Annotated in this window: 230 protein-coding genes, 3 tRNA genes and 5 pseudogenes (2 of these 238 only partly in view); 129 read left to right on the forward strand and 109 right to left on the reverse strand. The window is 58.7% G+C overall.

What is annotated here, in order from left to right:
• The 4 genes in view from AABM55_RS16455 to AABM55_RS16470 are tightly spaced (at most 53 nt apart) and all read left to right on the forward strand, a layout consistent with a single transcriptional unit that may run on beyond the window.
• Positions 1-37, forward strand: the end of a protein-coding gene (locus AABM55_RS16455) for a TIM barrel protein (RefSeq protein WP_347927008.1). 746 nt of this gene lie to the left of the window's left edge; 37 of the gene's 783 nt are visible here — the last part of the coding sequence; its start codon lies beyond the left edge, outside the window; it ends in the stop codon at positions 35-37.
• Positions 30-1010: a sugar kinase gene (locus AABM55_RS16460; RefSeq protein ID WP_347927009.1), complete on the forward strand. Its 981-nt coding sequence runs from the start codon at positions 30-32 to the stop codon at positions 1008-1010. The genes AABM55_RS16455 and AABM55_RS16460 overlap by 8 nt, the downstream gene beginning before the upstream one ends.
• 53 nt (positions 1011-1063) lie before the next feature.
• On the forward strand, positions 1064-2362 hold the full coding sequence (locus tag AABM55_RS16465) for an MFS transporter (RefSeq protein ID WP_347927010.1): 1299 nt from the start codon (positions 1064-1066) through the stop codon (positions 2360-2362).
• Positions 2363-2383: 21 nt separating this feature from the next.
• Positions 2384-3370, forward strand: a complete 987-nt coding sequence (locus AABM55_RS16470) for an NAD(P)-dependent oxidoreductase (protein ID WP_347927011.1) — start codon at positions 2384-2386, stop codon at positions 3368-3370.
• Positions 3371-3453: 83 nt separating this feature from the next.
• On the opposite strand, the gene AABM55_RS16475 is transcribed toward AABM55_RS16470, so the two are convergent.
• From AABM55_RS16475 to AABM55_RS16490, 4 genes are all read right to left on the reverse strand, one after another.
• A complete protein-coding gene (locus tag AABM55_RS16475) occupies positions 3454-4641 on the reverse strand; it encodes an aminotransferase class I/II-fold pyridoxal phosphate-dependent enzyme (RefSeq protein WP_347927012.1) in 1188 nt (395 codons plus the stop codon).
• 40 nt (positions 4642-4681) lie between these two features.
• Positions 4682-6307, reverse strand: a complete 1626-nt coding sequence (locus tag AABM55_RS16480) for a methyl-accepting chemotaxis protein (RefSeq protein ID WP_347927013.1) — start codon at positions 6305-6307, stop codon at positions 4682-4684.
• Positions 6308-6632: 325 nt separating this feature from the next.
• Complete coding sequence (locus AABM55_RS16485) at positions 6633-7775, reverse strand: glycerate kinase (protein ID WP_347927014.1); 1143 nt, start codon at positions 7773-7775, stop codon at positions 6633-6635.
• Positions 7776-8053: 278 nt separating this feature from the next.
• Positions 8054-9166: a sugar diacid recognition domain-containing protein gene (locus AABM55_RS16490; RefSeq protein WP_103316377.1), complete on the reverse strand. Its 1113-nt coding sequence runs from the start codon at positions 9164-9166 to the stop codon at positions 8054-8056.
• 167 nt (positions 9167-9333) lie between these two features.
• On the opposite strand from AABM55_RS16490, the gene AABM55_RS16495 reads away from it, so the two are divergent.
• From AABM55_RS16495 to rarD, 3 genes are all read left to right on the forward strand, one after another.
• A complete protein-coding gene (locus AABM55_RS16495) occupies positions 9334-10644 on the forward strand; it encodes an MFS transporter (protein ID WP_054597711.1) in 1311 nt (436 codons plus the stop codon).
• A gap of 100 nt (positions 10645-10744) precedes the next feature.
• Positions 10745-11758 carry an aldo/keto reductase gene (locus AABM55_RS16500; protein ID WP_347927015.1) on the forward strand — a complete coding sequence of 338 codons (1014 nt, stop codon included), beginning with the start codon at positions 10745-10747 and terminating at the stop codon, positions 11756-11758.
• Between the two features lie 235 nt (positions 11759-11993).
• Positions 11994-12875 (forward strand): EamA family transporter RarD, encoded by an 882-nt coding sequence (gene rarD, locus AABM55_RS16505; protein ID WP_054597713.1) that lies wholly within the window; start codon positions 11994-11996, stop codon positions 12873-12875.
• A gap of 117 nt (positions 12876-12992) precedes the next feature.
• On the opposite strand, the gene hppD is transcribed toward rarD, so the two are convergent.
• Together hppD and AABM55_RS16515 are read right to left on the reverse strand one after the other, a co-directional pair.
• Complete coding sequence (gene hppD / locus AABM55_RS16510) at positions 12993-14069, reverse strand: 4-hydroxyphenylpyruvate dioxygenase (protein ID WP_054597714.1); 1077 nt, start codon at positions 14067-14069, stop codon at positions 12993-12995.
• Between the two features lie 250 nt (positions 14070-14319).
• Entirely contained in the window at positions 14320-15270 is a 951-nt protein-coding gene (locus AABM55_RS16515; protein WP_347927016.1) for a DMT family transporter, read from the reverse strand.
• 78 nt (positions 15271-15348) lie between these two features.
• Between AABM55_RS16515 and AABM55_RS16520 the strand changes: the two genes are divergently transcribed.
• The 3 genes from AABM55_RS16520 (at position 15349) to AABM55_RS16530 (ending at position 18498) form a co-directional block, all read left to right on the forward strand.
• Complete coding sequence (locus AABM55_RS16520; RefSeq protein ID WP_347927017.1) at positions 15349-16221, forward strand: LysR family transcriptional regulator; 873 nt, start codon at positions 15349-15351, stop codon at positions 16219-16221.
• A 132-nt stretch (positions 16222-16353) separates the two neighbouring features.
• Complete coding sequence (locus AABM55_RS16525; protein ID WP_347927018.1) at positions 16354-17889, forward strand: cyclic diguanylate phosphodiesterase; 1536 nt, start codon at positions 16354-16356, stop codon at positions 17887-17889.
• Between the two features lie 246 nt (positions 17890-18135).
• Positions 18136-18498 carry a histone-like nucleoid-structuring protein, MvaT/MvaU family gene (locus AABM55_RS16530; RefSeq protein ID WP_054597718.1) on the forward strand — a complete coding sequence of 121 codons (363 nt, stop codon included), beginning with the start codon at positions 18136-18138 and terminating at the stop codon, positions 18496-18498.
• Between the two features lie 198 nt (positions 18499-18696).
• Here AABM55_RS16530 and AABM55_RS16535 read toward each other — a convergent pair whose 3' ends face one another.
• The gene (locus AABM55_RS16535; protein ID WP_347927019.1) at positions 18697-19233 is read right to left on the reverse strand and encodes a DUF4946 domain-containing protein; all 537 of its coding nucleotides are present in this window, start codon (positions 19231-19233) and stop codon (positions 18697-18699) included.
• 195 nt (positions 19234-19428) lie between these two features.
• On the opposite strand from AABM55_RS16535, the gene gloA reads away from it, so the two are divergent.
• Positions 19429-19950, forward strand: a complete 522-nt coding sequence (gene gloA, locus AABM55_RS16540; RefSeq protein ID WP_103316383.1) for a lactoylglutathione lyase — start codon at positions 19429-19431, stop codon at positions 19948-19950.
• A gap of 168 nt (positions 19951-20118) precedes the next feature.
• Here gloA and ahpF read toward each other — a convergent pair whose 3' ends face one another.
• The 4 genes from ahpF to galU all read right to left on the reverse strand — a co-directional run bounded on the left by ahpF (position 20119) and on the right by galU (position 24938).
• Positions 20119-21681: an alkyl hydroperoxide reductase subunit F gene (gene ahpF / locus AABM55_RS16545; RefSeq protein ID WP_347927020.1), complete on the reverse strand. Its 1563-nt coding sequence runs from the start codon at positions 21679-21681 to the stop codon at positions 20119-20121.
• 122 nt (positions 21682-21803) lie between these two features.
• Entirely contained in the window at positions 21804-22367 is a 564-nt protein-coding gene (ahpC, locus tag AABM55_RS16550; RefSeq protein WP_054597722.1) for an alkyl hydroperoxide reductase subunit C, read from the reverse strand.
• A 242-nt stretch (positions 22368-22609) separates the two neighbouring features.
• Positions 22610-23968, reverse strand: a complete 1359-nt coding sequence (gene gorA / locus AABM55_RS16555; RefSeq protein ID WP_054597723.1) for a glutathione-disulfide reductase — start codon at positions 23966-23968, stop codon at positions 22610-22612.
• Between the two features lie 130 nt (positions 23969-24098).
• Entirely contained in the window at positions 24099-24938 is an 840-nt protein-coding gene (gene galU / locus AABM55_RS16560) for a UTP--glucose-1-phosphate uridylyltransferase GalU (RefSeq protein ID WP_019690034.1), read from the reverse strand.
• 255 nt (positions 24939-25193) lie between these two features.
• Here galU and AABM55_RS16565 point away from each other — a divergent pair, with 255 nt between their 5' ends.
• Positions 25194-25382: a hypothetical protein gene (locus AABM55_RS16565; protein WP_054597725.1), complete on the forward strand. Its 189-nt coding sequence runs from the start codon at positions 25194-25196 to the stop codon at positions 25380-25382.
• A gap of 137 nt (positions 25383-25519) precedes the next feature.
• Positions 25520-25801, forward strand: a complete 282-nt coding sequence (locus tag AABM55_RS16570) for a hypothetical protein (protein ID WP_054597726.1) — start codon at positions 25520-25522, stop codon at positions 25799-25801.
• A gap of 20 nt (positions 25802-25821) precedes the next feature.
• Here AABM55_RS16570 and AABM55_RS16575 read toward each other — a convergent pair whose 3' ends face one another.
• Positions 25822-26052 carry a hypothetical protein gene (locus AABM55_RS16575; protein WP_347927021.1) on the reverse strand — a complete coding sequence of 77 codons (231 nt, stop codon included), beginning with the start codon at positions 26050-26052 and terminating at the stop codon, positions 25822-25824.
• A gap of 136 nt (positions 26053-26188) precedes the next feature.
• Positions 26189-26545: a hypothetical protein gene (locus AABM55_RS16580; RefSeq protein WP_054597728.1), complete on the reverse strand. Its 357-nt coding sequence runs from the start codon at positions 26543-26545 to the stop codon at positions 26189-26191.
• 211 nt (positions 26546-26756) lie between these two features.
• Here AABM55_RS16580 and AABM55_RS16585 point away from each other — a divergent pair, with 211 nt between their 5' ends.
• The 5 genes from AABM55_RS16585 to ada all read left to right on the forward strand — a co-directional run bounded on the left by AABM55_RS16585 (position 26757) and on the right by ada (position 30003).
• Positions 26757-27059 carry a DUF1883 domain-containing protein gene (locus AABM55_RS16585; RefSeq protein ID WP_019690029.1) on the forward strand — a complete coding sequence of 101 codons (303 nt, stop codon included), beginning with the start codon at positions 26757-26759 and terminating at the stop codon, positions 27057-27059.
• Between the two features lie 35 nt (positions 27060-27094).
• Positions 27095-27262, forward strand: a complete 168-nt coding sequence (locus tag AABM55_RS16590; RefSeq protein ID WP_019690028.1) for a hypothetical protein — start codon at positions 27095-27097, stop codon at positions 27260-27262.
• Between the two features lie 104 nt (positions 27263-27366).
• Entirely contained in the window at positions 27367-28143 is a 777-nt protein-coding gene (locus AABM55_RS16595; protein WP_347927022.1) for a 2OG-Fe(II) oxygenase, read from the forward strand.
• Positions 28133-28810: a DNA oxidative demethylase AlkB gene (gene alkB, locus AABM55_RS16600; protein ID WP_347927023.1), complete on the forward strand. Its 678-nt coding sequence runs from the start codon at positions 28133-28135 to the stop codon at positions 28808-28810. The genes AABM55_RS16595 and alkB overlap by 11 nt, the downstream gene beginning before the upstream one ends.
• Positions 28811-28899: 89 nt before the next feature.
• Entirely contained in the window at positions 28900-30003 is a 1104-nt protein-coding gene (gene ada / locus AABM55_RS16605) for a bifunctional DNA-binding transcriptional regulator/O6-methylguanine-DNA methyltransferase Ada (protein ID WP_347927024.1), read from the forward strand.
• Here ada and AABM55_RS16610 read toward each other — a convergent pair.
• A complete protein-coding gene (locus AABM55_RS16610; RefSeq protein WP_347927025.1) occupies positions 29958-30416 on the reverse strand; it encodes a GyrI-like domain-containing protein in 459 nt (152 codons plus the stop codon). The two genes, ada and AABM55_RS16610, sit on opposite strands and share 46 nt — an antisense overlap.
• Before the next feature lie 185 nt (positions 30417-30601).
• Between AABM55_RS16610 and AABM55_RS16615 the strand changes: the two genes are divergently transcribed.
• The 7 genes from AABM55_RS16615 (at position 30602) to AABM55_RS16645 (ending at position 37132) form a co-directional block, all read left to right on the forward strand.
• Positions 30602-31666 (forward strand): nitronate monooxygenase, encoded by a 1065-nt coding sequence (locus AABM55_RS16615; RefSeq protein ID WP_347927026.1) that lies wholly within the window; start codon positions 30602-30604, stop codon positions 31664-31666.
• 395 nt (positions 31667-32061) lie between these two features.
• Positions 32062-32829, forward strand: coding sequence for a molybdate ABC transporter substrate-binding protein (modA, locus tag AABM55_RS16620; RefSeq protein ID WP_347927027.1), 768 nt, complete (start codon positions 32062-32064; stop codon positions 32827-32829).
• Entirely contained in the window at positions 32830-33510 is a 681-nt protein-coding gene (modB, locus tag AABM55_RS16625) for a molybdate ABC transporter permease subunit (RefSeq protein ID WP_347927028.1), read from the forward strand.
• Positions 33511-33513: 3 nt separating this feature from the next.
• Entirely contained in the window at positions 33514-34602 is a 1089-nt protein-coding gene (modC, locus tag AABM55_RS16630; protein ID WP_347927029.1) for a molybdenum ABC transporter ATP-binding protein, read from the forward strand.
• 181 nt (positions 34603-34783) lie between these two features.
• Positions 34784-36436: an ABC-F family ATP-binding cassette domain-containing protein gene (locus AABM55_RS16635; protein ID WP_347927030.1), complete on the forward strand. Its 1653-nt coding sequence runs from the start codon at positions 34784-34786 to the stop codon at positions 36434-36436.
• Positions 36437-36526: 90 nt separating this feature from the next.
• Positions 36527-36751 (forward strand): hypothetical protein, encoded by a 225-nt coding sequence (locus AABM55_RS16640; RefSeq protein ID WP_054598357.1) that lies wholly within the window; start codon positions 36527-36529, stop codon positions 36749-36751.
• Positions 36752-36901: 150 nt separating this feature from the next.
• Positions 36902-37132: a hypothetical protein gene (locus AABM55_RS16645; protein WP_054597737.1), complete on the forward strand. Its 231-nt coding sequence runs from the start codon at positions 36902-36904 to the stop codon at positions 37130-37132.
• Between the two features lie 68 nt (positions 37133-37200).
• On the opposite strand, the gene AABM55_RS16650 is transcribed toward AABM55_RS16645, so the two are convergent.
• From AABM55_RS16650 to AABM55_RS16680, 7 genes are all read right to left on the reverse strand, one after another.
• Positions 37201-38172 carry an XdhC family protein gene (locus AABM55_RS16650; RefSeq protein WP_347927031.1) on the reverse strand — a complete coding sequence of 324 codons (972 nt, stop codon included), beginning with the start codon at positions 38170-38172 and terminating at the stop codon, positions 37201-37203.
• 1 nt (position 38173) lies between these two features.
• Positions 38174-39421: a c-type cytochrome gene (locus AABM55_RS16655; RefSeq protein WP_347927032.1), complete on the reverse strand. Its 1248-nt coding sequence runs from the start codon at positions 39419-39421 to the stop codon at positions 38174-38176.
• Between the two features lie 2 nt (positions 39422-39423).
• Positions 39424-39963, reverse strand: coding sequence for a (2Fe-2S)-binding protein (locus AABM55_RS16660; protein WP_347927033.1), 540 nt, complete (start codon positions 39961-39963; stop codon positions 39424-39426).
• Complete coding sequence (locus tag AABM55_RS16665) at positions 39956-42787, reverse strand: xanthine dehydrogenase family protein molybdopterin-binding subunit (RefSeq protein ID WP_347927034.1); 2832 nt, start codon at positions 42785-42787, stop codon at positions 39956-39958. The genes AABM55_RS16660 and AABM55_RS16665 overlap by 8 nt, the downstream gene beginning before the upstream one ends.
• Before the next feature lie 359 nt (positions 42788-43146).
• Entirely contained in the window at positions 43147-43425 is a 279-nt protein-coding gene (locus AABM55_RS16670) for a hypothetical protein (protein WP_256585184.1), read from the reverse strand.
• A 97-nt stretch (positions 43426-43522) separates the two neighbouring features.
• Positions 43523-43753 (reverse strand): hypothetical protein, encoded by a 231-nt coding sequence (locus tag AABM55_RS16675; protein WP_054597742.1) that lies wholly within the window; start codon positions 43751-43753, stop codon positions 43523-43525.
• Positions 43754-43951: 198 nt separating this feature from the next.
• Complete coding sequence (locus AABM55_RS16680) at positions 43952-44194, reverse strand: DUF1652 domain-containing protein (protein ID WP_347927035.1); 243 nt, start codon at positions 44192-44194, stop codon at positions 43952-43954.
• A gap of 245 nt (positions 44195-44439) precedes the next feature.
• On the opposite strand from AABM55_RS16680, the gene AABM55_RS16685 reads away from it, so the two are divergent.
• Positions 44440-45192 carry a carbonic anhydrase gene (locus AABM55_RS16685; protein ID WP_347927036.1) on the forward strand — a complete coding sequence of 251 codons (753 nt, stop codon included), beginning with the start codon at positions 44440-44442 and terminating at the stop codon, positions 45190-45192.
• Between the two features lie 526 nt (positions 45193-45718).
• Here AABM55_RS16685 and AABM55_RS16690 read toward each other — a convergent pair.
• The 5 genes from AABM55_RS16690 to AABM55_RS16710 form a co-directional block, all read right to left on the reverse strand.
• Positions 45719-46147 (reverse strand): hypothetical protein, encoded by a 429-nt coding sequence (locus AABM55_RS16690; RefSeq protein ID WP_146039816.1) that lies wholly within the window; start codon positions 46145-46147, stop codon positions 45719-45721.
• A gap of 162 nt (positions 46148-46309) precedes the next feature.
• Positions 46310-48913 (reverse strand): EAL domain-containing protein, encoded by a 2604-nt coding sequence (locus AABM55_RS16695; protein WP_347930046.1) that lies wholly within the window; start codon positions 48911-48913, stop codon positions 46310-46312.
• A gap of 254 nt (positions 48914-49167) precedes the next feature.
• On the reverse strand, positions 49168-49566 hold the full coding sequence (locus tag AABM55_RS16700; RefSeq protein ID WP_054598359.1) for a DUF5329 domain-containing protein: 399 nt from the start codon (positions 49564-49566) through the stop codon (positions 49168-49170).
• 32 nt (positions 49567-49598) lie between these two features.
• Positions 49599-49823, reverse strand: a complete 225-nt coding sequence (locus AABM55_RS16705) for a hypothetical protein (protein WP_081013833.1) — start codon at positions 49821-49823, stop codon at positions 49599-49601.
• A 156-nt stretch (positions 49824-49979) separates the two neighbouring features.
• Positions 49980-50222, reverse strand: coding sequence for a hypothetical protein (locus AABM55_RS16710; protein WP_347927037.1), 243 nt, complete (start codon positions 50220-50222; stop codon positions 49980-49982).
• A 276-nt stretch (positions 50223-50498) separates the two neighbouring features.
• On the opposite strand from AABM55_RS16710, the gene AABM55_RS16715 reads away from it, so the two are divergent.
• Positions 50499-50936, forward strand: coding sequence for a glycine zipper domain-containing protein (locus AABM55_RS16715; protein WP_347927038.1), 438 nt, complete (start codon positions 50499-50501; stop codon positions 50934-50936).
• Positions 50937-51205: 269 nt separating this feature from the next.
• Here the strand turns inward: AABM55_RS16715 and AABM55_RS16720 are convergent, their stop codons facing one another.
• Together AABM55_RS16720 and AABM55_RS16725 are read right to left on the reverse strand one after the other, a co-directional pair.
• The gene (locus tag AABM55_RS16720) at positions 51206-51358 is read right to left on the reverse strand and encodes a hypothetical protein (protein ID WP_158246536.1); all 153 of its coding nucleotides are present in this window, start codon (positions 51356-51358) and stop codon (positions 51206-51208) included.
• 114 nt (positions 51359-51472) lie between these two features.
• Positions 51473-51676, reverse strand: coding sequence for a hypothetical protein (locus AABM55_RS16725; protein WP_347927039.1), 204 nt, complete (start codon positions 51674-51676; stop codon positions 51473-51475).
• Positions 51677-52550: 874 nt separating this feature from the next.
• Here AABM55_RS16725 and AABM55_RS16730 point away from each other — a divergent pair.
• Positions 52551-52772, forward strand: a complete 222-nt coding sequence (locus tag AABM55_RS16730; RefSeq protein ID WP_347927040.1) for a hypothetical protein — start codon at positions 52551-52553, stop codon at positions 52770-52772.
• A gap of 258 nt (positions 52773-53030) precedes the next feature.
• Here the strand turns inward: AABM55_RS16730 and AABM55_RS16735 are convergent, their stop codons facing one another.
• The 3 genes from AABM55_RS16735 to AABM55_RS16745 form a co-directional block, all read right to left on the reverse strand.
• Positions 53031-53804 carry an NERD domain-containing protein gene (locus AABM55_RS16735; RefSeq protein ID WP_347927041.1) on the reverse strand — a complete coding sequence of 258 codons (774 nt, stop codon included), beginning with the start codon at positions 53802-53804 and terminating at the stop codon, positions 53031-53033.
• Positions 53805-54111: 307 nt separating this feature from the next.
• Positions 54112-54432, reverse strand: a complete 321-nt coding sequence (locus AABM55_RS16740; protein WP_347927042.1) for a phage regulatory CII family protein — start codon at positions 54430-54432, stop codon at positions 54112-54114.
• Between the two features lie 4 nt (positions 54433-54436).
• Positions 54437-54682 carry a YdaS family helix-turn-helix protein gene (locus tag AABM55_RS16745; protein WP_347927043.1) on the reverse strand — a complete coding sequence of 82 codons (246 nt, stop codon included), beginning with the start codon at positions 54680-54682 and terminating at the stop codon, positions 54437-54439.
• A gap of 99 nt (positions 54683-54781) precedes the next feature.
• Between AABM55_RS16745 and AABM55_RS16750 the strand changes: the two genes are divergently transcribed.
• The 3 genes and pseudogenes from AABM55_RS16750 to AABM55_RS16760 all read left to right on the forward strand — a co-directional run bounded on the left by AABM55_RS16750 (position 54782) and on the right by AABM55_RS16760 (position 56651).
• The gene (locus tag AABM55_RS16750; protein ID WP_347927044.1) at positions 54782-55207 is read left to right on the forward strand and encodes a hypothetical protein; all 426 of its coding nucleotides are present in this window, start codon (positions 54782-54784) and stop codon (positions 55205-55207) included.
• A 437-nt stretch (positions 55208-55644) separates the two neighbouring features.
• The gene (locus AABM55_RS16755) at positions 55645-55914 is read left to right on the forward strand and encodes a hypothetical protein (RefSeq protein WP_103316409.1); all 270 of its coding nucleotides are present in this window, start codon (positions 55645-55647) and stop codon (positions 55912-55914) included.
• Positions 55911-56651: pseudogene (locus AABM55_RS16760) on the forward strand (zeta toxin family protein). The gene AABM55_RS16755 and the pseudogene AABM55_RS16760 overlap by 4 nt, the downstream one beginning before the upstream one ends.
• Positions 56652-56666: 15 nt before the next feature.
• Here the strand turns inward: AABM55_RS16760 and AABM55_RS29845 are convergent.
• Positions 56667-56972, reverse strand: a pseudogene (locus AABM55_RS29845) (hypothetical protein); the annotation flags it as partial.
• Positions 56973-56985: 13 nt separating this feature from the next.
• Positions 56986-57111, reverse strand: coding sequence for a hypothetical protein (locus tag AABM55_RS16765; protein ID WP_347927045.1), 126 nt, complete (start codon positions 57109-57111; stop codon positions 56986-56988).
• A 151-nt stretch (positions 57112-57262) separates the two neighbouring features.
• Between AABM55_RS16765 and AABM55_RS16770 the strand changes: the two genes are divergently transcribed.
• The 4 genes from AABM55_RS16770 to AABM55_RS16785 all read left to right on the forward strand — a co-directional run bounded on the left by AABM55_RS16770 (position 57263) and on the right by AABM55_RS16785 (position 60125).
• Positions 57263-58516 (forward strand): hypothetical protein, encoded by a 1254-nt coding sequence (locus tag AABM55_RS16770; protein WP_347927046.1) that lies wholly within the window; start codon positions 57263-57265, stop codon positions 58514-58516.
• A gap of 295 nt (positions 58517-58811) precedes the next feature.
• Positions 58812-59066 (forward strand): hypothetical protein, encoded by a 255-nt coding sequence (locus AABM55_RS16775; RefSeq protein ID WP_026331705.1) that lies wholly within the window; start codon positions 58812-58814, stop codon positions 59064-59066.
• Positions 59059-59772 (forward strand): YafY family protein, encoded by a 714-nt coding sequence (locus AABM55_RS16780; protein WP_103316413.1) that lies wholly within the window; start codon positions 59059-59061, stop codon positions 59770-59772. Before AABM55_RS16775 ends, AABM55_RS16780 begins: the two co-directional genes overlap by 8 nt.
• 44 nt (positions 59773-59816) lie before the next feature.
• Entirely contained in the window at positions 59817-60125 is a 309-nt protein-coding gene (locus AABM55_RS16785; RefSeq protein ID WP_103316414.1) for a hypothetical protein, read from the forward strand.
• Positions 60126-60305: 180 nt separating this feature from the next.
• Here AABM55_RS16785 and AABM55_RS16795 read toward each other — a convergent pair.
• The 8 genes and pseudogenes from AABM55_RS16795 to AABM55_RS16830 form a co-directional block, all read right to left on the reverse strand.
• Positions 60306-61816 (reverse strand): annotated as a pseudogene (locus tag AABM55_RS16795) (IS66 family transposase).
• 218 nt (positions 61817-62034) lie between these two features.
• Positions 62035-62190: an IS66 family insertion sequence element accessory protein TnpB gene (tnpB, locus tag AABM55_RS16800; protein ID WP_347930047.1), complete on the reverse strand. Its 156-nt coding sequence runs from the start codon at positions 62188-62190 to the stop codon at positions 62035-62037.
• Positions 62191-62230: 40 nt separating this feature from the next.
• A complete protein-coding gene (locus AABM55_RS16805) occupies positions 62231-62548 on the reverse strand; it encodes a transposase (RefSeq protein WP_347927049.1) in 318 nt (105 codons plus the stop codon).
• A 311-nt stretch (positions 62549-62859) separates the two neighbouring features.
• Positions 62860-63339 carry a hypothetical protein gene (locus AABM55_RS16810; protein ID WP_347927050.1) on the reverse strand — a complete coding sequence of 160 codons (480 nt, stop codon included), beginning with the start codon at positions 63337-63339 and terminating at the stop codon, positions 62860-62862.
• Positions 63340-63567: 228 nt separating this feature from the next.
• Positions 63568-63900 carry a hypothetical protein gene (locus AABM55_RS16815; protein ID WP_103316415.1) on the reverse strand — a complete coding sequence of 111 codons (333 nt, stop codon included), beginning with the start codon at positions 63898-63900 and terminating at the stop codon, positions 63568-63570.
• Between the two features lie 596 nt (positions 63901-64496).
• Positions 64497-64976 (reverse strand): hypothetical protein, encoded by a 480-nt coding sequence (locus AABM55_RS16820; protein WP_347927051.1) that lies wholly within the window; start codon positions 64974-64976, stop codon positions 64497-64499.
• Positions 64977-65020: 44 nt separating this feature from the next.
• Entirely contained in the window at positions 65021-65185 is a 165-nt protein-coding gene (locus AABM55_RS16825; RefSeq protein ID WP_177474819.1) for a hypothetical protein, read from the reverse strand.
• 191 nt (positions 65186-65376) lie between these two features.
• Positions 65377-65958, reverse strand: coding sequence for a hypothetical protein (locus AABM55_RS16830; protein ID WP_347927052.1), 582 nt, complete (start codon positions 65956-65958; stop codon positions 65377-65379).
• 392 nt (positions 65959-66350) lie between these two features.
• Here AABM55_RS16830 and AABM55_RS16835 point away from each other — a divergent pair.
• Positions 66351-67027: pseudogene (locus AABM55_RS16835) on the forward strand (IS3 family transposase); the annotation flags it as partial.
• 3 nt (positions 67028-67030) lie between these two features.
• Here AABM55_RS16835 and AABM55_RS16840 read toward each other — a convergent pair.
• Positions 67031-67261, reverse strand: a complete 231-nt coding sequence (locus AABM55_RS16840; RefSeq protein ID WP_347927053.1) for a hypothetical protein — start codon at positions 67259-67261, stop codon at positions 67031-67033.
• Positions 67262-67315: 54 nt separating this feature from the next.
• The gene (locus AABM55_RS16845; RefSeq protein ID WP_054597635.1) at positions 67316-67552 is read right to left on the reverse strand and encodes a hypothetical protein; all 237 of its coding nucleotides are present in this window, start codon (positions 67550-67552) and stop codon (positions 67316-67318) included.
• Positions 67553-67629: 77 nt separating this feature from the next.
• Between AABM55_RS16845 and AABM55_RS16850 the strand changes: the two genes are divergently transcribed.
• Complete coding sequence (locus AABM55_RS16850) at positions 67630-67938, forward strand: hypothetical protein (RefSeq protein WP_347927054.1); 309 nt, start codon at positions 67630-67632, stop codon at positions 67936-67938.
• A gap of 24 nt (positions 67939-67962) precedes the next feature.
• Positions 67963-68124 (forward strand): hypothetical protein, encoded by a 162-nt coding sequence (locus AABM55_RS16855; RefSeq protein ID WP_347927055.1) that lies wholly within the window; start codon positions 67963-67965, stop codon positions 68122-68124.
• 27 nt (positions 68125-68151) lie between these two features.
• Here AABM55_RS16855 and AABM55_RS16860 read toward each other — a convergent pair whose 3' ends face one another.
• Both AABM55_RS16860 and AABM55_RS16865 read right to left on the reverse strand, forming a co-directional pair.
• Positions 68152-68379 (reverse strand): hypothetical protein, encoded by a 228-nt coding sequence (locus tag AABM55_RS16860; protein ID WP_347927056.1) that lies wholly within the window; start codon positions 68377-68379, stop codon positions 68152-68154.
• A 109-nt stretch (positions 68380-68488) separates the two neighbouring features.
• Entirely contained in the window at positions 68489-68728 is a 240-nt protein-coding gene (locus AABM55_RS16865; RefSeq protein WP_347930048.1) for a hypothetical protein, read from the reverse strand.
• Between the two features lie 276 nt (positions 68729-69004).
• Here AABM55_RS16865 and AABM55_RS16870 point away from each other — a divergent pair.
• A pseudogene (locus AABM55_RS16870) lies at positions 69005-69493 on the forward strand (tyrosine-type recombinase/integrase); the annotation flags it as partial.
• Between the two features lie 81 nt (positions 69494-69574).
• On the opposite strand, the gene AABM55_RS16875 reads toward AABM55_RS16870, so the two are convergent.
• Both AABM55_RS16875 and AABM55_RS16880 read right to left on the reverse strand, forming a co-directional pair.
• Positions 69575-69661 (reverse strand) — tRNA-Leu (locus AABM55_RS16875).
• Between the two features lie 191 nt (positions 69662-69852).
• Positions 69853-69926 (reverse strand) — tRNA-Cys (locus AABM55_RS16880).
• Between the two features lie 405 nt (positions 69927-70331).
• Here AABM55_RS16880 and AABM55_RS16885 point away from each other — a divergent pair.
• Positions 70332-71006, forward strand: coding sequence for a DUF3313 domain-containing protein (locus AABM55_RS16885; protein WP_347927057.1), 675 nt, complete (start codon positions 70332-70334; stop codon positions 71004-71006).
• A gap of 48 nt (positions 71007-71054) precedes the next feature.
• Here AABM55_RS16885 and AABM55_RS16890 read toward each other — a convergent pair whose 3' ends face one another.
• The 4 genes from AABM55_RS16890 to AABM55_RS16905 all read right to left on the reverse strand — a co-directional run bounded on the left by AABM55_RS16890 (position 71055) and on the right by AABM55_RS16905 (position 75092).
• Complete coding sequence (locus tag AABM55_RS16890) at positions 71055-72401, reverse strand: glutamine synthetase family protein (RefSeq protein ID WP_347927058.1); 1347 nt, start codon at positions 72399-72401, stop codon at positions 71055-71057.
• A 23-nt stretch (positions 72402-72424) separates the two neighbouring features.
• A complete protein-coding gene (locus tag AABM55_RS16895) occupies positions 72425-72982 on the reverse strand; it encodes a helix-turn-helix domain-containing protein (RefSeq protein ID WP_019689871.1) in 558 nt (185 codons plus the stop codon).
• A gap of 25 nt (positions 72983-73007) precedes the next feature.
• A complete protein-coding gene (locus tag AABM55_RS16900; protein WP_347927059.1) occupies positions 73008-74297 on the reverse strand; it encodes an FAD-binding oxidoreductase in 1290 nt (429 codons plus the stop codon).
• Between the two features lie 270 nt (positions 74298-74567).
• On the reverse strand, positions 74568-75092 hold the full coding sequence (locus AABM55_RS16905) for a cupin domain-containing protein (protein WP_347927060.1): 525 nt from the start codon (positions 75090-75092) through the stop codon (positions 74568-74570).
• Between the two features lie 211 nt (positions 75093-75303).
• Here AABM55_RS16905 and AABM55_RS16910 point away from each other — a divergent pair, with 211 nt between their 5' ends.
• The 6 genes from AABM55_RS16910 to AABM55_RS16935 all read left to right on the forward strand — a co-directional run bounded on the left by AABM55_RS16910 (position 75304) and on the right by AABM55_RS16935 (position 80901).
• Positions 75304-76836 (forward strand): FAD-dependent oxidoreductase, encoded by a 1533-nt coding sequence (locus tag AABM55_RS16910; protein ID WP_347927061.1) that lies wholly within the window; start codon positions 75304-75306, stop codon positions 76834-76836.
• Positions 76837-77157: 321 nt separating this feature from the next.
• On the forward strand, positions 77158-77346 hold the full coding sequence (locus AABM55_RS16915; protein WP_347927062.1) for a DUF1843 domain-containing protein: 189 nt from the start codon (positions 77158-77160) through the stop codon (positions 77344-77346).
• Positions 77347-77386: 40 nt separating this feature from the next.
• Positions 77387-78019: a DUF1842 domain-containing protein gene (locus AABM55_RS16920; protein WP_347927063.1), complete on the forward strand. Its 633-nt coding sequence runs from the start codon at positions 77387-77389 to the stop codon at positions 78017-78019.
• Between the two features lie 53 nt (positions 78020-78072).
• Entirely contained in the window at positions 78073-78654 is a 582-nt protein-coding gene (locus AABM55_RS16925; RefSeq protein WP_347927064.1) for a DUF1842 domain-containing protein, read from the forward strand.
• A gap of 152 nt (positions 78655-78806) precedes the next feature.
• Positions 78807-80270, forward strand: coding sequence for a GDL motif peptide-associated radical SAM/SPASM maturase (locus tag AABM55_RS16930; protein ID WP_347927065.1), 1464 nt, complete (start codon positions 78807-78809; stop codon positions 80268-80270).
• 217 nt (positions 80271-80487) lie between these two features.
• On the forward strand, positions 80488-80901 hold the full coding sequence (locus tag AABM55_RS16935; protein WP_347927066.1) for a VOC family protein: 414 nt from the start codon (positions 80488-80490) through the stop codon (positions 80899-80901).
• A 160-nt stretch (positions 80902-81061) separates the two neighbouring features.
• On the opposite strand, the gene AABM55_RS16940 is transcribed toward AABM55_RS16935, so the two are convergent.
• Positions 81062-82084, reverse strand: coding sequence for an AraC family transcriptional regulator (locus AABM55_RS16940; protein ID WP_347927067.1), 1023 nt, complete (start codon positions 82082-82084; stop codon positions 81062-81064).
• Between the two features lie 133 nt (positions 82085-82217).
• Between AABM55_RS16940 and AABM55_RS16945 the strand changes: the two genes are divergently transcribed.
• From AABM55_RS16945 to AABM55_RS16965, 5 genes are all read left to right on the forward strand, one after another.
• The gene (locus AABM55_RS16945) at positions 82218-83402 is read left to right on the forward strand and encodes an acetyl-CoA C-acyltransferase family protein (protein WP_347927068.1); all 1185 of its coding nucleotides are present in this window, start codon (positions 82218-82220) and stop codon (positions 83400-83402) included.
• 16 nt (positions 83403-83418) lie between these two features.
• Complete coding sequence (locus AABM55_RS16950; protein WP_347930049.1) at positions 83419-84270, forward strand: 3-hydroxybutyryl-CoA dehydrogenase; 852 nt, start codon at positions 83419-83421, stop codon at positions 84268-84270.
• Positions 84257-84910 (forward strand): TetR/AcrR family transcriptional regulator, encoded by a 654-nt coding sequence (locus tag AABM55_RS16955; protein WP_347930050.1) that lies wholly within the window; start codon positions 84257-84259, stop codon positions 84908-84910. The genes AABM55_RS16950 and AABM55_RS16955 overlap by 14 nt, the downstream gene beginning before the upstream one ends.
• Before the next feature lie 28 nt (positions 84911-84938).
• Positions 84939-85652: an SOS response-associated peptidase family protein gene (locus AABM55_RS16960; RefSeq protein ID WP_054597824.1), complete on the forward strand. Its 714-nt coding sequence runs from the start codon at positions 84939-84941 to the stop codon at positions 85650-85652.
• Positions 85653-85743: 91 nt separating this feature from the next.
• Positions 85744-85944: a hypothetical protein gene (locus AABM55_RS16965; RefSeq protein WP_054598363.1), complete on the forward strand. Its 201-nt coding sequence runs from the start codon at positions 85744-85746 to the stop codon at positions 85942-85944.
• Positions 85945-86024: 80 nt separating this feature from the next.
• On the opposite strand, the gene AABM55_RS16970 is transcribed toward AABM55_RS16965, so the two are convergent.
• The 3 genes from AABM55_RS16970 to AABM55_RS16980 form a co-directional block, all read right to left on the reverse strand.
• The gene (locus AABM55_RS16970) at positions 86025-86216 is read right to left on the reverse strand and encodes a hypothetical protein (RefSeq protein ID WP_054597825.1); all 192 of its coding nucleotides are present in this window, start codon (positions 86214-86216) and stop codon (positions 86025-86027) included.
• Between the two features lie 226 nt (positions 86217-86442).
• Complete coding sequence (locus AABM55_RS16975; protein WP_054597826.1) at positions 86443-87036, reverse strand: NUDIX domain-containing protein; 594 nt, start codon at positions 87034-87036, stop codon at positions 86443-86445.
• Positions 87037-87190: 154 nt separating this feature from the next.
• Complete coding sequence (locus AABM55_RS16980; RefSeq protein WP_347927069.1) at positions 87191-87826, reverse strand: lytic polysaccharide monooxygenase auxiliary activity family 9 protein; 636 nt, start codon at positions 87824-87826, stop codon at positions 87191-87193.
• A 310-nt stretch (positions 87827-88136) separates the two neighbouring features.
• Here AABM55_RS16980 and AABM55_RS16985 point away from each other — a divergent pair, with 310 nt between their 5' ends.
• Complete coding sequence (locus AABM55_RS16985; protein ID WP_054597828.1) at positions 88137-88580, forward strand: N-acetyltransferase; 444 nt, start codon at positions 88137-88139, stop codon at positions 88578-88580.
• An 11-nt stretch (positions 88581-88591) separates the two neighbouring features.
• Here the strand turns inward: AABM55_RS16985 and AABM55_RS16990 are convergent, their stop codons facing one another.
• A complete protein-coding gene (locus AABM55_RS16990; protein WP_054597829.1) occupies positions 88592-88930 on the reverse strand; it encodes a hypothetical protein in 339 nt (112 codons plus the stop codon).
• 200 nt (positions 88931-89130) lie between these two features.
• On the opposite strand from AABM55_RS16990, the gene AABM55_RS16995 reads away from it, so the two are divergent.
• From AABM55_RS16995 to AABM55_RS17035, 9 genes are all read left to right on the forward strand, one after another.
• A complete protein-coding gene (locus AABM55_RS16995; RefSeq protein WP_347927070.1) occupies positions 89131-89379 on the forward strand; it encodes a hypothetical protein in 249 nt (82 codons plus the stop codon).
• Between the two features lie 59 nt (positions 89380-89438).
• Positions 89439-89768: a DUF6388 family protein gene (locus AABM55_RS17000; protein WP_347927071.1), complete on the forward strand. Its 330-nt coding sequence runs from the start codon at positions 89439-89441 to the stop codon at positions 89766-89768.
• Positions 89769-89771: 3 nt separating this feature from the next.
• Positions 89772-90476 carry a YoaK family protein gene (locus tag AABM55_RS17005; protein WP_054597831.1) on the forward strand — a complete coding sequence of 235 codons (705 nt, stop codon included), beginning with the start codon at positions 89772-89774 and terminating at the stop codon, positions 90474-90476.
• Positions 90477-90541: 65 nt separating this feature from the next.
• A complete protein-coding gene (tusD, locus tag AABM55_RS17010; RefSeq protein ID WP_024264676.1) occupies positions 90542-90934 on the forward strand; it encodes a sulfurtransferase complex subunit TusD in 393 nt (130 codons plus the stop codon).
• A gap of 3 nt (positions 90935-90937) precedes the next feature.
• Positions 90938-91300 carry a sulfurtransferase complex subunit TusC gene (gene tusC / locus AABM55_RS17015; protein WP_347927072.1) on the forward strand — a complete coding sequence of 121 codons (363 nt, stop codon included), beginning with the start codon at positions 90938-90940 and terminating at the stop codon, positions 91298-91300.
• Complete coding sequence (gene tusB, locus AABM55_RS17020; RefSeq protein ID WP_347927073.1) at positions 91300-91599, forward strand: sulfurtransferase complex subunit TusB; 300 nt, start codon at positions 91300-91302, stop codon at positions 91597-91599. The genes tusC and tusB overlap by 1 nt, the downstream gene beginning before the upstream one ends.
• Positions 91596-91931 (forward strand): TusE/DsrC/DsvC family sulfur relay protein, encoded by a 336-nt coding sequence (locus AABM55_RS17025; RefSeq protein ID WP_054597834.1) that lies wholly within the window; start codon positions 91596-91598, stop codon positions 91929-91931. Before tusB ends, AABM55_RS17025 begins: the two co-directional genes overlap by 4 nt.
• On the forward strand, positions 91928-92929 hold the full coding sequence (locus AABM55_RS17030; protein WP_054597835.1) for a glycosyl transferase family protein: 1002 nt from the start codon (positions 91928-91930) through the stop codon (positions 92927-92929). The genes AABM55_RS17025 and AABM55_RS17030 overlap by 4 nt, the downstream gene beginning before the upstream one ends.
• Before the next feature lie 88 nt (positions 92930-93017).
• Positions 93018-94019 (forward strand): glutathione S-transferase family protein, encoded by a 1002-nt coding sequence (locus AABM55_RS17035; RefSeq protein ID WP_347927074.1) that lies wholly within the window; start codon positions 93018-93020, stop codon positions 94017-94019.
• 172 nt (positions 94020-94191) lie between these two features.
• Here AABM55_RS17035 and cysG read toward each other — a convergent pair whose 3' ends face one another.
• From cysG to ftsK, 6 genes are all read right to left on the reverse strand, one after another.
• Positions 94192-95586 carry a siroheme synthase CysG gene (gene cysG, locus AABM55_RS17040; protein WP_347927075.1) on the reverse strand — a complete coding sequence of 465 codons (1395 nt, stop codon included), beginning with the start codon at positions 95584-95586 and terminating at the stop codon, positions 94192-94194.
• Positions 95587-96867 (reverse strand): serine--tRNA ligase, encoded by a 1281-nt coding sequence (serS, locus tag AABM55_RS17045; protein ID WP_347927076.1) that lies wholly within the window; start codon positions 96865-96867, stop codon positions 95587-95589.
• 16 nt (positions 96868-96883) lie between these two features.
• The gene (crcB, locus tag AABM55_RS17050; RefSeq protein WP_054597839.1) at positions 96884-97258 is read right to left on the reverse strand and encodes a fluoride efflux transporter CrcB; all 375 of its coding nucleotides are present in this window, start codon (positions 97256-97258) and stop codon (positions 96884-96886) included.
• Complete coding sequence (locus tag AABM55_RS17055) at positions 97255-98580, reverse strand: replication-associated recombination protein A (protein ID WP_020723510.1); 1326 nt, start codon at positions 98578-98580, stop codon at positions 97255-97257. The genes crcB and AABM55_RS17055 overlap by 4 nt, the downstream gene beginning before the upstream one ends.
• A gap of 252 nt (positions 98581-98832) precedes the next feature.
• Positions 98833-99456, reverse strand: coding sequence for an outer membrane lipoprotein chaperone LolA (lolA, locus tag AABM55_RS17060; RefSeq protein ID WP_019689841.1), 624 nt, complete (start codon positions 99454-99456; stop codon positions 98833-98835).
• A 58-nt stretch (positions 99457-99514) separates the two neighbouring features.
• Positions 99515-101920, reverse strand: coding sequence for a DNA translocase FtsK (gene ftsK, locus AABM55_RS17065; RefSeq protein WP_103316443.1), 2406 nt, complete (start codon positions 101918-101920; stop codon positions 99515-99517).
• Between the two features lie 328 nt (positions 101921-102248).
• Between ftsK and trxB the strand changes: the two genes are divergently transcribed.
• From trxB to infA, 4 genes are all read left to right on the forward strand, one after another.
• Positions 102249-103199: a thioredoxin-disulfide reductase gene (trxB, locus tag AABM55_RS17070; protein ID WP_054597841.1), complete on the forward strand. Its 951-nt coding sequence runs from the start codon at positions 102249-102251 to the stop codon at positions 103197-103199.
• Between the two features lie 64 nt (positions 103200-103263).
• Positions 103264-103944: a leucyl/phenylalanyl-tRNA--protein transferase gene (gene aat / locus AABM55_RS17075; RefSeq protein ID WP_054597842.1), complete on the forward strand. Its 681-nt coding sequence runs from the start codon at positions 103264-103266 to the stop codon at positions 103942-103944.
• Positions 103945-104002: 58 nt separating this feature from the next.
• Positions 104003-104710: an arginyltransferase gene (locus AABM55_RS17080; RefSeq protein WP_054597843.1), complete on the forward strand. Its 708-nt coding sequence runs from the start codon at positions 104003-104005 to the stop codon at positions 104708-104710.
• Positions 104711-104821: 111 nt separating this feature from the next.
• Positions 104822-105040, forward strand: a complete 219-nt coding sequence (gene infA, locus AABM55_RS17085; protein WP_002553999.1) for a translation initiation factor IF-1 — start codon at positions 104822-104824, stop codon at positions 105038-105040.
• Positions 105041-105394: 354 nt separating this feature from the next.
• On the opposite strand, the gene AABM55_RS17090 is transcribed toward infA, so the two are convergent.
• From AABM55_RS17090 to clpS, 3 genes are all read right to left on the reverse strand, one after another.
• Positions 105395-105517 (reverse strand): hypothetical protein, encoded by a 123-nt coding sequence (locus tag AABM55_RS17090; protein WP_347927077.1) that lies wholly within the window; start codon positions 105515-105517, stop codon positions 105395-105397.
• Between the two features lie 728 nt (positions 105518-106245).
• Positions 106246-108516 (reverse strand): ATP-dependent Clp protease ATP-binding subunit ClpA, encoded by a 2271-nt coding sequence (gene clpA / locus AABM55_RS17095; protein ID WP_054597844.1) that lies wholly within the window; start codon positions 108514-108516, stop codon positions 106246-106248.
• A gap of 29 nt (positions 108517-108545) precedes the next feature.
• On the reverse strand, positions 108546-108908 hold the full coding sequence (clpS, locus tag AABM55_RS17100; protein ID WP_015094394.1) for an ATP-dependent Clp protease adapter ClpS: 363 nt from the start codon (positions 108906-108908) through the stop codon (positions 108546-108548).
• A 223-nt stretch (positions 108909-109131) separates the two neighbouring features.
• On the opposite strand from clpS, the gene cspD reads away from it, so the two are divergent.
• A complete protein-coding gene (gene cspD, locus AABM55_RS17105; RefSeq protein ID WP_162491273.1) occupies positions 109132-109395 on the forward strand; it encodes a cold shock domain-containing protein CspD in 264 nt (87 codons plus the stop codon).
• A gap of 79 nt (positions 109396-109474) precedes the next feature.
• On the opposite strand, the gene icd is transcribed toward cspD, so the two are convergent.
• Entirely contained in the window at positions 109475-110731 is a 1257-nt protein-coding gene (gene icd / locus AABM55_RS17110) for an NADP-dependent isocitrate dehydrogenase (RefSeq protein ID WP_054597846.1), read from the reverse strand.
• Between the two features lie 492 nt (positions 110732-111223).
• Between icd and AABM55_RS17115 the strand changes: the two genes are divergently transcribed.
• The 24 genes from AABM55_RS17115 to AABM55_RS17230 all read left to right on the forward strand — a co-directional run bounded on the left by AABM55_RS17115 (position 111224) and on the right by AABM55_RS17230 (position 138588).
• The gene (locus AABM55_RS17115) at positions 111224-113449 is read left to right on the forward strand and encodes an NADP-dependent isocitrate dehydrogenase (protein WP_347927078.1); all 2226 of its coding nucleotides are present in this window, start codon (positions 111224-111226) and stop codon (positions 113447-113449) included.
• Between the two features lie 230 nt (positions 113450-113679).
• Positions 113680-114126 carry an NUDIX hydrolase gene (locus AABM55_RS17120; RefSeq protein ID WP_347927079.1) on the forward strand — a complete coding sequence of 149 codons (447 nt, stop codon included), beginning with the start codon at positions 113680-113682 and terminating at the stop codon, positions 114124-114126.
• 59 nt (positions 114127-114185) lie between these two features.
• Complete coding sequence (mnmA, locus tag AABM55_RS17125) at positions 114186-115319, forward strand: tRNA 2-thiouridine(34) synthase MnmA (protein ID WP_054597849.1); 1134 nt, start codon at positions 114186-114188, stop codon at positions 115317-115319.
• Entirely contained in the window at positions 115316-115939 is a 624-nt protein-coding gene (hflD, locus tag AABM55_RS17130; protein ID WP_054597850.1) for a high frequency lysogenization protein HflD, read from the forward strand. The genes mnmA and hflD overlap by 4 nt, the downstream gene beginning before the upstream one ends.
• Before the next feature lie 137 nt (positions 115940-116076).
• Positions 116077-117447 (forward strand): adenylosuccinate lyase, encoded by a 1371-nt coding sequence (purB, locus tag AABM55_RS17135; RefSeq protein WP_103319869.1) that lies wholly within the window; start codon positions 116077-116079, stop codon positions 117445-117447.
• Positions 117448-117532: 85 nt separating this feature from the next.
• Positions 117533-118699, forward strand: coding sequence for a cupin domain-containing protein (locus AABM55_RS17140; protein ID WP_054597852.1), 1167 nt, complete (start codon positions 117533-117535; stop codon positions 118697-118699).
• Positions 118692-119114 (forward strand): GNAT family N-acetyltransferase, encoded by a 423-nt coding sequence (locus AABM55_RS17145; RefSeq protein ID WP_054597853.1) that lies wholly within the window; start codon positions 118692-118694, stop codon positions 119112-119114. Before AABM55_RS17140 ends, AABM55_RS17145 begins: the two co-directional genes overlap by 8 nt.
• A gap of 235 nt (positions 119115-119349) precedes the next feature.
• Positions 119350-120171, forward strand: coding sequence for a secretin N-terminal domain-containing protein (locus tag AABM55_RS17150; RefSeq protein WP_347927080.1), 822 nt, complete (start codon positions 119350-119352; stop codon positions 120169-120171).
• Between the two features lie 498 nt (positions 120172-120669).
• Positions 120670-121995 (forward strand): isocitrate lyase, encoded by a 1326-nt coding sequence (gene aceA / locus AABM55_RS17155; protein WP_054597855.1) that lies wholly within the window; start codon positions 120670-120672, stop codon positions 121993-121995.
• Positions 121996-122637: 642 nt separating this feature from the next.
• Positions 122638-123051 carry an NADH-quinone oxidoreductase subunit A gene (locus AABM55_RS17160; RefSeq protein WP_007905050.1) on the forward strand — a complete coding sequence of 138 codons (414 nt, stop codon included), beginning with the start codon at positions 122638-122640 and terminating at the stop codon, positions 123049-123051.
• Between the two features lie 10 nt (positions 123052-123061).
• On the forward strand, positions 123062-123736 hold the full coding sequence (locus tag AABM55_RS17165; RefSeq protein ID WP_019689823.1) for an NADH-quinone oxidoreductase subunit B family protein: 675 nt from the start codon (positions 123062-123064) through the stop codon (positions 123734-123736).
• A 73-nt stretch (positions 123737-123809) separates the two neighbouring features.
• Positions 123810-125594: an NADH-quinone oxidoreductase subunit C/D gene (gene nuoC, locus AABM55_RS17170; protein WP_054598365.1), complete on the forward strand. Its 1785-nt coding sequence runs from the start codon at positions 123810-123812 to the stop codon at positions 125592-125594.
• Between the two features lie 2 nt (positions 125595-125596).
• On the forward strand, positions 125597-126094 hold the full coding sequence (gene nuoE / locus AABM55_RS17175) for an NADH-quinone oxidoreductase subunit NuoE (protein ID WP_007970445.1): 498 nt from the start codon (positions 125597-125599) through the stop codon (positions 126092-126094).
• The gene (gene nuoF / locus AABM55_RS17180) at positions 126091-127446 is read left to right on the forward strand and encodes an NADH-quinone oxidoreductase subunit NuoF (protein ID WP_347927081.1); all 1356 of its coding nucleotides are present in this window, start codon (positions 126091-126093) and stop codon (positions 127444-127446) included. The genes nuoE and nuoF overlap by 4 nt, the downstream gene beginning before the upstream one ends.
• A 136-nt stretch (positions 127447-127582) precedes the next feature.
• The gene (gene nuoG / locus AABM55_RS17185; protein ID WP_347927082.1) at positions 127583-130297 is read left to right on the forward strand and encodes an NADH-quinone oxidoreductase subunit NuoG; all 2715 of its coding nucleotides are present in this window, start codon (positions 127583-127585) and stop codon (positions 130295-130297) included.
• Positions 130294-131301, forward strand: a complete 1008-nt coding sequence (gene nuoH / locus AABM55_RS17190; protein WP_019689819.1) for an NADH-quinone oxidoreductase subunit NuoH — start codon at positions 130294-130296, stop codon at positions 131299-131301. Before nuoG ends, nuoH begins: the two co-directional genes overlap by 4 nt.
• A gap of 9 nt (positions 131302-131310) precedes the next feature.
• Complete coding sequence (gene nuoI, locus AABM55_RS17195) at positions 131311-131859, forward strand: NADH-quinone oxidoreductase subunit NuoI (protein WP_123583619.1); 549 nt, start codon at positions 131311-131313, stop codon at positions 131857-131859.
• A 9-nt stretch (positions 131860-131868) separates the two neighbouring features.
• Complete coding sequence (nuoJ, locus tag AABM55_RS17200; protein WP_347927083.1) at positions 131869-132369, forward strand: NADH-quinone oxidoreductase subunit J; 501 nt, start codon at positions 131869-131871, stop codon at positions 132367-132369.
• A 4-nt stretch (positions 132370-132373) separates the two neighbouring features.
• Positions 132374-132682, forward strand: coding sequence for an NADH-quinone oxidoreductase subunit NuoK (gene nuoK, locus AABM55_RS17205; protein ID WP_054597859.1), 309 nt, complete (start codon positions 132374-132376; stop codon positions 132680-132682).
• Complete coding sequence (nuoL, locus tag AABM55_RS17210; protein ID WP_103319882.1) at positions 132679-134532, forward strand: NADH-quinone oxidoreductase subunit L; 1854 nt, start codon at positions 132679-132681, stop codon at positions 134530-134532. Before nuoK ends, nuoL begins: the two co-directional genes overlap by 4 nt.
• Positions 134533-134571: 39 nt before the next feature.
• Positions 134572-136104 (forward strand): NADH-quinone oxidoreductase subunit M, encoded by a 1533-nt coding sequence (nuoM, locus tag AABM55_RS17215; protein WP_054597861.1) that lies wholly within the window; start codon positions 134572-134574, stop codon positions 136102-136104.
• Between the two features lie 7 nt (positions 136105-136111).
• A complete protein-coding gene (nuoN, locus tag AABM55_RS17220; protein WP_019689813.1) occupies positions 136112-137575 on the forward strand; it encodes an NADH-quinone oxidoreductase subunit NuoN in 1464 nt (487 codons plus the stop codon).
• Positions 137576-137749: 174 nt separating this feature from the next.
• Entirely contained in the window at positions 137750-138214 is a 465-nt protein-coding gene (locus AABM55_RS17225) for a type II toxin-antitoxin system Phd/YefM family antitoxin (RefSeq protein WP_237142943.1), read from the forward strand.
• Positions 138211-138588 (forward strand): type II toxin-antitoxin system VapC family toxin, encoded by a 378-nt coding sequence (locus AABM55_RS17230; protein WP_103319884.1) that lies wholly within the window; start codon positions 138211-138213, stop codon positions 138586-138588. The genes AABM55_RS17225 and AABM55_RS17230 overlap by 4 nt, the downstream gene beginning before the upstream one ends.
• 80 nt (positions 138589-138668) lie before the next feature.
• On the opposite strand, the gene cysS is transcribed toward AABM55_RS17230, so the two are convergent.
• Together cysS and AABM55_RS17240 are read right to left on the reverse strand one after the other, a co-directional pair.
• Positions 138669-140051 (reverse strand): cysteine--tRNA ligase, encoded by a 1383-nt coding sequence (gene cysS / locus AABM55_RS17235; protein ID WP_019689810.1) that lies wholly within the window; start codon positions 140049-140051, stop codon positions 138669-138671.
• 20 nt (positions 140052-140071) lie between these two features.
• Positions 140072-141769, reverse strand: a complete 1698-nt coding sequence (locus AABM55_RS17240) for a glutamine--tRNA ligase/YqeY domain fusion protein (protein WP_054597863.1) — start codon at positions 141767-141769, stop codon at positions 140072-140074.
• A 278-nt stretch (positions 141770-142047) separates the two neighbouring features.
• Between AABM55_RS17240 and AABM55_RS17245 the strand changes: the two genes are divergently transcribed.
• Entirely contained in the window at positions 142048-142551 is a 504-nt protein-coding gene (locus tag AABM55_RS17245; RefSeq protein ID WP_054597864.1) for a peptidylprolyl isomerase, read from the forward strand.
• Positions 142548-143297, forward strand: coding sequence for a UDP-2,3-diacylglucosamine diphosphatase (locus tag AABM55_RS17250; RefSeq protein WP_054597865.1), 750 nt, complete (start codon positions 142548-142550; stop codon positions 143295-143297). Before AABM55_RS17245 ends, AABM55_RS17250 begins: the two co-directional genes overlap by 4 nt.
• 80 nt (positions 143298-143377) lie before the next feature.
• On the opposite strand, the gene AABM55_RS17255 is transcribed toward AABM55_RS17250, so the two are convergent.
• From AABM55_RS17255 to AABM55_RS17285, 7 genes are all read right to left on the reverse strand, one after another.
• Complete coding sequence (locus AABM55_RS17255) at positions 143378-144907, reverse strand: DHA2 family efflux MFS transporter permease subunit (RefSeq protein ID WP_347927084.1); 1530 nt, start codon at positions 144905-144907, stop codon at positions 143378-143380.
• A 64-nt stretch (positions 144908-144971) separates the two neighbouring features.
• Positions 144972-146174, reverse strand: coding sequence for an HlyD family efflux transporter periplasmic adaptor subunit (locus AABM55_RS17260; RefSeq protein WP_103317218.1), 1203 nt, complete (start codon positions 146172-146174; stop codon positions 144972-144974).
• A 15-nt stretch (positions 146175-146189) separates the two neighbouring features.
• Positions 146190-147665 (reverse strand): efflux transporter outer membrane subunit, encoded by a 1476-nt coding sequence (locus tag AABM55_RS17265; protein ID WP_347927085.1) that lies wholly within the window; start codon positions 147663-147665, stop codon positions 146190-146192.
• Complete coding sequence (locus AABM55_RS17270) at positions 147662-148135, reverse strand: MarR family winged helix-turn-helix transcriptional regulator (protein ID WP_054598367.1); 474 nt, start codon at positions 148133-148135, stop codon at positions 147662-147664. The genes AABM55_RS17265 and AABM55_RS17270 overlap by 4 nt, the downstream gene beginning before the upstream one ends.
• A 281-nt stretch (positions 148136-148416) precedes the next feature.
• Positions 148417-152088, reverse strand: a complete 3672-nt coding sequence (locus tag AABM55_RS17275; protein ID WP_347927086.1) for a translocation/assembly module TamB domain-containing protein — start codon at positions 152086-152088, stop codon at positions 148417-148419.
• Positions 152085-153812 carry an autotransporter assembly complex family protein gene (locus tag AABM55_RS17280; RefSeq protein WP_347927087.1) on the reverse strand — a complete coding sequence of 576 codons (1728 nt, stop codon included), beginning with the start codon at positions 153810-153812 and terminating at the stop codon, positions 152085-152087. The genes AABM55_RS17275 and AABM55_RS17280 overlap by 4 nt, the downstream gene beginning before the upstream one ends.
• A 65-nt stretch (positions 153813-153877) precedes the next feature.
• Positions 153878-154528, reverse strand: a complete 651-nt coding sequence (locus AABM55_RS17285) for an N-acetyltransferase (RefSeq protein ID WP_054597871.1) — start codon at positions 154526-154528, stop codon at positions 153878-153880.
• A gap of 175 nt (positions 154529-154703) precedes the next feature.
• On the opposite strand from AABM55_RS17285, the gene xthA reads away from it, so the two are divergent.
• Both xthA and AABM55_RS17295 read left to right on the forward strand, forming a co-directional pair.
• A complete protein-coding gene (gene xthA / locus AABM55_RS17290) occupies positions 154704-155516 on the forward strand; it encodes an exodeoxyribonuclease III (RefSeq protein WP_103317224.1) in 813 nt (270 codons plus the stop codon).
• A gap of 111 nt (positions 155517-155627) precedes the next feature.
• Positions 155628-156965, forward strand: coding sequence for a phosphate ABC transporter substrate-binding/OmpA family protein (locus AABM55_RS17295; protein ID WP_347927088.1), 1338 nt, complete (start codon positions 155628-155630; stop codon positions 156963-156965).
• A gap of 9 nt (positions 156966-156974) precedes the next feature.
• Here the strand turns inward: AABM55_RS17295 and cobF are convergent, their stop codons facing one another.
• Positions 156975-157742: a precorrin-6A synthase (deacetylating) gene (cobF, locus tag AABM55_RS17300; protein ID WP_347927089.1), complete on the reverse strand. Its 768-nt coding sequence runs from the start codon at positions 157740-157742 to the stop codon at positions 156975-156977.
• A gap of 258 nt (positions 157743-158000) precedes the next feature.
• Here cobF and AABM55_RS17305 point away from each other — a divergent pair, with 258 nt between their 5' ends.
• The 7 genes from AABM55_RS17305 (at position 158001) to astA (ending at position 165295) form a co-directional block, all read left to right on the forward strand.
• Positions 158001-158855, forward strand: a complete 855-nt coding sequence (locus AABM55_RS17305; RefSeq protein ID WP_054597875.1) for a MurR/RpiR family transcriptional regulator — start codon at positions 158001-158003, stop codon at positions 158853-158855.
• Between the two features lie 2 nt (positions 158856-158857).
• The gene (locus AABM55_RS17310) at positions 158858-159502 is read left to right on the forward strand and encodes an isochorismatase family cysteine hydrolase (protein ID WP_347927090.1); all 645 of its coding nucleotides are present in this window, start codon (positions 158858-158860) and stop codon (positions 159500-159502) included.
• On the forward strand, positions 159499-160851 hold the full coding sequence (locus AABM55_RS17315) for a glutamine synthetase family protein (RefSeq protein WP_347927091.1): 1353 nt from the start codon (positions 159499-159501) through the stop codon (positions 160849-160851). The genes AABM55_RS17310 and AABM55_RS17315 overlap by 4 nt, the downstream gene beginning before the upstream one ends.
• A complete protein-coding gene (locus AABM55_RS17320) occupies positions 160835-161587 on the forward strand; it encodes an N-formylglutamate amidohydrolase (RefSeq protein ID WP_347927092.1) in 753 nt (250 codons plus the stop codon). Before AABM55_RS17315 ends, AABM55_RS17320 begins: the two co-directional genes overlap by 17 nt.
• 143 nt (positions 161588-161730) lie before the next feature.
• Positions 161731-163080 carry an APC family permease gene (locus tag AABM55_RS17325; RefSeq protein WP_347927093.1) on the forward strand — a complete coding sequence of 450 codons (1350 nt, stop codon included), beginning with the start codon at positions 161731-161733 and terminating at the stop codon, positions 163078-163080.
• Between the two features lie 132 nt (positions 163081-163212).
• Positions 163213-164229, forward strand: coding sequence for an arginine N-succinyltransferase (locus tag AABM55_RS17330; RefSeq protein ID WP_347927094.1), 1017 nt, complete (start codon positions 163213-163215; stop codon positions 164227-164229).
• 31 nt (positions 164230-164260) lie between these two features.
• The gene (astA, locus tag AABM55_RS17335; RefSeq protein WP_347927095.1) at positions 164261-165295 is read left to right on the forward strand and encodes an arginine N-succinyltransferase; all 1035 of its coding nucleotides are present in this window, start codon (positions 164261-164263) and stop codon (positions 165293-165295) included.
• A 153-nt stretch (positions 165296-165448) separates the two neighbouring features.
• Here astA and AABM55_RS17340 read toward each other — a convergent pair whose 3' ends face one another.
• Entirely contained in the window at positions 165449-165781 is a 333-nt protein-coding gene (locus tag AABM55_RS17340; RefSeq protein ID WP_103317243.1) for a hypothetical protein, read from the reverse strand.
• A 1135-nt stretch (positions 165782-166916) separates the two neighbouring features.
• Here AABM55_RS17340 and AABM55_RS17345 point away from each other — a divergent pair.
• Positions 166917-167879 (forward strand): transposase, encoded by a 963-nt coding sequence (locus AABM55_RS17345; protein WP_347927096.1) that lies wholly within the window; start codon positions 166917-166919, stop codon positions 167877-167879.
• Positions 167880-167965: 86 nt separating this feature from the next.
• On the opposite strand, the gene AABM55_RS17350 is transcribed toward AABM55_RS17345, so the two are convergent.
• Positions 167966-168850, reverse strand: coding sequence for a LysR family transcriptional regulator (locus AABM55_RS17350; RefSeq protein ID WP_054597883.1), 885 nt, complete (start codon positions 168848-168850; stop codon positions 167966-167968).
• A 148-nt stretch (positions 168851-168998) separates the two neighbouring features.
• Here AABM55_RS17350 and AABM55_RS17355 point away from each other — a divergent pair, with 148 nt between their 5' ends.
• From AABM55_RS17355 to AABM55_RS17365, 3 genes are read left to right on the forward strand one after another with little or no spacing between them, the layout of a single operon-like run.
• Positions 168999-169697 carry a CoA transferase subunit A gene (locus tag AABM55_RS17355; protein ID WP_054597884.1) on the forward strand — a complete coding sequence of 233 codons (699 nt, stop codon included), beginning with the start codon at positions 168999-169001 and terminating at the stop codon, positions 169695-169697.
• Between the two features lie 36 nt (positions 169698-169733).
• On the forward strand, positions 169734-170393 hold the full coding sequence (locus AABM55_RS17360; protein WP_054597885.1) for a CoA transferase subunit B: 660 nt from the start codon (positions 169734-169736) through the stop codon (positions 170391-170393).
• A 23-nt stretch (positions 170394-170416) separates the two neighbouring features.
• The gene (locus AABM55_RS17365; RefSeq protein WP_347927097.1) at positions 170417-171598 is read left to right on the forward strand and encodes an acetyl-CoA C-acetyltransferase; all 1182 of its coding nucleotides are present in this window, start codon (positions 170417-170419) and stop codon (positions 171596-171598) included.
• Positions 171599-171918: 320 nt separating this feature from the next.
• Here AABM55_RS17365 and AABM55_RS17370 read toward each other — a convergent pair whose 3' ends face one another.
• On the reverse strand, positions 171919-172455 hold the full coding sequence (locus AABM55_RS17370; RefSeq protein ID WP_103317253.1) for a DUF4174 domain-containing protein: 537 nt from the start codon (positions 172453-172455) through the stop codon (positions 171919-171921).
• Positions 172456-172999: 544 nt separating this feature from the next.
• Here AABM55_RS17370 and AABM55_RS17375 point away from each other — a divergent pair.
• On the forward strand, positions 173000-174046 hold the full coding sequence (locus AABM55_RS17375; RefSeq protein ID WP_347927098.1) for a class I SAM-dependent methyltransferase: 1047 nt from the start codon (positions 173000-173002) through the stop codon (positions 174044-174046).
• Positions 174047-174100: 54 nt separating this feature from the next.
• Here AABM55_RS17375 and AABM55_RS17380 read toward each other — a convergent pair whose 3' ends face one another.
• A complete protein-coding gene (locus AABM55_RS17380; protein ID WP_347927099.1) occupies positions 174101-174886 on the reverse strand; it encodes a sulfite exporter TauE/SafE family protein in 786 nt (261 codons plus the stop codon).
• Between the two features lie 336 nt (positions 174887-175222).
• On the opposite strand from AABM55_RS17380, the gene AABM55_RS17385 reads away from it, so the two are divergent.
• From AABM55_RS17385 to AABM55_RS17410, 6 genes are all read left to right on the forward strand, one after another.
• A complete protein-coding gene (locus AABM55_RS17385; protein WP_019689781.1) occupies positions 175223-175999 on the forward strand; it encodes an ABC transporter substrate-binding protein in 777 nt (258 codons plus the stop codon).
• 93 nt (positions 176000-176092) lie between these two features.
• Complete coding sequence (locus AABM55_RS17390) at positions 176093-176782, forward strand: ABC transporter permease (RefSeq protein WP_103317257.1); 690 nt, start codon at positions 176093-176095, stop codon at positions 176780-176782.
• Positions 176783-176799: 17 nt separating this feature from the next.
• On the forward strand, positions 176800-177495 hold the full coding sequence (locus AABM55_RS17395) for an ABC transporter permease (protein WP_347927100.1): 696 nt from the start codon (positions 176800-176802) through the stop codon (positions 177493-177495).
• Between the two features lie 9 nt (positions 177496-177504).
• Positions 177505-178617, forward strand: coding sequence for a succinylglutamate desuccinylase/aspartoacylase family protein (locus AABM55_RS17400; protein WP_347927101.1), 1113 nt, complete (start codon positions 177505-177507; stop codon positions 178615-178617).
• Positions 178618-178635: 18 nt separating this feature from the next.
• A complete protein-coding gene (locus AABM55_RS17405) occupies positions 178636-179400 on the forward strand; it encodes an ABC transporter ATP-binding protein (protein WP_019689777.1) in 765 nt (254 codons plus the stop codon).
• A gap of 120 nt (positions 179401-179520) precedes the next feature.
• A complete protein-coding gene (locus AABM55_RS17410) occupies positions 179521-180429 on the forward strand; it encodes a MurR/RpiR family transcriptional regulator (RefSeq protein ID WP_347927102.1) in 909 nt (302 codons plus the stop codon).
• Positions 180430-180438: 9 nt separating this feature from the next.
• Here AABM55_RS17410 and AABM55_RS17415 read toward each other — a convergent pair whose 3' ends face one another.
• Together AABM55_RS17415 and AABM55_RS17420 are read right to left on the reverse strand one after the other, a co-directional pair.
• On the reverse strand, positions 180439-180750 hold the full coding sequence (locus AABM55_RS17415; RefSeq protein WP_162491294.1) for an AzlD domain-containing protein: 312 nt from the start codon (positions 180748-180750) through the stop codon (positions 180439-180441).
• The gene (locus tag AABM55_RS17420; protein WP_054597896.1) at positions 180750-181448 is read right to left on the reverse strand and encodes an AzlC family ABC transporter permease; all 699 of its coding nucleotides are present in this window, start codon (positions 181446-181448) and stop codon (positions 180750-180752) included. Before AABM55_RS17420 ends, AABM55_RS17415 begins: the two co-directional genes overlap by 1 nt.
• A 307-nt stretch (positions 181449-181755) precedes the next feature.
• Here AABM55_RS17420 and pcsA point away from each other — a divergent pair, with 307 nt between their 5' ends.
• The 6 genes from pcsA (at position 181756) to AABM55_RS17450 (ending at position 186352) form a co-directional block, all read left to right on the forward strand.
• Complete coding sequence (pcsA, locus tag AABM55_RS17425; protein WP_347927103.1) at positions 181756-182475, forward strand: phosphatidylcholine synthase; 720 nt, start codon at positions 181756-181758, stop codon at positions 182473-182475.
• Between the two features lie 11 nt (positions 182476-182486).
• Positions 182487-182888 carry a DUF488 family protein gene (locus AABM55_RS17430; protein ID WP_347927104.1) on the forward strand — a complete coding sequence of 134 codons (402 nt, stop codon included), beginning with the start codon at positions 182487-182489 and terminating at the stop codon, positions 182886-182888.
• Between the two features lie 212 nt (positions 182889-183100).
• The gene (locus AABM55_RS17435) at positions 183101-184132 is read left to right on the forward strand and encodes an NAD(P)-dependent alcohol dehydrogenase (protein WP_347927105.1); all 1032 of its coding nucleotides are present in this window, start codon (positions 183101-183103) and stop codon (positions 184130-184132) included.
• A 381-nt stretch (positions 184133-184513) separates the two neighbouring features.
• Positions 184514-184924, forward strand: a complete 411-nt coding sequence (locus tag AABM55_RS17440; protein ID WP_054597901.1) for a hypothetical protein — start codon at positions 184514-184516, stop codon at positions 184922-184924.
• A gap of 194 nt (positions 184925-185118) precedes the next feature.
• Positions 185119-185436: a hypothetical protein gene (locus tag AABM55_RS17445; protein WP_347927106.1), complete on the forward strand. Its 318-nt coding sequence runs from the start codon at positions 185119-185121 to the stop codon at positions 185434-185436.
• A gap of 340 nt (positions 185437-185776) precedes the next feature.
• On the forward strand, positions 185777-186352 hold the full coding sequence (locus AABM55_RS17450; RefSeq protein WP_347927107.1) for a hypothetical protein: 576 nt from the start codon (positions 185777-185779) through the stop codon (positions 186350-186352).
• A 424-nt stretch (positions 186353-186776) separates the two neighbouring features.
• Here AABM55_RS17450 and AABM55_RS17455 read toward each other — a convergent pair whose 3' ends face one another.
• Entirely contained in the window at positions 186777-187691 is a 915-nt protein-coding gene (locus AABM55_RS17455; RefSeq protein WP_347927108.1) for a LysR substrate-binding domain-containing protein, read from the reverse strand.
• Positions 187692-187815: 124 nt separating this feature from the next.
• Here AABM55_RS17455 and AABM55_RS17460 point away from each other — a divergent pair, with 124 nt between their 5' ends.
• Together AABM55_RS17460 and AABM55_RS17465 are read left to right on the forward strand one after the other, a co-directional pair.
• The gene (locus AABM55_RS17460; RefSeq protein WP_054597910.1) at positions 187816-188574 is read left to right on the forward strand and encodes a TSUP family transporter; all 759 of its coding nucleotides are present in this window, start codon (positions 187816-187818) and stop codon (positions 188572-188574) included.
• 201 nt (positions 188575-188775) lie between these two features.
• Positions 188776-189048, forward strand: coding sequence for a DUF2790 domain-containing protein (locus AABM55_RS17465; protein WP_054598368.1), 273 nt, complete (start codon positions 188776-188778; stop codon positions 189046-189048).
• 44 nt (positions 189049-189092) lie between these two features.
• Here the strand turns inward: AABM55_RS17465 and AABM55_RS17470 are convergent, their stop codons facing one another.
• From AABM55_RS17470 to AABM55_RS17490, 5 genes are all read right to left on the reverse strand, one after another.
• Positions 189093-190049: a LysR family transcriptional regulator gene (locus AABM55_RS17470; RefSeq protein ID WP_347927109.1), complete on the reverse strand. Its 957-nt coding sequence runs from the start codon at positions 190047-190049 to the stop codon at positions 189093-189095.
• A 64-nt stretch (positions 190050-190113) separates the two neighbouring features.
• Positions 190114-191064 (reverse strand): aldo/keto reductase, encoded by a 951-nt coding sequence (locus tag AABM55_RS17475; protein WP_347927110.1) that lies wholly within the window; start codon positions 191062-191064, stop codon positions 190114-190116.
• Between the two features lie 66 nt (positions 191065-191130).
• Positions 191131-192621 (reverse strand): efflux transporter outer membrane subunit, encoded by a 1491-nt coding sequence (locus AABM55_RS17480; RefSeq protein ID WP_347927111.1) that lies wholly within the window; start codon positions 192619-192621, stop codon positions 191131-191133.
• Between the two features lie 19 nt (positions 192622-192640).
• The gene (locus tag AABM55_RS17485; RefSeq protein WP_347927112.1) at positions 192641-194140 is read right to left on the reverse strand and encodes a DHA2 family efflux MFS transporter permease subunit; all 1500 of its coding nucleotides are present in this window, start codon (positions 194138-194140) and stop codon (positions 192641-192643) included.
• On the reverse strand, positions 194137-195276 hold the full coding sequence (locus AABM55_RS17490; protein ID WP_054597915.1) for an HlyD family secretion protein: 1140 nt from the start codon (positions 195274-195276) through the stop codon (positions 194137-194139). The genes AABM55_RS17485 and AABM55_RS17490 overlap by 4 nt, the downstream gene beginning before the upstream one ends.
• Positions 195277-195534: 258 nt before the next feature.
• Between AABM55_RS17490 and AABM55_RS17495 the strand changes: the two genes are divergently transcribed.
• From AABM55_RS17495 to AABM55_RS17505, 3 genes are all read left to right on the forward strand, one after another.
• On the forward strand, positions 195535-196158 hold the full coding sequence (locus tag AABM55_RS17495) for a TetR/AcrR family transcriptional regulator (protein WP_347927113.1): 624 nt from the start codon (positions 195535-195537) through the stop codon (positions 196156-196158).
• 8 nt (positions 196159-196166) lie between these two features.
• On the forward strand, positions 196167-196694 hold the full coding sequence (gene mug / locus AABM55_RS17500) for a G/U mismatch-specific DNA glycosylase (RefSeq protein ID WP_347927114.1): 528 nt from the start codon (positions 196167-196169) through the stop codon (positions 196692-196694).
• 91 nt (positions 196695-196785) lie between these two features.
• On the forward strand, positions 196786-197700 hold the full coding sequence (locus AABM55_RS17505) for a LysR family transcriptional regulator (protein ID WP_347927115.1): 915 nt from the start codon (positions 196786-196788) through the stop codon (positions 197698-197700).
• A 70-nt stretch (positions 197701-197770) separates the two neighbouring features.
• Here the strand turns inward: AABM55_RS17505 and AABM55_RS17510 are convergent, their stop codons facing one another.
• The 7 genes from AABM55_RS17510 to AABM55_RS17540 all read right to left on the reverse strand — a co-directional run bounded on the left by AABM55_RS17510 (position 197771) and on the right by AABM55_RS17540 (position 205421).
• Complete coding sequence (locus AABM55_RS17510; RefSeq protein WP_347927116.1) at positions 197771-198787, reverse strand: succinylglutamate desuccinylase/aspartoacylase family protein; 1017 nt, start codon at positions 198785-198787, stop codon at positions 197771-197773.
• 15 nt (positions 198788-198802) lie between these two features.
• Positions 198803-199816, reverse strand: a complete 1014-nt coding sequence (locus AABM55_RS17515) for a DMT family transporter (RefSeq protein WP_347927117.1) — start codon at positions 199814-199816, stop codon at positions 198803-198805.
• A complete protein-coding gene (locus tag AABM55_RS17520; RefSeq protein WP_054598369.1) occupies positions 199816-200514 on the reverse strand; it encodes an ABC transporter permease in 699 nt (232 codons plus the stop codon). The genes AABM55_RS17515 and AABM55_RS17520 overlap by 1 nt, the downstream gene beginning before the upstream one ends.
• A 5-nt stretch (positions 200515-200519) precedes the next feature.
• Positions 200520-201233 (reverse strand): ABC transporter permease subunit, encoded by a 714-nt coding sequence (locus AABM55_RS17525; RefSeq protein ID WP_347927118.1) that lies wholly within the window; start codon positions 201231-201233, stop codon positions 200520-200522.
• Between the two features lie 147 nt (positions 201234-201380).
• The gene (locus AABM55_RS17530; protein ID WP_103317292.1) at positions 201381-202163 is read right to left on the reverse strand and encodes a transporter substrate-binding domain-containing protein; all 783 of its coding nucleotides are present in this window, start codon (positions 202161-202163) and stop codon (positions 201381-201383) included.
• Between the two features lie 27 nt (positions 202164-202190).
• Positions 202191-204194 carry an aminotransferase class I/II-fold pyridoxal phosphate-dependent enzyme gene (locus tag AABM55_RS17535; RefSeq protein ID WP_347927119.1) on the reverse strand — a complete coding sequence of 668 codons (2004 nt, stop codon included), beginning with the start codon at positions 204192-204194 and terminating at the stop codon, positions 202191-202193.
• Positions 204195-204506: 312 nt separating this feature from the next.
• Positions 204507-205421: a LysR family transcriptional regulator gene (locus AABM55_RS17540; RefSeq protein ID WP_347927120.1), complete on the reverse strand. Its 915-nt coding sequence runs from the start codon at positions 205419-205421 to the stop codon at positions 204507-204509.
• 237 nt (positions 205422-205658) lie between these two features.
• Between AABM55_RS17540 and AABM55_RS17545 the strand changes: the two genes are divergently transcribed.
• From AABM55_RS17545 to AABM55_RS17555, 3 genes are read left to right on the forward strand one after another with little or no spacing between them, the layout of a single operon-like run.
• A complete protein-coding gene (locus AABM55_RS17545) occupies positions 205659-206834 on the forward strand; it encodes a M20 aminoacylase family protein (protein ID WP_347927121.1) in 1176 nt (391 codons plus the stop codon).
• A gap of 45 nt (positions 206835-206879) precedes the next feature.
• The gene (locus tag AABM55_RS17550) at positions 206880-207659 is read left to right on the forward strand and encodes an ABC transporter substrate-binding protein (RefSeq protein ID WP_054597926.1); all 780 of its coding nucleotides are present in this window, start codon (positions 206880-206882) and stop codon (positions 207657-207659) included.
• A 10-nt stretch (positions 207660-207669) separates the two neighbouring features.
• Positions 207670-208518 carry a phytanoyl-CoA dioxygenase family protein gene (locus AABM55_RS17555; RefSeq protein WP_218275933.1) on the forward strand — a complete coding sequence of 283 codons (849 nt, stop codon included), beginning with the start codon at positions 207670-207672 and terminating at the stop codon, positions 208516-208518.
• A 42-nt stretch (positions 208519-208560) separates the two neighbouring features.
• Here AABM55_RS17555 and AABM55_RS17560 read toward each other — a convergent pair whose 3' ends face one another.
• The 4 genes from AABM55_RS17560 to AABM55_RS17575 form a co-directional block, all read right to left on the reverse strand.
• Positions 208561-210519, reverse strand: a complete 1959-nt coding sequence (locus tag AABM55_RS17560) for a methyl-accepting chemotaxis protein (RefSeq protein ID WP_347927122.1) — start codon at positions 210517-210519, stop codon at positions 208561-208563.
• Positions 210520-210963: 444 nt separating this feature from the next.
• Positions 210964-211038 (reverse strand) — tRNA-Gln (locus tag AABM55_RS17565).
• 191 nt (positions 211039-211229) lie between these two features.
• The gene (locus AABM55_RS17570) at positions 211230-211883 is read right to left on the reverse strand and encodes a peroxiredoxin (RefSeq protein WP_347927123.1); all 654 of its coding nucleotides are present in this window, start codon (positions 211881-211883) and stop codon (positions 211230-211232) included.
• 162 nt (positions 211884-212045) lie between these two features.
• On the reverse strand, positions 212046-213059 hold the full coding sequence (locus AABM55_RS17575; protein WP_347927124.1) for a GlxA family transcriptional regulator: 1014 nt from the start codon (positions 213057-213059) through the stop codon (positions 212046-212048).
• Between the two features lie 309 nt (positions 213060-213368).
• Here AABM55_RS17575 and AABM55_RS17580 point away from each other — a divergent pair, with 309 nt between their 5' ends.
• Complete coding sequence (locus tag AABM55_RS17580; protein ID WP_054597930.1) at positions 213369-213674, forward strand: hypothetical protein; 306 nt, start codon at positions 213369-213371, stop codon at positions 213672-213674.
• Between the two features lie 100 nt (positions 213675-213774).
• A complete protein-coding gene (locus AABM55_RS17585; RefSeq protein ID WP_054597931.1) occupies positions 213775-214176 on the forward strand; it encodes a hypothetical protein in 402 nt (133 codons plus the stop codon).
• Positions 214177-214240: 64 nt separating this feature from the next.
• Here AABM55_RS17585 and AABM55_RS17590 read toward each other — a convergent pair whose 3' ends face one another.
• The 3 genes from AABM55_RS17590 to gabT all read right to left on the reverse strand — a co-directional run bounded on the left by AABM55_RS17590 (position 214241) and on the right by gabT (position 216819).
• Positions 214241-214729, reverse strand: a complete 489-nt coding sequence (locus AABM55_RS17590; protein ID WP_008055821.1) for an Lrp/AsnC family transcriptional regulator — start codon at positions 214727-214729, stop codon at positions 214241-214243.
• A 45-nt stretch (positions 214730-214774) separates the two neighbouring features.
• The gene (locus tag AABM55_RS17595) at positions 214775-215431 is read right to left on the reverse strand and encodes a 2-haloalkanoic acid dehalogenase (RefSeq protein ID WP_347927125.1); all 657 of its coding nucleotides are present in this window, start codon (positions 215429-215431) and stop codon (positions 214775-214777) included.
• Between the two features lie 95 nt (positions 215432-215526).
• Complete coding sequence (gene gabT, locus AABM55_RS17600) at positions 215527-216819, reverse strand: 4-aminobutyrate--2-oxoglutarate transaminase (RefSeq protein WP_347927126.1); 1293 nt, start codon at positions 216817-216819, stop codon at positions 215527-215529.
• Positions 216820-217091: 272 nt separating this feature from the next.
• Here gabT and AABM55_RS17605 point away from each other — a divergent pair, with 272 nt between their 5' ends.
• On the forward strand, positions 217092-218018 hold the full coding sequence (locus tag AABM55_RS17605) for a glyoxylate/hydroxypyruvate reductase A (protein ID WP_347927127.1): 927 nt from the start codon (positions 217092-217094) through the stop codon (positions 218016-218018).
• A 58-nt stretch (positions 218019-218076) separates the two neighbouring features.
• On the opposite strand, the gene AABM55_RS17610 is transcribed toward AABM55_RS17605, so the two are convergent.
• The 7 genes from AABM55_RS17610 to AABM55_RS17640 all read right to left on the reverse strand — a co-directional run.
• Positions 218077-219156: a tartrate dehydrogenase gene (locus AABM55_RS17610; protein ID WP_019689743.1), complete on the reverse strand. Its 1080-nt coding sequence runs from the start codon at positions 219154-219156 to the stop codon at positions 218077-218079.
• A gap of 26 nt (positions 219157-219182) precedes the next feature.
• A complete protein-coding gene (locus AABM55_RS17615) occupies positions 219183-220640 on the reverse strand; it encodes an NAD-dependent succinate-semialdehyde dehydrogenase (RefSeq protein ID WP_347927128.1) in 1458 nt (485 codons plus the stop codon).
• A gap of 270 nt (positions 220641-220910) precedes the next feature.
• Positions 220911-222068 (reverse strand): acetylornithine deacetylase, encoded by a 1158-nt coding sequence (gene argE / locus AABM55_RS17620; protein WP_347927129.1) that lies wholly within the window; start codon positions 222066-222068, stop codon positions 220911-220913.
• Positions 222065-223219 carry an FAD-binding oxidoreductase gene (locus AABM55_RS17625; RefSeq protein WP_054597938.1) on the reverse strand — a complete coding sequence of 385 codons (1155 nt, stop codon included), beginning with the start codon at positions 223217-223219 and terminating at the stop codon, positions 222065-222067. Before AABM55_RS17625 ends, argE begins: the two co-directional genes overlap by 4 nt.
• Positions 223216-224607: an FAD/NAD(P)-binding oxidoreductase gene (locus AABM55_RS17630; protein WP_347927130.1), complete on the reverse strand. Its 1392-nt coding sequence runs from the start codon at positions 224605-224607 to the stop codon at positions 223216-223218. The genes AABM55_RS17625 and AABM55_RS17630 overlap by 4 nt, the downstream gene beginning before the upstream one ends.
• Positions 224589-224897, reverse strand: a complete 309-nt coding sequence (locus tag AABM55_RS17635) for a (2Fe-2S)-binding protein (RefSeq protein ID WP_347927131.1) — start codon at positions 224895-224897, stop codon at positions 224589-224591. The genes AABM55_RS17630 and AABM55_RS17635 overlap by 19 nt, the downstream gene beginning before the upstream one ends.
• On the reverse strand, positions 224894-225504 hold the end of the coding sequence (locus tag AABM55_RS17640; RefSeq protein ID WP_054597941.1) for an ABC transporter ATP-binding protein. It continues 1231 nt past the right edge of the window; 611 of the gene's 1842 nt are visible here — the last part of the coding sequence; the start codon falls outside the window, past its right edge — the gene reads right to left on this strand; it ends in the stop codon at positions 224894-224896. Before AABM55_RS17640 ends, AABM55_RS17635 begins: the two co-directional genes overlap by 4 nt.

Genomic DNA, 225504 nt, shown 5'->3' on the forward strand with positions numbered 1-225504 from the left:
CCTGGGTCAAGTACGGCTGGAGAGTGCTCATGTCTGAGATCGATATTCTGTCGTTTGGCGAAACCATGGCGATGTTTGTCGCCGAACAGAGCGGTGATCTGGCCGACGTTACGCAGTTCCACAAGCGCATCGCCGGTGCCGACAGTAATGTCGCGATTGGTCTGTCGCGACTGGGGTTCAAGGTGTCCTGGCTGAGCCGGGTCGGTGCGGATTCGCTGGGCCGGTTTGTGGTCGACACCCTGGAACAGGAAGGTCTGGATTGTCGTTTCGTCGAGACCGATCACGCACACCCAACCGGTTTCCAGCTCAAGTCGCGTGCCGACGATGGCAGCGACCCTCACGTCGAATACTTCCGCCGGGGTTCGGCGGCCAGTCTTCTGTCCGTGCAGTCGATCGTGCCTGAACAGCTTGAAGCCCGACATCTGCACGCTACCGGCATTGTGCCGGCGCTGTCCGAGTCGGCGCGGCAGATGTCTTTCGAATTGATGACGCGCATGCGTCAGGCCGGGCGCAGCGTCTCGTTCGACCCCAACCTGCGCCCGACGCTGTGGGGCAGCGAACAGCAGATGATCGGCGAAATCAATCGCCTCGCCGCCTTGGCCCATTGGGTGCTGCCGGGCTTGAGCGAGGGACGCTTGCTCAGCGGTTTCGAGGACCCGGCCGACATTGCGGCGTTTTATCTGGATCAGGGCGCCGAGGCGGTGGTGATCAAACTCGGCCCTGACGGCGCCTATTACCGCACCCAACACGATCAGGGTTTTGTACCCGGTGTGCCCGTGACCACCGTGGTGGACACGGTGGGTGCCGGCGATGGTTTTGCGGTCGGGATGATCAGCGCCCTGCTGGAGAACCTCAGTATCCCGGACGCCGTACAGCGCGCCAACTGGATTGGCAGCCGCGCGGTGCAGAGCCGGGGGGATATGGAGGGCTTGCCCAAGCGCAGTGAATTGCCCCATGGACTCACCTATCGTTCCCACGCAGAGCATGGGAACGAGATCAATCGTTACTGATGTTTTGAACCGTTACCTGTTGCGACAAAAACAACAAGCTCAGGAGCACTACCATGCAAACGCTGAACCTCGCCACCCGCCGCTGGTGGTACATCATGCCGATGGTGTTTATCACCTACAGCCTGGCGTATCTGGACCGCGCCAACTACGGTTTTGCCGCCGCCTCCGGGATGGCCGCCGACCTGATGATCACACCGGGGCTGTCCTCGCTGCTCGGTGCGCTGTTCTTTCTCGGGTACTTTTTCTTCCAGGTGCCGGGGGCGATCTACGCGCAAAAGCACAGCGTGAAGAAACTGATCTTCGTCAGCCTGATCCTCTGGGGTGGCCTCGCCACGTTGACCGGCATCGTCTCCAACGCCTACATGCTGATCGCCATCCGTTTCCTGCTGGGGGTGGTCGAAGCCGCCGTGATGCCGGCGATGCTGGTTTACCTGTGCCACTGGTTCACTCGCGCCGAACGCTCGCGAGCCAATACGTTTCTGATTCTCGGCAACCCGGTGACCATGCTCTGGATGTCGGTGGTGTCGGGTTATCTGGTGGAGCATTTCAGCTGGCGCTGGATGTTTATCGTCGAAGGGTTACCGGCGGTGCTCTGGGCATTTATCTGGTGGCGCCTGGCCGACGATCGTCCTGCCGACGCCAAGTGGCTGAGCAACCAGCATAAGCTTGACCTGCAAAGCGCCCTGGCCGCTGAACAGGTCGGGATCAAAGCGGTGAAAAACTACGCCGAAGCGTTCCGCTCCCCCAAAGTGATCATCCTGGCCTTGCAGTTTTTCTGCTGGAGCATCGGCGTTTACGGGTTTGTGCTGTGGCTGCCGTCGATCCTCAAACACGGCGCGCAGATGAACATGATCGAAGCCGGCTGGCTGTCGGCGCTGCCGTATCTGGCAGCGGTGATTGCGATGCTCGGGGTGTCCTGGGGCTCGGACCGGATTCAGCGGCGCAAACGTTTCGTCTGGCCGCCGTTGTTGATCGCCTCCATCGCGTTTTACGCATCCTATGCCCTTGGCGCCGAACACTTCTGGTGGTCCTACGCGCTGCTGGTGATTGCTGGCGCCTGCATGTACGCCCCTTACGGGCCATTCTTTGCCATCGTCCCGGAGATCCTGCCAGCCAACGTCGCCGGCGGTGCCATGGCGCTGATCAACAGCATGGGCGCCCTCGGCTCGTTCGGCGGTTCGTATCTGGTCGGCTATTTGAACAGTTCCACCGGCTCACCCGGCGCCTCTTACCTATTGATGAGCGCGGCCTTGATGCTTTCGGTGGTGCTGACGATTTTCCTCAAGCCCGGCGCCAGCGACCGGGCCCACCCCTCGCGTGCAACGGCCCGGCCCGTAGCGGCACATTCCTGAATTGAACAAGAGACTGATCGGATGAAAAAGCAGGTCGTGCTGTACAAAAAACTCTCTGCGCCACTCATGGCTCGCTTGCACGAACAGGCCGAGGTGACGCTGATCGACAGCCTTGACGCCGAGGGCCTGAAACGCTTGCGCGAAGCGCTGCCCACGGCCCACGGTCTGCTGGGCGCCAGCCTGAAGCTGGACGCCGAACTGCTCGACCTGGCGCCACGCTTGGAGGCCATTGCCAGCGTCTCGGTCGGCGTCGACAACTACGACATCGACTACCTGAACCGCCGACAGATCCTGCTCAGCAATACCCCGGACGTGTTGACCGAAACCACCGCCGACACCGGTTTTGCGCTGATTCTGGCGACGGCCCGGCGTGTGGTCGAGTTGGCCAATCTGGTGCGCGCCGGACAATGGAACCGCAACATCGGCCCGGCGCATTTCGGCACCGATGTACATGGCAAGACCTTGGGCATTATCGGCATGGGCCGCATCGGCGAGGCGCTGGCCCAGCGTGGGCATTTCGGTTTCGGGATGCCGATTCTCTATCACAGCCACAGCGCCAAACCTGCGGTGGAACAGCGTTTCGACGCGAAGTACCGCAGCCTTCCTGCGCTGTTGCAGCAGGCCGATTTTATCTGCCTGACATTACCGCTGACCGCTGAAACCGAAGGATTGATCGGCGCCGAGCAGTTTGCACTGATGCGCCCGGAGAGTATTTTTATCAATATCTCCCGAGGCAAAGTGGTCGATGAAACGGCGTTGATCGAAGCGTTGCGCCAAGGGCAGATTCGCGCGGCGGGGCTGGATGTGTTCGAGCGTGAACCGCTGGATCACCACTCGCCGCTGTTGCAGTTGAACAACGTGGTGGCGACTCCGCACATCGGTTCTGCAACCCACGAAACCCGCGAAGCCATGGCCCGCTGTGCAGTCGACAACCTGCTGATGGCACTGGCCGGTGAGCGCCCGGCGAATCTGGTGAATGGCCAGGTCTGGGAGACACAAAACCTGTAGGAGCACGGCTTGCCGGCGATGGCGATCTTGCGGGCGCCATCGCGGGCAAGCCTTGCTCCTACGAATTAGGAGGTGGTACCGCGTCAGCTCCGGTGGGCTTTCAACAGCTCCGTTGCACAGCGCACGATTCGGCGGCAGGCTTCGGCCAGCCGCTGTTGGTCGAGCACCAGGCCAATGCGAATATGCCCCGCCGCACTTGGCCCGAACGCTTCACCGGCGAGTACCGACACGGCATAGCCTTCCAGCAGTTTCTCGGCGAACGCCTGCGCACCGACCCCGGTCTGGCGCACATCGACCATCACGAACATCCCGCCATCCGGAATGACCGGATTAATGCCTGGGCAATCGCTCAATCGCGCGCACACCAGATCACGCCGCGCACGGTACTCGTTGCGCATCAGCGCAAGTTCCGGCAAATCAGCCTCCAGAGCCACACGCGCTGCGTTCTGCACGAAGTCGGGAATGCCAAAGAGCATGCACAGCGAAAGGTTCTCCAGGTGTTCAGTCAAGCGTTTCGGGCCGATCACCCAACCAACTCGCCAGCCCGTCATGGCGTGAGATTTCGACAGACTGTTCACGGTCGCCGTACGTTCGGCCATCCCCGGCAGGCTGGCCGGACTGATGTGCTCACCCTCAAATAACAGTTCGCTGTAGACCTCATCGCTGATCAGCCACAAGTCATGCTTGACGCACAAACGCGCCAACGCCTGCCAGATCGGCAGCGACAGGCTTGCCCCGGAAGGATTGTTCGGACTGTTGAGCAGAATGGCGCGCGTCCTGGGAGTGATCCGTGCGGCGATGTCCGTCGGGTCAACGCGAAATCCGTTTTCCGGCCGCACAGCGATGGGTACCACCTTCGCCCCGCAGGCACCGAACACGCCTTCATAGGTCACGTACATCGGTTCGGCGACCAGCACTTCGTCACCTGGGTCGAGCAAACATTGCACCACTGAATACACCGCACACTGCGCGCCCGGCAGCACCAGCACATGATCGGCATCGACCACTTGACCGCTGCGCCGGGTGTGACGACGAGCAATGCTGGTGCGCAGTGACCGCGTGCCGCGCACCTCCGAATAATGCGTATCACCGGCCAGCAAGCTGTCGATGGCCGCCTGGACGATCGGTTTCGGCGTATCGAAATCCGGGTCGCCGACCGACAGCAGCAGGACATCGACGCCCTGCTCGCGCAATTCCAGCGCTCGGTAGTGAATCTGCCAGGCGTCGGCTCCGTCACCGGCGATTCGTTGGGTCAAGGCTGAATAGCGCATGTACATCTCCTGTCGCGCGAACTCCACATTCAACCCTATCTCAAATCACGAAACGCGCCACCATGGCATTCAAATCAACCGCCAGACGCGACAGCTCATGGCTGGCGGCGCTGGTCTGGTTGGCACCGGCGGCCGATTGGGTGGCCAGGTCGCGGATGTTCACCAGGTTGCGGTCCACTTCGCGCGACACCTGCGCCTGTTCTTCCGAGGCGCTGGCGATCACCAGGTTGCGCTCGTTGATCTGGTGAATCGACTGGGTGATTTGCTCCAGCGCCACGCCGGCTGCACGGGCCAACTCCAAGGTCGTGTGCGTGCGCTGATTGCTTTGCTGCATGGAGTCGACCGCTTCGCCGGTGCCGTTTTGAATCCCGGCGACCATTTTTTCGATTTCCTGGGTCGATTGCGCGGTGCGATGCGCCAAGGCGCGGACCTCGTCTGCCACCACGGCAAAACCGCGCCCGGCTTCACCGGCACGCGCCGCTTCGATGGCCGCGTTAAGTGCCAGCAGGTTGGTCTGCTCGGCAATCGCCCGAATCACATCCAGCACCTTGCCGATATCGCGGCCCTGAGTGGCCAGGCCTTCAATCATCAGCGAGGTGCTTTGTACGTCATGGGTCATGGTCTGAATGGCGTTGACGGTTTCCACCACGCGGTCGCGACCTTCACGGGCGGCCTGGGTCGATTGATTCGACGCCTCGGAGGTGGACACCGCGTTGCGGGCGACTTCTTCCACCGCGGCGGTCATTTCATTGACGGCGGTCGCGGCCTGTTCGATTTCGTTGTTTTGCTGTTGCAGACCGCGCGACGCTTCCTCGGTTACGGCGCTGAGCTCTTCTGCCGCAGCCCCCAGCTGGTTCGCGGAACCGGCGATCTGTTCAATGGTTTTGCGCAAGTTGGCCTGCATGGTCGACAAGGCGCCGAGCAAACGCGCCGGTTCGTCCTTGCCATCGACTTCGATGGGTTTGGTGAGGTTACCGCCAGCAATGGACTCGGCGGCGGCAACCGCACGGTTCAGCGGTGTGACGATGCTGCGGGTCAACAGCCAGGCCAGCAACACTGTCACCAGTGCAGCGATCACCGACACCGCAATGATGCCGTTGGTGGCATAGGAATATTGGTCGCCTGCTACAGCATCGGCCTCGGCTGCGCCTGCCTTGTTAATGGCGATCAATTTGTTCAGCTGCTCACCCATCAGATCGGTACCGTCCTTGATACGCGTATTGATCAGGTTGCGCAGTTCATCGAGTTTGTTCTGCCGCGACAGCTCCATCATCTGGCTTTGGGCTTGCAGGTAGCTGTCCAGGGTGGCAGCAAAGGTTTTATACAGCGCCGCTTCTTCCGGGCCGGCTGGCAGGGCTGCGTAGCTCTTTTGAGCTTGTCTGGCCTTGTCAGTGAGTACGTTGATGCGGGTTTCAGCGTCTTGCAGTCCGGCGGCGTCGCGGTTTACCAGCACGCGAAACGAGAGGATACGCAAGCGCAAGACGCTCTCGGTCATGTTCCCAAGGAAGGCGACGCTGGGCAGCTGATTGGTTTCCATGTCGATGGAGGCCTGGCGGATGATCGACATGCGGTTCACGGCAAAGATGCCAAGCACGATGACCAGCAATGCAATGAACGCAAAACCCAGGAACGCTCGAGGCGCGATATTCATATTACGTATGGACATAGGATGACTCTCGGGTGGTGAAGTCTTCGAGCATCCATGCAGTGAACGCTGGCAGGCAGAAAGTTGCGCCCAGCGTGCAGGTAGGCGACTTTTATTTGAGGGGTTATGCGCCTATACCCTGTATCGGCAGGGCTTTAGATTTTATGGAGGGTTGAGCGAAATATATTTCTGGGCAGGAGAAGTGTTTCAGTGGTGAAACACTGCTCCTACCTGTGGCGAAGCCGCCGTAAGCCTTTGCTTTATTTTTTTCCATTTCGGGGCCGCTTCGCGTCCCAGCGGGACGGTGCGGCGTTCCGACAAGCTCCCTCGCCACAAAGGACCGTGTTCAGTGCTTATGTACCGCCAGGCGCCAGACGCGGGCGATGTCCCGGGCGCGATCGTGCAGCAGGCGCGGAGCGTCGGCGCAGGCTTGCTCCAGCGTCATTGGCCCGGATGCGAGGGCGAATGCCGCGTCCACGCCATGTTCGTACATCTGCTGGTAGCCCTCGCCGAGCGTGCCGGCAATCACGATTACCGGCACGCCCTGCTGCCGGGCGATACGCGCCACGCCAAACGGAGTTTTGCCGCGCAAGGTCTGGGCGTCGAAGCGGCCCTCGCCAGTGATCACCAGGTCCGCATCACGTACCGCCTCTTCCAGGCCGACCAGGTCGGCGACCACTTCTACACCGGCGCGAAATTGCGCGCCAAGAAACGCCTTGGCCGCAAAACCCAGTCCGCCCGCTGCCCCACTGCCCGGTTCGTCACGCAGATCTTTTCCCAGCGCTTGAGCACAGATCCCGGCGAAATACCCAAGGGCCTGATCCAGTTGTTGAACCTGCTCGACCGATGCGCCTTTCTGCGGGCCGAATATGGCTGAGGCACCGTGAGGACCGCACAACGGATTGTTGACGTCTGCGGCGATTTCGAAGCGCACGCTGGCCAGACGCGGGTCCATTTCACTCAGGTCGATCCGTGCCAGTTGCGCCAATGCCAGGCCACCCGGTTGCAATGTCTGGCCCTGGGCATCGAGCAGTCGTACGCCCAGCGCCTGCAACGCACCGGCACCTGCGTCGTTGGTCGCGCTGCCGCCAATGGCCAGGATGATCCGCTGAGCCCCTGCATCGAGTGCCGCGCGGATCAGTTCGCCCGTGCCAAAAGTGCTGCTGGTACATGCATCGCGCAGGCCCACCGGCACCAACTGCAATCCGCTGGCTTCGGCCATTTCGATGATCGCAGTGTGATTGTGGGGCAGCCAGCCCCAGTGCGCGTCGACCTGTATACCGAGCGGCCCCTGCACGCTGGCGCTGCGCAGCTCGCCTTCGCAGGCAGCGAGAATCGACTCGACCGTCCCTTCCCCGCCGTCAGCCATCGGGCACTTGACCAGCGTCGCATCCGGCCAGACCTCGGCCAGGCCCAGCGCAATGGCAGTGGCCACGGCTTCGGCACTCAGGCTGTCCTTGAACGAATCGGGGGCGATGACGATTTTCATGTGAATTCTCCAGTTCCAATGGAGCCCATGCTGCCAGTTGATATGAACAATAACGCCGGTCCGTTGCACAAACGGCCATGAGGATTATTGTTCATTTCCACAAATCCCTGCGCGCCCAACGTAGCAGCTGCCGAGCCCGCGAGGCTGCGTTCGGCGGCGCAGCCGTCGTGAAGTCAATCGCTGCGGTGTGTCAGGGAACAGTTGCCAGCAGGAATTACGACGGCTTCGCCGCCGAACGCAGCCTCGCGGGCTCGGCAGCTGCTACGGTTTTTTGGGGGCTATTCGGTTTGCGGCAGCAGTTGCACGCCCAGGTACAGCGCGAGCATGCCGTCGAGGCGCAGCGGGTCAACGCCGCTGAGTTCGGCAATACGCTCCATGCGGTAACGCAAGCTGTTGCGGTGAATGCCCAACGCATCGGCACAGGCCTGGCTTTGGCCATCGTGTTCGCACCAGCTTCGTAACGTTGCCAACAGTTGGCCGTTGCTGTCCTTGGCGATGACTTTGCGCAGAGGCGTGAGCAACTCGTCCAGCGCATCGTCGTTGCGATGACGCCAGAGCATAACCGGCAATCGATAGCGGTTAAGTATCAGCAAACGGGTTTTCGGCAGCACATCGCGCCCATAGGCCAGCAAGTCGCCGACCCGTCGATAGCAGCGGCGCAAGCCTTGCAAACCATCGGCCTGGCCACCCACGGCAATACGCAGAATGTTCCAGCCCAGGCCCTCGAGTTTTTCCAACAAGCGCTCGTTGTCCACCACTTGCGTGGTCGGCCGGCACCACAGCAACGACGACTTCGCGGAGCTCACGCACCAACTGTCGGGATAGCGTGAGATCAGCCAGGCACTCAAGGCCTCGGCGGTTTGCCCCGCTCCATGTTCCAGGCCCAACTCGAACAAATAAGGTGTCCGCGACAGCTGCGGCTTGAGGCCCATTTGCTGAGCTTCGTCGATCAGCCGTGGCGAATCCCCGGCCTCGCTGAGCAGCAACGCCAACAGGTCATCGCAACGCTGGCGACGCCATTGCTGCTCGGCCTGCTGGTTACGCTGGCCGACCAGCATCTCGGCAGTCATGCGCACCAGCTCCGCATAGGTACGCAGTTGCTCGGGCTCACCGGTAATACCCAACACGCCAATCAAACGCTGATCGAGCAGCAACGGCAGATTGATCCCCGGCTGCACGCCTTTGAGGTGCACGGCGGTCTGCGCGTCGATTTCCACCACGCGCCCATTCGCCAGCACCAGTTGCGCACCTTCGTGCCGGGTGTTGATCCGCTCCGGCTCGCCGCTGCCGAGGATCAGCCCTTGGCTGTCCATGACATTGACGTTGTACGGCAGAATGGCCATCGCCCGGTCGACGATATCCTGCGCCAGGTCGTGATCGAGTTCGAACATGCGGCTAATCCTTGAAAACGTGCGGCGATTGATTGTTCACCCGCACAGGCTGTTGGCGCAAACCCTGTGCTCAGGCACAAAGACTTCCGCGTAGGGGTGACCGAGACTCTCCAGGCGACCAACGTTACCCTTGCCTCGCAAAAAATCATAATAAAGAGAGTCCCGCCATGTCACAGAGCGCCGCTGCCACCCTGGCCACCGATGACGATAAAAACGCCGTCTACAAGCGCGTTACCCTGCGCTTGATCCCCTTCATCTTTGTCTGCTACCTGTTCAACTACCTCGACCGGGTCAACGTTGGATTTGCCAAACTGCAGATGCTCGATGCGCTGAAATTCAGCGAAACCGTGTACGGCCTCGGGGCCGGGATTTTCTTCATCGGCTACGTGTTGTGTGGCGTACCGAGCAACCTGGCGCTGACCCGATTTGGCCCACGGCGCTGGATCGCGCTGATGATGGTCACCTGGGGCATGCTGTCGACCTGCCTGCTGTTCGTCACCACGCCGACCGGGTTCTACACCCTACGCCTGTTCACCGGTGCCGCCGAAGCCGGGTTTTTCCCGGGCGTGGTGCTGTACCTCTCGCAGTGGTTCCCGACCTTCCGCCGTGGCCGCATCATGGCGCTGTTCATGTCGGCGATTCCGGTGTCCGGCCTGCTCGGCAGCCCGTTCTCTGGCTGGATTCTCAACCACTTCGCCGCCGGTCAAGGTGGCCTCGCCGGCTGGCAGTGGATGTTCCTGCTGCAAGGCATTCCGACCATCACGCTGGGTGCGCTGGCGTTCTTCCTGCTCAGCGACAACTTCGCCAGCGCCAAATGGCTCAAACCAGAAGAGCGTGCCGTGCTCGAAGCCGATCAAGCCATCGATTGGGCCAGCAAACCGAAGACCGCCACCGATTCGCTGCTGGCCGTGTTCAAGAACCCGGCGATCTGGGCGTTCGGGCTGATCTATTTCTGCATTCAAAGCGGTGTCTACGCGATCAACTTCTGGTTGCCATCGATCATCAAGAACCTCGGTTTTGCCGATAACCTGGTGATCGGCTGGCTCAGTGCGATTCCGTACCTGCTGGCAGCCGTGTTCATGCTGATGGTCGGTCGCTCGGCTGACTTGCATAAAGAACGCCGCTGGCATTTGGTGGTGCCGATGCTGATGGGCGCGGTGGGTCTGTTGATTGCCGTGAACTTTGCGGCCAACCCGGCCATTGCGATTCTTGGCCTGACCATCGCCACTATGGGCGCCCTCACCGGCCTGCCGATGTTCTGGCCAGTGCCGACTGCCATGCTCAGCGCCGGCGCTGCTGCCGGTGGCCTGGCGTTGATCAACTCCATGGGCCAGATGGCCGGCTTCCTCAGCCCGTACCTGGTCGGTTGGGTCAAGGACAGCACCGGCTCGACCGATGCGGCGTTGTACCTGCTGGCGGGGGTGATTGTTTGCGGCAGTCTGTTGGCGCTGCGTATGACGCGCACGTTGCGCGCTTGATACCCGACAATTGATCTGAGGTGTTCGATAATTCCGTTTGCCCCGTGCGGTTGTTCTGGTATTTGATTGAGCCTTTCCTACCGGCAAAAGGATTTCGCACATGACCTACCGCACACTGGGCCACTCTGGACTGCAAGTGTCCACCCTGACCCTGGGCACCATGATGTTCGGCGAGCAGACCAGCACCGAAGACTCGCTGCGGATCATCGAGAAGGCCTGGGATCAAGGCGTCAACTTCATCGACACGGCAGACGTATACACCGGCGGCCGCTCCGAGGAGATCGTCGGCGAAGCCATTGCCAGTCACCGCCATGAATGGGTGGTGGCTTCCAAGGTCGGCTTCGGCCCGGTGGACGGTGTGCCGAATCGCAGCGGGCTGAGCCGCAAGCACCTGTTCAATGGCATCGATGCAAGCCTGTCCCGCCTGGGCACCGATTACCTGGACATCTATTACCTGCACCGCGAAGACCACAACACGCCGCTGGAGGTCACGGTGTCGGCCATCGGCGACCTGATTCGCCAAGGCAAGATCCGTTACTGGGGCCTGTCCAACTACCGTGGCTGGCGGATCAGCGAGGTGATCCGCGTCGCCGAGAAACTCGGCGTCGACAAACCGGTGATCAGCCAGCCGCTGTACAACATCGTCAATCGCCAGGCCGAAACCGAACAAATCACCGCCGCCAATGCCTACGGCCTCGGCGTGGTGCCTTACAGCCCGTTGGCCCGTGGCGTGTTGAGCGGCAAGTACGCGCCAGACGCCACCCCGGACGCCAACAGCCGCGCCGGTCGCCAGGACAAGCGCATCCTGGAAACCGAATGGCGGGTCGAGTCGCTGCGCATTGCCCAGCAGATTCAGACGTACACCCAAGAGCGCGGCGTCGGCATCGTCGAGTTCGCGATCGCCTGGGTGCTGAACAACTCTGCCGTCAGCTCGGCCATCGTCGGGCCGCGCACCGAAGCCCAATGGGATGCCTACACCAAGGCCCTGGCGGTGAAGATCACGGCTGAAGACGAAGCCTTCATTGACTCGCTGGTAACGCCGGGACACTCGTCGACGCCGGGGTTCAATGACGTGAGTCATTTCGTCTCGGGGCGTAAACCGCGCAATACCTGAATCATTCCTATGTGGCGAGGGAGCTTGCTCCCGCTGGGCCGCAGGGCGGCCCCAAACCCAGGTATCGCGTTCTCACTGATGAACCGAGTTGCTTGGGTTGCGACAGCTGCGCAGCCGAGCAGGAGCAAGCTCCCTCGCCACAGGATCAGCGTGCAGTCAGATGAACGATATTCTTTGAGCAATCCACGTTATCCTCTGCGCCCCTTGAATTACCGCCACGTCTCGCGAGGACAGTTTGTCTAAAGGTATTGCTCTATCGGTGACAGCCTCGGTGCTGTTCGCCGTCATGTATTTCTACACCTCGTTGCTGTCGCCCCTGAGCGGCGTGGAAATCTTCGGCTGGCGAATGCTGCTGACCGTGCCGTGCATGACCGTGTTCATGGTGGTTTCCGGCGAATGGCGGCGCGTGGTCGAGATCCTCCGTCGGGTGGGCAGCAAACCGGCATTGTTCGGTGGCCTGCTGGTTTCCTCGGCATTGCTCGGCGTGCAACTCTGGTTGTTCATGTGGGCGCCGCTGAACGGCCACAGCCTTGACGTTTCGCTGGGCTACTTCCTGTTGCCACTGACCATGGTGCTGACCGGGCGCATCGTCTATGGCGAACAGCTCTCGTACCTGCAGAAGATCGCCGCGTTTTTCGCCACCCTCGGCGTGCTCAACGAGTTGTATCAGGTGGGCAGTTTTTCCTGGGCGACTCTCTTGGTGGCCATCGGTTACCCGACCTACTTCGTGCTGCGCCGACGCTTGGCGTCGGACAACCTCGGTGGCTTGTGGCTGGACATGACGCTGATGCTGCCGGTGGCGTACGGGTTCGTGCACAGCGGTGAACAAGGCTTTGCCGTATTTGATCAACACCCGTGGTTGTCGCTACTGATCCCGATGCTCGGGGTGATCAGTGCTTCGGCGCTGGTGGTGTACATCATCGCCAGCCGCTTGCTGCCGTTCAGCCTGTTCGGGCTGCTGAGCTACGTCGAACCGGTGCTGTTGCTGGGGGTTGCGTTGTTGCTGGGGGAAAGTATCAAGGCGGGAGAATGGCTGACCTACATTCCGATCTGGCTGGCGGTGCTGGTGTTGGTGTTTGAGGGCTTCAAGCATTTGATGCGGCATCGCCGCCCTTGACCTTGACCGTGTAGGAGCCGAGCTTGCTAGCGATGGCAGCGCCGCAACATCCCGGCGGACCGCGGCGCTTCCATCGCTAGCAAGCTCAGTTCCTACAGTTTTTACAGCAGTGGCAAATTACTCAGTCGAGAGCACACCACGGCGAACCTGGTCACGTTCGATGGATTCGAACAGTGCCTTGAAGTTGCCTTCGCCGAAACCATCGTCGCCTTTACGCTGGATGAATTCGAAGAACACCGGCCCCATCAGGGTTTCCGAGAAGATTTGCAGCAGCAGACGCTTGTCGCCCGCCTCTGACGAACCGTCCAGCAGAATCCCCCGCGCTTGCAGTTCGTTGACCGGTTCGCCGTGGTTCGGCAAACGGCCCTCGAGCATTTCGTAGTAGGTGTCTGGCGGCGCGGTCATGAAGCGCATGCCGATCTTTTTCAGGTGATCCCAGGTCTTGATCAGGTCATCGGAGAGGAAGGCAACGTGCTGGATACCCTCGCCGTTGAACTGCATCAGGAACTCTTCGATCTGCCCGGCACCCTTGGACGATTCTTCGTTCAGCGGGATGCGGATCATGCCATCCGGGGCAGTCATGGCCTTGGAGGTCAGGCCGGTGTATTCGCCCTTGATGTCGAAGTAACGGATCTCGCGGAAGTTGAACAGCTTCTCGTAGAAGTTCGCCCAATACGCCATACGGCCGCGGTACACGTTATGGGTCAGGTGGTCGATGATCTTCAGACCAGCCCCGACCGGGTGACGGTCAACGCCTTCGATGAACACGAAATCGATGTCGTAGATCGAGCTGCCTTCACCGAAACGGTCGATCAGGTACAGCGGCGCGCCGCCGATGCCTTTGATCGCCGGCAGGTTCAGTTCCATCGGGCCGGTTTCGATATGGATCGGCTGGGCGCCGAGTTCCAGGGCTCGCTTGTAGGCCTTTTGCGAATCCTTGACCCGGAACGCCATGCCGCACACCGACGGACCGTGTTCAGCCGCGAAGTACGACGCCACGCTGTGGGGTTCGTTGTTGAGGATCAGGTTGATCTGGCCCTGACGATACAGGTGCACGTCTTTGGAGCGGTGGGTCGCGACCTTGGTGAAGCCCATGATCTCGAAGATCGGCTCAAGGGTGTTCGGGGTCGGCGATGCGAGTTCGATGAACTCAAAGCCCATCAGGCCCATTGGGTTTTCGTATAAATCTGCCATGGTTGGCGCCTCATCATGATGCTTTTGGAATTAACGGAACGTTAGTTACAAGCACTGCTGAGAGCGGCGGGTGGCGCGCAGGAGATACCTCGCACACTGCGGGCGAGAAAATCACCGTAGATCAATTGGAACCCAAATATCTTCATTGTCGACCCAAGGCTCTTGCGGGCGAGGCTTCTGCTGCCAGAAGACGTTATTCTTATATGCGTAACCTGATTCTACACAGCGTAACAATGTTTGTCCGCCTTCTCTATAAAATCCCCCTTTTTGACACCGGTGCAAGAGGTTTATTGCACAGGTAAATGCCCAGCAGAATCGCCGCGCCTCCCAGGTACATCGCCCCACTCAACTGCTCGCCCAGCAACAGCGCGCCAAGTATCACTGCCGTCAGCGGATTCAGGGCGATAAACACCCCCGAGCGGGTGGCGCCGATTTTACGAATACTGTCGTAGTACCAAATGTAGGCCAGCGCCGAGCCGAGTACCCCCAGATACAACAGACTCAACAGCTGCGTCACCTGCAAATCGCCCAGGACCTCAAGACTCACTTCACCGCGCACGGCGCTGGTCGTGCACAACATCAGTGTGCCCAGCACAATCGAGTAGGTCACGGTATGCAGCGGGCCCAACGCCTGGTTCAGACCTTTGGAAAACAAAGAGTAAATTCCCCAACCCAACACGCAACCGAAAATCAGCAGATCACCGATCCAGCTGTTCGCGGCGGCGCCATCAAACACCGGCTGGTTGCGACTGAAAATGACCACCCCTGCCCCAGCGATGCAGATCGCGATGCCTGCAATTTTGGTTCGACTCAAGCGCTCCTTGAACAGCAGCCACGACGCCAACCCGATGACCGCCGGATTCAGCGCCACGATCAGCGATGCCCGAGAGGCGTTGATGTAGTGCAAGCCGTAAAAGAAACACAGGTTGTAAAAGAAGATCCCGAAAAAACCCAGCATCCCCAGCTGCAACCACTGCCTGAAGGTCGGACGCATCAAAGGGATGCGCGCCAGAACCATAAACAGTAGCAAGGCCAGGCTCGCCAGCAGAAAACGCAAGCTCGCCGCAAATAGCGGGCTGAGTGAGTCGGCGAGAAACCGGCCGGCCACGAAGGTCCCACCCCAGATCATGGTGACAGTGGCGAGTTTCAGGTAGACCGGAACATCTGAATCACGGGAGCCACTTTGGACAAGGCTTTTCATAAATCTCCACGCTGAGAAGGACGTTAGATAACGTATTCTTTGCGTAATGTCTGATCATCGTAAAATGAGTAAATGCTCATGACCCTTACCCAACTCGAGATCTTTTCGCTGGTGGCCGAGCTGCACGGTTTCACCAGCGCGGCCAACCGCCTGGGCATCACCCAGTCGGCAGTGTCCCATGCCATCAAGTCGCTGGAGCAGGAACTCGGTGTCGAGTTGCTCAGACGGCATCAGGCCCACATCGAGCTCAGCGATATCGGTCAACAATTGCTGTTGCGCGCCCGCGCCATGCTCGGGCTGGCCAGCACCCTGCGCCAGGAAGCCGCGGATGCTCGCGGAATGAAGCGTGGCACGCTGCGTATCGGCTCTTTCGGACCGACCTCGTCGATCAAACTGCTGCCGAAGATTTTGCAGCACTACCGCGCGGCGTATCCCGGAATCGAGGTCCACGTTGACGAAGGCCCGGATCGGCAAGTGCTGCAATGGCTTGAAGAGCGGCGTATCGACATCGGTTTTGTGGTGTTGCCCGAAGAACGTTTCGATACGTTTGCGCTGGTGGAAGACCAGATGGTCGCGCTGATACCGGCTACTCATGAACTCGCCCGGCGCGACAGCCTGAGCTTGAGTGATCTGTGTCACGACCCGTTCATTCTCACTGAAGCAGGCTCTTCGGAGCTGGTTTCGCACCTGTTCAGCACTGCCCGGCTGACCCCGGACATTCGCTATCGCAGCTCGCAATTGCTCAGCACACTGGAAACCGTCAGCCGTGGCGACGCCTTGACGCTGGTCGCCGAACTTTCGCTGCCGAACGCGGAACACGCGCGCTACGTGAAAAGGCCCCTTAAACCACCGGTCAAACGTCAGGTTGGCCTGGCAGTACTCGACCAGCGCCAATCATCACCGGCGACCCTCGCGTTTATCAAATTGGCCATAAGTCTGGACTACCGTTGAAAAGCGCAAAGCCTTTACCCCATCTATCATGGCCCTTGTCTGTACTCTTTTTGAGAGGCAAGCCTTCGTCCTGCCTGCATTTGAGAGCCCTACTCTTCTGAGAGCCCTACTCCGTCGCCGCAGGTTCCACACATGCCCTTGACCTTCAAAGCCCGCCGCACGCCACGGACTCGCAACCTCATCACGCTGTTGGTCGGCTTGGTGCCTGTACTACTGGGTTTCGTCATTCTGCACATGCAAGCCGGACGGGTGCTGGAGCAAAGCACCCACCAAACGGCCGAAGAAGCGGTGCGGCAATTCGATTTGATGCTCGATGACACCGCGCTGGCGGCACAAGAACTGCTGCCGCTGGCCGGACAGCCTTGCGCCGATGTCAAACTGGCCCTGCGCGAACAAGTCACGCGCCGGCCCTTCGTGCGTTCGACCAATCTTGTGTGGGACAACAACATATATTGCAGTTCACTATTTGGCGACTATCAGGCAACGGTTGATCCTGGCGAGTACACACAAGGCAAGTTGTGGTTGATGAACGGCAACCCGGTCACACCCAATACCGCGGTGCTGGTGTATCGCCTCAGCGAAGGCAAGCAAGGCGCCCTGAGCGCCCTTGACGGCTATCACCTGAGCAACGTCCTGCGGCTGATTGGTCGCCAGACTCTACTGTTACTGCACGTCGGCCCCCACTGGTTATCTACCGATGGCCAGGTCCACGAGGGCGCCCTGTCCATATTCCCGGTAGCCCGAAGCAACCTTGCGTCTTCGCGGTATGCCTTTGAAGTAGAGGCCGGCTTTCCCGAGGGCGAAGTCTGGCGCTACATGAAAAGCGAATACCCGCCGCTGTTCAGCCTGCTGATCTTCTTTGGGGTGATTGCCGGGGCCATTGGTCATTGGCTACAGAAGCGCTCCTCATCACAGACTCATGAACTGCAACGGGCACTGGAAGCCAATGAGTTCATTCCTTACTTCCAGCCTGTGGTTCATGGTGACAGCAAAGAGTGGGCAGGCGTCGAGGTCCTGATGCGCTGGCAACACCCAAAAGAAGGCCTGGTGCGTCCGGACCTGTTCATTCCATTCGCCGAGCATTCCGGATTGATCGTGCCGATGACCCGCTCGTTGATGCGCCAGACTGCCGCGTTGCTCGCCCCGCATGCGCCTGTGTTCCATGAGCGCTTTCACATCGGCATCAACATCACCGCCAGCCACTGCCGTGACCTTGCACTGGTAGACGATTGCCGCGAATTTCTCGCCGCCTTCCCGCCCGGCAAGGTTGCACTGGTTCTGGAACTGACCGAGCGCGAGCTGATCGAACCCAACGCCATCACCCTTCAATTGTTCGAACAGTTACATGCGTTGGGGGTGATGATTGCGATCGATGATTTTGGCACCGGGCATTCTAGCCTGGGCTATTTGCGCCAGTTCAATGTGGACTTTCTGAAAATAGATCAGAGCTTTGTGGCGATGATCGGTGTTGATGCCTTGTCCCGCCACATACTCGACAGCATCATCGAACTCTCGGCCAAGCTGGACCTTGGTATCGTTGCCGAAGGTGTCGAAACCCTCGAACAGAGTGATTATCTTGCCCGTCACGGGGTGAACTTCCTGCAAGGCTACCTATTTGGACGACCGATGCCGGGCGCCGATTTCATTATTGCGTTGAACAGCCATTAATTAGCCACTTTGCGCGTTCCATGGACATCCTCAACAAAAGGATCCACGCCGCAAATTGCATCAAACAGCAACGTGCGTTACATCATGAAAAAGACGTGATTTACTCTGAGCGAATTAACTACTACAATTTTTCTTGCCTGCACAAGATTGACAGGTGAGCCATTAACACCGAGTCGCTACAAGGCTCTTGGCTTATAGCTTTGTTGGCGGTTGGTATCAGCCAAACACACTATTGGAGTAAAGATATTGTCCAGACTCGCTGAATTTCGTGCCGCTGAAAAGGCCCTTCAAGAACAGCTCGCGCAGCTGGAATCGCTGAAGAACGACGCCGGGCTCAAGAAAGAAATCGAATTCGAAGAAAAGCTCCAGGGGCTGATGAAAACCTACGGCAAGAGCTTGCGCGACATCATCGCCATTCTCAACCCGAACCCAAAATCCGGCCTGCTGCAGGCCGCCGCACCTAAAACTCGCCGCGCCCGCGTGGTCAAGGTTTATCAAAACCCGCACACCGGTGAACTGATTGAAACCAAGGGCGGCAATCACCGTGGCCTGAAAGCCTGGAAGGAACAATATGGTGCAAGCACCGTTGACTCCTGGCTGCGCACTTAAGCTTTCCTGCGCCCCCTCCAAAAGCCCTGCCTGTGCAGGGCTTTTTTATGCTCACCTATACTTAATGCAACGATGATCGTCGATCTAGTTGGAAACGCCGGCCAAATACCATGGGCATCCGGTACAACTTTCTGCTTAATCCCTTTGGGTATTAAACAACACCCCTCGGCACGGCTAACGTGCAGACATCGCGCACTACTAAAGTCTCAAACTGTTTCGCACACTGCGTATTTCTTCCTGACTTGCGGCATAAGCCTCGGCTTGGCCTGCGTAGGAAAAAACATAGGCCTTATCAGCATCTAGCGCTGCGACTAATGTTTGCGACAACACATGTCGTCCATTCTGGGTGACCGTACAGGTGGTTTCCAGCGCTTGCAGCCTGCTCAATGTAGCGGGATGAATTTTGTTGCAAACACTTTGATAGCCGCCCTGAAAAAAATCCTTTTGCACGGACTTGCGCATTTCCAGCAGCACACCTTGCAAATTGACTTCATGCCCAGGCTCAACCTGGCTCATGGTCAACTCCATGACCAGCACCGGATCACCGTTTGCGTCGTTTTTCACCGCCCGCTGCCTTGAAACCCTGGGCGGTGTTTGAGTTGTCGCCTCCTCTTGCGGCAATACTTGCACTGCCCAGCCGCTGGGCCAGGTAATCTCGGGAAGCACAGTCTCGGCGCGGGCAACAGCCGAAAACAGGCAGGTTAAAACAAGCAGGTAGCGATACGGTCGAAACATTGCACTCAACACTGACGGGGCGAACGTTAAAGTCTGAGCCCCACCACGCCGTCAGGCAATAGCTGAACGTTTTGCTTTGGTGCAATACACCGCCTTGCGTATTATTGGCGTACTGCAAGCAAGCCTCATCAACTGCAAGCCAAGGGACAGCTCTTGTCTTGAGCGCCGTTTGCCCCACTTTTTTCTGGAGGGCCCATGAGCCTGCACGAACTGAACACCTTCCCCGGCGTTACCGCCCAACCTGACACCGCCACGCAGCAATTCGTCTTCAACCACACCATGTTGCGGGTCAAGGACATCACCAAGTCGCTGGATTTCTACACGCGCATCCTCGGCTTTACGCTGGTGGAAAAGCGCGATTTCCCGGAAGCCGAGTTCAGCCTGTATTTCCTGGCGCTGGTCGATAAGAACCAGATCCCGGCCGACGCCGCTGCACGCACCCAGTGGATGAAATCGATTCCCGGTATTCTTGAGCTGACTCACAACCACGGCACCGAGAACGATGCGGATTTCGCCTACCACAATGGCAACACCGACCCTCGCGGTTTCGGCCACATCTGCATTTCGGTGCCAGACATCCGTGCCGCGTGCGAGCGCTTCGAAGCCCTGGGCTGTGATTTCCAGAAACGCCTGAACGACGGCCGCATGAAGAGTCTGGCCTTCATCAAGGACCCGGATGCGTACTGGGTTGAGATCATTCAGCCGGCACCGCTGTAAGCCCCGCCTTTTGTAGGGGCAAGGCTTGCCCGCGATAGGCACAATGCGGATGGCCTGATCTACCGGGTCATCGTTCATCGCGAGCAAGCTTTGCTCCTACGCTAGCCTTGGCTACAAACAAAAAACCCCATGATCACTCATGGGGTTTTGTGTTTTCAGCGTTGACGTTTACGCAGGCGCAGAGGTGCGAATCAGGTGATCGAAGGCACTCAGCGATGCCTTGGCACCCTCGCCTACCGCAATCACGATCTGCTTGTACGGCACGGTCGTTACATCGCCGGCCGCGAACACACCCGGTATCGAGGTCTCGCCACGGTTATCGACGATGATCTCGCCGCGCGGCGACAGCTCGACGGTGCCCTTGAGCCAATCGGTGTTCGGCAGCAAACCGATCTGCACGAAGATCCCTTCCAGCTCGATGCTCAGCACTTCGCCTGACTGACGATCTTTGTAACGCAAGCCGTTGACCTTCTGCCCATCGCCGGTCACTTCAGTGGTTTGCGCACTGGTGATCACGGTCACGTTCGGCAGGCTGTGCAACTTTCGCTGCAACACCGCATCGGCACGCAACTGCACATCGAACTCCAGCAACGTGACATGAGCAACGATACCGGCCAGGTCGATGGCCGCTTCGACCCCCGAGTTACCGCCACCAATCACCGCAACGCGCTTGCCTTTGAACAGCGGGCCGTCGCAGTGCGGGCAGTACGCCACGCCTTTGTTGCGATATTGCTGCTCGCCCGGAACGTTCATTTCACGCCAGCGAGCACCGGTCGCGAGGATCACGGTCCTGGCTTTCAGTGAAGCGCCGCTGGCGAACTGGATCTGATGCAGCTCGCCGTTTTTACCCGGCAGCAGCTTGTCGGCGCGCTGCAGGTTCATGATGTCGACGTCGTATTGCTTGACGTGTTCTTCCAGCGCGACGGCGAGCTTCGGCCCTTCGGTCTCCTGTACCGAGATAAAGTTCTCGATCGCCATGGTGTCCAGCACCTGACCACCAAAACGCTCGGCTGCAACGCCGGTACGAATGCCTTTACGGGCGGCGTAGATTGCTGCCGAAGCACCGGCTGGGCCGCCGCCGACGACCAGTACGTCAAAGGCGTCTTTGGCGCTGATCTTCTCGGCCTGACGCTCGATGGCGCTGGTGTCGATCTTGGCGATGATTTCTTCCAGGCCCATGCGCCCCTGAGCGAAATTCACGCCGTTCAGGTAGATGCTGGGCACGGCCATGATTTGCCGTTCAGTGACTTCGTCCTGGAACAGCGCGCCGTCAATGGCGACGTGACGGATGTTCGGGTTCAGCACCGCCATCAGGTTCAGCGCCTGGACCACGTCCGGGCAGTTCTGGCACGACAGCGAGAAGTAGGTCTCGAAGTTGAACTCGCCTTTGAGCGAGCGAATCTGTTCGATCACCTCGATACTGGCCTTCGAAGGGTGACCGCCAACTTGCAGCAAGGCCAGCACCAGCGAAGTGAATTCGTGCCCCATGGGGATACCGGCGAAACGCAGGCTGATATCGCTTCCCGGGCGGTTCAACGAGAACGATGGCTTGCGCGCATCGGTACCGTTGTCGAGCAAGGTAATTTGTTGGGAAAGACTGGCAACGTCTTTGAGTAACGCGAGCATTTCCTGGGATTTCGCGCCGTCGTCGAGGGAGGCGACGATCTCGATCGGCTGGGTGACCCGCTCCAGGTATGACTTCAACTGAGCTTTAAGATTGGCGTCCAACATACGGGCGATTTCCATTTTGTATACGGTAGAAAAAACAACGCCCGAGCGAATCTCGCCCGGGCGTTTTTTGGGCGGTGCAGCTTACTTAAGTGCGGATTAGCGCTCTTGAGTGGCTCACAGACTCAGATCTTGCCGACCAGGTCCAGGGACGGAGCCAGGGTGGCCTCGCCTTCTTTCCACTTGGCTGGGCAGACTTCGCCCGGGTGAGCGGCAACGTACTGGGCAGCCTTGATTTTGCGCAGCAGCTCGGAAGCGTCACGGCCTACACCGCCGTCGTTCAGTTCGACGATTTTGATCTGACCTTCAGGGTTGATCACGAAGGTGCCACGGTCAGCCAGGCCGACTTCTTCGATCAGCACGTCGAAGTTACGGGAGATCACGTGGGTCGGATCGCCAATCATGGTGTACTTGATTTTTTCGATCGCTGGCGAAGTGTTGTGCCATGCAGCGTGGGCAAAGTGGGTGTCGGTCGACACGCTGTAGATTTCTACGCCAAGCTTCTGGAATGCATCGTAGTTGTCAGCCAGGTCTTCCAGCTCGGTTGGGCAAACGAAGGTGAAGTCGGCTGGGTAGAAAAACACGACGGACCATTTGCCTTTCAGATCGGCGTCCGACACTTCGACGAATGCGCCGTTTTTGAATGCGGTAGCGTTGAACGGTTTTACGTGGCTGTTGATGATAGGCATCGTTGACTCTCCGTCAGGGGTTGAGAAGTTGATGGAGTGAATCCTACCCACTCGACCGACGGATGGCTCATTGGCAAACCTGATGCTACTCATTGGTTTTCGCTATTAGCCAGCACTATCAATAGAAGAAAACCGTATCAATTCGCCAACAGCCTGTTCAGCGATCCAGGCCATCCCGAGAAACGGGCTGGCCTGCGCGATCAACGCAGAGCCAGATACCGTTTCAGAGAGAATGGGGACGATTAGCCCGCTACCGGTGTGCGCATGGTGACGAACTCTTCGGCAGCGGTAGGATGCACGCCGATGGTTTCGTCGAAATCGCGCTTGGTGGCGCCAGCCTTCAAGGCAATCGCCAGGCCCTGAACGATCTCACCCGCTTCCGGGCCGACCATGTGGCAACCCAAAACCTTGTCGGTCTTGGCGTCCACCACCAATTTCATCAATGTGCGCTCCTGGCACTCGGTCATGGTCAGCTTCATCGGCCGGAAACGGCTTTCGAAAATCTGCACCTCATAACCTTCTTCCCTAGCCTGCTCTTCACTCAGGCCAACGGTGCCAATGTTCGGCAAGCTGAATACCGCCGTGGGAATCATCTTGTAGTCGACCAGACGATACTGCTCAGGCTTGAACAACCGACGCGCCACCGCCATGCCTTCAGCCAGGGCTACCGGCGTCAATTGCACGCGACCGATCACATCGCCAATCGCCAGAATCGATGGCTCAGCGGTTTGATACAACTCGTCGACTTCGACAAAGCCTTTCTTGTCGAGCGTGACCTTGGTGTTCTCCAACCCCAGGTTGTCGACCATTGGACGACGCCCCGTGGCGTAGAACACGCAATCTGCCTGCAACTCGCGACCATCCTTGAGGGTCACGTTCAAACTGCCATCAGCCTGCTTTTCGATGCGCTCGATGTCGGCATTGAATTGCAGATTCATCCCGCGCTTGGTCAGTTCCTCCTGCAAATGCTTACGTACAGAGCCGTCGAAGCCACGCAGGAACAGCTCACCGCGATACAGCAAGGTGGTTTCGGCGCCCAGCCCGTGGAAAATCCCGGCGAACTCTACGGCGATATAGCCGCCACCGACCACCAGAACGCGCTTGGGCAGCTCTTTGAGGAAAAACGCCTGGTTGGAGCTGATGGCGTGCTCATGCCCCGGAATCTCGGGGATCTGCGGCCAGCCGCCGGTGGCAATCAGAATGTGCTTAGCGGTATGCCGCTCGCCGTTGATCTCGACCTCATGCGGGCCAACGATTTTGGCGTGACCTTCATGCAAGGTTACGCCGCTGCCGACCAGCAGATTGCGGTAGATGCCGTTCAGCCGATTGATCTCGCGATCCTTGTTGGCGATCAGCGTTGCCCAATCGAAATTCGCCTCGCCCAACGACCAGCCAAAGCCCTGCGACTGCTCGAAGTCTTCGGCAAAATGCGCCCCGTAAACCAACAACTTCTTCGGCACGCAGCCAACGTTGACGCAAGTCCCGCCCAGATAGCGGCTCTCGGCCACTGCCACTTTCGCGCCGAAACCTGCTGCGAAACGTGCTGCTCGTACACCGCCGGAACCGGCGCCAATCACATAAAGGTCAAAATCGTAGGCCATTTTCAATCTCCTCGGCAGGCCACAAGCATACCCGCTGCAGCTTTCTCGGTCAGCGCTGCGAATGACATGGGGCCGGAAAACGAAAAAGCCACCCGAAGGTGGCTTTTCAGAACAAAACTGCGAAGCGCTTTTAGTAAGCCTTGCCAGTCTTGTAGAAGTGTTCGAAGCAGAAGTTGGTCGCTTCGATGTAGCCTTCAGCGCCACCGCAGTCGAAACGCGTGCCTTTGAACTTGTAGGCAATCACGCAACCGTCTTGCGCCTGTTTCATCAGGGCGTCGGTGATCTGGATCTCGCCGCCTTTGCCTGGCTCGGTTTCTTCGATCAGCTTGAAGATGTCCGGGGTCAGGATGTAACGACCGATGATCGCCAGGTTGGATGGAGCATCTTCCGGCTTTGGCTTCTCGACCATGTTGCGGACGCGGTACAGGTCGTCACCGATCAAATCGCCAGCGATCACGCCGTATTTGTGGGTTTCCTGCGGGTCGACTTCCTGGATCGCGACGATGGTGCAACGGTACTGTTTGTACAGTTTGACCATCTGGGTCAGTACGCCGTCGCCGTCCAGGTTGACGCACAAGTCGTCCGCCAGCACGACCGCGAACGGTTCGTCACCGATCAATGGACGGCCGGTCAGAATGGCGTGACCCAGGCCTTTCATTTCGGTTTGACGGGTGTAGGAGAACGAGCACTCGTCGAGCAATTTGCGGATGCCGACCAGGTACTTCTCTTTGTCAGTACCCTTGATCTGGTTTTCCAGCTCGTAGCTGATGTCGAAGTGGTCTTCCAGGGCGCGTTTGCCACGACCAGTCACGATGGAGATTTCTGTCAAACCAGCGTCCAGCGCTTCTTCAACGCCGTACTGGATCAGTGGCTTGTTCACCACCGGCAGCATTTCTTTAGGCATGGCTTTAGTCGCTGGCAGGAAGCGAGTACCGTAACCGGCTGCTGGGAACAAGCATTTCTTGATCATAAAAGTCCTTAAAAGGGCTGTGTGTACGAGTTTCGGCGCAGTCTAATCAGCCGGCGAGCACCTTACAATGCCCCACACTGGCTAACCGATGCCATCATAGAGAAATATTCTGGCGGATAGTTCCGCAACGACGCAGATTAGCCTCCAGGCCAAGGCGTACGGAACAACGCAAAGACTTCACTTTAGACCAGTGAACGCGCCGGGGCACGTTTCCAGTTATCATTGCGCGATTGAACCAGCCAACGAGGCAGATAGATGTCGGCAGCAAAAAGCGTAAACGGTTACCTGATCAATCAAGCCAAAGATCGCCAGTGGTGGGTCGACAGCGTCAGCGGCGAAAACATCGCCGGGCCTTTCCCCACGGAAGCGTTGGCGATTGAAGTCGCCTCGGTGCTGCAAGACACCCCGCCTGCACCCAAGCGGCGCGGCGCCAAACCTGAGTAACACAGCCCTCGAAAGAGCCCTGCTAACGCGCAGGGCTTTTTTGTGTTTGTCTGTACCGAAATGGTTGTTCGCTATAGCATCTGGCTTCAGGGCGACTCGCGCCCCTTACACACTGTTCACTCGATGACGACCCAAACATGAAAAAATATCTGGCTCTGATTGCGGTGCTGGCCTTGAGCGGTTGCGCTACTGCATCCAAAACCTATCTGAACAATGGCGAGCAAGGCCTGTCAATCGACTGCTCGGGTGAAGCCAACTCCTGGGCCAAATGTTATCAAATGGCTGACGATTCCTGCGCGGGTACCGGCTATCGGATCATTGGCACCGATGGCACGCCAGCCACCAAGGAAAGCGACAAGACCCTGGGCGTCGACGTTGGCAACTACAAGAGCCGCAGCGTCGTAGTGGTGTGCAAGTAACCGGCAAGACGCTATGGCCGTTACATGTGAATTTCGGCGAATTTGATCCCGAGCCCGCGTACTGTCTCGATCAAATCATCCAGCCGACTAAATGATTCGACCTCGTCGTTTTCATCCACCAGGAAATAGCTGCGCCCTGCACTTTTCTTGAAGAACACAATCCACTCCCCGGAGTTTGCCGGGTTTTGAATCACATGCGTCGCAGAGATGTGCCCCTCTGCATGCCGCTCTTTTACTTGCTCTCGCTTCATTGACCACTCCAGAAATGACAGTGCCGCCCAAGCCCGAAGCTGGACGGCACTCCTGCTGATTGACGACAGTTTATCGGACGATACGGTCAATCAGCCAATTTCAAATTCAGCGAGCGAGAGAGAATCGCCGAAAAAACTATGAGCCAGAAATGCATGTGTTGGCCGCATCCTGCACATCTCCAGGCCGAATTGGCACATTGGACATGCTTTCGTGGAGCTTGATGCTACTTCCGCCGGATCGCTCTTCGATGTCAAACACCGCAGACGGACTCGCAGACAGTTTTCCTGCAACAATGACCCGGACGCCATCCTTGTTGTAGGGCTCCATTTGCACAGCCCCTCGGGTACTGGCCAAATGTTTGGCCACGCAGTCGGCGTACGCCTGAGGTTTTTTCCCCGAGATCACATTCATGGTTGGCAGCGTCTGACTAATGTCCGAGACAGTCGCGCAACCACTCATCGCCAACGCCAGTACCAAAACACCCCGCTTCATACTAATCCTCCCTTAAAGACGCTCCGACAGCGCAAATACTGTTTTTCTCCGGAGACCGCTGCTTTATCACCCATAAAAACCCGAATAGCTGTTTTTAATTGTCAAAGCACCTCGCGGTAGCCCAATAATAAACCGTTCGGGCTGATAAACTGCGCCATCGCCCATGCTATCGTTTTGATTTTGTAGAAAAAGCCCTTCTGGAGGCGCCCCCATGAAATTTATCCACCAGCGCGAGCACCTCAATGAAGATGACATCGTCGTCATTCAATGCTCCCAAATGTGCAACATCCGCTTGATGAACGACGCCAATTTTCGCAGCTTCAAGAATGGCGGCCGCCACACTTACCACGGCGGCGCGTTTGACACCTTCCCTGCGAAAATCACCGCGCCAAGCACCGGCTTCTGGAACATCACCATCGACACGGTCAACCGCCGGCCGATCAGCGTGACCCGCAAACCGACCCTGACCCACTCGATCAAAATCATCCGCCGGTCCAGCTCGAAACTTAGCTGAGACCTCGGCCCGCACTGCGACAGACAGGTACGACCGTGGCCCAAACGACTAAATACGTCATCAAATACAAACTCAACGAAGAACGCCGTTTCGAGTTTGCCCAGCTTGAAACCGGCACCGAAGAAGAAGCCAGAGCGGCACTTGAAGCGATTCACGGCGACTTGTCCGGGATCAGCGATATAAAGGTCAGCAAAGCGCTGTAACCCCTGGCACAACCACTCCGGAGTTCGACCGCAAGCACCGGAGTGTCGCCCGCCTTCGTACTCCCCAGACTGGCACACCTCAACCTTGAGTTCAGGAGCCGGACATGTCGATTTCTTTGCCGCACAACACCTCGGTAGCGCGTTATATCGACGGTGTCCGTGCAATAGGCGAACAGTCTCTGATCTCGCGTATCAATGGACTGGATTGGCCTTCCCTGGAGCAATACCTCGACCGGGACGGCTGCGCGACAATCAAAGGACTGCTCAACCCCGAGCAATGTGCAGACCTCAGCGCGCTCTATGCTCAGCCTGCGCTTTTCCGCTCGCACGTGATAATGGCCCGGCATGGTTTCGGGCGCGGCGAGTACCGGTATTTCAGATACCCGCTGCCGGATATCGTTGCTTGCCTGCGCGGCACGCTCTACTCAAGGCTTGTCCCGCTGGCCAATCGCTGGAATGAACGGATGGGCTTGCCCGGGCGCTTTCCCACGGAACACGCAGCCTTCCTGCAACGTTGTCATGACGCGGGACAGGAGCGCCCTACGCCGCTGTTGCTGCAATATGGTCCGCAGGACTACAACTGTTTGCATCAGGATCTGTATGGCGAGCATGTGTTCCCGCTGCAAGTGGCGATTCTGCTGTCCACTCCCGGCGAAGATTTTACCGGCGGCGAATTCGTGCTCACCGAGCAACGCCCACGGATGCAATCACGGCCCATGGTGATGAGCCTGGAAAAAGGCGATGCGCTGATTTTTGCCGTGCATCAGCGCCCGGTCAAAGGTGTTCGCGGCGATTACCGGGTGAACCTGCGCCACGGCGTCAGTCGCCTGCACAGCGGCAAACGGCATACCCTTGGAGTGATCTTTCACGATGCGCAGTAAAGCGATGCCTCCAGCGACCTTCGAGCTGTTTGCCGATGAAGACCGGCAACCGGCCAGAACCGAGCAAATCGGCGAACAGTCTTTCGTTCTGCGAGGTTTCGCCCTGCCCTGGGTGGCGCAATTGCTGCCGGTGCTGGAGACGATTTTACTGGCCGCACCGTTTCGGCAGATGGTCACTCCTGGCGGTTTCACCATGTCTGTAGGCTTGAGCAGTTGTGGCACGCTGGGCTGGACCACCGATCACAGTGGCTATCGCTACACTCGCATTGATCCCGTCAGCGGCCAGCCCTGGCCGGCGATGCCCGAGGTCTTTCGGGAACTGGCACAGGCTGCCGCACGAGAAGCCGGTTTCCATCACTTCGAGCCCGATGCCTGCCTGATCAACCGATACCTGCCGGGCGCCAAGATGTCGTTGCATCAGGACAAGGATGAACGATCCTACGATCCACCGATTGTTTCGGTGTCCCTCGGTCTGCCGGCGATGTTCCTGTTCGGCGGCTTCAAGCGCAGCGACACGAGCCTGCGAGTGCCGCTGTTTCACGGTGACATCGTGGTCTGGGGCGGCGTGGATCGCTTGCGTTATCACGGCGTGCTGCCGCTCAAGGACGGTCATCACCCGCAACTGGGCGGACAGCGAATCAACTTCACCTTCCGCACGGCGGGATGACATCCGGAATTTGACCGCAAGCGCCGGAGTGTCCTCAGCGCCCACACTCGCTAGGCTGCGTATGAATAAACCTTCTACCGGTATCCCCCATGACCACTGCCAAACCCACCACAGAACAAGATCCCCGTTGGTCCGCGGTGCTGGCGCGCGACCCGCGCGCTGACGGTCAGTTCGTCTACGCGGTGAAAACCACCGGGATCTACTGCCGCCCGAGCAGCCTGGCGCGATTGCCGAAACCGGAAAACGTCGAGTTTTTCGATACCGAGGAACAGGCTCAGGCGGCCGGTTATCGTCCAAGCAAACGCGCTGCAACAGACCAGACTCATCTCGCCGCGCAACACGCCGCACTGGTCGCTGCAGCCTGTCGGCAGATCGAGGCTGCCGAGACATTGCCCAGCTTGAACGAACTGGCAGAGACCGCACGAATGAGCGCTTTCCACTTTCACCGGGTGTTCAAGGCTGTCACTGGCCTGACACCCAAGGGCTATGCCACTGCACAACGTTCACGCAGGGTTCGTGAACGCCTGGAAGTCGCCGGTTCGGTGACCGACGCGCTGTATGAGGCAGGTTTCAATTCCAACAGCCGCTTCTACGAGTCCGCCGATCATCTGCTTGGCATGAAGCCCAGCGACTACCGCGCTGCGGGCCAGAATACCGACATCCGCTTTGCCGTCGGCCAATGTTCATTAGGGGCGATTCTGGTGGCGCAAAGTCAACGCGGGGTGTGCGCGATCCTCTTGGGGGATGATCCCCATGCGTTGGTCTGCGACCTTCAAGACCGGTTCCGCCAGGCCAACCTGATTGGCGCCGACCATGACTTCGAACAGCTGATTGCCAAGGTGGTGGGTTTCATCGAAGCCCCGGCGCTTGGCCTGGACCTGCCGCTGGATGTGCGCGGCACGGCGTTTCAGGAGCGAGTGTGGATGGCGCTGCGGGATATTCCGGCGGGCAGCACCGCCAGCTACGCCGAAATAGCCCAGCGTATCGGCGCGCCAAAAGCCTTCCGTGCCGTGGCCCAGGCCTGCGGTGCCAACAACCTCGCGGTGGCCATTCCCTGCCATCGGGTGGTGCGCAGCGATGGCGATCTCTCGGGCTACCGCTGGGGGGTGGAGCGCAAGCGTCAACTGCTTGCGCGTGAAACCAAATCTCAGAAAATGCCGATATGCACGGCCACTGACTCAGGGCCGGTATAGGCCTCGAAGTCGGTGGCAAATCGGCGTTTGACCTGCGGATTGGCCTCGAAATACGCCCAGATGCTGCCCCACGCCTCGATGACACAGCCCGGCATCGGCCCCTTCGCCTCGAAAACCAGATACTGGCCGCCCTGCACCTCAATGCTTTCGTAACCGGGGGCGGCTTCATTGACCGCCACCCCGGCCGTCACATCGAAAGCCCCGGATGCATCGGACTCATAGCTGGAGTACACCCCGTAAGCCGGTGAGTCCGGTTGCTTATTGCCAATCTTGTCAAACAGCCCTTCGACAAAAAAACGCTGCCACATCGGACCGATTCTGGCGGTAGCTGCCTGCTGCTCGGCGCTGTTAAACGTACGTACACGCAATCCCGATACGCGGAATGGCGAAACCTCAAGTTGTTTCAAATCCATGGAACAGTTTCTCCGTCGTTAACGATTCACATCCACCACAAGCGGCCACCATGCCATTGGCGTGAGCGCTGGCACAACCGGACGCTACAACTTTGTTGCGCTCGGCATCTGCGCCTAAAGGCCACTGGCCTTGTGACGCTGACTCCTGCTACAAAAGCGGCTCTTGTCATAAGGAGGACGTTGCGATGAACCCGTGGCCTGACACCCGTATTCTTGATCTGCTCGGCATTGAATTGCCGATCATCCAGGCTCCCATGGCCGGCGCCACCGGATCGGCCATGGTCATTGCAGCCAGCAATGCCGGCGCCCTGGGCTCAATGCCCGCGGCCATGCTCAGCGTCGAACAGTTGCGCGAAGAGCTGAAGGTCATCCGGCAACACAGCCAGCGCCCGTTCAACGTGAACTTCTTCTGCCATCAACCACCCGTGGCCGACGAGCAACGCGCTCAGCAATGGAAAAAACTGCTGGAACCGTATTACCGCGAGCTGGGCGCTGACTTCGACGCACCGACCCCGGTTTCCAATCGTGCGCCGTTCGATGCCGCCGCCTGCGCGGTGGTCGAAGAGTTCCGTCCGCAGGTGGTGAGTTTTCACTTCGGCCTACCGGAAAAAGCCCTGCTCGATCGGGTCAAAGCCACTGGCGCGAAGGTCCTGTCTTCGGCAACTACCGTCGATGAGGCCATCTGGCTGGAACAGCATGGCTGCGACGCGATTATCGCCATGGGCTACGAGGCCGGAGGCCATCGCGGGATGTTTCTCAGCGATGATCTGAACAGTCAGGTCGGTACCTTTGCCCTGGTACCACAGATCGTCGATGCCGTCAGCGTACCGGTGATCGCTGCGGGCGGGATCGGCGACGCACGCGGGATTGTCGCCGCCTTCGCCTTGGGGGCCTCGGCAGTGCAACTGGGCACCGCCTACCTGTTTACCCCGGAAGCCAAGGTCAGCGCCTCCCATCACCGGGCCTTGCGTAGCGCCAAGGAAAGCGAGACGGCGCTGACCAATATTTTTACCGGGCGTGCGGCGCGAGGGATTCTCAATCGGGTCATGCGCGAACTCGGCCCGATCAGCCCGCAAGCTCCGGCCTTCCCATTGGCCGGCGGCGCGCTGATGCCACTGCGTGCCAAGGATGAAGCGGACTTCAGCAACCTCTGGGCCGGACAAGCGCTACGGCTTGGGATTGAATTACCGACCGCTGAGTTGACCCGGCGGCTGGCTGACGAGGCGCTGGCCTTGATGGCGCGTCGCTAAACACCATTTGATCGTTCCCATGCTTTGCGTGGTAACGATCAAAAACCCCCGTAGCAGCTCTGCGTTCGGCCCCGTAGCAGCTGTCGAGCCTGCGAGGCTGCGTTCGAGGACGAAGTCCTCGCAAATCCCGCAAACGCGGTTTGTCTGGAAAAACACGTTGCCTGATTTGACGACCGCTGCGCGGCCGAACGCAGCCTCGCAGGCTCGACAGCTGCTACGAGGTACGGGGGAACGGGGAACAGAGCGCGTGTCGGCTCATTGGGTACTATTTGATACGTTCCGTTTGTCGGCAATTCGCTATATATTCACCTATATAGCGTTTCATTCTTTCGCACCGGTGCAGTCCACCCCCCATAAAAACTGCCCACTGCACCTGCCTACCCCGGAGCCGCTTCATGTCTATTCGTGCCTCACGTTTTGCCCCCACTTGCCTGGCATCCTTGCTCGCCGTGTTCGCGTTTGGCTCAGCCCACGCCGATGAAGTCCAGGTCGCGGTCGCGGCCAATTTCACCGCACCGATCCAGGCCATTGCCGCCGACTTCGAAAAAGACACCGGGCACAAACTGGTCGCCGCCTATGGCGCCACGGGCCAGTTCTACACCCAGATCAAAAACGGTGCGCCGTTCGAAGTGCTCCTGTCGGCTGACGACAGCACCCCGCAAAAACTCGAGAGCGAAGGCGACACGGTCAAAGGTTCGCGTTTCACCTACGCCATCGGCACCCTGGCACTGTGGTCGGCCAAGGACGGTTACGTTGACGCCAAAGGCAAAGTGCTTAGCGACAACACCTATCAGCACCTGTCGATCGCCAACCCGAAAGCCGCCCCTTACGGTCTCGCGGCCACTCAGGTATTGGCTAAACTGGGCCTGACAGACAAGGTCAAGGGCAAGATCGTCGAAGGCCAGAACATCACCCAGGCCTACCAGTTCGTCTCCACCGGCAATGCGGAAATAGGCTTCGTCGCCTTGTCGCAGATCTATAAAGACGGCAAAGTCACCGGCGGTTCGGCGTGGATCGTTCCAGCCGACATGCACGACCCGATCAAACAGGACGCAGTGATCCTCAACAAAGGCAAAGACAACCCGGCCGCCAAGGCGCTGGTTGCTTACCTCAAAGGGCCTAAAGCCGCTGCCGTCATCAAGTCCTACGGTTATCAACTCTAAATGACGCTATCGAGTGCCGATTTTTCCGCCATCTGGCTGACCCTCAAGCTGGCCTCCCTGACGACGGCCATCCTGCTGGTCATCGGCACTCCGATTGCGTTGTGGCTGTCGCGTACCCGCTCCTGGTTGCGCAGGCCCATCGGCGCTATCGTCGCCCTGCCCCTGGTGCTGCCGCCGACGGTGATCGGCTTCTATTTACTGATGACCCTCGGCCCTAACGGGGTCATCGGCCAGTTCACCCAAGCACTGGGGCTGGGCACGCTGACGTTCAGTTTTGCAGGGCTGGTGATCGGTTCGGTTATCTACTCGATGCCCTTTGTCGTCCAGCCACTGCAGAACGCCTTCTCGGCGATTGGCCCGCGTCCGCTGGAGGTGGCCGCCACCTTGCGCGCCAACCCCTGGGACACTTTTTTCAACGTGATCTTGCCGCTGGCCAGGCCAGGCTTTATCACTGCGGCCATTCTCGGCTTCGCCCATACCGTCGGTGAGTTCGGCGTGGTGCTGATGATCGGCGGCAATATCCCGGACAAAACCCGGGTGGTGTCGGTGCAGATCTACGATCATGTCGAAGCCATGGAATATGGCCAGGCCCACTGGCTGGCCGGGGCAATGCTGGTGTTCTCGTTCCTGATATTGCTGGCGCTGTACTCCAGCCGCAAAACCAAAGCCGGCTGGAGCTGATCGATGACCTCAACGATTCACGCTCGGCTGAAACTGAGCTACCCGGATTTTTCCCTGGACGTCGACCTGCACCTGCCCGGCCGCGGCGTCACGGCGCTGTACGGTCATTCCGGCTCGGGCAAAACCACCTGCCTGCGCTGCATTGCCGGACTGGAAAAGGCCGAACAAGGCTTTATCCAGATCAATGATGAAATCTGGCAGGACAGCGACAAAAAACTCTTTGTCGCCCCGCACAAACGGGCGCTGGGTTATGTGTTTCAGGAGGCCAGTCTGTTTCCCCATCTGTCGGTGCTGGCCAACCTGGAATTTGGCCTGCGGCGTATTCCACGCCAGCAACGCCGGGTCGACATGGCCCACGCCACCGAACTGCTGGGAATCAGCCACTTGCTCGGCCGACATCCACAACACCTCTCGGGCGGCGAGCGCCAACGGGTCGGTATTGCCCGGGCGTTGCTCACCAGCCCGAAACTGCTGTTGATGGACGAGCCACTGGCCGCGCTGGACTCGCAGCGCAAAAGCGAAATCCTGCCGTACCTCGAACGGCTGCACGACGAACTGGAAATCCCGGTGCTGTACGTCAGTCACTCGCAGGATGAGGTCGCACGACTGGCCGACCACATTGTCCTGCTGAGCTACGGCAAAGCCCTGGCCAGCGGGCCCATCGGCGAAACGCTTGCGCGGCTCGACCTGCCACTGGCCTTGGGCGACGACGCCGGCGTAGTGATCGAGGGTCAAGTGACGGACTACGACGCCCATTACCAACTGCTGACCCTGCAACTGCCCCGCAGCCAATTGAATGTGCGGGTCGCGCATTCGCCTATGGCCGTGGGCAAGTTGTTGCGCGTCAAAGTCCAGGCTCGCGATGTCAGCCTGAGTCTTCAGGGCGGTGAACTGAGCAGCATCCTCAATCGCCTGCCAGTGACAGTCACCAGCGAAATTTCCGCGGACAACGCCGCCCATGTGCTGGTACGCCTGGACGCTTCGGGAACACCGTTGCTCGCGCGCATCACCCGCTACTCCCGCGATCACTTGCAACTGCATCCCGGCCAGCAACTATGGGCGCAAATCAAGGCGGTGGCGGTCCTCGCGTAAACGGCTGGGGCGTGCAACAAGACCATAAGCGTTGTAAGGGGAAAGTCTTTTGAGCTAGGCTAGCCGCCTCTCCCCTATGCCGGATGACCTTTCGACGTGAACAACTAAGCCTTTCAAAAATGTATGCGCAACAAGCTGCCACCGGCACTTGTTGGTCTTTTCGACATTTTTTGGAGGTGCCATGACTCACGTCACGCGTCTGCCTGCGCTCGTAACCCTGAACCGACTGTCCTATCAGCTCGCCAATGGCGAAACACTGTTCGACTCCCTGAACCTGCACTTCGATCATCGTCCCACCGGCATTGTTGGCCGTAACGGCGTCGGCAAATCCGTGCTTGCCCGACTGATTGCCGGCGACTTGACGCCCGCTTCCGGCACACTCAGCCGCTTTGGCAGCGTCGCCTATGTGGCGCAAGAGCCGATTGCGATCAGCGGCCAGAGCGTTGCGCAAGCGGCGGGTATCGCCGAGACACTCGATGCGCTCGCCCGGCTGGCCAGCGGCAGCGCATCCACCCAAGACCTTGAACAGGCGGCTGAACGCTGGGATCTGCCCGAACAATTGCGCCTGTTGCTCGATGAAGCCGGCCTGCCAGAGCTGACGGTGCAACACCCTATGGACGCCCTCAGCGGCGGCCAACGTGCCCGCATCGCACTGATCGGCGCATTCCTCAGCCAGGCCGATTTGCTGGTGCTGGATGAGCCAACCAACCATCTGGATGTTGACGGCCGCCGCTGGCTAATGGACCGGCTCGAACACTGGCGCGGAGGGGTGATCGTGGTCAGCCATGATCGGACGCTGCTCAACAGCCTTCAACGCATCGTCGAACTCAGCGCACTGGGTGTGCAGGTCTTTGGTGGTAATCATGCGGCTTACCTTGAGCAGCGCGAAGTCGAGCAAGCTGCGGCGCATGCAGCCCTTGAGCACAACCGCACCCTGCGCAGTCGCGAGCTGAAACGGCTACAGCGCGAACACGACACCATTCAGCGACGCGCTGCCGGATCACGCAAAAACGCTGAAACTGCCAACGTCTCACGCTTCGAACGCGCCAGGATGAAAGGTGCGGCCACCGAGATCATGGGCCACGTACGTCACGCTCATCAGGCCCACAAATCAGCGATGAATGAGCAGGTACGGGAGGCCAACGCACGGATTAAACCGTCAGAGCCGGTGCTGATGACCCTGCCGGGAACCGCTGTGCCGGCCAACCGACAGGTGATCACACTGATCGACGCGCAACTGCCCTGGCTGGCACCCGAGGCGCCAACGACATTCCTCACTATTTCACTTGCAGGCCCTGTGCGCATTGCGCTCAGTGGGCCGAACGGCTGCGGAAAATCCACCTTGCTGAAAATGCTCGCAGCGCACTGCAACCCTGTCAGCGGTGATTGCCTGACCCACGTGCCCAACGCTTACCTTGACCAACGATTGGAGTTGCTCGATCCAGAACGCTCCATCGTCGAGCAGTTGAACCTGCTCGACACACCGCTATCGGAAGGCTCGGTGCGCAGCCGGCTGGCCCAACTGCAACTGGACGCTGTGCGGGTGAACGTGCCGACTCGCCTGCTCAGCGGTGGCGAACGTCTGAAAGCGGCTATTGCCATCGCATTATGGCGAGAAAACCCGGCCCAGTTGCTGTTGCTCGACGAGCCGACCAATCACCTCGACCTTGCGTCTGTGCAGGCACTGGAACAGGCATTACGCGACTTTCCCGGAGCGCTCATTGCCGCCTCCCATGACACCGAATTCCTGCGGGCCCTGGCGCCCACGCATACCTTGCACTGGCAGCCTACGGGGTGGAACCTGCAACGTGTCGAAGCGCGGTCTGAGCATTGAATCAAGCGACGAACAGCACAGACCGCTTTTGCACCTTTTCAACTTGCTTCTATAGTTGATGTGTACATGACTGGAGCGTCCGGTGACGCCATGGAAGACATATTCGTTGTGAAGCGTTGCAACAAGGCCACCGTTCAGGGTCGCCGTGCGGGTGAAGTGTCTGGTCAGCAGCCGATAACGGCGGTCTGGTACCGGATCGCCGATACACGCACGGGTGGCGGCTTTATCGGTGACGGTTATGAGCGTATGGAAGATGCCATGAAGGAGTGCCGACGGCTCAATGCCGCCAGCTCGCGGGTCTCGCGCAAAGTCTGAAACCCAGGCTGCACGTGGCTCCGCTGCCATTGGCATTGCGGGTCTATACTGATTCCAGCTGAAGGATCGGCACCCCCATCGGCAAACGCTCGCGCCCGGCGAGCGTTTTGTTGCTCGATCAAAAGCTTCTCTGATACGGAGGTGTTTCTCATGTCCGAAAAAGAGTCCATCACTACCTTGCTGACCCTGCTCGACTCACGTCAGGCGCGCTTGGCGGCTGCCTGCAAGGAAATCGCCGACTGGGTCGATATCCATGGCGGCCACCCCACCGCGATGAAAATTCGCGACCGTCTGCAAGACATCGAGAAAGATGCCCCGCTGATTCAGAACGCGCTGACATCACTCAAACCTGTCGACCGGCCACTGCCTCGATTCCGCTAAGCAAGTCCCGGCTCATATGCTGAAGTCGGGACTCGCCAGGGATCGGCAGCACACCGACACGCTGTTTTTCAGAGTTGATCCCGAGCTATACCACTGCGAATGCGCAGAATATCGGCGAGCACCGCCAAGGCGATTTCCGCGGGTGTCTTGCTGCCCAGATTAAGCCCAATCGGCGCGTGAATACGGGCCAGCTCAGCTTCGCCCAAACCACCGATACGCCGTAAACGCTCAAAGCGCTTTTGCGAGGTTTGCATGGAGCCCATCACACCGATGTAAAACGCCTCGGTGCGCACCGCTTCCATCATGGCCAGGTCGTCGATGCGCGGATCGTGTGTCAGCGCCACCACGGCGGTATCGCTGTGGCAACCACCATTGGCGATGAACATCGACGGCAACTCGCGACGAATCTCCACGTTCTCAAGGACCACACCATCGAGGACTTCATCACGCGGATCGCACAGAATCACTTCGAAACCCAGCCCCACCGCAAACTCGGCACACGCCTGGGACACGCTGGAATAACCGGCGAGCAACAAGCGTTGGGCCGCACCGACACGCACACGCACCCGGTCGATTTCCCGTTCGATACGCGGCCCGTGTTCACGGTCAACCAGTAGACTGCGTGCGCCGCTGGCCAGATTCACTTCGCGAATCAAACGACGCTGCCCCAGCAACGCGGACTCCAGTTCGCGCAGATGGGCCTGGACCTCGCACTCAGGTTCAAGCTTTTCCACCAGTACGTCGAGCAACCCGCCGCAGGGCAGTTTTATCGTGGAACGCGGATCATCGCCCTCGCCGTAACGCACCACCGAAACGGCGTCGAGGAACGCCCCTTCGGCCATGCGCGCCAGAAAGTCGTCCTCGACGCAGCCGCCCGACAACGAGCCAATCCATTGCCCGCTGTCGTTGACCGCCAACATCGAGCCCGGCGCACGAGGCGCCGAGCCGTAGGTGCCGAGCACGCTGCAGAGCCATACACGCTGACCAGCGCTGGACCAGACCAACGCTCGCCGAACCACTTGCAGGTCAAGATGCTGCATATCAGTGTGCCTTGTGCTCAACGGGAGCATCTGCCTTCAATTGCTCGATCTGGCCGATCAACAGATCAGCCGGTTGACCGCCCCAGGCCTGACGCAAATAGCTGATCAGGTCCGTCATTTGTTGATTGCTCAACTTGTCGGCGAAACCCGGCATCGGTTGCATGCGCTCAAAGCCGGCAAATTTTTGCTCGCCAATTCCGTCTTCAATCACCCGCAACAGGTTGCGTGGATCTTCCAGGCGCAACGTGGTGTTGCCTTGCATCGCCACCGCGATGTGCGGCTTGCCCTCGCCGTTGACGCCATGGCAACCGGCGCAAACGTTCAGGTAATCCTGACGGCCGCGCCGGGCGCTTTCGGTCATTTTGTCCAACGGCACTTCGCTCAACACCCGCGCTTGCGGTGGCGGGTCGCCGAGCAGGAAAATCGCCATGGACGCCAGATCCGGCTCATTGAGGTTCTGGGTGCTGTTATGAAACACCGGGAACATCTCGTTGAACATCGTACCTTGAGCGCTCATGCCGTGCTTGAGGAAAGAACTCAGGTCCTGATGCGTCCAGCCGCGTGCCGCCAGATCATTGGCGAGCAAGCTCGGCGCCAGATAGCCATTGAGCAGGCCGCCGGTCAAGCGTTTGTCTTGTTGCATCGCGCCGGGCAAACCACGCGGCGTGTGGCATTCGCCACAGTGACCGAGTACGTCGACCAGGTACTGGCCGCGTTTCCAGTCTTCACTTTTGCCTTCAGCCGGCGTCAGTTTCACGTCCTTGCCGTAGAGCATGTTCCAGCCCATCAACCCCAGACGCACGTTGAACGGAAAGCTCAGGCGGGTGACCGGTGCAGCACGGTTGATCGGCGCGACTGTCTGCAGGTACGCGTGGATGGCGTCGGAGTCTTCACGCGGCATCAGGTGATACGAGGTGTATGGCATCGCCGGGTACAGGTTGGCGCCGTCACGACGCTTGCCTTCGGTCAGCGCAGCGAAGAATTCGTCATCGCTGTACTGGCCGATCCCGTGGTCTTTGTCCGGGGTGATATTGGTGCCATAAATGGTGCCGAACGGTGACACGATCGGCAGGCCGCCCGCGTAAGGCGCGCCACCGGGTGCGGTGTGGCAAGCCATGCAGTCCGCCGCCCGCGCCAGGTATTCACCGCGCTTGATCTGCTGCTGATCGGCTGCCTGGGCCTGCTGGATCGCCATCAGCGAAACGGCCAGGCCAACCGCCGTGCCAAGACTGGAAAGTAGTCGCTTCATGCTCAACCCTCCTTGACCAGGCCGAGATCGGTCAACACGTGGCGCGTGGCGCTGTAATAGCGCACGTAGCCGGTGCAGCGGCAAATGTGGTTGCCGAGGCTGTCTTCGATAACTGCTTCCAGTTGGCTTTTGCTGATCGGCTGACGCTGGAGTTTTTCCACCAGTACGGTCGCGGCGTTGACGAAGCCCGGGGCGCAATAGCTGCACTGGAAGGCGAATTCGTCGACGAAGCGTTGCTGGATCGGGTTCAGCTCAGTGACCTTGCCACTTTCATCGCGGCGCGCATGGCCTTCGATGGTGCGGACTTTCTTGCCCTCGAAGTAATGCGCGCCGGTAATGCAGGTGCGTACTTCTTCGCTGGTGCCGTCGGGGTTGTCGACAATTACCACGCAGGCGTGACAAATGCCCTGGCCGCAGCCCAGGCGCGAGCCGGTGAGGTTTCGGTATTCGTGCAGGTAGTCGATCATCGGCAGATCATCAGGGACCTCGACGGGACCGACGGATTGACCATTGAGGGTCATTTGAAGCGGACGGTTAGCCATTGAGGGCCTCCTTGATGCGTGCTGGAGTGATAGGCAGGTCACGGACCCGTTTGCCGATTGCATGGGCCACGGCGTTGGCGATGGCGCCCACCACCGGAATCATCACCACTTCGGCGATGCCCTTGGACGGGTCGCTCGGCGACAATGGCGGGAGGATTTCCGAAGTCTGCGTCCAGACCGCGACGTCCTTGGCACGCGGCAAACGGTAACGGTTGAAGTTCCAGTCACCCTCCCCCGGTCCACCTTCGTACAGCGGCATTTCTTCCAGCAGCGCGTGGCCGATGCCCATGGCAATCCCGCCCTCGAGCTGGCCCTTGACCAGTTCTGGCACCAGCACCCGGCCACATTCAAGCCAGGAGTGATGGTTGAGGACTTTCACCTCGCCCGAACCCTTGTTCACTTTCAGTTCAACCAGCGTCGCCACGGGGCTGTAATAGGTCACCGCCGCGTTGTTCAACTGGGTCGCCGGGTAGGCAATGTTCTGCCGATCCAGCAGGTGGAAACCGGCGCTGTTCATCTGCGCCTTGATCGCGTTCGGCGCACCGTCGCCATACTTCACGGCGAGACCGTCGAGCGGTAGACGCTCGCGCACGCCATTGATGCTGTACTCCGCCTCGGCCCAGCTCCAGCGGTTGAAACCGTGCACCGTCGCGCCAGTCACCAGACCGCGCTCATGGGCACGTTTGGCCAGCACCGCAAATGGCAGCGGTTCCATGCCGTTGGCGGTCAGTTTACCGTCCACCCAATGCGCGTCTTCGCGGCGCAGCACATACGGGTTGGCCTGACCACCGAACGGCCCCTGACGCCAGATTTCGACGGCGGCCGGCCATAGACCGTGATTGAACAACACACGCGCCGCTTCACGGGTCGCATGGCTGAAGTAATAGGCGGAGTTGGTTGCCGACGACGCCGAGGCAATTTTGCCGACCCAACGCGGATTGCGCAGCATGGCGTCCTGCTCGGCCTGACTCATGAGGTACGGGTTGCCGCTGCTGCTCAGTTGCAGCTCTTTCCATTCGGTTTCGCCGGTCTTCACTTCACTGGCCGGGTTGCCGAGGAAATCGGCGACCACCAAAGCCTGGGAAGTGGACATGCCGGTGCCAATCTCGATGCCGATGTGGCGCAGCGTGATATGCCCGTCAGCGCTGAATTCGATACTGGCCATCGGTGCTTCGGAACCGGTGCCGAAGTCTTTCTGGCAAATGGCGAAGCCGATGCCGTACCAGTTGTCCGGGTCCTTGGCGTCCTCTTGTTTTTTCAACGCGTGACGGTTTTTCCAGAGCTCGTTGCCAGCCGCCTTTTCGAGAATTTCATGCAGGCGCAACGCACCGGCCGGCACTGCGCCCTGGGTGTTTTTCATCCCGGACAGCAGCACGTTTTTCTTGCGCAGATCGATGGCATCAATGCCCAGCCGATCAGCAATTTCGTCCACCATCATTTCGGTGGCGGCCATGCTTTGCAGGGTGCCGTAGCCCCGCATGGAGCCGGCTTCAACACCACGTGAATGGTACGCGGTCACTTGCAGGTCGTTCTGCGGCATGTAGTAAATCGACTGTGCGGCTGTCGCACCAACCGCCGCCACCGAAGGGCTGTAGTTGATCCGCCCACCACCGTCGACGCTCATGTCCGCGCGGAAAATCTTGAAGCTGTGATCCTGTTTGTCGACGGCCAACTGGTAGCGAATGTCGAACGGATGACGCTTGATACCGCTCTGGAACTGCTCGTAACGGTCGTTGGCCAGACGCACCGGCACACCGCCGCCATACAACGCCGCCAGCGCCGCGTAGTAGACAAAGATGTTGTGGTCTTTGGAGCCGTAGCCGACGGTGTAGCCAGGGTGCATGTTCAGCGTGCTCAAGCCGAAACGCGACGGCGCAATCATCTTCGCGGTTTCAGTTGCAGCCTCCAGCGGGCACTGGGTCGCGACGACAAAATGCAGGGTCTTGGTCGTCGGGTCGTACCAGCCATTGCCGTTGTCGGGTTCCATTGCAGCCGGTTCAATCGACGGCGTCTTGTAGCGCTCGTCGAAAACCATCCAGCCTTCTGGCGGGGTTTCCAATTGCTGTTTCATGCGATCGGCATAAAACAGACCGCGCTCGGTCAGGTTGCCATGCAGGTTCGGCTGGGCGTTCCACACCGGACGCCGTTCGCGAATCATCGGGAACAGGATCGAGTCCTTCAGGCTGGCGAATTCATCTTCATCTGCCGAGGTCGCCCCACCGACCCGCACGTAACGGAAACTGCCATAAGGATCGCGCGTGTAAAACGGCGCCTTGGCGCCGTAGCGGATCGCTTTGTCGTTGAACTTGAGCATGTTCTTGGCCTGGCGGAAACGCTCGAAGTCGTTCCAGATCAGGATCGCTACCGGGTGGCCGATGAACATCGGCACCTTGCCGGTTGGCAGCAGCGGATCGGGCGCGTGGTCTTCAGGGAAAACGATGCCGTCCTTGTCCAGGTCTTCAGCCGTGACGATGCGATCAGGCTGCAATTCGGCCCCCAGCAACGACAGGTCGAAACCGTCATAAATGCGGTCGGCGCGAATGGTTTTGAGCAGCATCGCGTGGCCTTGTTGCTGCGGCCAGCCCGGCATGTCCTTGGCGCGGATGTCGCGGGCAAATACCTTGCTGCCGCACACCTTGGACAATGAGTCGTTGCGCATGCGGGCCTTGCCGTTGTTGCCGAGCCATTGCTCGGACGGCACGGTCACGCTGTTTTCCATCAAGGCAGCCAATGCCTGGGAGCTGAGCGGGGTCAGCGTCACGCTGACGCCAGCGATCAACCCGCCCTGTAGAAAGGAGCGCCGGGATATATCACGGTTGGACATGGATCATCCTCTGGACGGTTATGAATTCCGCCCATATCGTTATGGTGTACAGGGAAAACCTCAGGAGCCCTTCCTCGCAATGCGAAGGGCTGAAAAGCCGAAAAGCTGACCTATTGGTTAACTTTATAGAATTTGTCAGGCCTCGGCAAAAGTAATCTATGCAGACTCATTGGAGAGCCTGTCGACGAATGGACAATATTGAGGACGAAAAAAAGCCCGCATGCGGGCGGGCTTGAAGGGGATATCACAAAGGAGTCAGGTCAATTTAGGCCGGTCGGAGTGAAGACTTCGTGAAAGGGTTGTCATGGTTACGGAAATATCACCGCCCCCCACGCAAGCCAGCGCCTTATCAACGCCCCTCACACTCCCTCACTGTGTCTTTTTCGTCTCGCCCCTTTACTCCATTTTTTACTGACCGACTTGCGAATGGGTTCAAGAAGAAAGAACAGTACATAGCCCGAGAGGACGAGCGCGAGATCGATCCATGATTCAGCAATGGGGCCTACGAAGTATTCAATGCAGTATTTAGCAACGAACAGCAACGCAATGCCGCCAAGCACCATCAATATGAGCACTGCAAAATCTGAAAGCCTTTCCTTCAACTGGGTATATCTCCTGACTCTGTGCGGCAACCTCATGTGAGACGCCTGGAAATCTCCATTGCTCCGGGAAATCTGCAATGACGCCGCAGAGCCATACTGGCAGTCCTGAGCAAGCTGTAATGGCGACCCGCACTTATTCAAGGTGAATTCGATGAGACTTCACTTCACTTGCGTAGAGGGCCAGCCGTTCTTCGGCGGTCTCCAACACCTGACACGTCTTCAGCAATGACTGGGCATCGACCTCGTTACCGGTCTGTCTCAGCCGCTCGGCAATGGCTTTGAGCTCCACCGCCGACCATCGCAAATCAGACGCAAGGTTCTGGAAGTCGCTGCGCAGTTCGTGCTCGGGTTTGTTGAGTAACATGGCAATTCCCTCCGCGTCACGGCATCTCTCGATGCGACGCTCTGAAAATCGTTTCCACTGCAAAAGACTTGATAACCCTCTTGTGCACTGGATGCAACTCCCAGATTTACCACCTCGCTTGCACGACGAATCAAGCCTGCCGCCAGATCATTCGGTACAAGTCCAATCGTCGGACTGCGGCTTGACCTGATCGTTGTCTCAGCCTGCGAACGCTCTACGCCCGGCTTTCAACTCAGTACGCAGTTCGCCGATAAAATTGGCGATCTCCCGGACACTGGTCAGCGTCGATGTCGACACGCCAGTGATCAGCAGTGCAACACGTCCGGATTCGGGATCGACAATCGTGACCCTCAACGATCCGTCGGGATTCACCGTGCAGGTGCACGAGAGTGGATAGAAACCGGACTCCACAATCTGGCAAAGCTGAAGAAGAGGAAACATGGCATTCCGTCCATGGGGAGATAGTGTGCGGGAGTGTTACCTAAGCTTTACAGGTTAGCCGACCCCGGCAAAAGCGAACGGATTAAGCTCAAAGTGTTAGGTATTTCGCACTTTGTAAACGTGCGCCCCCCCTGAAACGAGCCCCGGCAAACCATCTAGACTCCAACGCAGAAGTGCTGAAGTTTCCCGCAAGTATTAGCCCTTGATAGCGAGCCACTCCCACCCAAATACCGAGTACACAAATCATGTGTGAATCCTGTGATTCAAGCTCCGCGCCGGAGGCAGACGGACGGCGTCGTTTTCTCCGGCTTGCAGGACTAGGCGCCAGCGCCCTGCTGCTTGCCGGTGTGCTGCCTGACAGCATCGCCCAGGCCGCCGAGAAAAAGGCTTCGCCTCCAAAACCACAAAATGCGATCAGCCCCGACAAGGCCCTTCAACGACTGATAAACGGTAACAAGCGATATATCAACGGCACCTCAAAGACGCACGACTTCAAGGCCGAGCGTGAAGCCTTGGTCACCGGCCAGAACCCGTTCGTAGCAGTATTGAGTTGTGCTGATTCGCGCATTGCCCCCGAGTACGCGTTCGACACGGCCCGTGGCGACGTTTTCGCGGTGCGTGTCGCGGGCAATTTCGTCACGGAGGAAGGCCTGGCAAGCCTGGAATACTCGGTCCTGGTGCTCGGCGCACCACTGATTCTGGTGCTGGGGCATGAAGACTGCGGCGCACTCAATGCCGGCATCAAGGCAACAAAGGACAATGCGGTTTTCCCCGGTCAAATCCAGAAACTGACTGACGCACTGAGGCCCTCTATCGAGAAGGTACTCAAGGATCCGGGAAATCTTCTCGAGAACGCGACCGTGCAAAACGTCAAAGACACGGTAAACAACCTCAAGAAAGCCTCACCTGTGCTGACTGAAGCGCTGAGCAAGGGCACATTGAAAGTTGTCGGGGGCATCTATCGCCTGGCCAGCGGCAAAGTGGATCTGATTGCCTGATTCGCAAGATGCATCTCACCCAACGGTGAGATGCATGGCTTGTACTTGCTGGCGAGCGCCACTTAGAGGGGCCTGGCTTTATCGTGCAGTGTTTCCAGCTCGCTCTCGACCGCGCTTTGAACATCCTTCCACTTTTTCGGATTATCTGGCTGGAGCTCGTCGCGGTCCTGCCGAGCTTCACCTGAGCGGCTTGGCTCAGCGGGTTTTTTAATACGTGGTGCTTGCGGATCGGTCCTCATGGCTCACCTCTCGTACGCCCTGCAGTCGATACGTATTAGAAGTTTAGAAACGCCCCATGTTCAAAACCAGTACCAGCCAGCGGCAAATTTCAGGCAAAAAAAAGCCCAAGCAGCTGATGGACGCTTGGGGCTTAAAAATGCGTAAACCGTGGTAGGTGAACACGGGCGCGATAATAGCTCACCACTCGAGATGTAACAAGATATTTACATCTTTTTTCCACACAAAAATCACCTAAGCCCTTAAATAACCACATTTTTTTAAAGGTCGAAGCTCGTACATCGCTACTTCAGCGAGAGCTTGGCGCTATTGAAATGCCCTCGCTCGCATCACCGTAAATTCGAAAATGCCTGACCTCTCCGGCATCCATGGTCGTTACCACCTCGCGTAAGGAAATGCCTAACGAACACAGGCCGTTACCCTTCAGGTCTTCTCCTGCGCCGACAAAGACTTCCCCGGGCTTGGTGAAAAACCTTGCTCCTTCACCAGGTCCCACTCGCGCAACAAAATCACCGTTCACATAAACACCGATGTAGCAGGCCGAACCCAGCAAACCGCCATCACGCGTCACAAAAATCGTTCCGCTGTTTCCCTCGATGGGTTGCTGAAACGCAAAAACCCGATCACTTGGAACCCGAGCGGCTTTTTCTGCTGGAACTGGAGAAGTCATGCACCCTGAAATGAATAAAAAGGCTGCAACTCCTATCAAAATCCGCATGTTGAGCCCTCGTAAATCCAGGCCAAGGCTTTATCACCAGCGAGTGAACAGGATAGGTCCCGGGATCGGGATCCCATGGCTGAATGCATGACAATGAGTATAGATGTCAGGGATGAGAACCTGATCGATGGCCGTGGCTGGCCAGGGTTATTTCTACGCCGTTTATCGCCCGCTCGGGCTGCTCAGCATCCATTGCATGAACGCCCCGGAAGACAATGGGACAGAGAAGAAATATCCCTGCCCGACCTCATAACCTTGCGCTCTGAGAATGTCACGCTGGGCAGCGTGCTCAATGCCTTCAGCGACAACATGCAAGGAAAGTCCCTTGCCAATACCGATGACAGACTCGCTTAGTGCACGGCAGGAAGCATCATGCTCCAGGTCATCAACAAAACTCTTGTCCAGTTTCAGCTCACTGATCGGCAACCGCCGCAAGTACCCCAGGCTGGAATAACCCGTGCCAAAGTCATCGATCGCCAGACGCACACCCAAGGCATGCAGGTCCTGGATGGTTTGCTCTGAACCAGGGCTGTTGCAAAGCAATACGCCTTCCGTCACCTCCACGCACAAATCGGCGGGCTGCAATTTACATCGGCGCAATTGCTCGGCGATCAGCCCCACCAGATTCAGATTGTGAAAGTTGATCGGTGACAGATTGATCGACATGGACGGGACCACGAGTCCTTGCTGGCGCCACTGCGCCAATTGCCCGCAGGCCTCTTGCAATACCCATTGGCTCAACTCATTGATTAACCCGCACTCCTCGGCCAAGGGGATGAATCGCATTGGCGAGATACTGCCCAGTGTTGGGTGTTCCCAGCGTGCCAGCGCCTCTACGCCGACAAGACGCCCGTTCCTCAGATCGACTTGTGGCTGATAAACCAGGTGAAGAGCATTGTCAGCCAGGGTCACACGCAACGCCGTCTCAAGTATCAAACGTTCCTGAGCGATCTTGTTCATCTCTTCGAGAAAAAAACTGAAGCTGCCACGGCCGGTACGTTTGGCCTGGTACATCGCAATATCGGCGCAATGCAGCAGGCTTTCCATATCCTGCCCGTCAACTGGAAACATGCTTATACCGATACTGGCGGACAGGACCACGGAGGTGCCGGCTATATTGGCCGCAATACTCAGGGTCATCTTCAACCGCTCGAGAAAGGTCGTAACCTGCGTGGCATTCATCCTTGGAAGCACCAGAACGAACTCATCGCCGGATAACCGCCCGACAATGTCCGACTCCCTGAGCACACTGCGTAGCCGTTGCGCCACGACTTGCAGCAACTCGTCGCCCGAAGCATGCCCCAGCGCATCGTTGACCTGCTTGAAGCGGTCCAGGTCGACAAACAGTACCGCCAGTTCAGCCTGCTCCTGAGCAACTTCGGCAATGGCGCGATCCGCTTGTGCCAGCAAAAAACTGCGATTGGGCAAGCCGGTCAACGCATCATAAAACGCCATTTTTCGAATGGATTCACGCGCCTCTTCCCGCTCGAGTGCCAACATGCACAGGTGCGTACCCGCCGTCACCAGGTGAGCATGCAAGGTATCGGGACCGCGACACTCCCTGAAATAGAGTGCAAAGGTGGCAGCGATCCGCCCTGCCCCGTTGCGCACAGGAATAGACCAGCACGCTCGCAAACCCGACTTTTCGGCCAGAGACTTGTAATCCGCCCAGAGCGGATCGTGGATGATATCCGTCACCAGAACCGGTTCGCCCCTGTAGGCCGCTGTCCCGCAAGACCCGGCAACAGGACCTATCGGTAACCCCTCGATCGCTCTCGAGTAATCGGTCGGCAAACCAGGACTGGCCAGCGGGTGCAGAAATCCTTCCGGGTCCACGCTCAGGATCGAAACGATGACTTCTGGCGCGATGCGTTCGATCTCCTGACACATCAGGGTCAATACGCTTTCCAAAGACTGCTCTTTCAAAAGAGCCCCTATCACCTTGTCCTGTAACACCTCGTGCAGCTTTGACCGGGTGATGTCAGTCAGCACTATGACAATGTTGTCGACCTTCCCTTGAGCATCGAACACGGGGGTCGACGAAATATGCACCCACAACCGTTGACCATTACGCTTGCTGATCAGTGCACTGGCTTCACTGGGCTCACCACGCAGGACTCTTTCCAGCACCGCTTGCGCACGCGTTTCGGCCTGAATATCGGAGACAAAGAACATCAAAGGCGACCGCCCGATGACCTCCTCACGGGAATACCCGAGCAGTCGAATAAGCCCGTCATTGACATAGATGAGACGCGCATCGGCGTCGACAATACAGGTGGCAGAACTGGTGATATTGACCGACATCGACAGCAATCGGTGTTCGATATCTTTCATGCGCGTCTGCGTCACATCCTTGAGGAAGGCCGCATAAAGGATTCGGCCCTGCAAGGTGATTTTCGAGATCGACATCGCGCCCCAACGCGCCTCACCATCCTTGCGCGTGATATGGATATCCCGGCTAGCGCCCACGATCTTGTTGACCCCGGTCTCCCGGTTTGCGCCGACATAACCGTCATGGTGGGGACGTATGGCATGAGGAACCAATCTATTGACATTGCTTCCCAGTATTTCTACACGGGAACACCCCCAAAACTGTTCGGCAGCCGCATTGAAAAACACCACGTTGTTCTGGTCATCAATGACCACCACGGCATCGACAGCCTGCTCCAGTGTTTGCACGAAAAAGTCTTCTGCCTCTTCGCCGCTCGCCAGTCTGACTCTCGTGTCCATAATCGCCACTTTGCCAATGCCACCACGGCCCGCCATCCCTGGCTGCGTGTGAGGCGTCATAAGAACCTTCAGACCAGGAAGGGGCCTACCATCGGAGCAACGCGCACTACTGTTTCTAAATCGAAGGGCGGGACTTATTCACTCTAGTCGCACCCATACGTCACTGCGCCCGTGGCTTGAAATCACAGGATAGCCTCGAAGTGACTGACCGACCGATCCAGTCCACCCGTACGACGCCCGAAAACGAGAAAGCCCAGCATCAGGCTGGGCTTTCTTGATTTCAGATCGACTCAATGAAGCTGACGCTGCCTCTGTAGCTCGGTCTTCAGCCAGAGACTTGCAGGTTGTACGCCTGCTGGGCATCGCACTTCATAGAGGCTGCCACTCATGCTGCTTTTAGTGGCCGCCAGATCGATGAAGTCTTCTGTACTGCTGATCATGTTCTTGCCTTCGAGATAGTTCAGCTTTTTCTCCAGATGCGCCCGAGCCTGGGAGCCCGGATATTCGCTTCCGTTACGCACAAACCGACACTCACTGTGTTCGACAAAATCCAGCAAGCTCTTTATCTCTTGAGCGGCTTGTGGCGTGGTTTGAGCCTGGGCATTGGTCATCATTACGATCAGACCAATACCCGCCGCCATCAGCCATTGGCTGACGGGGCGAACCGTCCTTGCTGTCAGAGTCTGCATGACCTTTCCTCGTCCCGACCAGGCCTCAAGCGTCAGTCGTCTCTGTCGTCATGATCACGTTTGTGGTAACGACCTTCGCCCTGATCATTGTCACGACGCTCGTATCCGCGGTCATCATGGCGATCATAACGACGGTGATACTCTCGACCACGGTCGTGATCTCGACCGTACCCGTCTCCATCTTCCCAGTAAGGCCAGCAGCCTCCCAGCAGGAGAGAGCTTGAAATGGCCAGGATCATTATCGCTGTGCGCTTCATATGAACATCCTAAAAGCAAGGGTCAGTGCTACGGAGAAGGAATGTCGCTATCCGCCAGTTTAGTCTGGAGAGCGTTCAACCATAGTTACGACCATGAAGCGGATCAATGATTCACTAGTGAGAGACGACACATTAAAAAACCAGATCCGGTGATCATCAAGTCTTATTGATTTCAGGGGCGTTACCGGTGCGTCGCGCGACTTCGATCCCCCAGTCCAGCGCGTCCTCCATGTCCAGCAGATGCGGTTTTGGGTCGTGATCCTCAAAGAGGACCGTGCCGTCAGGCTGGTAAACACCGATGAACATCTGCAACGAGCCGTCTCTCAAAATCTTGGCCTTGACCTCGATCTTGCGTCCGTTCGAAAGCGTTTCCGAGTGGATCATATGGCGCTCAGTCATTGCTGCATCCCTCTGTTGGTTGTTAGTCGAGTAACCCGCACTAAAGAGCCCACCGCGTACGGGCTGTTTTTTTGCTTCTGTGTAAACTCTCGACAACGTGCCACTATCGCAGTCGAACTTTGGCTTTGCCGCGCCCTCTACAGTTCTAGTGCTCTCTCTATCGTCAATGCACTGACGAGAGCAGCTTGGCGACCGGAAGCAACAACGCACGTTTCAAAATGCTCAATAGTCAAAATAGCAGTCTGAACACAAAAACTACTTATTGAGGTGCACAGCATGCGAATCACACTGCTTACCCTTGCTCTAGGTGCCCTGATCACACAAGGAGCAATGGCCGCTGGAGATGGCACCGCAGCCGTTGGCGGAGGCCTTGGCGGCGCACTGGGCAACATAGTTGGTCAGCAAATGGGCGGAAGCACCGGTGCAGCGATCGGCGCGGGTGTAGGAGGAGCTGCAGGCAGCGCTGTCGCTGCGCCGAGGGGCAACAAAACCAACGCCGCGATCGGCGGGGGGCTCGGCTCGGCGGGTGGTTCGGTGATTGGTCATCAGTTGGGTGGCTCAACCGGCTCCACCATTGGCGCAGGCCTCGGCGGTGCCGCGGGCGGCGCACTCGGCAATAACCTGTCCGACGATAATCGCAATCGTGGCTCAGAGGGCAGAGGTTACAACGGTAAACACCATCATAAATACAAGAATAAGTACAAACACGATTAAACGGTTGAGTTGACGTGCACGTTCTAGCCCGATCTCATGTCGGGCTTTTCCCTTCGATCCCGTCATACCTTTATCACACCTGCCAAGCATACTGGGACCAGCCAAAAGGATTTGGCCCCATCTACAGAAAATACGCCAACCTCGTAGAGACTCCTTTCTTTGCCGGGATCGCTCCAGCCGCGGCTATTTGCTATACGACGCCCTCCAGCCGGCAGTCCATGAGACTGCCGGGCTCGACACGAATCTATCCTGGCTCTGCTACTTCGAACTCATGCACGGCGATACTCTTGTGCCTGATGATAGTCACCGTAGTAACGCCCACGATCATGTCCGCGACGGTCATGGTCATGCCAATACGGCCAGCAACCACCCAGTAACAACGCCGCTGACACCACAAAAATCAAAGCAGTTGTGCGTTTCATTTGATCTTCTCCGGGCAGGCCCGTGCCTGACGTTATAGTTGTTTGATGTCCTCATATTGAGGAGGTTCAAAACACCCGGTTGCCGAAGACCCCAGCCCACTGAATTGAAACCGGTCACTCATTCGCCTTGAAGTCCCCGAACTCGTGGGGCAGCTCCATCCAGGCATCAAGAGATGCAATCTGTCGCGCTACAGCCGCATCCCATTCCGCGCCTATAGCCCTGTTCTCACGCATCATTTTGTGAACGGCGACCGTAGCTTCTTCATATTCATGATGAACCTCTAACGCTTTCGCCAAAAACTCTTCTTGCCGGTTCATAGGAGCGCTCCAAGGACAGGAAAAAAGTATTGACCCGCAACCACTGGTGCGCCAATCGGCAAGAAGTCGTACATCGGATGTGTCTGTCGGCCTCCACGAGCCGGCGAGAAGTTTTTTGGGTGAGAGGGTCAGCGGCCGAAAAGAAGAGGGATCAATGAGCCCAATGCACTGGTGCGCGAGCAGTTGGCCAAAGTCGCAGCTACTTTTCCCTGTATCGGCAATCAGACTCATTGATCATTGCCCAGCTCAATGTTGGGCGATTTCCATTTAGCCAAATGGAGATGCATGAGCACGCCGACAGCGTGCTATGCACTATTTTTTTAACAAAGCAGCTTCGGCACGTCTAATAACCTTTTGCCCCGCCCTTATAGGCTCAGGAAATATCCCCACGCCCGCCGGTTGTCACCGAATCTAAAGCTGACTTTTACGTAGGTCCATCCGGACCGGACTCGACACTGCCAGCCACCGGCTACCGGTACATGGGTTATAAGAACGCAGATGGAAGTCTCAACGCTCATGCGCAGAAGACCATCGACACCCAGGAAGCCCTGGTTTTGACAAATTCGATACTGGATACGCTGCGACAAAAGCTTTGCAGGTTCGAGCGCCTAAACACGTTACTGCGGCCGATCCGTCTCCAGCGTGGAGTGATGGCCGTCTGCGCTTGAAGTTCGACACGTTGCAGCTCTACAAGGACGGAACGCCGAACGTTACTGTTCCGCACGAGTTAGGTGGCACCGGCCCGAATCGGGAGCCTTTCACCAAGGCCTACCCCGAGTACGGTACCGGTGGTTCAAGGCAACTTATTCCAAAAACCGGGCGATCCCACTTACATTAAAGTAGATGAAGTCACTATTTTTCCGGAGAAATAAAAGTGCTGACCGACCAGCAGGCCCGCTTATCGCTCAAGGAGTTGATTCATAAATACCTGAAAGGCAAAGATCCTGAGCATGATCGCCTGATCGAGATAGTTGAGGATCCTTCGCGCCAAGTGCCCATCAGAGGAGTACTTGAGCACATTAGAAAATTCAACAATGTGCAATTTACGCAACCAGAACTGGACCTGATCGACGAGCTTTTATACGCGCATGGGTAAGTTGATCTGTCATTAATAATCCTCCTGCGCGCACAATTCACATGGCCTCTTTGAGTGTTTTCCACCTCCTTGGGTTCTTCCTGGCCAGTCCCCCGTGGAAAGGGCAAATTCGCGAGCCGAGCGGCAATATGAGGATGTATCAAAACCAACTCGCTTTAGAGACGGCCCTCATGGAGCTGACGCTTCAATCCGAGGAGCAAAGGCTAAGCGAGATCGGCGAAAATATTCGTGGCCTCGTAAGACGAAGTACCTGGATGACTAATCCAAATCCTGTTTCGCTCGACATTTCGGGTAGGCGCTGCAGCCCCAGAATCGCTCTCCTGCTCTATCGCCTGTCTTACGGATACGAATTTCGAAAGCGCTTCCACACCGCGGGCAACTGCGTTTCGCGAAAGGGTCGTTTCGCTGTTTCAGGCGCTGTACATGCTCGTGGTGGGTAGTGAGCGTACTGTCCCTCTTCCGGCTCTCCAGCGCCTTCACCATTGCACTCACCTGCGCTTCGTTAAACACAGGCCGCTGAAAGGACTTGATATAGCGGATACAGCTGACGCCTTGGGTGACATTGTCCGGCATGACGGTCTTGAAGCTACTGCCGCCGACGAAGGCGATTACAGAATGGATGTGCTCGGGCGGAACGCTGAGCAGCGCTTCTAGTGCCTTCAAATGCTTGTAATTCTGCCGCAGCGGGTTCTGGAACCTGAAGCGATGCCGGAAGATCTGCTGTGTCCACTGGGCCTGGCTCTCACCTCCGAAGATCCAGCCGCCCATGTTTTTAGTCTCCAGCACGAAAATACCAAAAGGTGACAGGAACACATGATCGATCTGGGTAGTGCCATCGGGCGTATCCAGTGTGACGTTGTGCAACCGGAGGTAGACCTGACCATCCAAGCCATAGTGGGCGAATGTCCGCACCAGCCGCTCACCAAACCAGCCCTTGAACCAGGGTGTCTTGATGATAATGACCAGGAGCAACAATGGCAGCAGCCACTTCAGCATGTCGAATAGCGGCTGGAGCATCACGAAAATATTCATCGCGTCCTTTGCGTGTCGAAGGTGTGTGAGTACGCCGGATGAGGCTACGCCTTCACCCTTTTGATCCTTTCTAGCTTAGGCGAAGTAACTGACGCTGCTTTCGGCCCTGGCGGTGTAAAAACGTTTTAACGCAGGTTTTGACAATCCGAACTGGAACGAAAATCGCGCTTCTACACAATCTTTTGCGTCTGCTGAATTAACCAAGCGCTGGCAGATTTTACGTAGCGACGCAGACTTCAAAACGGTGCCTGCGTATTTACACAACCAGGGGAAAACGGCCAGAAGTAGCCATTCATAGCCTCCCGACCTATGCAGAGATTCGATTTACCGGGGAGTTCCCGTTAAGCAAACGCCCCCACCTTATCCAAAATCGAATGTCCGGCTTCATTAGACCACTACAGTGCACTAGGATCTGCAGAAACTGCTCCAGGTTAAGACGGTGCGAGTCGTCATTCGGATTGCTACGGTTCAGCAGCGCGGTGTGGCTCATGCCCATCAGATGAGCCAATTTCTTCGGCCCCGCCTCCAGCACTGCCTCATGAATTGCGCGATGTACCTGTTCCATTCGGGAAACCTCTTTGCGGTTGTCGTAGCGGCGCGTCCGAACGATGAGCAACACTTTGCTCATCGATTCAGGCAGCGGATTGCTCGGAACTAACGGATGAGTTACGCAGGTATGCCCAATCGATATCGGGCCTGACTTCTTCACAGGTCACCGCCCTCTCCGACTCGCGCTCGAGCTTGATGGCGAGAGCTGGGTTGGCACGACGGAAGCCGTGAGCAATCTGTTTGAGTTGGCCCACACTGGTGTCGCAACGCTTAGCCAGGGCATCCAGCAAAACGGCGTCCAGGGAGCGCATGAGTTCAATTAGCTTCATGGTTATCCTCCAAAGAGGCCTAAAATTACTCTTTGCTAAACCTCATCGAAATAGCAATTTATAACTTACTGTTTGCTAACGCAAGGACACTATTCACCTATGGATATGAAAACTCTTCGAGTCGAAGCGCTGCGGCGCGTCATCGGCTCACTCAGCCAGAAAGACTTCGCCGACCTGCACGATCTGGATGCGTCTTATTTGTCCCAGATCCTCAATGGGCATCGAGGCCTGGGCGAAAAAGCAGCACTCAACCTCGAGCAGAAGATCGGCTTGGCGCCTGGTGTTCTGGTCAACCCGGGCAGCTATGGAGCGAACGTCATTGAGGGCGAGTTCACCCGTCACGAGGTCGTGCGTGATCAGTCCCCTGCCTACCAAGCGATGTTAGGGACCGCCTCACCCAAGGCGATTGCCATCATTGAGAAACTGGCCAGAGCCACGGCAAAGGGCAAGCTGAAGGAGTCTGACCTGGTACTCCTGGAAGGCATCGCGGGACTGCTTGAGAAGGCCAACGCCGAAAAGCCCTGACCCAAGATAGCAAAAGCCTGGCGCTAGGCCGGGCTCTCTTCACTACCCCTCCAGTAAGTCAGACTCCCTGCTCTGCCACATAGCCTGCAGCTTCGTCAGCCCCTTGCCGGTGATCAGCTTCGATATCAAGAGTTTCTTCGTGAATTTCTTTAAAGTCCTGAACCGTTGGATTTCGCCCCAACTTTTTTGCAACCACGACGTATGCTTCGCGGCCAAGCCTCCAAACGGAAGGAAGCGACTGGCACCCGAGCATGGAAGACGACACGCTCCTACTGCTTGGACGATAGAGGCCGCAACCCCGTACGGCGAGCAGCCCTATAGCCATCGCATCAAAGCCCTTGGACCATGCCAAGGTGCTTAGCTTATGCCTTTCAAATGTGCTATACGTTCAGTTGACACCAGCGCCACCTCAGTGCGGCCTTGATTCGGAGCTAGCCATGTCACGCAAAGTAGACAAACGTCCTATGACGGATGATCAGATCACAGTACAGGAATCTCGGATTCCAGATATTGCCCTGAAAGCGTTTAACAACGCATATAAAATGGCAATCGCTAATGGTGCTTCTGTACTTGTCGCTAAAGATGGCCAACTATTTGAGGTGACGGAAAAAACTTCAGTAGCTCTGCGCTCGATAGGCACTTACGGCAATCTAAAAAGTGGTACACGCCTGCACATCAACAAACAATCAAGCAAGGTCGTTTCTTGAGCACACCAAGAATACGCATATTTGCAGGACCAAATGGATCAGGAAAAAGCACCTTCAATCGGCTAGTTCCCGCCCACTTATTGGGAAACTACATCAATCCCGACGATATAGAGCGTGCAATTAGCGATACCGGATATTTCGACTTTACCTCATACCACATTGAGTCTCACAAAGAGGGGGTTTTTTCTTTTTTTCGTGAGCACGCCTTACTCAAGAAATCCCCTAAATCCTTAGCGAAACTCGACTCTCTTTCAATTGAAGGGTAAAGACTCAGCTTCTCAAGCACTGAAATCGATTCGTATGTTGCATCAGCGCTTTCTGACTTCATACGTAGGTCATTGATCAAAGAAGGTATCAGCTTTACCTTTGAAACAGTCATGTCCTCTCCGGACAAAGTTGAACTACTGACCGAAGCTCGAGATGCGGGATACAGAGTATATGTTTACTACGTAGCTACAGCCGACCCTGAGATCAACGTCGCCCGGGTTGCGTATCGCGTATCTCAGGGTGGACACAATGTCCCACCTGAAAAAATAAGAGAGCGTTACTGGAGATCTCTGGGACTCCTATCTGACGCTATCCTCGTCTCAAATAGAGCATATATCTTCGATAACTCAGACGAAGGTAGCGAGGGGCTGACACAGATAGCTGAAATCACGGATGGAGAGCTGATTGAAATTAAATCAGATACACAACCACCTTGGTTTCAAGAGTTTGTGATTGACAAACTAACGTAGACAGTCTCCCCTCCCTCAACACGAGACACACGCTCCCGAGCCGGAAACTTCGGCCTCGCTAACGATGCCCGACTCAAACTGCGACAGCCACTTCTCTAGGCGCTCCATGACCTCAGGAGAATCGGTGCACTTATGACCAGGCCCCGCCTTAATGATCAGCTGAAGATTTTCAGGCAGATCACGGGCCTTACTACCGAAGTACCAGAACGACTTAGCTATCAGGACGTTCTTGCCACTCAAATCACGGTCCATGTGATAGCAATCATGGTGATCGCTTTCGCATTGAAACCAGTCGCCCTCCTCGTCCTTGAAGTAAAGGTTATCACCTTGGCAATCAGCTGCCCTTCTCCGCTGTGCGCCGAATCACAGGCTTGCAGGTTGCCAGCGTTAAGACCCCGCCATGAGGATTTGGAGCAAAGCCATGGTCATGAGTGATCACGTATGAATAGATGCGCGACATGCCAATTGCTCCCTGTAGAAAGCAGCAACAAAAGAACACAGCTTAAGCTATCGGGGGTGGACTGTACCGGTTGCTAATGGTGATCCAACCACCTGAAATGGTACGGTCAATCTACTGGCCCTCCGCGGCACCCATCAGTAGAGATGAGAGCATGGCAGCACTCGAAAAGCGCTATCCCCGCGAATCCTTCACCAAGAAGCTGGAACGGATCTGCCAGAGGCTTGATGAAGCCTGTGAACGCAGCATTACCTACAGGCACATCTACAGCGACGAGACGTGTCAGGTCGAGATCACATCAATCTGGGTTGTTGGCTCCTATGCTCGTGGAGCGATAACTTGTGGCGATTTGGACTTGGTGATGGGGTACAACCGCATCAAGGGTGGACTGCCCTCATCACGGGTCTTAGCAAAAGCTTTCTTTGGCTCACTCCCCCTTGTGCGTTATTACCCTGGCAGCCCGGCCGAAAACACCTCAGGAGTAGCCTTTCCCGAAGCCATCCAAATATGGTCCGGGCCTGGGTGCGATTGGAAGGCATCGATCAAATCAATTACACCGAATCCGAATGCAGGAAGAGCCGCGCGCAAGACCGATTCGATCCCTTTACGCGACGAACAACTGCGCACTTATGGCGATGAGTATCAAGATGCTGCCGACCTAGAGCGCGACGGTCTGTGGGGGTGGGAGTTTGTCGAGATTGGCGCCCCAATGCTTGCCCCTTTTCCAACAGAAGAGCTAACCGATGATGAGCAACATCTCTTGCATGGCGCTACCTTTATGGGGCGCAAGTCCCAGCAACTCATTCCAGCGCTCATCAGGCTAATGAGAAAGCTGGAACCATACGGCTCGTGGACTTCGGTAGGTGGAGTCCAATCACGACTACGGTGCGGAGGGACAGAAATTGATCTCGGACGCCCAGGGCTCCCTCTGCGCTTCTTTGATCACAATCCTTGGGTGCACCAACTGGTATTGATCCCTCACATTAGCGCTAGGGGGCCAAACGGTGCTTGGATTATTCGGCGAGGCCCCAATCACCCTGATCTACAGGCAATTGCTGGAAGGTATGCTTACTTCCTCGCTAGCTCAGGCGGCCCAAACAAAATTATCTACTGCGACAAGTCTCAGTACATGGCACCTGCCGCATTAGAACTCCTCCATTCCCGCGAGGAGGCGCAAGTACTAGCCAAGCTTTGGAGTGAAGGTGACGAAACTATAGAAACAGACATCGGTAGAGCCGAAGGGGTCGAGTTGCTCTCACTTTTTGGTCTAGTAGACATCGTAGAGATTGGAGACCACCAGCTTGCAATGACACATTCTGGGTCAAGCTATCTGGAGCGAGATGAAGCAACAATGGACGACATTGTCGCCACCCTTCCCCTGACGACTAAGATCAATTCTGAAGCTTGAGCTTGGCTAGGCCCTGCTTGATATGCCCGGCGTTCTTACCAATTGCCTGTAGAGCTCCGCGGACGTTGTCGCCAGTCCCTACATGGCCCTGGCTCTCAACCAGTAGCGTCAGCTCCATCAGAGCAGCCTCAAAGGCAAGCTGGTTCTCGTACATTCTTTCGAGGATGTCGGTAAGCGTCTGCCGAACCCACCTTCCTGATGCCTACGCTTAGGGCGATGGAGTCCATCTATTGAGATGCCCTCTCCCGTCGGGCAAACTCCGGTTGCTTCATTGACCGATAACAGGAGTTTACGGATGCCATTTCCACTGACGGAACATAATGCCTTGTTGGCCCTGAAGGGCGTAGGGCCAGCTGTTATCGCTCGCCTTGAGCAGATGGGCATTGACTCGCTAGCGGTGCTCAGCAAAGCGAATGCTTGTGACATCCTGGCTCAGGCATCGGCAGCCGTGGGATCGACTTGTTGGAAGAATAGCCCCCAAGCTCGGGCCGCCATTAACGCGGCCATTGAGCTTGCAAAGGACTCTCAGTTGAGCACACCGGGTGCGTAAAGCTGATCGCTTATTTCAATTGGTAAATCTGATTCGTGTCCATCAGCCAATCTCTGCTGAACGACTGGCTAGCCGAGTCGGAGTTTCCGTTCGCTCAATCTATCGATACATCGACGACCTTTCCTTCAGTGGAATCCCAATCTATGGTACCGCTGGCGTGGGGTACGCCTTGGATGCCGATTTTGAGATGCCGCCTTTAACGTTGAACAGGCTCGAACTGGATGCATTGATGCTTGGGATGGAAATGCTTTCAGCTTCTGCCGATAACGATCTAAGTGCTGCTGCAAGGATGTTGTTGAGCAAAATCTCAGCATCCATAGTCCATCACAAGGTTGACCCCGGCTCAGCAAAAATCAGGGCACTTGGAACAACACCGTCCTCGACGCGTGGCCATCTGGCAACCCTTCGAAATGCCATCGAAAACACTCAGGCGCTGAAGATAACTTATACCAGCCTGGACGGTGCGGTTTCGCAACGCGTCATTTCCCCCCTTGGCCTTTTCTACTGGGGAGGGAAGTGGACAGTTGGCAGCTGGTGTAGTGCCAGGGCGGCTTACCGCGATTTTCGGGTCGACCGCATAGCCTCCATCGCTATTGCCCAACAACCCTCGCCCGACAATCCTGCCCTTGATCTCCAAGCGTATATGAAGCATCAGGCAAGCCAGTGGAAGGCGATCACCACTACTGACACTACGCTGTCAGTATGAGCCACTCATAATTGGGACTCCCTAACACACAGAAGGTCATCCCTATGCAGCGCTCATCTCATGTACTCGAATTAGCCATTTTCAAGGTCAAACAGGAATGCGTTGCGCAGGTGCCTGTGCTCCGCGCAGGGCTTCGTGAAACGTTAAAGACCTTTCCTGGTTTGATCGAGTACCGCGCCTACTGCCCTATGAGCGACGACCGAATCTTCGCGGACTTAGCAATGTGGGACAGTCTTGAGAACGCACAAAAAGTGGCAAAGGCGTTCAATGATGGAGATCCGAGATTCTCTGAGTATATGTACGCTATTGAAAACCTGACGTTCATGAGTCACCTCGTTCCAGAGATGAGTTGACCCCGACGGACTGCCAGAGCAGGCAAGAAAGACCGATGCCTTTGCTGTCAGGCATCGGTGTCGTCACTTCCAGTGTAAGTGTCCTCAGATCACCTATTGCTATGTTCCGGGCTGCAAACTGACGTTATCTGGTAAAACCGTTTCGAAAAAACGTATCGTCCGCCCTCACACCTTGCGTGACTAAATGGGCGACCACGTATGCGGCAGCAACTCGGTAATCTTACTCGCACGCTGCGTCGGCAGGCGAGTAAGAACATCCTTCAAGTAAGCATACGGATCATGCCCATTGAGCCGTGCCGACTGGATCAAACTCATGATCGTCGCCGCACGTTTACCGCTGCGTAACGAACCCGCGAACAGCCAGTTCGAACGCCCAAGAGCCCACGGCCGGATTTGATTCTCGCACCAGTTATTATCGATGGGCACAGCACCGTCAGCGCTATCCAGCGTTTGAGGCTGTAATCCAACGCCTTGGCGATGGCCGATCCCTCAGGCACAAGCTGCCTTTGGGCGATCATCCAGATATGAAGTGCGTCGATGATCGGCGCTGCTTTTTCCTGCCGTATTCGCTGCCGGACACCCGGTTCCAGCTCGCGAGCCTCTCGTTCAACTTCGTACAAGGCCGCGATGTAGTGCAGCGCTTTTTCGGCGATCTGGCTCTTGTTGGTCGCGTGCAAGTCGAAGAACTTTCGGTGTGCATGGGCCATGCAGCCGATCTCCGTGACGCCCAGTTCAAAGCCTGCCTTGTAGCCAGCGAAGTCGTCGCAGACCAGCTTGCCGTTCCAGTTGCCAAGGAAGTTTCGGGCATGTTCGCCGGCACGGCTCGGACTGAAGTCATAAACGACCGCAGCAAGTTTAGAGAACTGGCTGGTGGCATAGGCCCAGACGTAAGCACGATGAGTCTTCTTCGCGCCAGGCGTCAGCATTTGTACCGGGGTTTCGTCGGCGTGGACGACGCCGTGCGTCAGCACGACTTCGCGCAAAGCGTCGATTAGCGGTTGGAGTTGTACGCCGCAGTTGCCCACCCACTGCGCCAAGGTCGAACGAGCGATGGGCAGTCCGGCTCGGCCGAAGATTTTCTCTTGGCGATACAGCGGTAGATGGTCGGCGAACTTGGCCACCATGACGTGGGCCAGCAGGCCCGCTGTCGGGATGCCCTTGTCGATGACGTGCGCCGGTACCGGCGCCTGGATCAGCGTTTCGCATTGTTCACAGACCCATTTCCCACGGATGTGGCGCTCGACCGTGAATACGCCGGGCGTGTAGTCGAGCTTTTCGCTGGCATCTTCGCCGATGCGTTTTAAGGCGCAGCCGCAATGGCAGTGGCTATTGTCCGGTTCGTGATGGATCAACGTGCGAGGGAACTGCGATGGCAGCGGTGCTCGCTTGGGTTGCTGGCGCACTTTGACTTCGACAGGTGCCGGTTGCGGCGCCTCAAGCTCCGCTTCGATAGCGGCGATATCGGTGTCGATCAAATCGTCGAGCAAGCTGGCCTGATCCGGACTTAGCTGCTCACTGCGCTTGGCAAATTTGAAGCGCTTGAGCTGTGCGATCTCGTGGGCCAGCTTCTCGTTAACCGATTTCTGATGGGTAATTTGCTTGTCCATTGTCTCGACGCGCTGGATCAACTGCGCCGCCAGGGCACGCAGTTCTTCAGGGTTTAATTGGTCGAGATTTGGATGCGAAGTCATGCCGCCAATTTTGCCAGAGAGGGCTGGTGGCGACGATAGACTGATGGGCCAATTGCGCTGGCAAGCGGGCCATGGCAGGCGAGTTAGAGCACCGTGATGACTCCTCCAGAACCGACGCGTTGCCAAGGTAACCCGAGTACCAGGGCTCGAAGTTGCTCGACGTCCAACTCGACTTCAGAGCCGTGCCGCCCCCCTGGCCAAAAGAAGCGCCCTTGATTCTAGCGCCGAGCTGCAAGCCAAATCCCCACCCCGTCATGCACCAACACTTTCATACGATTGGCGCGGCGGTTGGCGAACAGATATGCACAGTGCGGCTTCGCCGCACCGAACACCGCCACGACCCGCGCCAGCGCGGTTTCTGTGCCGGCTCGCAGTCCATGGGCTCAGTGGCGAGCCAGATGGAGTCGATGCGGATCATTGAGTTAGTCCGCGAAGGAATCGGGTACAGCCATCAGGATCGGAAGCCGGCCATTTCACGGTCATCGTTCCTTGCCCGCATGGCAACTCGATGCTGATGGACTTCTCGTTCGGAATGTTTGGTTCCAACTTCACCGGCAAGAAAGCGGGCAAGTCAGTGAACTGATGATCGCGGTAAAGCGGCAACCATTTGCGCACGACGTTGGCGTTGATGCCGTGACTCATCGCGACACTGGCAACAGAGGCGCCCGGTTGCAGGCATTCCTGGACGACTTGGGTTTTGAAGGGCTTTGGATAAGAGGTTCGTTGGCGCATGGCGATCCGTTAATGGGTGGGCACCATCGCCCTAAGCGATGGCGTCAGGAAGGCGTGTTTGCCGGACGCTTACGGATGTCGGGGAGGGCATATTGATCAGGCATGAGGTCGATTCCATTCGGGGAATCGAAAGCCTAGCAGTTAGAGGGGAGCGAGCAACAAAAAGCCCGCAGGTGGCGGGCTCTCTTTAGATGGAGCCAAATCCCTTTGGCTGAACGCATTGTGCTTGGTGGATGTGACGAAGGCGTGACGGGGGGCAGCAACAAAAAACGGCGTAGGCCGAAGCTTTCTACAGTTCTGGCTATCAAATATCAACGATGGATGAACTGCTGCTGCATGAAGTCGTTATCTTCTTCCACTGGCCGGGGGTACCTGCTTTGATCAAGCATCTCGTGAAGTCGCCTTGAGTGGCTGGCCTGGTCAAACGCCACCTGGCATTCCGTCTTGTCGAAGAACGATCTGAGGTGTGAGAGGGCGAGCTCAAAATTAGGGCTCTCCACGCGTAAACAGATAAGCGTGAGATCGAGCTGATCGGTGAGGTCTCTGTACATATTGACGGCGAGTATGCTGCCACCATTATTTTCGGCATGGTAAACATGGACGTCGCCGGTACCGTTGTACGAATGGGCAAAGTACAGCTTATGCAGGTCGAGAATGCTGGCTGGGATGCCAAGGATATTGAATACCGCCTGCAGATCGACGTTAGGGATTTTTTCGCCGTCTTGCCACGTAACAACGTCAGACATTGATACACAGATGTCGAATTCTTTGGCGCAGATAATTTTGGTCACTGGAGACTCTTCCGCTGAGCGCTTGGGTTGCCGATCCTATCATCACATTGAGCCTTTTTCTCAGCGCGGCTGAATTTGGCGGGGTCGACGAAGAGCTAGGTAAGGACGGGCGGAATGAAAAAGCCCGGCGCCAGGCCGGGCTACTAGGCGAGCGGACAACCCCATGCACAAAGCTTGGCGCGTGGTGCTGTGATGGGAGCGGGCTGCTCGATCTTTATAGATGTCGTTCTAGGCGGATTTTAGTAAGGCTGAACACTGGGCGTCATGCCGTGCTCTGAACGGTGCAATATTCTTCGGAGTCATTTTTCCCGGGATTTCCTTGGCCAGCTCTACCATTTTTTGCGCGACGTCATCCTGCGCCACTGGAGTGTCTCCAGCGCGTTTCAAAAATACGTAAAAGGCTTTCGAGGACTGTTTTCGGCTCATATCTGGCTGGTCGCCTGCCACTGACAGTATTTCGTAGTAAGCCGCGCAGCGGATATTTTCATCATTTTCACTGCTGGCTTGGGTAGTAAAGGGGGTGGCGCAGAGTAGGGTTAGGAGCAGAGGAGACAAGCGCATGCGAGTGAGTCCATTCATCAAGGGGGAAGCATTTTATCAGCTCGAGGGGCTGATGCAAAAAGCCCCGGCGCTTGGCGTAATGCTGTTCACTTAATTACCCCGCACAATACATCCTGCCTTCACCTCATCCGCATGAACCACTAGCAGATCTTCCCGATCAGCGCGGGCGAGGCGACACTGGCGGGCTTGACCAGCGCCCCATATCCGGCGCGTCCATCTCTGCCTGAGTGCAGCCCAAGTGCTTGGCCCTTTCTAGGGTCGACCAGATTTCGCCGCCCGAATCTACTGGTCTGCCCTGCAATTTGAGAACGAACTTTTGGCCTTCGATTACGTTGCTCGTTCCCGCGCACTCCCAAACGCGCTGCTTTTCAGATGTGGGCATGGGCGCATCTAGTCGCGCCTGAGCACCCTCGGAAAGCTGGGGAGGCTTGCCGGCGCAACCTGCAAGGGCAAGCGCTAGTAGTACTTGGGTGAATCGCATGTAAATTCCTTTTAATTTGTTTGTATGCTTTCGAAGCCGTACAACCTCGGTGTTCGGTAACTCGTTGCTCTGCCTCAGCGCTTTCAATGGCATCCGGTGATCGACGGGCAGCTGATCATTTGGCGGGTTGAGATCTGAGCTGCTTCATCGACCATTGCACCACATCCCTGCCAGCATCGTTACCAGAGGCCCAAACCGAGGCGGTAATGAACTCCATTACCAGCTCGTCGCCGTTAAAGCGCCCGTTAAAGGTCTGAGTGGTGGTGGCTTGAAGAATGCCTTCACTGCTTCTATTGACAGTGCGCCGCTCGCCCTTTAATTGGTCCCTCTGGCGCGTGTAAATGGTCGGATTATCCACCCCAGGATGATCGTGGGTGTAGTACGCCCATCGCTTCATGACAACGTCCTGAGTTTCCTTGGTCCGCCACCAGATGAAGTGACTATCATCCTTAAAGTAAACATAAACGTGATATCGATAGTGATCAGGATCTTCTTTTTCAGCGTACCAAAGCCTATCGGGTACCTGGTAGCTTGGGGCTGTAGCGCAACCTGAAAGAAGCAAGCCCATAACGAGCGAGAAAAGCAGCTTTTTCATAAATTCCATTTCAATTTATAAATCGACGATCAGGTAACTAGAATTCAGCCGCGCGCGCCATAGAACTGGTTCAGCGCTATCAGCTCAAAAATAGCCACCAGCACGCAGAATGCAACAAAACCGCGCGTGAAGGCCCTGCGAGGCTTTTCGTAAGGCTGGAGATTAGCGAGACCACCGAGAAGGTCGGATAAAAATTCGAGTAACCCCATCAGCAATCTGCCTCGCTGTTAATACATCCAGCCTTCAGCTGGGACGTTTACGTTTCAATGAAGAACCCTATCAGTCGCTGCTTTGCTTTCCGCTTGCTTCTTCAGCATTGAGTAACCCTTCTGCAGGGCAATACTTGCTCTGTCTTTCAATTGTTAACGCGAATACATCGCCACTTCCGGTCGGTCCCGTGCTAGAGGCAGGGGTTGAAGAATTCAAGAATGGGTGTTCTGGAGATGATGGGGATGGTAGTGCCAGGAACCGTCCCAGCACCGTAAGCCACACGGTCTGTACCCTTGATGAACCCCCCCTCAATGCCGGTGAATGATTTCCGATCGGACGCTACCATCCGATCCAGGATCAGTTTCTTTTTCGCGAAATCGGTTTTTACGTCGGGCCATTGGAGCCAGAATTCGTACGCCTTCTCTCGGGTGAACAGAAGGAAATTCGGCGCTTTTTCTATGCCTTCACTTAAGTGAGCGCACATTACTTCCGTCGGTTTGATACGCATGAGGGGGCGATATTTTTTCCCTGCGTACTCGGTAACCAAGAGGTCAGTTTGTGTTAGCACCACCAAAGCATCCGAGCGGCGGCAAGGCACAGAATCTCCGTAGAGGTGCTCGCACCATGCCATTTCAACGATCGTAATGATATCGCTTGGATTGAGACGAAGGTCGCGCTCAAGGTTGGCTCGGTCTGCTGGTTGTTCGTAAGGGATATGGCCGCAGCCAGTGAGAGCCAAGCAGATCATGGCGATTGTTATTGCGAACCGCATCTGTGCGTCCTTGCCTTAAGAAAAAATTGGTTTCGCGCCCGATCAGCGCGAATACATCACCCGCCAGAACAAGTGCTGGTCTGAGGTTCGGTGAAGTTGTTGCTGCCGTCCGAGCCCAGGACTAGGCACGCCCTGATCGCCCGTACAGCTTGCTAACGGCGCGAAATTTATCACTATTAAATCGCCACTACGAGCAGGAATAAGTGCTACTCGGCGTCCTCACTAGAAATTAGCAAACGATATTTTAGCAATTTGAACTGACTGAATATTTAGCTTTTGATAATTTTGCACCACTTCTCCTTTACCTCATGGCAAACCCAGAGCCTTCACCATTTTTGCGAAAGCCGACAACGCGGTGGGCCTTTGTTCGCCCTGGAGAAACCACTTTGTTGGCAGCCCTTAGCCGCAGCATCGTGTCGATGATGCAGGAAGACGGCGAGCAAATCGGGCGATTCAAGGTGCGTTGCCTGATGCGGGAACTGGCGTTAGTCAGCAAACAACCGGGATCGCATGCCTACAAACGAGCGACAGTCGAGCGACCTGATATTCCGAACATCTTGAATCGAGAGTTTGAAGTGCCGGCACCCAATCAGGTCTGGTGTGGCGATATCACCTACATCTGGGCTCAAGGGAAATGGCATTACCTGGCGGTCGTCCTGGATCTCTACGCGCGCCGAATTGTAGGTTGGGCGCTGTCGAACAAACCGGATACGGATCTGGTGATCAAGGCGCTGGATATGGCTTGCCTCAAGGGTTGCTGTTTCACTCGGATCAGGGTTCCCAATATGGCAGCCGTCAGTTTCGCCAACGGCTCTGGCGTTACCGCATACGCCAGAGCATAAGCCGTCGTGAAAACTGCTGGGACAATGTCCCGATGGAGCGCGTGTTTCGCAGCTTGAAAACTGAATGGATACCGACCGCGGGCTACATGACGGCTCAAGAAGCGTACCGAGACATCAGCCATTACCTGATGCATCGGTACAACTGGATTCGGCCCCATCAATTCAACGGTGGGCTGGCGCCAGCTCAGGTCGAGAAAAAACTTAACGTCGTGTCCGGGATTAGTTGACCACTACACGTGCTCCGCAACCATCCGCCCCCCCATCCTCCAACCAGCCACCTGCGCCAGCCCACGGTCAGCGTAAGTCTGGTCAGCGGCCACAACCGGAATCACCACCTCATCAACGCGCTTCACCTCAACGTTGATCCGCCAGACCTCCTGGCCGCTCTCCAGTGTTTCGCACTCCATGTAGTTCCAGAGCCGAAATCCTTCGTGCTCGTCGTAAATATCGTGCTTGGTCATGTGGTGATCTCTTTGGGGTGACCGCATCGTAGCACCTCAAAAGGATTGGGCGGGTCATCGTCCAAGCAGCCTAGTAGCAAGATCAATACCGCACTTTCGTGCGTCGTCAAATGTAATCCAGGCGCCAAGCTCTTCGCCAATCCTCGTGTAGCGTCCACATTCATTGAGCCAGACGATAATGACTCGTTGCGTCGAACTACCCGGCTCGCCCCAAATGAAGTCGATCGTTGCTTTCCTACCATTCGGATGAACGTAGTCCACGGGATGCGGCCTTTCATTGACTAAGTCCATGTTGGTCTCCGGCCTAGTGCAGATCATCGATTAATAGCCCACTTCCAACCATCACGCTACATCAGTGAGGAATCCCCATGCCCACAGAAAACAACCCGGCCGAGCCATTGCCGAGCTTGGCGACCGGCACCGCCCTCAATTCAGCGACTTGGACTGACTTCGTCGAACGCCTTCGCTATGACTGCAACGGCGCCGGCGTTAAATGGCACCACACAGCGGCCGCGCTTTTCACCGTACAGACCAAGCGTATCGATTATGGCTATGAGATTGATTACGCCGAGGGCAGGGTCGTGACTCTGGAGGATCGGTCGTGGTTCAGCCCCAAAGAATACTGGAACGACCTGGACGACGAAGAGCGCGCCGAAGCCGGTTGTGAATACCCATGATCGGGTATCGATGGAGATTGCAGGATGAGCGAAGTAATGCGTTATGACCTTGATGCGGGCGATGATGAAAGCCGGGCCTGCATGATGCCAATAGATGGCGGTGATTATGTGGAGGCGATCGACTTCGACCGGGTGAGCGCCGAGCGTGAGGCCCTGCAACAGCGCCTGAACGCAGCGGATCGATGAGTTGACCGCCCAGCACCAAGGCGAGCCCTAGTCCGTACTGATCTCAATGTCTTCTGGGAATACGAGCTTTCCATACCAACCGTGCCCGGCCGTAAGAGCAGATATCGGAGCAAGCAACAGCGCCGCCAATAACAAGGCCCTTTTCAATCCGCCGACGTTGCTGACCATTACCCTGCAGATAAGCCACAGATGAAGAAGGCTTGCAGCACTCGCAAGGAAGATAAACCCGAAGGCCTGAAACGAGCTGACATCCATGTTTCCCATATTCCTAAAAGCCGCAGCATAGCGCTTTCAAAGCACTGCCGGCCAATAACTCCCTCCCCTTCAAAGTCAGCCGCTATAGCGGCAAAGCTCTGTCGCCCGGTCATGGGCACGGTAAAAAATCCCCCAAGCGTGCACGGGCAATTGGGATGGCATACTCAAGCAGTTCAAGAGGAACATTCTGCTCAAACAGAGTCACTTCATAGCGCAGCGTTTCGTCGTTGCGAAAGATCTCGAACACCACGCCTTTGTTACCTCTCCAGCACTCAAGTGCGAGGCCATCGTGGCCTTGAATCACGCTTGAGGCGCAGCAGAACAAATATTCAACTCCATTCACTACCACGTTGCACCTCCAATTTTTCAGGGGGCGACGATACATCTCTCTCCCAACCATTGAATAGCCGCTATAGCGGCAAAGGAACAGTCATGCCTGAAGAAAATGTTTTGATCCAGCCGCTGCCTGTCAAGCGCGACGTTGATGGCTGGTGGTCCCATCCCGACTACCTGTCGGAGTTCGACGATGAAATCACTGAAGCGCAGTTCCATGAATGGTGCCTGCGCCACCAGATGGAAACGAAGATCACTTACATGGAAAGCGATGTCGACGCCGATGGCCGAGGTGTACAAGCACGCCGATCAGCCGCTCAAAGATGCCCTGGACCTATTTTATCTGACAGGGCAACGAATCGCCGATACGTTGAAAATGGACGAACGAGATATCCGCGACGATAGACTGGCGGTGCAGCAAGGGAAAACCCGAGCAAAAAGGCGGATTGAGATTGTTGGAGAGTTGAAGGTTGTGATTGACCGAATCCTTGCCAGAAAGGCCGGTCATAAGATCCGCACCAGCAAACTAATTGTTATGGATAACGGCCAACCTATGACCACCAGCATGTTGCGAGGGAGGTTTGATGCGGCGCGAGAAGCGGCGGGAGTTGAAAAGGCTGACTTCCAGATGCGTGACTTGCGAGCAAAAGCCGGCACTGATAAGGCAGAGTCGAGCGGAGATATCCTGCAAGCACGGGATCAGCTTGGTCATACGACTGTTGTTATGACTGAAAACTACATCCGTAAACGCATAGGCAAAAAGGTCACGCCAACCAAGTGAATTGCGGAGCGGGTTATTATTTTGCGGAGTGAAATTGATAAGGGCCTGCATGAGGTATCTCATGCAAGCCCTTGATATTCATGGTGCCCGAAGCCGGAATCGAACCGGCACGCCCTTACGAGCGGGGGATTTTAAGTCCCATGCGTCTACCAGTTTCGCCATTCGGGCGGTAGCGCGGTGAAGCCTTCAAGAACAATCGAATGAACGATCACTCTTTTGGTGCGGTGCAGCAGGGGAAGAAATATATACACCCCTTCCCCTCTAAGCAAGTTCGCTGACGTCAAATTCAAGACAAAATCTTGCCGTCTACTGCAAATAAAAAAGCTCCGTAAATCAGTGATCTACGGAGCTATTTATAGTGGAGGCCGAGGTCGGAATCGAACCGGCGTAGGCGGATTTGCAATCCGCTGCATAACCATTTTGCTACTCGGCCCCAAACGTCCGATGCCTTAAAAACAACATCAAACGCATACAAACTGAAGAGGGAAACTGGATTGTTATCTGTTTCCAACCCTTTGATATCTAAAGGGTTTTTCTCGTTCCTGAATCAGGAATGGACGCAATTCTGGACGTGTTCGCCGGGCATGTCAAGGACAGGAAGAAAAAAATTCTATAGCTCCCTACCGGATACACTCCACAGCCGGGCAGACGATATCACGGGGCAATGCGCCCACGAGCATCACCACTGGATATTTCGCCATTCGTACCTACGCTGATTCGCGAGGGATCCAGGTTTCTGGCGGGCTGTGGCTGAGTGAGGTACGACATCGACACGGATAATGCCGGCCTTACCACTAAGGCGACCTGAATAAAACGTTTCAACCCATGGAGTAAAAATATGGACCTATCCAGAAACTTGCTTATCGGCGTTGCCTTGACCGGCCTGCTGCTTGGCGGTTGCACCTCAAAAGTGACACAGAAGGAACAATACTCGGGGTTTCTTCCCAACTACAGCAACCTGCAAGAAGTCACCACCCCCAGCGGCGAGAAAGCCATGCGTTGGGTGACGCCTTCCTGGAACCCGAACGCTTACAACACGGTGGCCTTCAAACAACTGGAACTGTACCCGGCCCCCAAGCCCAATGAGCGAGTCAACCGCCAGACGCTGGATCAGCTGCAAACCTACATGACGGACAGTGCCAAGAGCACACTGAGCCAGAAGTACCGTGTGGTGCCAAACGTTCAGTCGGCCCCTGCCGGTTCGCGAGTCCTGATCGTACGCGCCGCGATTACCGGGGTCACAGCCTCTAACGAAGGCATGAAATGGTATGAAGTGGTTCCGGTCGCAGCTGCGATAGGTGCGACTCAGGCGGCCACCGGTCACCGCGACCAAGACACCGAGTTGTACATCGAAGCTGAGATGGTTGACGCGAGCAACGGCCAAACCGTGGCTAAAGTCGCTCGCAAGGTCTTCGGTGAACAGTTGGAGAATACAAGCCAGCAGGTGACAGCCAACGACTTCAAGGCAGCACTGAAGAAGCTGACCAGCGACATGCAGGCATTCCTTCGCTAACAACAGGGTAAAACGCCGACTCAGTTCACGGGGCTGAGTCGGCGGTTGTTACAGATACCAGCGATACTCGCGCGCACTGATCTCCTGCATGAAGGCCAGGTGGTCCTGGCGCTTGTTCTCGCAGTACACATCAACAAACTCCGCCCCCAAACCCTCACGCAGTTGTGGCTGATGCTGCATGGCGCGCACGGCTTCGAGCATTTCCAGCGGAAAATCGATCCCGCTGTTGCGGTCTTCATTGAGCGCTGCGATCGGCTCGCGACCGGCTTCCAGCCCCTGCTCCAGTCCCACCAGAATCGCTGCCAGCACGAGATAAGGGTTGGCGTCCGCGCCCGCCAGGCGATGCTCGATACGCAAATTTTTCGAATCCGAATCGGGAATCCGCACACACGCATCGCGATCCTCGAAACCCCAGCTGGCAAGTGTCGCCGCGTTCACCGTACCGCCCAAACGCCGGAAGGCGTTCTGGTTCGGCGCGAAGATCGGCATGCAATGCGGCAACAGTTCCAGGCAGCCGGCCACCGCATGCCGCAGTGCTTGCTGCTGGTTGGCGGCCAGCAGGTTTTTACCCTCGGCATCATAGAGGCTGACATGCACATGCATGCCGCTGCCCGGATGCTGCAAGTAAGGCTTGGCCATGAAGCTGGCGCGGTAACCGTGTTTGAGCGCGACGCCACGGGTGCTACGGCAAAACAGCGCCGCCCAGTCGGCAGCACGCAGGCCGTCATCAAGATGACCGAAGTTGATCTCGAACTGGCCCGGCCCAAGTTCGGCAGTGATCACCGTGGTATCGATGCCTTGCGCCCTCGCCGCTTCGACCATTTCATCGAGCACTGGCGAAAAGCGCGACAGCCGCTCGATGTGCATGTTCGGTTGATCATCGGCATCGTCCGACAGCTGATCGCGGGGGAACTGCGGCTGCCCGTCGCGCAGCTGTTTATCGAACAGATAGAACTCCAGCTCGAACGCCACCACCGGATGAATACCTTTGCCACGCAACCGCTCCAACACCTGCGCGAGGACCTCGCGGGGCTCGAAGACGATTGGCTTCTCGGTGCCGTCCGAGGTGATCAGCATCTGACCCAGTGGCTTGGATTCCCAGCTCACCGGCTTGAGCGTGCCGGGCACCAGGCGCCGCAGAGCATCCGGGTCGCCGTCGTTAAAACAGTAGTCGCCGATTTTGAACAGCCCACCCTGCACGCCCAGTAACACGCAGTTCTGCGGCAGCTTGAGGGCGCTGCCGGCAGCCACCTTTTCGAGCATCTCTATCGGATAGCGCTTGCCGTAGAAATGCCCGGGAATGTCCAGGGAGATCAGGTCGACATAGCGCACCTCGGGGTAGCGTTGGCGAAAAGCACGAACCTCAGCCAGCAGATCAGAGCAGGCAGCATCCATCGTTGTTGTTCCTTTTATTGTTATCAGGTGTAAACCCAAAGCACTCGCGTGAGCTGGTCGGTGAGGTTGCCGTAGCGACAGCGTGTGTGACTGTCGAGCTGAAAACTATCACCGGCCTGCAAGGTGACCGGCTCGTCGTCATCGCCCAACCACAGCGTCAATGCGCCTTCCAGCACATAGCCGCCCTGCTCGGAGCTGTCGCTCAAGTGCCGCTCGCCACTGCTGGCGCCGGCCTCCAGTTGGCTTTCGAGCATCGAGAACGAGGCCCTGATCTTCGGCGAGACCAGAATGTCGGTAATCCCGTTGGCGTAGTACAACGTGCGGCGCTCATCCGGCCGGGTCACCCAAGGCAACACCTTGGGTTTCGGCAAGCTGTAAAAGTAGGTGGTTGGCACGCCGAGGGTTTCGCTGATCGCGGTCAGGTCTGCCACGGTCGGCCGTGACAAGCCACGTTCGACTTGCGAAAGAAAGCCCACGGAACGGTCGATTTTGTCGGCCAATTCCTTGAGGGTGTATTTCTTGTGCTTGCGCAGATCGTGGATCAGGATCGCCAGCGCGGCGATTTCTTCTTGCTTGTTCATGCCAGTAATTCCGGAAGATGACTCATCAAATGCTGTCGCGCAGTCGGTACCAGGCCTTGCCGATGGCTTCCAATGGCGCTGCCAGGTATTTACCGCCGGGAAAGCTGTCATTACGCAAACACTGGTACAAGGCCAACTCGTCCGGCTGACCGAGAATCGCATCGGACACGGCGCGAGCCCCCGCCAATGTAGGAAGCACTCCATGCCCGGAATAACCCTGTAGCCAGTAGAGGTCGCCGCGCCGGCCAATGTCGGGGGTGCGCTTGAGGGTCAGGTCGATATGCCCGCCCCAGGCAAACTCCAGCTCGACACCCTTGAGCTGCGGGAAGACCCGTTCCAGGTAGGGTCGTGTCGCGGCGGCGATGTCTTTGGGCATCCCGCCCAGATAGGTGCAGCCGCCACCGAACAGCAGGCGGTTATCCGGTGTGCGACGGAAATAATCGAGGACAAACTGGTTGTCGGTGACGCAGACATTACTCGGCAACAGCGCGCTGGCTTGCTCGGCGGTCAGCGGCGCGGTGGCCACCTGATAAGTGCCCACCGGCAGCACGCAACTGGCCAATTCAGGGTCGAGTTGATCGAGATAGGCGTTGCACGCCAGCACCAGGACATTTGCCCGAATGCTCCCGCGCTCGGTAGTCACCCGGTACTGATCGCCTTCTTCGCGATAGCTCAGCGCTTTGCTCTGCTCAAAGATGCAGCCGCCAGCACGCTCAATGGCTGCGGCCAGGCCAAGCGCTAGCTTCAATGGATTCAGATGGCCGCCTTCGGGGTCATAGAGCCCCGCCTGATAACGCTCGCTGGCGACCCACTGCGGTAACTGCTCACGCGTTATGAATTGCAGGCCATCGTGGCCCCACTTGTGGCTGGCCTCGTGTTGCCACTCGGTCAGGAGACTGACCCGACGCGGCATGACCGACGTCCACAAGTGGCCGGGTCGATAATCGCAGTCGAAACCATGGCGCGCAGGCAACTCGCGCAGCTCCTGCGCCGCCCAGCGCATGCCGTCCCACAAGCGCCGCGCGCGTTCATGACCCAGCGCAGCCTCCAGAGGCGGCATGTCACACGACCAGCCGAGAATCGCCTGCCCACCATTACGCCCCGAGGCCGCCCAGGCAACACGACTGGCTTCCAGCAACGTCACGCGCTTGCCCGCCAAGGCCAGGCGCAATGCGGTATGCAGACCGCTGAAACCGGCACCAATGATCAGCACCTCGGCAGTGTGTTCACCTTCCAATGCGGCTCGGTTCAACAGGCGATCTGCGCAACTGTGGGCGTAATAGCTGGCGACATGCTGCGAGGACTGCTGAAACATTCGGGCACCCATGAAATTATGTTTTTATAATTTCATGAAAAACTACAGAATAAATTTCATGAGCGCAACATCCTGCTCATCCCTCGCAGACCGGATGACCGGTAGCAGCTGTCGAGCCCGCGAGGCTGCGTTCGAGTGCGCAGCACTCGTAAAATCATGCAACGCGGTCTACCAGATCGACCACGGAGGCAGGGTTTACGACTGCTACGCAGCCGAACGCAGCCTCGCAGGCTCGACAGCTGCTACGGAGTGCGTGCTGGTCTTACTGTTTTATTCTCGCGCCAGCCGCTCAAACAGCGCCGAATGCTCTGGAAACAGCTCGCTGAGCCCGTGCCGACAGCCCAATTGCATATCCGCAAAATCAAACCCTGGCGAAACGGCTTCACTGATAAGGCCGTAAGCGGCCGGTCCAGCCATGAGCTGCGAAGCCTTCCAGACACCGCCCGGCACATGCAGTTGCAGGCACTGCCCGGCAGTGACGTCATTGCCCATCTCCACGGTTTTCAATGTGCCGTCCGGGTAAATGAGGAAGTATCGAATCGCATCGCCCAGATGGTAGTAGTGAACGATGTCGGATCGGTTCAAATGAAAGTGGCCGACGGGAGACGCAGCCGTCAGCAGGTAATAGATCGAGGTCATCGCATAACGCCGACCACCTGCAGTCTCGACCATGAGCTGCTGATCCGACTGAAAGGTCCGGCGGTAATAACCGCCTTCCACATGGGGTTCCAGGTCGAGTGCAGCGACGATTTCCTGGGCGCTGGGAGTGTGTCTGTCGGGTTTGCTATCCGTCATGTTAAAGGCCATCAGTCAGGTGGAGTCGCGACAGTTTGCATAGCGTGTAACGCAGCGCAAGCGTTCCTTGGAGCGTCGATGGAGGTGCCGATGGGCAATCGATTTCACTGCTTTACTGTAAGGGTCGAGCCTGCCAGACGGGGCCGCAGTTTCACTGACACTCCCCCGCCACTGCCGGCGCCAACGGAAAATCCCGCCCCGGAGAGTGGTCATGTCCCTGCACAACGTCGCCCGTTTTACCGACCTTCGTGAAGACCGCGGTACTCGCGTTGAAATCGGCTCACTGAAGATCGTGCTGTTGCGGGCCGGCGAACGGGTCTACGCCTATCAGGGCGAATGTCCGCACGCACAGGCTCCGTTGGACGAAGGCATTGTCTGCAATGGTCGGCTGATTTGCCCATGGCACAAGGCGATGTTCACGGTCGAGGACGGTCAAGTGTGCGAACCGCCAGCCTTGAATGGACTGACCCGTTATCCGGTCAAGATCGTCGATGGCGATGTACACGTGGACGACCAACCCCTCGCCTCCATCGAAGTGAATCGTGCCCCTGATTCACGCTGCTTCGTGATCGTCGGTGCAGGCGCTGCGGGCACAGCGGCAACAGTCGCCCTGCGTGAACACGGCTTTGCCGGTCGCCTGGTGTTGATCGATCGCGAAACGGACCCCGGCTATGACCGCACGGTGCTGAGCAAATATGTCCTTGCCGGGGAAATGTCCGTCGAAGAAACGCCACCGCTGCTTGATGAACGCTTTTACAACGAACAGCACATCGAGCGGGTTCAAGGTGAGGTCATCCGTCTCGATGTGGCCGCCAAAAGGGTTTCCCTGGGTGACGGGCGCACCTTCGACTACGACGCCGCGCTCCTGGCCAGTGGCGGCGAACCCAGGCCGCTGTCGGTAGACGGTGCGCATCTGCACAACATCCTGGCGCTGCGTTCACGAACGGATGCCGAGCGCATTCTGCACATCGCAAAACCCGGTGCCCGTGTGGTCATCATCGGTGCCAGCTTCATCGGCCTGGAGTCGGCATCGGCCTTGCGCCGCCATGGCCTGGAAGTCAGCGTCGTCGCGCACCATGAAACACCGTTCAGCACGCTGTTCGGTGAGCGCATCGGCCTGGCGATTTTGTCCCTGCACGAAGATAACGGCGTGGTCTTTCATGCCAATACCCAGCCGAAGGCGTTCGAGGGCCAGGACAACGTCGAGGCCGTTCTGCTCGAGAATGGTCAACGACTTCCCGCCGACCTGGTGCTGATCGGCATCGGCGTCAACCCGGTCACCGACCTGCTCGAAGGTGTTGAGCTGGACGATGACGGCGGGCTACCGGTAGACGAAGGCATGCGCGCTGCGCCTGGATTGTGGGCTGCCGGCGACATCGCCTCCTTTGCATTGCAAGGCGTCCCCACACGTATCGAGCACTGGCGCCTGGCGCAGCAGCAGGCGCAGATCGCCGCGCAAAACATGCTAGGCGCTGATACACACTATGTGGATGTACCGTTTTTCTGGACCTATCACTTCGACAAGACCTTCGAGATGCTCGGTCACGCCGACCAATGGGACCGGATCGTCTTCGAAGGTAACCCCGAGCAATACGCCTTCATCGCCCTGCTGTGCAAGGGTGAACAGGTCGAGGCGGTGGTCGCCTGCGAGTACTCGCGGCAAATGGCGTTGTTGGCCGAGCGGATGAAACAGCCGTTGCTGCGCGAAGAAGCCTTGCAGATCATTCGGCGAATCGCCGTGTAAGAAGGCTGAGCAGTCACAATAAAACAATGCACTTATTGGAACTATCGTACTTAGCCGCCAACAAAATAAACAACTGCGCACATTCATTATTAATAGCGATAAGAACTCGCTCTGCTTATGACGAAAGAACCCGGCACGCTTTCTCTCATCGCCAATCCTGATAACAAACAGGCAAACTCCTAACGCGTCGCTATTAATAAAATAATATTAACAATTTATCCGCTGCACTAGCCCATTGCCCATTGCATATTTATCAACGCCTGCTTAACTGCAAAAACTGCTGATGACAGCAGTATTCGCACAACCACGGAAGGAATCGTTATGAGCAATTCAACTGGCCATAGCATGCCCCCTTATGGGGTGGCCATCCAAAGCGCGATCAAGGCAGGCAACCTGCCGCAAATGAAAACGTTGTTGAAACAACGCGATGCATCCAAGCCAGAACCCAAAGAACTCAGTAGCGCGTACGAGCAGTTGGCTAAGGAAGTCGCACGCCTGGAACAGCACTAAGCACTGTTTCCGCTCCCCTATTGCAATGGAGGCAATAATTATGTCTGGTTCTTCTCAACAGTCTGTCGGCTTATTCCCACTCTGCTATCAAATTGGTACTCAGCAACCGGGTGCACAAAACCTGGCGCTCAATCTGCTGGTGTTTACACCTGAGCAAACGGTAAGCGGTACTGCCGCAATCACTCAAGCAACCAACCCGCCGCTGGATGTGCATTCCGATGTCTGGGGTGAGTACACCTACATGACGGTGATGAAACCCGGCGTCAGCAAAATCCTCATCACCGTTCAAGGCAACCAAGGTGGCCCGAGTTCTAACTCCATCGTGAATTTCAAGTTGCATCTGGTGGTCGGTAGCGACTGGAAAGCGGGCGTCGCCAACTACGAGTATTTCAATGGTCAGCGCTGGGTCAAGGTCAATGCGCCCGCCCATCTCGTCGAGTCAGTGCCTTCCAGGGCCTATCCACTGCCGCTGGAACCCGGCCCGGTCATCCTGCCGTATCCGCCGATCATGCCGCTGTACGCCGCGCCGATTCAGAGTGCCATCGCCAGCGGTGACCTGGCCCAGATGAAAAATCTGGCGAGCCTTGCCAAACAACAACTGGACCAGCAACCACAGCTGCAAAGTGCGCTTGAGGCCGCCAAGGGCGAAATCAGCAGGCTGGAACGCCGCTGACCGGCAACTGAATGTGCCTGGCTTGTCCTGAATACAATTAAGGGAGTTGCACCATGTCAATTGGACTTTTTCACACGCGCCTCAACGTTTCCAGCTCGCTACTCGGCGCACCGGTTTTAACCCTGGATCTGCTGGTGGATACCGTCAACAAGAAAGTCAGCGGTGTTGCGAGCATTTTTCAAAGCACCTATCCACCCCTCAACTTTCGTGCCCGGGTATGGGGTGAGTATTCCGAGGCCAAACTGACCGCCGATACGGAAAACCACATCATCCTCACTTTGGATGGCAGCCCGAGTGGCCCTTACAGCCAGATCGCCCAGACCTTCGACCTGCGCGGCATTCTAGGCGCCGATTGGGCCAGCGGTTTTGCCGACTACAAGTACTACGATCAGGACCACTGGACGACAGTCAGACACGCGGCTGTCAGCCAGGCCCCGGCTCAGCACCCGGAGCATCCGTCACATGTTGTGCGCCCGCTCTACGCCGTCGCCGTGCAGCAAGCGCAAGCCAGCGGTGACCTGGCGCAGCTGAAAACCGTGGTGAGCCAAGGCGAACAACAACTGGCCAACAGCGGTGCCTTGCGCAGTGCGCTGGAGCAGTTGCAAGCAGAAATCACCCGACTGGAAGCACGCTAACCGGCAATGCCCGGGCTGGGTCAGATCACCACTGACCGAGCCCGGGACTTTTCAACCCCAGAGGTAAATCCACTCGCGCCGTTGATGCTAAGGAAGGCGCGAACACTTCGATGGATTCGTGCCGCGTACGTGTCTGTGCGCAAGGATTTCCCATGTCAGACAATCGCCCCGCCCGCTACCTCAGTGAAACCGACCTCAAACGTTACGTGCCGGTCCATGTGGTCTGGGAAATCACCCTGGCCTGCGATCTCAAATGCCTGCATTGCGGCTCCCGCGCAGGCCATCGACGCCCGGATGAACTGAACACCCGGGAATGCCTGGATGTCATCGATTCCCTGGCGGCACTCGGCACCCGCGAGATCACCTTGATCGGCGGTGAAGCCTATTTGCGCAAGGACTGGACTCAGCTGATCCAGGCGATCCACGATCACGGCATGTATTGCGCGATACAAACCGGTGGCCGCAACCTGACGCCGGCGAAAATGCAGGCGGCAGTGGATGCCGGGCTCAATGGCGTCGGTGTTTCGCTGGATGGACTGGCCCCGCTACATGACGCCGTGCGCAATGTTCCGGGCTCGTTCGACAAGGCTATCGATACCCTGCGACGCGCCAAACAGTCGGGGCTTGCCGTGAGCGTCAACACCCAGATCGGCGCGGCCACCCTGCCCGATCTGCCCGAACTGATGGACTTGATCATCGAACTCGGCGCCACCCACTGGCAGATCCAGCTGACGGTCGCCATGGGCAATGCCGTCGACCATCCAGAGCTGCTGTTACAGCCCTATCAACTGCTTGAAGTGATGCCGTTGCTGGCACGCCTTTACCGCGAGGGGGTTGATCGCGGCCTGCTGATGAACGTGGGCAACAATATTGGTTACTACGGCCCTTACGAGCATATGTGGCGTGGTTTTGGCGACGAGCGCGTGCACTGGAGCGGCTGCGCGGCCGGGCAAACCGTGCTGGCACTCGAAGCCGACGGCACCGTCAAAGGCTGCCCTTCATTGGCAACGGTGGGCTTTTCGGGTGGCAATGTGCGCAACATGAGCCTGCACGATATCTGGCACTACAGCGAAGGCATGCACTTCGGCCGTCTGCGCGGTGTCGAGGATCTGTGGGGCTACTGCCGAAGCTGCTACTACAACGATGTCTGCCGTGGCGGCTGTACCTGGACGTCGCACTCCTTACTCGGCAAACCCGGCAACAATCCCTACTGTCACTACCGTGCGCTGGATCTGCAGAAAAAGGGACTGCGCGAACGAATTGTCAAACTCGAGGACGCTGCGAAAACCTCCTTCGCCGTCGGACGCTTTGACCTGATTACTGAACGCATCGACACCGGCGAGAAGGTCAACAGCGTCAGCGACAGTGGCCAGGTGATCAAACTGGCCTGGGCGAACCAGGGCCAGAAATCGCCTGACGAAGGACGTATTCCGCCACAACTGGCGCTGTGTCGTGGCTGCTTGCAGTACATCCATGCACACGAAGTGACCTGCCCTCACTGCGCTGCCGATGTCGCTGCCGCAGAAGCCGAGCACCATGTCAACCGCGCCCGGCAACAAACCATCCTCAATACGCTGACCGGGCTGCTGGGATTGCCGCAAAGCAACTTGATGTAGCGAGGCCTGAATACCAGGGGGCAACTCGCCCCCTGCAATCTTTTTTCCACCGGTAATAACGCTCGCTCGCAGCAAACAAAATCATCTAAAAAAACCACACCTGTCAGCCATAATTAGCCCCCTGCTACTCGATAGCTGAACGTCTTTCCCATGGCTTACCCACACGGGCACGCTGGAATAAATAGTGCCCTTTCCCTCTGCGTTCCTGGAGCTGACGATGAAAATCAATCCCTACCTGATCTTCAACGGTGATTGCAAAGCAGCCTTCACGTTCTACGCGCAATGCCTGCAAGGCACCCTTGAAATGATGATGACCTTCGGCGAGTCGCCGGCCCGCGATCAAATTCCGGCGAGTAGCCATGACCTGATCATGCATACCCGGCTGGTGGTCGGCGACCAGGTCCTCATGGGCTCCGACACCACACCTGAGCGGCCCTACCACGGCATCAACGGTTGCTTTGTTTCGCTGAATGTCACCAGCATCGCTGAAGCCGAGCGGATTTTTACCGCGCTGGCGGACCGGGGCACCATTCAAATGCCGCTGGAGGCGACGTTCTGGGCCGCACGCTTCGGCATGCTGGTTGACCGTTTCGGGGTGCCATGGATGGTTAATTGCGAAGCCGACAAGTAAAACGCTATTCGATGAGTGCAGTGCTGTTCACTTAAGCCGGTGTTTCAGGCACAACCGCAGTTGTGGCGAGGGAGCTTGCTCCCGCTGGGGCGCGAAGCGGCCCTGAATTGGGTCTGCTAGGCAGTCCAGCGGGAGCAAGCTCCCTCGCCACAGATACTTCTCAGGCATCGACGCGCTTGCCCTGGAACCTCGCCCGGTAACGCCCCGGACTCTCTCCGGTCCACTTCTTGAATGCCCGATGGAACGCGCTGGGCTCCTGAAAACCGATCTGCTCGGCAATCGCGGTGATGCTCGATTGGCTCTGGCGCAGTTGTTCAAAGGCAACACCGCGGCGTACTTCGTCCTTGATCTCCTGGAATGAACAGCCTTCACGCTCCAGTTTTCGGCGAACGGTGCTGGGGCTCAAATGCTGTTCGATCGCAAACGTCTCCAGGGTCGGCCATTGGCTGTAATGGCTGTTGCGCAAACGCTGATGAACCTGCGATGCCAGGCCATGCTGGTTACGGAAACGAATCACCAGCCACTGCGGTGCACTGCGCAAAAATGCCTTGAGTGAAGCAAGGTCCTGAACCACCGGCAATTGCAGATAACGGCTGTCGAACTCGATCTCGGTGCGCTCGGCGCCGAAGGTCAGGTTGGCGCCCCAGAGCAATGAATCATCATTGAGCGACAACCGCTCATGACGAAAGTCCGCACGATCGATGGGAATGCGCCGCCCGCCGAGCCAGCACAGCAGGCTGATCATCAACACCAGGAACGTCTCTTCACCGAAGTGTGCGACGTCGCTGTTTTGCGCCTGAGTCTGCAAGCTGATGACTGCACGCTTGCCACGCACCGTTAACGTGCCGCGAAAATCCCGCAGGAACAGGCCGAAATTGGCCAGGCACTGACGCATGGCTTTTTCCAGCGTCGGTTCCTGGATCAGTGCCCGACAGATCAAGGCGAAACTGCCCGGCGGCATGCCGTGGGAGTCCAGCTGAAAGAACTCGTCGTTCAACTCACGAATCTGCACCAGCCATAACGCAGCAAAAGCAGTGGCCGGCACCCGTGCTGTAGGCTGATCCATCAGTGCCGGATCGATTCCCACCTGCTCGAGTACCGACCGCAGACGCTGCGGATTTTCACGCAGGGCATGGATCATTGGATACATGAAATAGACCGCCACCGAATCCGTATCCCGCATGTGATCGTCTCTCTCCTCAGCATCTGAAAGTGGCAAAAAACGCCATCACCGTTGAACAGTTCCGGCATAGGCCAGCGGCGTTGCTGATTCTAGACTCGTACCCAACAAAAAAGACCTCTTTCAGGAAAACCACATGAACCCTTCCGATATTTTTGTTGTGAGCGCGGTCCGTTCTGCCATCGGCAGTTTTGGCGGTTCACTCAAGGATGTGCCGCCTATCCAGTTGGCAACCGACGTGTGCCGCGCAGCCATTGAACGTTCAGGCCTGGCGCCCGAACTCATCGGTCATGCGGTGATGGGCCATGTGATCCCGACGGAGGCGCGCGACGCCTACATTTCACGGGCCGTGGCGATGAATGCCGGCCTGCCGAAAGAGACCCCGGCCTTCAACGTCAACCGCCTCTGCGGTTCGGGTCTGCAGGCGATTGTCAGTGCGGCACAAAGTCTGATGCTCGGGGATGCCGGGGCAGCGCTGGCCGGTGGTGTCGAGTCCATGAGCCGTGGTGCCTACTTGTTGCCACAGGCGCGCTGGGGTGCACGAATGGGCGACATTCAGGGCATCGACTACATGCTCGGCGTGCTGCAAGACCCGTTTGCCGGCTTCCACATGGGCATCACCGCAGAAAACATCGCCGAGCACTACGGCATCTCCCGTCAGACCCAGGATCAACTGGCGCTGCTCAGCCAGCAGCGTGCCGCCAGGGCGATTGCCGAAGGGCGTTTTGCCGGGCAGATCGTGCCGATCGAAATGGCGAGCCGCAAAGGCACGGTTTCGTTTGCGACGGATGAGCATGTACGGGCAGAGGTCAGCTTCGAGCAATTGAGCGGCATGAAACCCGCATTCAAAAAAGACGGCAGCGTCACCGCCGGCAACGCCTCCGGCCTCAATGATGGCGCTGGCGCGCTGATCATGGCCACCGGGCAAGTTGTCCAGGAACAAGGCCTCAAGCCGATGGCCCGACTGGTGGGGTATGCCCACGCCGGGGTTGAGCCGTCGATGATGGGACTTGGACCGATTCCCGCCACTCGCCTGGTGCTCAAGCGCGCGGGCCTGACCGTGGCCGACCTTGATGTCATCGAGTCCAACGAAGCCTTCGCGGCCCAGGCCTGTGCCGTGGCGCAAGAGCTGGGCTTCGATCCCGAGAAGGTCAACCCCAACGGTTCGGGCATCTCGCTGGGCCATCCAGTGGGCGCCACTGGCGCAATCATCGCGACCAAGGCCATTCACGAACTGCATCGGATTCAGGGACGTTATGCCCTGGCGACCATGTGCATTGGCGGCGGCCAAGGCATTGCCGTGTTGTTCGAACGGGTTTGACGGAAAGGACATGACGATGAATCTGCAGAACATTGGCGTCATCGGCGCCGGCACCATGGGCAACGGCATTGCGCAAATCTGCGCACTGGCCGGTTTCAACGTGACCTTGCTGGACATCTCCGAAAGCGCCCTGCAAAAAGCGCTGGCGACCGTGGGCAAGAACCTCGACCGGCAGGTCGCCAAGGCCTCGCTGACCGAGGAGCAAAAGCTCGCGGCATTGGACAAGATCCGCACCAGCACCGATTACAGCACCCTGCACAATGTGCAGTTGGTGATCGAGGCCGCGACCGAAAACCTCGAACTGAAACTGCGGGTGTTGCAACAGATCGCCGCTCAGGTCAGCGCCGACTGCGTGATTGCTTCCAACACCTCATCGTTGTCGATCACCGAGCTCGCCGCCAGCGTCAGTTCGCCGGCGCGTTTCATCGGCCTGCACTTCTTCAACCCGGTGCCGGTGATGGGGTTGATCGAAGTGATCCGCGGCCTGCAAACCAGCGACGCCACGCACACCCTGGCCCTGGAACTGGCGCAACGCCTGGGCAAGACCGCGATCACCGCCGGTAACCGTCCGGGCTTTGTGGTGAACCGGATTCTGGTGCCGATGATCAACGAAGCGATCCTGGTGTTTCAGGAAGGCCTGGCCAGCGCCGAAGACATCGATGCAGGCATGCGCCTGGGTTGCAATCAGCCGATAGGTCCGCTGGCGCTGGCCGACCTGATTGGCCTGGATACCTTGCTGGCGATCATGCAGGCCTTCTACGACGGCTTCAACGACAGCAAGTACCGCCCCGCGCCGCTGCTCAAGGAAATGGTCGCCGCGGGTTACCTGGGACGCAAGACCGGCCGTGGCTTCCATACCTATGGCTGAGCGCTGCTCACGTTTTGCCGAGAGCCGGGACAAAGCCCTGGAGCTGTTCGCCAGCAAGGGCTTTGGCCAGGTCGGCATGCGTGAGCTGGCAGCCTTCCTGGGGCTTGCCCCAGGCTCGCTGTATCACCATTACCCGAGCAAGCAGCACTTGTTGCTCGACTTGATCGAAGAGTTTTACGAGGAGCTGCTGGCGACCCTCGGACGCCTCGAGCGACAGCCGCGAGACCTGCGTGACAGCCTGCACGACGTCATCCATGCGCACCTGAGCCTGCATCGGGAAATGCCCTGGCATTTTCGCCTGGTGGAGCGCGACTGCGGTTGTCTGAACGAGGATCAGCAAGTGCATGTTCGGCAGTTGCAGGAGCATTACGAACGGCAATTGCTGATGATCCTCTGTCCCTCGCGCCGATTCAGTGAACAAGGATTACTGGCTGCCGGACACACCATTGCCAGCATGCTCAACAGCGCACCCAGCTGGCTGGCGCTGCACCCGCTAGAGGATCGGGAACGCAACGAACTGCTGGAGAACCTGCTGACCGGGGCCATTGCAGGTTTGCTGGCCCATACCTCCTGCGATCTGCCAGTCCTTCAGACAATAGATCCGCTCGCGGCGCCTCCGCCCTGGGCGCGACTCGGCTAAGCTGAAAGCTCCACCGGAGGATTTTCCAATGTGTGGAAGACTTTCGCAGTACCGAGGTATCCACGACTTCGTCGCGGCGCTGAGCATGCCCAATGCCCTGGTCAATACTGTGGGCGACCAGCCTCTGGGTCTGTACAACGTCGCGCCATCGACCCAGGTCGCGCTCTTCCACCTCGAAGGCGAAACCCTGCACGCTGACAGGGTACGCTGGGGATGGCGACCAGCCTGGTCGAAAGACAACTCTGTGCCGATCAATACCCGAGTCGAGAAAGTCGCACACGGCTCATTCTTCCGGGCGATCTGGCCGCACCGCGCCATCGTGCCCATCGATAACTGGTTCGAATGGGTTTATGAAGGCGGCCCGAATAAACAGCCTTACCTTATCCGGCGCCGGGATCGCGCTCCCATACTCTGCGCGGCCATTGGTCAGTATCCTGCGGGCGGCCGGGAACCGAAGAAGGACGATGGTTTTGTGATTTTCACCGCAGACAGTGGCGGTGGCCTGGTCGATCTGCATGATCGGCGACCGGTGGTGCTGTCACCGGAGTTGGCCCGCGAGTGGCTCAACCTGGCGATGCCCAAGGAGAGCGCCGAGCAGATGGTGCTGCACCAGGGCGAGCCTGCCGAAACCTTCGAGTGGTTCAAGGTGGATATGGCAATCGGCAACGTGAAAAACCAGAGACCGGATCTCATCACGCCGATCGGTAAGATCATCACTGGCGATCACAAAAGCAATGGCTGATCGGGTGGCGACACCGCGGTTTCTCGACTAGGATTTTCGCGGTATGGAAACGTGTCGCGCTGTTAGCGAGCACTTGGTCTGGGAGACGAAAATGAACCCGATTCGAATGGCCGAGCGGACCTATCGCACTTGGTCCAGCCCGATCCTGCTTGAGCTCAAAGAGAGGGAACATCAGCTGCAACCTTCAGACCGCCAGGCACTTGAAAATGTGATGGTGGAGAGAAGACTTCTGAACACCGGTAATCCTGCCGGCAAGGATCGACGCAAACCTGAGTCGACTGATAACGCCTGACGAATGAGCCCGCTATAAGCGGGCTCTTTTTCGTTTGCGCGGCTGGAAGGCAGACCGACACACTCATCCGGATGATCGCCTCACTGTGTATTGGGAACGGCTTTCGTTCTGGATGAACGGGCGGGTAATGACGCGGCGTAGGCCAGCGCTTCTTCTCGACTGCCAAAGGACCCGAGCCGGTCGCTACGGGTACAGACCTTCCAGAGACCGCTGTTGACGCTGACCACTTGATAACCGTTCATCTGCATTTTGCTAAGCATCGGAGCACTCATAGTCACCTCCATTCGAGTACAGACAGTCCGAACCTAACTTACACCCGGTTTAGCGTTCTGTGGGCTCAATAGGTTGAACGGTCGAATGATCCGAGGCGTACATATGAAACATCTTTCACAGTGATTTCGACGCTTGGCGGATATATTCCTCGCCGCTCATTCAAGAAACTTTCAGCCCGCCTCCTCCCGCGGGCTTTTTTTTGGTTTGCCCGGCGAAAATCCAAGTCTAAACCGCCGCAAAAATATCCTTCATCGCCGCGTACTGCAGCAGCATGATGGTTTTCGCGTCGACGATCTGCCCACTGTAAAACGCCTCGAGTGCCTCATCGAACTTCAGCTCCAGTACCTCAAGGTCCTCCGTTTCAACCTCCAGCCCACCACCCGATCCGACGCGTGAAGCAGCATCATATTCAGCCACAAAAAAATGCAGTTTCTCGGTCACCGACCCGGGGCTCATGTAAGCCTCAAAGACCTTCTGTACGTCATGAACGCGATAGCCGGTTTCCTCCTCCGCTTCAGCGCGAATGCGTTCTTGCGGTGAGGCGCCTTCCAGCAACCCCGCCGCCACTTCAACCAGCAAGCCGTCATGACCGTTGACGAAGACCGGCAACCTGAACTGGCGGGTCAGTACGATGGTTTTTTGCGCGCGATTGAACAGCAGAATGGCGGCACCATTGCCACGGTCGTAGACCTCACGGGTTTGTCGCTGCCAAACGCCATTGTTGCGCAGGTAATCGAAAGTGATTTTCTTGAGCAGGTACCAGTCGTGGGACAGCACCTGGGACTCGATGATGTTGACGCGCTCAGCCGTGTTCGACATGACAATCCATCCTTTTTGTTGTCAGAGGGCGCCATGGTATTCCATCGGCGCGGTGGCCGCAGCGACGGCAGATACAAAAAAAGCCCGGCATCGCCGCCGGGCTTTCGGTTCCAATCCTTTGGAACCTGTTGGGTATCACTCTACGAGCGAAGCCTTACTTGAAGTCCACATCGAAGGCTTGATAGAAGGCGTTGCCGGTGTTGGCGACAATCCACAGCAGCACAATGACGTGATGGCCTTTTTTGCCTGCTGGCAACTTCACTTCATGTTCGACTTTGGCTTTGAGTTCGCTGCTGTGCGCGTAATAAGGCACCTGGGTGTAGAAGTCTTCCGCAAACGGTTTGGCTTCGAGTTGCGCACGGCTGATGCGCTGTTTCGGGTCCCAGCCATCCTTGGTGATGAACCAGCTGTAGCCACGGGTGGTATGAGGCGCGGTGTACTGCCAGGTGACATGAAAGGCCTGGCCCGGGTTCACGTTCAGCAGTGGCCAGGTAAATGGGCGATTGAGCTTTTTGCTCATTTCCTCGTTGGTGAAGTTGATGCAATCACGAGCATCAGCCTTGCCACCGCTGAGGATAAAACCATCAGCCGGTGGGGCGACGCTGTCGCTGTCCGTCTGATACGGTGCGGGGAAAGGCCCGGCGGTCAGTGACGGGAAGTTCTTGCCGCCTTCCATTTCGTTGACCTGCCACCCTTCCAGGAGCCCGACTTCCATAGCGACAGAGCCGCGGCTGGCAGGGGTAGTGACACGACCATGTTTGAGTTGCGCTTGTGTTTGTGGCTTGTTCATTTTTTCACTCCGTTGATTAAGAACGTTCCTTCCTGAGGAACGCTTTCAACCTAACCGAATGACAGATGAAGTCCATGGCCGCTTTTTTCGCGCTCCAATCGCGCTTTTGAGCCGAACCCAATAAATACTGGTTATCCATACAGTTAAATGTATGAATTCGTACGTTGAGACTGGCAAAAGTACTACAACACAATCCCGCAATCGGAACGATTCCCATCAGGAAGGCTGCGCGTCACTGGTATTCACTTCGTTAACAACACGCGGTAGTCTCGGTATCGGTTGCCCAAAAACCGTTACAAGGACGTCACGAATGAAACTGCGCATCGAGATATCGCAAAACCCGCTACCCGAAGAACGCCAGGCGATTATCAACCCCCTGCGCGCCTACAACATCGCCCATGCCGGCGAAGGTCACTACCAGGAAATCGCCCTGCTGGTTCGAGATGAACAGAGCGACGAAATCCTCGGCGGGCTCTACGCAAAACTGTTTTATCAGTGGATGTTCATCGACTTGTTGTCAGTGCCCGAACAGGCACGCGGACAGGGCACCGGCTCACGGCTGATGCACATGGCCGAAGAGCTGGCACGGGAGAAGAACTGCATTGGGATCTACCTCGACACCTTCGAATTCCAGGCACCGGAGTTTTACAAGAAGCTGGGGTTTACCGAGATTGGGCAGATTGCCGATTACCCACCGGGCAGCAAGCGCTTCTTTTTTCAGAAACGCCTGACGGCCGCCGAGCCAAACACCTGACGGTCACTGACTCACAGACAGGTTGCCAGTGCTGCCAATCGGCGCTTGGCAACCCAGTTGTCCTGAGTGGCGTAGTACTTCAATGCGCCGCTTTGCACGTCGATGAAGGCCTCGGCCGAACGGGTGTAAACCGTAAAACCGCCAGTTTCGCCGGGTTGCAGGTAACCGCTGGCGTCGACACCGAACACCGCCTCGTCCTGCCAGGCAAACTGCACGCACTGGGCGACGACCAGATCAGGCTTGCTCGAGGCGAGCGTCTTGTAGGGGCTCTGGGAGCGCGCTTCTTTCATCGTCGATCCCGCGCAACCCGCCAGCAACACGCCAGCCAGCGCCACCATCAAAATACGCATTGTGTTTCCTTATTCGCAAAACGCTGACTGTATCACCGCAAGCGGCTACTCCGAAGCGCCTGGCAAGGTTCTTCCTCATGGCGCTGCTCTGCTTTACTTGATGCGTTACTTGATATAGTTCGCGACAGCCCGCGCCGATTCGCGCACCCTGTCGCGCCATAATTGGCGCGTCGCGCCGAGCAACTTCCTCCGGAAAGCCCATGCCCCCCAATGCCGAGTTTTACAAACCTTCCACCGACTACGCCGACAAGCTGATCAGCCAGATCGGTCAGACTCCGTCGTGGATCGCCAAACGCATTGGCGTGACCGACAAGCGCATTCGCTACATCCTCGATGGCGAAAGAACCGTCAAAGGTGAAACCACGCCGATCCAGATGACCTACACCGAGCAGTTTGCACTTGAGTGCCTGGCCGCCGAGGCCAAAGCCAACAAGAAAAAGACCTCCTGACCCGCGTCAAGGCAAACGCCCTCAAGACGCGCATACTTTCTTTTTGACAAGGACGGTCCATGGCCTCCATCGACTCGCAGCACGAACTGGCGCTGCAACGATTTCTCAATGCACGACCGGCGTTACGCGAAGAGCTCGATCACCTAAACCCTCTGGCCGCCCAGGCCAAAGGCGAAACCATGGCGCAGTATCGCAACGAACGACTGCATGAAGCCTACGAGGCGGAGGCCGAGCGTCTGGGCCTGTTTGCCTGGGAACTGACATTGCAATTGACCGTGGCCACTGTTGAGGACTATGAAGCCCAACGGCTGGAGGTGCACAAGGAAGTGGCGCAAATGGCCGGCATGGACTGGAAGGAATATCGCAAACTGCATGGTATCGAGAGTTGACGAATGCTGCCGTCTTCACCTAATCGCGCCCACACACCGGGCCTGTTGCACGTGCAGAAATGGCGCGGCCGGATCGGTATGTTGCTGGTAGCGAGCCTGTCAGTGCTGGCTGGCATGACCGACGCTATCGGCTTTATGGCCACTGGCGACTTCGTCTCCTTCATGAGCGGCAACACCACTCGCCTGGCGGTAGCGATCAGCGGCGCAGATCTGGGCATGACCTTGCGGTTGCTGGTGCTGGTCGCCATGTTTGTCGTCGGCAACGCCTTGGGCATTGTAGTCAGCCGATTCAGCGGCCGACGCGCCCTGCCCTTGATGCTGTGCGTCGCTGCGCTGTTGTGCGGCGCCGCTGCATGGCCATTCGAGGCTAAATTACCGGCGTTGCTGGCAGCGATCATCGCCATGGGGATGCTCAACGCCGCCGTCGAACAGGTCAACGGCTTTCCGGTCGGGTTGACCTATGTCACCGGCGCCCTGTCACGCTTTGGGCGCGGTCTGGGACGCTGGTTGCTCGGCGAACGCCGCAATGGCTGGCGGGTGCAACTGATTCCGTGGACCGGCATGTTTGCCGGCGCCGTCCTGGGCGCAGCGCTCGAACACCATCTCGGCCTGCAAGCCCTGTATGCCAGCGGTCTGCTGGCCGGCGTCCTCGGTGCTGTTTCACTGAAGATTCCACGGCGTTGGCAGATGGGCTATATGCCGCGCTGAATCGCCCTTCGCCGCACTGGCGATAAAGCTTTATCATGGCCGCAGATTTGTTGTCAGAGTTCATCATGAAGTTCGCCATTGCGCTGTTTTCCGCCGCACATGCGCCCTCCTCGCGCCGCGCCCTGCTGTTTGCTCAGGCAGCGCTGGCCGGTGGGCATGAGATCGTGCGGCTGTTTTTCTACCAGGACGGCGTTTACAACGCGTCGAGCAACGTCGTTACGCCACAGGACGAGCAGGACCTGGCACTGCAATGGCGCAACTTCGTCAGCGAGCACCAACTCGACGGCGTAGTGTGTATTGCTGCAGCCTTGCGTCGCGGTGTGCTGGATGAAGCAGAAGCCAGGCGTTATCAGCGCACGGCAATCAATGTCAGCGCACCGTGGGAATTGTCCGGGCTCGGGCAGTTGCACGATGCGGTGCAAGACGCCGATCGCCTGATCTGTTTTGGAGGGCCATGAAACATGCCTAAATCGTTGCTGATTATCAGCCGGCAGGCACCCTGGTCTGGCCCAAGCGCCCGTGAAGCGCTGGATATCGTACTCGCTGGTGGCGCCTTCGATTTGCCGATCGGCCTGCTGTTTCTCGATGACGGCGTGTTCCAGCTCGCCACCGGGCAGGACGCCAAAGCCGTGCAACAAAAAGACCTCAGCGCCAACCTGCAGGCGCTTGGGTTGTTTGGTATAGAAGACCTGTACGTGTGTGGCGACAGCGCAACCGCACGCGGCCTGGTGCCGACGGCCTTGAGCCTCAACCCGTTGCAGGTGCTGGCTGCTGAGCAAATCTCGGCTGTTATTGACCGTTATGACCAAGTGATCACCCTCTGATGTCGACTTTGCATGTGTTGTCTCACTCGCCGTTTACCGATAACCGGCTGACCAGTTGCCTGCGCATGCTGGGTGCGAGCGATGCCCTGCTGCTCAGTGGCGATGCGGTCTACGCCTTGCAGCCCGGCACCGCGCCACTCAGCGCACTGCAAGCACACAGCGAAACCTTGCGCCTGTTTGTCCTCGACGAAGATGTTCAGGCTCGCGGCCTGCAAGTGCCCGACTGGGTCAAAAGCGTCGACTATCCGGCCTTCGTCGAACTGTCGATTCACTACGACAAGGTCAACAGCTGGTTATGAATTCGCTTACCGTAGGCGCTCGTCGCATCGATCTGGACAAGGACGGTTACCTGGTTGATCTGGGTGACTGGTCCGCCGAAGTCGCCACAGCGCTGGCTGCCGCCGAAGAACTTGAGCTGAGCCCCGAACACTGGGAAATCCTTGAGCTGCTGCGCGGCTTCTATCAGGAGTTCCAGCTGTCGCCGGCCACTCGCCCGCTGATCAAATACACCGCGCTGAAGCTGGGCCCGGACAAGGGCAACAGCCTGCACCTGAACCGATTGTTCAAAGGCACTCCCGCCAAACTTGCCGCCAAGCTGGCGGGCCTGCCCAAACCGACGAATTGTCTATGACCGATTTCGCCCCACTGATCACTGAAACACCTGCCGAACACCCTTTCGCGCAGTTCGTGCGGATTCTCGGCAAAGGCAAACGCGGCGCCCGCAGCCTGACTCGCGAAGAGGCCCGCGAGGCCATGGGCATGCTGCTCGACGACAAGGTCGAGGACACTCAACTCGGTGCCTTCCTGATGCTGTTGCGGCACAAGGAAGAAAGCCCGGAAGAGCTGGCAGGTTTCACCGAAGCCTTGCGCGAGCGGTTGAACGCGCCAGCGCTGGGTGTCGATCTGGACTGGCCGACCTACGCCGGCAAGAAGCGCCACCTGCCGTGGTACCTGCTGGCGGCCAAGTGCCTGGCGCAAAACGGCGTGCGGATCCTGATGCATGGCGGTGGCGCACATACCGCCGGGCGGCTGTACAGCGAGCAACTGCTCGAACCATTGCAGATCCCTCTGTGCCGTAACTGGCAACAAGTGGGTGAGGCGCTGGAGCAAGGCAACCTGGCGTTTATTCCGTTGGGCGACTGGGCGCCGCAACTGCAACGGATGATTGACCTGCGCAACACCCTCGGCCTGCGTTCGCCAATCCACTCGCTGGCGCGAATTCTCAACCCGTTGGGCGCTCGCTGTGGCTTGCAAAGCATCTTCCACCCCGGCTATCAGGGCGTGCACCGCGACGCCAGCGGCTTGCTGGGCGATAACGCGATCGTGATCAAGGGCGATGGCGGTGAGATCGAGATCAACCCGGATGCCGATAGTCACTTGTACGGCACCACTGGCGGTCAGAGCTGGGACGAGGAATGGCCGCAGCTGTCGGCGCAACGCCACGTCAAACCGGCGAGCCTGGACCCGGAACACTTGAAAGCCGTATGGCGCGGCGACGTGGTCGACAGCTACCCGCAAATGGCGCTGATTTCGACCATGGCCCTGGCCTTGCGCGGTCTCGGTACGCCGCGTGATGAAGCCTTCGTCAAGGCTCAGCAGTTCTGGGATGCTCGCGACAAATCTATTTAATCGATCATTAACGCCCAACCTTTGCGCTTTTTGTTCGAAGGGATCGGATTAGACTCAACTCCAACGTTTAACGACTTTGGAGTTCAAGATGGGTTTGCTGATCGAAGGGCAATGGCGTGATCAGTGGTACGAAAGCAGCAAGGACGGCGCGTTCCAGCGCGAACAAGCGCAGCGCCGTAACTGGCTGACCGCCGACGGCAAACCCGGCCCCAGCGGTGAAGGCGGCTTCCCTGCACAAGCGGGTCGCTATCACCTCTACGTGTCGCTCGCCTGTCCCTGGGCGCATCGCACACTGATTCTGCGCAAGCTCAAAGGCCTGGAAAGCCTGGTCGATGTGTCGGTGGTCAGCTGGCTGATGCTGGAAAACGGCTGGACCTTCGACAAGGCCTTCGGCTCCACGGGCGACAAGCTCGACCACCTCACGTTCATGCACCAGCGCTACACCGCCGATACCGCCGACTACACCGGCCGCGTAACGGTGCCCGTGCTGTGGGATAACCTGCAAAAGCGCATCGTCAGCAACGAATCGGCGGAAATCATCCGCATGTTCAACAGTGCGTTCGACGGTCTGACCGGCAATGGCCTGGACTTCTACCCGCAACCCTTGCGCGCTGAAATCGATGAGCTGAATGCACGGATTTATCCGGCGGTGAACAACGGCGTGTATCGCGCCGGGTTTGCCACCTCGCAAACGGCTTATGAAGAAGCCTTTGATGAGCTGTTCAGCGAACTCGACTGGCTGGAAAACCGGCTGGGCGAGAAGCGCTACCTGGCCGGCGAATACCTGACCGAGGCGGACATTCGCCTGTTCACCACGCTGATTCGCTTCGACGCGGTGTATTACAGCCACTTCAAGTGCAACCTGCAGCGGATCGCCGATTACCCGAACCTGTCGAACTGGCTACGCGAGCTGTATCAGTGGCCAGGGATTGCCGACACCGTAGACTTTGCCCACATCAAGGGGCATTACTACGCGAGCCATCGTACGATCAATCCGACCGGCATTGTGCCGAAAGGACCGGCGCAGGATTTCACCGTCGCCCATGATCGGGAGCGGTTGAGCGGGAAAGGGGTTTGGCGCAAGGCCTAGGTGCTGAACTGAACCCGGCCGTGACAACGATCAATTGTGGCGAGGGGGCTTGCCCCCGCTCGGTTGCGAAGCAGCCGCAAAACCGGAGAGTGCGGTCTATCAGTAAGACCGCGGTCATTGGTTTCAGGGCCGCTACGCGCCCCAGCGGGGGCAAGCCCCCTCGCCACAGTGTTCAGAGTTGCGACTGGGCGCCTTCAAACCACGCGAGCTTCTCGCGAAGTTGCACCACTTCTCCCACGATCACCAAGGTCGGCGCATGCACTTCATGCTCCGCCACCAGCTGTGGAAGGTTGGCCAGCGTGCCGGTGAAAACTCGTTGATTAGGCGTCGTGCCCTGCTGGATCAACGCTGCCGGCGTGTCCGCCGAACGACCATGCCTGATCAATTCTTCGCAGATGATCGGCAGCCCCACCAGCCCCATGTAAAACACCAGGGTTTGCGCGGGTGCGACCAGATCGCTCCACGGCAGATCCGAGGTGCCGTCCTTCAGGTGACCGGTGATAAAACGCACCGACTGCGCGTAATCGCGGTGAGTCAGCGGAATCCCGGCGTAGGCCGCGCAACCGCTGGCAGCGGTAATACCCGGCACGACCTGGAACGGAATGCCGTGAGCCGCCAGTTCTTCGATCTCTTCGCCACCACGGCCGAAAATGAACGGATCACCGCCCTTCAACCGCACGACACGCTTACCCTGCTTGGCCAGGTCGACCAATTGCTGGTTGATCTGATCCTGAGGCACCGCGTGATCGGCACGTCGCTTGCCGACATAGATCCGCTCGGCATCACGACGACACAGTTCAAGAATCGCCGGTGCCACCAGACGGTCATACAGCACCACATCGGCTTGCTGCATCAGCCGCAAGGCGCGGAATGTCAGTAGATCCGGATCACCCGGCCCTGCGCCGACCAGATACACCTCACCTGGAGCGTTGGGGGATTCGCCGTTGATTTTCGCCAGCAACAAACGCTCGGCTTCAGCGCCCTGCCCGGCCAATTGACGATCAGCGATCGGCCCCTGGAACACCTCTTCCCAGAATGCCCGACGTTGCTGCACATCCGGGAACAGGCCTTTGACCTGATTGCGAAAACGCGCTGCCAACCCGGCCAGTTGGCCATAGGTCGAAGGAATCCAGGTTTCCAGCTTGGCGCGGATCAACCGCGCCAACACCGGCGCATCGCCGCCGCTGGACACGGCAATCACCAACGGCGAACGGTCGACGATCGCCGGGAAGATCACGCTGCACAGGGCCGGCGCGTCCACCACGTTGACCGGCACGCAGCGCCGATGAGCATCTTTGGAGACTTGCGCATTCAGTGGTTCGTCGTCGGTAGCGGCAATGATCAGCCCGCAGCCGTCGAGGTCCGACTCACGATAGCCGCGCAACACCAACTCGCCGCCACTGTTCTGCACCAGCTCACGCAGCTGGGCTTCGATCTCAGGTGCAACGACCCGCAGCAGCGCGCCGGCGTCGGCCAGCAGACGGGATTTGCGCAAGGCAATCTCCCCCCCACCGACGACCAACACACGACTGCCGCGCAGGTTGTGAAACAGCGGCAGAAATTCCATTTAGCCGATGACCTCAAGGCCGCCCATGTACGGCTTGAGCACGGCTGGCACGCGGATCGAACCGTCGGCCTGCTGATAGTTCTCCAGCACCGCCACCAGGGTACGACCGACCGCCAGGCCGGAACCGTTCAGGGTGTGGACCAGCTCGGGCTTGCCGGTTTCCGGGTTACGGAAACGTGCTTGCATGCGCCGGGCCTGGAAATCGCCGCAGTTGGAGCACGACGAAATTTCACGGTATTTGCCCTGGCTCGGGACCCACACTTCCAGGTCGTAGGTCTTGACCGCGCTGAAGCCCATGTCGCCGGTGCACAGCGCCAGGGTACGGTATGGCAGTTCCAGCAATTGCAGGACTTTCTCGGCGTTGGCGGTCAGGCTTTCCAGCGCTTCCATCGAAGTCGATGGCTCAACGATCTGGACCATTTCGACCTTGTCGAACTGGTGCTGACGAATCATCCCACGGGTGTCACGGCCCGACGCACCGGCTTCGCTACGGAAGCACGGGGTGTGAGCGACGAATTTGATCGGCAGCTGTTTGGCGTCGATGATTTCGCCAGCCACGATGTTGGTCAGCGACACTTCAGCAGTCGGGATCAGGTACAGATCGGCTTCGCCTTCGCGGCTGATCTTGAACAGGTCTTCCTCGAACTTCGGCAGTTGACCGGTGCCCTGCAAGGCCGGCGCCTGAACCAGATAAGGCGTGTAGGCTTCTTCGTAGCCATGCTCGCTGGTGTGCAGGTTGATCATGAACTGCGCCAGTCCGCGGTGCAGACGGGCAATCGGCCCACGCAGCAGGGAGAAACGGGCACCGGACAGCTTGGCGGCGGTTTCAAAGTCCAGCCAGCCGAACTTCTCGCCCAGCGCGACGTGATCCTTGATCTCGAAATCGAAGGTGGTCGGCGTGCCCCAGCGGCGCACTTCGACGTTGCCGTCTTCGTCGGAACCAATCGGCACCGACTCGTGCGGCAGGTTCGGAATATTCAGCAGGATCGAGTCCAGTTCGGTCTGGATCTCGTCCAGCTCGACTTTGCCGATACCAAGCTCGTTCGCCATGCGCTCGACGTCGGCCATCAACGGCGCGATGTCTTCGCCGCGCTGCTTGGCCTGACCGATGGATTTGGAGCGCGCGTTACGTTCAGCCTGCAGTGCTTCGGTGCGGGTCTGGACGGTCTTGCGCTGTTCTTCCAGCGCTTCGATGCGCGCAACATCCAGGCTGAAGCCGCGGGATGCCAGGCGGTCCGCTACGTCCTGAAGGTTGCTACGTAACAGTTTGGAATCGAGCATGTCGGTCTCTCGTTTATCAAAGTTTGGTCAGGGACAGGCCAGCCCAGGTCGCGAGCAGCCCGCCGAATACGCTGATTGCCGCGTAGCCCAGGGCCAGCGGTACTTGCCCGCTTTCGAGCAAGCGCACCGTATCCAGTGAAAAGGATGAAAAAGTCGTCAGGCCGCCAAGGAAGCCCACCATCAACCCGGCACGCACCTCAATCGGCACTTCCGGGCGCAGCATAAACAGACCATACAAAAAGCCGATCAACAGGCAGCCAATGATATTAACGGCCAGCGTCGCGGTATAGAAGTGCCGCGGCCAATTTGCGTTGATCCAGTTGCCGGTCGCAAAACGCAGTAATGTGCCGGCAATACCGCCGACGGAGACCGCAACGATCAAGGGAATCAAGGTTTTCTCCGCTGTTTGGGGCTCAGACGGTCCAGCTGCGCAAGGTGGTTGAGCTTCTCGCCGATCTTCAATTCGAGGCCACGGGGTACCGGACGATAGAACGACTGCGGCTCCAGTTCCTCCGGGAAATAATCTTCGCCGGCCGCGTAAGCGTCCGGTTCGTCGTGGGCATAACGGTATTCGTCGCCGTAACCGAGTTGTTTCATCAACTTGGTCGGGGCATTGCGCAAATGCAGCGGGACTTCCAGCGAGCCATGCTCGGCAGCGCTGCGCATGGCAGCTTTGAAGCCCATATAAACCGCGTTGCTTTTCGGCGCACAGGCCAGATAGGTAATCGCCTGCGCGACCGCCAACTCGCCTTCGGGGCTGCCCAGTCGCTCCTGCACATCCCACGCCGCCAGGCACAGGCTCAAGGCACGCGGGTCAGCATTGCCGATGTCTTCGCTGGCCATGCGCACCACGCGCCGGGCCAGGTACAACGGATCGCAGCCACCGTCGAGCATCCGTGCGAACCAGTACAGCGCGCCGTCCGGGTTGGAGCCGCGCACCGATTTGTGCAGCGCAGAGATCTGGTCGTAAAACGCTTCGCCGCCTTTGTCGAAACGTCGCCGGGTGTCGCCAAGCAGGCTTTGCAGCAGCTCGACGCCGATTTCCGTGCCGTCTTCGGCCAGGTCGGAGGCGTTCTCCAGCAAGTTCAGCAGGCGCCGGCCGTCACCGTCAGCGGCGCTGAGCAGCATCTTGAAACCGTCATCGCCGAGGCTCAGCTGACGCTTGCCCAGACCGCGCTCTTCGGTCAACGCCCGCTGCACCAGTTTGTGCAGCGCGGTTTCGTCGAGGCTCTTGAGCACGTAGACGCGCGCACGGGACAGCAGTGCGTTATTCAGTTCAAACGACGGGTTTTCGGTGGTCGCGCCAATGAAAATCAGCGTGCCGTCTTCGACGTACGGCAGAAAGGCATCTTGTTGCGACTTGTTGAAGCGATGCACTTCGTCGACGAACAGAATGGTTCGGCGGCCATATTGCCCGGCCTGCTGCTTGGCAACTTCCACCGCCTGGCGGATCTCCTTGACCCCGGCCAGCACCGCCGAGACCGTTTCGAAGTGCGCATCCGAGACTTCCGCGAGCAGCCGCGCCAGGGTGGTTTTACCCACGCCCGGCGGCCCCCAGAAAATCATCGAGTGCAAGGCACCCTGCTCCAGCGCCTCGCGCAACGGCTTGCCGCGGGCCAACAGGTGTTCCTGACCGACATACTCGTCCAGGTTGGCCGCACGTAAACGGGCGGCCAACGGCTGAGCTATCGGGGCACTGCGAAACAGGTCCATCACGTAGGGTTAAAACCTCTAATTATTACGTAATTCTCAAGTCCGGCGAATACCCTGTGGTGAGGGAGCTTGCTCCCGCTGGACTGCGTAGCAGTCCCCATTTTCAGGGCCGCTTCGCGCCCCAGCGGGAGCAAGCTCCCTCGCCACAGGTTCAGTATTTAAGTGATCGGCATTAGGGCAAGCCCCCTCACCACAGGTTGTGTGTGTGCTGCACCTTCCCTTGACTGCCCGGCACCGGGTTTCTGCTGCTCTTTATTCCTGGATCACATCGGCACCCTTGGGGATGTCGAACTTGAACTTGGAGGCCGGAATCGGCTCGTTGGCCTTGACCCCGGTGAACAGGATATTGGTGCGCTGACCGACGCTGTCGATCATCTGCATGTCATTGACCATACCGTTGCGGAACGACAGGCGCAGGCTGTCGAACAGCGTGTCCTTGGTCTTGGGCTTGAGCGTGAAGTCGATCACGCCGCCGGCTTCCTTGGACGTAATGGCGAAGCTCTGGCTGATTTTCGACACATCACCGGACAGCAACAATGCTGGAGTCTGGGTCAGGCGCTGATCAAGGTTCTTGATGGTGACCTGTTGCAGGTCCGGGTCCCACAAGGAAACCTTCTTGCCATCCGACACCATCAGCTGTTCTTGCGGTGCATCGGTGTGCCAGTAGAACAGGCCCGGACGCTGCAAGGACATTTCGCCAGCGGTTTCCTGCAACTGAGTACCGCTGCCGTCGAGGGTCAGCTGAGAGAAACGTGCGGTCAGGGTCTGCGACTTTTCGAGCAACTGAGTCAGACGCGCCACGTCCTTGTCATCGGCGTGGGCCGAAAGCGTGGTTAAAGCCAGTACCGGCAGCAGCAACATGCGGATAAGACGCATGGGAGTCCTCTTTGATATTCGTTTGAATGGCGTGCCGCGTGATTTCACGCGGCACCGGTCAGTCGCGCATAGGGCCTGGTGCAAGCACTTCACGCGAGCCGTTGGTATTCATGGAGGTCACGACCCCGGCCATTTCCATGGCTTCGATCATGCGCGCAGCGCGGTTGTAGCCGATCTTCAGCTTGCGCTGAACCGCAGAGATCGAGGCGCGGCGGCTTTCCAGCACGAACTGCACCGCTTCGTCATAGAGCGCGTCGGTTTCAGCATCATCGTCGCCGCCACCGCTGCTGCCTTCAAAGCCACTGCCCGCCTCTTCGACACCGTTGAGGATGTCGTCGTTGTACTCCGGTGCACCGCGCAGTTTCCAGGCTTCAACCACCCGGTGAACTTCATCGTCGGAAACGAACGCGCCGTGAACCCGAATTGGCAGACTGGTGCCCGGTGGCATGTAGAGCATGTCACCGTGACCCAGCAACTGCTCGGCACCACCCTGGTCGATGATGGTTCGCGAGTCGATCTTGCTCGATACCTGGAACGCCATACGGGTCGGAATGTTGGCCTTGATCAGACCGGTGATCACATCCACCGACGGGCGCTGGGTCGCAAGGATCAAGTGAATACCGGCCGCACGGGCTTTCTGGGCGATCCGGGCGATCAACTCTTCAACCTTCTTGCCGACGATCATCATCATGTCGGCGAATTCGTCGACCACCACCACGATGGTTGGCAGCTTGGTCAGCAGCGGAGCTTCGTCGTGAATGCTTTCGCGGTTGTACAACGGATCCGTCAGCGGCGTACCGGCTTCCTGCGCCTCCCTGACCTTCTGGTTGAAACCCGACAGGTTACGCACGCCCATCTTCGCCATCAGCTTGTAGCGGCGCTCCATCTCGGCCACGCTCCAGCGCAACGCGTTGGCAGCGTCCTTCATGTCGGTAACCACCGGGCACAGCAGGTGAGGAATGCCTTCGTAGATCGACAGTTCAAGCATTTTCGGGTCGATCATGATCAGCTTGGCGTCTTCCGGGCCCGACTTGAACAGAATCGACAGAATCATCGCGTTCACGCCCACCGACTTACCGGAACCGGTAGTACCGGCCACCAGCAGGTGAGGCATTTTTGCCAGGTCGACGATGATCGGCTTACCGCCGATGTCGTGACCCAGGGCCAGGGTGACCGGGGACTTGGCGTCATCGTATTCCGGCGTCGACAGCACTTCGGAGAAACGCACGATCTGCCGGTCTTCGTTGGGAATCTCGATACCGACCGTGGTCTTGCCGGGAATCACTTCCACCACCCGCACACTGGTCACTGCCAGCGAACGTGCAAGGTCTTTGGCCAGGTTGGAGATACGGCTGACTTTTACCCCGGCCGCCGGTTGGATCTCGTAACGGGTAATCACCGGGCCTGGGTGAATCGAATCCACCGAGACTTCGACGCCGAATTCCTTGAGCTTGATTTCCAGCAAATGGCCAACCGCAGCCAGCGACTCAGGCGAATAGTTGAGCTGTTTCTTTTCTGCCGGGTCGAGAATCGAGATCGGCGGCAAGGTGCCTTCGACCGCGCTGTCAACGAACAGCGGCGCCTGTTTCTCTTTTTCGACGCGTTTGCTTGGCGGCGGCGCTTTCGGCGGTGCTGGAGCAATCACCGGCGGAACCTGCTTCTCGCGCTCGGACATGTGCTTGCTCAGGGCTTGCTCGCGCTCGATCAGGCGTTCCTTGACCTTGGCTTGCTCGCGCTTGTCGGTCACGGTCGGAGCCACGACTTCGTGCACCCGATCGTCGACTTCACGCAATTGTGCAACCAGTTGCTTGCGTTCAGTGCGCGCAGCCCACCAGCGATTGGCAGCTCCCTGGAACAGTTCGAACAGGTCGAGAGTGATCTTGCCGGTGACGTCCATCACCTTGAACCATGAAAGGTCGGTGAACACGGTCAGGCCGAACAGAAACAGCGCGATGAACATCAGGGTGCTGCCCTGGATATTCAGCGCGTTCTTCGCCAGATCGCCCAGGCTTTCACCCAATGCACCGCCAGCGCCGGCCGGCAAACCGGTCGGGGCGTGGAAATGGATATGCGCCAGGGCTGCGCCCGACAGCACCAGAAACACCAGGCCGATCAGGCGCCAGGAAAACAGCCAGCCGCTCCACTGCCACGGTTCGTGGCGCTGGCGGAAGATCTGGTAAGTCTTGATCGCCAGCAACAGCGGGAAGATATAGGCGAAGTAACCCAGCACCATGAACAGGATATCGGCGCTGTAGGAGCCGGCCGGCCCGCCGAAGTTCTGTACATCGTCGATTTTGCTGTTATGACTCCAGCCCGGATCGTCCTTGCCATAGGTCAGCAAGGCCATCATCAGGAACAGGCACAAGGCACCGATGGCGATCAGTGCACCTTCCTTGAGCCGGTAGTGCAGATGCTGACGCCAGAGTGGAACTACTGTTTTAGGTGCTGCGGTGGATTTCTTCAAAACGCGTCTTTTCCTGCGCCTGTAGCGCGTCCAACTGTTGATTGACTACAAAAAACTGCCCACTCCGGGCAGGTAACAAAGTTAACGGGCGCAACAGAGACTACTTTTAACACTCTGACATCGAAATCTGAAACCGTCGGAGATGCCGAAGACAGCGATCTTTTATACGAAGATTTCGGAACATCCTGATACAGACCGGCATTGTACGGGTTTGCCCGCACGATGCCACGCCAGAGCAGCTAAGGTGTAGCATAGCCAAAAGTACGTTGCGCGCGCTTCAATTTGAGCATGCATTCTCTTTTGTGACAAAGGCTTATGAGGTGTTTTTATGAGCGAAGCTAAGCATTCACGCCTGATCATTCTGGGTTCCGGCCCTGCCGGTTACAGCGCCGCCGTTTATGCCGCTCGTGCCAACCTCAAGCCGACTGTTATTACCGGCCTGCAAGCCGGCGGTCAATTGACCACCACCATTGAAGTCGACAACTGGCCAGGCGATGTTGAAGGCCTGACCGGCCCGGTGCTGATGGAACGCATGCAAAAACATGCCGAGCGTTTCGACACCGAGATCGTCTACGACCACATTCACACCGCAGAGTTGCAGCAGCGGCCGTTTCGCCTCACTGGCGACAGTGGCACCTACACCTGCGATGCATTGATTATCGCGACCGGTGCTTCGGCACAATACCTGGGGCTGCCTTCTGAAGAAACCTTCGCCGGCAAAGGCGTTTCTGCCTGTGCCACCTGCGATGGTTTTTTCTACCGCAATCAGGTGGTCGCAGTGATTGGCGGTGGCAACACGGCCGTTGAAGAAGCGCTGTACCTGGCCAACATCGCCAAGGAAGTGCATCTGATTCATCGTCGCGACAAACTGCGCTCAGAGAAGATTCTTCAGGACAAACTGTTCGAGCGTGCCAAAAATGGCAACATTCGCCTGCACTGGAACCAGAACCTTGAAGAGGTATTGGGCGATGCCAGCGGCGTAACCGGTGCACGCCTGCGCGACAGCCTGACCGGCGCGATGAAAGACCTGGAGCTGACCGGCGTATTCATCGCCATCGGCCATAAACCCAATACCGACCTGTTCCAGGGTCAGCTGGAAATGCATAACGGCTACCTGCGAGTTCGCGGCGGCAGCGAAGGCAATGCCACCGCCACCGAGATCGAAGGGGTGTTTGCCGCCGGCGATGTGGCCGACCACGTCTACCGTCAGGCGGTGACTTCCGCCGGTGCCGGCTGCATGGCGGCACTGGACGCAGAGAAGTACCTGGACGACAACTGATAAGACATTCGTTGCGGCAGGCCAATGCCTGCCGCTGCCCTCCCCTTCTGCAAGCCTGGATACCATGCTGACCTGGTTACAACGCGACTCCCTGAAATTCCCGCCGCTGGAAAAAGCCATGCGCGACCCCAACGGCCTGCTTGCCGCTGGCGGCGACCTGAGCGCCGATCGGCTGATCCAGGCTTACCGCCACGGTTGCTTCCCGTGGTTTTCGGAGGGCCAACCGATCCTCTGGTGGTCGCCGGACCCACGCACCGTATTGTTTCCCGACGAATTGCATATTTCTCGCAGCCTCGGCAAGCTGTTGCGCCAAAAGCGTTACGACGTGACGTTCGATCAGGACTTCCCGGCCGTCATACGCGCCTGCGCAGCTCCGCGGGAGTACGCCGATGGCACCTGGATCACCGAAGCGATGCAAACCGCCTACATGGAGCTGCACGCTCGCGGATACGCCCACTCGGTCGAAGTCTGGGACCAAGGGGTATTGGTGGGTGGGCTCTATGGCCTGGCCATGGGTCAGCTGTTTTTTGGTGAATCGATGTTCAGCCGGGCCGACAACGCCTCCAAGGTCGGCTTCGCCACGCTGGTCAACCACCTCAAGGACGCCGGTTTCGTGCTGATCGACTGCCAGATGCCGACCGGTCATCTGCACAGTCTGGGTGCCCGGGCGATCCCGCGCCGAGAGTTTGCTGGCTATCTGCAGCAACACCTTGATCAAGCCAGCGGCGCCCCATGGGTTTGCTGAGCGACTTTTGCGCTCGTGGCTTACACTTAATTGAACAGCTATTCCCGAGGGTTGATTCATGACCGAGTTGGCGCGCCTCAAGTTCTATGCCACTCAGCCCCACTCTTGCAGCTATCTGCCCGACGAACAGGCCACCACGCTGTTCCTCGACCCTAGCCAGCCCATGGATGTGCATGTCTATGCAGACCTGTCGGAAATGGGTTTTCGTCGCAGTGGCGATCACCTGTACCGGCCGCATTGCCAAAATTGCAATGCGTGTGTGCCTGCGCGCATTCCGGTTGCACAGTTTTCGCCAAACCGTCAGCAAAAACGCATTTTCAAACGCAACGCCGACCTGCAGGTTCGCCCAGCCAAACCGGGTTTCAGCGAAGAATATTTCGAGCTTTACCAACGCTATATCGAACAGCGCCACGCCGATGGCGACATGTACCCGCCCAGCCGCGATCAGTTTTCGACCTTTCTGGTCCGCGACCTGCCGTTTTCGCGTTTCTATGAGTTCCGCCTCGAAGGCCGTCTGCTGGCGGTCGCCGTGACGGATCTGCTGCCCAACGGCTTGTCGGCGGTCTACACCTTCTATGAGCCCGAAGAAGATCGCCGCAGCCTGGGCCGTTACGCGATTCTCTGGCAGATCAACGAAGCCCGGCGCCTGGGACTGGACGCGGTTTACCTCGGATACTGGATCAAAAACTGCAAGAAAATGAACTACAAGACCCAATATCGCCCCATAGAGCTGCTGATTAATCAGCGCTGGGTGGTACTGAACTAGGTTCAGCCCTAAAGCCCTTGGCTTAAACCCCACTTTTCGGGCACAATGCACGCCGCTTTTGCCTGGCGCAGTTGCACCGGGCCATTCATTGGATACCGAGGGCTTTACTGCATGTCGAAAGAAGACAGCTTCGAAATGGAAGGCACTGTCGTCGACACCCTGCCCAACACCATGTTTCGTGTGGAGTTGGAAAATGGGCACGTCGTAACCGCGCATATTTCCGGCAAGATGCGCAAGAATTACATTCGTATTCTTACCGGTGACAAAGTGCGCGTCGAGCTGACGCCCTATGATTTGAGCAAAGGGCGGATCACTTACCGCGCTCGTTAATCAAGTCAATACAAAACGCCCGGCTCTGCCGGGCGTTTTTGTTTGTCTGGGATCTTTCGGCTGGGGTGTATATCCGTTGCTGCGGTAACGGCTGCTTATGGTTTCGCTCTTACAGCGACTCACTTTTCCAGACGCCGAAAAGTAAGCAAAAGGCTTCGCCCCGGCGTACGGCACCTCGCCAAGGCTCGGTGTTCCCTCCCTACGGTGCCCATCAGGGGGCATCGCCTACGGTCTGCTTCGCTACGACCTCCTCTCGATGTGTTCGACTTCGTCGAACGGCGCTGCGCGCCTACCCCCTGATGGACACCTACGCTCGGCCTGCCGATGGGGCGAAAGATCAAAAGCAGATCAAGATCAAAAGCCAAAGCCAAAGCCAAAGCCAAAGCCAAAGCCAAAGCCAAAGCCAAAGCCAAAGCCAAAGCCAAAGCCAAAGCCAAAGCCAAAGCGTTTTGTAGGCCCACTGTAATTCGAGTACATCCATCAGAAACCGATCAACAGTCAGGCCGCCATCACAGGCAAGCCAGCCCCCACAGTTTTAATTGGTGTACATCCGCAAGAGATACGCCGGCTGTCAGATCGCCATCGCGAGCAGGCTCTCCCACAATGGATTGGCGTGCATCTGCAAGAGATTGGTCGGCTGTCAGGCCGCCATCGCAGGCAAGCCAGCTCCCACACTTTTGAATGGCGTACATCTGTGAGTGATTGGTCGGCTTTCAGGCCGTCATCGCGAGCAAGCCCGACTCCCACAAAAAAGGCAAAAAAGGCAAAGCAGCGCATCCCCCCCACCACTCAACAGGCCGAGCGTTAGCTCGCCTGCCGCTGTTGATCTTGATCCGCCCGCCCCTTCGGGAGGCCGAGTGGAGGTGTTCATCAGGAGGTTGGCGCGTAGCGCCGTACGGCGTAGCCGGACACATCGAGAGGAGGTCGTCGCGAAGCAGACCGTAGGCGATGCCTCCTGATGAATACCGTAGCGAGGGAACGCCGAGCCTAAGCGAGGTGCCGTACGCTTGGGGCGAGCGTTTTTTTGCTTACTTTTTTTAGGCGCTTGTAAAAAAAGTGAGTCGCCGTAAGGGCGAAACCGCCAGCAGCCGTTACCGCAGCAACGGATATACACCCGAACCCCAAACCCAAACCCAAACCCAAATCCACAGACAGCAAAAAGGCGCCACCAGGCGCCTTCTGCTTTAAAGCAACAGCAACAACCGTCAGGCCATTTCAGCAGTAGTCTCAAAGTCGAAGGTCAACTCGCCATCCTTGATGTCGATGTGTACCACACCGCCATGCTCGGCCAGTTCGCCAAAGAGAATCTCCTCCGCCAGCGGACGCTTGATCTTGTCCTGGATCAAGCGCGCCATTGGTCGCGCACCCATCGTCGCATCATAACCACCGGCCGCCAGCCAACTGCGTGCAGCGTCGGTGACCTCGAGCAGTACACGCTTGTCTTCCAGCTGCGCCTGCAGTTCGGTAAGGAACTTGTCCACCACGCTTTTGATGACCTCATGACTGAGGCGACCAAACTGGATAATGGTGTCCAGACGGTTACGGAATTCCGGCGTGAAGCTCTTCTTGATCACTTCCATCGCGTCAGACGAGTGATCCTGATGCGTGAAGCCAATAGAAGCCCGAGCTGCGGTTTCGGCACCGGCGTTGGTCGTCATGATGACGATCACGTTACGGAAATCCGCCTTGCGCCCGTTGTTATCGGTAAGCGTACCGTGGTCCATGACCTGCAACAGCAGGTTGAAGACTTCCGGATGCGCCTTCTCGATTTCATCGAGCAACAGCACGCAATGAGGCTGCTTGGTGATCGCTTCAGTCAGCAGGCCGCCCTGATCGAACCCGACGTACCCCGGAGGTGCACCGATCAAACGCGAAACGGTGTGGCGCTCCATGTATTCGGACATGTCGAAGCGAACCAGTTCGATCCCGAGCGCCTTGGCCAGTTGCCGGGCCGCTTCGGTTTTACCGACCCCGGTAGGGCCGGCAAACAGGAACGAACCGACAGGCTTGTCAGGCGACTTCAGACCCGCACGGGACAGCTTGATCGCGGTCGACAAGGAATCAATCGCCGCATCCTGGCCGAACACCGTCAACTTCAGATCGCGCTCAAGGTTACGCAGCAACTCTTTGTCGGAGCTGGTGACGTGTTTTGGCGGAATCCGCGCAATCTTCGCCACGATGTCCTCGACCTGAGGCACTTCGATGCGTTTCACACGCTTCTCGATCGGCTGCAGACGCTGATAGGCGCCCGCCTCGTCGATGACGTCGATGGCCTTGTCCGGCATGTGCCGGTCATTGATGTAGCGCGATGCCAGTTCGGCAGCGGCGCGCAGGGCTTCATCACTGTATTCGATATTGTGATGGAGCTCGAAACGCCCCTTGAGACCGCGCAGGATACCAATGGTGTCTTCGACCGAAGGCTCCGACACATCGACCTTCTGGAAGCGCCGTGCCAGGGCACGGTCTTTTTCGAAGATTCCACGGAATTCCTGGAACGTGGTCGAACCGATGCAACGGATATCACCCGACGACAGCAGCGGCTTGAGCAGGTTCGAAGCATCCATGACACCGCCAGAGGCGGCACCTGCACCAATAATGGTATGGATCTCGTCGATGAACAGGATCGCCTGCGGACGTTTTTTCAGCTCATTGAGCAACGCCTTGAAGCGTTTCTCGAAATCGCCACGGTATTTGGTCCCAGCGAGCAACGCGCCCAGATCGAGCGAATAAACCACGCTATTGGCCAACAGATCAGGCACCTGATTGTCGACAATGCGCTTGGCCAGACCTTCGGCAATTGCGGTTTTACCCACGCCTGCCTCGCCGACCAGCAACGGATTGTTTTTACGCCGACGCGCCAGAATCTGCGCGACGCGCTCAACTTCCATTTCACGCCCGACCAATGGGTCGATACGCCCCTGGCGCGCCAGTTCGTTGAGGTTGCTGGCATATGCATCCAGAGGATTGCCTGAAGAAGAAGACTCACCGCCCTCGTCGTCCTGCATATCTTGCTCACCTTCAGAGTGTTCGCCATGCCCAGGCACTTTCGAGATGCCATGAGCGATGTAATTGACGACATCAATGCGTGCAACGCTCTGCTGTTTCAGCAGGAACACCGCCTGACTCTCTTGCTCACTGAAGATTGCAACCAGCACGTTGGCGCCAGTTACTTCGCGTTTGCCCGAGCTCTGTACATGAAAGACAGCACGTTGCAGTACACGCTGGAAGCCCAGGGTTGGCTGGGTTTCGCGATCCTCGTCATGAAGGGGGATCAAAGGCGTGGTGGAGTCGATGAACTCCTGCAGGTCATGCTTGAGTTTGTCGAGGTTTGCGCCGCACGCACGCAAAACGGTGGCGGCTGCCTCATTATCCAATAGAGCCAACAGGAGGTGTTCGACGGTCATGAACTCATGACGTTTCGAACGCGCCTCCTTGAAGGCGAGATTGAGGGTGACTTCGAGCTCGCGGTTTAACATAGCTTCACCTCATACCCAAGTGGTCGGCGTTAACCGTCCTTCTCGATTTCACAGAGTAGCGGATGCTGGCTTTCCCTGGCGTACTGGTTGACCTGCATGGCCTTGGTCTCGGCGATGTCGCGGGTAAACACTCCACATACTGCCCGTCCTTCTGTATGGACGGCCAGCATGACCTTGGTCGCCAGCTCGCGATTCAGGTTAAAAAACACCTCGAGCACTTCGACGACGAAATCCATCGGTGTGTAGTCATCATTGAACAAAACCACCTTGTACATCGGCGGCGCCTGTAACGCAGGCTTGGCCTCCTGTACAGCAATGCCTGCTGAATCGTCGTCGTGTAAATCAGGGCGATCCTGATTGAATGTTAGTCGAATCTGGCTGATAGCATGCATGGAAAGAAAGGTTCGTTAGTTGAGCTGAATACAGTGGTGGGGGCGGCCCCAGAGCTTTTCAACCCCGACTGCTTGGTCACCTTGACTATCGGCAAATCAGTGTTACAACCAATAGAGCCCACGGTGGGTAAAAAAGGTCCGCACAGCCAACCCCATTTCAGGGTTGATGCGGATTAACTGGATGATACTCCAGTGATGGAGTCTGTTGCAGAGGGATATGAGCATGGCTAGCGGTAAGGTCAAGTGGTTCAACAATGCCAAGGGATATGGCTTCATCAACGAGGACGGCAAGGAGGAAGATCTCTTTGCCCACTACTCGGCCATTAAAATGGACGGCTACAAGACCTTGAAAGCAGGCCAATCCGTGAGTTTCGAGATCATCCAGGGCCCCAAAGGCCTGCACGCGATCAACATCGACTCAGCTACAGTAAAGGCCAATGCGCCCGCACCTGCAACGACCGTCCAGCACGAGCGTGCGTTGAGCTGATACCAGCAAACTTAGAGACATAAAAAACCGGCCGACTCATCATTTGAGTCGGCCGGTTTTTTATTTAACGCAAATCAGCTTACATGTGCGAGATCAGCGCATCGCCGAACGCGGAAGAAGACAGCAGTTTGGCGCCTTCCATCAGACGTTCGAAGTCATAGGTCACGGTCTTGGCCGAGATTGCGCCGTTGGTGCCCTTGATGATCAGGTCGGCCGCTTCGGTCCAGCCCATGTGACGCAGCATCATTTCAGCAGACAAAATCAGCGAACCCGGGTTGACCTGGTCCTTGCCGGCGTACTTCGGTGCAGTGCCGTGGGTGGCTTCGAACATCGCCACGGTGTCGGACAGGTTGGCCCCTGGCGCGATACCGATACCACCGACTTCAGCTGCCAGGGCGTCGGACAGGTAGTCGCCGTTCAGGTTCAGGGTCGCGATCACATCGTATTCAGCCGGGCGCAGCAGGATCTGCTGGAGCATGGCGTCGGCGATGGCATCCTTGACGATGACGTTCTTGCCGGTTTTCGGGTTCTTGAACTGCATCCACGGGCCGCCGTCGAGCAGGGTTGCGCCGAATTCTTCAGCGGCCACTTCGTAGGCCCACTCCTTGAAGGCACCTTCGGTGAACTTCATGATGTTGCCTTTGTGGACGATGGTCAGCGAATCGCGATCATTGTCGACAACGTATTGCAGGGCCTTGCGTGCCAGACGCTTGGTGCCTTCCAGGGAAACCGGCTTGATGCCGATACCGCAATTTTGGTCGAAACGGATCTTGGTAACGCCCATTTCTTCTTTAAGGAACTTGATGACCTTGGTCGCCTCCGGCGAACCGGCCTTCCATTCGATACCGGCGTAGATGTCTTCCGAGTTCTCGCGGAAGATCGTCATGTCGACATCGCCAGGCTTCTTGACCGGGCTAGGCACGCCTTCGAACCAGCGCACAGGACGCAGGCACACATAAAGGTCGAGCTGCTGACGCAGGGCAACGTTGAGGGAACGGATACCGCCACCGACCGGCGTGGTCAGCGGGCCCTTGATGGAAACCACGTAATCCTTGACTGCATCCAGAGTTTCCTGAGGCAGCCAGGTGTCCTGATCGTAAACCTGAGTCGCTTTTTCCCCGGCGTAGACTTCCATCCAGGAAATTTTGCGCTCGCCGCCGTAAGCCTTCTTAACAGCAGCATCGACAACCTTGATCATGACCGGGCTGATATCAACGCCGATACCATCACCTTCAATGAAAGGGATGATCGGGTTGTTAGGAACATTGAGAGAATGGTCTGCATTGACGGTGATTTTGTCGCCGACTGCTGGAACCTGAATCTTCTTGTATCCCATGCTGAACTCCATTGTTTGGATTGAACATCTGGCTTCGTCCGAGCGTACCCCAGTTAAATCGGCACGCAAACCCTATGTTCCATCGATCTGCCGCAAAGCTGCACAGTTCGCGACGTACAAGCCTGAAAGCAAAGGGAAAAGCGCCAAACTCAAGCACGGTAGACGACTCTACGCCGCACGCACGCCTGCGACCTTTAGACCAATGGACGATATTCGTTGCATATGAACCATCGGCAGATTGCCAGCTACCTATGTATAATGCCGCCGCTGACCGCAGGGTCACATAGGCGAACCTCTCTATTACGAGACTTTCCGCCCGATTAAAGCCGGGCTGTTACCGCAGTCCACCCGCTTGACGCTCGACTGATGCACCCAACATCACCGCGAAGAAACCTCGACATTCGGCTCATGGATGACTTTGAACGAACGCGCTTACCCGGCGCCCCTCGAGTTTCTGCGCACGCTTTAGCAAAGAAGAGAGTTAATCCGAATATGCCCAACCGCTCGAAGATCATCTACACCTTCACCGACGAAGCCCCAGCCCTCGCCACCTATTCACTGTTGCCTATCGTAGAGGCTTTCACCGCCTCCGCTGATATCGCCGTGGAAACCCGCGATATCTCTCTTGCAGGGCGCATCCTGGCCAGCTTCCCCGAGCAATTGGGTAATAAAGCCGTAGCCGACCACCTCGCCGAACTGGGCGCGCTGGCCGTCACGCCTGAAGCCAACATCATCAAACTGCCGAACATCAGTGCTTCGGTTCCGCAACTGCAGGCCGCGATCAAAGAACTGCAAGCCCAGGGCTATGCACTGCCGGACTACCCGGAAACCGTCACCAGCGACGCTGACAAGGACGCCAAGTCCCGTTACGACAAGATCAAGGGCAGCGCGGTAAACCCGGTTCTGCGTGAAGGCAACTCCGATCGCCGCGCACCATTGTCGGTCAAGAACTACGCTCGCAAGCACCCGCACAAAATGGGCGCCTGGGCAAAAGACTCCAAGTCTCACGTCGCTCACATGAGCACCGGCGATTTCTACGGCAGCGAAAAAGCTGCCCTGATCGACGCCGCTGACGCCGTGAAAATCGAACTGATCGCTCAAGACGGCACCACCACCGTCCTGAAAGAAAAAACCACCGTGCAAGCCGGTGAGATCCTCGATTGCGCCGTGATGAGCAAAAACGCCCTGCGTAGCTTCATCGCCGCAGAAATCGAAGACGCCAAGCAAAAAGGCGTTCTGCTGTCGGTTCACCTGAAAGCCACCATGATGAAGGTCTCCGACCCGATCATGTTCGGCCAGATCGTTGCCGAGTTCTATAAAGACGCCCTGGCCAAGCACGCTGACGTGCTGGCACAGATCGGCTTCAACCTGAACAACGGCATCGGCGACCTGTACGCCCGCATCAAGGCGTTGCCGGCCGAGCAGCAAGCGGCGATCGAAGCGGACATCCAGGCGGTCTACGCCGCTCGCCCTTCGCTGGCGATGGTCAACTCCGACAAAGGCATCACCAACCTGCACGTGCCGAGCGACGTTATCGTCGACGCCTCGATGCCAGCCATGATCCGTGACTCCGGCAAAATGTGGGGCACCGACGGCCAGCTGCACGACACCAAGGCCGTGATCCCGGATCGCTGCTACGCCACCATCTACCAGGCGGTGATCGAAGACTGCAAGCAACACGGCGCCTTCGACCCAACCACCATGGGCAGCGTGCCAAACGTTGGCCTGATGGCGAAAAAAGCCGAAGAGTACGGCTCCCACGACAAGACCTTCCAGATCAAGGCAAACGGCGTGGTTCGCGTTTCCGACAGCGCTGGTCGCACCCTGCTGGAGCAATCGGTTGAAGCCGGCGACATCTTCCGCATGTGCCAGACCAAAGACGCACCGATCCAGGACTGGGTCAAACTGGCGGTCAACCGTGCTCGCGCAAGCGCAACGCCGGCGATTTTCTGGCTGGACCCAATGCGCGCCCACGACGGCGTAGTGATCGAGAAAGTTCAGGCTTACCTGAAGGACCACGACACTTCCGGCCTGGACATCCGCATCATGTCGCCAGTCGACGCGATGGCCTTCACCCTGGCCCGTACTCGCGAAGGCAAGGACACCATCTCGGTGACCGGCAACGTACTGCGCGACTACCTGACCGACCTGTTCCCGATCATGGAGCTGGGCACCAGCGCCAAGATGCTGTCGATCGTTCCACTGATGAATGGCGGCGGTCTGTTCGAAACCGGCGCTGGCGGTTCGGCACCGAAGCACGTTCAGCAACTGCTGGAAGAAAACTTCCTGCGCTGGGATTCCCTGGGCGAGTTCCTGGCCCTGGCCGCCTCCCTCGAGCACCTGGGTGTTACTTACAACAACCCTAAGGCGCTGGTGCTGGCCAAGACCCTGGACCAGGCCACCGGCCAGTTCCTGGACAACAACAAGTCGCCATCGCGCAAAGTCGGCAACATCGACAACCGCGGCAGCCACTTCTACCTGGCGCTGTACTGGGCCCAGGCCCTGGCCGCCCAGACTGAAGACGCAGCGCTGCAAGCGCAGTTCAGCCAACTGGCGAAAACCCTGACCGAGAACGAGGCAACCATCGTTGCCGAGTTCAACGCCGTTCAGGGCAAGCCAGTCGACATCGGCGGTTACTACCACGCCAACGCCGAGCTGATCAGCAAGGCCATGCGCCCAAGCAACACCTTCAACGCGGCGATTGCTGCGCTGGTTTAAGGTTGTAAGGATGCAAAGAAGCCCCGGCCCCGTGCCGGGGTTTCTGTTTCCAACACCCACAGCCCCGTAGCAGCTGCCGAGCCTGCGAGGCTGCGTTCGGCTGCGAAGCAGTCGTAAAACCGTTATGCACGGTATGTCTGAAAGACCACTTCGCATGATTTACGGCCGCTTCGCAGCCTCGCAGGCTCGGCAGCTGCTACAAGTCACTCAACACCAGACGGAGCAATTGCATGACCTGGCTACCCCACATCACCGTCGCCACCATCGTCGAAGACAACGGCCGCTTCCTGATGGTCGAAGAGCTCAAGGCCGGACGCGTGGTACTCAATCAACCGGCCGGGCATCTGGACCCGAACGAAACCCTGACCGAAGCCGCCATTCGTGAAACCCTCGAAGAAACCGGCTGGGACGTTGAAGCTACCGGCGTAGTAGGCATCTACCTCTATACCGCCCCAAGCAACGGCGTGACTTACCAACGTGTGTGTTTTGCCGCCAAAGCCTTGAAACACCACCCCGATTATCAACTCGACGACGGCATCGTCGGCGCAAAATGGCTGACCCGCGACGAACTCCTTGCGCAACGCGAGCGCTGGCGCAGCGAGCTGATTATTCGCTGTATCGACGATTACCTGAGCGGTAAACTCTTCAGTCTCGAACTGATCCGCCCTTCTCTTTAGCCTTGCAGGCTCGGGCCTGATAGAATCGCGTCCTTTTTCAAGACACTCATTAAATCCCTATGCGTGATCCAGCCCCTTCTGACACACAAAAGAAGCGCGTCATTGTCGGCATGTCCGGCGGCGTGGACTCTTCCGTTTCCGCCCTACTGCTGATCGAGCAGGGTTATCAGGTGGAAGGCCTGTTCATGAAGAACTGGGAAGAGGACGACGGAACAGACTACTGCACCGCCATGGACGACCTGGCGGACGCTCAGGCCGTGTGCGACAAGATTGGCATCAAGCTGCACACCGCCAACTTCGCCGCCGAGTACTGGGATAACGTGTTCGAGCACTTCCTGGCCGAATACAAGGCCGGCCGCACGCCGAACCCGGACATCCTGTGCAACCGTGAAATCAAGTTCAAGGCGTTCCTCGACTACGCCATGATGCTCGGCGCCGACCTGATCGCCACCGGCCATTACGTGCGCCGTCGCGACATCGATGGCCGTACCGAATTGCTCAAAGGCCTGGACCCGAACAAGGACCAGAGCTACTTCCTGCACGCCGTAGGCGGCGAACAGATCGCCAAGACCCTGTTCCCGGTCGGCGAACTGGAAAAACCCGAAGTTCGCGCGATTGCCGAGAAACACGCCCTGGCCACCGCAAAGAAGAAAGACTCCACCGGTATCTGCTTTATCGGTGAACGACGCTTCAGCGACTTCCTCAAGCAATACCTGCCGGCACAACCGGGCGACATCAAGACCACCGAAGGTGAAGTGATCGGCCGCCACCATGGCCTGATGTACCACACCATAGGTCAGCGTCAGGGCCTGGGCATCGGCGGCTTGAAAGACGCCAGCGACGAGCCGTGGTACGTGCTGATCAAGGACCTGGAACACAACGAACTGATCGTTGGCCAGGGCAATGACCATCCTTGGCTGTTCTCCCGCGCCCTGCTCGCCTCGGACATCTACTGGGTCAACCCGGTCGACCTGAGCTCGCCGCGCAAACTCACGGCGAAAGTCCGCTATCGCCAGAGCGACCAGCCTTGCACCCTGGAAAAAACCGCCAACGGCTACCGCGCCACCTTCGATGACCCGCAGCGCGCGGTCACCCCTGGTCAATCGGTGGTGTTTTACGACGGTGAAGTTTGCCTCGGTGGCGGTGTCATCGAAGTCGCCGAACCCTGGAGCAGCAAGGATTCGTGCGCATGAGCCCGACTCAGGAGCAACTGACAGCGCTTGGCGGCGTGTTTCTCGCCGCTGTGCTGGTCGACAAGATTGCCAAGACCGGGCAGGTCAGCGAAGCCGGCCTGACCTGCATGCTTGGCAGCTTGTTGATCATCGACCCCAAGGACACGCTGGAGGTCTACGGCGGCGACGATATCAATCTGCGCGAAGGTTATCGCGCGTTGATCGGCGCCCTCGAACGCGACCCGAGCACCTTGCAGCGCGAACCCTTGCGCTACGCCCTGTCGATGCTCGGTCTTGAGCGCCAACTGGCCAAGCGCGGCGACATGCTTGAAGTGATCGGCAAGCGCTTGCCGCAGATTCAGTCCCAGGTCGAGCATTTCGGCCCGGCCCACGAAAACGTGATCGCCGCCTGTGGCGCGCTGTATCAGGACACCTTGAGCACCCTGCGCCAACGCATTCAAGTGCACGGCGACATGCGCAACCTGCAGCAGCCAAGCAACGCCTCGAAAATCCGCGCCCTGTTGCTGGCCGGCATCCGCTCGGCGCGCTTGTGGCGGCAGTTGGGCGGTCATCGCTGGCAGTTGGTGATCAGTCGCCGCAAACTGCTCAAAGAGCTTTATCCGCTGATGCGCAGCAGCTGAACCACACCCGCACAGCCAGCAACACCCTTTTGTAGCCTGTAACGCGTAAGACGCTGGTCAGTTGGCAACGGACCGGCGGATTTTTTTCATGTATGATACGCGCCCCATTTCGTTGCCCGACTGTCCGAGAACACCCCATGCAGCTCTCTTCGCTCACTGCGGTTTCCCCTGTTGACGGCCGCTACGCCGGCAAAACCCAGGCCCTGCGCCCAATTTTCAGCGAATACGGTCTGATCCGTGCTCGCGTCCTGGTTGAAGTGCGCTGGCTCCAGCGCCTGGCCGCTCATCCTGCCATCAGCGAAGTGCCGGCGTTCTCCGCCGAAGCTAACGCCGTGCTGAACACCCTGGCGGAAAACTTCTCTCTGGAACACGCCGAGCGCGTCAAAGAGATCGAGCGCACCACCAACCACGACGTTAAAGCCATTGAGTACCTACTCAAGGAACAGGCGGCCAAGCTGCCCGAACTGGCCAACGTCAGTGAATTCATCCACTTTGCCTGCACCAGCGAGGACATCAACAACCTGTCCCACGCCCTGATGCTGCGCGAAGGCCGTGATGACGTGATGCTGCCGCTGATGCGCCAAACCGCCGAAGCCATCCGCGAGTTGGCCATCCGCTTCGCCGACGTGCCGATGCTGTCGCGCACCCACGGTCAGCCGGCTTCGCCGACCACCCTGGGCAAAGAACTGGCGAACGTGGTTTACCGTCTCGAGCGCCAGATCGCTCAAGTCGCTGCCGTACCGCTGCTGGGCAAGATCAACGGCGCCGTCGGCAACTACAACGCTCACCTGTCGGCTTACCCTGAGATCGACTGGGAAGCCAACGCCCGCGCCTTCATCGAAGACGAGCTGGGCCTGGGCTTCAACCCGTACACCACGCAGATCGAACCGCACGACTACATCGCCGAACTGTTCGACGCGATCGCGCGCTTCAACACCATCCTGATCGACTTCGATCGCGATATCTGGGGCTACATCTCCCTGGGCTACTTCAAGCAGCGCACCATTGCCGGCGAAATCGGTTCCTCGACCATGCCGCACAAGGTCAACCCGATCGACTTCGAAAACTCCGAAGGCAACCTGGGTATCGCCAACGCACTGTTCCAGCACCTGGCGAGCAAGCTGCCGATCTCCCGCTGGCAGCGCGACCTGACCGACTCCACCGTACTGCGCAACCTCGGCGTCGGCTTCGCCCACAGCGTGATTGCGTACGAAGCAAGTCTCAAGGGAATCAGCAAGTTAGAGCTCAATGCTCAGAAGATTTCTGCGGACCTGGACGCGTGCTGGGAAGTTCTGGCCGAGCCAATCCAGACCGTGATGCGTCGCTACAACATTGAAAACCCGTACGAAAAGCTGAAAGAACTGACGCGCGGCAAGGGCATCAGCCCTGAAGCGTTGCAGACTTTCATCGATGCACTGGACATGCCTGCCGAAGCAAAGGCCGAGCTGAAAAAGCTCACCCCGGCCAACTACATCGGCAACGCCGTGGCACAAGCCAAACGCATCTGATCGACCGCTTGACCCTTTGAGACGCCCGGCAGCGCCGGGCGTTTTTATTCCCGTCTGAAAAGTGCTTTTTTTCAATAGGTTACACATGAATCCTGATACTCCTCTTCAACTTCTGGGCGGCATCACGGCACGGGAATTCCTGCGCGACTACTGGCAGAAAAAACCGCTGTTGATCCGCCAGGCGATCCCTGACTTCGAAAGCCCGATCGACGCCGACGAACTGGCCGGTCTGGCACTGGAAGAAGAAGTCGAATCGCGCCTGGTCATCGAGCATGGCGAGCGCCCTTGGGAACTGCGTCGCGGCCCGTTCGCCGAAGACGAATTCAGCAAGCTGCCAGAGCGCGAGTGGACCCTGCTGGTGCAGGCCGTCGACCAGTTCGTGCCGGAAGTCGCCGAGCTGCTGGAAAACTTCCGCTTCCTGCCGAGCTGGCGCATCGACGACGTGATGATCAGCTTTGCCGCCCCGGGTGGCAGTGTCGGCCCGCACTTCGACAACTACGACGTGTTCCTGCTGCAAGGCCACGGCAAGCGCAACTGGAAAATCGGCCAGATGTGCGATTCCGACAGTCCGCTGCTGCAACATGCCGACCTGCGCATCCTCGCCGACTTCGAAGCCACCGACGAGTGGACCCTGGAACCGGGCGACATGCTGTACCTGCCGCCGCGCCTGGCCCACTGCGGCGTGGCCGTCGATGACTGCATGACCTACTCGGTCGGTTTCCGCGCCCCAAGCGCCGCTGAAGTGCTGACCCACTTCACCGACTTCCTCAGCCAGTTCCTGCCTGACGAAGAACGCTACACCGATGCCGACGCGCAGCCAGCGATCGACCCGCACCAGATCCAGCACGATGCGCTCGACCGCTTGAAAAGCCTGCTGGCCGAGCACATGAGCGACGAGCGCCTGTTGCTGACCTGGTTCGGCCAGTTCATGACCGAGCCACGCTACCCGGAATTGGTGGTTGGCCCGGAACTGGAAGAAGACGACCTGCTGAGCAGCCTTGAACAAGGCGCCGTGCTGATTCGCAATCCAAGCGCGCGCCTGGCCTGGTCCGAAGTCGACGACGACCTGCTGCTGTTCGCCAGCGGCCAGAGCCGTTATCTGCCGGGCAAACTGCGCGAACTGCTGAAAATGATTTGCGCCGCCGATGCGCTGCACGTCGACAACCTTGGCCAATGGCTGAGCGATGAAGACGGCCGCAACCTGCTGTGCGAGCTGGTCAAGCAAGGTAGCCTGGGATTCGCTGATGAATAAAATTCGCGTACGTGTCGCAGACTGGCAAAAGGATAACGCCGAGATCCGGCGCATTCGTGAAACGGTGTTCATCGCCGAGCAATCCGTTCCACCCGAACTGGAATGGGATGCCGACGACGCGAGCGCCGTGCATTTCCTCGCCTTCGAAGGCGACTTTCCGATTGGTACCGCCCGCCTGCTGCCCGATGGCCACATCGGCCGGGTATCGGTACTCAAGGACTGGCGCGGCCTGAAGGTCGGCGACAAGCTGATGCAAGCAGTGATCGGCGAAGCCGAGAAGCGCGGGCTCAAGCAGCAGATGCTCAGCGCGCAGGTTCAGGCGACAGCGTTCTACGAGCGCCTGGGCTTTACCGTGGTCAGTGAAGAGTTCCTGGAAGCAGGGATTCCTCACGTGGACATGGTTCGCAAGGGCTGATTACCTGTGGCGAGGGAGCTTGCTCCCGCTGGGCTGCGCAGCAGCCCTAATAATTTTGGGGCCGCTTCGCGACCCAGCGGGAGCAAGCTCCCTCGCCACAAGTGCACACCAGCAACACCACAAAACGCCCCGCTATCCTCAGGTAGCGGGGCGTTTTGCTGTCTACGATTCAACTTGCCCCACCGCAGGCCGACAAACTGGCAAACTCAAGCCTTTGATCGCGGAGATAACGGACATGTCCCTACGCACCCTGCTCACCACGCTGCTGCTGACCTGCAGTTTCTCGGTCGTCGCTGCTACCGAGGTGGTGCAGCTCAACAATCGCACCAGCGCCGACCTGCTGCCGGTGGCGCAGAATTTTATCGGCAGGGACGGCAAGGTCAGCGCCTACGGCAACCAGCTGATCGTCAACGCCGAACCCGACAAGATCGACGAACTCAAAGCCCTGATCGCACAGCTCGACACCGCACCCAAGCGCCTGCTGATCACGGTCGACACCAACGAAAACAACCAGCAAAACAACGCCGATCGGCAAACGCAGATCATCAGCTACAGCACCGACAGCCGTGAAGGCGGCATCCAGCAGGTCCAGACCAGCGAAGGCACACCCGCCCTGATCCAGATCGGCCAGAGCGTACCGCTGACCACCACCCAGACCGACACCTACACCAGCCTGCCAAACCAGATAAACACCTTGCGCCAGCCCCAGGCCAATACCTCCGGCCAGCCGCAAAACCCGCTCAACAACTACGCTCACCAGCAAAACCAGACCCAATACCGCAACGTCACCCAGGGTTTCTACGTCACCGCCAGTGTTACCGGCGACATCGTTCACCTGGCAATCAGCACCAACCGTGACCGCATGAGCCAGGAACGCCCCGATGTAGTGAACGTGCAAAGTACCGACACAACCGTCAGCGGCCGCCTGGGCGAGTGGATCACCCTGGCTGGCGTCAACCGCCAGACGCAAGCCGACAAACAGGCTATGAGCCGCAGCTACTCTACTCAGGGACGGGATGACATGACGTTGCGAGTCAAAGTCGACACCTTGGACTAACACACCAAAAACTGACTGATTAGTCGTATTAGACTAAAGATGTAGTGCTTGAAAAATAGCACTACAAAACGTTTGACGAGCCAAAAAAGCGAAGGCATGATGGCCTCGCTCCCGCTAATCAGGGGCCCTGGCAAGGGCCTTCGGATCGCGCTCTAACCTTACCGACCTGAGCCGATTCGTGTCTGTACCGCCCATAAGGTGTGTTTGACGAGGTTGCGACTGGAACGAAGTTGTCCCGAGGGACGGAAGCGTAATAGGTAGCCCGGCAACACACTGATGATCGTATAAAGGCCCACGACGCCCGAATGCGCCCGCCAGTTCGCCCTTACCTGCTCAGCTTTCATCCTCGAGCCCATCGTTCATCCCGTCGCCTTCCCCGCCAGACCCGACTTGACCGCCTAAGCTTCTGGTCAGCGAGCAGCCATCTACGCCCCATTTGAATGTGCGTATCTGGCAACAGGAATTTTCCACCAGACCTATGCGACGAGGTTTATCTCCATGGCACTGACACGCGAACAGCAAATTGCAGCCCTTGAAAAAGACTGGGCTGAAAACCCGCGCTGGAAAGGCGTGACACGCACTTACTCCGCTGCTGACGTCGTCCGTCTGCGTGGCTCGGTTCAACCTGAGCACACCTTTGCAAAAATGGGCGCCGAGAAGCTCTGGAACCTGGTTACCCAGGGTGCCAAGCCAGCCTTCCGCCCCGAGAAAGATTTCGTCAACTGCATGGGCGCCCTGACCGGCGGCCAGGCGGTACAGCAAGTTAAAGCCGGCATCCAGGCGATCTACCTGTCGGGCTGGCAGGTTGCTGCAGACAACAACTCTGCAGAATCGATGTACCCGGACCAGTCGCTGTACCCCGTCGACTCCGTACCGACCGTGGTCAAGCGCATCAACAACTCGTTCCGTCGCGCCGACCAGATCCAGTGGAAAGCCGGCAAGAACCCGGGCGACGAAGGTTACATCGACTACTTCGCACCGATCGTTGCCGATGCTGAAGCCGGTTTCGGTGGTGTTCTGAACGCCTACGAGCTGATGAAGAGCATGATCGAAGCAGGCGCTGCCGGCGTTCACTTCGAAGACCAACTGGCTTCCGTGAAAAAATGCGGCCACATGGGCGGCAAGGTACTGGTTCCAACCCAGGAAGCCATACAGAAGCTGATCGCAGCTCGTCTGGCAGCCGACGTTGCCGGTACGCCGACCATCATCCTGGCCCGTACCGACGCTAACGCTGCTGATTTGCTGACGTCCGACTGCGATCCGTACGACCAGCCATTCGTGACTGGCGAGCGCACCCAGGAAGGCTTCTACAAAGTTCGCGCGGGACTCGACCAGGCTATCGCTCGCGGCCTGGCCTACGCGCCGTACGCCGACCTGATCTGGTGCGAAACCGCCAAGCCGGACCTGGACGAAGCCCGTCGCTTCGCTGAAGCGATCAAAAAGGAATACCCGGACCAACTGCTGTCGTACAACTGCTCGCCTTCCTTCAACTGGAAGAAAAACCTGGACGACGCGACCATCGCCAAGTTCCAGCGCGAACTGTCTGCCATGGGCTACAAGCACCAGTTCATCACCCTGGCCGGCATTCACAACATGTGGCACAGCATGTTCAACCTGGCGCACGACTACGCCCGCAACGACATGACTGCCTACGTGAAGCTGCAAGAGCAGGAATTCGCTGACGCCGCCAAGGGTTACACCTTCGTAGCGCACCAGCAGGAAGTGGGCACCGGCTACTTCGACGACATGACCACCGTGATTCAGGGCGGCTCGTCTTCGGTTACCGCACTGACCGGCTCCACCGAAGAAGAACAGTTCCACTGATCTGATTCGAACGAACAAACGGCCCTTCCGGACCGAGTAAAAAACTAACCGGAATGCCGCACATCTGACGCCCCGACTGGTTCGGGGCGTTTTTTTGCCCGCAATTTCACGAACACCACAAGCCCTCGTAGGAGCCAGGCTTGCCCGCGATGGGTGCGCCGCAGTTTTTCAGACAAACCGAGTCATCGTTCATCGCGGGCAAGCCTTGCTCCTACAGGAAGGGGGAGCAAGGACGAGCAAAAACATTGATCCAGAGCGGTATTTCAATCGGCAAAACAGGGTAAAACGGCCCCGCGCACTACTTGCAGTAGCCGGCATGTAAGCGCAACTTTCCAGCCACCACCCCGAATAACAGTTCAAAAACCGCCGCAAACAATATTGATTATCATTTGGCGCGATTCATGTTCGTTACAACTCGCACAAAACATTATTGACGAAACCCCTGCTAATGCCCGCAACGCATGGGCTGCAGGCTTTTTGAGGTGCGCTATGTCCTTATTCTTATAAATAATTTCGCTACAGGAATTTTACTTGCTCGGTGTTTAGCCATAAAATCACCGCGATTGATTGCTGCGACATATCGTCACTGCTTTATTTCTTTTCAAGCTCAGAGACCTTTGCTCTCTGTTAAGGATTACCAGCATGCCCGAAGCGACAGGACTCATGGCCCACAACTGGGGCTTTGCCATTTTCCTTCTGGGTGTCGGCGGCCTGTGCGCCTTCATGCTCGGCGTCTCCAGCCTCCTCGGGTCAAAAGCCTGGGGCCGCAGCAAAAACGAACCGTTCGAGTCCGGCATGCTACCTACCGGTGGCGCCCGCTTGCGGCTCTCAGCCAAATTCTATCTGGTCGCGATGCTGTTCGTGATCTTCGATATCGAAGCCCTATTTCTCTTTGCCTGGTCTGTGTCCGTCCGCGAAAGCGGCTGGACCGGATTCGTCGAAGCTCTCGTTTTCATAGCAATTCTGTTGGCAGGTCTTGTCTACCTATTTCGAGTGGGCGCCCTTGATTGGGCTCCGGAAGCTCGTCGTAAGCGGCAGGCGAAGCTGAAACAATGAGGCTTTGGCGATGCAATACAATCTCACCAGGATCGACCCCGATGCTCCTAACGAGCAGTACCCGATTGGCGCACGGGAAACCGTCTCCGATCCGTTAGAAGATCAAGTCCACAAAAACATTTTCATGGGCAAGCTCGAAGACGTGCTTAACGGCACGATCAACTGGGGGCGTAAGAACTCCCTGTGGCCGTATAACTTCGGCCTTTCGTGCTGCTACGTGGAAATGACCACCGCCTTCACGGCGCCCCACGACATCGCGCGCTTTGGCGCCGAGGTTATCCGGGCATCGCCGCGTCAAGCGGATTTCATGGTTATTGCCGGAACCTGCTTCATCAAGATGGCGCCGATCATTCAGCGTCTCTACGAGCAGATGCTCGAGCCGAAGTGGGTTATCTCCATGGGTTCGTGCGCCAACTCCGGTGGCATGTACGACATCTACTCCGTCGTTCAAGGGGTGGACAAGTTCCTGCCCGTGGACGTCTACGTGCCTGGCTGCCCGCCCCGCCCTGAAGCTTTTCTGCAAGGCTTGATGCTGTTGCAGGAGTCGATTGGCCAGGAGCGTCGCCCACTTTCCTGGGTCGTTGGCGATCAAGGCGTTTACCGCGCCGAGATGCCTTCGCAAAAGGAACAGCGCCGCGAACAGCGTATTCAGGTAACCAACCTGCGCAGCCCCGACGAAGTCTGATCCAGCTCTGTTCTTACAAAGAAACGAGAAACTGGCTTCATTCTTTACGTTGACCGAAAGCGATAAAAAAACCATGACTACAGGCAGTGCTCTGTACATCCCGCCTTACAAGGCAGACGACCAGGATGTGGTCGTCGAATTGAACAATCGTTTTGGCCCTGAGGCGTTCAGCGCCCAGGCCACCCGCACCGGCATGCCGGTGCTTTGGGTTGCCCGTGCCAAACTCGTCGAAGTCCTGACCTTCCTGCGCAACCTGCCCAAGCCGTACGTCATGCTCTATGACCTGCACGGCGTGGACGAGCGTCTGCGCACCAAGCGCCAGGGTTTGCCGAACGGTGCCGACTTCACTGTGTTCTATCACTTGATGTCGATCGAACGTAATAGTGACGTAATGATCAAGGTCGCCTTGTCCGAGAGCGACCTCAGCGTGCCGACCGTGACCGGTATCTGGCCGAACGCCAACTGGTACGAGCGTGAAGTGTGGGACATGTACGGCATCAACTTTGCCGGCCACCCGCACCTGACCCGCATCATGATGCCACCGACCTGGGAAGGTCACCCGCTGCGCAAGGACTTCCCGGCCCGTGCCACCGAGTTCGACCCGTTCAGCCTGACGCAGGCCAAGCATCAGCTTGAAGAAGAGGCTGCACGCTTCAAGCCTGAAGACTGGGGCATGAAACGTTCCGGCGCCAACGAGGACTACATGTTCCTCAACCTGGGCCCGAACCACCCTTCCGCTCACGGTGCATTCCGCATCATCCTGCAACTGGACGGCGAAGAAATCGTCGACTGCGTGCCGGACGTCGGCTACCACCACCGTGGTGCCGAGAAGATGGCCGAGCGTCAGTCCTGGCACAGCTTCATCCCTTACACCGACCGTATCGACTACCTCGGCGGCGTGATGAACAACCTGCCGTACGTGCTCTCGGTCGAGAAGCTGGCCGGCATCAAGGTCCCAGAGAAGGTCGACGTCATCCGCATCATGATGGCCGAGTTCTTCCGGATCACCAGCCACCTGCTGTTCCTGGGTACGTACATCCAGGACGTCGGCGCCATGACCCCGGTGTTCTTCACCTTCACCGACCGCCAGAAGGCGTACACGGTGATTGAAGCCATCACCGGTTTCCGTCTGCACCCGGCCTGGTACCGCATCGGTGGCGTTGCCCACGACCTGCCGCGCGGCTGGCAAAAACTGGTCAAGGACTTCGTCGAGTGGATGCCAAAGCGTCTGGACGAATACCAGAAAGCCGCACTGGACAACAGCATCCTGCGTGGCCGGACCATCGGCGTCGCCGCCTACAACACCAAAGAAGCCCTGGAATGGGGCGTCACCGGTGCAGGCTTGCGTTCGACCGGTTGCAATTTCGACCTGCGCAAGGCCCGTCCGTACTCCGGCTACGAGAACTTCGAATTCGAAGTGCCGCTGGCGGCCAATGGCGATGCCTATGATCGTTGCATCGTGCGCGTGGAAGAAATGCGCCAGAGCATCAAGATCATCGACCAGTGCCTGCGCAACATGCCGGAAGGCCCGTACAAGGCGGATCACCCGCTGACCACGCCGCCGCCCAAAGAGCGCACGCTGCAGCACATCGAGACCTTGATCACGCACTTCCTGCAAGTTTCGTGGGGCCCGGTCATGCCGGCCAACGAATCCTTCCAGATGATTGAAGCGACCAAGGGCATCAACAGTTATTACCTGACGAGCGATGGCGGCACCATGAGCTACCGCACCCGGATTCGCACCCCAAGCTTCCCGCATCTGCAGCAGATCCCTTCGGTGATCAAAGGCAGCATGGTCGCGGACTTGATCGCGTACCTGGGTAGTATCGACTTCGTTATGGCCGACGTGGACCGCTAAGCATGAACAGCACGCTTATCCAGACAGACCGTTTCGCCTTGAGCGAAACCGAGCGCTCGGCCATCGAGCACGAGCTGCATCACTACGAAGACCCGCGCGCGGCGTCGATCGAAGCCCTGAAGATCGTCCAGAAGGAACGTGGCTGGGTGCCTGACGGCGCGCTCTACGCCATCGGCGAAATCCTTGGCATCCCGGCCAGCGACGTTGAAGGCGTGGCGACGTTCTATAGCCAGATCTTCCGTCAGCCAGTCGGTCGTCACATCATTCGCGTCTGCGACAGCATGGTCTGCTACATCGGTGGCCACGAGTCGGTGGTCAGCGAAATCCAGAGCAAGCTGGGCATCGGCCTGGGTCAAACCACTGCCGACGGTCGTTTCACCCTGCTGCCGGTCTGCTGCCTCGGTAACTGCGACAAGGCGCCGGCGTTGATGATCGACGACGACACATTCGGTGATGTGCAGCCTGCTGGCGTTGCCAAATTGCTCGAGGGCTACGTATGACCCTGACTTCCTTCGGCCCTGCCAACCGCATCAAGCGCAGTGCAGAGACTCACCCGCTGACCTGGCGCCTGCGTGACGACGGCGAGGCTGTCTGGCTCGACGAGTACCAGGCCAAGAACGGCTACGCCGCAGCGCGTAAAGCCTTCGCCGACATGTCCCAGGACGATATCGTCCAGACCGTCAAGGACTCCGGCCTCAAGGGTCGCGGTGGCGCAGGCTTCCCCACTGGCGTGAAGTGGGGCCTGATGCCCAAAGACGAATCCATGAACATCCGCTACCTGCTGTGCAACGCGGATGAAATGGAACCCAACACCTGGAAAGACCGCATGCTGATGGAGCAACTGCCCCATCTGCTGATCGAAGGCATGCTGATCAGTGCTCGCGCACTGAAAACCTACCGTGGCTACATCTTCCTGCGTGGCGAATACACCACCGCCGCCAAGCACCTGAACCGTGCCGTGGAAGAAGCCAAGGCTGCAGGCCTGTTGGGCAAGAACATCCTGGGCAGCGGTTTCGATTTCGAACTGTTCGTCCACACCGGCGCCGGGCGTTACATCTGCGGTGAAGAAACCGCACTGATCAACTCCCTCGAAGGCCGCCGCGCCAATCCGCGCTCCAAGCCGCCCTTCCCTGCCGCCGTTGGCGTGTGGGGCAAGCCGACCTGCGTGAACAACGTCGAAACGCTGTGCAACGTGCCGGCGATCATCGGCGACGGCGTGGACTGGTACAAATCCCTCGCTCGCGAAGGCAGTGAAGACCATGGCACCAAGCTGATGGGCTTCTCCGGCAAAGTGAAGAACCCTGGCCTGTGGGAGCTGCCGTTCGGCGTCCCTGCGCGCGAGCTGTTCGAAGACTACGCAGGCGGCATGCGCGACGGTTACAAGCTCAAGTGCTGGCAGCCAGGCGGCGCCGGTACCGGCTTCCTGTTGCCGGAACACCTGGACGCACAAATGTACGCCGGCGGCATCGCCAAAGTGGGCACCCGTATGGGTACCGGCCTGGCCATGGCGGTGGACGACAGCATCAACATGGTGTCCCTGCTGCGCAACATGGAAGAGTTCTTCGCCCGTGAGTCGTGCGGTTTCTGCACCCCGTGCCGTGACGGTTTGCCGTGGAGCGTCAAGCTCCTGCGCGCCATCGAGAACGGTGAAGGGCAAGCCGGCGACATCGAGACCCTGCTGGGTCTGGTCGGCTTCCTCGGCCCAGGCAAGACCTTCTGTGCTCACGCACCGGGTGCCGTGGAGCCATTGGGCAGCGCCATCAAGTATTTCCGTCCAGAGTTCGAAGCCGGCATCGCGCCCACCCGCGCCGCCGTCCCGCCTCTGGCAAGGCCGATCGTAGTCGGCGCTTAACGCTTTAAAAAGGCGAACGGTCCGTGCCGTTCGCCTTTCGTCCGATGACGCCTTTTCAGGCTGTTTGGATTTGGACGGATAACAAGATTCCATTAGCCACGCCCGCTGACACCGGGCCAACGAAGAACTTTGAACCATGGCCACTATCCACGTAGACGGCAAAGAGCTCGAAGTCGATGGGGCAGACAACCTGTTACAGGCATGTCTGTCGCTAGGCCTCGATATCCCTTATTTCTGCTGGCACCCCGCCCTCGGCAGCGTTGGCGCTTGCCGCCAGTGCGCCGTCAAGCAGTACACCGACGAGAACGACAAGCGTGGTCGTATCGTCATGTCCTGCATGACGCCTGCGACCGACGGCAGCTGGATCTCCATCGATGACGAAGAAGCCAAAGTGTTTCGCGCAAGCGTCGTCGAATGGCTGATGACCAACCACCCGCACGACTGCCCCGTGTGCGAGGAAGGCGGTCACTGCCACCTGCAAGACATGACGGTAATGACCGGCCACAACGAGCGCCGTTACCGCTTCACCAAGCGTACCCACCAGAACCAGCAACTGGGCCCGTTCATTTCCCACGAAATGAACCGCTGCATCGCCTGCTATCGCTGCGTACGCTTCTATAAAGACTACGCCGGCGGTACTGACCTCGGTGTATTCGGTGCCCACGACAACGTGTACTTCGGTCGCGTTGAAGACGGCACCCTCGAAAGCGAGTTCTCCGGCAACCTCACCGAGGTCTGCCCGACCGGTGTGTTCACCGACAAGACTCACTCCGAGCGCTACAACCGTAAATGGGACATGCAGTTCTCGCCAAGCATCTGCCATGGCTGCTCCAGCGGTTGCAACATCAGCCCGGGAGAGCGTTACGGCGAACTGCGTCGCATCGAAAACCGCTTCAACGGTTCGGTGAACCAGTACTTCCTGTGCGACCGTGGCCGTTTCGGCTATGGCTACGTCAACCGCGAAGATCGTCCACGTCAGCCACTGCTGGCCAACGGCGCGAAGCTGAGCCTCGACGAAGCGCTGGATAAAGCCGCTGACCTGCTGCGCGGTCGCAACATCGTCGGTATCGGTTCGCCGCGTGCCAGCCTTGAAAGCAACTACGCCCTGCGCGAACTGGTCGGTGCCGAGCACTTCTACTCGGGCATCGAAGCTTCCGAGCTTGAGCGTATTCGCCTGGTCATGCAGGTACTGAAAGACAGCCCGCTGCCGATCCCGAACATGCGCGACGTCGAAGACCACGACGCGATTTTCGTCCTCGGTGAAGACCTGACCCAAACCGCTGCGCGCATGGCCCTGGCCCTGCGTCAATCGGTCAAAGGCAAAGCCGAAGACATGGCCGACGCGATGCGCGTTCAGCCTTGGCTCGACGCTGCGGTGAAAAACATCGGCCAGCACGCGCTGAACCCGCTGTTTATCGCAAGCCTGGCCGAAACCAAGCTCGACGACGTGGCTGAAGAATGTGTTCACGCCGCTCCAGACGACCTGGCACGTATCGGTTTCGCCGTGGCTCACGCCCTCGACGCCAGCGCTCCAGCCGTTGAAGGCCTGGACAGCGAAGCTCTCGAACTGGCTCAACGCATCGCCAACGCCCTGCTCGCGGCCAAGCGCCCACTGATCATCGCCGGTACTTCGCTGGGCTCCAAAGCCCTGATCGAAGCGGCGGCGAACATCGCCAAAGCCCTGAAGCTGCGCGAGAAGAACGGTTCCATCAGCCTGATCGTGCCAGAGGCCAACAGCCTCGGCCTGGCCATGCTCGGCGGCGAATCGGTCGATGCAGCCCTGCAAGCGGTGATCGAGGGTAAAGCCGACGCCATCGTGGTGCTGGAAAACGATCTGTACACCCGCACCGACAAAGCCAAGGTCGATGCGGCCCTGACCGCCGCCAAAGTGGTGATCGTTGCCGACCATCAGAAAACCGCTACCAGCGATCGCGCACACCTGGTTCTGCCAGCTGCCAGCTTCGCTGAAGGCGACGGTACGCTGGTCAGCCAGGAAGGCCGCGCCCAGCGCTTCTTCCAGGTCTTCGACCCGACTTACCTCGATGCAAGCATCCTGGTTCACGAAGGCTGGCGCTGGCTGCATGCCCTGCGCGCAACCCTGCTGAACCAGCCGATCGACTGGACCCAACTGGACCACGTCACCGCGGCCTGCGCTTCGAGCACTCCACAACTGGCCGGCATCGTCAACGCCGCACCGTCCGCTTCGTTCCGGATCAAAGGCCTGAAACTGGCCCGCGAACCGCTGCGTTACAGTGGCCGGACCGCCATGCGCGCCGACATCAGCGTGCACGAGCCGCGTACATCCCAGGACAACGACACCGCGTTCTCGTTCTCCATGGAAGGTTACTCGGGCTCGGTCGAACCGCGTCAGCAAGTGCCATTCGCCTGGTCGCCGGGCTGGAACTCGCCGCAAGCCTGGAACAAGTTCCAGGACGAAGTCGGTGGTCACCTGCGTGCCGGTGATCCGGGTGCTCGCCTGATCGAAAGCCAGGGTGATTCGCTGAACTGGTTCGCCAGTGTTCCGCGTGCATTCAATCCGGCTCAAGGCACCTGGCAGGTTGTGCCGTTCTATCACCTGTTCGGCAGCGAAGAGAACTCTTCGAAAGCCGCTCCGGTCCAGGAACGCATTCCGGCTGCTTATGTGTCGCTGGCCAAGTCCGAAGCCGATCGTCTGGGCGTCAATGACGGTGCCATGCTGAGCTTGAACGTTGCCGGCCAGACCCTGCGTCTGCCACTGCGCATCAACGAAGAACTGGGCGCTGGCCTGGTGGCGCTGCCTGCGGGTATCGCCGGCATTCCACCGGCAATCTTTGGCAAATCCGTTGACGGTCTGCAGGAGGCAGCGCAATGACCTTGTTCACTCCTGAAGTGATCGACATCATCATCGCGGTGCTCAAGGCCATCGTGATCCTGCTCGCCGTAGTGGTCTGCGGCGCGCTGTTGAGCTGGGTCGAGCGTCGTTTGCTCGCCCTCTGGCAGGACCGTTACGGTCCGAACCGCGTCGGCCCGTTCGGCGCGTTCCAGATCGCGGCCGACATGATCAAGATGTTCTTCAAGGAAGACTGGACGCCGCCGTTCGCCGACAAGGTGATTTTCACCCTGGCGCCGGTCGTGGCCATGAGCGCCTTGCTGATTGCCTTCGCGATCATCCCGATCACCCCGACCTGGGGTGTCGCGGACCTGAACATCGGCATCCTGTTCTTCTTCGCCATGGCCGGTCTGTCGGTCTACGCGGTGTTGTTCGCCGGCTGGTCGAGTAACAACAAGTTCGCCCTGCTGGGCAGCTTGCGGGCCTCGGCACAAACCGTGTCGTACGAAGTGTTCATGGGCCTGTCGCTGATGGGCATCGTGATCCAGGTCGGCTCGTTCAACATGCGCGACATCGTTGATTACCAGGCCCAGCACCTGTGGTTCGTCATTCCGCAGATCTTCGGTTTCCTGACCTTCTTCATTGCCGGCGTCGCCGTGACTCACCGTCACCCGTTCGACCAGCCGGAAGCGGAGCAGGAACTGGCCGACGGTTACCACATTGAATACGCCGGCATGAAATGGGGCATGTTCTTCGTCGGCGAGTACATCGGCATCGTGTTGATTTCGGCGCTGCTGGTAACCTTGTTCTTCGGTGGCTGGCACGGTCCGTTCGGCATTCTGCCGCAGATCCCGTTCATCTGGTTCGCACTGAAAACCGCGTTCTTCATCATGTTCTTCATCCTGCTGCGCGCCTCGATTCCGCGCCCACGGTATGACCAAGTGATGGACTTCAGCTGGAAGTTCTGCCTGCCGCTGACCCTCGTCAACATGCTGGTGACCGCTGCGATCGTGTTGCTCAACACGCCCGCCATCGCGGCTCAGTGAGGATAGAGAATCATGAAGTATATTTTTGACATCGTGCATGGCTTCTTCACCCAGCTTCGCAGCCTGGTGATGATCTTCGGCCATGCCTTCCGCAAGCGCGACACGCTGCAATATCCGGAAGAGGCGGTGTACCTGCCGCCGCGCTTTCGTGGACGTATCGTCCTGACCCGCGACCCCGATGGTGAAGAGCGTTGCGTTGCCTGCAACCTCTGCGCCGTGGCATGCCCGGTCGGTTGCATCTCGCTGCAGAAAGCCGAAACCGAAGACGGTCGCTGGTACCCGGAGTTTTTCCGTATCAACTTCTCGCGCTGCATTTTCTGTGGCCTCTGCGAGGAAGCCTGCCCGACCACCGCGATCCAGCTGACACCGGATTTCGAAATGGCCGAGTTCAAGCGTCAGGACCTGGTTTACGAGAAAGAAGATCTGCTGATCTCCGGCCCCGGCAAAAACCCTGACTACAACTTCTATCGTGTTGCAGGTATGGCCATTGCTGGCAAGCCGAAAGGCTCCGCGCAGAATGAAGCCGAACCGATCAACGTGAAGAGCTTGCTGCCTTAAGGAAGAAAGATGGAATTCGCTTTCTATTTCGCGTCAGGAGTTGCCGTTGTGTCCACGCTTCGCGTGATCACCAACACCAATCCTGTACACGCCCTGCTCTACCTGATTATTTCGCTGCTCGCCGTGGCGATGACCTTTTTCAGCCTCGGTGCGCCATTTGCCGGTGTACTGGAAGTGATCGCCTACGCCGGCGCCATCATGGTGCTGTTCGTGTTCGTGGTGATGATGCTGAACCTCGGCCCCGCCTCGGTTCAGCAAGAGCGCGTCTGGCTCAAGCCCGGCATCTGGGCGGGTCCCGTTGTACTGGCTGCGCTGCTGCTGGCTGAACTGCTGTATGTGCTGTTCAGCCATTCCAGCGGCAGCGGCGTCGGCCACACCACCGTAGACGCCAAGGCCGTGGGCATCAGCCTGTTCGGTCCTTATCTGCTGGTGGTCGAACTCGCCTCGATGCTGCTGCTCGCCGCAGCCGTCACGGCGTTCCATTTGGGCCGCAACGAGGCGAAGGAGTAACTTTATGCCTGCTATCCCTCTCGAACATGGTCTGGCGGTTGCCGGCATCCTGTTCTGCCTCGGTCTGGTTGGCCTGATGGTCCGCCGCAACATTCTTTTCGTGCTGATGAGCCTGGAGGTCATGATGAATGCCTCCGCACTGGCGTTCATCGTTGCCGGTAGCCGTTGGGGCCAGCCGGATGGACAGATCATGTTCATCCTGGTGATCAGCCTGGCAGCTGCCGAGGCCAGTATTGGCCTGGCGATTCTGTTGCAGCTGCATCGCCGCTTCCACACTCTCGATATCGACGCTGCCAGCGAGATGCGCGGATGAACCTTCTCTATCTGACTTTCGTATTCCCCCTGATCGGTTTCCTGCTGCTTTCGTTCTCACGCGGGCGCCTCTCGGAAAACCTCTCGGCGCTGATCGGCGTCGGCTCCGTCGGCCTCTCGGCGATCGTTGCTGCCTATGTGATCTGGCAGTTCAACGTCGCGCCGCCTGAAGGCGGTCACGTCACCCAGGTGTTGTGGCAGTGGATGTCGGTAGGCGACTTCAAGCCGAACTTCGCCCTGTACCTGGATGGCCTGTCCGTGACTATGCTCGGTGTGGTCGTCGGCGTGGGCTTCCTGATCCACCTGTTCGCGTCCTGGTACATGCGCGGTGAAGACGGTTACTCGCGCTTCTTCGCGTACACCAACCTGTTTATCGCCAGCATGCTGTTCCTGGTGCTGGGCGATAACCTGTTGTTCCTGTACTTCGGTTGGGAAGGCGTGGGCCTGTGCAGCTACCTGTTGATCGGTTTCTACTACAGCAACCGCAACAACGGTAACGCCGCACTCAAAGCCTTCATCGTCACCCGTATCGGTGACGTGTTCATGGCCATCGGCCTGTTCATCCTGTTCCAGCAGTTGGGCACGCTGAACATTCAAGAGCTGCTGGTCAAAGCGCCTGAGCACTTCAAGACCGGCGACTTCTGGATCGTCATGGCGACCCTGATGCTGCTGGGTGGCGCTGTCGGTAAATCCGCGCAACTGCCGCTGCAAACCTGGCTGGCGGATGCGATGGCCGGCCCTACCCCGGTTTCGGCACTGATCCACGCCGCGACCATGGTGACCGCCGGTGTCTACCTGATCGCCCGTACCCACGGTCTGTTCGCCCTGGCACCGGATATCCTGCACCTGGTCGGCATCGTCGGCGGTGTGACCCTGGTGCTCGCCGGTTTCGCAGCCCTGGTCCAAACCGACATCAAACGTATCCTCGCCTACTCGACCATGAGCCAGATCGGCTACATGTTCCTGGCGCTGGGCGTAGGTGCCTGGGAAGGCGCGATCTTCCACCTGATGACTCACGCATTCTTCAAGGCGCTGCTGTTCCTTGCTTCCGGTTCGGTGATCGTTGCCTGCCACCACGAACAGAACATCTTCAAGATGGGCGGTCTGTGGAAGAAACTGCCACTGGCCTACACCAGCTTCATCGTCGGCGGCGCGGCCCTTGCGGCCCTGCCACTGGTGACCGCAGGTTTCTACTCGAAAGACGAAATCCTCTGGGAAGCCTTCGCCAGCGGCAACCACGGTCTGCTCTATGCAGGTCTGGTGGGTGCCTTCATGACGTCGCTGTACACCTTCCGCCTGATCTTCATCGCGTTCCACGGTGAAGTGAAGACCGAAGCCCATGCCGGCCACGGCATCGCCCACTGGCTGCCACTGTCGGTGCTGATCGTACTGTCGACCGCCATTGGCGCGATGATCGTTCCGCCACTGCACGGCGTACTGCCAGAAAGCGTTGGGCATGCCGGCGGCGAAGCCAAGCACAGCCTGGAACTGGCCTCGGGCGCTATCGCCCTGTCCGGTATCCTGCTGGCCGCGCTGCTGTTCCTCGGCAAGCGTCGCTTCGTCACCGCCATCGCCAACAGCGGCATCGGCCGTCTGCTCTCGGCCTGGTGGTTCGCGGCCTGGGGCTTCGACTGGATCTACGACAAACTGTTCGTCAAGCCGTACCTTGCGATCAGCCACATGCTGCGCAAAGACCCGTTCGACCAAACCATCGGTTTGATCCCGCGGATGGCCAAAGGGGGTCACAACTCCCTGAGCCGTACCGAAACAGGTCAACTGCGTTGGTACGCCGCCTCGATGGCTGCTGGTGCCGTGCTGGTTATCGGCGCTGTCGTGCTGGTAGCGGTCTGATATGAACCTTGCGAACTTGCGAAAGGAAACGAGCCCGTCATGATTTTGCCATGGCTAATCCTGATCCCCTTCATCGGCGGCCTGCTGTGCTGGATGGGTGAGCGCTTCGGCGCTACCCTCCCCCGCTGGATTGCGCTGATCACCATGTCCCTGCTGCTCTCCCTCGGCCTCTGGCTGTGGGCCCACGGTGACTATTCATTTGCTCCGGCGCCTGGCGCCGATCAGACCTGGGCGCTTGAGTTCAAGCATGTCTGGATCGAGCGCTTCGGCATCAACGTGCACCTGGCCCTCGACGGCCTGTCGCTGTTGATGATCATGCTGACCGGTCTGCTGGGTGTCCTCTCGGTACTCTGCTCGTGGAAAGAGATCCAGCGTCATGTTGGCTTCTTCCACCTGAACCTGATGTGGATCCTGGGCGGTGTCGTCGGCGTGTTCCTGGCCCTCGACCTGTTCATGTTCTTCTTCTTCTGGGAAATGATGCTGGTGCCGATGTATTTCCTCATCGCGCTCTGGGGTCACAGTTCTTCGGACGGCAAGAAAACCCGGATCTACGCGGCGACCAAGTTCTTCATCTTCACTCAGGCCAGCGGCCTGATCATGCTGGTGGCGATCCTGGGTCTGGTACTGGTCAACTTCAACAGCACGGGCGTGATTACTTTCAACTACGCCGACCTGTTGAAAACCAAGATGTCGCTGACCACCGAGTACGTTCTGATGCTTGGCTTCTTCATCGCCTTCGCGGTGAAGCTGCCGGTGGTGCCGTTCCACTCCTGGCTGCCGGATGCTCACGCACAGGCACCGACTGCGGGTTCCGTTGACCTGGCCGGTATTCTGCTGAAGACCGCTGCGTACGGTCTGCTGCGTTTCGCCCTGCCGTTGTTCCCGAATGCGTCGGCCGAGTTCGCGCCGTTCGCCATGGCCCTGGGCCTGGTCGGGATCTTCTACGGTGCGTTCCTGGCGTTCGCCCAGACCGACATCAAGCGTCTGGTTGCGTACTCCAGCGTTTCGCACATGGGCTTCGTGTTGATCGGCATCTACTCCGGCAGCCAGTTGGCCCTGCAAGGCGCAGTGATCCAGATGCTCGCGCACGGCCTGTCGGCAGCGGCACTCTTTATCCTCTGCGGCCAGCTCTACGAGCGCACCCACACTCGCGACATGCGTGAGATGGGCGGCCTGTGGTCGAAGATCGCCTACCTGCCTGCCATCAGCCTGTTCTTCGCTGCAGCTTCGCTGGGCTTGCCGGTGACCGGTAACTTCGTCGGTGAATTCCTGATCCTGATCGGCACCTTTGCCAGCGCGCCGTGGGTCACCGTGATCGCGACTGCCGGCCTGGTGTTCGGTTCGGTCTACTCGCTGATCATGATTCACCGTGCCTACTTCGGTCCGTCCAAATCGGACGCCGTGCTGCATGGCATGGATACTCGCGAAATGATCATGGTGGTTGGACTGGCGGCACTGCTGATTTACATCGGCGTCTACCCGCAACCGTTCCTCGATACCTCTGCCGCGACGATGCATGGCGTGCAGCAATGGTTCGGTACCGCCTTCACTCAACTCGCTTCGGCCCGGTAAGAGCGCTATGGACTTTACGATTCAACACTTTATCGCGCTTGCGCCATTGTTGATCACCAGCGCCACGATCATCGTGGTGATGCTGGCGATCGCCTGGCGCCGCAACCACTCGCAGACCTTCCTGCTGTCGGTCGCGGGTCTGAACCTGGCCTTGCTGTCGATCCTGCCAGCTTTGAAAGTCGCGCCTCTGGCCGTGACGCCCTTGCTGCAGATCGACAGCTTTGCCTGCCTGTACATGGCGCTGATCCTGGTCGCCACCCTCGCTTGCGTCACTCTCGCCCATGCCTACCTCGGCGAAGGCGGTACGGGTTACCCGGGCAACCGTGAAGAACTGTACCTGCTGATCCTGATGGCTGCCGCCGGTGGCCTGGTTCTGGTCAGCGCGCAGCACCTGGCCGGGTTGTTCGTCGGTCTGGAACTGCTCTCGGTACCGGTCTACGGTCTGGTGGCCTATGCCTTCTTCAACAAGCGCTCACTGGAAGCCGGCATCAAGTACATGGTGCTGTCGGCAGCCGGTTCGGCGTTCCTGTTGTTCGGTATGGCCCTGCTCTACGCCGAAGCCGGCACCCTGAGCTTCAGCGGCATCGGCCACGCCCTTGCGGCCACCGGACTGCCAAGCCCGCTGGCGCAGATGGGCCTGGGCATGATGCTGATCGGCCTGGCGTTCAAGCTGTCGCTGGTACCGTTCCACCTCTGGACGCCGGACGTCTACGAAGGTGCCCCGGCACCGGTAGCAGCGTTCCTGGCCACTGCCTCGAAAGTTGCCGTGTTCGCGGTCATGGTGCGTTTGTTCCAGATCTCGCCAGTGGCCAGCAGCGGTGTGTTGAGCACCGTGCTGACCGTGATCGCGATTGCCTCGATCCTGTTCGGTAACCTGTTGGCACTGACCCAGAGCAACCTCAAGCGTCTGCTGGGTTACTCGTCCATCGCGCACTTCGGTTACCTGCTGATCGCCCTGGTGGCGAGCAAGGGTCTGGCGATGGAAGCCATCGGCGTTTACCTGGTCACCTACGTGATCACCAGCCTCGGTGCTTTCGGCGTGATCACCCTGATGTCCTCGCCGTACAAAGGCCGTGACGCTGACGCACTGTACGAGTACCGCGGCCTGTTCTGGCGTCGTCCGTACCTGACCGCTGTTCTGACCGTGATGATGTTGTCGCTGGCCGGCATCCCGCTGACCGCAGGCTTCATCGGCAAGTTCTACATCATCGCCACCGGTGTCGAATCTCACCAATGGTGGCTGGTCGGCTCCCTGGTACTGGGCAGCGCCATCGGCGTCTTCTACTACCTGCGCGTGATGGTCACCCTGTACCTGATCGAGCCAAACCTGCGTCGCGTCGACGCCCAGCTGCACTGGGAACAAAAGGCAGGCGGCGTGATGCTGCTGGCCATCGCAGTGCTGGCGTTCTTCCTCGGCCTGTACCCACAGCCGTTGCTGGCACTGGTTCAGCAGACTGGCCTGGCGGGTTGATCGCTTAAGCGATACGCAGCAGAAAACACAAACGGCACCTTCGGGTGCCGTTTTTGCGTCTGGGGGACTGCTCTCCCCTTTCTCGGAATATGCCTGCAAAGAGACCGGTGGCAGCTGACATCCGGCTGATGCAACCAAGCGCTAAGGTGAGTGACGGGCTATCAGGAGCATTCAATGAAACAGGATATTTTTTCAGACGTGGTCGAAGGTTTTAAATGCCTGGCGACTGAGCAACAACGCAACATTCTGGTAAGGGGTACTCCCGAATCGCCAGCACCCTCAAAAACCTCTCGACCTTTCACCGCTAACTCGACACATGACAACGCGACCTATTGTCCGCTCACCTTTGCCTACCCCAAAAATTCTGGCTATATTTGTCCAGAATATTGGAGGGGCATCATGATCATCGTTCCGTTAGGTGAAGCAAAAAACAATTTGTCCAAACTGGTCGATGACGCTGCTTCCGGACAGATCATCACGATCGCTAAACATGGCCGAGCCCTTGCCCGCCTTGTTCCCGTGGGAAAACCCTCCGGACGGCGCATCGGAGCGATGAAAGGCAAACTGACCCTGCCTGAAGACTTTGATGCGCCGCTACCGGATGAGATGTTGGACGCATTTGAAGGGACTCCTGGATGAGGGTCTTACTCGATACACATATTCTGCTTTGGACTCTCAGTGATGATCCAAAACTATCCGGCAGAGCCAGAAAACTCATTGAGAGCGCCGCTGAGATTTACATCAGCGCAGCTACTTTCTGGGAGATGGCGATCAAGGTTGGGCTGGGAAAGCTAAGCGTTGATTTGGAAGAGGTTCGAGAATACTGCCTCGAAAGCGGTTTCATAGAGTTGCCTGTCACTTCAGAACACGCCATTGCAGTGAAAGACCTCGAACATCACCATCGCGATCCGTTCGATCGCCTTATTGTTGCAACTGCAATCACAGAACCAATGAAGCTACTCACCGCCGACCCTTTAGTCGCCAAATACACATCACTCGCTATTTTGGTTTAACTGGTTCTATCTCAACAAAGATTACGTCCATCAAACAAAAACCCGCACTAGGCGGGTTTTGTTTTTAGCTCAAGCAGGCTTCAGTCAGCCAGGCGCCAGGTCGTGCCGCCCTTGCCGTCTTCCAGCACCACACCCATGGCGGTGAGCTGGTCGCGGATGCGGTCCGACTCGGCCCAGTCCTTGTTGGCACGGGCGGTCAGGCGCGCCTGAATCAGCGCCTCGACTTCTGCTGCATCAACCCGGCCTTCAGCGCCGGCTTGCAGGAAGTCATCGGCTTCAAGCTGCAACACGCCAAGCACACTGGCCAGTTCTTTCAGGCGTGCCGCCAGACCTGCCGCTGCATTCAGATCGCTCTCACGCAGACGGTTGATCTCGCGCACCATCTCGAACAGCACCGCGCAGGCTTCCGGCGTGCCGAAGTCGTCGTTCATCACCTGGGTGAAACGTTCGACAAAGGCTTCGCCACCGGCGGCCGGAACCGTCGGCAAGCCTTTCAGCGCGTGGTAGAAACGCTCCAGAGCGCCTTTGGCGTCCTTGAGGTTGTCTTCCGAGTAGTTGATCGCGCTGCGGTAGTGACTCGATACCAGCAGGTAGCGCACGACTTCCGGGTGGTACTTGTCGAGCACGTCGCGAATGGTGAAGAAGTTGTTCAAGGACTTGGACATCTTCTCGCCATTGATGCGAATCATCCCGCAATGCATCCACGCGTTGGCGTAGGTCTTGCCGGTGGCCGCTTCGCTCTGGGCGATTTCGTTTTCGTGGTGCGGGAACTCAAGGTCGCTGCCGCCGCCATGAATATCGAAAGTCTCGCCAAGGCAGCAGGTCGACATCACCGAGCATTCGATGTGCCAGCCCGGACGCCCGGCGCCCCATGGCGATTCCCAGCTCGGCTCACCCGGTTTGGCGGCTTTCCACAAGACGAAGTCCAGCGGGTCCTGTTTCGACTCGTCGACTTCGATGCGGGCGCCGATGCGCAGGTCTTCGATTTTCTTGCGCGACAGCTTGCCGTAGCCCATGAACTTGGCGACGCGGTAGTACACGTCGCCGTTACCCGGCGCGTAGGCGTAGCCCTTGTCGATCAGGGTCTGGATCATCGCGTGCATGCCGGCAATGTGGCCGGTGGCGCGCGGCTCCATGTCCGGCTTGAGGATGTTCAAGCGCGACTCGTCTTCGTGCATTGCCGCGATCATGCGCTCGGTCAACGCTTCGAACGACTCGCCGTTTTCACGGGCGCGGTTGATGATCTTGTCGTCGATGTCGGTGATGTTGCGCACATAGGTCAGGTCGTAACCGCTGAACCGCAACCAGCGGGTCACCAGGTCGAACGCGACCATGCTGCGGCCGTGGCCCAGGTGGCAGTAGTCGTACACGGTCATCCCGCAGACGTACATGCGCACCTTGTTGCCATCCAGCGGCTTGAAGACTTCTTTGCTCTTGGTGAGCGTGTTGTAGATCGTAAGCACGATTGTTCCTTAAGACTTGATCACTGGCCCCACGAATCACGCAGGGTCACGGTACGGTTGAATACCGGAGCGCCCGGTTTCGAGTCCTTGATATCCGCGACGAAGTAACCTTCGCGCTCGAACTGGAAACGGTCTTCCGGCTGTGCATTGCCCAACGAGGGTTCAGCACGACAACCGGTGAGGACTTGCAGTGAGTCAGGGTTGATGTTGTCCAGGAAACTGGCGCTGTCTTCGGCCTTCTCCGGGTTCGGAGAACGGAACAGGCGATCGTACAGACGCACTTCGCACTCGACGCTGGCCGCGGCCGGCACCCAGTGAATCACGCCTTTGACCTTCCGGCCTTCAGGGTTCTTGCCCAGGGTTTCAGGGTCATACGAGCAACGCAGTTCGACGATGTTGCCATCGGCATCCTTGATCGCTTCGTCGGCACGGATCACGTAGCTGCCGCGCAGGCGCACTTCACCGGCAGGCTCCAGGCGCTTGTAGCCCTTCGGCGGCTCTTCCATGAAGTCTTCACGGTCGATGTAGATCTCACGGGCGAATGGCAGAACACGCACGCCCATGTCTTCTTTCGGGTGGCACGCCAGTTCGAGGTTTTCGACCTGACCTTCCGGGTAGTTGGTGATCACGACTTTCAGCGGACGCAGTACGCACATGGCGCGCGGGGCGCTGTGGTCAAGGTCGTCACGGATGCTGAATTCGAGCATGCCGAAGTCAACCACGCCGTCGGAACGGTTGGTGCCGATCATTTCGCAGAAGTTGCGGATCGATTTCGGCGTGTAGCCACGACGACGGAAACCCGACAGCGTGGACATGCGCGGATCGTCCCAGCCATTGACGTGCTTTTCATCGACCAGCTGCTTGAGCTTGCGCTTGCTGGTGATGGTGTAGTTCAGGTTCAGACGGCTGAACTCGTACTGACGCGGGTGCGCCGGTACTGGCAGGTTGTCGAGGAACCAGTCGTACAGCGGACGATGGCTTTCGAACTCCAGGGTGCAGATCGAATGGGTGATGCCTTCGATGGCGTCCGACTGACCGTGGGTGAAGTCATAGTTCGGGTAAATGCACCACTTGTCACCGGTCTGGTGGTGATGGGCATGACGGATGCGGTACATGATCGGGTCGCGCAGGTTCATGTTCGGCGAGGCCATGTCGATCTTGGCCCGCAGCACGCGTGCGCCGTCCTTGAACTCGCCGGCCTTCATGCGGGCGAACAGGTCGAGGTTTTCCTCAACCGAGCGGTCGCGGAACGGGCTGTTCTTGCCCGGCTCGGTCAGGCTGCCACGGTATTCCTTGGCTTGTTCAGGGGTCAGGTCGTCGACGTAGGCCTTGCCCGCCTTGATCAGCTCGACCGCCCACGCGTGCAACTGGTCAAAATATTGCGAGGCATAGCGCACTTCACCGGACCACTCAAAGCCCAGCCACTTGACGTCGCTTTCGATGGCGTCGATGTATTCCTGGTCTTCCTTGGCCGGGTTGGTGTCGTCGAAACGCAGGTGCGTCACGCCACCGAACTCCTGGGCCAGGCCAAAGTTCACACAGATCGACTTGGCGTGACCGATGTGCAGGTAGCCGTTGGGCTCAGGCGGGAAACGGGTGACGATCTGCGTGTGCTTACCCGAGTCCAGATCCGCCTGGATGATCGGGCGCAGGAAATTGACCGGCACGGCAGGGCCAGTCTTGGAATTCGAGGTGGGGTCGACAGTCGGCTTGCTCATAGGATCCTTGAACGTACAAGTGCGTGGCCAGAATAAAGGGCCTGACAAAACAAAGCCGCTATCATAGCCGATGCGGTCAAGCGCCTGACAGAGCAGGCCCTAAAACTGCTGCTTTTAATCCACTGGATATGAAAAACAGCCTCGAAATTCGCGACCATCACGCTAAACTGCGCACCTTGGCGATTTTTTGCCAAACAGGCAGGGGCTCGCACGCGTCTCGCAGCGCCCCGAAAGCCACGAATTCCTTGAAAACGTTTCTCCTTAAAAGAGTATCGATCATGACTCAAGTCAAACTGACCACCAACCACGGCGACATCGTCCTGGAACTGAACGCCGAGAAAGCCCCGATCACCGTGGCCAACTTCATTGAATACGTTAAAGCCGGCCACTACGAGAACACTGTATTCCACCGTGTCATCGGCAACTTCATGATCCAGGGCGGCGGTTTCGAGCCAGGCATGAAGGAAAAGAAAGACAAGCGTCCAAGCATCCAGAACGAAGCTGACAACGGTCTTTCCAACGACAAGTACACCGTCGCCATGGCCCGCACCATGGAGCCGCATTCGGCTTCCGCACAGTTCTTCATCAACGTCGCTGACAACAGCTTCCTCAACCACAGCGGCAAAACCGCACAGGGCTGGGGCTACGCGGTATTCGGTAAAGTGGTTGCAGGCACTGACGTTGTCGACAAGATCAAAGGTGTTTCGACCACCATGAAGTCCGGTCACCAGGACGTACCAGCAGACGACGTGATCATCGAGAAAGCCGAGATCATTGAGTGATATTGCTGATTTCAGATTTACATCTGGAAGAGGAGCGCCCGGACATTACCCGGGCGTTTCTGGATTTGCTCGCCACCCGCGCCCGTTCGGCGCAAGCGCTGTACATTCTTGGCGACTTTTTCGAGGTGTGGATTGGCGACGACGCCATGAGCCCCTTCCAACGCTCCATCTGCCAGGCCCTGCGCGAACTTAGCGACAGCGGCACGGCAATCTTTCTGATGCACGGCAATCGTGATTTTCTGCTCGGCAAGGCCTTCTGCAAAGCAGCCGGCTGCACCCTGCTCAAGGATCCGAGTGTCGTGCAACTTGCAGGTGAGCCGGTGCTGTTGATGCACGGCGACAGTCTGTGTACCCGCGACGAAAGCTACATGAAACTGCGCCGTTACCTGCGCAACCCCATCAGCTTGTTCATCCTGCGCCATCTGCCGCTGCGCACCCGCCGCAAACTGGCGCGTAAGCTACGCAGCGAAAGCCGCGCGCAAACCCGGATGAAAGCCAACGACATCGTCGATGTGACCCCCGAGGAAATCCCGCGGATCATGCAGCAATACGGCGTGAAAACCCTGGTCCACGGCCACACCCACCGCCCCGCCATCCACAAATTGCAGATTGGCGAGCAAGCCGCCAAGCGCATTGTGCTGGGGGATTGGGATCGCCAGGGGTGGGCGTTGCAGGTGGATGAGCAAGGGTTTCAGCTGGCGGCGTTTGATTTTGTGAACCCGCAGCTGGCGTTGCCAGGTAGCTGAGCGGCCCGTAAACACCACAACTCAGCCCGTAGCAGCTGTCGAGCTTGCGAGGCAGCTGCTACGTCCCCTCATCCCCCTTATCAATGTCCGCTCGCCTCCGGCCCCGCCTTCGCCGCAAACGGCGGCTTGGCCAGCCACACCAGCAGAATCAATCCCATAAAGCCCCAGCCCAGCAGCGTGAAGTAATCCACGGTGGAGAGCATGTACGCCTGGCTGGTCAGCAGGTGGTCAAGCTGCGCATACGCCGGATTGCCCGCCCCGCCCAGCGTATTCAGCGTGTCCCGGGTTGCCGGATCAAACGTGCTGAGGCTTTCACTCAGGTAAGCGTGATGCTGATCAGCGCGACGGATCCAGATCCAGGTGGTCAGCGATGCCGCAAAACTGCCGCCCAGGGTCCGCAGGAATGTTGCCAGCCCCGCGCCGTCGGCGATCTGATGCGGTGGCAGGTCCGACATCAGAATGCTCAGGGTCGGCATGAAGAACAGCGCTACGCCAATCCCCATGAACAACTGCACCAGTGCCACGTGCTGGAAGTCCACCTCATTGGTGAAGCCGGCGCGCATGAAGCAGCTCAGGCCAATTGCCAGGAACGCCAGCCCGGCCAGCAGCCGCAGGTCGAACCGGTGCGCGTACTTGCCGACAAAGGGCGACATCAGCACCGGCAGAATACCGATCGGCGCCACTGCCAATCCGGCCCAGGTCGCGGTGTAGCCCATCTGGGTTTGCAGCCACTGCGGCAGAATCAGGTTGATACCAAAGAACCCGGCGTAACCGAAGACCAACACGATGGTGCCGATGCGGAAGTTGCGATAGGCAAACAGCCGCAGATTCACCACCGGGTGCTTGTCGGTCATCTCCCAGATCACGAACACCGCCAGCGCAATCACCGAAATAGCCGCACCGATAATGATGAAGTTCGACTCGAACCAGTCCAGGTCATTGCCTTTGTCGAGGATGATCTGCAACGCGCCGACACCAATGATCAGGGTCAACAGACCGATGTAATCCATCGGCTGACGACTGATGACCACCGGACGCTCCTTGAGCTGCTGCTTGACCACCATCACCGCGAACACGCCAATCGGCACGTTGATGAAGAAAATCCACGGCCAACTATAACTGTCGGTAATCCAGCCACCGAGTATGGGACCGGCAATCGGTGCGACCACCGTGACCATCGCCAATAACGCCAGGGCCATCCCCCGTTTCGCCGGCGGATAAACCGCAATCAGCAGCGTCTGGGTCATCGGATACAACGGCCCCGCCACCAACCCTTGCACCACGCGGAAGCCGACCAGTTCGGGCATCGAGGTCGAGATACCGCAGAGGAACGACGCCAGCACGAAGAGAATGGTCGCCCACAGAAACAGCTTCACTTCGCCAAAACGCCGACTCAACCAACCGGTCAGCGGCAGCGCGATGGCGTTGCTCACGGCGAACGAGGTGATGACCCAGGTGCCCTGCTCCGAACTCACGCCCAGGTTGCCGGAAATAGTCGGCAAGGCCACGTTGGCGATGGTGGTGTCGAGCACCTGCATGAAGGTCGCCAGCGACAGGCCAATGGTGCTGAGCACCAGGCTGGGCGGTTTGAAAGACGCGTTAGTACTCATCGCGAATCCTTTGAAACGAGGCAGTCGCTGCGACCGTTACGGCCGCAGCTGAGGGATTGGCGAATCAGCGTTGAGCGGTTTTGGCCGCCAGTGAGCTGTTGTCGTGGATCAAGCGGCTAATCATTGCGTCGGCCTCGGCCAACTGACGGTCGTAGACGTTGGTGCTGAACGAAGCTTTTTGTGGCGATTGCTGCGCCAGCACCGGACCGCTCTGGTCGCGCAGGTTAACGTTGACCATTGTCGACAGACCGACCCGCAACGGGTGCTGGGCCAGTTGCTCGGCGTTGATGTGAATCCGCACCGGCACCCGCTGAACGATCTTGATCCAGTTACCGGTCGCGTTTTGCGCCGGCAGCAAGGCAAACGCGCTGCCGGTCCCGGCGCCCAGGCTGTCGATGGTGCCGTTGTATTTCACTTCGCTGCCATAGAGGTCGGCTTCGATGTCTACCGGCTGACCGATGCGCATGTCACGCAGCTGGGTTTCCTTGAAGTTGGCGTCGATCCACAGTTGATCCAGCGGGATCACCGCCATCAGCGCAGTCCCCGGCTGGACCCGTTGGCCCAGCTGGACGGTGCGCTTGGCCACATAACCGGTGACCGGCGCGATCAGCGTGCTGCGGGCGTTGGTCAGGTAAGCCTGGCGCACTTGCGCAGCGGCGGCCTGGACGTCCGGGTGGGACGAAACCACGGTGTCGTCGACCAGCGCGCTGGTGGTGGCAAGTTGCTGCTGGGCATTGGCCAGGGCGTTTTGCGCCGAGGTCAGGTCGTCCCGTGCGTGGGACAGTTCTTCCTGGGAGATCGCCCCGCCCGCCGCCAGATTCTTCCGGCGATTGAAGTTGTCCTGAGCCTTCTGCACTTCGGCTTTCTGGGCGTTGACCTGGGCTTTCATACCATCAACATTGCTGTACAGGCCGCGTACCTGGCGCACGGTGCGGGCCAGATTGGCTTGTGCACTTTGCAGGCCGACTTGCGCGTCGTTCGGGTCGAAGTTGACCAGCACCTGACCTTCGTGGACCAGATCGCCATCGTCCGCACCGATGCTGACAACCGTACCGGTGACCAACGGCGTGATTTCCACCACGTTGCCGTTGACGTAGGCGTCGTCGGTGCTTTCGCTCCAGCGTCCGTAGAGTTCGTGCCAGCCCCAGACACCCAGGCAGCCAACAATCACCAGGACCGTCAGCACCAGCAGCATGAATTTGCGTTTGCCTGGATTGCCCGCGTCTTGGGCGCTTTCAGGCGTTGGGTTGTTTTCGATAGTGGCCATGACAAGTACCTTGAATTATTGATTCAGCGTGGCAGGCGCTGCGGATGGGGTGGCCGTGGCCAGGGTGTCGGCTTGAAAGCCGCCGCCCAGTGCCTGCATCAGTTGAATCGACAGATCGATCTGCTCGGCATTCAGGTTCGCCAACTGACGTTGGGCCTGGAGCAATTGCTGCTCGATGCTGAGCACGTCCAGGTAGTTACCGATGCCGGATCCGTAACGCTGGACCACCGTGTTGTAAGAATCCTGGGCAATGTCGGTGGCGTGTTGCTGCGCACCAATCTGCCGACCGATGTCACGCAACTGGGAAATCGTGTCGCTGACATCCCCCAAGGCTTTCACCAGCGTCTTGTTGTACTGCGCAACGGCGAGGTCGTAGTCGGCGTCGCGTGCATCGAGGTTGGCGCGCAAGCGGCCGCCATCGAAGATCGGCAACGACACGGTGGGCATAATGTTGAAGAAGCGACTCGCCGAGCCGAACAGGGCGTCACCCAACAACGATTCGGTACCGGCGGCGGCGCTCAGGTTGAGGTTCGGGTAGAACTTTGTCTTGCCGGCGTCGATGCTTTTGCTCGCCGCCTCGACCCGCCAGCGCGCGGCGATCAGGTCAGGGCGACGACCGAGTAATTCAGCCGGCAACGTCGATGGCAATGCCACGGCGCTGGCCTGAAGGACTTTCGGTCGGGCAATCTCGTTACCACGATCCGGGCCTTTGCCGAGCAGCACGGCCAGGGCGATTTTCGCGCTCTGCAGGGTCTTTTCAGCGTCGATCAACGTCGCTTCGGAACTGGCCTCCAGGCTTTCGGTTTGCTGATACTGGTATTGGCTGTCGATACCGGAGCTCAGCCGGCGCTTGCTCAGATCGAGCATTTGCCGGGTGCGCTTGAGGTCGTCGTTAGCCAGGTCATAAACGATATGGGCCTGCCCGAGGTTGCTGTAGGCGCGGGCGACGTCGGCCGACAAGGTCAGTTGCGCGGCTTGCTGATCGACTTCAGCCGCGCGGGCCTGGCCCAGCGCCGCTTCCCAGTTGGCACGCTGACCGCCCCAGAGGTCGAAGGTGTAATTGAAGCTGGCACCGATGCTGCGCACCGTGGCGTAGTTGCCGCCCGCTCCGGTCGGGTCCTTGTCACGCGCCAGGCGCGAGCGGCTGACACTGGCGCTGGCGTCGAGGGTCGGCATCCGCGCGGCATCGGCGGCATAAGCGGCGGCGCTGGCCTGGTGGGCACGGGCGTCGGCGATCTGCATGTCCGGGCTGTCGTGCAGGGCTTCGCGAATCAGACTGTCGAGCTGCGGGTCGCCAAGGCTTCTCCACCAGTCGCTTTTTGGCCAGGCCGCCGGCGACAGGCTGACACCGTTAAGGGACTGCCCGGCCTTGAGGGTTTTCGCATCGAGGCTCACGCCTTGGGTGTTCAGGCCGCTGTAGCTGGCACACCCGGCCAGGCTCATGGCCAACAGCACCAGGCTGACGCGAGTACGCAAGGTTTTACTGCTCATTTGTCACCTACCCGCAGCACGGTGATCGGATCACCGGCCGCCAGCAAAATTTTCTTCAGGATCTGCTCCAGGGTTTTCAACTCTTCTGGAGTGATGGCGCCTGCCAGTTCGTTCATCGCCTCGGCACCGATATGCGGCAGACGGTCGGCCAGCTTCTGGCCTTCCCCGGTCAGTACCAGCCGTACCTGACGGCGGTCGCCTTCGCAGCGTTGGCGGGAGAGAAATCCCTTCTGTTCCAGACGATCGAGCATGCGGGTCATCGAACCGCTGTCCAGTGACAGGTGCCGGCACAGCTCAGCCGGGGTATCGACGCCAAACTGGGCCATGATGATCAGCACCTTGAACTGCGCGGCGGTGATGCCATGGGGTTCCATGTGCGTATCGATGATTCGGTCCTTGAGCAGCGCGGCGCGCCCGAGCAAGAGACCGAGGTGGCAATTCTGGAATTCGTCTGGCGTGAAATGTTTCATCTGACCACCCATTAGCTGCCTAGGCAGGGAAAGTATGTCCAGATATTACTGCTTAGGCAGCGAATGTCAACGCAATAGTTAGGAGGCTTTGTAATTAGCTGATAAATGGCGGGAATAAGATCGCAATCATTGTGGCGAGGGGGGTTGTCGAAACGCCGCACCGCCCCGTTCGGGTGCGCAGCAGCCGTCGATATCAAAATCGACGTGTGCCTGAACGAATGTGATTGCAGATTTGGGGCAAGCCCCCTCGCCACAGGGAGCGGCCCCAATCGGGGACGGGCTTAGAAATCCCGTTTGTAGAAGATATCCAGCGAACTGGCGATGCCACTGGCGGCTTCCAGGTAGACCATTTTGCTCAGTTTGTAGCGCAAGGCGATGGTGTTGGCCGGTTCGAATACGCCGACGCCGTAACGCAAACTGAGTTTCTCGGAGAGGTTGCCGCTGGCCACCACGCTGGTGGTGGTGCCGCTGCCCTGGGTGTCGAGCTGGAAGTCCTGAATGCCCAGATCCTTGGCCAGACTGCCGGTCAGATCGGAACTGCCCATCAAGCCCAGTCCCAACGCAGCTTGAGCCAGCATGTTGTTGTCTTCGCCATTGCTGGTCAGCGGACGCCCAAGCACCAGATAGGACAATGCCTGTTCCTGGCTCATCGCCGGTTCCGAGAAGATCTGCGTGGTCGGCTGCTCGGCGCTGCCGCTCAGGCGAATACCGGCGATCACGTCGTCGGTCTGGCGCACCGCTTCGATGTCCAGATACGGCTGATCGATGGGCCCGGCGAACAGCAGCCGCGCTCGCCGTACCGTCAGGCGCTGGCCGTACGCACGATAACGGCCATCGTTGAGCCAGAGCTCGCCGCGGGTGTCCATGTTGTCACCGATGTGCACATGACCTTGCAGGTTCGCCGTCAGGCCGAACCCGGTAAAGCTGAGCTTGTCCTCACCGACCGCCACATCGATGTCCATTGCCATGGCCATCGGCGGTTTGCCCGCTTCGGTCTGGTGACCGACGATCACCGTGTCATCGGAGACCTTGACCGTTGATGGCGGCAACTCACGCACGGTGATTTCGCCCTTGGGCACCTGCACCTTGCCGACAATCGCCAGTTTGTCGTTGTTGATCGAGATTTTCAGGTCCGGCGCCACTTCCAGCACGGCGTACGGCTCGACCGTGACCGGCAGTTGTGTGCCTTTGAGGCTCAGATCCACCACCAACGCCTGACCCCAGGCAACATGCCCGTTCAAGCTGCCCTGCCCGGCCTTGCCACTTTTCCAGCCGCCGTTGAGTTGCACGCTCTCACCGGCAATCTGCGCCTGAAGCTGCAACGCTTCGAATCGCGTCGGCAGCTGTGGGCCAGAGATCTCACCGTCACTGAGGGTCAGGTTGCCATTGACCTGCGGCGCCAGCAGCCCGCCCGACAAACTGCCGCTGCCATTCAAGCGCCCGGTCAGTTTCTCGACCATCGGCACAAACGGTCGCGCCACCGACAGGTCCAGACCGCTCAAACGGAATGAGCCGCTCAGCGGTTTGCTCTTGGGTAATGGATTGATCTGCGCCTGCACCATCAGCTCGCCCAACTTGCCACCGACAAAGTCGAGCTGCGTGTCGATGCGTTTCGGGGTCAGGGTGCTGGTCAGTTTCAGCGTCTGGTAAGGGAAATCCAGCCACTGATCCTTTTCCTTCATGCGCAGCGTACCGCCGCTGGCATCGACCATGATCTGGCCTTTCGGGCCGCTGGCCGGCAGGTCGAGTTGCACATCGGCATTGAGCTTGCCGTGCCAGGCAAAATCTTTCGGCAGCCATTGCGCGAGGCTGTCGATTGGAAACTGCTTGAGGTGGTAACGCAGCTTCGGTTCGGGCATCAGCCGCTGGTCTTCGCCGCACAGGCTGGCCTGCCCGGACATCCAGCAATGCGCGCCGAAGGTCAGCTTGCCGTCGGCCAGGCGTTCGATTTTTGCCGGATTTTGCAGCTTCCAGTCCTGGCCGCCAGCCTGTATGTCGCCACTGGCCAAACGGCCGCGCCAATTGCCTTTATCCAGATTGCCGTCGAGGCCCAGCGCCAGTTTCAGTTGCGGGCCCAGCAGGTCCAGTTGCAGCTTCTGGCTTTTGATATCGCCCTGGCCGCTGGCGGTCAGCGTGCCCAGTTGAGTGTCGCCGGCCTGAATGCCGCTGCCCTTGAGGTCGATCTTCGCCCGTTGCGCGCTGTCAAGACTGGCGTCGAGGTTCAGGCTTTGCAGGCGATTGTCGTCGAACGCCAACTGCACGCCTTGCAGGCTGAGTTTGCCTTGCGGTGCCTTGAGGTTGCCGGCGACGTCGACCCGACCGTTGAGCTGACCGCGCAACTGCGGCCAGAGCTGGCCGAGACGTGGTGCCTTGATGTCGATCTGGCCGGCGAGTTTCTGTTGCAGACTGCCGCTGCCATCGATGCGGTTATCGCCCAGACGAATGTGCAGCGCGCTGAGGTTCCAGCGCTCACCCGCGCCATCGGCCTTGGCTTGCAAGACGGCCGGCTGACCGCGCAGCTTGCCCTTGAGGTCGAGATCGGCGTTGAGGCTCAGTTGTTCGTTTTTCATTTCACCCTTGCTGCGCAACGGACCGGCGAGGGTCCCCGGCAGCTCCGCCAGCCAGTACGCCGGGTTGATCGCCGACAAATCCAGCGCAGTATCCCAGGCAATGCCATCGGCGAACTGCAGGTTCAAATGCCCTTCGGCCTTGCCCTGCCCGGCCACCAGTTTGAATTCCGGCAGGAAGATTTTCGTCAGGTCGCCGCTGAACGGACTGCTCAGGCTGAACGCTCCGGCCGGACCATCCAGCGCCGCCTTGAAGTTGCCCAGGTAGTTGCCGTCGCGGTAGGACACTTGACCATTGAAGCTGCGCAGCGCCACCTGGGGTTCGGCGATCAGCGGGTACAACCGATGCCACGGGAAGTCCAGCCAATCGATTTTCGCCTCGGCACTCAGCCCCTCGGACCAATCGAGCTGGCCGCTCAGCTTGAGGTTTTGCGTGTCATTGGCGCTCAGATCGAGCCCGGCGATCTGCGCGCCCTTGGCGTCGACCTTGCCTTGCAGCAGCAACGCGACCGGGCCCTGCTCCGCTGGCAATGTCGCTTTGCCGAGCAACTGATAACCGCTTTTCAGGTCACCGTTGCCGGTCAGTTCCAGCTGATTGAGCTGCAAGGTGTCCGGCAAATCCGCGCTGGCCTTGAAGCCATCGGCGGTAATCCGCACCTTGGCCGGCAGGTTTTCCACCAGTGGTTGCAACTCACCCGTCAGTTGACCTTGCAGGTAACCGCTGCTGTCGGCGCGCAGGTTCAGGGTTTTCAACAAATCGCCGTCGACTTTCAGCGCCAGCGTCCACGGTGCTTTACCCGGTGCCGGCAAGGTCAGCTTGCCTTCGACGCTGAGCGGCCAGTTGCCGGTTGGTTGCAGCAGCCCGGACAAATCCAGGCTGAGGTCGTCGCGTTGCAGATGTACGGAGTCGATCTGCAAGCCCTTGGCCGTCCAGTGCGCGGCCAGTTGCAGGTCTTTGAGCTGCTCGCTGCCGTTGAGCAACAGGCTGCCGATCTGCACCTCGCCCAACTGGATCGCCACCGGCAATTTCAACTCGGGCAGGCTGATCGGCCCGCTGCTGGCTTCGCTGCTCGGGGCAAATTGCAGAATGACTTGCTCAGCCTTCAATTGCTCGATGCACAGGGTCATGCGCAGCAGGCACAGTGGCGACCAGGCGAACAATGGCTTGTTCAGCTCGACCCGACTGCCCGTTTGCTGCCAGAGCAAATGATCGGCACTCCATTGGCCGCCCAGGCGACCCTGGAAATTCTCCACGCTCAAACCCGGCACTTGGCCCAGCGTCCAACGGCTGCCTGCTTGTGTACCGAGCAAGGCACCGATGCTCAGCAACAGCAACGCCACCAGCGAGAGCATCGCCAGCAGCGCTATTTTCAAACCACGCTTCACAGCTCAGGCCCCATGGAAAAGTGCAAACGAATACCACCGGGATCATCCAGCGCATGGGCCAGGTCGAGGCGGATCGGCCCGACCGGCGAAACCCAGCGCACGCCGACGCCGACCCCGGTCTTGAGGCTCGGCAGGTCCAGCGTGTTAAACGAGTTGCCCTGATCGACAAAGGTTGCGATACGCCATTTTTCGGCGATGGAATATTGATACTCGACGCTGCCAGCCACCATGTAACGCCCACCCACGCGCTCGCCAGCGGAGTTTTCCGGCGACAGGCTCTGATAGTCGTAACCGCGCACGCTCTGATCGCCACCGGCAAAGAAGCGCAATGACGGCGGTATGGTTCGATAACCATTGGTGGCACTGCCACCTAACTGTGCACGAGCGAGGAACCGATGGTTGTCCCACACCGTGGTGATGCCTTTGACCAATGCAGTGCCATACACCACGTTATTGTCCGAACCCACCCCTTGCTTGGCCACCTTGCTCTCGAACTGCAAGCGGTAACCGTTGTGCGGGTCGATGCGGTTGTCACTGCGCAGATAGGAATAACTGATGCCGGGCATCAACAAGGTACTCAGGCCCGAATCGTCGCCCAGGCGATATTCCTCGCGCTGCCATTTCAATGAGATCACCCGCTGCCAGCCGCTGGGCAATTTGCTGTGCCATTCAGGGCCTACGGTCAGCAATTTGCTCAGACTGTCAGTGTTGGCCAGTTCTTCATTTTGATAACCACCGGCAAAGCGCAGCTTGTCGGTGAGCGGCGGATCCAGTGGCACGTCGTACCAGAGGCCGACGTTCTGCCGTGGCGCCGAGACTTCCGCTTCCCAGCCATAACTGTGGCCTTCGGCGTTGACCCAGTGCCGGGTCCAGTTGGCCTTGGCCCGTGGCCCGACGTCCGTCGAAAAGCCCAGCCCCAGGCCCATGGTGCGCGGTTTGCGCGTGTCGAGTTTGACCGCCACCGGAATCACATCATTGGCCGCAGCAGTCGGTGCCGCATCCACCCGCACCGCGTCGAAGTAGCCGCTCGATTGCAACGCCTGATTGAGTTCGGCGATCAGTTCGGAGTCATACGGTGCGCCGCTCTTGAACGGCACCATGCGTTGCAGCAGGTCTTCGTCGAACGGCGTATCGCCGGTAAAACTGACCTTGCCCAAGGCATAACGCGGGCCACTGTCGTAAATCAGCTCGATGTCGGCGACACCGGCCCGAGGATCGACCAACAGTTTCTGGCTGGTAAAGCGCCCACTGAAAAAGCCGAAGCGCGAAGCCTGATTCTGGATCAGCCGCTTGGCGTCTTCGTAATGGCCGTGATTAAGCACAGCACCGGATTTGAGCAGGTCGCTCTTGGGCACACGAAAGGATTTGAGGCTCGCGGCCGGGCCGTCGACACGAATGGTCACGTTGCGCAAATGCACCGGTTCGCCGGGGTCGATGTTCAACACCAACGTTGGCGACTTGCCGTTTTTGACTTCGCTTTCTATATGGGGCTGGTAGTAACCCAAGGCCTGGGCGGCCTTGCGGGCCTGCTCTTCGGCGCCACGACGAAAGCGCAACAAGGCTTCCTCATCGCGATCGCCGAGGCCGCCGATATAGCCCTCTATATTGGCCTTCAGTTCATCGTTGGACGGTTTGATCCTGACGTCCAATTCACTTTGCGCCAGGGCCGCTACACTGCTGAACAGCATGAGCAAACCGCTGGTAAATCTTCCTGGAAACTTCATAGGCGCGGATGCTATCACGAGCGTGGGGGCGTGATAGAGCGAACAATCTGAACAATAATTCGATCTCAACCCGTTGCGCTGTGCAACACCTGCGGATTGGCGTGGAAAAACACGTGTTCGAGAACAGGCCCTACAGCGACCTCGCCAATCTCTTCATAACCCTGCCGCTTATAGAACTCCAGATAACGCGGATTCCCAGTGTCGAGTACTACACCTTGGGAATGCTCGTCGACGGCGCACCAGTTATGCACGGCTGTAAGCAACTGCTCGCCGAAGTGCCGACCTTGAAACTCCGGATGAATCCCCAGCAACGGCAAGACATGCACCGAGTCCGATGGCAGGCAGGCCGCCACCGCCGCGTGATACTCCAGATAACGCCGGGTGCAACGCAACCCGGCGCTCAGCACCATCCGCAGGCGCCAGGCCCAACTTTCGGTGATGCCCAGACGACGTTGCGGCGGCGCGATCAGCGCAATGCCGATCAACCGGTCATTGATCAGCAGACCGATCGCCGGCAATTCCTGTACAAAATGCTGTTCGACCAGTTCCCGTATCGTGGCTCGCACCCGGTGTTCATAGCCAGGGCGTTCAGCCTCGAACAGGTACTTGAAGACTGGCTCGTGTCGATAGGCGTGGTACAGCAAGGAGCGAGCTTCGTGCGAATAGCCACTGTCGAGCCGGTGGACATCAGCAATGGCAGTTGAGGTTTCAGGCATGACGGTCTATCTCCCCTGAGCGGGGCTAAAATGGCCCCGTTCTTATAAGTACGAACCCGCTACAAAGCTGATCGTTCCCACACTAAAGGACATTAGCAGTGCATCTGCCCTACTGCCATGCTGGCTGACTTCGTACATGTCAGCTAGCATCGCACTTTTGCCAGGACTGCCGACCATGAAGATCGTCTCGTTCAACATCAATGGCCTGCGCGCTCGCCCCCATCAACTGGCGGCACTGATCGAGAAGCACCAGCCGGACGTCATCGGCTTGCAGGAAACCAAGGTCGATGACGTCCAGTTCCCGCTCGCCGAGCTTGAGGCGCTGGGCTATCACGTGAGCTTCCACGGCCAGAAAGGTCATTACGGCGTCGCCCTTATGTCACGCCAGGCACCGCTCGCGTTGCACAAAGGCTTTGCCAGCGACGAAGAAGACGCCCAGCGCCGCTTCATCTGGGGCACGTTCGCCGATGCCAACGGCGTACCGGTGACGATCATGAACGGCTATTTCCCACAGGGTGAAAGCCGCGACCACCCGACCAAGTTCCCGGCCAAGGAGCGCTTCTACAACGACTTGCAGACGCTGCTCGAAACCCAGTTCAGCAATGACCAGCCGCTGGTGGTGATGGGCGATGTGAACATTTCCCCGGAAGACTGCGACATCGGCATCGGCCCGGACAACATGAAGCGCTGGCTGAAAACCGGCAAATGCAGCTTCTTGCCGGAAGAGCGCGAGTGGATGGCCCGTTTGAAGAACTGGGGCCTGGTGGACAGCTTCCGCCACCTGAACCCGGACGTAACGGATCGCTTCAGCTGGTTCGACTACCGCAGCCGTGGCTTTGAAGACGAGCCCAAGCGCGGCCTGCGCATCGACTTGATCCTCGCCTCCCAAGGGCTGCTGCCACGGGTCAAGGCAGCCGGTGTCGACTACGAACTGCGCGGCATGGAAAAACCTTCGGACCATGCGCCGATCTGGCTTGAGCTGAGCTGATCGCTGCGATCGTTCCCACGCAGTGGGAACGATCATTGCGTCGTCATATTTCAGCAACCTTTCTGTCTTATTCTCCCGACACTTCCTGTGACCTTGAAAGGTGTCGGCTCGATGCTGCGCGTCCTGTTACCGCTGCTGCTCTGCGGTTTGCTTCCGCTCTTTGCCACCGCCGCTGAGCTGCCGATACCCGAGCATGGCCCTGCCCTGCGCATTCAAGGCTCCAACACCATCGGGGCAGCCCTCGGCCCGGCGCTGGTCAAAGGGTTGTTGCTGGAACAAGGGTTGCTGAAGGTCCATAGCGAAGTCTCGGACAGAGACAACGAACAGCAAATTGTCGGCCAGACGGCCCAGGGTCGGCGGGTGGTCGTGGACATCGCCGCCCACGGCTCCAGCACCGGGTTCGCCGCACTGAAAAACGCCAGCGCCGACCTGGCGGCGTCTTCGCGCCCGATCAAGGACAGCGAACTGGTCGACCTCGAAACCCTCGGCGACCTGAAAAGCCCGAACGCCGAGCAAGTCATCGCCATCGACGGCCTGGCGATCATCCTGCACCCGAAAAACCCGCTGACGCAGCTGAACACCGAACAACTGGCGCGGATTTTCAGTGGTGAAGTGAAAACCTGGGAAGAACTCGGCGGTACCGGTGGCCCGCTGAACCTTTACGCCCGGGATGACCATTCGGGCACCTATGACACCTTCAAGGAACTGCTCCTGAGCCATCGCGGGAAAACGCTGGCGGGTTCGGCAAAACGCTTCGAATCCAGCGAGCAACTGTCCGATGCGGTCAGCCAGGACCCGCAAGGCATCGGCTTCATCGGCTTGCCTTACGTGCGTCAGGCAAAAGCTGTGGCGATTGTCGATGGCAACTCACAGCCGATGTTGCCGCTCAACAGCCTGATCGCCACCGAGGACTATCCGCTGTCGCGTCGGTTGTATTTCTATTTGCCGCCTGATGGCCAGAACCCCTGGGCCGACGCGCTGGTGAAATTCGCCCAGAGCAGTAAGGGTCAGGCGATTGTTGCCGCCAATGGTTTTATCGCGCAGACCGTGCAAGCCATGAACGTCGCGCCGAACCCGCAGATGCCTGACGACTACCGGGCAATCATTGATCATGCACAACGACTCACGGTGAATTTTCGCTTCGAAGAAGGCAGCGCCAACCTGGACAACAAGGCCCGACAGGACCTGTCGCGGGTGCTCGACTATTTAAAGCAGCACGACAAGCTGAACAAACAGGTGACACTGGTTGGCTTCGGCGATGCCAAGACCGATTCGCAGCGGGCGGCCCTGCTATCGAGGCTGCGTGCCATGGCCGTGCGCCGCGAGCTGGTGAAAAGTGGTGTGGTGTTTCGCGAGATTCGTGGCTTTGGAGACGAAATGCCGGTGGCGGCCAACAGCGCCGATGAAGGACGGATCAAGAATCGCCGGGTGGAAGTCTGGGTTTACTGACAGCCGCGCTCACTCTGGCGATTCAGGCTTGCGCAATAAATAGGTGTCCATGATCCAGCCGTTGGCCAACCGCGCGGCTTTCCTGACCCGCGTTATCTCTTGCGCAACGTCTTTGAGCTTGCCGGAAATAAGAATTTCATCCGGCGTGCCAAGGTAGGCGCCCCAGTAAATCTGTTGCTCCTGATCGGCCACCTGCAGGTAGGAATCTTCTGCATCGAGCATCACCACCAGGCTGTCGGCGTCGCTGACCTGGCCCGCAGCCAGGCGGCGGCCGGTGGTAATTTCAATGGAGCGCCCAATGCGATTCAGCGGCACCTTGTGCTGCGCCGCCAAGGCCTGGACGCTGCTGATGCCGGGAATCACCTCGAAGGTGAAGGTACAACGACCGGACTCGAGGATCGCCTGCAAGATCCGCAGGGTGCTGTCGTACAACGCCGGATCGCCCCACACCAGAAACGCCGCACACTCATCGTCCGTCATCTCTTCATTGATCAAGCGCTCGAAGATCTGTTGCTTGTCGCGGTTCAAATCGACAACGCTGGCGTTGTAGTCCACATCGCCGCGCACCCGCTCGGGGCTGTCGGCCTCGACGAAGCGATAAGCCGGATCGGTGATATAGCGCTCGCAGATTTCCCGCCGCAGGTCGATCAGCTTGTCCTTGCTCTGCCCCTTGTCCATCAGAAAGAACACATCGACCCGATTCAACGCATTGACCGCCTGCATGGTGATGTATTCGGGATTGCCGGCACCAATGCCAATGACCAGTAGCTGCTTCATGGATGCTTCACCTCGCTGTGCATCATGGTGTCTAACGGCTCATCCGTAGATAAACGCACCAATTTCCTACACGAACTAAAGCACTAGCGTACAGCATCAGGCGAAACCCACGCAGGCCTTGTCGGACAAGACTTTCGCCCCACTTTAGTGCTTTTCAGGCACATGAAAAAATTCACTAGACATGTAGCATAAATTACATAAATACTGATTTAACGGATTATGAAATAAAAGCAACACACCCCTCTAGCAGGAGCTCGGATGCCCTCACTCAGAGACCGGATCACCGATCCCGGCCTGGACCTCACGCCGTCGGAACGCAAAGTCATACGTGCATTGCTGGACCAGTACCCGCGCAACGGGCTGGGCCCGATGTCACGCCTGTCCGAGCATGCCGGCGTCAGCGATCCGACCATCGTGCGCCTGGTGAAAAAACTCGGCTTCGGTGGCTATGCCGATTTTCAGGACGCACTGCTCAGCGACATGGATCACCGGCTGCGCTCGCCCAGTGCACTGTTGCAACCGCGTTCGCACCTCAAGCAAGACGATGTCTGGACCCATTACCTGGCGGACAGTCACCGCGCCCTGCTCGAAACCCAGGCCCTGACCCAGCCCGAAGATGTGCGCATCCTGGCCGAATGGCTGCTGGATACACGGCATCAAGTGCATTGCTTCGGCGGACGCTTCAGCAGCTTCCTCGCCCACTACCTGCTCAATCATTTACGCCTGTTGCGTGCAGGCTGCTTTGCCCTGGAAGACAACGCGCAACTGCCCGATCGGCTGTTCGATGTGCAACGCCAGGACGTAGTGCTGGTGTTCGACTATCGACGCTATCAATCCCAGGCTCTGCGCGTTGCCAGCGCGGCCAGGAACCGGCATGCGCGCGTCGTGCTGTTCACCGATATCTACGCCTCGCCGCTGCGCGAGATGGCGGATCTGGTGATCACTGCGCCCGTAGAGTCGGCGTCGGCCTTCGACACCCTGGTGCCGGCGCTGGCCCAGGTCGAGGCCTTGATTGCCTGCCTGACGCCGCGTTGCCCGGATCTCGCCGAGCGACTCGAAGGCATCGATGCACTACGAAGCGATTTCACCACTCACCTGCTGGAGGAAAAATAAGGATGTTTATGCTCCCCCATCACTCGCCCCGTGACTTGCCGTTTGCTACCGACCACACCGCGTTGCTGCTGGTGGACATGCAACGCGCCTGGCTTGAGCCGCAGTTCGACCCGCATCTGCAAGGGCCCGACGCCAAGTACTTCCTCGAGCGCACCCGCCAACAGGTGATTCCCAACCAGCTCAGGCTGTTGGCCGCCGTGCGCACGGCTCGGCAGAACGTTCTACACACGCTCATCGAAAGCCTCACCGCCGACGGTCGAGACCGCTCGCTGGACCACAAACTGTCGGACATGCACCTGCCAAAAGGCAGCCCGCACGCCGCCATCATTGAAGAACTGACACCAGCCGAAAACGAAATCGTCTTGCCCAAGACCTCCTCCGGGGTCTTCAACTCGACCAACATCGACTACGTGCTGCGCAACCTGCAAACCCGCCATCTGATCATCGCCGGCATCGTCACCGACCAGTGCGTCGACATGGCCGTGCGCGATGCGGCTGATCGCGGCTATCTGGTAACACTGGTAGAAGACGCTTGCGCGACCTACACCGAGCAACGCCATCTGGCGTGCCTGAACGCGATCAAGGGTTATTGCTGGATCACCGACACGCAGACCGTGCTCGACCGTTTGCAGGCGTTGCAGGCATGAGCCGCGCCAACAGCAGTGAGCCCCTGACGCCCGTGGCCATGACCACCATCGTCACCACCGACCTGATCGGCGTGACCCGCGGCCGCTCGTTTCCCAGCGATGAACTCGAACACTACAAAGCCGCCGGTTGCGGTTGGGTCCCGGCCAACAGCGCGCTGACCCCGCAAGACATCATCGCCTCCAGCAACCCGTGGGGTGCCTACGGTGACTTGCGGCTGATCCCCGACCTGGCCAGCCGGGTGACGGTCAACAACGGTCCCGATGCCAGTGCGCCGGCCCTGGATTTCATCCATGGCGACATTTGCGAAACCGATGGCCGTCCATGGGCGGCCTGCCCGCGAACGCTGCTACGCAACGAAGTACAGCGTTACCACGATGAGCTGGGGCTGCAGATCACGTCGGCCTTCGAGCACGAATTCAACCTCACCACCGACAGCGCCCAGGCCGAGCATCTGGCGTTTTCGCTGGAGGCCCAGCGTCAGGGCGCAGCGTTCGGCGGTTGGCTGCTCAGCGCCTTGCGCGCAGGGGGGGTCGAGCCGGAAATGTTCCTGCCCGAATATGGCAAGCACCAATACGAAATCACCTGCCGGCCGACCCAGGGCGTCGCGGCGGCCGACCGCGCGGTCAACGTGCGCGAGATCACCCGTGAGATCGCCCGGCAAATGGGCCTGAACCTGAGCTTTGCACCCAAGACCTCGGAACACGCCGTGTGCAACGGCGTGCACCTGCACCTGAGCCTGCACGACCTGTCCGGCGATCCGGTGTTGTACGACGCCGGGACCGCGAATGGCCTGTCGACCCTCGGCCAGCACTGGTCCGCAGGCGTGTTGCACTATTTGCCGGCCCTCTGCGCGTTGACCGCGCCGACTCCGATTTCCTATGAGCGCCTGCAACCGCATCATTGGAGCGCGTCGTACGCGTGCCTGGGCCAACGCAACCGCGAAGCCTCGCTGCGGATCTGCCCGACCGTGAGCCTGGGCGGCAAATCCGAGGCCGCGCAATACAACCTCGAATTCCGCGCCATGGACGCCACGGCCTCCCCGCATCTGGCGCTGGCCGCCGTGCTGATTGCCGGCCGACTGGGCATCGAGCAACGCCTGGCGCTAAACGCGATCACCGATGAAGTCCCGGATTCGCTGAATGAAGAACAACGCCAGCGCCGCGGCATCGTCGCCCTGCCCGTCTCACTCGCTCAGGCCCTGAACCACCTGCGTCACAGCGAGGCCTTGCTTGAAGCCTTGCCAAGCGCCTTGCTCGACACCTACTTCGCCGTCAAAACCGAGGAACTTGCCTTGACCCAACACCTGTCACCCGCCCAACTCTGTGAGCACTATGCGCGCCTCTACTGAGTCCGCCGAGTTCGGGTTTTACACCGAGCCGGCGTACAGCCTGAGCCGGGAAGCGTCCGAGCACCCGCTGATTCTGGTGTGTGAACATGCCAGCCGCTACATCCCGACGGCCTTGAACGATTTGGGGTTGAGCAGCGAAGCCGCGCACGAGCACATTGCCTGGGACATCGGCGCGCTGGCGCTCGCCGAAAGCCTGTCCAAAGCCCTCGGCGCGACCCTGCTGGCGGCCAACTACTCGCGTCTGCTGATCGACCTCAACCGTCCATTACAGGCCCCGGACAGCATCCCGGCCAAGAGCGAAATTTACCCGGTGCCGGGGAATCAGAACCTCGACAAAGCGACCCGCGACTACCGCCGCGAGTGCCTGTTCACGCCGTTTCACACACGCCTTCACCATCTGATCGATGCCCGCCTGGCCGAAGGCCGCGCGGTGCGGGTGGTGGGTATTCACAGCTTCACGCCGATCTACTTCGGCCAACCTCGAGCGCTGGAAGCCGGCGTGCTGTATGGGCAGGCCGAGGAGTATGCGAACCGGCTGATCGACGGGTTGGCCAGGCATCCATTGCGGGTTGCCGGCAATCAGCCCTACAAAATCAATCCGGCGAGCGACATGACAGTGCCGGTTCACGGCGACGCCCGTGGCATCGATTCGGTGCTGATCGAGGTGCGCAATGACCTGTTGCGCAATCGGCTGGCGGTCCAGACCTGGAGCGATTATCTGGCGCCGTTGCTGTAGAACCGAAGCCTCAAACGAACTGTTTCAAGCTGAAAAAACACCGATGGTTGTACCGGTAAAACAACGATAACAAACGCTGTAACGTGTTTTTACCAGCCTGGTTCAAACACATTGCCGCAGTGACCTACAAGGAGAACCGCTTCATGGAAATAGAAGAATTCGGCTACAAGCAAGAGTTGAAACGCAGCCTGTCGCTGACCGATCTGGTGGTTTACGGGATGATTTTCATGATCCCCATCGCCCCGTTCGGCGTATACGGCTACGTCAACCAGGAGGCGCCCGGCATGGTGCCGCTGGCCTACATCATCGGCATGGTGGCAATGCTGTTCACCGCCTTGAGTTACGGCAGCATGGCACGGGCCTTCCCGATCGCCGGCTCGGTCTACTCCTATGCTCAACGCGGGCTGCACCCGCATGTCGGCTTTATCGCCGGCTGGCTGATGCTGCTCGACTACCTGCTGATCCCGCCGCTGCTCTATGTGTATGCGGCAATGGCGCTGAATCACCTGTACCCGGACATTCCCAAGGTCGGTTTCATCCTCGCCTTCCTGGTCAGTGCGACCTTCGTCAACCTGCGGGGAATCACCTTTACCGCACGGATGAACATCATCTTTCTGCTGGCGCAACTGGTGGTGCTGGGGATCTTCCTGTTCTACGCCTGGACCGCCTTGCACGGTGGCGCCGGTAACGGCCAGCTGACCCTGGCGCCGTTGTACAACCCGGAGCACTTCAACTTCGCATTGCTGATGCAAGCGGTGTCGATTGCGGTGTTGTCGTTCTTAGGCTTCGATGCGATTTCGACCCTGGCCGAAGAGATCAAGGGCGACCCGGGCCGCAGCGTCGGCAAAGCCGCGTTGATCACGCTGGTGGTCATGGGGGTGATTTTTGTCGTGCAGACCTGGATCGCCACGGACCTGGCCGCCGGCATGGGCTTCAAGTCCGCCGATACCGCGTTCTATGAAATCGCCGAAATCGCCGCCGGCAGCTGGCTGGCAACCGTTACCGGTGTGGCCACGGCTCTGGCCTGGGGCGTGGCGGTGGCGATCACCTCGCAAGCCGCGGTATCGCGCCTGCTGTTCGGCATGGCACGCGACGGCAAACTGCCCAAAGTGCTGGCCAAGGTCCACCCCAAACACAACACCCCGTACATCAGCATTTACCTGGTGGCGGTGCTGTCGCTGCTGATCTGCTACCTGTTCATCAACTCGGTGGACACCCTGACTTCATTGGTCAACTTCGGGGCCCTGAGCGGCTTCATGCTGCTGCACCTGACGGTGATCAACTACTACTGGCGTCGGCAGAAGTCCGGCCAGTTCATCCGTCATCTGGTCTGCCCGGTGATCGGTTTCGTCATCGTCAGCGCCATCCTCTACAACATGGGTGTCGATGCGCAAAAGCTCGGCGGTATCTGGATTGCAGCGGGCCTGGTCTATCTGTTTTTCCTCAACAGAATCGGCGCCAGCGCTGTGTTGCCGGACCCTTCCAACAGTTAGAAAAGGTCAGCATTTAAAACGTCGAGCGGTCGCTGACAGGGATTAGCCGACCGCCGTTGTAGTGCGTGGAAACCGACAGTGATAGTCAAGCCTGATGCCCGGTATCAGGCCCTTTGATACAGGAGTACATCCATGCTGGCCTTACGCCCAGTTCAGTTATCCGACCTGCCTCAGTTGCAACAACTTGCGCGTGACAGCCTGGTGGGTGTCACCTCGTTGCCGGACGACACCGAGCGCCTGCGCCAGAAGATTCTCGCATCCTGTGCATCGTTTGCCAGTGACGTGAAGAACCAGGGTCCGGAGAACTATTTCTTCGTGCTGGAAGATCTGGCCAGTCAACGGCTGCTGGGCTGTTCGGAAGTCCTCGCGACCGCCGGTTTCAACGAGCCCTTCTACAGCCTGCGCAACCGCCCGTTCACCAGTGAGTCGCGCGAGCTGAACATTCATCACGGGGTGCCGGCGCTGTCGTTATGCCAGGACCTCAGCGCCCATACCTTGCTGCGCGGTTTTCACATCAACACCGAGCTTGAACGCACGCCCTCCTCGGAAATGCTTTCACGGGCCCGACTGATGTTCATCGCCGCCCATCCGCAACGCTTTTCCGACGCCGTGATTACCGAAATCGTCGGCTACAGCAGCGACACGGGTGAATCGCCATTCTGGGATGCGCTGGGCAAGCACTTTTTCGACCTGCCCTACGTCGAGGCCGAACGCCTCTGCGGCTTGCAGAACCGAAGCTTTCTCGCCGAGTTGATGCCGCACTACCCGATCTACGTGCCGATGCTGCCGCAAAGCGCTCAGGCGTGTATTGGCCGGATTCATCCGGATGGCCAGGAAGCCTTCGACATCCTTGAGCGTGAAGGCTTCGAGACCAACAGCTACATCGACCTCTTCGACGGTGGGCCAACACTGTTTGCGCGCACCCCAAGCATTCGTTCGATCGCCCAGACCCGCACGGCCATTGCCCGCTTGAGTTCACACAGCGGCGGCAAGACGCCGTATCTGCTGAGCAATGACTCTTTGGAAAACTACCGGGCAATTGTCGCCGAACTGGACTGGAGCGCAGACGAACCCGTCATGCTCGACGCCACTCAACTCGATGCGTTGCAACTGGACAACGGCGGCCCGGTTCGGCTGATTGCGCTATGAAGCAGGTCTTCCGCACTCAAGGAGCTCCATCATGATCGTGCGCCCGGTTCAAATGACTGACCTGCCTGCGTTACTGGCGCTGGCACGCAGCGCCGGCCCGGGGTTCACCTCGCTGCCGGCCAACGAAGAACGTCTGACCCTGCGCGTCCGCTGGGCGCAGCGGACCTTTGCCGGTCAGGTTGAACGGGCCGACGCCGACTACCTGTTCGTGCTCGAAGACGACGATCATCAGGTGATCGGCGTCAGCGCCCTGGCAGGTGCTGTCGGGCTGCGCGAACCCTGGTACAACTACCGCGTCGGATTGACGGTCAACACCTCGGCGGACCTGGGAATCCGTCGACAAATCCCGACCTTGTTCCTCAACAACGAAATGACCGGCCAATCGGAAATCTGCTCGTTGTTCCTGCGCCCGGATCAGCGTCAGGGCCATAACGGCCGCCTGCTGTCGGTGGCGCGATTGCTGTTTGTTGCTGAGTTCCCGCACTTGTTCGGCAAAAAACTGATCGCCGAGCTACGCGGCAGCGCCGACGAGCACGGGTGCTCGCCGTTCTGGGACAGCCTGGGTCGACATTTTTTCAAAATGGATTTCAGCCACGCCGATCACCTGTCCGGGCTCGGCAACAAGTCGTTCATCGCCGAGCTGATGCCACGTCAGCCGCTGTACACCTGCATGCTCACAGAGCAAGCCCAGGCGGTAATCGGCAAGGCCCATCAAAACGCCGAACCGGCGCGCAGAATCCTCTGCAACGAAGGCTTTGCCCATAAGGGTTACATCGACATTTTCGACGGCGGCCCGGTCATCGAAGCCCAGGTCTCGAAAATCCGTGCCGTGCGCAACAGCCAGTCTCTGGACCTGATGGTCGGCACACCTGACGACAACGCGCCGCTCTGGCTGATCCATAACCAGCGCCTGGAAAACTGCCGGATCACCGCCGCCCGCGCCCGACTGGTCGGCAACAGCTTGCTGGTCGATCGCCTGACCGCCAAGCGCCTGCAATTGCAAGCTGGCAGCTCGGTACGCGCCGTGCCGATGCTCAAGCAACAACAGCAGGCGGTTGCCGCATAACGTGCCAGACAAACAGCAAAAAACCCGCACATGGCGGGCTTTCTGCTTGATGGGGTCAAATCCTTTTGTCAGTTCAATCTGCGCTTCAGGATGTGAGTAATTCGTGAAAAGCCTGTCGCAGGATCGAGAAAAAGACAGACCGCACTGAACACTCTATTTAACTGAATCCAAAACCGGTTCCGGCAACCGCCGCCCGAGCACATCCAGCAGATCACAACCGTCACGCAACGGGATGGCGCACAGCAAGGCGAAATCGTTGAGGATCACCGAATCGCTGGCAATTTCGCCACGCATCGCCAGGTTTTCCAGCACCTGAGTCACCGCACGAATGCGATAACGGGCAGCGTCGAGCAGGATATCGAGCGGCGCGTGGGTGTCGACGAACAGGGTCGGCATGTCAGAGCAGTTGCTGGTGAGGGCCATGTAGCGGTTGGAAGGATGGGAGGTTGGCGGAACGTAGGGTGGATTGGGGGTGTAGGTGTTCATTTTTGTGACTCCTAACGTATGGGTTGAAGCCGCCAGACATCACTTCCACGCAATAGGTGGCGGCTGTACGCAGGTGTGGAAGACCGGGACGTTAGGCACCCGGCGCGCTCGAAAGCGCCCCGCGCACAGCCACCATAAAACTCAGACGATAAAAAACGCCGAACTGGTGGCGCTTTGTGCGCCTAACGATAGAAGGGCTTCCACACCCTGTCACTGAATTTGCAGTGACAGCCCAAAGACTATCGATGCAGCCCATCACGCACCAGTTCATGCACACCGCCACAGCATGCGGGAAATCTCCGACAAGTTCGCCCGGAAACTTCATCGATTGAACGGACGCCATCGCGGGCAAGCCACGCTCCCACAGGTTTGCGCGCGTTCTGTTGATCGTTCCCACGCTCCGCGTCAGCTCGTGAATCGGAACGCGGAGCGTCCCCGGCGGCATTCCCACGCGGAGCATGGGAACGATCTCAAGCCCTACGCGCCCCAACCACTCAGGCCGGCTGTCAGGCCGCCGTGCTGTGGCTTTTGATCTTGATCCACCCGCCCCTTCGGGAGGCCGAGTGGAGGTGTTCATCAGGGGGTGGGCGCGCAGCGCCGTACGGCGCAGCCGGACACATCGAGAGGAGGTCGTCGCGAAGCAGACCGTAGGCGATGCCCCCTGATGGACACCGGAGCAAGGGTACGCCGAGCCTAGGCGAGGTGCCGGACGCTTGGGGCGAAGACCTTTGGTTACTTTGGGGCGTTTGCCAAAGTGACCCGCTGTAAGAGCGGAACCGTAAGCCGCCGTTACCGCAGAAATGGATATGTACACCAGCGGGAGATTGGTCGGCTATCGGGCCGCCATCGCGGGCAAGCCCGGCTCCCACAATGGATTGATGTACATCTGCAAGAGATAGGCCGGCTGTCAGGCCGCCATCGCGAGCAAGCCCGCTTGTATGTTTAGACTTGAAGGGGTGGGTGGGACTAAAAGCCCGATTCTGACTCTAGCCAGTACAGACCGTGGGAGACTTCGTCCCACCCCTTCTACCCAAAAGCGCCAATAAGGAATTCATCGGCAAGGCCGACGATAGAGACAAGCCAGCGCAACGGTAGACCCCAACAAGCTCTTAAACCCTAGCTCCGAGGATTCGTCATGACAATCCTTACTTCGCAAACGGTCGTGGGTGTTGATGTGGCCAAGGCCGAGGTGCTCGTCTATCGCGCCGATCTGCAAACCACACAAGCCATCCCCAATAATCGGGCAGCACTCAAACGCTGGCTCAAGACGCTGCCCGCCAAAAGTGGCATTGCCGTCGAGGCCACCAACATTTACCACTTGGACACGGTTGAGTTGGCCCATGAGTTGGGTCATCAGGTCTACGTCGTGGACGGTTATCGCTTGAGTCATTACCGCCGCGGTGTCGGCCAACGAGCTAAAAATGATCCGTGCGATGCCCGTCTTCTGGCTCGGTATCTGGCGCATGAACAGGCTGGGTTACGCGCTTGGAGCCCGCCGCCCAAGGCTTACAAGGCCCTGCAAAGCCTGCTTCATCGACGGGCAGCACTGATCAAGGCGCGTGTCAGTCTGGCTCAGAGCTGGGCCAATGAGCCGCGCCTGGAAGAAGAGCTGAAATGTCTGATGGGGACGTTTAAGCACTCGGATTTGGCCATTCAAAAAAAGCTGCGTGACCTGAGCAAAGAGGCCGGAGCCGCCGAAAATATTGAGCGTTGCAAGGCCATTGAAGGCGTCGGTGTACTGACGGCAACCGGATTTGCGACGGCTTTTTTGCGTGGCGAGTTTAAGGACAGCAATGCCTTCATCGCTTTTTTGGGCATGGACTTGAGGGTTGATGACTCGGGAAAAAAGACGGGGAGTCGCAGTCTGACCAAGAAAGGGGATCCGGAAATACGGCGTTTGGCCCACAACTCGGCCATGGCCGCCTGTCGTTCAGCGACCTGGAAACCCTTTTATGAAGGGTACCTGGCCAGAGGTTTCAAGAAGACTCAGGCCCTGGTAATCCTTGCCCGAAAACTCGCCCGGGTGGCGTTCGCCCTGATGAAAAACCAGAGCGAATACCAACCGAATCGACCGTTGCAGGGTTGTCCTGCAACATAGAATCTCCCACAGGTGAACTGCGTACATCTGCGGGAGATTGGTCGGCTGTCCGGCCGCCAAGGTCAACAGATCGCAGCCTGCGGCAGCTACAGACGAACTTCGTCCTTGAGGATGTCAAACAACGCCTGCGCCGCCGCCGACAACTCATGCCCCGGCTTGGTCAACACCCCAATGGCCCGCTCAATCACCGGATCACTCAAGGTAATGCAACACGCCCCAAGCTCACGCATCTGCTCGACACACAACGCCGGCACCGCACTCACCCCCAGCCCACTGGCAACCATCCGCCCGACGGTCGCCAACTGATGACTCTCAAACTCCACCGGCAACTTCATCTGCCGCGCCTGCAAGTGCTCCTCAAGCATCACCCGCACCGTCGACGGCCGCTGCAACGTGATAAACGGCTGCTCCAGCAGCGTTTTCCAGTCAATCTCGGCACGCTCGGCCAGCGGCGAATCACTCGGCACCACCGCGACAAAGCGATCCATATACAACGGAGTGAATTCCAGCGATGAACTCTGCGTCGGCTCAAACGCCACGCCAAGCTCCACGTGACGGTCACGGACCATTTCCAGCACCTGCTCGTTGATCACGTCGTTCACCGTGACGTTGACCTTGGGGTAGCGCGCACGAAAGGTCTTGAGAATCGGCGGCAGCAGGTTGCCAGCAAACGACGGCATCGCCGCCAGGGTCACCCGCCCTCGCTGCAGGGTGAAACGCTGACGCATTTCATCCTCGGCGTTGTCCCAGTCAGCGATCAACCGCCGGGCCAGCGGCAGCAGGGACTCGCCCTCCGGGGTCAGCGCAACGTTGCGGGTGGTGCGGCTGAACAGCCGCCCACCGAGCCCGTCTTCCAGCGCCTTGATGGTCAAACTCAACGCCGACTGCGACAGGTGCAGCCGCTCACAGGCCACCGCAAAGCTCAAACTCTGCGCCACTGCCAAAAACGCCCTGATCTGCTTGACTGTCATCACCGTCCCTCACCCTGCTGACTACAACCGATTACTGAGTTTTATCTATTAATCAACCTTAAAAATCAACTTATCAAATCAATCTGATAGAGCAACACTCCACCCCATACGGCTAGCCAGCCGCCCACAAAGAATAAAAGAGGTGCATATGGCAGGTTTCGACAAGCGCGTGAGTTCCTATGAGGAGGCTCTGGCAGGCCTCGAAGACGGTATGACCGTGATCTCTGGCGGCTTCGGGTTGTGCGGTATTCCGGAAAACCTGATCGCCGAGATCAAGCGCAAAGGTACCCGTGACCTGACCGTGGTTTCCAACAACTGCGGCGTCGACGGTTTTGGCCTCGGCGTCCTGCTGGAAGATCGCCAGATCCGCAAAGTGGTCGCCTCCTATGTTGGCGAAAACGCCCTGTTCGAAAAGCAACTGCTGAGCGGCGAGATTGAAGTCGTGCTGACCCCGCAAGGCACCCTGGCGGAAAAAATGCGCGCTGGCGGCGCTGGCATTCCGGCGTTCTTCACCGCCACCGGCGTCGGCACGCCAGTCGCCGAGGGCAAGGAAATCCGTGAATTCAAGGGCCGTCCGTACCTGATGGAAGAGTCCATCACCGGCGACTTCGCCATCGTCAAAGGCTGGAAAGCCGACCACTTCGGCAACGTGATCTACCGCCACACCGCGCAGAACTTCAACCCGCTGGCAGCCACCGCTGGCAAGATCACCGTGGTCGAAGTCGAAGAGATCGTCGAACCCGGCGAACTGGACCCCACACAGATCCACACCCCAGGCATCTACGTCGACCGGGTCATCTGCGGCACGTTCGAAAAACGTATCGAACAACGCACCGTGCGCAAGTGATCCTCGCCCTCAGCCCGAACAGTGGAGAATAAAAAAATGGCTCTTACCCGCGAACAAATGGCTCAGCGCGTCGCCCGCGAAATGAAAGACGGCTACTACGTGAACCTCGGCATCGGCATTCCGACCCTGGTCGCCAACTACATCCCCGAAGGCATGGAAGTCATGCTGCAATCGGAAAACGGCCTGCTCGGCATGGGCGCCTTTCCGACCGACGATAAAGTCGATGCGGACATGATCAACGCCGGCAAGCAGACCGTCACCGCGCGCATTGGCGCCTCGATTTTCTCGTCTGCAGAATCCTTCGCGATGATCCGCGGCGGCCACATCGACCTCACCGTACTCGGCGCTTTTGAAGTCGACGTACACGGCAACATCGCCTCGTGGATGATCCCCGGCAAACTGGTCAAGGGCATGGGCGGCGCGATGGACCTGGTGGCCGGTGCCGACAACATCATCGTCACCATGACCCACGCCTCCAAGGACGGTGAATCGAAACTGCTGCCGTATTGCAGCCTGCCGCTGACCGGTGCCAATTGCATCAAGCGCGTGCTGACCGATCTGGCCTACCTGGAAATCGAAAACGGCGCATTCATCCTCAAGGAGCGCGCACCCGGTGTGAGCGTCGAGGAAATCGTCAGCAAGACCGCTGGTAAACTGATCGTTCCCGAGCATGTTCCGGAAATGCAGTTCGCCTGAACCGCACCTTGAGGAGAAATTCGATGCAAGACGTTGTGATTGTTGCCGCCACCCGTACCGCCATTGGCAGTTTTCAGGGTTCGCTGGCCAGCATCCCGGCACCGGAACTCGGTGCCGCGGTGATTCGTCAATTGCTCGCACAAACCGGTCTCGCGGCGGATCAGGTCGATGAAGTGATCCTCGGTCAGGTGCTGACCGCAGGCTCCGGCCAGAACCCGGCGCGCCAGGCGTCGATCCTCGCCGGCCTGCCGCACGCCGTTCCGGCACTGACCCTGAACAAGGTCTGTGGTTCGGGTCTCAAGGCGCTGCATCTGGGCGCGCAAGCGATTCGTTGTGGCGACGCCGAGGTGATCATCGCTGGCGGCATGGAAAACATGAGCCTGGCGCCGTACGTGTTGCCGGCCGCTCGCACCGGCCTGCGCATGGGCCACGCGAAAATGGTCGATAGCATGATCAGCGACGGCCTGTGGGATGCGTTCAACGACTACCACATGGGCATCACCGCCGAGAACCTGGTGGACAAGTACCACCTGACCCGTGAGGAGCAGGATGCGTTCGCCGCCGCTTCGCAACAAAAAGCCACGGCGGCTATCGCAGCCGGGCGTTTTGCCGACGAGATCACGCCGATCCTGATCCCGCAGCGCAAAGGTGAGCCGTTGTCCTTCGCGGTCGACGAACAACCGCGCGCCGAGACCACTGCCGAGTCTTTGGCCAAGCTCAAACCGGCCTTCAAGAAAGACGGCAGCGTCACCGCCGGCAATGCCTCTTCGCTCAATGACGGCGCCGCTGCGGTGTTGCTGATGAGTGCCGACAAAGCCAGGCAATTGGGCTTGCCGGTGCTGGCAAAAATCGCCGCCTATGCCAATGCCGGCGTCGACCCGGCGATCATGGGCATTGCTCCCGTTTCCGCGACCCGCCGCTGCCTCGACAAGGCCGGCTGGAGCCTCGATCAACTGGACCTGATCGAAGCCAACGAAGCCTTCGCCGCGCAGTCACTGGCGGTCGGTAAAGAGCTGGAATGGGATGCCAGCAAGGTCAACGTCAACGGTGGCGCGATTGCGTTGGGCCATCCGATTGGTGCGTCCGGTTGCCGGGTGCTGGTGTCGTTGCTGCACGAAATGATCAAGCGTGACGCCAAGAAAGGCCTCGCCACCTTGTGCATCGGTGGTGGTCAGGGCGTGGCCCTGGCGATCGAGCGGGCCTAAACCCGCAGGGGTTCAACAGTCAGCGTGCGGACCCACGATATCCGCTCGCTGACTGGCAACACACCCGGCGCGACTTCGGTGGCGCCGGGTCTTTTTTTGCCTCGCGAACACTGTTTTTCCAGGAACCCGTCCATTAAGAGAAAAGCGCGTCGAACACAAAACCTGTGGCGAGGGAGCTTGCTCCCGCTCGACTGCGAAGCGGTCGTAATCCGGCAATCGCGTTCCATCTGAATGCTCGCGGTGACTGGCTTCAGGGTCGCTTCGCGACCCAGCGGGAGCAAGCTCCCTCGCCACAATGGATCTATCACCCAAAGGTTTGATCAATCATCCAAGGGTTGCGGTGGTGCTGCCGGTTTTGCTCCTTTGCCCTTTTTTCCGCCCTTGACCGGCGCAGCCTCTACGGGTGGCGGCGCAGGTGGCGCTGCCTCTTTCTCGGCGGCTGGAAGCTGGTCAACGGTGGCGAACAGATCCTTGGCTTCGATCGGCCCGAGGTGGTCGAGTTTTTTCTCGCCGTCCTTGCCCACCAGAATGACCTTGGTCTCGCCACTGACGCCCAGTTTCAACTCGCGAATCAGCGCCATGGTGGTTTGTGCATCGAGGTCCTTGCCGTCACGTTGGCCCATGAGGTTGACCACGGTGTACAGCACCATATTGCGTTCTTTGAAGGCCTGGCTGTTGGCCGGTTCCGCCAGGGACTTTTTCAGGCTGACCAGTGTCGGGTCGATGCTGCTGGGAGCGATGACAATCAGCGGCCGGGTCCTGCCGCGTTCCTGGGCCAGGGGCGTGTCGTTGTCGGCGGCGAATAGAGGGCCGGCGACAGCGAGCAGAGTTGCAAGGGTCAGTGACCGAATGAGCATGCGCATCTCCTTTTGATTTCCACACTTTATGATTGCGCATCAAGGCGAAAGATCCAGTTCCGTCGCCTGAAATTTCTATCGCCATGCTGCGAAGCTTAGGCGAGTGGGCTTAATCCGCAACCGAATTTCGCGACACGGGTTTAGGCCATTTAGTTTGTCCAGGCTCACACCGCCAAGGCCAAAACACACGGCGCAGGTTTTTATCGCGTACTACACTTTTATTTGTCCCCCATAGGGGGGACGTTGCCAAATCCGGGTCCGTAAGCAGCGAGTTTGTCGAAGAAACCCGCCCATGACGCTGGAGACAATGGCTACTCGTAATCGTCCTGTGGGGCTCGGCCCCACAGTGACGTCATGCAGGACGACGTTTTCGCGTCCCACTCGCCCGGACATGTCGCGTGTCCGGGCATTCGCGTAGCAGACGGTTTGGCTTCACAACACGCCTGCAGTGTCGCCCTGATCATCCATCTGACTGCCGCCTGAAAGGTTGCTGCCTCTGCACACGCCCTCCTTCACCGGTGGTCTTTTTTCAGGAGGAGCAGTTATGGACGAAGCCAAACTCAATGACTTCATGGGCAAGGTGGTTTCCGACATGGGCGGCGCAGCGATGCTCGCGAACATGATCCTGGGCGATGAACTCGGTTTGTACCGGGCGATGGCCGACAGCCAGCCTGTCACCCCTGAAGAACTGGCCAGCAAGACTGGCTGCAATGCACGACTGTTGCGCGAATGGCTCAGTGCTCACGCAGCCTCTGGCTACATGGAGCACGTCGACGGAAAATTCCGCCTGCCAGAAGAACAAGCCCTGGCGCTGGCGATCGAGGACTCACCGGTTTATGTCCCGGGCGGCGCCGCAGTGATTGCCTCGTTTTACCATGACAAAGACAAACTGATCGCCGCCATGCGTGGCAATGGTGCCCTCGCCTGGGGCGATCACCACAGCTGCATGTTCAAAGGCACCGAACGCTTCTTCAGACCCGGCTACCGCGCACACCTGGTCGGCGAGTGGTTACCTGCGCTTGAAGGCGTGGTGGACAAACTGAAAGCCGGGGCCAAGGTCGCGGATGTCGGTTGCGGCCACGGCGCTTCAACGGTGGTCATGGCCAAAGCGTTCCCGGCCTCCAGTTTTGTCGGCTTCGACTATCACGCGCCATCCATCACCACTGCTACCCAACGCGCTGAAGAAGGTGGCGTGGCCGATAGTGCTCGCTTCGTTCAGAGTACCGCCAAGAACTTTCCGGGCAATGACTACGATTTGATCTGCTACTTCGATTGCCTCCACGACATGGGCGACCCGGTGGGCGCTGCCAAACACGCCTATCAGGCGCTCAAGCCCGACGGGACGGTGCTGTTGGTGGAGCCGTATGCCAATGACCGTCTCGACGAAAACGCGACCCCGGTAGGACGGCTGTTCTACGCCGCGTCAACGTTCATCTGCACGCCCAACTCGTTGTCTCAGGAAGTCGGCCTGGGGCTCGGGGCTCAAGCGGGGGAAGCACGGCTGCGGGATGTATTCACCCAGGCCGGATTCACGCATTTCCGCCGGGCAGCAGAGACACCGTTCAACCTGATTCTGGAGGCGCGGAAATAAGTGCTGTAGGTGACATCCCGTGTCAGGCGCTGAAGGAACAGCGCCCGGCCTGGATCAAAACACCAATTTGTAGCCGATGAACACCAGCATGACGGCCAGGCAAGGACGCAACACACCGTCGGAAATTTTCCCGGTCAGGTGACTGCCGATATAGATCCCCGGCAACGACCCCATCAGCAAAAAGCCCAGCAGGTGCCAATCCATATTGCCCATGCTCGCATGCCCCAGTCCCGCAACCAGGGTCAGCGGTACGGCGTGGGCGATTTCTGTGCCGACCAGGCGTTTGGTTGCCAGGAACGGGTACAGGATGAACAGCGCCACAGTTCCCAGGGCGCCGGCACCGATGGAGGTCAAAGCGACCATCGCACCGAGTATCGCGCCCGTGACGATGGTCAGCAGGTTCAGGTTCAGGTTACTGAGGTGGTAATGATCGCCCGCATGTTTTTGGGCAAACGCCAAGAGTTGGCGCTTGAAGAAAATAGCCAGCGCCGTCAGCAGCAATACAAAGCCCAACGCCTGCTTGATAACGGTATTGGTCGCGTGCGGATCCGTGTTGAGGTATTTCAGGAACAACAAGGTCATGACAACGGCGGGCACACTGCCCAACGTCAGCCAGCCGGTAATTTTCCAGTCGATGTTCCGGTGCTTTTGATGAACCAGCACACCACCGGACTTGGTGATCGCCGCGTACAGCAAATCCGTCCCCACGGCCGTGGCCGGGTTGATGCCGAACCATAGAAGGATCGGCGTCATCAACGAGCCTCCCCCCACACCGGTCATTCCGACAACGAACCCGACAACCAAGCCTGCGACTACAAAACCCAAATTACCGAAGTCCATTGCCATACCTTACAAAACCAGCGCGACGACTTAAAAATCTGGCAGTCAGCATAGCGATTTTTCTTATAACCACTTATACCAATATGATCTGACTTTATAACTTCCCGCCATCAATCGTAGCCGCCAATCCCCCTTGTGCCGTCAGGGCACTGTCTCCTTGTTGCGCCATGACCGTCTGGCTGAAACAGCAGCCTGTTTGATATTTTTATTTTCACACATTTGATTTATGAAATAAAACGTGTCATTTATACATTCCATGGACACGCAACCCGCTGCACCCCCTCGCCAGACTGGAAGGCATTCACCCCCAAACACCCTATCCACGGAGTCAACAATATGAACAAGACCGGACTTCTGGCTGCTCTGGCATTTTGCGCCGTCAGCACCCTGGCCCACGCCGACGAAGACAGCTTGCGTATCGGTATCGAAGCTGCCTACCCGCCGTTCTCCTTCAAGACCCCGGAAGGCAATATCAGCGGGTTCGACTACGACATCGGCAACGCCCTGTGCGAAGAAATGAAGATCAAATGCCAGTGGGTTATCCAGGAATTCGACGGGATGATCCCCTCGTTGAAAGTGCGCAAGATCGACGCGGTGCTGTCGTCGATGTCGATTACCGACGACCGCCTGAAGTCAGTCGACTTCAGCGAAAAGTACTACCACACCCCCGGCAAGTTCGCGGCGAAGGCCGGCCAGGCGATCAATGACCCGAAGGTCGATCTCAAAGGCAAGAAACTCGGTGTGCAACGCTCCTCCACCTACGACCGTTACGCGACCGAGCAACTGGCGCCCGCCGGCGTCGAGGTGGTGCGTTACTCCTCGCAAAATGAAGCCTTCCTGGACCTGGCCTCGGGCCGACTGGACGCCACCCTCGCCGACATCGTCAACACCAACGAGAGCTTCATCAAGACCCCGGCCGGTAACGGCTTTGCCTTGGTAGGACCGGACATCAATGACCCGAAATACTTCGGCCGGGGCGCCGGGATTGCGCTGCGCAAAGGCGATACCGCGAACGCGGCACGCCTGAACACGGCGATTGACGCGATCCGTGCCAACGGCAAGTACCAGCAGGTCATGGCCAAGTACTTCGCGTTCGATATCTACGGCGAATAAGCCTTCCTGTAACGCTGGCGTCGGTCTTGCGCCGACGCCGCTTTTCTTGCTGGTCCCGCGCGCCTGCCGGCGCTTCGGGTGAGGAACTTCATCATGCTTCACGGCTACGGATCGAGCATTCTCGATGGCGCCTGGCTGTCGATCAATCTGGCTCTGAGCTCCATGGCACTGGCCATTACCCTGGGCCTGATCGGCGCGGCGTTTCGCCTCTCGCCGCTCAAATGGTTGTCGACGCTGGGCGAAGGCTACACCACAGTGATTCGCGGTATCCCCGACCTGGTACTGATTCTGCTGATTTTCTACGGCGGCCAGGACCTGGTGAATCGCATCGCCCTCGGGCTCGGTTACACCCACTACATCGACATCAACCCGTTTGTGGCGGGTGTCTGCACCATGGGTTTCATTTTCGGTGCCTACCTCTCGGAAACCTTTCGCGGCGCCTTCATGGCGATCCCGCAAGGTCAGGCTGAAGCCGGTGCGGCCTATGGCATGAGCAGCGCCCAGGTGTTCTGGCGGATTCTGGTGCCGCAGATGATTCGCTTCGCGATCCCCGGCTTCACCAACAACTGGCTGGTGCTGACCAAATCCACGGCGTTGATATCGGTGATCGGCCTGCAGGACATGATGTTCAAGGCCAAGAACGCTGCCGACGCGACCCACGAACCCTTTACGTTTTTCCTCGCGGTGGCGGCGCTGTACCTGGTGCTGACCAGCGTCTCGTTGCTGGTGCTGCGCGCATTGGAAAAACACTACTCGGTCGGCATCAAAGCCGCCGTTCTGTGAGTGGGAGCGAACCGACCATGCTCGACTACAACCTGATCTGGGAAAACCTGCCGCTGTATTTCAGTGGCGCGTTATTGACCCTCAAAGTACTGCTGATTTCCCTGGCTTTTGGCCTGATGTTGGCCATTCCACTGGCATTGATGCGCGTCTCCCGCTCGCCGCTGATTAACTTCCCGGCCTGGCTCTACACCTACGCCATTCGTGGCACGCCGATGCTGGTACAGCTGTTTTTGATCTATTACGGCCTGGCGCAGTTCGAAGCGGTACGCCAAAGCGTGCTCTGGCCGTACCTGTCCAGCGCGACCTTTTGCGCCTGCCTGGCCTTTGCGATCAACACCAGTGCCTACAGCGCAGAGCTGCTGGCCGGCAGTCTGAAGTCCACCCCCAACGGCGAGATCGAAGCCGCCAAGGCGATGGGCATGTCACGCCCGACCCTGTACCGCCGCATTCTGCTGCCGTCGGCCCTGCGCCGGGCGTTGCCGCAGTACAGCAATGAAGTGCTGATGATGCTGCAAACCACCAGCCTCGCGTCGATCGTCACCCTGGTCGACATCACTGGTGCGGCGCGCACGGTCAGCTCGCGGTTCTACCTGCCGTTCGAAGCGTTCATCACTGCCGGCCTGATCTACCTGGCCCTGACCTTCATTCTCGTGCGCCTGTTCAAGCTCGCCGAACGTCACTGGCTGGCGTACCTGGCCCCACGCAAGCACTAAGGAAGTCCCATGGAACACATCCACTACGTTTTGCCCTGGAGCGCCTGCGGCACTGAACGCACGCTGTCGCTGTTTCGATTTGGCAGCGGCTCGCGCAAGGCCTACATCCAGGCATCGCTGCATGCCGACGAACTGCCTGGCATGCGCGTCGCCGTCGAACTCAAGCGCCGTCTGCGCGAGCTGGAATTACAAGGCCGCCTGACCGGCGTGATCGAACTGGTGCCGATGGCCAATCCGATCGGTATCGGGCAAATGTTCCAGGCCACCCATCAGGGACGCTTCGAATTCAACAGCGGCAAGAACTTCAACCGTGACTTCCCGGAACTGGCCGAAGCCGTGGCCGTGCAGTTGAAGGGCCAGCTGGGCGAGGATGCCGAGGCCAACGTGGCGCTGATCCGGCGTGCCATGATTGAAGTCATTGCCGACATGCCGCTGGCCGAATCGGAACTCGACGGCCTGCGCCGCCTGCTGTTGCAGCACGCCTGCGACGCCGATGTGGTGCTGGACCTGCACTGCGATTTCGAGTCGATCATGTTGCTGTACGCCCTGCCGCAAAACTGGCCGCGCCTGCGTTCACTGGCCGCACGCCTGAACGCTGAAGCCGTTCTGCTGGCCGAGGACGCTGGCGGCAATGCCTTCGATGAAGCCTGCGCGATCCCCTGGTTACGCCTGGCCGAGCTGTTCCCGCTGGCGAACATTCCGCTGGCCTGCGTGGCGACCACCATCGAACTGCGCGGCATGGCCGACACCGAACGCGAGCCGTGCATGGCCAGTGCCGAGCAAATCCTCGGCTACCTGGCCGAACAGGGCCTGATCAGCGGCGACTGGCCAGACGCGCCGGCCACTTGCTGCGATGCGACTCCTTTTGCCGGCGCGCAATACGCCTATGCGCCACACCCCGGTGTGGTGAGTTTTCTGCAACCGTTGGGTGCCCGGGTCTCGGTCGGCGACCCGCTGTTCGAAGTGCTCGACCCGCTGACCGATCGCCACAGCGTGGTGAAAGCCAGCACCGACGGCATCCTTTATGCCCGCGAACGCCTGCGCTTTGCCCAACCGGGCTTGTGGCTGGCCAAGGTCGCAGGCTCTACCCCCATTCGCCAGGGTCGCTTGCTCAGCGACTGACTCAAGAGAACCGACACCATGAACACACTTGAAATTCAGGACCTGCACAAACGCTACGGCACCCACGAAGTGCTCAAGGGCGTGTCCCTGGAAGCCAAAGCCGGCGACGTGATCAGCATCATCGGCTCCAGTGGCTCGGGTAAAAGCACCTTCCTGCGCTGCATCAACCTGCTGGAGCAACCCAACTCGGGCAACATCCTGCTCAATGGCGAGCAGTTGAAACTGGTCGCCAACAAGACCGGTGGGCTCAAGGCCGCCGAGCCCAAACAGCTGCAACGCATGCGCTCGCGGCTGGCAATGGTGTTTCAGCATTTCAACCTCTGGTCGCACATGAGCGCCCTTGAAAACGTCATGGAAGCGCCGGTGCATGTGCTTGGCCTGGACAAGAAACTCGCCCGGGAAAAGGCCGAGCACTACCTGAACAAGGTCGGCGTGGCCCATCGCATGGGCGCTTATCCGGCGCACATGTCGGGTGGCGAACAGCAGCGCGTGGCGATTGCTCGTGCGCTGGCGATGGAGCCGGAAGTGATGTTGTTCGATGAACCGACCTCGGCCCTCGACCCGGAGCTGGTCGGTGAAGTGCTTAAAGTCATGCAGGACCTGGCCCTGGAAGGCCGGACCATGGTGGTGGTAACCCACGAAATGGGCTTTGCCCGGGAGGTGTCGAACCAACTGGTGTTCCTGCACAAAGGTCAGGTCGAAGAGCGTGGCAACCCGCGTGAAGTGCTGGTCAACCCACAGTCCGAGCGCCTCCAGCAGTTCTTGGCCGGCAGCCTGAAGTAAGCCGCTTGCCGACCGTTCCGGGTGCTGCACGCCAACGGTCGGCTTCGGATACACTGGCGCGCACTCATGTCAGGGACCAGACCTGGTCCCTTCCAACCTCCTGCGGATGTTGAGCCGGTTATGCCTACTCCTTCGAAAAACACCACGGTCTACGCCGCGCCGGTCATGCGCAAACTGGCAGAAATTCTTGCCGACTTGCAGCCATCGCTGCGCAAGGTGGCAGACTTCATCCTGCGTCATCCGCTGAAAGCCGCGACACTGACCATCGAAGAGATGGCCCATGAAACCGCCACCTCACCGGCGGCGGTCAACCGTCTGGCCAAGGCGTTGGACCTGGGCGGTTACAGCGGCATGAAAGCCGAGCTGGTCGCGACCTTGCAGCAGATGGTCTCCCCGGTGGACAAACTGCGTAACGAGCTGGCGCACCGCCCCGGTGGTGCGTTCGGGCTGCACGAGCAAATCCAGAGCGCCACCAGCAACCTCGGCACCGCCGGCACCAACAATCACCCCGACACCTTCGAAGCCGTGGTCACCTGCCTGATCGAGGCGCGCAAGATCTACATCCTCGGGTTTGGCAACAGTGTCTACATGGCTGGTCTCGCGGCCTCGACACTGATGCCGTTCTGCGCCGACGCCACGGCGATCAGCATGGAAGGCGGCAACGAAAACGCCGCCTATCGACTGGCTGCGATTACCGATCAGGACGTGCTGCTGGCGATCTCGCTGCCGCGCTATTCCCTCGACACCCTGCAGCTGTCGCGCTTTGCCCATGAGCGTGGCGCGACGGTATTGGCGATCACCGACTCGCCCGCCTCGCCCTTGACCCACATTGCTCAGCACGTGCTGTTTGCACCGGCCGACCACCCGGTGCTGACCAGTTCCAACATTGCGGTACTGGCGCTGATCGAAGGCCTGGTTGCCGGCGTGATGGCGCGTAATAAAGAAGCGGTGAAGCTGGCGACCGAACTCACTGAAAGCGTGATGAATTACCTGCACATTCCCGGCAGCAGCAAAACCCCGAAAAAGTGAGACGGTGGGTCACAGCCACCAGCGCAGCAGGAAAAAGAAGCCCATGCTCAGCAGCATGCTAATTAGGGTACTGCGGGTGTAGAGCACCAGGCCGATGGCGACCAGTGAACTGATCAGGTACGGATTGTCGTACTGCAGATTCAGTTGATGGTCGGGCATGAACACAATCGGCCCGCAGATCGCCGTGAGCATGCCCGGCACCGCAAACCCGAGAAATTGCCGCGCGTTGCTGCTCAGGCGCACGGGCAACCGTGGTTCAAGGAACACATAGCGGTTGAGAAAAACCAGCATGCCCATTCCGAAAATAACCGCCCAGACCATCATGTGCGCGCTCCATAAAACTTGTTGCAGACAAACCCGGCACTCATCCCCAGCAAGCCGGCCAGCACCAACGCCGAGCCCAAGTGCCAATAATTGAAGAGCACCGAGCAGAACAGCGAAACCGCCACGCAGACGACCGTCGGAACGTTGCGCACCACGGGGGTGATCAACGCGATAAACGTGGCCGCGATGGAAAAATCCAGTCCCAGGCGTTCAAGGCCCGGAATGCTGCTGCCCAGCACAATCCCGGCGAGGGTGAAGAGGTTCCATGCCACATAAAAGGTCAGGCCCACCCCGAGGGCGTACCAGCGATTGAACTGCCGTTGGTCAAATTGACTGGTCAGCGCGAACAGCTCGTCGGTGAGCAAAAAGCCCAGCCCTACCCGCCAGCGACCCGGCAACGGCGAAACCACCGGACGCATGCTCATGCCGTACAGCAGGTGTTGCGAGGTCAGCAGCAAGGTGGTCAGCAGAATAGAGAAAATCCCGGCGCCGCCCTTGAGCATCCCGATCGCGACCAACTGCGCAGCACCCGCAAAGACGATGCTCGACAAGCCCTGGCCTTGCAGTGGAGTGAGGTTGGCCTCAATGGCCATCGAACCCGCCAACAGCCCCCATGGCGCAGTCGCCAGGGACAAGGGCATGATGGCAGCGGCACCGCGCAAGAAAGCACTGCGCGGCAATAGATTGTCAGACATAGCGCTCTACAACGAAGGAAAGGTTGCCAACTGTGTCAGCCGATCAACCTCCTGTCTTGAACAATCTTGCGTAATTGCACATCCAGGCGCAGGCAGGTGATTGAGCACTGACCGGTAAAAAGTACTGCTCGATAAACATGGCAGCGACAGGAGATGGTCTATTTTTAATGGGTGTCGACTTCGGGTCGTTTGAGTGCAGGTGAACCTTATCGCCGGATGGCCGGTCGATAGGTGCAGCCCAGCCAGGTTGCCGGTGACCCCGTCGGTGGTAGCAACTGGCCCGTTTTATTCGCTGGAGAACGCTCCCTTGATAACGACCCGACGCATGGCCACGCTTAAAGCCTGGGGCGCCCACGGTTTTACCGCAACCGGCGTGGTGACCGCCTTCCTGGCGACCCTCGCCTTGTTCGATAACCAGCCCAGGGCCTGCCTGCTGTGGCTGGGCGTGGCGCTGATCGTCGACGGTGTGGACGGCGCGCTGGCGCGCAAGGTGAATGTGCAAACGGTACTGCCGCATCTCGACGGCTCCATACTGGATCTGGTCATCGACTACCTGACCTACGTGTTCATCCCGGCCCTGTTCATCTACCGTTACATCGACTTGCCAGCCTACACCCCGCTGCTGACCACCTCGGTGATCCTGGTCTCGTCGCTCTATTGCTTCTGCAACGTCAACATGAAGAGCAAGGACAATTACTTCCAGGGTTTCCCCGCTGCGTGGAACGTCGTCACCCTGTGCCTCTACATCATTGCGCCGACACCCTGGCTGACGCTGCTGACCATTATCGGCCTGGCGCTGTTGACGGTGACCCGGATGAAGTTCCTGCACCCGTTTCGCGTGCGGCGGTTCATGCCGATCAACATTGCCGTGACGTCCATCTGGTTGCTGTGCAGCCTGTCACTGATCCTCAACCATCCGACCGCCAACCCTTGGGTCATGGGGCTGTGGCTGGCGATGTCAGCTTACTTTCTGGGGATCTGTATCTGCCGCTCGGCCGCAGACTGGCTTGAGCGCACTCACCATTAATGGAGGCATGAATGCCTATCCATATCGTGCAACTGGGCACGCCCCGTACACCCCATGAAGGGCTGCGCCTGGGCACAGTCCGTCGCCCACCGCGCGGCGTTCCGAAAGCCGAATTCGCCAGCCGCGACTTCTACGACACCTGGCTCCCCGCCCTGTCGCCCAGCGCGGAGCTGGTAACAGAAGCCAAAGCCGCGGAAGACGAAAAAGACTGGGAAGCCTTTCGACGTAAATTCAAGGCCGAAATGAACCACCCTGCCCCCAGCCAACTGCTGGATTTGTTGGCCGCCCTGTCTCATCAAACGTCACTGGCCATCGGCTGCTACTGCAAGGAAGAACGCCACTGCCATCGCTCGGTGTTGCGGGAGCTGTTGATTGCTCGCGGGGCACAGGTTGCAGCGCTTGAAGAGGTGTAGTTGGGTGTTTGCTTCGAGGGGCGTTGGCGGCGGGATGTGAGCGGCAGAGTTCGGATGTGGATTCAACCGGTCGATGGGAGATGTATCCAGGCGAGACAGTTGAAGAGCATCTGTCGGCAACCCGGACGACGGCAAGCGATACGCTACACTTTCCTGGCTCCGCCGCGGCACCTGAGGTGCCAAACCCTCGTCTCCTGATCTGGAGGTATCCAATGAGCGCTAACAACATACTCACTTCCTTCACCGGCTGGGCCGCGACGGCGGCCGGCGCGCCACTGGAGCGCTATAGCTACGATCCTGGTCCATTGGGGGAAGAGGAGGTAGAAGTCGCCGTGGAGTATTGCGGCGTCTGCCACTCCGACCAGTCGCTGATCGATAACGAATGGGGCATCAGCCAGTATCCCTTCATCCCCGGCCACGAGGTGGTCGGCAGTATCGTGCGAGTCGGCACACAGGTACGCGGTCTCGAGGTGGGGCAACGGGTGGGCATTGGTTGGTACAAGGGCAGTTGCATGCATTGCTCCTCGTGTATCGGAGGCTCCCATCATCTGTGCGGCACCGTCAAACCCACCATAGTCGGCAGCAACGGCGGCTTCGCCGACCGCCTGCGTTCGCACTGGGCCTGGACCCTTCCAATACCGAGCGGACTCGACCCGGCCATGGCAGGCCCGCTATTCTGCGCCGGCTCGACGGTGTTCAACCCTCTGGTGGAATTCGACGTCAAGCCCACCGACCGGGTCGGCGTGGTGGGCATCGGCGGCCTCGGTCATCTGGCACTACGCTTCCTCAACGCCTGGGGCTGCGAAGTCACGGCCTTTACCTCGTCATTGAGCAAGCAGGACGAAGCCAGGCGCCTGGGCGCGCACAACGTAGTCGCCTCGACCGACAGTAACGCGCTGAAGTCCATCGCCGATACTTTGGATTTCCTGCTGGTCACCGCCAACGCCGACCTCGACTGGCCAGCCATGCTCGGAACCCTGCGCGGCAAGGGCCGCCTGCATTTTGTTGGCGCCGTGCCTGGCGCGATTCCAGTGCACGTGTTCAATCTGCTTCCCCAACAAAAGAGCCTGTCCGCCTCGCCGGTCGGCTCGCCCAGTACCACAGCGACCATGCTGGAATTCTGCGTACGCCATCAAATCCTGCCGCAGGTCGAGCACTTCCCCATGAGCCGAGTCAACGAAGCCATCGATCACCTGCGCAGTGGCAAGGCTCGTTATCGCATCGTGCTGGATGCCAGTAAATGACTGAATGGCGCGTGGGGTGACGCCCGTACGCGCCTTTAAACTGCGCTCCCCCCTTCACTGGCTCGAACGGAGAAGGCGCCGACCTCTCCGTTTGCCTCGCATAGTTCATCAGTGGATGGTTTGGGATCATCGAGAAACTTTGGGGGGTGTAAAAAACTAAAGGGGGGAAGCTATGGTTTAAGACGCGTTTTGTCTCGCGAGAGACATCCGCTTTGGGTCGGTTACATCCCCTCGCGACAGGCAGCAATCGGCCATTAGTTGCCCCCCTAAAGCGCAGATATCGGCCAGGAGCAGACATTCGAACCGCTGACCAATACACTGCCGCGACAATCGTACTCAAAAAATTTTGTGCAAATGTTCACACAAGAAGAAGGGTTTCAAATGAGTCTTGATCTGTGCTTGGAAGCGGATAGTACACTCACAGCCCCGATACTGGGGAAAGCCTTAAACAATGCTGGTGCCTGGGAAATCATCGTTGCTGGCGACAGATTGGAAGCTACCTTTATCTCGGGACTAACGTTGAGTACCGATGGCGTAACCACGGACTCTAGGATTTATGCTGAGAATACGAAGGGCATCGACTTCCGTGTTGCTATGCGTTGTAGCATCAGAATCAAAGGCCCCGAGCCGGAGGGGCAGTCTGCTATGGAAGATCTGGACAAAATAGCCCAATCCATCGCTCAGATGTGCTCGTCCCTCTTCCTGATAAGCTTCCAGCTCGAAGAAACATTGTACTGGCGGGACGCAGCGGGGCTGCATCGTCCTGGATGCCAGAGCCTCCAAAAACAATGACGAATCTACCTGGACGCACTCTGTCTACTACTGGGCATTTGCTGCACATCTCAACGAAATGGCTATTAGCTGCTTTTCGCGATGGGCCGTTTTAGATCGGTTCCGGCCTGTCTCGACCGCAATAAAACGGTAAAAAAGCAGATGCTTGAATATGAAGCAGTTAAATCCAGAATATTTACTAAAAGAAAATGTACATGAAGAAGCTAAGTAATGATTTCAGTGGAGCACTCCGATCGTTTGCGTACTTCATGGCAAGTGGAAGCCACTACATGCTTGAAAACGTGGAGTACCTCGACATTTATGGCTCTGAGCCGAGTGCAATTGAGATGGTCTTCGCGATATTCGCGAACGTAATAGAGATGGACAGTGAAGGCAAGGTGCTAAATTTCACCTACGCCCAAAGAAGAGCGACTGACTACTTAAGGTCATACTGCGACCCATCGTTCAAAGTAACGCCGCCTCTTGAAGACTGGGAAACTGAGCTCTATGGACCGCCCTCACTCGAACACTAAGAAATGGCTTTAGCTCGCAGACACGAGGGACCGGAAAGGGTCCAGAGTGTGTAAAAACGCTTCACCAAAATTGAAGTATGCGCATCTACGTTAAATCTGAAATTTATCGGTACGTCAGCAGATATGGATTTCGCGTAGAGGCGCGATTTCCAGTCCGTTTTTTGTACCTGTCGCGCTGAAAAACATTTTTACACAGCCTCGGCCGATAGCTGCCTGCCATAAAAATGCGCCTGTGCCTTCGCTGGCTCGAAGCTGATGGGCGATGAGTTCCCTAGTCCGCTCAAGTACTTGCTGGCTTGCGATGCGGTATCCTAGCCAACTCGTTAAACAAGGAAGAATAATGCGCTCGTCGTCATTTCTGTCGTATCTCAAGCTCCCGGCCGCTCTGCTGATTGCCGGTCTCACAACTGCTTGTTCCAACTACCACTACAAGGATTACCAAGGCGATTGGGCGCCGGACTCGATGACGCCATATGACCTGTCCAATAACGAGGCCGATGCGCCGGTGGTGTATTTCGCCACCACCCGCTTTCGTGGGTTGGGAGTGCAATTCCATCGACTGTTGCTGGCCACGCATGTGGACGACCAACTGCTAGAGGGTGCCGGGCGGCACTCGATCCTCGACGTTTCCGGCAAGCAGGCGCTGCGCTTGAAACCGGGCAAGCACTCGCTGAGCTGGTGCTGGGCATCGATGAATGCCTTGGGTACCGGTGGCGCCAAGTGCGGCTTCGGTGCTCGCGATGTGGAGTTCCGCACAGGCCAGCGCTATGTCGTGGATTTCTCCACTCGCGACGACATCAGTGGACCTCCGGGGCGTGTAGTCTCGACCATTACTATCGAGTCCGAGATTCGAAATCTGGATACCCATGAAGTGATCTATCCGCTGAGAGATGTTGCGAAGATGGAGAAGGAATAACGATTGCGACGATCACCGTCACGAACTGAGTTGGGCGGTGATCGAAAGCTGCGTGGCGAAGGACAGCTTCCGATTGCTGCCTTTCACAAATGCCCGCAATCGACTGAGGCTGTGTAAAAACGTTTTTGAGCGCGACAGGTACTCGAAATCGGACTGGAAATCGTGTTTCTGCGCGAAATCCACATCTGCTGACGTGCCGATAAATTTCAGATTTAACGTAGATGCGCATACTTCAATTTTGGTGAAGCGTTTTTACACACTCTGGACCCAATGCGATCATCGAGATTGTGGCCATTGATCCTGAATTTCACACCAAAGTGCCTTGGACGTTACTTTGACATGCGCATGCTTGTCGGAAGTAAAGCCATCCTCTGATGAGCCAGCGATGGTAATGGTGTAAAGATAAGAGGTGTTGCGCAGACGCTTACTTTCGGTCCAGACTTTCGCCAAAGCCACGGATCATCTGCAACAACGACTTCACCCGCAGCGGCAGATTCCCGGCCGGGTACACCGCGTGCATCTGCGGGCTTTCGCCGCTGCTGGAGGTGAGCATGTATTCGGGACAGACCCGAAGCAGGCGCCCCGCTTCTACTTCGGGCTCTGCGATCCAGTCCGCCAGACGGGCGATGCCGACGCCCGCCAGGGCCGCCTGGAACACCGCCGAACCGGAGTTGAAACGAAACTTGGGATCGGCCCGAAAGCTGATGGCCTGCGTCTCACTGCGGAAATTCCAGTCTTTTAGAATCCGCGGCGCCGTGTGCAGGATCAGCGAGTGCGCTTCCAGCGCTTCGATGGAATCGGGCGTGCCGCGCCGCTCCAGGTACCCGGGGCTGGCGTACAGGTAACGTGAATAATTCCAGAGCGCAAAGCCGATCAGGTCACTGGATTGCGGATACCCGCCACGAATCGAGAAGTCCAGTTTGCTCTTGGCCGGGTCGATGGTGTCATCGGTGAAAATCCCATCGACGTTCACGTCTGGATAACGCTCACCGTACTGCGCGATCAGCCGGGGCAATACCCCGTGGCCGAGAAACTCGGGGGCGGAAAAGCGGACCCAGCCGTAGGCCTGGCCGCTGATTCCGGCCAGGTCTTCATCCGCCTCACGTTGCAGATCCAGCATTTTGTAGGCGTGGGGCAACAAGCGCTCACCCGCCTCGGTCAAGCTCACGGCATTGGAGGAGCGATTGAACAACTTGACCCCGACACTTTCCTCCAGGGCTTGAACAGCGCGGGTCAGCGAACTGGGGGAGCGCCCCAGCGAACGTGCCGCCGCGACAAAACTGCGCTTGCGAGCCACCGTCGCAAAGGCTTCGAGTTCCCCCAACATATCCAGTGCCATTCACCACCTCGTTGCACTTTTCACAACGTGGCATTGCAACACAAAAAAAGCTGTTCCGTTAACCTTCCTGCTCAATGCACACCGCTGGACTTTCACCACTCCTTCATCGTCAGGGCCTGATTTCATGATCGATATTGTCATCCTTTGCGTGTTCGCTTTTGCTGCCGGCCTGATTGATGCGGCGGTGGGCGGTGGCGGACTGATCCAGATACCTGCGCTGTTCAACGTGCTGCCCACGGCGCAACCCGCGGCACTGCTGGGTACCAACAAGGTCGCGGCAGCCTGCGGCACCGCATTCGCGGCCCGGTCTTTCGTGCGCAAGGTGGTGATCGACTGGGGGCTGGTGATTCCCGCTGCCTGTGCGGCCTTTGTCATGTCCTTCTTCGGCGCGGCCACCGTGTCGTCCGTCCCGCAGTCGGTGATCCGGCCGGCGGTGTTGGTGTTGATCGTGCTGATGGCGATCTACACCTTCTGGAAAAAGGACTTCGGCGCCCTGCACAAACCCATGCACATCGGTACCCGGGAGAAACTGCTGGCGATCGTCATCGGCGGTGCGATTGGCTTCTACGACGGACTGTTCGGTCCCGGCACCGGCAGCTTCCTGATCTTCCTGTTTATCCGCTGCTTCGCCTTCGACTTCCTGCATGCCTCGGCGTCGGCCAAACTGGTGAACATCGCGACCAACGTCGCGGCGCTGATCTTCTTCATTCCCACGGGTAACGTGCTCTACCTGATCGCCCTCCCCATGGCCGCATTCAACATCCTCGGCGCGCTGACCGGCACCTGGCTGGCGGTGCGTAAAGGCGTGCCCTTTGTCCGGGGCCTGTTCCTGGTGTTGCTGGTGATCCTGATCAGCAAACTGTCTTACGACCTGTTCGTGTGAACCTGAGCCGTGGTTCTGACTGTCCCCGTAGCATTCTATTCATGCGAAATCCGACAACAGTGTTTGTCCAATAGGACGCTGTCTGGGAAAGGGATAAACATCTAGCATCGTTTCTACCCGGTGAGCACATTGAATAAACATCAACTAACTCACGAGGTAAAAACGATGCAGGTCAACCCCTTGAGCGATACGGTGAATATGATGAATATGTCAAAAGTTGCGATCTTCCTTGCGCTTGGCAGTTTAGGTGCACAAGCATTTGCAGACGAGAGCCATTCAACAGTGGCCACCCGTCAGACACCGGTAGAAAGTTACACTTACGCAACCAAGCTCGACATTAAAAAAGTCATTGCAATGACAGACGTTGCGGACCAGTGCGGACCGGTTCCTGTTCAAATGACCTATGAAGACTCTCACGGTCAACAGCACGTCCTTCAGTATCAAGTCATGGGAACAGGCTGTTCAAACGGTTGAGCACTGTGCGGACGATGGAGGGTCGACACTCCATACCTGCCGCGCTAGCGAGCTCGAAAGCTGTTGTCTTTTCTGGCTGAGCGAACGATTTCTTCATCGGATGCCAGCAAGCCCGGAATGTAATCTTTAAGAAATTCCACCCATGTCTTTATTTTTGCATCCACGAACTTTCGTGATGGATAAATGGCAAACAAGTTGAACTCTTCAAAATGATACTCCGGCAGTACCCGCACTAACGTGCCGGCCCTGAGTCCGTCGACCGCAGAGGCAATCGGCTGAATCCCAATCCCCATCCCATTCGTTATGGCAACAGTCATGGCGTCAGCCGTGTTGACGTGAAACGGCGACAATGGAACGTTAACGGTCTCCACGCCTTCGGGCCCCTCAAATACCCAGTTTTCAACCGGCATTACCGTATTCACAATTCTCAAACAATCATGTTCGCCAAGTGATTTCGTGGAATCGGGATTCCCGCGTTTCTTCAGGTACGCGGGCGAGGCACAGAGAATGCTGTAAGTGATGCCGAGCCGCTGAGCGACAAACCCTGAATCGGGTAGATCCCGCGCTAAAACAATCGAGATGTCATAGCCCTCCTCCAGCAAGTCAGGTAGCCGATTGGTCAGTGTCAAATCAAACATTACCAAGGGATAAATCTCTCTATACCTGGCAATGGCTTTGATCACGTAATGATTACCGACGGCTCCCATCGCGTGAATCTTGAGCCTGCCAACGGGCATGACCTGCGCGGTACCCGCTTCCTCTTCGGCCTCACGTACCTCCTCAAGAATTTTCTCGCAGCGCTGCAAATAGCGTGCACCTGCTTCGGTCAACGACTGGCGTCGGGTCGTGCGGTTAATCAGGCGTGTTTGAAGCCTGGCCTCCAGACTGGAAACCGCTTTGGAAACGTTAGTTGTGGTGGTGTCCAATAGCTCAGCCGCCGCCGTAAAGCTGCCGCTCTGAGCGACAGCCACGAAAAAACGCATGGTCTGGAAAACGTCCATTGCTTTCACCTCTGGGAGGATAAAAAGGGGTGGCCCTGCAGAAGACCATCCCCCTTGTCGCACGTTACTTCTTGCCCGGAATAAATCCGGGCACACCGGTTTCCACCACCGAGTTGAATCGTACCCGGGTCGTAATATCGTCCTTGATTTCAAGCATGGCCCTGTGAGGCAGGGTAGAAATCGCAAAGTTTTCCTGGATATGGCTCAACGTTGCAGACGTGGTCAGGAACGCCACGCCACGTTGTACAGACCAGGCCAATGCAACTTGAGCCGGGGTCTGTTGCAAGCGCCGGGCGACGCCTGTGATCACCGCATCTTCCAGTACATTCGGCTGCATGCCATGCCCCAGTGGTGCAAACGCAAGGACGATAATTCCATGCTGCCGACAAAACTCGAGCAGTTCCCATTCAGGCAGATAAGGATGCGATTCAACCTGCACGACGGCAGGTTTTATCCGGGCCACTGCCACAATCTCTTGTAATGCCTGCAGTGTAATGTCGGATAACCCGATGGACTTGCACCGCCCCTCATCAACCAGACGCTCAAGTGCTCGCCAAGTCTCGATTAATGTCACGCCGGAGTCGTAAATGATTCTCCCCTGCTCGTCTCTTGGTTCCTGGTCTTCGCCCGGCTGAAAGGCAAAGGGCGTGTGGACGAGGTAGCAATCGATGTAATCCACTTGAAGTCGCCGGCAGCTGGCTTCAAAAGCCGGCAGAACCCGCTCGGGGCGATGGTTGGTGTTCCAGAGCTTTGTGGTAATAAACAAGTCTTCGCGCCGGACCTTACCAGTCTCCAGGAATTCCTTTATGGCCACTCCGACCTTGTCTTCGTTTCGATAGCGCTCTGCACAATCGAAATGGCGAAAGCCTGTTTCCAGCGCGTGCTTGATGGCTTGTGTTGTCACGCTCAGATCCCGGAACAGCGTGCCAAATCCAACGGCTGGCATCGCACCCGATCCGTGGACAATAGGGAACTTTGTATCGCGAAGTTCATCGTGAAACGCTTCGTATGACATGTCTTTACTCCGATGTCTGGGGCCACAGCCGCAATGGCGATAGTGGTCTCTGGTAAAACGCAGCCGCTATTGATAAACAGTTTTCGGCGCTTCGCGGCTGGCAACGCGTTGCTCGGACACACCCACCGAATTACCGCCGAGCGCCACATACAACCGCACCGTGTCGAGGTACTGCGCCGCCTTCACTCTGAGTTGACCGAGTAACGCCTGCTCATAGGCACGTTCCGCTTCCAGCACCTGGAGAATGCTGTTCTCGCCTTGCGCGTAGGCTTGCTGGTTCAAGCGAAAACTGGTTTCGGCCGCGCGTAATGCGTCCTCCTGCGCCAGGTTTTCTTCCGAGTCATGGTTGATTGCCTGCAGCGTGTCTGCGACCTGGCCAAAGGATTGAATAACCGTTTGCTGGTAGCCGGCGAGTGTCGCCTTGTAGCCGTCGACGGCAGCCTGACGTTCAGCCTTGAGCGTGCCGCCATCGAAGATCGGCCCCGCCAGCCCCGCAGCAAGACTCCAAAGTGCAGCGCCGCCATTACCCGAAGCCGCCTGGGCAAGAGACGCGGACAGCGTTACATGGGGATAGAGATTGGCTGTCGCGACCCCGACGGCGGCGCTGGCCATGTGCAATTCAGCTTCTGCTTGCAGTACATCCGGCCGGCCGTGGGCCATTTCCGAGGGCAAGCTGACTGGCACGCTTGACGGCAAGGCAAACTCGGAGAGATTGAAGTCCGGGGCGACCCAGTCTCCCGGGCCTTTTCCCGTCAGGACCGACAAAGCATGCCGGGCCGAATCACGCTGTTGAGCGAGGGGCGGCAACAGCGTGCGGTCCTGAGCGAGCCGCGTCTCGGCCAGCGAAACGTCGATCTGCGTGGTGGTGCCATTGGTGTGCGCCATGCGCACGAGTTCAAGGTTCTTCGCGTCATTGGCGAGCAGTTTATCGACGGCTTCCATCTGCGCGTTTGCCGAAGCAACCAACAACGCCTGGCTCGCAACATCGCCGGTCAGGGTCAGGTACGCCGCTTCGTAGCGATGTTTCTGCAGACTCGTAAACGCTTCCTGCTGCTCGACCAGCCGCTTGGTACCGCCAAAAGCGTCAAGGTCGAAGCCAACCCGTGGCCCAATCGAGTAGAAATTGGAGACGGTTGGCTCGGGGCCGTTGTGGGTCCGTTGGCGGCCGGCGTGAGCGCCAAAATCGACCTGCGGATACAGTGCCCCCTCCGCCGCGGCAACAGAAGATGCCGCTTGGCGGATCGTCGCATCCGCCGCCACGAGCTCCAGATTGCCGTCGATTGCCCGACGTACAACCTTGTCGAGCTTCGGCGAATGGAAGGCAGACCACCAGTCACCGCTGACCTTCTTGCCCAGCTCAATGTGCTGCTCAGTAACCTTGTTGCCGCCCTCGCCAAGACGCTGCTCGGCCTGTTGATCATAGTGCTGCGACAGGCTCTGCGCGGGCTCTTTATAGTCAGGGCCGACGGTACAGGCGGACAGGAACATAAGCGCCGACACCGCACCGACCGTCGTTGGGAGCTGCTGTCTGTTGAGTACGAACGTATTGGATTTCATTGGGCAGACTCCACGAAAACTAGTTGGTCGGAACGGGTTTGCGAAGAAAGACAACCAGTGGGCTCACCACCAGCATCGCCAGCATCAAAATCTTGAACTGGCCGATAACCGCGATAAAAGCCGCCTGGCCGGTGATCATTTCGTTAAGCCCCCCGAGTGCTTGCAAGGACGTCGACGCCGTCATGGAATGTGCCGCGGCGCGATAAGGCGTCAGATGGCTTGCCAGCGCCACGTGCATCGTTTGCGTGTTGTTGAAGAAGAACACTTGCACGATGGCAACGCCGAGGGTGCTGCCATAGACACGGGCCAGATTGAAAAAACCGGTACCTTCCGGGCGGAACCTGGGATCGAGCGTGCTGAAAGCCACCTTACTGATCGCCGGCATCAAGATGCCGAGGCCGATGCCCTGGAGTGCACCGGCCACCGCCACGGGCCACCAGTCCATCAACGGCGAATAGCCAAGCATCAGCCAGTTGGCATACGCCACCAGCGCCACGCCCACGGCAACAAAGAGTCGCGAGTCGATCCGAGCAGGAACCCGGCCCATCAACAGAAATGCACCGACAAGCCCGACACCTCGCGGTATCGTCAGGTAGCCGGTCGTGTCAGGTGGGTATCCGAGAATTTCATCCAGCATCGGCGATGTCAGGGCCATCGTTGGCAACAGCACAAAACCCAGTGCGAAAAAGATGATCGTCGACAGCACGAAATTGCGGTCTTTGAACAAGTTTTTGTTGAGGAAATGCACCTTCGCGGTCAGCACATGAACAACGAACAGGTAGAGCCCCAGTGCACCTGCCAGCGCTTCCAGCCAGATCTCGGGCGAAGCGAACCAGTCCAGACGCTCGCCGCGGTCGAGCAGCATTTGCAACCCGATCATTCCCAGCGTGAAGGTGCCGACGCCGAAGAAGTCGAAAGGCGGACTTTTCTCAGCCTTTTTCTCGGCCAGCAACAACGTCACCACCACGAAGATAAACGCCGTTAGCGGAAGGCTGATGGAGAAAATCGAGCGCCAGTCGTAATGCTCGCAGACCCAGCCACCGATACTCGGACCGCTGACGATGCCCAAGAGCACAATGGCCGTGAACATCGAAGCGAATTTCGTGCGCCGCGCAGGTGGCAGTGTCTCCATGGCAATGGCCATCGAAAGCGGTGCCAGCAAGCCACTCGCGGCGCCTTGAATGATGCGCGCACCGACGAACTCCAGCGGAGTCGTTGCCTGCATGGCGAGCAACAAGCCAAGGACGAACAAGGCTATCGCGGCTTGATACACAACCTTCAAGCCGTAGCGTCCGGCGAGCCACTGCGCAATCGGCAGGGTAACGGCGCTCGCCGCGAGGTATGAAGTGAATACCCAGCCAGCCTGGTCATCGGTCATCGACAAGGCGCCCTGAATAAACCTCAGTGCGGCATTCGGCAAAGGCAGGTTCGCCGACTGCATATAGGTCGCGAGCAATGCGGCGAACCTGAGCGTGCGCGAGCCCTCTCCCGCCGGATTTCCAGCAAGAGTGGCGCTCATCGGTCGGTACCTGCGGTCAACAGAGCCTTGAGTGGGTGCCACCAAGGCGTGCGATACCCGGTGTCGACTTTGACCGTGGCACTGGTACCCGAGAAAAGCGGCAGAGCAGGATCCACTTCATCGAGTTCGAGTCGAACCGGTACCCGCTGGACAACCTTGACCCAGTTGCCGGTCGCATTTTCCGGTGGCAGCAGTGCGAAGTCCGACCCGGCGCCCGGACTCATGCTGGTCACGTGGGCCTTGAATACGTGATCAGGGTACGTATCGACACTGATGGTTGCTTCCTGGCCCCGACGCATATGGGTCACTTCCGTTTCACGGAAGTTGGCCTCCACCCAGATCTGGCGATCGGACAGCAAAGCAAAGGCCGGCGCACCGCTGTTGACGTAGTTGCCAACCTGCAAATCGTCGACCTTGGCCACGATGCCATCCTGCGGCGCATACACCGTCGCGTACGAGAGATAAAGCTGCGCTTCGTCGAGCTGAGCCTTGGCCTCGCGCACCATCGGGTGTTTATCGGCTTCGATGTCCGGATTGCCGTTCAAGGCAACGACCGTGCTGGCGATCTGCTGTTCGATCGACGCTATTCGTTGCCGGGCAACTTTAAGGTCGGTGTCTGCACGCTCGTAAATGGCGCGCGAGACGAACTCGGTGGCGACCAGGGCTTTCTTGCGGGCAAATTCCCGCTGGTCGAAATCCGCCGACTCTTTGGCCGATTGCAGTTCCGCCTGCTGCTGGCGGTAGCTTGCCTTGAGCCCATCGATGCGAAGCCGCGCGACGCTCAGTTGCGCTTCTGCGCGGTTAATCGCGATCTGGAACGGCTCCGGGTTGATCCGAAACAGCACCTGGCCCTTGCGAACAGGCTGATTGTCCTCGACCGCGATTTCGACAACTTGTCCGGAAACGCGGGCGTTGATCGACGCCTTCGCTACTCGGGCATAGGCGTTATCGGTCGAAACGTAGGGCTCGCCCGTCACATAGTGTGAGTACCCAACCGCTGCGACGAGAGCAGGAACACCCACCATAAGGAGTGGTCGCAACTTCTCTTTAAACGGTTTCTTGATGGGCCTGTCGGCCTGGTTCGGCCCTGGGTGCTCGAAGGTTTGCGAAGCTGGAATGTCGAACTGTCTGGTCATGATCGAATACACCTTTAACCGGGAAATCGGGCTAATACGGGCAACGATCGCCTGCGCCCCTGATGTCAATAATTGCTGTGAGCAATCAAGCTCGTGTGCGTCAGGAGGATCGCTCTGCCGCATCTGTTTCATCGCCGCAACACCCAGTTCGAGCTCCGCTGCAACAAACCTGAAATTCAGGAACTTCTGGTTCCTTAATTTTGTGCGATGGTGTAAGAATATGCCGTGACTCACCTTCATTCAAGGAATTTGTACAACATGGCACAAAATAAAACTGCAGAGGGCAAAGGCCGTGGCCGCCCTCGCGCGTATGACCCGCAGACAGCGCTGCAGCAGGCGCTTGGGGTTTTCTGGAGCACCGGATATTCCGGCGCGTCTCTGGATAGCATCGCAACGGCGGCCGGCATGAATCGCCCAAGCCTCTATGCGGCATTCGGTGACAAGCACGCGCTCTACATCAAAGCGCTTGAGCAGTATTGGGAATTTGCCGCGGCGGCCATGCATGAGGCGCTGACAGACAACGCGCTGACACTCGAGCAGGCGTTGATGCGTTTCTATGAGGGGCAATTGTCGATCTACTTCTCGGGCGAAGGCCAACCGCGCGGCTGTTTTGCGATTGGTACGGCGACGACCGAGGCCGTCGAGGATGCTGAAATACGCGACGTGCTTTCGGATCGGTTGAGCAGGCTCGATGCTGAACTCGAAACGCGTCTGCGGGCAGCGATCGATTCCGGCGAGTTGAAAAGCGATGCCGACCCTGCAGCCCTTGCCGTACTCGCGTCATCCCTGCTGCACAGCATTTCGATACGTGCCCGGGCGGGCAAATCCCGCGAAGAATTAACGGAACTTGCACGCAATGCGGTCAGCGTGATCTGCGGTTGAGAGGTTTTATGGCGGGTGAAAGACTCGAAGATATTCTTGCCGAGCGGCTTGCCGTGATTTTCTGTGGCATCAATCCGGGCATGACGGCCGCCGCCCAGGGGCATCATTTTGCGGGTCGCGGCAATCGCTTCTGGCGCACACTGCATCTCGCCGGTTTTACGCCGGAGGAAGTACGCCCGGAACACGATCAGACGATCTTGCAGTATCAGTGTGGGTTAACCGCAGTGGTCGAACGGCCAACGGCGCGGGCGGATCAGCTGTCTACACATGAGTTCATCGCTGCCGCAGCGGATTTTGAACAAAAGATCACACGCTATGCACCACGCTTTGTGGCGTTTCTCGGCAAAGCCGCATACAGCGCATTATCCGGTCAACGAGAAATTGCATGGGGGCTTCAGTCAAAGACCTTTGGTAATGCCTCGGTCTGGGTCCTGCCCAATCCCAGTGGACGAAATCGCGCGTTCACGCAGGATCAACTGGTCGGTGCTTACCGCCAACTCTGCCTGGCAGCAGGTTCGGATCGGTTTTCCGGTTGATCCGAGGTCACTTTACTTTTCCGTCATACAGGGGATAGATAGCGTGTTACGCCGCCTACTTGATACCTGATGTAATCAATCGAGAGATACGATGCCCCGGCATTTTGACGATGTGCAACTCGGCAGCATTGAGCTGTTCTGTTTAGCCGTTGAGTTTGAGAGTTTCACTGCCGCCGCACAGGCCGCCGGTGTGACGCCTGCCGCCGTGAGCCGCTCGGTGTCACGCCTGGAGGAGCGTCTGGCGGTGCGCTTGTTTGTACGCACCACCCGGCAGATACGCCTGACCGAGGCAGGTCGGGTCTATTACGAGCAATGCCGGCAAGCGTTGACTCAACTGGTTGACGCGGAACGTAAAGTGACGGGCCAGCAGCAGGCGCCCTCAGGGGAATTGCGCATCAGCGCACCGACGCCCTATGCGCATTTTCGATTGCTACCACGCCTTGCCGAGTTTCGTCGACGCTATCCACTGGTCAAGGTAGTCGTGCACGTCAGTAACCGGAACATCGATTTCGCTGAGGAAGGTTACGATCTGGCGATCCGTGGTCGAGCGCCCGATGACTCGGCGCTGATTGCGCGCACACTCGAGAATGCGGAGCTGGTGGTCGTAGCCTCTCCCGAGTACCTTCGGCAGCATGGCATTCCGCAGGCACTGTCGGACCTGGAATCACACGATTGCATTCAATTTGAACTGCCCAGCAGCGGAAGGAATGTGCCGTGGACCTTCATCGTCGATCAACGGTCGGTGAGCGTGAACACCTCTGGAAATACCACCTGCCTTGAGGATTATCTGGCAACGATCACGATGGCCAGACACGGCGCCGGGATCGTGCAGTCGTACCGGTTTACCGTTCAGGCGCAAATCGAAAGCGGTGAACTGGTCGAGGTACTCGGGGAGTTTGGTGGCGCTACCCGCCCCTTCATGTTGCTGTATCCCCATGCCCGCTATCTACCGATGAAAGTCAGAGCGCTGATTGATTTCTTGACGGCCCCAGAGTCAGTTCATTGATTGCCAGGTCAGGCGCTCTTTCTCTGGGGGCTGAACACAAACCGATTCGGAAGGCTGCCGCTTACCCCTTCTAGTTCGGGTCCAACAATCCTCCACTCCAGTTACGCGACACCCGAGTTCCGGTGAATTTCGCCACCACCATGCCCTGTTGCACAAGCCGGTCCCGATAGCGTGTCACCATCCGCCCCGCTTGCTCGGCAAACAGCAGCACTTCGGAAGATGGATCACCCGGACGCCCCAGAATCCGCGCAAACCGCTGCCCTTCTTCGACGAAATCGCCCAGATCCTTTTCAAAGATCAGCACCCCGGGCTGCGGCGCGAGAATGGTCTCCATGTGGCTCATCTCTATCGCCTCGACAGGCCAATCGCCTGGCGACAGCGGCTCATCGATCACCCCGCACGCGCAAAGCCAGGCGTATAGCCCCGCAGCATCCTGCTCGGCAAACCGGTCGCTGACATCGCCCTGCCCACGCAACTCCAGGGTCGCCGCCAGGTGCTGATCGGTGACGCCATCGCGCAGCCAGGGCGCAATGATGGTTTCCTCGAAGGAGCCATCGCCACCGTCATCCCAGATGATCGCCACCGCCATCTTCATCGCCGCCGCCAGTTCACGGCCACGTGGCCAGAAACTGCGGTGAACATAGAGGTACGGCATTGCCTCGTCATCGGTGTGCAGATCGAGCATTAAGTCCGCCGTAGCCGCCAGTTGTACCAGGCTTTTTTGCCAGGCCTGGACAGGAGTCGAAGGCCGAGCCATCGCTGTCGACTGGTCGAATGAACGGTTGAAGTTATGGCCGGTGGCGTCGTGAAACCGACCGAGTATTCGCCCATGGCGAAACTGTCCGATGCCCAGGGGATTGGCCTGGGGCACCACGGTCACACTGCCCTTGAGCCGGCCCTCGGCCTCGGCGATATGGAGTCGCTGCATCAACAGGTGCAGGACCAGCATCCCGGCGATTTCATCGGCGTGAACCCCCGCCTGCAGGTGCACTTTCGGCCCGTCGCCATTGCCCTCGAATCGCCACACGCCGACCCGCACCGCGTCGCCGTTATTGTTCCGAACTGCGAACGAAATGTCCTGCGCCATATGCTTGTCCCCTCGTCATGACTGTTGACCCCGATGCTCGACGGACTCTGGATCGAGGGATGCCTGAGCCCCGAAACCTTCAGCCCCGCCAACGAGCTCGCTGTCGGTTGTTGCGGGATAAAGGGGTTGCGTCACGGAGCATTCGGCGCCGACGACGTCTTGTGCCGGGTGACGGCCAACGATCATGGCCAGGGTGCCGCTGACCGCGATCAGCCCGGCGCCAATCATCAGCGACTCATCCATCAGCGTGCCCCAGACCAGATTCGATAGCAGGAACGCCCAGACCAACCCGGTGTACTCGAACGGCGCCAGCAAAATCGCCGTGGCCCGCTGAAAACTGGCGAACAGCAAGAACTGCCCGATACCGCCCACCAACCCGGCACCCAGCATCCCCAGCCAGGCCGAAGTCGGCGACGGAGTGTGGGTCCAAGGCAACGCCAGCATCATGCAAATGACAAACACCCCATTGGTGATCAGCATCTGTTCCAGCACTGACGTCTGGTCATCCACCTGCCGCAACTGGATGTAGGTGAAGGCCCAGCACATCGCTGCCAACAGCGTCAGCACGATCGGCAAGGGCTCGGTCATATTGCTGGGGCGACAGGCAATCATCACGCCGACAAAGCCGATGACCAGGGTGAACCACTGCCAGCCGCTGGCACGTTCCTTGAGGATGACGACCGCCAGCACCGTGACCATGATCGGTGCCGAAAAATACAGCGTGGTCATCTCCGCCAGAGTCAGGTCCCGGGCTGCCGTGTAATACAGCAGCCAGGCAACAAGCGACAGCAACCCGCGCACCACCAGCAAGCGCCGGCTCGGTGAACGCCAGACCCGTTGAACCAGCCGCAGGCGTCCGGCCAGCAGACAGGCGAGTACCACCACGAGGCTGCGCCAGAACAGGATGCTGACCACCGAGTAGTCGGCCACCAACCACTTGATGCTCGCATCCTGCAACGCCAGAAATGCGTAACCCAAGGTGCACAGGCCGATGCCCTGCAACGACCGGTCAACCCGTGGCGCGCTCATTACACCGCCCTGCGCAGCGGCGTCCCGCGCCGTTCGGCAAAGGCGAACAGCGCCTCGATCAGGAACGTCAGGCAGACATACACCCCGGCCACCAGCAGCAACGGTTGATAGACTTGCAGGGTCTGGGCACGGACCACGTTGGCGGCGCCCAACAGATCGATTACCGCGATGGTCGAGGCCAGCGCCGTGGACTTCAGCAACATCACGGTCTCCCCGGCCAATGTCGGCAACAGCAACCGCATGGCCCGTGGCAAGCGCACCCGCAGCAGGGACTGGCGCGGGGTCATGCCAAATGCCGAGGCGGCTTCCATTTCACCCTTTGGCACCGCCAGCAGGCCGCCGCGAATCACTTCGCCGACATAGGCCCCCACCGACAGCACCAGGGCGAACACGATGTACCAGTAGCCGTCACGCAGATAAGGCCAGAGAAAACTGCCACGGATCAGCGGAAACTGCGCAAACAGACTGCCAAGCCCGTAATAGAAGATGTAGATCTGGATCAGCAACGGTGTCCCGCGAAACACGCTGGTGTAGAACAGGCTGGCCTTGGCGATGACGTTATTCTTCGAGATCCGGGCCAGCGCCACCAACACCGCCAGCACAAAACCGAACGCACTGGCAAACAACAGCAGGGTGATGCTCGTTTGCAGCCCTCGGCCCAACAGCGCCGCGTATTCAACTATCCACGCTGGAATCATTTCATTCACTCAGCCAAAGGCATCCAGCGACGAGTACGTCGCTCAAGCCGTCCCGACAGGTAGTTGGACACCAACGTCACCACGTAATACATCGCCGCGGCCGTGAGGTAGAACAACAGGTAGTGACGCGTCGAACCCGCCCCTTGCTTGGCGGTGTACAACAGCTCGTTGGTGCCGACCACGCTGATCAATGCACTGTCCTTGATCAGGTTGATCCACAGGTTGGCCATCCCGGCCATCGCATAAGGCGCCATGATCGGCAGCGTTACGCGCCGGAACAGTCCGAACCCGCTCTGGCCGAACGCCCTCGCCGCCTCGATCTGACCAAAGGGAATCGCCTGGATCGCTGCCCGAAAAATCTCCGAGGCATAGGCGCCTTGCACCAGGCCCAGCACCAGGATTGCCGCCAGAGGGCCGCTGACATCCATCGCGCCGTAACCCATCCAGGCCATCAGCGAATTGAGGAGCATGGAACCGACGTAGTACAGCAACAGGATCAGCAACAACTCCGGGACGGCCCGGAACAATGTGGTGTAGCCACGCATCAGTGCCGCAATCGGTTTGGGCGCATTCAACTTGAGACAGGCCACCACCAGGCCAATGAACAGCCCGACCACAAAGGCCCCGGCCGATATTTGCAGGGTCATCCAGAGCCCCTTCAACAGCGCACTGCCCCATCCTTGTTCGCTGAAATCGATCAACTCGAACATTGCTGGCATTTCAACTCTCCGGTCGGTGGCCGTGAAAACACCACCTCATCCTTAGTGGGAGCGTGGCTTGCCCGCGAAGCTTTTGGCGGCCTCAAGGGCCTCATCGCGGGCAAGCCCGGCTCCCACAGGGATCTGCGTTTCACCTAGGATTTGCGCTTAGAACGCGGGCTTCACGCTGGTCCCGAAGTAGCTTTGGGAGAGGTCGTCATAGTCCTTGCTCGCCAGCAGGGTCTTGATCGCCTTGTCGAGATTGGCCTTGAGCTCGGTGTCATCCTTGCGCAGACCGGCGCCCACGCCTTTGCCGAAGATCGGGTCATAAGGCACCGTGCCCAGGTAGGCCAGGTCCTTGGCATCCGGTGTCTTGACGAATGCCGCCATGGCCGTGCCGTCCGCCATCATCAGGTCGACGCGACCGGCAATCAGGTCGGCGTTGGCCGAGTCCTGAGTGTCGTAATACTTCACGTCGGCAATTTTCTCGTAGTAAGCCTTCAGGTAGCTGGCGCTCACTGTCGAGTTCTGCACCGCGATGATCTTGCCCTTGAGGTCATCCGGGTACTTGTTCACCGCCGTGCCCTTGGGCCCGACAAGCGCAATCGCCGAATCGTAGTAGGCCTTGCTGAACGCGATCTGTTTTTCGCGCTCTTCGGTCACCGACATGGAAGAGAAAATTACGTCGATCTTCTTCGCCAGCAGCGACGGGATGATCCCGTCCCACGCCACTTCCTTGATCTCGCACTCGGCTTTCATTTCGCTGCACAGCTTGTGGATCAGGTCGACTTCAAAGCCTTTCCATTCACCATTGGCCTGCTTCTCGGTGTACGGCGGATACGGTTCGGCGGCGACCGCGAACCTGATCGGCTGGGCCTGCGCCGCGCTCATGCCGGCCAGCATTACGCAGGCCACGCCGGTCAACCAGTTTGCCAAACGTCGATTTCCCATGATTGTTCCCCGTTTTTTTTTATGTTATTAGCGAGTCTGATGAGCGTTGACGAACTGCCGGCAACGCTCGCTGCGTGGGTGTACGAACACTTCGTCCGGCGAACCGGCTTCCTCGATCAACCCTTGATGCAAGTAGGCGACTTTGGAAGAAACATCGCGTGCGAAGGCCATCTCATGGGTCACCAGGATCATGGTCCGGCCTTCTTCGGCGAGAGAGCGGATCACCCGCAGCACTTCGCCGACCAGTTCCGGGTCGAGTGCCGAGGTGGGTTCATCGAACAGCATGACCTTGGGCCGCATGGCCAGGGCCCGGGCGATGGCCACCCGTTGTTGCTGTCCCCCGGAGAGAAACGCCGGGTACTCGTTGCGCTTGGCCGCAAGCCCGACGCGTTCAAGCAAGGCTTCGGCCCGTTCAGTGGCCTCCGCACGGCTTTCACGCAGGACCTGAGTCGGCGCTTCGATGAGGTTTTCCAGCACCGTGCGATGGGGCCAGAGGTTGAAGTTCTGGAACACCATGCCCAGGCTCGAACGGATCCGTACCAGCTGTTTGGCGTCGGACACCAGTGGCGCGCCGGGACGGTCGAAGTTCAGCTGAATGCTTTCGCCGTCCACCAGAATGCGCCCCTGGTCCGGCACTTCGAGCATGTTGATGCAGCGCAACAAGGTACTTTTACCCGAGCCGCTGGCGCCGATCAGGGAGATCACATCGCCTTCGCGGGCCGTCAGGGAGACGCCTTTGAGGACTTCGATATTGCCGAAGCGTTTGTGCAGGCCATCAACCTCGATCATGGTCTTGGCCGCGACCGGCTCAATGGTCGCTTGGCTGGTCACACGAGTGATCGCCGGTCGCGGCGCTTCGCCTTTCAACACCCGGACAAAATCGCGAATACGCTGGCAGGCCTGGGCCAGTCGTTCTTCACCGAGCGTGAACGAGAGCCGCACAAAGCCTTGTGCCGGTTCGCCGAAAGCCGCCGCATCGAGAACCGATACCCGCGCCTCGCGCAACAAACGCCAGGCGAACTCCAGAGAACTCAGGCCAGTGCCCCGCACGTCCACCAGCACGAACATGCCGGCATCGGGCGTGAGCACTGAAACACCCGGGCAATCGGACAAGCCTTTCACCACCAGATCACGACGACGGCGATAGATTTCGCGCATGCCGTGGGTCACCTCCTCATGGGCCTGCACAGCCTTGAGCGCGGCCTCCATGACAAACCCCGGCAAGCCGTAGAGCATGCTCAGCATCAGGGTTTCGGCATGCGCCACCAGGGTTTCATCGGCGACGATCCAGCCGATCCGCCAGCCGGTCATGGCATGGGATTTCGACAGGCTGCCGATGACCACGCAGTGCTCGGCCATGCCCGGCAAAGCCGCCAGACTGAGGTGTTCGCGTTCGAACGCCAGGCTCTCATAGACCTCGTCCACCACGACCCACAGGTCATGGGTGATGGCGAGGTCGGCGATGGCTTGCAGCTCTTCGCGATTGAGCACCACGCCGGTGGGGTTGTTCGGATTGGAGAGGAAAATCGCCCGGGTGCGCGGGGTGATGGCCTTGGCCAGCACCGCGGCATCGAGCCGGAAACCCGAATCCGCCGCGCAAGGCACCCGCACCAGCGTCGCGCCGGAGGCCTTGAGCGTCGCCTCGTAAGTCACGTACATCGGGTCCAGGGCAAGTACTTCGTCGCCGGCAGTCAGCAAGCACAGCGAGGTGATGAACAGTGCGTTCTGCGCTCCCGCCACGTTGATGACGTTTGACGCTCGCAGCTCACGGTCGAACAGTTGGCTGTATCGCGCGGCGATGGCTTCGCGCAAGGCCAGTCGACCGGCGATTTCGGTGTAGTGCGTGTCGCCCTCACGCAGCGCATCAACCGCGGCATCGGTGATGAAGTCTGGCGTGGGGAAATCCGGGTCCCCGACGCTGAGGATGATGACATCCTCACCACGACGCTGGGCGTCAAACGCCGCATTGTGAATATCCCAGGCAGCAACGCCCTGGCCTGAGATCCGCTCAACAAAGGGTGAAAACCGCATGCCAGTGCCTCGTTCGGGAAGAAGAAACGCAAGCCCGCAACCAGCCGGGGAAGAAGGTGGAACGAACATAGTCCAAGCTGAACAGTCGTTCAACAGAAAAGTCACGAGGGTTCGCGTTCAGCGTCAACAGGTCGTTTTTACGACAGTCGAGGCACTTTCCAGTACTCGAATGACAGGCAAAAGTGAGGTTGCGGTGACGCTAATGACGGCAGGCAACCCGAGTGGATTGCGCGAAATGGACGTTGCAGGTTCCGCTGCCGCGCCAGCGGTCATTGCGATGTGACGATGAAACCAGGGTTTCGAAAACAGTGATCAGACCAGCAGATCGACGGTCTGCAACATGCGCCGATAAGGCGAGTCCGGATGCCCCATCTCGAAGTGAATGGTTTCGATCAGACATTCCAGAAACCGCTCGGCCGCCGGCCGCAGGGGCTGTCCGCTTCGGCTGATGGCTCCCACCGAGGCGCTGCTGACCGGTTCGCGCAACGGCAAGGCGCACAAACCTTCTCGCTGAGCGCAAATCTCCACCAGTGGCCAAGGAAAGATGCTCAACATGTCGGTTTCACGCAGCAGACTCAAGATGATCGATAGCGAATGGGCGTAATGCACATGCCCTTGCGTTGTAATCGTCCCGTCTTGCTGCGACGCCAGAATCCAGTCGGCCAACGCCAGTTCCTCTAAGGCTCGACAGTTCGACAAGGGATGTTGCTGACGGGCCACCACCGCGCAGTCAGCGGTGAACAGCGGGAGATAGGTCAGGTCGGCGCTGGAACACCGGGTATCAAGCCGTCCGATGAAAAGATCGACGCTCGCATCCCGCACCCGCGGACAGGCGACGGACGAAAGGCCTTCATGCAGTTCAAGTTGCACGTTTGGAAACAGTTGGCGAAAACGCACGACTGCCTTGGGCATGAGCGTCATCGCTAACCACGGTGTGACGGCTACCGACAAACGTCCAACCAGTTCCCCGTTGCAATCAGCCAACACTTGACGGGCATTGACCATCTGCGCCACCAGCAAGCGTGACTGAATCAACAGCTTCTTGCCGAGTTCGGTAAACACAATCCCGGTGGTATTGCGGATCAGCAATTGCGTAGCGGTGTCTGCCTCCAGCTTCTGTATCGCCTTGGTGACTGCGGCCGGCGAGGTGTCGAGCCTTTTTGCAGCACCGCGAATGCTGCCTGCATCGGCCACTGCCACCAGTGCGTTGAGTTGATAGAACTTCATAGTGTCCACCGGTGTTAACCCAGGGTTGCCTTGTTCACTTTCGATTGCCTACTGGCCTTGGCTTTGGCCCTCTAAGCTCAGACCAACGCCACCTGGGCTTCTGGCATCACCAGAGGACCGTATCAGAAAAAGCCCAGGCATTTTGATGAAACGCATGATGTCGTGAGCCATAGCGTTGGATGTGGCCCTGGCGACAGATTTGTTTCTCCTCCTGGTCACAAAGGAAAGACGCTGCCAATGACTCAGTTCATGCCGCTATTAAAAGAGATCGAGCACGAAATGCGCGAACTCCGCCACCATCTCCATGCCAACCCTGAACTCGGTTATCAGGAGGTCGAGACCAGCGAACTGGTCGCCGAGCGATTGACCCGATGGGGATATGAAGTGACGCGTGGCTACGCCGAAACCGCGGTTATCGCCACGCTTAAAAAAGGTACCAGCCCTCGTGTGCTGGGCATTAGGGCTGACATGGACGCACTGCCTATTCTAGAGAAAACCGGCCTCCCCTATGCGAGCCGGATACCCGGCAAAATGCATGCGTGTGGCCATGACGGGCATACCGTGATGCTCCTCGCCGCTGCATACGCCCTTGCCCATGGTCATCCGTTCGATGGCACCGTACACCTGATTTTCCAGCCAGCCGAAGAAGGCCTGGCCGGCGCCCGAAGAATGATTCAGGAAGGTGTGCTACAAAAATTCCCCTGCGATGCGGTATTCGCTGCACACAACATGCCTGGCTATCCCGTCGGAAAACTCGGGTTCCGAGCCGGGCCCTTCATGGCCTCCGCCGACCAGGTCAATGTCACGATTCACGGAAAAGGCGGTCACGGCGCAATGCCGCATTTGAGCGTCGACCCTGTGGTGGTCTGCGCAAGCATCATCATGGCCTTGCAGACAATCGTCTCGCGCAACGTTTCACCTCAGGACATGAGCGTTATCACCGTCGGGGCGATTAACGCCGGCAAGGCGTCCAATGTGATCCCGGACAGCGCGCACATGCTGATGTCGGTCCGCTCGCTGAACAATGCGGTCCGAGACCGTCTGGAGAGCCAGATAAAACGCCTCATCCACGCCCAGGCGGAAGCGTTCGGCGCGACAGCCGAGATTCACTACAGTGCCGACTACCCGTTGCTGGTGAATGACGAAGAAATGACCCGCTTCGCCAGCCAGGTGGCCATCGACTGGCTCGGTGAGGACGAAGTAATGAGAGACATCGTGCCCTTCAATGGCAGCGAGGATTTCGCCTATTTCCTGCAGCAATGCCCAGGCTGTTACCTGATCATCGGCAATGGCGACGGTGAAAAGAGCTGCATGGCTCACGACCCACGCTACGACTTCAATGACGACATCCTGATCCGTGGCGCTGGCTATTGGGTCAAGTTGACCGAGGCTTTTTTACCGCTTAACGCTTGAGCAAAGACCTGCAAACCGTAAAAACCAATAAAAAACGAGGTCATCATGCAGCTACGCACACTTCAATACACCGTCATGCTATTCGGGCTGATCATCACCCCGCTATCGCAGGCACAACAAGTGATCAAGTTCGGCGTTGACCCCAGCTATCCTCCGTTCGAGCAAAAGCAGCCGGACGGTTCATTGAGTGGTTTTGATATCGATCTGGGCAACGCCCTGTGTGCCGAGCTAAGCGTCAAATGCATTTGGGTCGAGCAGAACTTCGATGGCATGGTCCCGGCGTTGAAAGCGAAGAAATTCGACGCGATCCTGTCGGCATTCAGCGCCACCGAGGCGCGTCGCCAGCAGGTCGATTTCAGCCATAAGATCTACACCGCGCCGTCTTCTCTCGTCGCCAGGAAAAACGCCGGATTGCTGCCGACGGCAGCGTCATTGAAAGGGAAATCCGTAGGCGTTGTACAAGGCTCACTGCAAGAAAGCTTTGCCAAGTCGGAATGGGGCAGCCAAGGCGTCGAGATCCTTTCCTACCAAACCCAGGACCAGGTGTTTTCAGACCTCATCAACGGGCGCCTGGAGGCTGCGTTCCAGGCCTCGGTGCAGGCCGATATCGGGTTATTGCAAAAGCCTCAAGGTCAAGGATTTGCCTTCGCGGGTGACCCCATCACCGACAAACGCATCATCGGCGATGGCGTCGCAATCGGTGTCAGAAAAAACGAGCCTGATCTGCGAGAGCAGCTGAATACCGCCATTGCCGGCATTCGCCAATCAGGCCAATACGACCGAATTGCAAAGCAGTATTTCAACTTTGATATTTATGGCGAGTGAGGTAATCCCCATGAACGAAATGACTCAATGCGCTGAGCCTCGTCTTGCCGTCCCCGTCAGTGACGAGATTGTGCGCGCCTTCCAGACTCAGGGCGCGGTGTGCATCCGCAATGCGTTTTCTGCGCAGCAAATCAGCGAACTGACCCAAGGCATCGAATTGAACCTTGCCCATCCCAGCCCTCGCGCAAAAGTGGCGAGCAGCGCCAGCGACCCGGGATGGTTCTTCGAGGATTTTTGTAACTGGCAAGAGAATGAGCACTATCGCAAGTTCATTTTCAACTCCGCCATCGCGCCTATTGCTGCCGCCCTGTTGAACAGTCAACGCGTGCGCCTGCACCATGACCACTTGCTGGTCAAAGAGCCCAATACGCGCCAGCGCACGCCTTGGCATCAGGACCAGCCTTACTACAACATCAGTGGCTCGGACACCGTGAGTTTCTGGATTCCCGTCGATCCAGTGCCCAGGGAATCGACTCTCGAATTTATAGCGGGTTCACACAAGGGCCCCTGGTTGATGCCTCGGTCTTTCATGGACAGCCAGGCCAAATGGTTTGCCGAGGGAACCCTGGACGAGCTACCGGACATCGAAAACCATCGCGACGACTTTCCCATCCTGGGATGGGCATTGTCGCCGGGCGACATGGTGTGTTTTAACATGTTGACCTTGCATGCTTCTGCCGGGGTCGGAGGACAAAACCGCCGTCGCGCGTTTTCAGTAAGGGTCATAGGCGATGACGTCCGGCATGCTCCCAGACCCTGGGCCACCTCACCCGATTTCCCTGGACTGCGAGAGACCCTGGCACCCGATGCTCCTCTGGAGCACGCGCTGTTCCCGACACTTTGGCATCGCGGGATTTGAATCTCCGAGCGATGCATAACGACTGAGCACCAGCGCCGACAGCTATAGACGGAAGCGCAGCACCAGGGCTTGCTGGTTGTTGGCTACTTGCTGCAGGTGCTCGCCGCTGCTGCGGGTATGTGCCGCATTGCGCCGGTTATCACGGGTCATGTCGTGCAAGCGGTGCATATGCTGATTCACCTCCTGTGTGGTTCCGGCCTGTTCGTTCGCAGCGACAGCGATCTGCACCGCGAGGGCGTGCACGCCTTGCAGGGAGTTATCCAACTGGCTGAGCGAGGTCAGCACGACCTGGGTTTCACGCTCCAGCGAATGCGCTTGTTCGGCCGAGGCCTGCATCGCCTGCAAGGCTTCGGTGGACGAACTTTGCAAGGTGCTGGTGATGGCAACAATTTCTTCGGTGGCGCTGCTGGTGCGTTGAGCAAGGTTACGCACTTCATCGGCGACCACCGCAAAGCCACGGCCTTGTTCCCCGGCGCGCGCGGCTTCGATAGCGGCGTTGAGCGCCAGCAGGTTGGTTTGTTCGGCAATGCCCCGGATCACCGCGAGCACGCTGCCGATTTGCAGGGCGTCGCTGGTCAGGGTGTCGACCACTCTGCCCGCCCGACCGATGTCATTCAGCAGGCGTCCCTGCTGGCCGATCATCTGTTGCAAGGTGCCCTGCATCTCGCCAAAGGCACCCCGTGCGGCAGTACTGCCTTGTGCGCTGTCGGCAGCGTTGCGGGCGATGTCCTGCACGGTGCAGGACATTTGTTCGACGGCGCTGACAACCATTTCCAGCGACTCTTGCTGCAGATCGAGGCGTTCACTGGTTTGCCCGGCGGCACTTAGAATCTCACTGCTGGCCTGACCAACGTCCTGGCTGGATTGGCGCAGACGCTCAATCACATCGCGCCAGGCCAGGGCCATTTCATGCAGGGCCAGCATCAAGCCCGCCTGTTGTCGGTGCTCGGTCGGCAGGTTCAGCTCGCCTGCGGCCAAGCGACGGGCCAGCACGGTCATATTGCTCGGTTCGCCGCCCAGCGGGCGCATCACACTGCGGCTGACCAGCCAGGTGGCGATGGCAACGGCGGCGACGGTCAGCAGGCCGAGCAGCAAGACCTGCCACATCAACTGACGTACCGGGGCAAACGCCTGGGTCTGATCCATTTCGGCAATCAGGGCCCAATGGTTGTCATCGAAGGCGATGGGGACAAACACTTTCAGCGCAGTGTTACCGTCCAGCCCCGGTTCGGCGAGACGCCCCTGCTGGCCTGCCAGGGCATTGCTGACGGCACTGCCCGTGAGACCGGTTTGTGCATTGAGGCTGCGGTTGACCTGGCGTTCAGGGAAACGTGCCGAGTCCGAGCGCAAGCCGGCATCACTGCCGACCAGGTAGGTTTCGCCTTTTTCCCCCAGGCCCTGGCGGGTTTGCATCACGTTATTGAGCGGGGCGATGGGTAACTCCAGAACCAGGATCATTTGTAGCTCACCGTTCGACATGACGGGGGTGGCCAGATACTGGGTCGGCTCTTTGCTCGATGGGTTGTACTGCAGGTCGCTGATCAACGGTTTGCCGCTATCGCGGCTTTGCTTCACCAGACGCGCCAGCGAGGTGTCGCGCAGGCTGTCTTCACCGAGGTTGTGCTTTTCGTCACTGTCGCTCTGCACACTGAGCATGATGGTGCCATCGGGCATGATCAGTTTCAGCTCGCGATAACCAAAGGTGCTGATGAAGTGTTGAAACATCGGGCGGTCGTAATGGGCGGTGCTGATCAGCGCGGTATCGTCGAGTCCCTGGTAACTGTTGCTCAGGTTACTGGCCAGGGTGCTGATCTGGTTGCGCCGTTCCTGCCAGTTATCCAGCAATTGCTGCTGTTTGATATGGGCAACCGCCTCGAGAGCGTTCAGCGTCTGCTCGCGCAAGGCCGTACTGGCTTGTTGATAGACCGTAAAGGCCATGCCCAGAACCGGGATCAAACCGATCAGCAGGTAGCTTAGGGCTAACTTCAAGCGTAACGGCATGTTCAACGACTCCACGGGTAGAAGGGTTACAGATCAAGGCATCTGTAAAATATTCTGCAAGAACCGTGCAAATTACCGAACACACTGTTTTGTATCAGGCCACAACGTCTACCCTGATCTTCACTGACCTCGCGTAAATGCAGGCCTTCGTGGCGCGTCAGATCCGAAGGATGACAAGCTCACCGGAGAGTTCGAGATAGCGGAGTGAGGTGTAAAGACAGCGTCGAAAACGACGACCAGGCATACAGAAGGAGGAACAGCCAAGGGAGAAAGTGCGGTTGTCGGCATCGACGGGGAATGTCTGGGTGCCGCTTCAGCCGATCATGTCGAATCAGCTGTCTGCCTTTGAGCAACGCTTTGAATAACGTCGCCCGGCAAAGACGCTCATCCCGAACTCGCGCAAAACCTGGTGGTTGAGGGAATACCTGGATGAACTTGGGAAAATGGCAGGGGCGGCTGGATTTGAACCAACGCATGGCAGGATCAAAACCTGCTGCCTTACCGCTTGGCGACGCCCCTGTAGCTGTTGCTGAAAGCCCCGTGAGGGCCTCTGCAAGAACGCGCGGAAATTTATCAACTTTTGTTTCGTCTGGGAAGCCCCAAAAGCACATAAATTGGTTTTAAAACAGCCACTTGCTTTTGATCGAATTAAACAACCCTCCCCTGCCCGAGCCTGAGGCAATCGTTGCAAGGGAGGGACGCCGAGTGAATTACTTCGGTTGCGCCACGGTGCGCAAATAGGGTTTCAACGTCTTGAAGCCCTGCGGGTATTTCTTCTTGGCTTCTTCGTCGGACACCGACGTGGGAATGATCACGTCCTCACCCGGACGCCAGTTCACCGGGGTGGCGACCGTGTGCTTGGCGTTTAATTGCAGCGAGTCGAGCAGGCGCAACACTTCATCGAAATTGCGTCCGGCACTCATTGGGTAGATCAGCATCGCCTTGACTTTCTTGTCCGGGCCGACGATGAACACGGAGCGCACCGTCGCGTTGTCCGCGGCAGTGCGTGAGCCGCCGCTGGCATTCGGGTGAATCATGTCGTAGAGCTTCGCCACGACCAGGTTTTCGTCGCCGATCATCGGATAATTGACCGCATGCCCCTGGGTCTCTTCAATGTCACCGAGCCAGGCCCGGTGGTCACTGACCGGGTCGACGCTGAGCCCGACTATCTTGGTGTTGCGCTTGTCGAACTCAGGCTTGAGTCCGGCCATATAACCGAGTTCAGTAGTACAGACAGGCGTGAAGTCCTTCGGATGCGAGAACAGGATCGCCCACTTGTCGCCAATCCACTGGTGGAAGTGGATCGGGCCTTCAGTACTTTCGGCAGTGAAGTCCGGTGCTTCATCGCCAATGCGAATTGCCATGTTCAATCTCCTTACAGTGACTGATGGGGAAGCTGTCAGCCCCTGACAGCGGGCCCGACGGCGTTGGGTGCCAGCGTTGATCCTGGCAACGCGAATCAGTATAGGAGACGTATCAAGACAGCCGTGACAATCGCTTGGCCCGGCCTTGCGGTGGCGTCGTTTTCATTTGACCAGTCGCGTTTCCTTGGAGGGTCTGTATCCAAAGTACGAGCTATAGCATTTGCTGAAATGGCTCGGTGAAACAAAACCGCAGGCCACCAGCACATCGACCTGGGACAGCTCGGTGTGTTGCAGCAGTCGCCGCGCCTCGGTGATCCGCAGTTCCATGTAATACCGTTGCGGCGTCGTGCCCAGTTGCTCCTTGAACAAGCGTTCGAGCTGTCGACGGGAACGACCGGCATAAACCGCCAGTTGTTCCAGCTCCAGCGGCTCTTCGAGGTTGGCATCCATCAGCTTGACCACCTCACGCAATGGCGCGCTCACACAGACATTTTCAGCTGGTTTGATGCGCCGATAACGAGACTCCTCGAAAGCCAGAATGTCCTCGATACCCTCGACCAGCGCTTTATCGTGTAGCCCCTTGATCCAGTCCAGCGCCATATGGAATGCCCCCGCGGGACTGGAAGCGGTGAGCCGGTCTCGATCAATGACAAAAGCTTCGCTGGTGACATGCGTCGCCTTGGAAATTTCCGCGAGTGCGGGGCGATGTTCCGGGTGAATGGCGCATCGATATCCATCCAGCAAGCCAGCGCTGCCGAGGAACCAGGCGCCATTCCACAACCCCGCCAGACTCACGCCACGCTCTGCCGCTGCTCGCAACAGGCTGATCAGCTCATCCGTCGCCTTCAGTTCTGTCCGGTAGCCGCCACAAATGACCAACAGGTCCAGGTCTTGAATGGCTGAAGAATCGAAACGCGCATCCGGACGAATGACCAGGCCGAGATCACTGATGACCTCCCCGTCATTCAAGCCGAACGTTCGGGAAGCGAACAACCCGGGGCGTAGCAGATTCGCGGTAACAATCGTATCCAGCGCCTGGGTGAACGCGGGCAGCGAGAAATGCTCGAGCAGCAGAAATCCTGCCCGGGTCATTTGAGCAGACTCACTGGGATTCTCATTCAGATAGCGAAGGTTTTTCCCCTTCATGCCTCCGCTAAATTGGCGTCGTTCGATCAATGTTCGACCTACTCGGTTGCGTTAACCCACCGGTCATTTGGTGCGTCGGTAAAGCGCAATGCTAACCGTATAAGTTTCAACACCACCAGCACCATTATGCAACTGCTCAGGCAAGCTGAAAGCCGTGCAAAACGGGTGACATGATTCACTTTCAGCGCCACGACCGCCCGTAACCCCGGACGGGCGTCAGCTCATGCTTCGCTATGCTTAACCACACACCGCTGGAGCGGGCGAATACGAGCTTCGTTGCGTGAGCGCGAGGAGCAAAGGCAGGGAGATGAGGCAGCTATCTGAAAAGAGAATCGAATAATGAAAATGCTAATGATGGTCGAGTGCCCGAATGAACCCTTCAACGCACTCGTCAGGGCCGGGAAGGTCGGCGAAGTCATCGGGCGAATCCTGGAAAGCATCAAACCGGAGGCTGCCTACTTTACCGAGCAGGATGGACTGCGCGGCGGGATTTTCCTGATCGACGTACAAGACTCCTCGCAGATCCCCAGCTTTGCAGAACCGTTCTTTCTCAACTTCGATGCCACCTGCAAGTTCCGTCTGGTCATGAGCCCACAAGACCTGCAAAGGGCTGGTCTGGAGGCGCTCGGAAACACATGGGGCTGAGGGCGATCAGTGCGGGGTGGTTTTGTCCGCCCCACACCGTCATCGGGTCGCGACGAACCCGCTGGGCAATAGCGGTTGCCGATAGCTATGATTGGAGACCATGACAGCCTCTCTCCAGATTCGACAACCCTGCCCGCCCGGCGCCTGCGATTGCAGGCGCGAACAGTTGCTGGACATACCCAGCGCGGACTTGCGCATCCTGCACCTGACCCGCCAGGAGGAAAAGCGCCTGCTCGACCGGCTGGAGAATCTGCAGAGCCTGGCCGACCTCGAGCACATGCAGCGGCGGATGTACGAGCAGTTAGGCATTCGCGTGCACATCACCCCAAGCGTGCACGAAGTGCGAAGCATGCGCGGCATCGGCATTCAGCTTCTGGACCTGCCAGGGCTGTGCCGCAAAACCCGTCAGTCGATTCCAGCCGCCATTCGTCGCGGTCTGGAAAAACACCCCGAGATTGCCTACGAGCTGCTTAACGCTCACGACCTTTTGCGCGATGCCTGAGGCGCCGCCCGGCGTGCACCTCTTGCAAAGACGCAGCGGGCGACAAGCGGTTACTGAGAACGTCTCAATGGCGCAGCAATTTGCGCAGCGGCACGCCATCCTTGAGCACGGGCGACTTGATGACGATGTAACTGAAGTACTTGGAGATGCCGATGTTCTTGTCCAGCAGGCTCTCGATCACTTCCTGATAGTGCTGGATGCTGCGGGTCATGAAGCGCACCAGATAATCGTAGCCACCGCTGATCAGATGGCATTCGAGCACTTCATCCACCAGGCGGATATTGGACTCGAACTTGGCGAAGTCTTCGCGCTTGTGATCGCTCAGGGTGATCTCGGTGAACACCGTGACCGAGTCAGTGATCTTGGCCAGGTTCAAATGCGCCTTGTAACTCGAGATGTACCCGGCCGACTCCAGTCGCTTGACCCGTTGCAGGCACGGGCTGGCTGACAGCCCCACGGCATCGGCCAGGCTGACGTTGGTCATGCGCCCGTCTTTTTGCAACTCAACCAAGATGCTGATGTCGATCCGGTCCAGTTTCACTAAACCTTCCATTGCGTACCTCTTGATTGCCGTTTGTAGGACAATCTTCTAGCAAAATCAGCGCCGTAAAGACAGCTGATGCTGAGCCACCAGGTCAGCCATGCTGTTGATGCAGTAATCCGCCGCACACGACGTTGCAGGTTTTGCCCGCCCGCGACAAATCAGGCACACATCGCTGGCCGTCTGCCGACCGGCAGACGGTCGGGTCACTTGCAGGATCTCCCGGGCCTCAAGCCCATTGGCCTGTAACCAGTCCCGATCCAGCAAGGGATCGCTGGCCAGTGAAATGAAGTCGTCGGGCATGACCCCCAAACGCTCACAGAGCAGCCCTCGATCTTCGGCATCCCGATCGCCCTGCACCAGCAAGCGATAGAACTTGCGCAGGTACAACATCGCGCCGGGCGCGTCCTCGAACAGCGACCAACTGGCCACCGAACGGGCAAAACTCATGCCCTCCTCCCAACTGGCTCGCAGCCCCCAGCGCTCGGCCAACTGCCGATGGGCGAAACACAGCAAGCCACTGAAGCCCAGCTCACCGAAACGCGAGTAGAGCGCACGCACCACCTCGCCGTACTCGGCCAATACCTGTTCCTTGTCCGGACGACCGCCAAGGCTGTCGAGCAGCGGTTGCAGCGCCGTCCAGACTCCCGAATCGCGATCGACCAGGACTTCATCGCAATCGATGAGCAACGCTCGATAATCAGTCAGCCCCATGGTACGCCAAGCCTCCAATAATGCACTCCGTCACTCCATGCGCCATAAATGCTCACGGGCGACACCTTGCAGTATCGCCCGGAGCACGCGGGAACTCAGTTCAAGACGCGTGCCAATGCTGCTTCAAGAATCTGCAGCGCTTCGTCGATCTGATCTTCTGTTGTCACCAGCGGCGCAAGGAAGCGCAGCACGTTGCGGTAAACGCCGCATTTGATCACCAGCAGCCCCCCCGCTCGGGCTTCGTCGATCAGCCGCTGATTCAGGTCCGCATCCGGGGTACGCGCGTCGTCATCCTTGATCAGTTCGATCGCCAGCATGAACCCGCTGCCGCGCACGTCGCCGATTTGCCGGTGACGGGCCTGCAAGCGCAGCAACCCCTGACGCAAACGCTCGCCCAGGGCATCGCCACGCGCCAGCAGCTGTTCTTGCTCGTAGGCTTCAATTACCGCCAGCGCTGCGGCGCATGACAGCGCGTTACCGCCGTAAGTACCACCCAGGCCACCAGGCAATGGCGCGTCCATGATCCCGGCCTTGCCAACCACACCGGACAACGGTAGACCACCGGCAAGACTTTTGGCGACAGTCACCAGGTCCGGCTGGATGCCGGCGTGCTGGAAACCGAACCACTTGCCGGTACGGCCAAAACCGGTCTGGATTTCATCGAGAATCAGCACAATCCCGTGTTTTTCAGTGAGGGCGCGCAACGCCTGGAGGAACTCCACCGGTGCCGAGAGGAAACCACCGTCGCCCTGGACCGGTTCAATGATGATTGCCGCAACCCGCTCAGGGGCAACCTGGGTGGCCAGCAACTCGTCCAGTGCCTTGAGCGCCATCTCGCTGCTGACGCCGCGATAGGCGTTCGGATACGGCGTATGGAACACCTCCGGCGCGAACGGCCCGAAGTTCTGCTTGTACGGCTGGCTCATGCCGGTCAGCGTGGTGCCGAGCAAGGTGCGACCGTGAAACCCGCCACGAAACGCAATCACCGCTGAGCGATTGGTGTGAGCGCGGGCGATCTTCACCGCGTTTTCCACGGCCTCGGCGCCAGAGGTAAAGAACGCCGCTTTATAGGCTTCGTTGCCGCCGATCATTTCGCACAGGCGCTGGGCCAGATCGAGATAAGGCTTATAGGCCACCACCTGAAAACATGCGTGGGAGACCTTTTGCAACTGGGCCTGCACCGCGGCGACCACCTTGGGGTGGTTATGACCGATGTTCAGCACGCCAATGCCGCCGACAAAATCCAGGTAGCGCTTGCCGTCCACGTCCCACAACTCGGCACCTTGGGCGCGATCGATCACCAACGGGTGAGCGGTAACCAGGCCACGTGGCACGAATTGATCGCGCTGACGGAGCAAATGAGGGGTTTCGTCGACTTTGCTGTTCATGGCATTTCCCATCGTGAGTCCGGCAACCGGGAGGTGGTTGCGATGGTGTTCAGGTTAAGGCTTGTGCGAAACGAACTACGCCGAACTTGCGCCCTGAGAAATTCGGATCGACTGTTTTCACCCCGCCAAACGGCAGATTCCTTCAGCCCGCCGAATCTGCCGGGGCATGCCTGATAGAAACAGGCGCAACGCGTTTAACCCGGCCCTTTCGACAGATCCTGCGCTGGCGTTGCGCGATGATGGACAGCCTCTTCACCCTTCAGGAAATGCCCATGGCCCTGCTTTATAAAGCTGACCCGGTACGCGGCGAACAGTGGAAAGCGCTGTTCGCCGAGCATGCCCCGGATATCGAATGGCGCGCCTGGCCGGACATCGGCGATCCCAAAGACATTCAGTACCTGGCCGCCTGGCAGGCACCGGATGATCTCGAGGTTCTGCTGCCCAATCTGCGCGTATTGTTTGCGTTGTCCGCCGGGGTCGATCAACTGGACTTGAGCCGCTTGCCGACAAACTTGCCGGTGGTGCGCCTGCTGGACCCTGGCATCACTCGCGGCATGTGCGAATACGCCAGTTTCGCGGTGCTCAGCCTGCACCGGGACATGCTGCGCTATCGCCAGCAACAAATGGCCCGGTGCTGGCAGGCTCACTTGCTGCAACCGGCAGCCAAGCGCCGGGTTGGCGTCATGGGCCTCGGGACCCAGGCCCGGCAGATTCTGGCGACCTTGCAGCCCCTGGGTTTTACGTTGTCCGGCTGGGCGCGCAGTGCCCATCAAGTCCCGGGCGTCGATTGCCATGCCGGCAACGAGCAACTGCCAGCGTTCCTGAGCCAGTGCGACATTCTGTTGTGCGTACTGCCGCTGACCGAACAGACCCACGGCATCCTCGACCGCACACTGTTCCAGCAACTGCCCCGTGGCGCAGCGCTGATCAACATGGGCCGTGGCGGGCATCTGGTGGAAAGTGATTTGCTCGAGGCGCTGGACAGCGGGCAACTGAGCGGTGCGGTACTCGATGTGCTACAGGAAGAACCGGCGCCGGTGGATCATCCGTTTTGGGACCATCCGCAGATTCTGCTGACCCCGCACATTGCGGCGATGACACAACCGGAAAGTGCGTTTGGGGTGTTGTTGGAGAATATTCGGCGGTATGAGCGGGGGGAGAAAATGGTGGGTGAAGTTGATCGCATCCAAGGTTACTGACTAAAACACCATTGAGGCATTCCCACGCTCTGCGTGGGAACGATCAACATCAACAAACTCAAAGTCGGTCAGCAATCGCCTTTCCAACATCCTGAGTCGAGCCCTTCCCGCCCAGATCCGGCGTGATCGGCCCCTCGGCAATCACCCGCTCGATTGCCTGCAAAATCCCGTCATGCGCCGCGCGATAACGCTCATCACCGTTACCGAGGAAATCGAGCATTAATGCCCCGGACCAGATCATCGCAATCGGGTTGGCGATGTTTTGCCCGTAGATATCCGGCGCCGAGCCATGCACCGGTTCGAACAGCGATGGAAAACGCCGCTCCGGGTCGAGATTTGCCGATGGCGCAATGCCGATAGTGCCAGCACACGCCGGCCCGAGGTCGGAGAGAATGTCGCCGAACAGGTTCGACGCCACCACCACATCAAAGCGGTCCGGTTGCAGCACGAAACGCGCGCACAGAATGTCGATGTGCTGTTTGTCCCAGGTGATCTCCGGGTACTGCGCGGCCATCAATGCGGTGCGCTCATCCCAGTACGGCATGCTGATGGAAATCCCGTTGGACTTGGTCGCCGCCGTCAGGCGTTTGCGCGGTCGGGTCTGGGCCAGCTCGAAGGCGAACTTGAGAATCCGGTCGACGCCGCGTCGGGTGAACACCGACTCTTGCAGCACGAACTCATGCTCGGTGCCTTCGAACATCTTGCCGCCGACCGAGGAATATTCACCTTCGGTGTTCTCACGAATCACCACGAAATCGATATCCCCCGGCTTGCGGCCGGCCAATGGGCACGGCACGCCGGGGAATAACCGCACCGGGCGGATATTCACGTACTGGTCGAAATCCCGACGGAATTTCAGCAGCGAACCCCACAGGGAAATGTGGTCCGGCACCTTGTCCGGCCAGCCCACGGCGCCGAAGTAAATCGCATCAAAACCCTTGAGCTGTTCGAACCAGTCGTCGGGCATCATCTGCCCGTGCTCCAGGTAGTAATCGCAGTGCGCCCAGTCGAGCACCTCGATGCTCAACTCCAGCTGCCATTTCTTCGCCGCCTGCTCCAGTACCCGCAGCCCTTCGGGCAGGACTTCCTTGCCGATGCCATCGCCGGCAATCGCGGCGATTCTGAATGTCTTGCTCATCAATCGTGGCTCCCCGTGTCTGTGAGTTACAGCCCGCCAATGTGGAAGGCTTTGACTTCAAGGTATTCATCCAGGCCGTACTTGCTGCCTTCACGGCCCAGGCCCGACTGCTTGATGCCGCCGAACGGCGCGACTTCCATGGAAATGATCCCGGTGTTGAGGCCGACCATGCCGAACTCCAGCGCTTCGCCGAAACGCCACGAGCGGCGCAGGTCCTGAGTGAAATAGTAGGCGCCCAGTCCATAAGGCGTGGCATTGGCCAGCGCGAGTGCTTCGGCCTCCTCGGTAAAGCGCATTAACGGCGCCACCGGGCCGAAGGTTTCTTCGTTGGCCAGCAGCATGCCGGCGTGGGTATCGCCGAGTACCGTTGGCTGGACAAATTGACTATCGCCCTCGGGAACACCACCGCAGAGCAACCGCGCGCCCTGGCTCAGGGCATCGTCGATATGCCGGGCGACTTTGCTCACTGCCGCCGGATTGATCAGCGGGCCGATGGTGACATCGGCGTCGAGGCCATTGCCGACTTTGAGCTTGCCCACCTCCTCCACCAGCCGCTGGGCGAAGCGCTCGTAGATGCCGTCCTGCACCAGGATGCGGTTGGCACAGACGCAGGTCTGCCCGGCGTTGCGAAACTTGCTGAGCATGATGCCCGCCACCGCCTGCTCCAGGTCAGCATCGTCGAACACAATAAATGGCGCATTGCCGCCCAGCTCCAGGCTCAAGCGCTTGATGTGTTCGGCGCTCTGGCGCATCAGCAAGCGGCCGACCGCTGTCGAGCCGGTGAAGGAAATCTTCCGTACGCTCGGGTTGCCGGTCAGCTCTTCACCGATGCCGGCGGGCATTCCGGTCAGCACGTTGAACACCCCGGCCGGAATCCCGACGCGTTCGGCCAGCACTGCCAGCGCCAGCGCCGACAATGGCGTCAGGTCCGAGGGTTTGACGATGATCGGGCAACCCGCCGCCAAGGCCGGCGCGCACTTGCGGGTGATCATCGCGTTGGGGAAGTTCCACGGGGTGATGGCGGCGCAGACCCCCACCGGTTGCTTGAGGGTCAGCAGTCGGCGGTCGCCGCTGGGGGCCGGTATGGTTTCGCCGTAAACCCGGCGGGCCTCTTCGGCAAACCATTTGACGAAACCGGCGCCGTAGCGAATTTCGCCTTTGGCTTCGTTGAGCGGTTTGCCCTGCTCGCAAGTCATGATCAACGCGAGGTCATCGAGGTTGTCGATCATCGCCTGATACCAGCGCTCCAGCAGCGCCGCACGCTCGGCCGCCGGGCGCGCACGCCAGGCTGGCCAGGCTTTTTCGGCGGCGTCGATGGCGCGGCGGGTTTCCGTGCCTTGCATCGCCGGTACGCGGGCAAGCAACTGGCCGTTGGCCGGGTCGATGACGTCCAGCGTCGCGGCGTTGTCGGCGCCGATCCACTGCCCGTCAACATAGGCGAGTTCTGCCAAAAGGCTTGGGTCTTTCAAACGATTCTTGAGCATGGTCGAGGTCCTGATCCGAGACACTTGCCAGTCTAGGGAGGTGCCTCGGAAGAGGATGCTGAAAGCGCCTTGAGGGCAGCGTCGGATGCTGAAAATCGCGGTGGGACGGCAGGCTCTACCGAAGGGGTTCGAGGAGCTGACAACCAACCCGCAACCCTGTGTGGATGCGGTGTGCCTGTCGAAATGGGGTTGCAGGTTTTAGGGCCGCTTCGCGACCCAACGGGGGCAAGCCCCCTCGCCACAGGGAATCGTATCGCCTGGGAATGATCATCACTGTTTCAGGGAACCGAGCAACCCCTCGAGAAACCGCTCCCCGGCCTCCATCTGGCTGATCTCGATGAACTCGTCCGGCTTGTGCGCCTGTTCGATCGAACCCGGTCCGCAGACCACCACCGGCACATCCAGGCGCTGCTTGAACAAACCGCCTTCGGTGCCGAACGAGACTTTGGCGGTGCCGGTATCCGGTGCGGCGAAGTTCTTCAGAAAGCGCACCGCTTCGACACTCGGATGGGTATCGAGACCCGGATAAACGTTGAGGGTTTCAATCTCGATGTCCGCCACACTGGAGAGCTTTTTGGCCTCGCGCACGATTACTTCCGCACGCTCTTGCATCTGCGCCAGGAACTGATCCAGATCGTCTGCCGGCAGGTTGCGCACTTCGAAGTCGAGGGTGCAGAGGTTCGGCACGATGTTCAGCGCCTTACCGCCGACAATCTGCCCGACATGCACCGTGCTGTAAGGCACGTCGTAGTCCGCATCCTGAGCGCCCTGCTCTTGCAATTGCTGTTGGCTTTGACGCAGTGCCGCGATGAAATCGCAGGCCACATGAATCGCATTGACCGAGCGCGGTGCCAGCGATGAGTGCGCCTCCAGCCCCCGACAGTACGTGCGATAAGACCCCTTGCCCTTGTGCCCGAGCACAAACTGCATGTTGGTCGGCTCACCAATCAGGCACAGGAATGGCCGCACCGGCGCCAGGTGCAACACGTCGAGCAAACGCCGCACACCGACGCAACCGGTCTCTTCGTCATGGGACAGCGCCAGTTGCAGTGGTCGGCTCAACGAATGGTCGGCGGCGTCGAGCATGGCGTCGATGGCCAACGCGATAAAGCCCTTCATGTCGCAGCTGCCGCGACCGTAAATCCGCCCCTCCTGCACCGTCGCCTGAAACGCCGGAACGGTCCAGGCCTGGCCCGCTGCCGGGACCACGTCGGTGTGCCCGGACAGCAGAATCCCCGGCAACTCCTTAGGGCCGGTGCTGGCGAACAGATTGGCCTTCTTGCCTGTTTCATCCTTGACGATCAGCGACTCGATGCCCTTGCTCAGCAGCAGGTCGCGCACGTACTCGATCAAGGCCATATTCGACTCCGAAGACACGGTATCGAAGGCCATCAGCCGTTTGAGAATATCCAGTACACGGGGTTTCATGAGGCCTTGCTCCGTTGCTCGGCTGAAAGGGCGAACCGGCGAATGGAGAACGGCTCAATCGAAGTGTTGGTGCTGCCGGTGCTGATCAGTTCGGCCATCACGTCGCCGACGCCCGGGCCAAGCTGAAAGCCGTGACCGCAGAAGCCGAACGCGTAGAACAACCCGTCGACCGTACCGCTGCGGCCCATCACCGGCAGGGAATCGGGCATGTAACCTTCGATGCCGCTCCAGACGCGGATGATGTTCAGGTTGCCGACACCCGGCAGCAGGCGCCGCATCTGCTGGATCTGGTTGAGGATGCTGCGCGGCTCGACCTGGGCCCGACGGTTCAGCATGTCCGGCTTGCTGCGGTAGCCACCGCCGATGACGATGTTGCCGCGCGGGATCTGCCGGAAGTAAATCACTTCCTCGGGAATTTTCGTGTACACGCCGATCACCGTTGGCAAGGCGTACGGCACCGGCTCGGTCACGGCCATTTGCGGGCCGTGAGTGTCCAGCGGCACCGGTTCGCCGAACTGCGCCGACAGCTTCTGGCCCCAGGCACCGGCGGTAATCAGCAACTGTTCGGCGCTGAACTGGCGACCATCGGTGGTGGTGACGGTGAACTCACCGCCAACCTTTTGCACTTCGGCGACTTCGGTCTGCTCTTCGATCCGCGCACCGAGACGCCGTGCGGCGCGGGCAAACGCCGGGGCCGCCAGACGCGGGTTGGCATGGCCGTCGTGGGGCGCGTAGGAACCGCCCTTCACATCCGGTCCAAGAAACGGAAAACGCTGGTGCAGTTCGGCGCCGCGATAGATTTTCAGGTCCAGTTGCGCCGCCTCGGGAGCGGCGGCGTAGGCCTCCAGTTCGGCGATTTCGTCTTCGCGGTAGCACACGCGCATGTGCCCACTGGCGATGAATTCGAGGTCGTCGTCGATCAACTCCGGCAAGCGTTTCCACAACGCCCAGGAACGGTTGGCCAATTCCAGTTGCCCGAGGAATCGCCCCTGGCGCCGGACGTTGCCGAAGTTCACGCCGCTGGCGTACTGACCGATCTGGTCGCGCTCCAGCAAGATCACCGACTGCCCGCGCTGGCGCAGGAAAAACGCCGCCGCCGAGCCCATCAGGCCGCCCCCGACAATCACCACATCGGCCTTCTGTAGCGTCATGGCGACACCTCCTCGGTGAGCATCGAAAGCGGTTTGACCGGCGCCTGACCACGCTGGCGACCGACCAGTTGCACATTGACGCCGGCCGCAGCGGCAATCACCTCGGCCCCCGCCTGGGAGCAATAACGGCCCTGGCAGCGGCCCATGCCGACCCGGCTGAACGCCTTGGCCCGATTGACTTCACAGGCGCCCTTTTCGCTGACGGTGCGACGCAATTCGCCGGCGCTGATCATTTCGCAGCGGCAGACAATGGCCGAGTCGGGCAAGGCCTTGGCTTGTTCGGCAGGCCAGGGAAACGCCTGGGCCAGGCCGAGACGAAACTGGTCCATCAGCGCCAGGGCGCGGCGTTGTTCGTCGCGCAACCCGGCGTCCACCGGCTGGTGCAGATCCTCCAGCAGCGCCATGGCCACCAGGCGCCCGGCGTGCTCGGCGGCATCCGCGCCACGAATTTTCGAGCCATCGCCGGCGGCATACACGTCATTTACCGACGTCCGGCCTTCTTCATCGGTGGCCAGCCACCATTGACTGGACGCCTCATCGAAGCGCAAACGGCAACCGGCCAGATCCGCCAATTGGGTTTCCGGGCGCAGGTGATAACCCAGCGCCACGGCATCGCACTCCACCGTCAACGTCTTGCCGTCGGCGGTCCGCACCCGCACACCACTGACACCACGCTGTGCATCGCCCAGCACTTGCAGCGGAGAAATCCCCAGGTGCACCGGGATCTTCGCCCGGTACAGCTGCGCCAACAGTTTCATCCCGGTGAACAGCACTCCGGGGCGCGCCAGCAGCTTCGGCAAGGCGCCGATGCGCTTGCTCAGCGGCGAAGTGTCGAGCACCGCCGCCACGTTGGCACCGGCCTTGAGGTATTGACTGGCGACCAGGTACAGCAACGGCCCGCTGCCCATGAACACCACGCGGTGACCAATCGACACCGCTTGGGATTTGAGCGCGATCTGCGCGCCGCCGAGGCTGTAGGTGCCCGCCAGCTGCCAGCCTTCGATCGGCATCAAGCGGTCGGTGGCGCCAGTGCAGAGGATCAGCGCGTCGTAATCAACCGTCGAGTGTTTGCCCTGGCTGACGCAGCACAGTTGCCCCGGCGTGAGGTTCCACACCAGCGTGTCCGGGCGGTAGTCGATCAACCCGCGCAAGCGGTCGAAGCTTTGGTGCAAGTCTTTGGCCTTGGCCGCTTCGGTGCCGTAGAGCGTGGTGTAATCGCGGGTAAAGCCTTGCGGTTGGCGACGGTAGATCTGCCCGCCATCGCGACGATTTTCATCGATCAGAATCGGCTTGCAGCCCGCCGCCAGCAAGGTTTCGGCGCAGCGAATGCCGGCCGGCCCGGCGCCGACGATCACCACTCGATGAGTGCTCAGCCGTGCAGTGGCCATATCGCCTCCGGTTGTGTAGTGACGATATCCAGCCCTTCACGGACTTCGTTGGAACAGGCACGCAGCCGTTCGCCGCTGCGGGTCCAGACCCAGCAATCCTGACAGGCGCCCATCAGGCAAAAACCGGCCCGCCGGCCCGAGTCGAACTCCGACTGACGCAGCGCCGAACCCTGGGTCAGCAACGCGACCATCAGCGTGTCGCCCTGCAACGCCTCGATGGGCGTGCCGTCCACCGTCAATTTGACGGTCGGCCGGCCCTGCTCGGCCAGCCTCACAAAACGCCCCTTCATGCATAGGCTCCCTGAATCATGCTGTTCAAATCCTGCTGGGTTTTCAGCAGCTCGGCACTGTCGTGGTGACAAAGGATTTCACTGCCGCCGACAAGCGTCCGGCGGTTTGGCGCGGTGCGATTGCACAAACCGTCGACCCGTACCGGGCAGCGATTGAGGAACGTGCACAGCTCCGGCACGTTGGCTTTGGCACCGATCGGCGGCAGCGTGCCGCAGGTGGTGCCGCAGTTCTCCAGCCAGCCCTGACGCAACTCCGGCACCGAATGAATCAACAGGTCGGTGTACGGATGGAAAGGCGCCTGGGCAAACGACTGCCGACTGCCCTCCTGAACCTTGTAGCCGCTGTACATCACCACGATGTCGTCGCACAGCGCGCGCACGGTGGAGATGTCGTGGCTGATGAACAGATAGGACACCCCCAACTCCTGACGCAGGTCGCGCAGCAGTTCAAGAATCGCCGCGCCGACCACCGTATCCAGCGCCGAGGTCACTTCGTCGCACAGGATCAGGTCCGGCTTGGCCGCCAGAGCCCGGGCCAGGTTGACCCGTTGCTTTTGCCCGCCGGAGAGTTCATTCGGCCGACGCTCGGCCAGGCTCCGCGGCAAGC

This window comes from Pseudomonas helvetica (genome assembly GCF_039908645.1).
In the GTDB taxonomy this organism is placed as follows: Bacteria; Pseudomonadota; Gammaproteobacteria; order Pseudomonadales; family Pseudomonadaceae; genus Aquipseudomonas; species Aquipseudomonas helvetica.

Coding starts and splice junctions, on each gene's coding strand:
- AABM55_RS16460 (WP_347927009.1), top strand. CDS start 30: ATGTCTGAGATCGATATTCTGTCGTTTGGCGAAACCATGGCGATGTTT.
- AABM55_RS16465 (WP_347927010.1), top strand. CDS start 1,064: ATGCAAACGCTGAACCTCGCCACCCGCCGCTGGTGGTACATCATGCCG.
- AABM55_RS16470 (WP_347927011.1), top strand. CDS start 2,384: ATGAAAAAGCAGGTCGTGCTGTACAAAAAACTCTCTGCGCCACTCATG.
- AABM55_RS16475 (WP_347927012.1), bottom strand. CDS start 4,641: ATGCGCTATTCAGCCTTGACCCAACGAATCGCCGGTGACGGAGCCGAC.
- AABM55_RS16480 (WP_347927013.1), bottom strand. CDS start 6,307: ATGTCCATACGTAATATGAATATCGCGCCTCGAGCGTTCCTGGGTTTT.
- AABM55_RS16485 (WP_347927014.1), bottom strand. CDS start 7,775: ATGAAAATCGTCATCGCCCCCGATTCGTTCAAGGACAGCCTGAGTGCC.
- AABM55_RS16490 (WP_103316377.1), bottom strand. CDS start 9,166: ATGTTCGAACTCGATCACGACCTGGCGCAGGATATCGTCGACCGGGCG.
- AABM55_RS16495 (WP_054597711.1), top strand. CDS start 9,334: ATGTCACAGAGCGCCGCTGCCACCCTGGCCACCGATGACGATAAAAAC.
- AABM55_RS16500 (WP_347927015.1), top strand. CDS start 10,745: ATGACCTACCGCACACTGGGCCACTCTGGACTGCAAGTGTCCACCCTG.
- hppD (WP_054597714.1), bottom strand. CDS start 14,069: ATGGCAGATTTATACGAAAACCCAATGGGCCTGATGGGCTTTGAGTTC.
- AABM55_RS16515 (WP_347927016.1), bottom strand. CDS start 15,270: ATGAAAAGCCTTGTCCAAAGTGGCTCCCGTGATTCAGATGTTCCGGTC.
- AABM55_RS16520 (WP_347927017.1), top strand. CDS start 15,349: ATGACCCTTACCCAACTCGAGATCTTTTCGCTGGTGGCCGAGCTGCAC.
- AABM55_RS16525 (WP_347927018.1), top strand. CDS start 16,354: ATGCCCTTGACCTTCAAAGCCCGCCGCACGCCACGGACTCGCAACCTC.
- AABM55_RS16535 (WP_347927019.1), bottom strand. CDS start 19,233: ATGTTTCGACCGTATCGCTACCTGCTTGTTTTAACCTGCCTGTTTTCG.
- gloA (WP_103316383.1), top strand. CDS start 19,429: ATGAGCCTGCACGAACTGAACACCTTCCCCGGCGTTACCGCCCAACCT.
- ahpF (WP_347927020.1), bottom strand. CDS start 21,681: ATGTTGGACGCCAATCTTAAAGCTCAGTTGAAGTCATACCTGGAGCGG.
- ahpC (WP_054597722.1), bottom strand. CDS start 22,367: ATGCCTATCATCAACAGCCACGTAAAACCGTTCAACGCTACCGCATTC.
- gorA (WP_054597723.1), bottom strand. CDS start 23,968: ATGGCCTACGATTTTGACCTTTATGTGATTGGCGCCGGTTCCGGCGGT.
- galU (WP_019690034.1), bottom strand. CDS start 24,938: ATGATCAAGAAATGCTTGTTCCCAGCAGCCGGTTACGGTACTCGCTTC.
- AABM55_RS16565 (WP_054597725.1), top strand. CDS start 25,194: ATGTCGGCAGCAAAAAGCGTAAACGGTTACCTGATCAATCAAGCCAAA.
- AABM55_RS16570 (WP_054597726.1), top strand. CDS start 25,520: ATGAAAAAATATCTGGCTCTGATTGCGGTGCTGGCCTTGAGCGGTTGC.
- AABM55_RS16575 (WP_347927021.1), bottom strand. CDS start 26,052: ATGAAGCGAGAGCAAGTAAAAGAGCGGCATGCAGAGGGGCACATCTCT.
- AABM55_RS16580 (WP_054597728.1), bottom strand. CDS start 26,545: ATGAAGCGGGGTGTTTTGGTACTGGCGTTGGCGATGAGTGGTTGCGCG.
- AABM55_RS16585 (WP_019690029.1), top strand. CDS start 26,757: ATGAAATTTATCCACCAGCGCGAGCACCTCAATGAAGATGACATCGTC.
- AABM55_RS16595 (WP_347927022.1), top strand. CDS start 27,367: ATGTCGATTTCTTTGCCGCACAACACCTCGGTAGCGCGTTATATCGAC.
- alkB (WP_347927023.1), top strand. CDS start 28,133: ATGCGCAGTAAAGCGATGCCTCCAGCGACCTTCGAGCTGTTTGCCGAT.
- ada (WP_347927024.1), top strand. CDS start 28,900: ATGACCACTGCCAAACCCACCACAGAACAAGATCCCCGTTGGTCCGCG.
- AABM55_RS16610 (WP_347927025.1), bottom strand. CDS start 30,416: ATGGATTTGAAACAACTTGAGGTTTCGCCATTCCGCGTATCGGGATTG.
- AABM55_RS16615 (WP_347927026.1), top strand. CDS start 30,602: ATGAACCCGTGGCCTGACACCCGTATTCTTGATCTGCTCGGCATTGAA.
- modA (WP_347927027.1), top strand. CDS start 32,062: ATGTCTATTCGTGCCTCACGTTTTGCCCCCACTTGCCTGGCATCCTTG.
- modB (WP_347927028.1), top strand. CDS start 32,830: ATGACGCTATCGAGTGCCGATTTTTCCGCCATCTGGCTGACCCTCAAG.
- modC (WP_347927029.1), top strand. CDS start 33,514: ATGACCTCAACGATTCACGCTCGGCTGAAACTGAGCTACCCGGATTTT.
- AABM55_RS16635 (WP_347927030.1), top strand. CDS start 34,784: ATGACTCACGTCACGCGTCTGCCTGCGCTCGTAACCCTGAACCGACTG.
- AABM55_RS16640 (WP_054598357.1), top strand. CDS start 36,527: ATGGAAGACATATTCGTTGTGAAGCGTTGCAACAAGGCCACCGTTCAG.
- AABM55_RS16645 (WP_054597737.1), top strand. CDS start 36,902: ATGTCCGAAAAAGAGTCCATCACTACCTTGCTGACCCTGCTCGACTCA.
- AABM55_RS16650 (WP_347927031.1), bottom strand. CDS start 38,172: ATGCAGCATCTTGACCTGCAAGTGGTTCGGCGAGCGTTGGTCTGGTCC.
- AABM55_RS16655 (WP_347927032.1), bottom strand. CDS start 39,421: ATGAAGCGACTACTTTCCAGTCTTGGCACGGCGGTTGGCCTGGCCGTT.
- AABM55_RS16660 (WP_347927033.1), bottom strand. CDS start 39,963: ATGGCTAACCGTCCGCTTCAAATGACCCTCAATGGTCAATCCGTCGGT.
- AABM55_RS16665 (WP_347927034.1), bottom strand. CDS start 42,787: ATGTCCAACCGTGATATATCCCGGCGCTCCTTTCTACAGGGCGGGTTG.
- AABM55_RS16670 (WP_256585184.1), bottom strand. CDS start 43,425: ATGAGGTTGCCGCACAGAGTCAGGAGATATACCCAGTTGAAGGAAAGG.
- AABM55_RS16675 (WP_054597742.1), bottom strand. CDS start 43,753: ATGTTACTCAACAAACCCGAGCACGAACTGCGCAGCGACTTCCAGAAC.
- AABM55_RS16680 (WP_347927035.1), bottom strand. CDS start 44,194: ATGTTTCCTCTTCTTCAGCTTTGCCAGATTGTGGAGTCCGGTTTCTAT.
- AABM55_RS16685 (WP_347927036.1), top strand. CDS start 44,440: ATGTGTGAATCCTGTGATTCAAGCTCCGCGCCGGAGGCAGACGGACGG.
- AABM55_RS16690 (WP_146039816.1), bottom strand. CDS start 46,147: ATGCGGATTTTGATAGGAGTTGCAGCCTTTTTATTCATTTCAGGGTGC.
- AABM55_RS16695 (WP_347930046.1), bottom strand. CDS start 48,913: ATGGCGGGCCGTGGTGGCATTGGCAAAGTGGCGATTATGGACACGAGA.
- AABM55_RS16700 (WP_054598359.1), bottom strand. CDS start 49,566: ATGCAGACTCTGACAGCAAGGACGGTTCGCCCCGTCAGCCAATGGCTG.
- AABM55_RS16705 (WP_081013833.1), bottom strand. CDS start 49,823: ATGAAGCGCACAGCGATAATGATCCTGGCCATTTCAAGCTCTCTCCTG.
- AABM55_RS16710 (WP_347927037.1), bottom strand. CDS start 50,222: ATGACTGAGCGCCATATGATCCACTCGGAAACGCTTTCGAACGGACGC.
- AABM55_RS16715 (WP_347927038.1), top strand. CDS start 50,499: ATGCGAATCACACTGCTTACCCTTGCTCTAGGTGCCCTGATCACACAA.
- AABM55_RS16720 (WP_158246536.1), bottom strand. CDS start 51,358: ATGAAACGCACAACTGCTTTGATTTTTGTGGTGTCAGCGGCGTTGTTA.
- AABM55_RS16725 (WP_347927039.1), bottom strand. CDS start 51,676: ATGAACCGGCAAGAAGAGTTTTTGGCGAAAGCGTTAGAGGTTCATCAT.
- AABM55_RS16735 (WP_347927041.1), bottom strand. CDS start 53,804: ATGAATATTTTCGTGATGCTCCAGCCGCTATTCGACATGCTGAAGTGG.
- AABM55_RS16740 (WP_347927042.1), bottom strand. CDS start 54,432: ATGAGCAAAGTGTTGCTCATCGTTCGGACGCGCCGCTACGACAACCGC.
- AABM55_RS16745 (WP_347927043.1), bottom strand. CDS start 54,682: ATGAAGCTAATTGAACTCATGCGCTCCCTGGACGCCGTTTTGCTGGAT.
- AABM55_RS16750 (WP_347927044.1), top strand. CDS start 54,782: ATGGATATGAAAACTCTTCGAGTCGAAGCGCTGCGGCGCGTCATCGGC.
- AABM55_RS16755 (WP_103316409.1), top strand. CDS start 55,645: ATGTCACGCAAAGTAGACAAACGTCCTATGACGGATGATCAGATCACA.
- AABM55_RS16765 (WP_347927045.1), bottom strand. CDS start 57,111: ATGTCGCGCATCTATTCATACGTGATCACTCATGACCATGGCTTTGCT.
- AABM55_RS16770 (WP_347927046.1), top strand. CDS start 57,263: ATGGCAGCACTCGAAAAGCGCTATCCCCGCGAATCCTTCACCAAGAAG.
- AABM55_RS16775 (WP_026331705.1), top strand. CDS start 58,812: ATGCCATTTCCACTGACGGAACATAATGCCTTGTTGGCCCTGAAGGGC.
- AABM55_RS16785 (WP_103316414.1), top strand. CDS start 59,817: ATGCAGCGCTCATCTCATGTACTCGAATTAGCCATTTTCAAGGTCAAA.
- AABM55_RS16805 (WP_347927049.1), bottom strand. CDS start 62,548: ATGCGCCAACGAACCTCTTATCCAAAGCCCTTCAAAACCCAAGTCGTC.
- AABM55_RS16815 (WP_103316415.1), bottom strand. CDS start 63,900: ATGCGCTTGTCTCCTCTGCTCCTAACCCTACTCTGCGCCACCCCCTTT.
- AABM55_RS16820 (WP_347927051.1), bottom strand. CDS start 64,976: ATGAAAAAGCTGCTTTTCTCGCTCGTTATGGGCTTGCTTCTTTCAGGT.
- AABM55_RS16825 (WP_177474819.1), bottom strand. CDS start 65,185: ATGGGGTTACTCGAATTTTTATCCGACCTTCTCGGTGGTCTCGCTAAT.
- AABM55_RS16830 (WP_347927052.1), bottom strand. CDS start 65,958: ATGCGGTTCGCAATAACAATCGCCATGATCTGCTTGGCTCTCACTGGC.
- AABM55_RS16840 (WP_347927053.1), bottom strand. CDS start 67,261: ATGACCAAGCACGATATTTACGACGAGCACGAAGGATTTCGGCTCTGG.
- AABM55_RS16845 (WP_054597635.1), bottom strand. CDS start 67,552: ATGGACTTAGTCAATGAAAGGCCGCATCCCGTGGACTACGTTCATCCG.
- AABM55_RS16850 (WP_347927054.1), top strand. CDS start 67,630: ATGCCCACAGAAAACAACCCGGCCGAGCCATTGCCGAGCTTGGCGACC.
- AABM55_RS16855 (WP_347927055.1), top strand. CDS start 67,963: ATGAGCGAAGTAATGCGTTATGACCTTGATGCGGGCGATGATGAAAGC.
- AABM55_RS16860 (WP_347927056.1), bottom strand. CDS start 68,379: ATGGATGTCAGCTCGTTTCAGGCCTTCGGGTTTATCTTCCTTGCGAGT.
- AABM55_RS16885 (WP_347927057.1), top strand. CDS start 70,332: ATGGACCTATCCAGAAACTTGCTTATCGGCGTTGCCTTGACCGGCCTG.
- AABM55_RS16890 (WP_347927058.1), bottom strand. CDS start 72,401: ATGGATGCTGCCTGCTCTGATCTGCTGGCTGAGGTTCGTGCTTTTCGC.
- AABM55_RS16895 (WP_019689871.1), bottom strand. CDS start 72,982: ATGAACAAGCAAGAAGAAATCGCCGCGCTGGCGATCCTGATCCACGAT.
- AABM55_RS16900 (WP_347927059.1), bottom strand. CDS start 74,297: ATGTTTCAGCAGTCCTCGCAGCATGTCGCCAGCTATTACGCCCACAGT.
- AABM55_RS16905 (WP_347927060.1), bottom strand. CDS start 75,092: ATGACGGATAGCAAACCCGACAGACACACTCCCAGCGCCCAGGAAATC.
- AABM55_RS16910 (WP_347927061.1), top strand. CDS start 75,304: ATGTCCCTGCACAACGTCGCCCGTTTTACCGACCTTCGTGAAGACCGC.
- AABM55_RS16915 (WP_347927062.1), top strand. CDS start 77,158: ATGAGCAATTCAACTGGCCATAGCATGCCCCCTTATGGGGTGGCCATC.
- AABM55_RS16920 (WP_347927063.1), top strand. CDS start 77,387: ATGTCTGGTTCTTCTCAACAGTCTGTCGGCTTATTCCCACTCTGCTAT.
- AABM55_RS16925 (WP_347927064.1), top strand. CDS start 78,073: ATGTCAATTGGACTTTTTCACACGCGCCTCAACGTTTCCAGCTCGCTA.
- AABM55_RS16930 (WP_347927065.1), top strand. CDS start 78,807: ATGTCAGACAATCGCCCCGCCCGCTACCTCAGTGAAACCGACCTCAAA.
- AABM55_RS16935 (WP_347927066.1), top strand. CDS start 80,488: ATGAAAATCAATCCCTACCTGATCTTCAACGGTGATTGCAAAGCAGCC.
- AABM55_RS16940 (WP_347927067.1), bottom strand. CDS start 82,084: ATGCGGGATACGGATTCGGTGGCGGTCTATTTCATGTATCCAATGATC.
- AABM55_RS16945 (WP_347927068.1), top strand. CDS start 82,218: ATGAACCCTTCCGATATTTTTGTTGTGAGCGCGGTCCGTTCTGCCATC.
- AABM55_RS16950 (WP_347930049.1), top strand. CDS start 83,419: ATGAATCTGCAGAACATTGGCGTCATCGGCGCCGGCACCATGGGCAAC.
- AABM55_RS16960 (WP_054597824.1), top strand. CDS start 84,939: ATGTGTGGAAGACTTTCGCAGTACCGAGGTATCCACGACTTCGTCGCG.
- AABM55_RS16965 (WP_054598363.1), top strand. CDS start 85,744: ATGAACCCGATTCGAATGGCCGAGCGGACCTATCGCACTTGGTCCAGC.
- AABM55_RS16970 (WP_054597825.1), bottom strand. CDS start 86,216: ATGAGTGCTCCGATGCTTAGCAAAATGCAGATGAACGGTTATCAAGTG.
- AABM55_RS16975 (WP_054597826.1), bottom strand. CDS start 87,036: ATGTCGAACACGGCTGAGCGCGTCAACATCATCGAGTCCCAGGTGCTG.
- AABM55_RS16980 (WP_347927069.1), bottom strand. CDS start 87,826: ATGAACAAGCCACAAACACAAGCGCAACTCAAACATGGTCGTGTCACT.
- AABM55_RS16985 (WP_054597828.1), top strand. CDS start 88,137: ATGAAACTGCGCATCGAGATATCGCAAAACCCGCTACCCGAAGAACGC.
- AABM55_RS16990 (WP_054597829.1), bottom strand. CDS start 88,930: ATGCGTATTTTGATGGTGGCGCTGGCTGGCGTGTTGCTGGCGGGTTGC.
- AABM55_RS16995 (WP_347927070.1), top strand. CDS start 89,131: ATGCCCCCCAATGCCGAGTTTTACAAACCTTCCACCGACTACGCCGAC.
- AABM55_RS17000 (WP_347927071.1), top strand. CDS start 89,439: ATGGCCTCCATCGACTCGCAGCACGAACTGGCGCTGCAACGATTTCTC.
- AABM55_RS17005 (WP_054597831.1), top strand. CDS start 89,772: ATGCTGCCGTCTTCACCTAATCGCGCCCACACACCGGGCCTGTTGCAC.
- tusD (WP_024264676.1), top strand. CDS start 90,542: ATGAAGTTCGCCATTGCGCTGTTTTCCGCCGCACATGCGCCCTCCTCG.
- tusC (WP_347927072.1), top strand. CDS start 90,938: ATGCCTAAATCGTTGCTGATTATCAGCCGGCAGGCACCCTGGTCTGGC.
- tusB (WP_347927073.1), top strand. CDS start 91,300: ATGTCGACTTTGCATGTGTTGTCTCACTCGCCGTTTACCGATAACCGG.
- AABM55_RS17025 (WP_054597834.1), top strand. CDS start 91,596: ATGAATTCGCTTACCGTAGGCGCTCGTCGCATCGATCTGGACAAGGAC.
- AABM55_RS17030 (WP_054597835.1), top strand. CDS start 91,928: ATGACCGATTTCGCCCCACTGATCACTGAAACACCTGCCGAACACCCT.
- AABM55_RS17035 (WP_347927074.1), top strand. CDS start 93,018: ATGGGTTTGCTGATCGAAGGGCAATGGCGTGATCAGTGGTACGAAAGC.
- cysG (WP_347927075.1), bottom strand. CDS start 95,586: ATGGAATTTCTGCCGCTGTTTCACAACCTGCGCGGCAGTCGTGTGTTG.
- serS (WP_347927076.1), bottom strand. CDS start 96,867: ATGCTCGATTCCAAACTGTTACGTAGCAACCTTCAGGACGTAGCGGAC.
- AABM55_RS17055 (WP_020723510.1), bottom strand. CDS start 98,580: ATGGACCTGTTTCGCAGTGCCCCGATAGCTCAGCCGTTGGCCGCCCGT.
- lolA (WP_019689841.1), bottom strand. CDS start 99,456: ATGCGTCTTATCCGCATGTTGCTGCTGCCGGTACTGGCTTTAACCACG.
- trxB (WP_054597841.1), top strand. CDS start 102,249: ATGAGCGAAGCTAAGCATTCACGCCTGATCATTCTGGGTTCCGGCCCT.
- aat (WP_054597842.1), top strand. CDS start 103,264: ATGCTGACCTGGTTACAACGCGACTCCCTGAAATTCCCGCCGCTGGAA.
- AABM55_RS17080 (WP_054597843.1), top strand. CDS start 104,003: ATGACCGAGTTGGCGCGCCTCAAGTTCTATGCCACTCAGCCCCACTCT.
- infA (WP_002553999.1), top strand. CDS start 104,822: ATGTCGAAAGAAGACAGCTTCGAAATGGAAGGCACTGTCGTCGACACC.
- AABM55_RS17090 (WP_347927077.1), bottom strand. CDS start 105,517: ATGTACTCGAATTACAGTGGGCCTACAAAACGCTTTGGCTTTGGCTTT.
- clpA (WP_054597844.1), bottom strand. CDS start 108,516: ATGTTAAACCGCGAGCTCGAAGTCACCCTCAATCTCGCCTTCAAGGAG.
- clpS (WP_015094394.1), bottom strand. CDS start 108,908: ATGCATGCTATCAGCCAGATTCGACTAACATTCAATCAGGATCGCCCT.
- cspD (WP_162491273.1), top strand. CDS start 109,132: ATGGCTAGCGGTAAGGTCAAGTGGTTCAACAATGCCAAGGGATATGGC.
- icd (WP_054597846.1), bottom strand. CDS start 110,731: ATGGGATACAAGAAGATTCAGGTTCCAGCAGTCGGCGACAAAATCACC.
- AABM55_RS17115 (WP_347927078.1), top strand. CDS start 111,224: ATGCCCAACCGCTCGAAGATCATCTACACCTTCACCGACGAAGCCCCA.
- AABM55_RS17120 (WP_347927079.1), top strand. CDS start 113,680: ATGACCTGGCTACCCCACATCACCGTCGCCACCATCGTCGAAGACAAC.
- mnmA (WP_054597849.1), top strand. CDS start 114,186: ATGCGTGATCCAGCCCCTTCTGACACACAAAAGAAGCGCGTCATTGTC.
- hflD (WP_054597850.1), top strand. CDS start 115,316: ATGAGCCCGACTCAGGAGCAACTGACAGCGCTTGGCGGCGTGTTTCTC.
- purB (WP_103319869.1), top strand. CDS start 116,077: ATGCAGCTCTCTTCGCTCACTGCGGTTTCCCCTGTTGACGGCCGCTAC.
- AABM55_RS17140 (WP_054597852.1), top strand. CDS start 117,533: ATGAATCCTGATACTCCTCTTCAACTTCTGGGCGGCATCACGGCACGG.
- AABM55_RS17145 (WP_054597853.1), top strand. CDS start 118,692: ATGAATAAAATTCGCGTACGTGTCGCAGACTGGCAAAAGGATAACGCC.
- AABM55_RS17150 (WP_347927080.1), top strand. CDS start 119,350: ATGTCCCTACGCACCCTGCTCACCACGCTGCTGCTGACCTGCAGTTTC.
- aceA (WP_054597855.1), top strand. CDS start 120,670: ATGGCACTGACACGCGAACAGCAAATTGCAGCCCTTGAAAAAGACTGG.
- AABM55_RS17160 (WP_007905050.1), top strand. CDS start 122,638: ATGCCCGAAGCGACAGGACTCATGGCCCACAACTGGGGCTTTGCCATT.
- AABM55_RS17165 (WP_019689823.1), top strand. CDS start 123,062: ATGCAATACAATCTCACCAGGATCGACCCCGATGCTCCTAACGAGCAG.
- nuoC (WP_054598365.1), top strand. CDS start 123,810: ATGACTACAGGCAGTGCTCTGTACATCCCGCCTTACAAGGCAGACGAC.
- nuoE (WP_007970445.1), top strand. CDS start 125,597: ATGAACAGCACGCTTATCCAGACAGACCGTTTCGCCTTGAGCGAAACC.
- nuoF (WP_347927081.1), top strand. CDS start 126,091: ATGACCCTGACTTCCTTCGGCCCTGCCAACCGCATCAAGCGCAGTGCA.
- nuoG (WP_347927082.1), top strand. CDS start 127,583: ATGGCCACTATCCACGTAGACGGCAAAGAGCTCGAAGTCGATGGGGCA.
- nuoH (WP_019689819.1), top strand. CDS start 130,294: ATGACCTTGTTCACTCCTGAAGTGATCGACATCATCATCGCGGTGCTC.
- nuoJ (WP_347927083.1), top strand. CDS start 131,869: ATGGAATTCGCTTTCTATTTCGCGTCAGGAGTTGCCGTTGTGTCCACG.
- nuoK (WP_054597859.1), top strand. CDS start 132,374: ATGCCTGCTATCCCTCTCGAACATGGTCTGGCGGTTGCCGGCATCCTG.
- nuoL (WP_103319882.1), top strand. CDS start 132,679: ATGAACCTTCTCTATCTGACTTTCGTATTCCCCCTGATCGGTTTCCTG.
- nuoM (WP_054597861.1), top strand. CDS start 134,572: ATGATTTTGCCATGGCTAATCCTGATCCCCTTCATCGGCGGCCTGCTG.
- nuoN (WP_019689813.1), top strand. CDS start 136,112: ATGGACTTTACGATTCAACACTTTATCGCGCTTGCGCCATTGTTGATC.
- AABM55_RS17225 (WP_237142943.1), top strand. CDS start 137,750: ATGAAACAGGATATTTTTTCAGACGTGGTCGAAGGTTTTAAATGCCTG.
- AABM55_RS17230 (WP_103319884.1), top strand. CDS start 138,211: ATGAGGGTCTTACTCGATACACATATTCTGCTTTGGACTCTCAGTGAT.
- AABM55_RS17240 (WP_054597863.1), bottom strand. CDS start 141,769: ATGAGCAAGCCGACTGTCGACCCCACCTCGAATTCCAAGACTGGCCCT.
- AABM55_RS17245 (WP_054597864.1), top strand. CDS start 142,048: ATGACTCAAGTCAAACTGACCACCAACCACGGCGACATCGTCCTGGAA.
- AABM55_RS17255 (WP_347927084.1), bottom strand. CDS start 144,907: ATGAGTACTAACGCGTCTTTCAAACCGCCCAGCCTGGTGCTCAGCACC.
- AABM55_RS17260 (WP_103317218.1), bottom strand. CDS start 146,174: ATGGCCACTATCGAAAACAACCCAACGCCTGAAAGCGCCCAAGACGCG.
- AABM55_RS17265 (WP_347927085.1), bottom strand. CDS start 147,665: ATGAGCAGTAAAACCTTGCGTACTCGCGTCAGCCTGGTGCTGTTGGCC.
- AABM55_RS17270 (WP_054598367.1), bottom strand. CDS start 148,135: ATGAAACATTTCACGCCAGACGAATTCCAGAATTGCCACCTCGGTCTC.
- AABM55_RS17280 (WP_347927087.1), bottom strand. CDS start 153,812: ATGAAGTTTCCAGGAAGATTTACCAGCGGTTTGCTCATGCTGTTCAGC.
- AABM55_RS17285 (WP_054597871.1), bottom strand. CDS start 154,528: ATGCCTGAAACCTCAACTGCCATTGCTGATGTCCACCGGCTCGACAGT.
- xthA (WP_103317224.1), top strand. CDS start 154,704: ATGAAGATCGTCTCGTTCAACATCAATGGCCTGCGCGCTCGCCCCCAT.
- AABM55_RS17295 (WP_347927088.1), top strand. CDS start 155,628: ATGCTGCGCGTCCTGTTACCGCTGCTGCTCTGCGGTTTGCTTCCGCTC.
- cobF (WP_347927089.1), bottom strand. CDS start 157,742: ATGAAGCAGCTACTGGTCATTGGCATTGGTGCCGGCAATCCCGAATAC.
- AABM55_RS17305 (WP_054597875.1), top strand. CDS start 158,001: ATGCCCTCACTCAGAGACCGGATCACCGATCCCGGCCTGGACCTCACG.
- AABM55_RS17310 (WP_347927090.1), top strand. CDS start 158,858: ATGTTTATGCTCCCCCATCACTCGCCCCGTGACTTGCCGTTTGCTACC.
- AABM55_RS17315 (WP_347927091.1), top strand. CDS start 159,499: ATGAGCCGCGCCAACAGCAGTGAGCCCCTGACGCCCGTGGCCATGACC.
- AABM55_RS17320 (WP_347927092.1), top strand. CDS start 160,835: ATGCGCGCCTCTACTGAGTCCGCCGAGTTCGGGTTTTACACCGAGCCG.
- AABM55_RS17325 (WP_347927093.1), top strand. CDS start 161,731: ATGGAAATAGAAGAATTCGGCTACAAGCAAGAGTTGAAACGCAGCCTG.
- AABM55_RS17330 (WP_347927094.1), top strand. CDS start 163,213: ATGCTGGCCTTACGCCCAGTTCAGTTATCCGACCTGCCTCAGTTGCAA.
- astA (WP_347927095.1), top strand. CDS start 164,261: ATGATCGTGCGCCCGGTTCAAATGACTGACCTGCCTGCGTTACTGGCG.
- AABM55_RS17340 (WP_103317243.1), bottom strand. CDS start 165,781: ATGAACACCTACACCCCCAATCCACCCTACGTTCCGCCAACCTCCCAT.
- AABM55_RS17345 (WP_347927096.1), top strand. CDS start 166,917: ATGACAATCCTTACTTCGCAAACGGTCGTGGGTGTTGATGTGGCCAAG.
- AABM55_RS17350 (WP_054597883.1), bottom strand. CDS start 168,850: ATGACAGTCAAGCAGATCAGGGCGTTTTTGGCAGTGGCGCAGAGTTTG.
- AABM55_RS17355 (WP_054597884.1), top strand. CDS start 168,999: ATGGCAGGTTTCGACAAGCGCGTGAGTTCCTATGAGGAGGCTCTGGCA.
- AABM55_RS17360 (WP_054597885.1), top strand. CDS start 169,734: ATGGCTCTTACCCGCGAACAAATGGCTCAGCGCGTCGCCCGCGAAATG.
- AABM55_RS17365 (WP_347927097.1), top strand. CDS start 170,417: ATGCAAGACGTTGTGATTGTTGCCGCCACCCGTACCGCCATTGGCAGT.
- AABM55_RS17370 (WP_103317253.1), bottom strand. CDS start 172,455: ATGCTCATTCGGTCACTGACCCTTGCAACTCTGCTCGCTGTCGCCGGC.
- AABM55_RS17375 (WP_347927098.1), top strand. CDS start 173,000: ATGGACGAAGCCAAACTCAATGACTTCATGGGCAAGGTGGTTTCCGAC.
- AABM55_RS17380 (WP_347927099.1), bottom strand. CDS start 174,886: ATGGACTTCGGTAATTTGGGTTTTGTAGTCGCAGGCTTGGTTGTCGGG.
- AABM55_RS17385 (WP_019689781.1), top strand. CDS start 175,223: ATGAACAAGACCGGACTTCTGGCTGCTCTGGCATTTTGCGCCGTCAGC.
- AABM55_RS17390 (WP_103317257.1), top strand. CDS start 176,093: ATGCTTCACGGCTACGGATCGAGCATTCTCGATGGCGCCTGGCTGTCG.
- AABM55_RS17395 (WP_347927100.1), top strand. CDS start 176,800: ATGCTCGACTACAACCTGATCTGGGAAAACCTGCCGCTGTATTTCAGT.
- AABM55_RS17400 (WP_347927101.1), top strand. CDS start 177,505: ATGGAACACATCCACTACGTTTTGCCCTGGAGCGCCTGCGGCACTGAA.
- AABM55_RS17405 (WP_019689777.1), top strand. CDS start 178,636: ATGAACACACTTGAAATTCAGGACCTGCACAAACGCTACGGCACCCAC.
- AABM55_RS17410 (WP_347927102.1), top strand. CDS start 179,521: ATGCCTACTCCTTCGAAAAACACCACGGTCTACGCCGCGCCGGTCATG.
- AABM55_RS17415 (WP_162491294.1), bottom strand. CDS start 180,750: ATGGTCTGGGCGGTTATTTTCGGAATGGGCATGCTGGTTTTTCTCAAC.
- AABM55_RS17420 (WP_054597896.1), bottom strand. CDS start 181,448: ATGTCTGACAATCTATTGCCGCGCAGTGCTTTCTTGCGCGGTGCCGCT.
- AABM55_RS17430 (WP_347927104.1), top strand. CDS start 182,487: ATGCCTATCCATATCGTGCAACTGGGCACGCCCCGTACACCCCATGAA.
- AABM55_RS17435 (WP_347927105.1), top strand. CDS start 183,101: ATGAGCGCTAACAACATACTCACTTCCTTCACCGGCTGGGCCGCGACG.
- AABM55_RS17440 (WP_054597901.1), top strand. CDS start 184,514: ATGAGTCTTGATCTGTGCTTGGAAGCGGATAGTACACTCACAGCCCCG.
- AABM55_RS17445 (WP_347927106.1), top strand. CDS start 185,119: ATGAAGAAGCTAAGTAATGATTTCAGTGGAGCACTCCGATCGTTTGCG.
- AABM55_RS17450 (WP_347927107.1), top strand. CDS start 185,777: ATGCGCTCGTCGTCATTTCTGTCGTATCTCAAGCTCCCGGCCGCTCTG.
- AABM55_RS17455 (WP_347927108.1), bottom strand. CDS start 187,691: ATGGCACTGGATATGTTGGGGGAACTCGAAGCCTTTGCGACGGTGGCT.
- AABM55_RS17460 (WP_054597910.1), top strand. CDS start 187,816: ATGATCGATATTGTCATCCTTTGCGTGTTCGCTTTTGCTGCCGGCCTG.
- AABM55_RS17465 (WP_054598368.1), top strand. CDS start 188,776: ATGAATATGTCAAAAGTTGCGATCTTCCTTGCGCTTGGCAGTTTAGGT.
- AABM55_RS17470 (WP_347927109.1), bottom strand. CDS start 190,049: ATGGACGTTTTCCAGACCATGCGTTTTTTCGTGGCTGTCGCTCAGAGC.
- AABM55_RS17475 (WP_347927110.1), bottom strand. CDS start 191,064: ATGTCATACGAAGCGTTTCACGATGAACTTCGCGATACAAAGTTCCCT.
- AABM55_RS17480 (WP_347927111.1), bottom strand. CDS start 192,621: ATGAAATCCAATACGTTCGTACTCAACAGACAGCAGCTCCCAACGACG.
- AABM55_RS17485 (WP_347927112.1), bottom strand. CDS start 194,140: ATGAGCGCCACTCTTGCTGGAAATCCGGCGGGAGAGGGCTCGCGCACG.
- AABM55_RS17490 (WP_054597915.1), bottom strand. CDS start 195,276: ATGACCAGACAGTTCGACATTCCAGCTTCGCAAACCTTCGAGCACCCA.
- AABM55_RS17495 (WP_347927113.1), top strand. CDS start 195,535: ATGGCACAAAATAAAACTGCAGAGGGCAAAGGCCGTGGCCGCCCTCGC.
- mug (WP_347927114.1), top strand. CDS start 196,167: ATGGCGGGTGAAAGACTCGAAGATATTCTTGCCGAGCGGCTTGCCGTG.
- AABM55_RS17505 (WP_347927115.1), top strand. CDS start 196,786: ATGCCCCGGCATTTTGACGATGTGCAACTCGGCAGCATTGAGCTGTTC.
- AABM55_RS17510 (WP_347927116.1), bottom strand. CDS start 198,787: ATGGCGCAGGACATTTCGTTCGCAGTTCGGAACAATAACGGCGACGCG.
- AABM55_RS17515 (WP_347927117.1), bottom strand. CDS start 199,816: ATGAGCGCGCCACGGGTTGACCGGTCGTTGCAGGGCATCGGCCTGTGC.
- AABM55_RS17520 (WP_054598369.1), bottom strand. CDS start 200,514: ATGATTCCAGCGTGGATAGTTGAATACGCGGCGCTGTTGGGCCGAGGG.
- AABM55_RS17525 (WP_347927118.1), bottom strand. CDS start 201,233: ATGCCAGCAATGTTCGAGTTGATCGATTTCAGCGAACAAGGATGGGGC.
- AABM55_RS17530 (WP_103317292.1), bottom strand. CDS start 202,163: ATGGGAAATCGACGTTTGGCAAACTGGTTGACCGGCGTGGCCTGCGTA.
- AABM55_RS17535 (WP_347927119.1), bottom strand. CDS start 204,194: ATGCGGTTTTCACCCTTTGTTGAGCGGATCTCAGGCCAGGGCGTTGCT.
- AABM55_RS17540 (WP_347927120.1), bottom strand. CDS start 205,421: ATGAAGTTCTATCAACTCAACGCACTGGTGGCAGTGGCCGATGCAGGC.
- AABM55_RS17545 (WP_347927121.1), top strand. CDS start 205,659: ATGACTCAGTTCATGCCGCTATTAAAAGAGATCGAGCACGAAATGCGC.
- AABM55_RS17550 (WP_054597926.1), top strand. CDS start 206,880: ATGCAGCTACGCACACTTCAATACACCGTCATGCTATTCGGGCTGATC.
- AABM55_RS17555 (WP_218275933.1), top strand. CDS start 207,670: ATGAACGAAATGACTCAATGCGCTGAGCCTCGTCTTGCCGTCCCCGTC.
- AABM55_RS17560 (WP_347927122.1), bottom strand. CDS start 210,519: ATGCCGTTACGCTTGAAGTTAGCCCTAAGCTACCTGCTGATCGGTTTG.
- AABM55_RS17570 (WP_347927123.1), bottom strand. CDS start 211,883: ATGGCAATTCGCATTGGCGATGAAGCACCGGACTTCACTGCCGAAAGT.
- AABM55_RS17580 (WP_054597930.1), top strand. CDS start 213,369: ATGAAAATGCTAATGATGGTCGAGTGCCCGAATGAACCCTTCAACGCA.
- AABM55_RS17585 (WP_054597931.1), top strand. CDS start 213,775: ATGACAGCCTCTCTCCAGATTCGACAACCCTGCCCGCCCGGCGCCTGC.
- AABM55_RS17590 (WP_008055821.1), bottom strand. CDS start 214,729: ATGGAAGGTTTAGTGAAACTGGACCGGATCGACATCAGCATCTTGGTT.
- AABM55_RS17595 (WP_347927125.1), bottom strand. CDS start 215,431: ATGGGGCTGACTGATTATCGAGCGTTGCTCATCGATTGCGATGAAGTC.
- gabT (WP_347927126.1), bottom strand. CDS start 216,819: ATGAACAGCAAAGTCGACGAAACCCCTCATTTGCTCCGTCAGCGCGAT.
- AABM55_RS17605 (WP_347927127.1), top strand. CDS start 217,092: ATGGCCCTGCTTTATAAAGCTGACCCGGTACGCGGCGAACAGTGGAAA.
- AABM55_RS17610 (WP_019689743.1), bottom strand. CDS start 219,156: ATGAGCAAGACATTCAGAATCGCCGCGATTGCCGGCGATGGCATCGGC.
- AABM55_RS17615 (WP_347927128.1), bottom strand. CDS start 220,640: ATGCTCAAGAATCGTTTGAAAGACCCAAGCCTTTTGGCAGAACTCGCC.
- argE (WP_347927129.1), bottom strand. CDS start 222,068: ATGAAACCCCGTGTACTGGATATTCTCAAACGGCTGATGGCCTTCGAT.
- AABM55_RS17625 (WP_054597938.1), bottom strand. CDS start 223,219: ATGACGCTACAGAAGGCCGATGTGGTGATTGTCGGGGGCGGCCTGATG.
- AABM55_RS17630 (WP_347927130.1), bottom strand. CDS start 224,607: ATGGCCACTGCACGGCTGAGCACTCATCGAGTGGTGATCGTCGGCGCC.
- AABM55_RS17635 (WP_347927131.1), bottom strand. CDS start 224,897: ATGAAGGGGCGTTTTGTGAGGCTGGCCGAGCAGGGCCGGCCGACCGTC.